The sequence below is a fragment of the Actinosynnema sp. NPDC049800 genome, from assembly GCF_040656635.1.
Classification (GTDB): Bacteria; Actinomycetota; Actinomycetes; order Mycobacteriales; family Pseudonocardiaceae; genus Actinosynnema.
In genome coordinates, this window is record NZ_JBFAMT010000010.1 from 1 (window position 1) to 230,686 (window position 230,686).

Consider the following 230,686-nt stretch of genomic DNA (forward strand, 5'->3'; position numbering starts at 1 on the left):
TTCACCCCAAACCCCCCCTCCTTCCCCCCCCCCCCGCGCCTCCGCTCGGCCCCGCCCCCCCGCCGCCCCCCCCCCCGGCCCCCCCCCCCCCCCCCCCCCGGCTCCAGCGCCTACGCCATCGCCCGGTAGGTCCTCCTCGGCGTGATCGCCCGCTGACCAGCGCCACCAGGTCAGCGGGCGATCTCGCGTCGAAAGTCCTTTGTGGACTGCGGTTCGCCGGTCAGTCGAGGACCGCGAACGCCTCGACCTCGACCAGCACGTCCGGCTCGAACAGGTAGTCGACGCCGATGAGCGACACGGGCGGGAACGGGCGGGGGATCCCCAGCTCGTCCGCGACCTCGGCGATGCCCGCCATGAAGTCGTCCATCTTCTCCGGGCTCCAGTGCGTGACGAAGAACCTCAGCCGCACGACGTCGGAGAAGTCCGCGCCCGCGCCGGCCAGGCCGCGCGCGGTGTTGCGGAGGGACTGGGCGACCTGGCCGGTGAGGTCGCCGGTCGCGACCGGGTTCCCCTCGGCGTCCCGCGCGATCTGGCCGGCGACGTGCACGTGGCGGGTGCCCGTGCCGATCGAGACGTGGTGGTAGGGGACGGGCTGGAACATGCCCTCGGGGGTCAGCAACCGCACGGTCACGGGAAGTCCTTCACGCTGGTAGTTGGTGGTATCCAAGGTCTACCTGGTACACGAAGGGAACTTCAACGAGACTAGGTGTCATGCAGGAAACCACCGAGCCGGCCTCCGGGAGCCCTCAGATCGCCGCGCCGCACCGCGAGCTGCTCGACCAGGTGCTCGACAAGTGGTCGTTGCAGGTGCTCGACCAGCTGTGCGGGCGTCCCTCGCGCTTCAACGAGCTGCGCCGGGCGATCCCGGTCGTGACGCAGAAGTCGCTCACCGCGACGCTGCGGCGCCTGGAGCGCAACGGGATGGTCGAGCGCGTCCTGATCAGCTCGCGGCCGATCGCCGTCGAGTACCGCATCACGCCCCTCGGGACGACGCTGCAAGACCTGATCGACGCGCTGCTGCGCTGGACCACCGTCAACATGGCCGACGTCGAACGCGCCCGCGCGCGGTTCGACGACGAGGCGTAGTTCACCCGTCCAGGACGCCCCGCCGGTACGCGGCGGCCACCGCCGAGGCGCGGTCGGTGACCTCCAGCTTGGCGTAGATGTGGAGCAGGTGGGTCTTCACCGTGGCCTCGCTGATGTAGAGGCGGGCGGCGGCCTCGCGGTTGGTCTTCCCCTCGGCCACGAGCGCGAGCACCTCGCGCTCGCGCGCGCTCAGCCGTGCCTCGGTCAGCGGGCGCGCGGGCCGGATGCGGGCGAGCAGGAGGGCGGCGACGGACGGCGCCAGCACGGTCTCGCCACGCGCGGCGGCGCGCACGGCCCGGAACAGCTCCTCGCGCGGCGCGTCCTTGAGCAGGTAGCCGATCGCGCCCGCCTCGATGGCCGGCAGCACGTCCGAGTCGGTGTCGTGGGTGGTGAGCACCAGGACCCGGGTGCTCGGGACTCGGTCCAGGAGCATCCGGATCAGCACGCCGCCGCTGGGGTCGGGCAGCCGCAGGTCGGTCAGCACGACGTCCGGCCGGGCCGCGGCCACCACGGTCAGCGCCTCGGTCCCGGAGGCGGCCTCGCCGACGACCTCCAGGTCCGGCTGCGTGCCGAGCATCCCGCGCAGCCCGTCGCGCACCACCGGGTGGTCGTCGACGACCACCAGCCGCAGCGGCGTCACCGGTCCACCCCGATCGCCGGGACGGTGACGCTGACCGCCGTGCCGCCGCCCGGCGCGGACTCGATGTCGACGCCGCCTGCCAACGCGCGCACCCGTTCCCGCAGCGCGGTGAGCCCGAAGCCGCCGTCCTCCCCGGGCGTGAACCCGGTCCCGTCGTCACGCACGTCCAACACGACCACGTCCTCCATGTAGGACAGCGTGACGTCCACCCGCCCGGCCAGCGCGTGCCGGCCCACGTTGGACAGGGTTTCCTGGGCGGCGCGCAGGACGGTCACCTCGACCTCCGAGTGCAGCGGCTGGGGCGTGCCGGTCACGGTGAACGCGGCCGGCACGCCGTACTGGTCGCGCCACGTCGTCACGGCCTGCCGCACGGCGTCGCCCAGGCGGGCGTCCTGCAGCGGTCCTGGTCGCAGCGCCTCGATCGAGCGCCGGACCTCCACCAGGCTGGTGCGCGCCAGCTCACCGGCGATCTCCAGCCGGGCGCGCACCGGGCCCGGCGGGACGGCGTGCTCGTCGATCGCCTCCAGTTGCGTGACGATCCCGGTCAGCCCTTGGGCGACGGTGTCGTGGATCTCCCGCGCGAGCCGCGCGCGTTCGCCGGCGACACCGGCGGCCCTGGCCTGCTCGACCAGGAGGCCGTGCAGCCGGGCGTTCTCCGCGGCCACGGCGACCAGTTCGGCGTTGGTCTCCCGGCGGCGGATCGCCTCCCGCTCCATGGCCCTGATGACGCCGCCGATCAGCGCCGCCAGCGGCGTGCCCAGGGCGATGTTGATCAGCGACTGGCGCACGTCGGTTCCGGAGACCAGCAGGAACGGGACGTTCGCCGCCATCACGCCCGCGTACGCGCGCCACCCGGGCAGGGCGACGAACGCGAGCACGTAGCACATGGGGACGAACATCAGGAACGCGTCGCTGCGCACCACCAAGGCGCAGCTGAACGCGAGCATGCCCACGAAGTACGCGGCCATCGCCCACACCCAGCGGTCCCACCACTGCGGGTGCGCCACCACGAACCACCAGTGCCACACCGCGAGCCCGGCGGCGATGGCGAGCGTGACCGCGTGGTGCGCCCAGCCGCGCGGGTCGGTCGCCACCGACACCGCGCACGCCAGGAGCAGCAGGCCGAGCGGGGCCAACGCCCACGTCTGGTTCCACCGCCGTTCCCGCAACAAGCCCAGCCGTTCGTCCACCGTCGTCACGCCGACATCTTCGCCGCCGCACGGCGATAAGTCAGGCGGCGCAACAAGGCCTCCGCCGGGCCACGCCTCCCCGTGCGCCGGAGCAGTGCGGCGAGGAGCAGTGAGACCAGCCACGTGCCGAGCGCGACCAGGGAGAGCCCGGCGGTGCCGAGCGTCGCGCCGAGCCCCAGCGTGTACGGCACCAGCAGCGCCACGAACACCACGGACTGGAACAGGTAGCAGCTCAGCGAGTACTGGCCGCCGGCTTCGAGCAGCCGCACGACCGGTCCCCGCCGCCGGTCGAGGCGGACCGCCGCCAACGCGATGAGCGCCGCGTACCCGAGACCGCCGGCGACACCGGTCACCGCGTGCAGCGCCGCGATGCCCCACAGCGTGATCGGGGCCGTCGGGTGCCAGAACCCGCCCACCGCCAAGGCGATCGGCAACCCGCCCGCCACGGCCACCGCCAGCCCGATCACGGCGGTGCGGACCAGCAGGGGGCGGTGCGCGGCCGGGTCGGTGAGCACGGTGCGCCTGGCCGCCCAGGTGCCGATCAGGGCGGCGCTGCCGACGCCGATCATCCCGAACGGCGTCAGGAGCCACTCCGCCGGTCGCAGGACCGCCGCCTCGACGGGGTCCGCGGTCTCGAAGGAGAGGAAGTGGTGCCGCCCGCCGGTCGCCGGCGCCAGCTCGGACGCGCCCTGCACCAACGCCACGACGACCAGCCACAGCCCGGCGGCGACGAGCAGCTTGCGGTCCGACGCCCGCAGCCAGCCGAGGACGAGGAAACCCAGGATCCCGTAGCTGATCAGGATGTCGCCGGGGAACAGCAGGACCACGTGCACCGCGCCGAACACGATCAGCCAACGGTTGCGCCGCCGCAGCAGCCTCTTGGCCTCGCGGTCGTCCACCCCGGCTTCGCGCCGGCGCCGGTAGGAGTGCACGACGCCGTAGGCGAAGAGGGCGGCGAACAGGGGGTACGCGCGGCCGCCGACGAAGGTCACGTTGAGGACGCCGGCGAGCCGGTCGAGCAGGCCGTGCTCGACGATGTGCTGGCGCACGCCGTACTGGCGGCCGTAGAGGTAGGGCACGGAGTTGGCCAGCGCGATGAGGGCGAGCATGAGGCCTCGGGCCAGGTCGGGCGCGAGCACCCGTTCCCCGGCGGAAACCGGCCCCACCGCGGCAGTCGTGTGAGTCATGGGCCCAGCCTCGGGTGCGGACGGGTGGGCGCGGATCGACGGTCCGACCGATCGCGCGCATCCGCCGGGGCCGGCCGACGATCAACCGATCGGTCGATGCGCGAGGACCGACTCGGCCGCTGCGACGCGGCCTGATCGAAGACAACGCCGCACTCGGTCCCAGGACACCGGAGGCAGGGAGGCGCGCGGCTGCTCGGCGGAATCGACCGCACCATCGGCGAGGTCCGCCGCGTGGGCCAATGCTTCGGCCGGCGCTTTCTCCCGCAGCATCGGCACCATCCCTTCCCTGGTCGAGACGTGCACGAGGTCCTGGTCGGCGCACGCGGGCAGGTGGCGGCCGACCGTTCTCGCATGGGCGCGAGCGGCGGGGTCACGGCGACCGCCCGCGGTTGACGGACGCGTCCCGTTGGGCGAAGCGGCAGAGGGGGCGGTAGGCCGGTTGTACGACGTTCGATGACGGTGGCGAAGCGCTTCGATCCTGGTCATTGACAAGTCCCAGGGCGCGCCGCACAGTTTGGGAGCGCTCCCAGATCATCACCGTCGATGAGGAATTCCCCATGAGACCGCGTCCCGTCGTGCTGCCGGCCCTCGCCGCGCTCGTCGTCGCCCAAGTCGTGCTGACCACCGGCTCGCCGGCGCAGGCCGACGCCGCCGCCACCGTCACGGTGAACACCAGGGCGGGGTTGGAGGTGGTGCACGAGGCCGCCACCGGGGTCAACCACGCCATCTGGGACACCCACCTCGGCAGCGACGCCGTCGCCGACCTGCTCAAGGACGCGGGCGTCAAGGCGATGCGCTACCCGGGCGGGTCGTACTCGGACATCTACCACTGGGCCGACCACACCGCGCCCGGCGGGTACGTGGCGCCCAACACCGACTTCGACACGTTCATGGGCGGCGTCCGGAGGGCCGGCGGGCAGGCGATCGTCACCGCCAACTACGGCACCGGCACGGCGGAGGAGGCGGCGGCCTGGGTCCGCTACGCCAACGTCGAGAAGCGCTACGGCGTGAAGTACTGGGAGATCGGCAACGAGAACTACGGCAACGGCCACTACGGCTCCGGCTGGGAGGCCGACCACCACCCGGACAAGAGCCCGACCTACTACGCCACCCTCGTCCGCGACTACGCCACGGCCATGAAGGCGGTCGACCCGACCATCAAGATCGGCGCGGTGCTGACCACGCCGGGCGAGTGGCCCGACGGCATCACGGCGGCGGGCGACTCCGCGTCGTGGAACGAGGTCGTGCTGTCGATCGCCGGTCCCGTGGTCGACTTCGGCATCATCCACTGGTACCCGAGCGGTGACACCGCGGCGCAGGTGCTGGCCAAGACCGACCGGGTGAGCGACCAGGTCGCCCTGGTGCGCGAGCAGTCGCGCCGCCTGGCGGGCAAGGACCTCGGCATCGCGCTGACCGAGGTGAACACCTCCTACGGCCGCAACACCCAGCCGGGCGCGCTGTTCGCCGCCGACGCCTACGCGACGATGATCGGCCAGGGCGTGTTCAACGTGGACTGGTGGAACGTCCACAACGGCATCGGCCAGGTCCGCGAGATCGCGGGCCACCCCGACTACGATGACTACGGCCTGCTCTCCAGTGGCAACTGCACCGCCGACGGCACGGTGTGCCAGCCCGCGCTGAACACCCCGTTCGCGCCCTACCACGCGATCTCGATGGTGTCCCGCTTCGCCCGCCCCGGCGACCAGCTCGTCACGACCACCTCCACCGACCCGCTGGTGCGCAGCCACGCGGCCCGGCGGCCCGACGGCGGCCTCGCGGTCATGCTGATCAACCAGGACCCGGACGCCGCCAAGACCGTCGACCTGCGGTTCGCGGGCTACTCGGCCGCCGCCGACGCGACCGTGCTGACCTTCGCCAACGGCGACACCGGCATCTCGACCACGACCGGCTCGTCGTCCACGGCGACGCTGCCGCCGTACTCGATCACCACCCTCGTGCTCAAGCCGAACGGTTCCGCGACCGGTCCGGCCGCACCCGCCCGCCCGGTGGTGGACTCGGTCACCGACCGCACCGCCACGCTGTCCTGGCCCGCGCCGCCCGCCGGCGTGAAGTACGAGGTGCACCGGGCCAACGGCGCGAGCACCGATCAGTGGGGCGAGACGATCGGCACCACCTTCACCGCGGCCAACCTCATGCCCGGGACGAAGTACACGGTCAACCTGGTCGCGCGCGACAACGCCGGCAAGGTGTCGTGGTCCTCGCCGCCGCTGACCTTCACCACGGGCACCCCGGCCACGTCGACGTGCGCGGTGACCTACCGGGAGAGCACCAACTGGGGCAACGGTTTCGTGGCCGAGCTCGAGATCGCCAACACCGGCACGACGCCCGTCGCCGGGTGGACGCTGACCTACACCTGGCCCACCACCTGGCAGCAGGTCTCCAGCGGCTGGAACGCCACCTGGGCCCAGACCGGCTACCAGGTGTCCGTGGCCAACACCGCGACCCTGGCGCCGGGCGCGTCGACCACCGCCGGGTTCGTCGGGAGCTACCAGGGCCCGAACGTGCGACCGGTGAAGTACTTCCTGAACGGAAAGCTCTGCACGACGCGCTGACCGGGCGCTCGTTCCCGCTGCCCCCTGCCGACCGCGGTCGACAGGGGGCAGCGGCGTTTCACCGAACGTCGTACGTTCACATTCATGACCGGTTTCGGGTCGAATTTGTTCACGAGTGTGACCAGCGCGTATTTCGGGTGGAAAAGCGAATCCGCGGCGTTGACCGGATGTGCCGCAGCTCCTAGCATCCGAAGTGAAATAGCTTTCCCTGCCCGGTGGTCATATTTGTGAATCGGCGAGGTGTTCGCCGCTTTCGGTCGTGCGCGAGAAGTCTGCGGTGGCCGCCGGAATCGTTTCGGAAGTGGAGTCGGCATGAGCACATCGGAGCAGCCCGCAGCGACGCGGGCTGTACGACCGCGGGCCGTCCGCGGTGGTGTGGCCGCGGTGGGCGCCGTGGTCGCCCTGGCGGCCACGCTCGCGGCGTGGCCGCTCGCCACGTCCGCGCAAGCGGCGGTCGGCGCGGGCACCTACACCGTGAAGAACGCCGCCAGCGGGCACTGCCTCGACGCCGCCGGGTCGACCAGCGGCGTGCAGCTGCGGCAGCAGGCGTGCGGTGACGTCGCGGCCCAGCGGTGGACGTTGACCGCGGTCAGCGGCGGGTTCCGGATCACGTCGGCCGCGACCGGCCTGTGCGTCGGCGTGCAGGACGCGTCGACCAGCGCGGGCAAGGCGATCCAGCAGCAGACGTGCACGGGCGGCTCCAGCCAGGTCTGGGCGGTGACGGCGAGCGGCGGCAACTACCGCGTGGTCAACGCCAACGGCGGCAAGTGCATGAACGTCAAGGACAGCTCCACCGCGATCGGCGCCCTGGTGCAGCAGAACTCCTGCGACAGCGTCGTCTCCAAGCAGTGGGCGTTCACCCCGGCCACCGGCACGACGACGACCACCACCAGCACGACCACGAGCACCACCACGACCACGACGACGACCACCACGACCACGTCCCAGCCGCCGGCCTCGGCGCTGTACGTGTCGCCGAACGGCACCGACGGCGCGGCCGGCACGCAGGCCGACCCGACCACGCTCACCTCGGCGATCAGCCGCATCACGGCCGGCGGCACGATCCTGATGCGCGGCGGCACCTACCGCTTCACGCAGACCGTCACCATCCCGCAGGGCAAGAACGGCGCCTCGGGCGACCGCACCGAGCTGTTCGCCTACCCGGGCGAGACCCCGGTGCTGAACTTCTCCGCCCAGGCGGAGGACCCGGCCAACCGCGGCCTGGCGGTCAACGGCAACTACTGGCACGTGCGCGGCATCGTGGTCGAGCGGGCCGGTGACAACGGCATCTTCATCGGCGGCAGCAACAACGTCTTCGAGCGCACGGTCACGCGCTTCAACCGCGACACCGGGCTGCAGCTGTCGCGGATGCTGTCCACCACGCCCAAGGACCAGTGGCCGGCCAACAACCTGATCCTGAGCGCGGAGTCGCACGACAACGCCGACTCCGACGGCGAGGACGCCGACGGGTTCGCCGCGAAGCTCACCTCCGGACCCGGCAACGTGTTCCGCTACGCCGTGGCGCACAACAACATCGACGACGGCTGGGACCTCTACACCAAGACCGACACCGGCCCGATCGGCGCGGTGACCATCGAGGACTCCCTGGCCTACGAGAACGGCACGCTGAGCAACGGCGGCCAGGCCGGCAACGGCGACCGCAACGGCTACAAGCTCGGCGGCGAGGACATCGGCGTCAACCACGTCATCCGCCGCAACATCGCCTACGACAACGGCAAGCACGGCTTCACCTACAACCGCAACCTCGGCACGATGACCGTGTCCGACAACGTCAGCATCGACAACGCCGAGCGCAACTTCAGCTTCGACGGCGGCTCCTCGGTGTTCAGCGGCAACACGTCCTGCCGCAGCGGCAGCGGCACCAACGACAAGACCGTCGGCAGCGTCGGCAGCACCAACCAGTTCTGGAGCGGCACGAACGGCTCCCGCTGCGCCTCCTACGGTGGCGCGCTGCGCTGGTCCTACGCCTCGGACGGCCGCCTGGTCGTCACGTTCGGGTAGACCCCTGTCCGGTGCGGCGGGGGAGCTGCCCCGCCGCACCGGAGCGTCAGTTGCCGCGTCCCCGGTCGTCCAGGACGAGCGGGGCGCGGCCCTCGACCGTGTAGCGGATGTGGGTGACGCCGGGGGTGTGCAGCACCCGCGTCGGCGTCAGCTCGATGCCTTCCTTGTGCCCCAACCCGAGGTCGGCGTCCAGCAGCCGGAGGCCCTCGCCGAGCACGACCGGCACGATGTGGAGCTCCAGCTCGTCCAGCAGGCCCGCGGCCATGACCTGGCGGACCAGCGAGCCGCCGCCGGCGATCGCGACGTCCTTGCCGCCGGCGGCGGCCTTCGCCCGCGCCACCGCGCTCTCGACGCCGTCGGTCACGTAGGTGAAGCTGGTGCCGCCCTTGCGCTCCAGGGTCTGGCGCGGCCGGTGGGTCACCACGAAGACCGGTGCGCGGAACGGCGGCTCCTCGCCCCACGGCACCTCGCCGCCGTCGGCCATGCGCCGGCCCATCACGTACGCGCCGGCGGCCTCGAAGCTCTCCCGGATGACGTCGGAGTCGACATCCTGCTCGCCGCCCGCGATGCCCTGCCGCTCCCGCCACGCCATCGCGCTGATCGCCCAGCGGGTGACGCGGAAGAACGCCGCGGCCTCCGCGGAGCCCAGCCAGTCGCCGCCGCCCTCGTGCCGCGGTCCGGCGTAGAAGCCGTCGAGGGACACCGACAGCTGCGCGGTCACCTTGGTCATGGCTGCGTTCCTTCCTCCCGGCGACGCCCGGCGGGGTCGCTCGGGAGGGGATCGGAGCCGGCGACGCGACTTCTACATCGGCGCGGAAGAATTTTTCGCGGCGGCGCATCGGGCCGCCCGCAGGAGGAGGAACCGCTGCTCGGCGACGTTGCCCGCGAGCCGTGCGGCCTGCCGGAACGCCTCGCTCGCGGCGGTGCGGTCACCGTCCCGTTCGAGCAGGTGCCCCCGCACGGCGAGCAGCCGGTGGTTGCCGGCCAGGACGCCGCGCTCCAGTTCCGCGACCACGTCCAGGGCGGCACGGGGACCGCGCACCTCACCGAGGGCGACGGCCCGGTTCAGCGCGGTGACCGAGCTGGGCGCGAGGCGTTCCAGCACGTCGTACAGCGCGAGGATCTGGGGCCAGTCGGTGTCCTCGGCCGTGGCCGCCTCGCTGTGCACGGCCGCGATCGCCGCCTGCACCTGGTACGGGCCGACGGGGTGGGTCGCCAGGCTGCGGGTCACCAACCCGGCGCCCTCGGCGATCGCCGCGCGGTCCCATCGCGACCGGTCCTGCTCGGCCAACGGGACCAGCACCCCGTCCGGGCCGGTGCGGGCCGCGCCGCGGGCCTCGGTCAGCAGCATCAACGCCAGCAGGCCCGCCGTCTCGCCGGAGTCGGGCAGCCGCTCGTGCAGCTCCCGGGTCAGCCGCACCGCCTGCTCGGTGAGGTCGGGACGGCGCAGCCGCGGACCGGCGCTGGCGCTGTAGCCCTCGTTGAACAGCAGGTAGAGCACGTGCAGCACGACCGCCGGCGCCCGGTCGCGGTCGGCGGGCGGCTCGAACCGCGCGCCCGCCTCCAGCAGCCGCTGCTTGGCGCGGGAGATCCGCTGGCCCATCGTCTTCTCCGGCACCAGGAACGCGGCGGCGATCTCGGCGGTGGTCAGCCCGGCGACGGCCCGCAGGGTCAGCACCATCTGGGACGGCGCCGTGAGCGCGGGGTGGCAGCACAGGAACAGCAGTTCCAGCAGGTCGTCGCGCGCGGGCTCGGCGTCCGGCGGCGGCGCGAGCAGCTCGTCGCGCGGCACGGCGTCGAACAGCGCCTGCTCGCGGCGTTCCCGCGCGGCGTCGGAGCGCACCAGGTCCACGTAGCGGCGAGCGGCGACCGTGGTGAGCCAGCCGAGGGGGTGTTCGGGGACGCCGTCGCGCGACCACGTGCCGGCGGCGTTGATCAGCGCCTCCTGCACGGCGTCCTCGCACCGCGCGAAGTCGCCGTGCCGGCGCACGAGGATGCCGAGCACCTGCGGCGTCAACGTGCGCAGGAGGTGGTCGACGGCGGTCAAAGGTCGTCGCCGCCGTGCCGCATCAGGGGCCACACCTCGAGCCCGCCGCCCAGGCCGCGGCTGTAGCGCAGGGCCGGGTAGGAGGCCGCGATCTCCATCGCCCGCTGCTCGCTGTCGACGTCGACCACGAAGTAGGAGCCGACGTACTCCTTGGCCTCCAGGTACGGGCCGTCGGTGACGACGGGCGCGTCACCGGCCATGCGCACCGACCGCGGGCGGGGCACCAGGCCCTGCGAGTCGACCAGCTCGCCGGACTCCCGCAGGTCGGCGTTGAACGCGTCCACGTCGGCGACCAGCTTGGCGAACTCCTCCGCGTCCACGCTGTTCCAGACCTGCTCGTTGCCGTAGATCAGCATCAGGTACTTCACCGCGTTGCCTCCCACCGTCGACTTCGGACGGTGAGGGATTCTGCCGGCTGCCCCCGCCTTTCGAAACTTTTGCGAAAGCCTATCGCGCCTTCGGGGTGCCGAGTCGCCGTTGTTCGGAGTCCCTGGTGAATCGGTGCAGCTCAGAGCTTCGTTGTGTTTCGCATGATTTCCGATAGTGTCGGAGCCGTGAGCGCGCTGAGGATCCTCGAACGCACGTGCCTCGTGCACCGGGCGCGGAGTGACCGGCCGCGTCCCGCCGCGCCCCTGGTGGAGCTGGTGTTCCCCGCGCTGAACAGCGCGTGGGCCATGGAGGTGATGCGGGGCGTCGTCGACTCCGGGCTGGACGTGGTGATGTCCTCGGCCGGTGGTCGCGGCGCGTCGTGGGCGACCGACCTGGTCGAGGCGCGGCGCGCCGGCGTGCTGCTGGTGACGTGCCCGATCAGCGTGGCCGAGGAACGGGTGCTCGCGCGCGCCGGCGTGCCGCTGGTGCACATCGACCCGGTCGACGCGGCCACGCCGGACCTGCTGAGCGTCGCGGCCACCAACCGGGCGGGCGGCGTCACGGCGGTGAAGCACCTGCTGTCGCTCGGGCACCGGCGGATCGGCGTCGTGGGCGGCCCGCGTGACGTGCTGTGCAGCCGTGCCCGGGTGGACGGCTACCGCTTCGCCCTCGGCCGCGCCGGCATCGCGCCCGACCCCGCCCTGGTCCGGCACGCGGACTTCACCCGCGAGGGCGGCCGGCGGGAGGCGGCCGAGCTGCTGCGCCTGCCCGACCGTCCGACGGCGGTCTTCGCTGCCAACGACGAGCAGGCCCTGGGCGTGGTCGAAGCCGCCCGCGCCGCGGGCCTGTCGGTGCCCGCGGACCTCAGCGTCGTCGGTTTCGACGACCTCCCGGCGGCCCGCCGCGGCACCCCGGCCCTGACCACCGTGCGCCAACCGCTGGCCGCGATGGGCCTGCAGGCGGGCTGGATGCTGGCCGACCTGATCGCCGGCCGCACACCGGCCTCCGACCGGGTCGAACTGGCCACCGACCTGGTCGTCCGCGACTCGACCGCCCCGCCAACCCCCTGGTGACGGGGCGCCGTCGCGTCAGCCCGTGGTCGTCACCGTCGTCGGCGCGGTCGTCGTCGTGGAGGGCGACGGGGTGACCGACGACGGTGGGGTGGTCGTGCTGGTAGGCACGGTCGGCATCACGACGGTGAAGGGGACGCCCGTCTCCTCGTGGCAGCCGGTCTGGTCGTGGACCACGCGGGGCCGGGGGTAGCGGTTGTCGTCACGGCTCTCGCCGTCGCAGCCGTACCACAGCGCGTTCAGCGGGCGGCCGTCCTCGTCGTAGAGGTGGACGTCGGTGAGCGGCTTGCCGTCCTTGTCGAACACGTAGACGTTCTCGCGGACCTGCTGCGCCGGTTGGTACGAGACCGGCGCGGTGCTGAGCGGGTAGATGGCGAACACGGACACCACCTTGCCGAGGAACAGCAGCAGGACGCCGAGGGCGAACCCGGTCGCGGGCAGGGTGATCCACAACCACCGGCGGTCGGTCCTCGCCTTCGGGCCGGCCACCAGCGACACCGCGGCCAGCGCCACGGCCGGCCAGAAGGTGATGTCCGACCGGTAGACCAGCACGCCGCCCAAGCCGATCAGCAGCGCGCGGATGATCCACCACACCGCCTGGAACGGGCGCAGCGACGCGAACCACCGGCGCAGGTCGGACTGCCCGGTGCGGGTCAGCGCGTCCTTGGCGGCCACGGTCTCCGGCAGCGTCGCGATCTGCGCCACCAGGCCGTTCTGCCGGAACACCACCACGATGGCGGCCGCGCCGCAGAGGCCGAAGAGGAAGGCCGCCTCCACGATGTCGCCGTCGGTGACGGCGAAGCCGAACGCCACGACCGTGGCGGCCAGCAGGCTCCACAGCGCGAACCTGGCGAGCACCGTCGACCGGTCGCCGCCGCCCGCCGCGGCCGACGAGGGGGAGGGGTACCCCGCCGCGACGCGCAGTTCCTCGGCGTACGCGCGCGGTGTGCCGAGCCGGTCGATCAGGGCCGCGGCCGAGAACTCGTCGCCCATCTCCTCGGCGACCTCGACCACGTGCGCGCCCGCGTCGTCCATGATCTCGGCGACCTCGGCCGGGGGCAGGTCGGCCAGCGCGTCGCGCATGGCGTCCAGGTAGTGCTTGACCTCGGTGTTCGTCTGCGTGCTCATGCACCCTCCCCCAACAGGTCGTCCAACGTCCGCGCGAACGACTTCCAGGTCTTGCCCGATTCGAGCAGCCGTTCCCGGCCCGGCTCGTTGAGGCTGTAGTACTTGCGGTGCGGGCCCTCTTCGCTCGGCACGACGTACGACGTGAGCAGCCCGGCGTTGTAGAGCCGGCGCAGGGTGCCGTAGACCGACGCGTCGCCGACGCCGTCCAAGCCGCCCTGGCGGAGCCTGCGCAGCACGTCGTAGCCGTACCCGTCCTCCTTGCGCAGCACGGCAAGGACGGCGAGGTCCAGCACCCCCTTGAGCAGTTGGCTGGTGTCCATGCGCCTCTCCCGGTGGTGTGCGAACGAGGGTACTACGGAATGCGCAGTACCGCGTACGAGGGGGTAGTAGGTGCGAGGATCACGTCCGTGGCGACGGAGTTCGTGGGAGACCCATCGTGGGTGTGGGGCCTGGCGTCGCGCGACGACGACGTCCGCCGGGAGGCCCTGGCCCGGCACCAAGCGTTGATCAAGGCGGCGGCGGACGCCCTGCGGTGGTCGAACGACGTGTGGGCGCGGGCGGGCACGCCCGCGCCGAGCGAGCCGCACCTGGCCGCCGAGATGGACCAGGCCCGTGCCGCCTTCCGGTACCACCACGGGCAGACGATCATGGAGCTCACCGCGTCGGCGTGGGGCGAGGACCAAGAGCTGCGGGACCGGCACGCGCCGTTCGTGCTGCTCTACCTGGTCTGGGAAGGGCGTTACCCGGACGAGTGGGGCGCCCCCGCCTCGCGCCTGTGGTCGGCGTGGGGCCGCAAGGCGTCGTTGCTGCGCGCGCTCGCCAGGGGCGGCGTGCCGGAGACCATCCGGCCGCGGATGACGGACCTGCTCACCGACGTGCTGCGCCGCCGCTACCGCTGCAAGGACTGGATGTACGCGCGGCTGGTCCGGCACATCGCGGACGACCGGTTCCACGAGCGGATGCGGAGCCTGCTCGCGGACGACGACCCGGACGTGCGGCTGCGCGCGGAGTTCCTGCTGCACGTGGCCGAGCACCCGCAGCGGCAGGTGCGCCGGACCACGTGGGGCCGGTGGCTCGCCGCGCGCTGACCGGGGCCGTCCCGCGTGGACGGCCCCGGCGCACCGCGCTCAGGACCTGAGCACCGCCGTGCCGCCCGCCGGGACGATCAGCTCGGACTCGCAGTGCCGCCCGGTGAGCAGCTCCGTGCCGGACGCGGCCAGCCGCACCTCGGCGTCGGTGTGGTTGAGCACGAACAGGTAGTCGGCGTCCGAGCCGCGGCGGCGCACCACCTCCACGTCGCGCGGCAGGTCGTCGCGCACCTCGATGCCGGCGCCCGGGAAGACGTCGCTCAGCACCGCGTCGAGCGCCTCCCCGCGCAGCCGGGTCGAGACGTACCAGGCGGTGCCCCCGCCGAGGCGGTGCCGCGTCACCGCCGGACCGCCCGCCGCCGGACCGTCCAGGTAGGAGCGCACGGTCTCCGCGCCGGCCGGCCGGACGTGCTCGGCCCACACGTCACCGCGCAGCCCGCCGTCCAGCGAGACCTCCTCGCCGGCGCGCAGCGGCAGGAACTCCTCCACCTCCAGGCCGAGCACGTCGCGCAGCGCGCCGGGGTGGCCGCCGGGGTGCACGGTGTCGTTCGCGTCGACGATGCCGGAGAAGTACGAGACGACGAGCGTGCCGCCGCCGGCCACGTAGTCGTGCAGCACCTTCGCCGCCGCCGTCGACATCAGGTACAGCGACGGCACGACCACGAGCGGGTAGCCGGTCAGGTCGGCCTCCGGCGCGACGAAGTCCACCGTCAGCCGGGCGTCCCACAGCCGCTCGTAGAACGCGCCGACCCGTTCCCGGTAGGACAGGTCCACCGACGGCCGCCAGTCCAGCTCCAGCGCCCACCACGACTCCCAGTCCCACAGCACGGCGACGTCGGCGCGCACCAGGCTGCCGCGCACCTCGTGCAGCGCGCCGAGGTCGCCGCCCAGCCGCACGACCTCCTGCCACAGCCTGCTGCGCGTGCCGGCGTGGGGCAGCATCGCGGAGTGGAACTTCTCCGCGCCGAAGCGGGAAGCGCGCCACTGGAAGAACATCACCGCGTCCGCGCCGCGCGCCACGTGGGCCAGGCTGTTGCGGCGCATCTCGCCGGGTCGCTTGGCGATGTTGCGCGGCTGCCAGTTCACCGCGCCGGTGGAGTGCTCCATGAGCATCCACGGCCGCCCGCCCGCCACCGCGCGGGTCAGGTCCGCCGACATGGCCAGGTCGATGTGGTTGCGGTCGGCCTCGGCGGTCAGGTAGTGGTCGTTGGCCACCACGTCGACCTCGCGGCCCCAGCGCCAGTAGTCGATCGACTTGCAGTTGGTGGTCATGAAGTTCGTGGTGATCGGCACGGTCGAGTGCGCGCGCAGGACGTCGCGCTCGGCCGTGTAGCAGGCCAGCAGCTCGTCGGAGCAGAACCGGGCGAAGTCCAGCTCGTGCGCCGGGTTGCCGGTGGTGCCGGACCGGCGCGGCGGCTCGACTTCGGCCCACTCGCCGTAGCGCTGGCCCCAGAAGCTGGTGCCCCAGGCCGCGTTGAGCGCGTCGAGCGTGCCGTGCCGGGCGCGCAGCCAGCGCCGGAACGCCGCCGCCGACTCGGGGCAGTAGCACGCGCCGACCGGTGCGCCGTACTCGTTGTGCACGTGCCACAGCGCCACGGCCGGGTGCTCGCCGTAGCGCGCGCCGAGCTGCCGGGTGATGGTCGCGGCGGCCTGGCGGTAGGCGGGTGCGCTCGGGCAGAACGTCGCGCGCGACCCGCGTTCGAGCTCCGTGCCGTCGCGGGTGACCGGTCGGATCTCCGGGTGCGCGCGGTAGAGCCACGCGGGCGGCACGACGGTCGGCGTGGCCAGGTTGACCGCGATGCCCGCGCCGTGCAGCAGGTCGAGCAGCCGGTCCAGCCAGCCGAAGTCGAACTCGCCGGGCCGCGGCTCCAGCGCCGCCCACGCGTGGATCGCGACGCTGACCAGGTTGACCCCGGCCTGCCGCATCAGCGCGACGTCCTCGACCCACACCTCCTCCGGCCACTGCTCGGGGTTGTAGTCCCCGCCGTAGACGAGCCCGTCCACGCCTACCGGCATCCGCGGCGCGACCGGGTCCTCCGCGGCCCGCTCGTCGGCCTGGCGAGGCACCACAAACGTCATGAACACTCCAGTGGCTGTGAACGTGCACGGTCTGATCGCAGATTACGGTGCAGATAAGACAGGGTGTCAAGTGGTTGACATGCGTTACGCCCAGACAACTACTGTGCACGTTCACAGCGCGGTTCTCGCTGGCAGCGGCGTCAGCGACGCGGAACCCCCGGAGACCTCATGCGACTCGACATCGCGAAGAAGGCCCTGGCACTCGGACTCGGCCTCACCCTGCTCGCCGGCTGCGGCGGTGGCGGCGAAGAGGCCGCCGACGGCCCGGTCGAACTGTCCTTCTGGGCCTGGGCGCCCAACATCGACAAGGTCGTCGACAAGTGGAACGCGGCCCACCCGGACGTTCAGGTCGTGGTGAGCAAGCAGGCCCAGGGCGACGACCTGGTGACCAAGCTCCTGACCAGCGCGAAGGGCGGCAACCCGCCGGACCTGGCGCAGGTGGAGTTCCAGGCGCTGCCGACGCTGGTCAGCAACGACGTGCTGGCCGACATCGCCGAGGGCGCGGCGGGCGCCAAGGACAAGTTCGCGCCCGGCATCTGGGACCAGGTCACGCTGGGCGGCAGCGGCGTCTACGCCGTGCCGCAGGACTCCGGCCCGATGATGTTCTACTACCGCGCCGACCTGTTCGAGCAGTACGGCCTCAAGGCGCCGACGACCTGGGACGAGTACGCGCGGACCGCGCGTGACCTGCGGGCCAAGGCGCCGGACAAGTTCCTCGGCACGTTCTCGTCCAACGACCCGGGCTGGTTCGCGGGCCTCGTGCAGCAGGCGGGCGCGTCGTGGTGGTCGGTCGACGGCGAGGCGTGGAAGGTCTCCGTGGACGACGCCGCGACCAGGAAGGTCGCGCAGTACTGGAGCGGCCTGATCGCCGAGGGCGTGATCGACAAGTCCCCGATGTACACGCCGGAGTGGAACAAGGCGCTCAACGACGGCACGCAGATCGGCTGGCTGAGCGCGGTGTGGGCGCCGGGCGTGCTCATGGGCAACGCGGAGAGCACGGCGGGCAAGTGGGCGATGGCGCCGATGCCGCAGTGGGACGCCTCCGCGCCGCGCACCGGCAACTGGGGCGGCTCCACCACCGCCGTGACGGCGGGCTCGAAGAAGCAGAAGGCCGCCACGGAGTTCGCGATCTGGCTCAACACCGACCCGACCGCCGTCGAGGCGCTGGTCAAGGAGAGCGGCATCTACCCGGCGGCGACGTCGGCGCAGCAGTCGCAGTCCCAGCCGCCCGCGTTCTTCCCGAACCAGCCGGACTTCTACAGCCAGGCCGCGAAGATCGCCGCCACCTCGTCCGGCTTCACGTGGGGCCCGAACGTCAACGTCACCTACACCGCGTACAAGAACGCGATGGGTGAGGCGATCAGCGGTGGCACGGACCTGGTGCCCGCGCTGGCCAAGATGCAGAGCGCGACCGTGGACGACATGAAGGCCAACGGGTTCACGGTGGGCGGCTGACCCCGTGGCGACTCGTGTGCCCGGGCGGGGTGGTGCGGCGCCGAAGGTGGCGCCGTACGCCTTCGTGGCCCCCGCGGTGGTGTTGTTCCTGCTGGTGTTCGCGCTGCCGATCGCCTACACGGTGTACCTGAGCCTGTTCCGCACCGAGGTCAAGGGGCTGGGGCTGGGCAAGGGCAGCCGGTCCGAGGTCTTCGTCGGCCTGGACAACTACGTGCGCGCGCTCACCGACGCCGAACTCGGCGCGGGCGCGCTGCGGGTGCTCGGCTACGGCGCGATCCTGGTGCCGACGATGCTGGGGCTGGCCCTGGTGTTCGCGCTGCTGCTGGACGAGGACCGGGTGCGGGCCCGCGGGTTCAGCCGGATCGCGATCTTCCTGCCGTACGCGGTCCCGGGCGTGATCGCGTCGTTGCTGTGGGGGTTCCTGTACCTGCCGGGCACCAGCCCGTTCAACCAGGCGCTGCGGGCGCTGTCGATGCCCGGCGTGGACCTGCTCTCGCCGACCGGCATCTACTTCGCGCTGGCCAACATCGCGGTGTGGGGCGGTGTCGGCTACAACATGGTCGTCCTCTACACCGCGTTGCGGTCGATCCCGCGCGACCTGTACGAGGCGGCCCGCATCGACGGCTGCACGCCGTGGCAGGTCGCGGTGCGGATCAAGATCCCGCTGCTGGCGCCCGCGCTGGTGCTGACGTCGTTGTTCTCGATCATCGCGACGCTCCAGGTGTTCGCCGAGCCGACCACGCTGGCGCCGCTGACCAACTCGCTCTCGCTCACCTGGACGCCGTTGATGAAGGTCTACCAGGACGCGTTCGGCCGCGGGGACCTCTACTCCGCCGCCGCGACGTCGGTGCTGATCGCCGTGGTGATGTTCGTGATCTCGTTCGCGCTGCTGCGGGTGACGCGGTCGCGGGCGTTCGGGGGTGAGCGGTGAGGGCGCGGCTGGGCGGGTTGCCGACGTTCGTGCTGCTGGTGGGCGCGGCGTACTGCCTGTTCCCGGTGGCGTGGGTGCTGATCGCGGCGACGAAGAGCACCGGTGAGCTGTTCTCGACGACGACGCTGTCGGTCGGGTCGTCGCTGGTGGCGAACCTCGGTGAGCTGAACGGCTACCGCGGCGGCGTGTTCTGGCAGTGGATGGCGAACTCCGCCCTGTACGCGGGGGTGGGCGCGCTGCTGTCCGCGGCGTTGTCCGGCGTCACGGGGTACGCGCTGGCCAAGTACGCGTTCCGGGGTCGGGCGTTGATCTTCAACGCGCTGATCGCGGGCGTGCTGGTGCCCGCCGTGGTGCTGGCCGTGCCGCAGTACCTGCTGATGGCGGAGATCGGCCTGACCGACACCTACCTGTCCGTGCTGCTGCCGAGCGTGATCAGCCCGTACGGCATCTACCTGGCCCGCATCTACGCCGCCGCGTCCGTGCCCGAGGACGTGGTGGAGGCGGCCCGCACGGACGGCGCGAGCGAGGCGCGGATCCTGGGCTCGATCGCGTTGCCGATGATGGTCCCGGGCCTGGTCACGGTGTTCCTGTTCCAGTTCGTGTCGATCTGGAACAACTTCATGCTGCCTTACATCATGCTCGGCGACGACGGGAAGTTCCCGGTCACGCTGGGGCTCTACACGATGCTCAAGCAGGGCAACACCACGCCCGCGCTGTACACCCTGGTCGTCACCGGTTCGCTGGTGTCGGTGGTGCCTCTGATCGCGCTGTTCCTGACCTTGCAGCGATACTGGCGCATCGACTTGCTCTCCGGAGCGGTGAAAGCATGAGGGAGTCATGAGCGGGAACAGGGCGCCACGGAACCGGCCGACCATCCACGACGTGGCGGCCGCCGCGGGGGTGTCGCGCGGCACGGTGTCGCGCGCGCTCAACGGCGGGCGCAACGTCAGCCCGGCTGCGTTGGAGGCCGTGCTGAAGGCCGTGCGGACCACCGGGTACGTCGCCAACCCGGCCGCGCGCAGCCTCGTCACGCAGCGGGCGCACTCGGTGGCGTTCGTGCTCACCGAACCGCAGCAGCGGCTGTTCGAGGACCCGAACTTCAGCATCCTGCTCCAGGGCTGCACGCAGGAGCTCGCCGAGCTGGACGTGCCCGTGCTGCTCATGACCGCCAGCACCGAGGTGGAGCGCAAGCGGACCAGCCGGTTCATCGCCGCGGGTCACGTGGACGGCGTGCTGCTGGTGTCGTCGCACACCGGCAACCCGCTGCTGGACGAGCTGCGCGACTCGGGCATCCCGGTCGTGGCCTGCGGCAAGCCGATCGGCCACGAGGGCCAGGTCGCCTACGCCGCGGCCGACGACCGTTCGGGTGCGCGGCAGATGGTGGAGCACCTGCGCTCGCGCGGACGGCGGCGGATCGCCACCATCACCGGCCCGCCCGACACCCCCGGCGGCGTGGAGCGGCTCGCCGGGTACCGGGACGTGCTGGGTGCGGACGCCACCGCGGACCTGATCGCGCACGGCGACTACAGCCGTGCCGGCGGCGAGTCCGCCATGACCACCCTGCTGGACCGTGCGCCGGACCTGGACGCGGTGTTCGTCGCGTCCGACCTGATGGCGGCGGGTGCGCTGAACGTGCTGCACGACTCCGGCCGGCGCGTGCCCGACGACGTCGCCGTGGGCGGCTTCGACGACTCCAGCATCGCCACCTCCACCCGCCCGGCGCTGACCACGGTGCGGCAACCGTTCCAGCGCATCACCCGCGAGATGGTCCGCCTCCTGCTGGAGCAGATCCAAGGCGAACCACCGGCCGCCTCGATCCTCCCCACCGAACTGGTCGTCCGCGCCTCGACCTGACCGCTACCGGTCGCGTCAGGCGAGCGGCGAGAGGGTCGTCGCCGCCTCGGCGATCCGTCGTGCGGTCTCGGTCTTGAGGCTGCTGCGTGCCGAGTCGATCCACCCGTCGACCCTCCGCACGCCGGTGTCGCGGCCATACCCGTGCCCCGTGCCCGTGCGGTTCCGACCACGGTCACCGGACGAGACCATGCTCGTACGCGTAGATCACCGCGTGCACGCGCGTCCGAAGGCCGAGCTTGGTGAGGATCCGGGCCACGTGGGTCTTCACCGTGCCCTCCTCGATGGTCAGCGCCGCCGCGATCTCCGCGTTGCTCAACCCACGCACGACGTGCGCCAACACCTCCTGCTCACGCGGCGTGAGGTGGTCGACCTCCCGGGGCGCGGGCCGTGGTGACAGCTGCGCGAAGCGGGCGATGAGCCGGCCCGCCACCTTCGGGTCGATCAGGCCGCGACCCTCGTGCAGGCCGCGCACCGCGGCCAACAACAGCGCGGGATCGCTGTCCTTCAACAGGAAACCGCCCGCGCCCGCCGCCAAGGCACCGAACAGGTACTCGTCCAGGTCGAAGGTCGTCAGAGCCAGGATCTTCGGCCCCGGCTCCACCGCGCCGAGCCGGCTGATCGCGGAAATCCCGTCGCCGTGCGGCATCCGCAAGTCCATCACGACCACGTCCGGCCGCCGGGTCAGCGCCACGTGGACGGCTTCCGCACCGCCGGCCGCCTCGCCGACCACCTCGATGTCCGGCTCACCGTCCAGCACCATCCGCAACGCTTCCCGCACGGCGGCCTGGTCGTCGGCGACGAGCACGCGGATCACCGGTCCGCCCTCCCCGTCGGCAACTCGGCCCGCACCCGCCACCCGCCCGTCTCACCCGGCCCGACCGCGAGCGTGCCACCGACCTGCCGCACGCGCTCCCGCATCCCGCGCATCCCCTGGCCCTCGGCCTCGACGGGACCGGCCACCGATCCGTCGTCGACCACCGTCACGACCAACCGCCCCCGATCCCGGTGCAACGACACCTCCACCTCGCCGGCCGTCGAATGACGCGCGATGTTGGTCAACGCCTCCTGCACCACCCGGAACGCCGTGTGGTCGACGCCGGGCGGCACGGCGGCAGCCGAACCGGACCGCCGCACGGTCACCCGGCGATCCGGTCCCGACAGCCTCCCGGCCACCCGGTCCACGTCGGCCAGTCCCATCCCGGACGGCACGTCGCGCAGCGTGCTCAGCAGGTCCCGCACCTCGTCCAACGCGGACCGCGACAGGTCGGCGATGGTCCCCAGCGCCCGATCGGCGACGGGCGGCGCGCCGGCCAGCACCCGCTGGGCCGCGGTCGCCTGCAGGCGGATCGCGGTGAGGTGGTGGCCGACGCTGTCGTGCACGTCGCGCGCGAGCCGGGCCCGTTCCTCCGCCAGCACGCGGTCGGCTTCGGCCCGCTGCATTCGCGACGCCTGCTCCGCCCGTTCCCGGTGCAGGCGCAGCGCGTACCCGGTCGCCACCGGCGCCACCCCCATCACCACCAGGTCCGTGATCGTGAAGACCCGCACCGGGCTGCCCGCGATCACCGCGCTGACAAGGACCCAGCACCCGCACACCGCGAGCACCAGCCCGGGCCCGCGCTCGCGGTGGTAGACGGCGGCGGCGAAGGCGCCCATCGTGACCAGCATCCCCGGCCACGCGGGCAGGAGACCGAGACCGCCCAACCCCACCACCGCCGACAGCACCGCCCCCGTCAACGGCAGCACGCGCCGCAGCAGCAAGGGCAGGCTGACGCACAGGGAACCGACCACCGCCCCCGAGGGCAGCCGGCCACCTCCCTCCCAGAAGGTCAGGAGCACCAGCGCCGCCGTGACGGCCACGACGAACAGCACCTCGCGGACGTGTCGCATGAGGGCCATGGTCTACGCGGCGCCGCAGGCCGTTCCTCCGGGTGGCAACGCACCCGTCGTCAGGTAGCGGTGGACGTGCTCCCGGACGCACGGGTGCCCGCTCAGGTACAAGGCGTGCCCGCCCTTCACCGGCAGGTACCGCGCGTTCTCCCACTGCGCCACCACCCGCTGCGCGTCCCGGGGCGGTGTCGCGTTGTCGTACTCACCACTGGCCACCAGGATCGGCGCCGACCCGGAGACCCGCAGCCGGTGCGGCCGGTAGGTCCCGGTGTCCGGCAGTCCGGCGCAGTGGTAGGCCATCGGCCACGTCGCGACCCACCCGATGTGGGGCGTGACCTGCCGCAACCCCGCTTCCCACGACTTGAGCACCCGGTAGTCGTCCGGGTACGGGAAGTCGGCGCAGAACGCGATCCGGGACAGGTCGGGGTCGAGCGCGCCGGCGGGCTGCTCGGCGAACCGGGTGGCATCGCCCGCGTGCGCCTCGGCGACGGCCCGCGCCAACTCGGGCCAGTCCGCCTCGAATCCGGGATTGGTCCTCGACGCGATCCTCGACGCGGTCACGGTCGTGTCGCCGGCGGGGATCGGTTCCCGCGCCGCCCGGGCGAGCAGCTCGTCCCAGACGTGGAGCACGTCACGCCCGTGCAGCGCGCAGCCTGCCTCCCCGGCGCACCACTCGGCGAACCGCACCATGTTGCGCTCCATGGTTTGCGCCCGCGGCAACAGCCACTCGGTCCAGGACCGGGTGGTGTGGTCCAGCACGCTGTCCAGGTACACCCGGCCGAACCGCCCCGGGAAGAACCGCGCGTACGCCTGGGCGTAGACCGTGCCGTAGGAGTTGCCGTAGTAGTTCAGCCTCGGCTGCCCCAACGCCACCCGGATCGCGTCCATGTCGTGCGCGACCTGCCGGGAGTCCAGCCGACCCGCCAGCGGCCCGGCGGCCACCCGCCCGCAGTCGACGCCGAACCGGCGGTTCGCCTCCCAGTACCGCTCGTACGTGGCCTGGTTCGGTGACGCCCACTCCAGGTTCTCGGGCAGCGGCGCCGGGTACGGGCAGGTGATCCCGGCACTCGCCTCGAAACCGCGCGGGTCGGAGACCACGACGTCGAACCACCGCGTCAGGTCCTCGAACGCGCCCTTGGCGACGCGCAGCGTCGAGATCTGCTGCGCGGGCCCACCGAGGTTGACCAGCAGCACGCCCTTCTTCGTGGCGGGGTCCCGGGCGGGCAGCCGGGCGACACCCAGCGTCACCCGCGCGCCGCCCGGCTCGTCCCAGTCCGCGGGCACGGCGACCTCACCGCACTGCAACCCGTCCCCGCAGTCGACCCACGACACCTGTGACCGCGCATCACCCACCGCCTGGGCCGCACCCGGCGCGACGGTGAGCGCGCCGATCAGACCCACGGCCGCCGCCATGCCCTTGATCGTCTTTCTCATGCGCCCAGCGTGCTCGCCGCCCGCGCGCCCGCGCGTCTGCCTTTCGACAGATCTTCGGCCGAAAGAACTCACGTGATTCCCGACACGGCGCTCAACACGTCGGCCGACTCGCGAGGTGAACTCGCGATAAGGTGAAATAATCCCAACTACATTGTTGGCGCGGTTACTTTGTGACAGATTTTCTCCTACAGTGGCTCGGTGAAGTTCGGAGTGCTCGGGCCGCTTACCGTGTCCGGATCGGATGGTGCGCACGTACAGATTCGTGGCCGACGTCTGCGGACCCTTCTCGCTGTTCTGCTGATGCACGCGGGCAAACCGGTTTCCGTCAACCACCTCGTTGACGCGATATGGGACGGCGACCCGCCCAAGTCGTATCTCTCCAACCTGCACACCTACGTGTCACGGCTGCGCGAACGGCTGCCCGGTCTGCGGATCGACCACGTCGACGGCCAGTACCTCTTACGCGTCGGGCCGGGCGACCTCGACCTGCTCGTGTTCCGGGCGAAGGTCGACGCCGCACGGCTCGCCGCACGCCGTGGCGAGCACGCCCTCGCCGCCGACCTCTACCGCAGCGCGCTGGCGCTGTGGCGGGACCGCCCCGTGGCCGACCTCGACGTCTCGGCGCTGGAACCGGAGATCTCGCACGGCGAGACCACGCGGCTGCTCGTCCTCGAGGACCGGTTCGAAGCCGAACTCGCCGCCGGGCGCCACGTCGAGGTGGTCGGCGAGCTGGAGGCGGCGGTGGCCGAGCACCCGACGCGGGAGCGGCTGTGCCGCCAGCTCATGATCGCCTTGTGCGGCGCCGGCAGGCAGGCCGACGCGCTGGCCGTGTACCGGACGGCCCGTGACGCGATGGTCGACGCGCTCGGCCTGGAGCCGAGCCCGGCGCTGCGGCGGCTGCACCAGGAGATCCTCCGCGGCGACGTGCCGGAGCCGGCCGCCGAGCCGGTCGAGCCCGCGTTCCCGCTGTGCCAGCTCCCCCCGGACACCGCCGACTTCGCCGGCCGCGGCGGTGAGCTGGAGCAGGTCGTCGCGGCGCTGCGGGCGAACGCCGCCTCCGTGCCGGTCGTCGTGCTCACCGGCGAGCCGGGCGTCGGCAAGACCGCGTTGGCGATCAGGGTGGCGCACCGGCTGCGGGCCGAGTTCCCGGACGGACAGCTGTTCGCGGACCTCGCGGGCACGACGCCGAACCCCAAGCAGGCCCGTGACGTGCTGGGCAGCCTGCTGCGGGCGTTGTGGCGCAACGGCGCGCCGATCCCGGAGGACCTGGAGGACCGGGCGGGGGCCGTCCGCGCGTGCCTCGCCGACCGGCGGGTGCTGGTCGTGCTGGACGACGCCGCGTCCGCCGCCCAGGTCCGCGCCCTGCTGCCCGGAACCGCAGGCTGCGCCGTGCTCGTCACCGGCCGCGGCAGGCTGGACGGCCTGGCCGGCTCGACGTCGCTGGCCGTCCCGCCGTTCGGCGTGGACGAGGCTCGCGCGCTGCTGGGCCGGATCGCGGGCCGTGAACGCGTCGAACTGGAACGTGCCGCCGCCGACGAAGTAGTGGCGCTGTGCGGCGGCGTGCCGCTGGCCGTGCGGATCGCCGCGACCCGCCTGGCCGCCCGGCGGCACCTGAGCGTGCGGTCGCTCGCCGACCGGTTGGCCGACGAACGCGGCCGCTTGGACGAGCTGGCCGTCGGCGGTCTCCAGGTGCGGCCGGCGGTCGCGAGCAGCTACGCGGCCTTGGCGCCGCCGGCCCGCGCCGGACTCCGCCGACTGGCGCTGCTCGGGCCCGTGGACGTCGCCGAGAGCGTGGTCGCCGCCGTGCTGGGCGTGCCGGACGCCGACGGGGTGGTCGAGGAGTTGGTGCGGTCGAGCCTGCTCACACCGGGTGGCCTGAACGCCGGCGGCCAGCCCCTCTACCGGCTGCCCGAGCTCGTGCGGGTGTACGGCGTGGAGCAGGCCGACCGCGAGGACCGCAACGCGATCCTCTGACTCGTGGGCACCACCACACGGTTGCCTGACCAGCAAGCCGGCCACACGTTCGTCCGACCAAGCAAGCCCGCCACACGATCGTCCGACCAAGACCGAGGGCCCGGCGGAGAACATCCCACCGGGCCCTCGATCACGTCACCTCGCTCCACATCACCTCACGACGTGCGCGTCACCACGATCAGGTGCCCATGCACGACGCCGTGGCGAACGGACCGGTCGCCGTGTTCGTCGACACGACCTCGCCGTCGACCGTGATCTTGCAGCTCACCGTGCCGCCGTTCTCGTCCGCCGTCGCCGTGAGCGTGCCGCCCTTGTAAACGCCCTGGTTCTCCGTCTGCGTGGTCCACGGCAGGGTCGCGGCCGTCTCGGTCTTCGGGTCGAGCACCTCGCCGTAGAGGATCTCCACGTTCGCCGCGTCACCGGTGACCTCGTAGTCGACCTTGGCGACCCGGTTGACCTCCTCCTGGATCTCGTTGACCGCGGAGTTGAACACGAACACCCACACGATGCAGACCGCCAGGCCGATCACCGACACCGCGATGCCGGTGATGGACAGGCCCTTGTTGGTGGCACGTCCCTTGTTCACCCTGGCCAGTCCGACGGCCGAGAAGATGAGACCCAGGGTCACGAGCGGCCAGGCGACCACGCCGATGAACGGGATGGGCGAGAACACCAGACCCACCAGGCCGAGGACGAACCCCGCCGTGCCCAAGCCGTTGCGAGGCGGCTGGGGGATCGGCGGCGGCACTGGCGGATAGGAGGTCTGCTGGCTCATGAGTTCTTTTCTCTTCCTGAATTGCCTGAATTGCGGAATGTGTGCGCCGAGCGAGCCGCGGCTCACCGGAAATGCGCGTCGCGGCACCGTCCTCCGTTTTGGGGAACGGCGGGTAAATGACGCACGGGGCGTCGGCGTCGCATAGCCTCGCACGCGTCACCACACGCCCCGCACACACACCGTGCACAGTTCAGGAGGTCCCGGGTTACCGGGCCGTGGGATATTCGTAGCCCGCCGGCTGGTCCACCTGCGGCAGGTCGTGGCCCAGCCGGTCGCGCTTCGCGGTCAGGTAGCCGATGTTGTGCGGGTTGGGCCGCATCAGGTGCGGCACGCGGTCCGCGACCTCGATGCCGTTGGCCTCCAACGACTCGATCTTGTCCGGGTTGTTCGACATCAACCGCACGGACGTGACGCGCAGGTGCTTCAGCACGCGCGCGGCCGGTGAGTAGTCCCGGACGTCGACGGGGAGCCCGAGCGTGGTCGCCGAGTCGAGCGTGTCCAGGCCCTGCTCGTCCTGCAGCACGTGCGTGCGCACCTTCGCCACCAGGCCGATGCCGCGCCCCTCGTGACCGCGCAGGTAGATCAGGATGCCGCTGCCCTCGGCCACGATCCGGTCCAGCGCCGCGTCGAGCTGGTCGCCGCACTCGCAGCGCATCGCGCCGAAGAGGTCGCCGGTCATGCACTCGGAGTGCACGCGCACCAGCACGTTCTCGCGCAGCGCCGTGCGGCCGTAGACGAGCGCCATGTGCTCGTGCCCGTCGACCCGGAACGCCACCGCGCGGAACGTGCCGCGTCGCGTGACCAGGTCCGACTCCGCCAGGTCCTCGTCGTTGAAGGCTTCTTCGCGCATCCGGCTCCCTCGTCACCCGAACCCGACACCGGCGAGGAGATCACTACGCTCGACCGGTACTTGCACCGTAGCTCGCTCACTCGGCGGAGGTCACCCTGTTCAGCATCACCGTTCGTGATCACGTGATGGTCGCCCACAGCTTCCGCGGCGAGGTCTTCGGTCCCGCCCAACGGCTGCACGGGGCGACGTTCGTGGTGGACGCGAGGTTCAAGCGGGAAGAGCTCGACGCCGACAACATCGTGGTCGACATCGGACTCGCGACGGAGCGGCTGCGCGCCGTCCTCGGTGAGCTCAACTACCGCAACCTGGACGACGTGCCGGAGTTCGCCGGGGTCAACACGTCGACCGAGTTCCTGGCCAAGCACATCGCGGACGAGCTGGCGGAGGCCGTGCACGCCGGTTCGCTCGGCGAGGGCGCGCGGGGGCTGTCCGGCATCGAGGTCTCGCTGCACGAGTCGCACGTCGCGTGGGCGAGCTACGAACGCCCGCTGTGACGGTCCACTTCGTCCTGCCCGGCGGCGTGGACGACCCGGCGTCACCGAGCGGCGGCAACGTCTACGACCGGCGGGTGCTCGACAGCCTCCCCTCGGTGCGCGAGATCGTGGTGCCCGGCTCGTGGCCTCAGCCCGGAACGGCCGCCCGCTCGGCGTTGAGCCAGGCGTTGAGCGGGATCGGGGACGGCTCGGTCGTCGTGCTCGACGGGCTGGTGGCGTGCGGTGTGCCGGAGGTCGTCGTGCCGCACGCCGACCGGTTGCGGCTGGTGGTCCTGGTGCACCTGCCGCTGGCCGACGAGACGGGCCTGCCGCCGGCCCTGGCCGCCCGGCTCGACACCGCCGAGCGGGAGGTCCTCCGGGCCGCGCACGCCGTCGTGGCCACCAGCCCGTCGGCGGCGCGGCGGCTCACGTCGCACCACGGGTTGGCCCGGGTCCACGTCGTCGTGCCCGGCACGGACCCCGCGCCACTGGCCGCCGGCACCGACGGCGTGTCCCGGTTGCTCTGCGTCGCCTCGCTCACTCCCCGCAAGGGGCACGAGGTGCTGGTGCGCGCGCTGGCTTCGGTGGCCGATCTGCCGTGGACCTGCGCGTTCGTCGGGCCGGAGCGGTCGCCGGTGCGCGAGCTGGTCGACCGGCACGGGCTGGCTTCGCGGGTCGAACTGCGCGGTCCTCTCAGCGGTGCGGCGCTCGACGACGCGTACGCGACGGCGGACCTGTTCGTGCTGGCGTCGTTGGCCGAGACGTACGGGATGGTGGTGACCGAGGCGTTGGCCCGGGGTCTGCCGGTGGTGGCCAGCTCCGTGCCGGACGCGCTCGGCTCCGGGGGCGTGCTGCTGCCGGCGGGTGACGTGGCGGCGTTCTCCGAAGCCCTGCGGCGGTGGCTGACCGATGAGGACTGGCGGCGCGACCTGCGCGGTCGTGCGGCGGCACGTCGGCGTGAGCTGTCCACATGGGACGAAACGGCCGCTCGGCTGGCCGAGGTGCTGGCTAGTCTGCGGCCATGAGCACCTTCGCACCGGAATGGCTGTCACTGCGCGAGAAGGCCGACGCGGAGGCCCGCGCGGTGGACCTGGTCGACCGGCTCCTGAAGATCGATCTGAACCGGGACCCCCTCGTGGTGCGTGATCTCGGGTGTGGAACGGGATCGTTGGGACGGTGGCTCGCCGGCCGGTTGGGTGGTCCGCAGCACTGGGTGCTGCACGACCGCGACCCCCGGCTGCTCAGCATCGCGGCGGCGACCGTGAGCGGGGTGACGATCGAGACGCACGAGGGCGACCTGACCGGGCTGACCGGTGCGGACGTCGCCGGGACGTCGCTGGTCACCGCGTCGGCGCTGCTGGACCTGCTGACCGCCGAGGAGGTGGACGCCCTGGCCGGCGCGTGCGTGGAGGCGGGGTGCCCGGCGCTGTTCACGCTGTCGGTGGCGGGTCGGGTGGAGTTCGAGCCGGCCGAGTCGCTGGACGGGGACTTCGAAGCGGCGTTCAACGCGCACCAGCGGCGGGTGGTCGACGGGCGTCGGCTGCTGGGGCCGGATGCCGTCGCCGTCACGGTGGAGGCGTTCGAACGGCGGGGCGCGGAGGTGACGACGAGCCCGAGCCCGTGGCGGCTGGGGCCGGAGCAGGCCGCACTGGTGGGGGAGTGGCTGCGCGGGTGGGCGGGGGCGGCGGTGGAGCAGGAACCGGGGCTGGCCGCCGACGCGCCCGACTACCTGCGGCGCAAGCTCGACCACAGCCGACGCGTGGTGGTGCACCACACGGACCTCCTGGCGGTGCCTCGATCCGCGGTGGTGGACCGCACGGATCCCTTGGCGGTGCCCCGATGACCGGGACGGTCGAGCCGCCCAACGCGCTCACCGGGCCCAACGCACTTGCCCGACCCAACCCACTTGCCCGGCCTTCGCTCGCCCTGCCCAACGCACTTGCCCGGCCCGTGGTGAAGCGGCTGTGGCCCTGGCTGCGGCTCCTGATCGCGGTCGCCATCCTGGTGGCCCTGGGCCGCCGGCTCGGCGCCGACGCGTTCCTGGACGGCCTGCGCGCGGTCGACGGCGGGGCGGTCGCGGCGGCGTTGGGCATCGGGCTGCTGACCACCGTGACCAGCGCCTGGCGGTGGTGTCTCATCGCCCGCCGCCTCGGCCTGCCGCTCACCCTCCGCACCGCCGTGTCCGACTACTACCGCGGCCTCTTCCTCAACGCCGTCCTCCCCGCCGGCGTCCTCGGCGACGTCCACCGGGCCGTGAGCCACGGGCGGCGGGCAGGCGACGTCGGGCGCGGCGTCCGGGCGGTCGTGTTCGAGCGCGCCGCCGGACAGGCCGTGCTGGTCGCCCTCGGCGTCACCGTCCTGCTCACCGAATCCCTTCCCGTCGACGTACCGGTCCTCGGCCTGCTGACCGCCCTCGCCCTCGTCACCCTCGCCGGCCTCTCGGCGAGAGTCCGCCGAGCAGCACGGACCACCTGGGCCGACGCCCGCACCGGCCTGCTGAACCGCGCGGTCCTGCCCAAGGTCGCCCTGCTCTCGGTGGTGACGTTGGCCGGGCACGTGGCGCTGTTCGCGGTGGCGGCCAGGGCCGCCGGCGCCTCGGCACCGACCACCCGCCTCCTCCCGCTGATCGTGCTCGCCCTGCTGGTCATGGCCATCCCGCTGAACGTCGGCGGCTTCGGCCCGCGGGAGGCGTTCCTGGCGGTGGCGTTCGGGGTGGCCGGGCTCGGCGCCGCGCAAGGTGTCACGACCGGCGTCGTCTACGGCGTGCTCGCGCTGATCGGCAGCCTCCCCGGCATCCTCGCCCTGATACCCCGGTCGGGGATACCAGGCTCAGAACACCGACAGGTACGCCCCGAACGACTCGACCAGCGCCGCGAGCACGTCCCGGCCCTTGTCGGCTGAGGCCAGCGACGGCCGCCCGATCACCCCCGACGACGTGTACGGCGCGAGCCCCAGCGTGAGCATGTGCGGCCGGTCGTCGGCCAGGTGGTCGCTCGTCTCGTACCCGGGTCTGACCAGTTCCGGGTGGGCGTGCAGGAGGATGGACGTCTCCAGCTCACCCGCGTGCATGTCGCTGCGCGACGACGTCTCGACCCCGGCGGCGTCGCGTGCCGCGGCCCAGTCGCCGCTGCCGGGGAACAACGCCATCCCCTCCGACTCCTGCACCACGTTCGACAGCACGTAGTTCCCGCCGTGCCCGCTGACCAGCACCAGGTTCGGCACGCCCGAGCGCCGCAACGACTCCGCCACGTCACGCACCACCGCGTACAGCGTCCGCGCCGAGATGCTCACCGTGCCCGGCCACGCCGCGTGCTCCTGCGAGCACGAGATCGTGATCGGCGGCAGCAGCTGCACCGGGTGCGCGTCGGCGATCGCCCGCGCGATCGTGCAGGCGACCACCGTGTCCGTGGCCAGCGGCAGGTACGGGCCGTGCTGCTCGTGGCTGCCGACCGGCAGCACCGCCACGGTCGCCGCACGCGCACGCACGTCTTCGGTGGTGTCAGGCAGGTACATGCCCGGCACGGTAGTCAACGCGGTGGCACAGGGGCGGCAAAGCGCCACCCGCCAGCACGGACGGCAGGTCGTCGAACCGGCTCTCACCGCTGATCAGCGCGTCGAACACGGGATCGGCGAGCAGGTCCAGCGCCAGCGCCATCCGCTCGGCGTACGTGCGGTCCGGCCGCGCCACCACGCCGACCTGGCTGCCGCGCACCCGCAGCCGGCGCGAGTGGAAGAACTCGCCGAGCGGCACCGACACCCGCCGGTCGCCGTACCAGCTCAGCTCCACCACCTGCCCTTCCGGCGCGAGCAGCGCCAACGACCGGGCCAGCCCCTCCTCGGACGCGCTCGCGTGCACGACCAGGTCGCAGTGCCCCGACGCCTCTTCGGGCGACGCGAAGTCGACCCCCAGCGCAGCGGCCACCGACGCGCGGTCCGGGTCGGCGTCCACCAGTTGCAGCCGCACGCCCGGGAACCGGGCCAGCACGGCGGCCACGGCGCACCCCACCATCCCGCCGCCGACGACCGCGATCCGGTCGCCGATCAACGGCCGGGCGTCCCACAGCGCGTTCACCGCCGTCTCCACCGTCCCGGCCAGCACCGCACGCGCGGCGGGCACCGGGTCCGGCACGGGCGTCACGGCGTCGGCGGGCACCACGTAGTGCGTCTGGTGTGGATAGAGGCAGAACACCGTGCGGCCGAGCAGCGGTCCCCGTTCCACCACGCCGACGTTGAGGTAGCCGTACTTCACCGGCCACGGGAACTCGCCCTCCTGGAACGGCGCCCGCATCACGTCGTGCTGGCTCTCCGGCACGCCACCGCGCAGGACCAGGCTCTCCGTGCCCCGGCTGATCCCCGAGTACAGCGTGCGCACCAGCACGTCGTCGGGTCCGGGCTCGGGCAGCGACACGTCCCGGATCTCGGTTTTTCCCGACGAGGTGAACCAGAGTGCCCTCGCAGAGCGTGTCATCTGTACAACCTCCGGACAACGGGGCCACCGCCACGAGGGGCACGATGACGACACTTCACCACAGCACGGCCCGGCAGGGGCAGCCCAGCACCGAGCCGGTCGCCTGGGCGGGCGGCCAGGTGGTCCTGCTCGGCGTGCTGGAGGGCACGGTCGGGTTGGGCGTGCTCGGGTGGCTCGCGGGCCTCGCGTACGCGGTGGCGAACCAGGCGTTGCTCAGCGGCGCGGTGCAGCGGTCGTCGCGCGGGGCGCTGGGGCCGGCCGACCGGGTCACGGTGGCCAGGGGGCTGCTGGTGGGTGGCGTCACGGCGCTGGTGGCCGACGGCGGGCACTACCCGGCGCTGCTGGTCGCGGTCGCCGCCGTCGCGCTGGCGCTGGACTTCGTGGACGGGCAGGTGGCGCGGCGCACGGGCACGGCGTCGGCGATGGGCGCGCGGTTCGACATGGAGGTCGACGCGTTCCTGATCCTGGTGCTGAGCGTGCACGTGGCGCTCACCCTGGGGCCGTGGGTCATGGTGATCGGCGCGCTGCGGTACGCGTTCGTCGTGGCGTCCTGGGGCCTGGCCTGGCTGCGGGACCCGCTGCCGCCGAGCTACGCGCGCAAGGTCGTGGCGGCCGTGCAGGGGATCGCGCTGGTCGTGGCCGCGTCCGGCCAGCTGCCATACCCGGACGTCCTCGTCGGACTCGCGCTGGCCTCGCTCGTCTGGTCGTTCGGCCGTGACATCGCCTGGTTGTGGCGCAATGCCCCCGCATCGGTGGAAGGAGTCAGCCATGGCTGACGCAGCCCGAACGAAGATCAGCGTCGCGAACATCGCCCTCTGGGCGTTGCAGGTGCTGCTGGCCGCGTACTTCGCCTACAGCGGTGTGTCGCTGCTCGGCGACGACTTCGTCGGCAAGTTCGACAAGATCGGCTTCGGCCAGTGGCTGCGGTACGTGACCGGGGTGCTGGAGCTCGCCGGCGCGCTCGGCCTGCTGGTGCCGAGGCTGTGCGGGCTCGCCGCGGCGGGCCTGGTCGGCGTGATGGCCGGCGCGGTCGCCACGGAGCTGGTCATCCTGGGCGACCCCGACGGCGCGGTGCTGCCCGCCGTGCTGCTCGGGCTGGCGGCCGTGGTGGCGCTCGGCCGCCGTGCCACCGTCCTTCAGGCCTTCGGGAAGTAGCGCAGCACGGCGACGTCGCCGAGCTTGTCCACGTCCGCCAGGTGGAAGCGGCGCGCTGGGCCGCCGGGGAACTCGGCCGGGTTGACGAACCGCGGTGCGGCGGCCTGCCCGATCAGCATCGGCGCGACCGCCATCCGGATCTCGTCGGCCAGCCCGGCGGACAGGAACGCAGTGTGGATGGTGGCGCCGCCCTCCACCATGAGCCGGTCGACGCCGCGTGCGCCGAGGTCGTCCAGCAACGCCCCGAAGTCGACCTCCGGTCCCAGCGACACGACCTCCGCCAGGTCGCCCACGGCCTCGACGGCCCGGTCGCGGCCGGAATCGGCGGTGTAGACGAGCTTGTCGCCGCCGTGGTGCCAGAACTTGAGCGCCGGGTCGAGGTCGCCGCTGCCGGTCACGGTCACCTTCATCGGGTGCTCGGGACGTCCCCTGGCCACCCGGGCTGCCCGGCGGTGCGCGCCGTTGACCAGCAGGCGCGGGTTGTCGCAGCGGATCGTGGCCGCGCCGACCATGATCGCGCCGGACTCCGCGCGCACCTGGTCCACGTGGTCGAAGTCCTCGGCGTTGGACAGCGGGAACCGTTGCGCGCTGCGGTCGTCGATGTAGCCGTCCACGCTGACGGCCACGCTGAGCAGGACGTACGGACGGGTCACGCGCCCCACCGTACCGACGTCGTCTCGTACTTCAGGCCGATCCGGCGCGCGCCTCGCTCTCGTACGATCGGCCCGTGCACGCCGTCCTCCGCTCGACGTGGGCTGAACCCCGCCCTCTCCACCCGCCGCGGCGGGTGTGGCGTGACTGGGCGCTCGTGGGCGTGCTCGTGCCGGCGGCGGCGCTGGAGATGGCCCTGCGGACGGACCTGCCGTGGCGCGGCCTGTGGGCCGTCGTGGTGATCGGACTGGTGCCCACCCTGCTGTGGCGCCGGACCCGACCGCTGCTGGTGCTCGTCATCGCCATGGCCGCCACGGGCCTGGTCCCGCTCCTCACCGGCGAGCGCGTCGAGCCCTACACGACGGCGTTCGTGCTGATCCTGGTGTACTCGGTGGTCAGGTGGGGTTCCGGGCGCGAGGCGGTCGTCGGCCTGGCCATCGTGCTCGGAGGCGTGTGCGTGTCCATAGCGCTGCGCCACCTCGCTCTCTTGGACGCGATCGGCGGGCTCACCGTGATGTTCACGGCGACCGCCCTCGGCGTCGCCACGCGCTACCGGGGCCGCCTGCGGGCGCGTGAACTCGACCAGGTCAAGCTGGTGGAACGCGAACGGCTGGCCCGCGACCTGCACGACACGGTCGCCCACCACGTGTCGGCGATCGCGATCCGCGCCCAGGCGGGCCTCGCGACCGCCGTGACGCAGCCGGACGCCGCGACCGACGCGCTGCGCCTGATCGAGGCCGAGGCCTCGCGCGCCCTCGCCGAGATGCGCGCGATGGTCCGCGTCCTGCGGCGCGACGAACCCGTCGACCTGGCGCCCAGCCCGCGCATCGCCGACCTCGGGCAGCTCGCGACGTCGTCCCGCACCGGCCCGTCGGTCGAGGTGGGGCTCGCGGGCGACCTGGACGGCGTCCACCCGTCGGTCGACGCCGCGGTCTACCGCCTGGCCCAGGAAGCGGTCACCAACGCGCGGCGGCACGCCCGGCACGCCACCCGCATCGAGGTGCGCGTCGACGCCGACGACACGTCGGTGCGGCTGCGCGTGAGCGACGACGGCGACGCCTCCGCCGGCGCCTCCGCCGAGCCGGGGTACGGGCTCATCGGCATGGCCGAGCGCGTCGACCTGCTCGGCGGCACCTGCACCGCCGGTCCCGACCGCGACCGGGGCTGGACCGTGACCGCCACCGTGCCCCGGACGGGAACGGGCGCGTGACCGTCCGCGTGGTCGTGGCCGACGACCAGGAGATCGTCCGCACCGGGCTCGCGATGATCCTCGACGCCCAACCGGGCATCGAGGTCGTCGGCGCGGCGGCCGACGGGCGACGGGCCGTGGAACTCGCCCGACGCCTGCGCCCGGACGTGTGCCTGTTCGACATCCGCATGCCCGGTCTCGACGGGATCGAGGCCACCCGGCTGCTGGCCGGACCGGACGTGGCCGACCCGCTCGCCGTCGTCGTCATCACCACGTTCGACCTCGACGAGTACGTCTTCGCCGCGCTCCGGGCGGGCGCCGTCGGCTTCCTGCTCAAGGACGCCGGTCCCGCGCTGCTCGCCCAGGCCGTCCACGCCGCCGCCGAGGGCGACGCGCTGATCGCGCCGAGCATCACCGCCCGGCTGCTCAAGACCTTCGCCGCCGTCGAACCGGTCGCGCCCGCCCAACCCCTGGAACCGCTCACGGACCGCGAGGAGCAGGTCCTGCTCACCGTGGCACGCGGGCGGACGAACCGCGAGATCGCCGACGAGCTGCACATCACCCTGAGCACGGTCAAGACGCACATCGCGAGCCTGATGACCAAGCTGGCCGCCCGCAACCGGGTCGAGATCGCCATGTGGGCCTACGAGACGAACCGCCTCACCGGCCGCCCCCGGTCGACCTGACCCGACCCGGCCCGGCCTGACCCGACCGACCTGTCCGACCGAACCCGCCTGCCGGAGCGAACCCGCCGCCACGCCCCCGCGCCGCCGGCCGAAAGTACTAGTCGCACCTGCCCGGGAGTACTGCCCGGCTCCGGCCCTTCTCCCGATGTCCGCCACGTCGCCCGTCACCAGACTCGGATCACACCGAGACCGGGCGACCGGACCGACGAAGGGCCTCCGCCGTGACCTCCTCCCGCAGGGCCGACTGGCTCGTGCCCACCGCCTTGATCGCGCTCACGCTCATCCCGATGGCCGGCGGCGCGCTGCGCCTCACCGACCTGGCCGGCGGCGAGGTCACCCCGGAGAACGCGCGGTTCTTCGCCGCGCCGGCGCCGGTGGTGCTGCACATCGTCGGTGCCGTCCTGTACTGCCTAGGGGGCGCCTTCCAGTTCGCGCCGGGGTTGCGCCGCCGGCACCGGGCCGGGCACCGCGCCCTCGGCCGGGTGCTCGTCCCGGCCGGCCTGCTGATGGCCCTCACCGGCCTGTGGATGACGTTGTTCTACCCCTTCCCCGAAGGGGACGGCCACCTCCTCGCCGCCTTCCGGCTGGTGACGGGCTCCGCCACGGCCCTGGCCCTGGTCCTCGGCCTCCGGGCGATCCTGCGGCGGGACGTCGTCCGGCACCGCGCGTGGATGATCCGCGCCTACGCGATCGCCCAGGGCGCGGGCACGCAGGCGCTCGTCACCATCGCCTGGGTCCTGCTCGTCGGCCCGGCCACCGGCTTGACCAGGACGCTGCTGCTGGGCCTCGGCTGGGCGATCAACATCGTCGTGGCGGAATGGCTCATCGGTGAACCGGCCAGGGGTCGGCGCGCGTTGTACCGGGCAAGGAGAGCAGAGAGGACCGCATGACCGAGGACACCGCGGACCGCCGCGGTCGCCGCACGGCGGTCACCGCCTCGGCCGCCGCGCTCGTCCTGCTCGCGCTGCTGATGCCCGGCGACGCCGACTCGCTGGCACCGGCCGCGTTCCTCCGCCTCCCGGTGGAGGCGCTGCTCGGCGTGGTGCTGGTGCTGGTGCTGCCGGAACGGGCGCGACGCGTCGCGGCGCCGGTGGGCGGGGCCCTGCTCGGCCTGCTCCTCGTGCTGAAGGCGCTGGACGTCGGGTTCGACGCGGTGCTGCACCGGCCGTTCGACCTGGTGCTCGACTGGCCGCTGCTGGAGCCCGCGGTGGACTACGTGGACGTCACGGCGGGGCGGTTCGCGGCGGTGGCGGTCGTCGTCCTCGCCGTCCTCCTGGCGGCGGGGGTGGTGTTCCTGGCGGCACGGTCCGCGGTGCGGCTGAGCGGAGTCGTGGTCCGCCACCGGATCGCCGCCGCCCGCGTCGTCGCCGTCCTCACCGTCGTGTGGATCACGCTCGCCGGCCTCCAACCCGCACCCGTCGGCCCGGTCGCGTCCCACAGCACGGCGGAGTTCGTCTACGACCAGGCACGGCGGGTGCACGCCGGACTGCGCGACCGCGGCCGGTTCGCCGCGGAGTCGGCGGTGGACCCGTTCGCCGCCACGGCGGCCGGGGAGATGCTGACCTCGTTGCGCGGCAAGGACGTCGTCGTGGCGTTCGTCGAGAGCTACGGGCGTTCCGCCGTCGAGCACCCGGACATCGCGCCGCACGTCACCCCGGTGCTCGACTCGGGCGCACGCCGACTCTCCGACGCCGGGTACGCCTCCCGCAGCGCCTATCTCGCCTCGCCGACCGCGGGCGGCGGCAGCTGGCTCGCCCAGGCCACCCTGCTGTCCGGGCTGTGGATCGACAACCAGCAGCGCTACCGCACGCTCCTGGCGAGCGACCGGCTCACGCTCGGCGGCGCGTTCCGGCGCGCGGGCTGGCGTTCGGTCGGCGTCATGCCGGGCATCACGAAGGCGTGGCCGGAAGGCGGGTTCTTCGACTACGACCGGATCTACGCGTTCGACGACCTCGACTACCGCGGCCCGCGCTTCGGCTACGCCACCGCGCCCGACGAGTTCACGATGTCGAAGTTCCAGCAGTTCGAGCGCGCCGACGAGCACGCGCCCGTGATGGCGGCGATCCCCCTGCTGTCCAGCCACGCGCCGTGGTCGCCCGCGCCGACGCCGGTCGGCTGGCACAACGTCGGCGACGGCTCGGTGTTCCACTCCATGACCTCCGGCGAGGCCCCCGCGGAGGACATGTTCGGTCGCGACCCGGCGCTCGTGCGGTCCGACTACTCGCGCACGGTCGAGTACTCGATCAACACCCTGGTGTCCTACGTCGAGACCTACGGCGACGACGACCTCGTGCTCGTCTTCCTCGGCGACCACCAGCCCGCGCCGTTCGTCACCGGCCCGGACGCGGGTCGGGACGTGCCGATCACCGTCGTGACCCGCGACCGGGCCGTGCTCGCCCGCACCGACGCCTGGGGTTGGACCGACGGCCTGGACCCCGGTCCTCAAGCGCCCGTGCGCCCCATGGACACCTTTCGCGACCAATTCCTGACCGCGTTCCGCTAGCCGCTTCCGGTGGATGTCCGATCGGCGCCGGCGGCGAATGCACTACCGTCGGCGGCGCAGATGGATGACTTCACGGGGGAGTGCGATGAGATCCTTCCGACGCAGACTGCTCACCGCCACCGCCTTCACGGCGGCGACGGTGCTGGTCAGCGCATTGGCCACGGCGACGACCGCGACCGCGGGCGGTGACGTCAACGCCCTGCTGGCCGAGTCGCTGCGGCAGGCCGTGGTCGCGCAGGACTTCAAGGACGTGCTCGACCTGACCCCGCCCGAGCAGGCGGGGGCGTCGTCGAAGGCGGGGGCGCCGGAGAAGTACGACCCGCTGTCGGCCGAGGAGGCGTCGACGGCCCGGCTCGACGCCGCCGCGGCCCGGCCGCTGCACCAGACGCCGAACATGGACCTCGCGGTGATCGAGCTCGACCGCCTCGGCCGCCCGATCGCGATGGCCGACGTCCTGCTCAGCCCGCAGTACCCGAACGGGATCGTGGTGCCGCTCAACGAGCGGACGATCTCCGCCGACAAGGTGCGCTACCGCTGGTGGGACGACACCGAGTGGGACGTCAACGGCGGCCGGGGTACCCGTGACGTGCTCGCGGGGCGGGAGAACGCGCCCATCGACTTCTCCTCGCCGTACCCGGCGTCGGTGCTCAAGCTCATGGTCGGCTTCGGCGTGCTCCGGCTGGCCGACCGGGGCCGGGTCGACCTCGACGCGGTCTACGACTACCGGCCGGTGACGCAGCACCCGGTGTGCGGCGCCGCGTCCAGCAAGGTGATCCGGCAGCACTTCGACGAGATGATCACCAAGTCGCAGAACGAGTCCACCTGCGCGTTGATCAAGATGATCCACGACCTCGGCGCGTGGGACGAGGTCAACCGCACGTTCGTCGAGCTCGGCATGCCGACGCTGATGGTCACCGGCACCAACCCGGAGAACGGCGGCCGCTGGATCGGGTCGAACATGAGCAGCATCGACACCGCGAAGCTGCTCCTGCTGGTCAACGGCGGCTCCGGCGTGCTGTGGACGACCGACGCGGGCAGGCTCGTCACGCGCAACGAGCTCACCGAGGCGTCCCGCGTGCAGTTCATCAAGTCGCTGGGCAACCAGGGCCACAACGAGATGCTGTCCACCACGAACCACTGCGGGCGCGACTACCCGGTGCAGGGCATCGCGCAGCTGACCCCGCCGCGCTGGGTCCAGCCCGACGGCACGATGAAGGTCGGCGACGCCGTGTACGACAGCGACGTCCGGCCGTGCGACGCGGTCGCCGAGGTGACGTTCGGCCACAAGACCGGCTGGGTCGACACGACCGGCAGCGACGCGGGCATCGTGAAGTCCCTGCCCGGCAACACGCGGCGCAACTACATCGTGGTCGCGTTCAGCAACCTGGGCACCGACTACGTCGACACCTACCGTCCCGCCAACCGGCCCGGCGTCTTCCCGGTGCTCTACACCGAGAAGTACGCCAAGCTGGGCGCCGCCGTCGACGACATCATGACGGCGATCGCGCCGCTGCCCCACTGGAACGTGCGCCAGGGTTAGCCGCGTGGGCGATCACCCGGCGCAACGCCGCCGGGTGATCGCCCACCCCCCGGTCCGCGACATCGCGGGCCCGCCCACCCCGAACCGCCTCCACACCCCCCGGCAACCCCGCCCGGGCCACACCCTGCCGCCCCTTCCCGGACGATCCCGCGCCGTCACGCCTGGTCGTGCCGCTCCAGCAGGGCCCGCAGCACCGCCATCTCCGCGGCGAGCGCCTCGCGGCCCGCGGCGGTGACGCTCACCCACGTCTTCGGGCGCTTGCCGTCGTAGCCCTTCTCGACCGCCAGCAGACCGGCCTCTTCGAGCACCGTGACGTGCCGGGACAGGTTGCCCGCGGTGAGGTCCAGGACGGACCTGAGGTAGCCGAACTCGACCCTCTTGACCTCGGCCGCGATCGTCAGGACGCCCAACCGGTGCCGTTGGTGGACGGTGTCGTCCAGGCCCGACGTGGGGTGTTCGGTCATGCCGCGATCCTGCCCCGCGCCCGACGGGCGACGAGGCCGCCGACCCCGCCGAGCACGAGGACCAGGGCCGACGACAGCAGATCACCGAAGTCCAGCACCGCGACCGGCCACAGCAGCGTGCCGTAGACCCACGTCACCCACCCGTTCACGAACAGCGCCCAGACCGCGAACAGCACGGCGAACGACGTGCACAGCGCACTGCGCTCCACCCACGCCAGCCCGAGCACCCCCACCGCCACCACGAGCAACGGGCCGTACGGGAAGACCATCACCAGGTGGGCGACCAGGACCAGCGACAGGATCACGATCGCGGTCCGCAGCTTCCGCTTCGCGAGCAGCGTCGCCACCACGACCCCGACGACCAGGACCGTGAGCGCGACCGGCCAACCCCATGAGGAGAAGATCAGCCGGGTGACGAGCGGCACGCCCAGCAGCGGGAGGACCAGCACGAACAAGGTCACCTGGGCGTAGAGGCGCGTCGAGGTCTCCACCCCGACCTTCCCGGCCCGCCACCGGTACCACCAGACCGTCGCCAGGAACCCGGCGGTCAGCGCGCCCATCCAGTAGAAGTCCTTACCCAGCGACGGGTGGTTGCCGAACGCGAGCCCGGTCGCCTGCCCGGTCGGGTGCAGCCAGTGCCACAACGCCGGCAGCTCGTTCATCGACCAGGAACAGGCGGACACGCACCGCTCGGGCAGGTACAGCGGGATCGCCGCCGCGACGATCGCCCCGAACAGCAGGAACGGGAACCAGTACCCGTGCCGGTCACGGCGGGCGCGCCGCCGCAACGCCGTCAACTCGTCGAGCAGGTCCTTCGGGTCACCGGCCACCGCACGTCCCCCAACTCCTCGCTGATGCAATCGAGTTTGCATTACAAACCTAATGCGGTCAACCGCCGCGGGAGGGCCCCGTGCCGAGCCGGGCTCCGGGCGCGTACACCCGATCGGAAAAGCGGTTGGCGCGTCCGCCCGGATTCCGGTGGACTTCCCGGCATGAGCGACCAGCCCGTAGTGCGACCGGCGCCCGTCAGCGGCTTCCCGGAGTGGCTGCCGCACGTGCGCCTGGTCGAGCTGCGCTGGCTGGACGGGATCCGCGCCGCCTTCGAGCGCTACGGCTTCTGCTCCGTCGAGACGCCCGCCGCGGAACGCCTCGAAGTGCTCATGGCCAAGGGCGAGACGTCCAAAGAGGTCTACACGCTCGGCCGGGTCCAGGGCTCGGACGACGGGCAACTCGGCCTGCGCTTCGACCTCACCGTGCCGTTCGCCCGGTACACGGCGCAGCACTTCAACGAGCTCGTCTTCCCCTTCAAGCGCTACCAGATCCAGCGCGCCTGGCGCGGCGAACGGCCGCAGGACGGGCGGTTCCGCGAGTTCACCCAGTGCGACGTCGACGTGATCAACGTCGACGAGGTGCCGATCCACTTCGACGCCGAGCTGCCGCGCATCGTGCACGAGGTGCTGACCTCGCTCGGCCTGCCGCCGTGGACCATCAACGTCAACAACCGCAAGGTGTTGCAGGGCTTCTACGAAGGCCTGGGCATCGAGGAGCCGCTCGACGTGATCAGGGCCGTGGACAAGATCGACAAGATCGGTCCCGACGGCGTGGCGTCCCTGCTGGCCGACCGACTCGACCCGGCCCAGACCAAGTCCGTCCTCGACCTCGCGGGACTCCGCGGCGGTGGTGTCGACGACGTGCGCGCGTTGGGCGTGCGGTCGGCGCTGCTGGACGAAGGGCTCGAAGAGCTGGACTTCGTCCTGCGCGAGCTGTCCGACCTGCCCGAGGTGGTGGCCGACTTCTCCATCGCCCGCGGCCTGGACTACTACACCGGCACCGTCTACGAGGGGAAGTTCGTGGACTGGCCGGAGTACGGCTCGATCTGCTCCGGCGGTCGGTACGAGAACCTGGCCGGGTCGTTCATCCGGCGCAGGCTGCCCGGCGTCGGCATGTCGATCGGGTTCTCCCGCATCTTCGCCAAGGTGCTGTCCGCCGGCCTGCTCGAGACGGGCCCGAGCACGCCAGCCGACGTCCTCGTCGTCCTGCCGCCGAACCGCCGCCGGACCGCCACCGAGACGGCGAAGGCGTTGCGCGCCAACGGCTTCAACGTGGAGCTGTACCACCAGGAGGACAAGGTGGCCAAGCAGGTCCGCTACGCCTCCCGCAAGGGCATCCCGTTCGTGTGGTTCCCGCCGTTCGAGGACGGCCGGCCGCACGAGGTGAAGGACCTGGCCACCGGCGCGCAGACCGCGGCCGACCCGGCGACGTGGTCGCGCGGACAGGGCTGAGCCCGCGCGACCAGCGCCTGTCAGCCAGCGGCTGACCAGCGATCGTCAGCAGCCGGCAGCCGGCAGCGGCCGGCGTGCCGTCAGCGCTTGGCCAGCCGGTTCGGGATGGGGGCCAAGGGGTAGGTCTGCCAGAAGAACCGGTCGGCCGCGTGCTGGTCGGCGGCGAAGTTGACCGCCTCCACGATCTTCCGCCCGCGGATCCGGAACGCGAGTGCCCACGTGATGTCCAGGCCCTCCGGCGTGGTGCTCCAGCCGCGGTGCAGGTCGACGACCCACTCGCCGTCCGCGGCGAGGAAGATCGGCTCCGCGCGGAAGCCCGCCTTGGCGAGCTCGCCGAAGAACGCCAGCACCTCCTCAACGCCGACCTTGGTGCCCGACAACGGGTGGTGGCCCGGGATCGTCCACCGGATGTCGTCGGCGAAGAACCGGCGCAGGGAGTTCACGTCACCGGAGCCGTAGGCCGCGTAGTAGTCCTTGATCAGCCGCACGTTCGGGTGCTCGGCGGAGGTCTCGGAGGTCGAGGCCGTCGCGGCGCCCGTGCCGAGCAGCGAGCCCGCCGCCACGCCCACCGCGGTCGCGCCCAGGCCGCGCAGCACGTCGGCCCGGGACAGGTGTTCCGTCATCTCACCCTCCTGGTGGTTGATCAGCTGTTCCAACGGGTGCTCGCGCCCGCCGTCGCGTCGAGCACGGTGCCGGAGACGTACCGGGCCCGCGGCGAGGCGATGTCGAGCGCCACCACGTCCGCGCCCGCGCGCGCCAACGCCACGCACGTCGCCCGGCCGATGCCGCAGGCCGCACCGGTGACCAGGGCGACCTGCCCGCGCAGCTCTCCACCGGACTGCCCCGCCGCACTCTCGCCCGGCGGCCCCTGCGCCGCACCCGCCACACCCGCACCTGCCACACCCGCACCTGCGCCGGCGGCCATCAGACCCGCGACACCGGCGCCCGCCAACAGCGTGCGCCGGTGCACCTTCTCCCCGTCGTCCATGGTCCCGATCGTGCGCAGCGGGCCGGTGCGCTGTCCAAGACCTGTGCCGATGCCGTTCGGTAATAGGGAGGCCCCGGGCACGGGTGGTGCGCCACCATGCCCTGGTGGACGAACTGGAACGGCTCCTGGACTCCTACGACGTGCGGTGGACCGAGCCGGACCCCGTGCTCAGGCTGCTCGCCGAGATCGACGCGACGGGTGACGAGGCGGCGGGCCTCGCGGCGTTGGCGACGCTGGCCCGTCGGCCGCGCGCGGTGATCGCGCTGGACTCCTACGCCCGCCAGGTGCGCTGGCACGTGGCCGAGGACTACGTGCCGCCGCAGCTGACGAAGGCCGGCCGTGCCCAGCGGGTCGCGTCGCCCTTGGGCATCGCGTTGGCCAGCACGCACGGCGACGGGCGGCTGCGGGAGCGCGCGGTCGAGCAGATCGTCGCGCGGGGGTTGCCGGAGCTGGTGCCGTTCCTGGCGCTGCGGACCGGCGACTGGGTGCCGGAGGTCCGCGACCGGGCGCGCGGAGGGCTGGCCGTGCTGCTGCACCGCGACCCCGCACGGGTGCTGCCCGCCGCCGTGGGTGTCGGGTTGTGGATCGGGTCGTGGCTGCGGGGGACGTTCGTGCACCACCAGCTCCGGGCCGTCGCGGCGGATCCCCGTGCGCCGCTGGAGTCCTTGTTGCAGTCGCCGGACCGGGAGGTGCGCGCGTTCGCGTTCGAGGCCGGGACGTGGCGGCTGGACCGGAAGGCGTCGGTCGCGTTGACGGCTCCGGACGTGCGGCTGCGGTCCTCGGCGGCCCAGGCGGCGGCGCGGGACTGCGTCTGGTCCGCGCGGGTGGAGGTGTTGCGGCGGTTGGCCGCGTCACCGCACGCGGAGGTGCGGGTGGAGGCGTTGACCGGCTTGGTGCGGTTGGGCCGTGACGCGGAGGTGGTGGCGTACCTGGACGACAAGTCGTCGCTGGTGCGCGCGCTGGCACGGGCGGCGGCGTCACGGGTGGGCGTGGACGTGCCCGCCCACTACCGGTCACGGGTGACCGCGGGCGCGATCGACGGGTTCGCCGAGGTGGGCGGCGACGGGCGGCACCTGGTGGAGTTGCTGGCCCACCCGACGGGCCGGATCCGGGCCCGTGCCGTGCGGGCGTTGCGGGTGCTGGAGCAGGTGACCGACGACCTGGTGCTGCCGTTGCTGCGCGACCCGTCGTCGCTCGTGGTGCGGGAGGCGACGGTGGCGTTGCGCTCGGTGCCGGCGGCGTTGCCGTGGGAGTTGCTGGGCGACGAGCGGCCCGCGGTGCGGACCGCCGGCTACCGGCTGGCGCGGCGGCTCGGCCGGGTCGCCGAGTTGCGCGCGGCGTTGACGGCGGTGGGCGACTCGCACGTCCGGTTGGCGCGGCGCGGTCGGGCGGACGTCGTGCGGATCGCGCACTCCCTGGTGTCGGTGCCGTGGCGTCGGCGGACCGTCGCGCCGTTGGAGGTGGGCGCGGCGGAGGCGCCCGGCCTGCGGGCGTTGCTGGCACGGGCGGCCGTCGACCTGGACGAGCAGACCACTCACCTGCTGCGGACACTGCTGGGCTGACCTGGTCGGCGCGGACCGCGCCGACCAGGGGTCAGGTGCGCATCTCGCGCGTCCGCCACATCACCAGCACGAAGTACGGCGTGCCGATCAACGCGATCACCAGCCCGGCCGGCACCTGCGCGGGCGCGATGACGGTCCGACCCACGGTGTCCGCCGCGCTCACGAGCACCGCGCCCACCCCCGCCGCGACCGGCAGCACGCGCGCGTGCCGACCGCCCACCAACGACCGGGCCAGGTGCGGCGCGACCAACCCCACGAACGCCACCACACCGATCGCCGACACGGCCGTCGCCGCCAGCACGCCCGCCGCCAGCAGGATCACCAGCCGCGACCGCTCCACCCGCATGCCCAGCACGCGCGGCGTGTCCTCGTCCAGGCTGTGCAGGTCGAGCTCGCGGTGCCGCGCCCACAGCAACGGGGTCAGCAGCACCAGCGCCAGCGCCGTGGGCACCACCTGCTCCAACGTCCGCCCGTACGTCGAGCCGGACATCCACGTCAGCGCCTTCGCGGTGTTCCACGGGTCCGACGTCACGATCAGCAGCGTGATCAACGCCATCCCGGCCGACCACATCGCGATGCCGATGACGACCAGCCGGTCCGAGTCCAGCCCCGACCGCCACGCCAGCCCGTAGACCAGCGCGAACGCCACCATCGCGCCCACGCCCGCCGCACCCGCGATGTGCCACGCGCCGGCCAGCGGCACCGCCGTGATCAACGCGATCGCGGCCAGCCCGGCGCCCGCCGTGATGCCGAGCAGACCGGGTTCCGCCAACGGGTTGCGGCTCACCGACTGGATGCCGCACCCGGCCACCGCCAGCGCCGCGCCCGCCACCAGCGCCGCCAGCACGCGCGGCAGCCGCTGGTCGACCACGAACGTCAGCGCCGTGCCCGTCCGCCCGGCGAACCAGTTCGCCAGGTCGCCCAGCAGCACCAACCGGTCCCCGAGCATCAGGCCCGCCGTCGGCGCCGCGACCAGCAGCACGCCCAGCACCACCGACGTCACCACGAGCCGCCGCGACGACCCCGCCACGCCGACCCGGCCGGCCGGCGCCTGGCGAGGCGTCCCGCTCGACCGCCCCCGCCGCGCCAACCAGATCAGCACCACCGCGCCCAGGACCGTGGTCATCACGCCGGTCGGCACCCGGACGGCCGCCGCCGAGCCCATGACCGCCCGCAGCAGCACGTCCGCGCCGAGCACGATCACCACGCCGACGAGCCCGGAGAACGGCAGCAGCATCCGGTGCTTGCCCAACCCGGGCACGAACGGCGTCAGCAGCCGGGTGATCACCGGCGCGCTCAGCCCGACGAACCCGATCGGCCCGGCGACCGTCACCGCCGCCGCCGTCAGCGCCACGGTCAGCAGCACCGCGCCCACGCGCGTCCGCCGCACCTTCAACCCCAGCACGGTCGCGTTGTCGTCACCCAGGGCCAGGATGTCGAGCGACCGGCCCATCACCAGCAACGCCGCCACCGCGACCACCACGACCGGCGTCATCTGCGCGGTCGCGTCCAGGTCGCTCACGGTCAGCGAACCGGAGCCCCAGGCGAACAGCCCGGTCGTCTCCTGCTCGTACATCAGCAGGAGCAGGACCGTCGCCGACTGGAGCGTCAACATGACCGCCGAGCCGACGAGCACCAGCCGCGGGCTGGTCGAACCGCCGCCGGACAGCGCGAGCACGACGACCGCCGCCGCGAGCCCGCCGACGAACGCCGCCGCGCCCGCGGGCAGCGTGGGCAGGCTCAACCCGAACGCCGCGATCGCGACCACGGCCAGGTGCGAGCCCGCGTTCACGGCGAGCGTGTCCGGCGAGGCCAACGGGTTGCGCGCCACCGACTGCATGCCCGCGCCGGCCACGCCGAGCGCGACGCCGAGCAGCAACGCGGCCAGCAGGCGCGGCACGCGCGAACCCTCCAGCACGGCGAGGGTCTGCGCGTCCCCGTTGCCCACCAGGGCGTTGAGCACGTCGAGCACACCGGTCGACGCGGTGCCCTGGGTGAGGTGGACGGCGGAGAGCACGGCGATGAGCGCCACGATCCCCGCCGTCACGACGGCGGTGCGCATCATCAGGCGGTGGCAGCCTTCACGAACTGCTCGGCGACGTGGATGACCGACTTCGGCCCGCCGAACGTCCACGTGCCCGGCTCCAGCTTGACGACCTTCTTGCTCACCACGAACGGCAGCCGCTGCCACACCGGGTTCGCGGCGAGGCCGGTGGTGAACACGTCGTCCTCGGAAGCGCTGTAGAACAGCATGGTCTTCGGGTCGGTGAGCGCGGTCAGGCCCTCGACGTCGGTGGCGCCGAGGCCCCACTGCGGGTCGACCTCGCCGGTCCACGCGTTCTTCAGGCCGACCGCCTCGGCGGCGTCGGAGACCAGCGAGCCCTTGCCGAACGGGCGGATGTTGACCGTGCTGCCCTCGAGCCAGCCGTCGGCCATGAGGAACGGCGTGCCGGTCGCGCCCTTGGCCTCGACGGCCTTCTTGCCGTCGGCCAGCGCGGTGTCCAGTTCGGACAGCAGCTTGTCGCCCTCGGCGGACTTGCCGACCGCCTGCGCGATCAGCTTGGTGTCCTCGCGCAGCCGGTCCAGGTTGCGGGCGGCGTCGCTGGCCTGGGTGACGACCACGGGGACGTACTTCTCCAGCTGGTTGGCCAGCGTCTCGTCCCGGCCCTTGGCCATGATCACCAGGTCGGGGTCGAGCGCGACGATCGAGTCGACGCTGGGCTCGTTGCGCTTGCCGACGTCCTTAACGTCGGCGGCGAGCGGCACCGTCGCGTCCCACGTCTTGTAACCGGCCGCGTCCGCGACACCCACCGGCATGACACCCAGTGAGGCGATGGTTTCGGTCTCGGCCCACTCCAGCGTGACGACCTTCTTGGCCGGGGCGTCGAGCTTGACCTCCTTGCCGCGGGCGTCGGTCACGGTGACCGGCCCGCCGGCGGACTCGGTCGGCGTGGACGTGGGCGTCTCGGTCGTGCCGCAGGCGGACAGCAGCACAGCTGCCGTCACGAGGGCAGGGGCGAGCAAGCGCATGGCTGGGACCTCTCAGGGTGAAGGGAAGGGGGTCAGACCGGTCGCGGGGTGTGCCTGCCGAGGGGGCGGCAGTGGATCGCGCCGGTCACCGGGTCGTCGGCGACGTGCACCGTGACGCCGTAGGCGTGGGTCAGGTGCGCGCCCGTGAGGACGTCGCGGACCCCGCCGGCCGCGACGACCTTGCCCTCGCTCAGCAGCACGACCTCGTCGGCGATGATCGCCGCGTGGTCGAGGTCGTGCAGCACCACGCCGACCGCCACGTCGTGGTCGTTCGCCAGGTCGCGCACGACGTCGAGCACCTCGACCTGGTAGCGCAGGTCGAGGTGGTTGGTCGGCTCGTCGAGCAGGAGCACGGAGGTCTGCTGCGCCAGGCACGACGCCAGCCACACGCGCTGCAGCTCGCCGCCGGACAGCTCGTCCACGCCGCGGTCGGCCATCGCGGTCACGCCGGTCAGGTCCATGGCGCGCTCGATGGCGGCGCTGCCCTCCAGGTCCACGCCGCGCCACCCGGTCCGGTACGGGTACCGGCCGTAGGAGACGACGTCGCGCACCGACACGCCCGACGGCGTCGGCCGCTGCTGGGTGAGCAGGGTGACGTTGCGGGCGAACTCCTTGCCGGACAGGGGGGAGTGGCCCCACACCGACCGCTCGCCCATCCGGACGTTCCCCTCGCGCGGCCGGTGCAGCCGCGCCAGCGAGCGCAGGACGGTCGACTTGCCGGACCCGTTCGGTCCGACGAGCGCCGTCACGGCGCCGGCGCGGAGTCCGAGCGAGACACCGTGCACCACCGCGCGGTCGTGGTGCGCCAGGACCAGTTCCTCACCGGCGAGCAGCGCGTCTCCCTTAGACATGAGGGGAGCCTAACCTAATGTGCGGGATCACCCATCTGGCCGTGATCTACTGCACTTCCCGGCCTATTCGGTAACGCAGCGCGATCAAGATCAGCCGTTGAAGTGGCGCCGCGTGTCCGCCACCAGCGAGTCGAACACCAGCGCGTTCAGCCGGCCGCCCACCTTGAGCCCCGGCTCGTAGGCGAACGTCCAGGTGAGCCTCGCCCCCTCGGCCGACCGCTCCACCAGGTAGTCCTCGCCGAACCGCCGGAACACCGGCAGGTTGGCCCGGTCGACCAGGAACGACTGCCGGCGGCCCTCCTCCCAGCGGATGAACACCTCGCGCAGCCGCAGCACGCCGAGCACGGCCGTCGTGCGCGTCGTGCCGACCCCGAACGGGCGAGGGGAGGTGTACTCCACCGAGGACAGCAGCCGGCACCACCACAGCGGGTTCGAGGCGGCCAGGCCACGCCACACACGTTCGGGTGACACCGGCAGGTCCAGCACGTAGCTGCGGCGCTGCGGTGCCGAGTCGAAGAAGTCCACGTCGAACGGCTCCAAGCGGGGCACGTCGTCCAGTGTGCGGCCTGCGTGCCGGTTTCACCGCTCGTCGACGTGATCCCACTGCGGGGATCCGGCCACCCGATCGGCGGTGACCGGGCGCGACCACTCGGAGCGGCGCCGGGTTGAGCCGGTCGGGCGGATCCCGTGCCCGAACGTGTGGATCACCACCGCGGGGTCTTGGCGGTCACGGGAGGGCACTGGTTGCCTACACCCGGTAGGCCCCGACGAGAGGTGCGAGCCGATGGCGCAGCCGTTCCAGCTGCCGGATTTCTACCTGCCCTACCCGGCACGGCTCAATCCGAACCTGGAGCGCGCGCGGGCGCACACGAAGTCGTGGGCGCACGAGATGGACATGATCGACGTGCCGCAGCACGGCACGGTCGTCTGGACCGACGAGGACCTCGACTCCCACGACTACGCCCTGCTCTGCGCCTACACCCACCCGGACGCCTCGCCGGAGGACCTCGACCTCGTCACCGACTGGTACGTGTGGGTCTTCTACTTCGACGACCACTTCGTCGAGCTCTACAAGCGCAACCCGGACGTGGCGGGCGCGAAGGCCTACCTCGACCGGCTGCCGCTGTTCATGCCGGTCGAGGGCGCGATCACCGAGGCGCCGACGAACCCGGTCGAGAAGGGCCTCGCCGACCTGTGGGCGCGCACCGTCGGCAGCCACTCGCCGGACTGGCGCCGCCGGTTCGCGGCCAACACCGAGCACCTGCTCGACGAGTCCATGTGGGAGCTGCTGAACATCTCCGAGGGCAGGCTCGCCAACCCGATCGAGTACGTCGAGATGCGCCGCAAGGTGGGCGGCGCGCCGTGGTCGGCGAACCTGGTCGAGCACGTCACCGGCCTGGAGGTGCCCGCCCGGATCGCCCTGACCCGCCCGATCGGCGTCCTGCGCGACACGTTCGCCGACGCCGTGCACCTGCGCAACGACCTGTTCTCCTACGAGCGGGAGGTGCTGGACGAGGGCGAGCTGAGCAACGGCGTCCTGGTGCTGGAGAAGTTCCTGGACATCCCGACCCAGGAGGCCGCCGAGGCGGTCAACGACCTGCTCACCTCCCGCCTGCACCAGTTCGAGCACACCGCCGTCACCGAGGTGCCGCGCCTGCTCGACGAGCACGCCGTCGACCCGGCCGGCCGCCTCGCCGTGCTGGCGTACGTGAAGGGCCTGCAGGACTGGCAGGCGGGCGGTCACGAGTGGCACGCCCGCTCCAGTCGCTACATGAACGAGGGCGCGGTCACCGCGAACCCGGTGCTCGGCGGCCCGACCGGACTGGGCACGAGCGCCCTCCGCTCGCTCGTCGCCACCGCGCCGCAACGCCTGCGCGCCTTCAGCCACGTGCCGTTCGAAGAGGTGCCGCCGATGCCCGAGCCGGCGCTGGACATGCCGTTCGCGGTGGCGGTGAGCCCGCACTGGCACGACGCGCGGGAGAAGAGCGTCGCGTGGGCGGGGGAGATGGGCTTCTTCGACGACGTGCCGCGCGTATGGACCGAGGGCAGGCTGCGCGACATGGACCTCGCGCTGTGCTCGGCGGGCATCGACCCGGACGCCACCCGGGAGGAGCTGGAGATCTCCGCGCTGTGGCTGACCTGGGGCACCTACGGCGACGACTACTACCCGGTCGCGTTCGGCCGCACGCCCGACCTGGCCACCGCGAAGGCCACCACCGACCGGCTCAAGCAGATGATGCCGCTGGAGGGCGCGTCGCCGTCCCCCGTGACCCCGCTGGAACGCGGCCTCGCCGACGTCTGGCAGCGCACCACCGCCCCGATGCCGCACGACAACCGGCGGCGGCTGCGCCACGAGGTGGAGCTGATGCTGGACAGCTGGCTGTGGGAGCTGGAGAACCAGCACGAGCACCGCGTGCCCGACCCGGTCGACTACGTCGAGATGCGCCGGCACACGTTCGGCTCGGAGCTGACCACGAGCATGGCCAGGCTCGGCCACGGCGGGCTGGTGCCCGACGAGGTCTACCGGACCCGCACCCTCCGCAACATCGAGAACTCGGCGATGGACTACGCCGCCATCGTCAACGACCTCTTCTCCTACCGCAAGGAGATCCAGTTCGAGGGCGAGCTGCACAACCTGGTGCTCGTCGTGCGCAATTTCCTCGACGTGGACCCGGATCGGGCGCGGGGAATCGCGACCGACCTGGCGAACGCGCGGTTGGCGCAGTTCCGGCACTCGGTGCGGGTCGAGCTGCCCGCGTTGTTCGAGGAATTGCGCCTCGAACCCGAAGTGCGCGAGGCGGTGAACCGGTACGTGGACGAGCTGAAGGACTGGATGTCCGGCATCCTCCACTGGCACCGGGAGGTCGTCCGCTACCACGACGCCGACCTGGCCAAGCGCTTCGGCGGCCGGGAAGTCGCGTTCCCGCCGCAGGCCCTGCGCGGTCCGACGGGCCTCGGCACGGCGTCCACCCGCATTCTGGTGAACAAAGGGTGACGTAAAGCTGAATACCGGTCGTCGTAATGGGGAACAGAAGTCCGGGGTGATTTACGAGACCTTTCACTCCTGAATTCCCCGGATTCGGTGGCAGTATTGGCGCCGTGGGCGAGGGCGGAGTGCGCTACCGGTTGTTGGGCCCGGTGGCGGCGCACCTCGACGGCGAACCGGTGCGGCTCGGCGGGCCCAAGCAGCGCGCGGTGCTCGCCGCCCTGCTGCTCAACGCCAACCGCGTGGTCTCCGAGGAGCGGCTGATCGGGCTCGTCTGGGACGGCGAACCGCCCACCAGCGCGCGCGGCCAGCTCCAGGTGCGGATCTGGGAGCTGCGCAAGCTCCTCGGCCGGTCCGCGATCGTGCGCCGCTCGCCCGGCTACCTGATCGAGGTGGCGCCGGGGCAGCTGGACGTCCAGGTGTTCTGCGACGCCGTCACGGCGGCCCGCGTCGACCTGGCCGAGGGGCGGGTGGACGCGGGGGTCGCCCGGCTGCGGGACGCGCTGGCGCTGTGGGAGGGCCCCGTGCTCGGCGGGGTGACCGAGGCGTTGCAGGACCGGGAGGGCCGCTCGCTCGACGAACGGCGGCTGGCCGCCGTGGAGGACCTGTTCGACGCCGAGCTGCGCGCCGGTCGGCACGCGGCCGTGATCGGCGAGCTGCGCCGGGCGGGCGACGAGCACCCGTTCCGGGAACGGCTCCAAGCCGCGTTGATGCTCGCCCTGCACCGGTCGGGCCGCACGTCCGAGGCGCTGGCGGCGTACGCGGAGACCCGGCGGCGGTTCACCGCCGAGCTGGGCATCGAACCGGGGCGCGCACTGCAGGAGCTGCACGTCCAGGTGTTGCAGGGCGAGGAGTCGGCGCCCGCGCCGGTGGCGCGTCCCGCCCAGCTGCCGCACGACGTGCGCGGGTTCGCCGGGCGGCACGCGGAGCTGGCGCGGTTGGACGACGCCGGGATCTGGGTGATCACCGGCGCGGCGGGGGTCGGGAAGACGGCGTTGGCGGTGCGCTGGGCGCGGCGGGCCCGGGACCGGTTCCCGGACGGGCAGCTGTACGTGGACCTGCGGGGGTTCGACGCCGACCACGAGCCCGTGCCGCCCGCCGCGGCCCTGGCGCAGCTGCTGCGCGCGCTGGGGCGGCAGCGGCTGCCGTCCGGGGTGGACGAGCTGGCCGCGCTGTACCGGACCGCACTGGCGGACCGGGACGTGCTGGTGCTGCTGGACAACGCGCGCGACGGGGACCAGGTCGCGCCGCTGCTGCCGCCGTCCGGGATGGTGCTGGTGACCAGTCGGCACCGGCTGGGCGACCTGGTCGCGCGGACCGGCGCGCGGTCGCTGCCGCTGTCCGTGCTGCCCGCCGCGGACTCCCGCGCCCTGCTGACCGGGGTCCTGGGCGTCGAGTCCTCCGACTCGCTCGACGAGCTGGCGCGCCTGTGCGGCCACCTGCCGCTCGCGTTGCGCATCGCCGCGGCGAACCTCGGGCCGCAGGTCCGGGTCGACGACCTGGTGGCCGAGCTGCGGGCCGACCCGTTGACCGGGCTGACCGTGGACGGCGCCGACGAGAGCCTGCTGACCCGGGCGTTCGGCGTGTCGTACGCGGCGTTGACGCCCGGCTCCCAGCGGCTGTTCCGGCTGCTCGGCCTCGTGCCGGGCGCCGACTTCACGCCACGCGAGGCCGCGGCGTTGCTGGACGTGCCGCCGGCCGAGGCCGCTCGGCTGCTGCACGGGTTGGCCGCCGCGCACCTGGTGGAGCGGCACGGGCCGGGCCGGTTCCGGTTCCACGACCTGGTGCGCGACTACGCGCGCACGTTGGGCGGGGAGGAGGGGGCGTGGGACCGGCTGGTGGGGTTCTGCGTGGCGGCGGTGGACGCGGTGGACCGGCACTTCAGCCGCCACCCGCTGCGGCTGCCGCGTGAGGCCGACCCGGAGTTCGAGGTGGACTTCGCGTCGTCCGCCGAGGCCGTGGCGTGGTTGGAGGCGGAGCACGACAACCTGACGGCCGTGCTGCGGCACGCCGCCGTGCGCGGTCCGCACCCGACGGCGTGGTACCTGGCGGACGCGATCCGGTCGGTGTTCCTGCACCGGGGGCTGCGGGCGGAGTGGCTGGACGTCGCGTTCCCGGTGCTGGCGGCGGCCCGCGGCGTGCCGCGCGTGGAAGCGTTGATGCGGCAGGGGATCGGCGCGGCGTGCGTGCACCTCGGGCGGCGCGACGAGGCGATCCGGCACCTGGAGGCGGCGTTGCTGGCGCACCGCGAGGCCGACTGGCCGGAGGGCGAGGCGGCGACCGCGAACAGCCTGGGCATCGCGCTGCTGGCGGCGGGCCGGTTCACCGAGGCGAGTGATCTGTTCACCCGGTCGTTGGACGCCGGGACGCGGACCGACCGGATGATGGCGTTGAACAACCTGGGTTTCGCCGAACGCCAGTCCGGTCGGCTGGACCGGGCGCTGGCGCACCTGGACCGCGCGCTGGCCATCAGCGTCGAGGACGGCTCGCAGTGGGGTGAGGCCGTGGCGCGGGTGAACCTGGGGTACGTGCTGCGGTCGTGCGGCGACCTGTCGGGGGCGCGTGAGCACCTGATGGCGGCGTGCGCGCTGCACCGTCACCTGGGCAACCGCTACGGCGAGGCGTCGGCGTTGACCGGGCTGAGCCTGATCGCCACCGACTCCGGCGACCTCGACCACGCCCTGTCCCACGCCACCGAGGCGCTGGCCGTCGCCCGCCGTGAGGACAACCGCGAGACCGAGGTCGGTGCCCTCATCGCCCTGGGCAACGCCGAATCGGCCGCCGGCCGCCACCGTGACGCGGAGGTCCACCACCGCCAGGCCGTGACGCTGGCCCGTCGCTGGTGCTCGCCGTGGCAGCTGGCCGAGGCCCTGACCGCCTTGAGCGCCACGGTGTCCGCCCACGACCGGGCGGCTGCGCTGCCGCGGTGCCGGGAGGGCTGACCCCGCCGGCAGCGTCACCTCACAGGACAGAGCAGAGCTAGTGCTTGCCGTGCAGGCCGCGGGCGATGCGGATCAGCTCGGACCGGCGGTGGCGGCCGAGCTTGCCGCGGATGTTCTCCAGGTGGCGGTTGACGGTGCGCAGGGCGACGGCGAGCTCTTCGGCGATCTCGCGGTTGTCGTAGCCCTTCGCCAGGCACCGCAGCACGTCCTGCTCCCGGTTGGTGAGGTGCGGGGTCCCGCGGTGCAGCTCGCCGACCAGGTGGGCGGCGAGTTCGGCGGGGATCACGGGTGCGCCGAGCACGGCCGCGACCGCGTCACCGAGTTCGGCGGCGGTGGCGGCCTTGGTGATCCAGCCGTGCGCGCCGGCCCGGATCGCGGGCAGTACGTCGTGCGGATCCGCTTGGGACAGCACGAGGATCCGCACGTCGGGCCACTGCCGGCGCAGGTGCCGGATCACGTCGAGGCCGTGCCCGGCGGGGCGCCCGACCCGGCTGTCGAGCCGCAGGTCCACCAGGGCCACGTCCGGCCGCAGCCGGTCGGCCAGCAGGCACGCCGTCGCCGCGTCGGCGGCCTCGCCCACGACCTCGGCCCGGCCGTCGCGATCGAGGCCGGCGCGGACGCCGTCCCGGGTGACGGGGTGGTCGTCCACGACGAGGACCCGAACCGGCGCCACGGTCACACCTCCCTGGTCAGGGCCGGACGGGTCGGCACGCGCAGCTCCACTTCGGTGCCGTGACCGGGGCTGCTGCGGATCCGGACCTGCCCGGCCAGCCGCTCGACCCTGGCCCCGACGGACACCCGCAGGCCCAGCCCGCCGGTGTCGAGGTCGGGCGCGAAGCCCACCCCGTTGTCGCGGACGGTCACCGTGACGTGCCGGCGCTCGTGCAGCACGGTCAACCAGACGCGGTGCGCCCTGGCGTGCTTGTCGACGTTGGTGAGCAGTTCCCGGACCGCCGCCACGATCTCCTCCACCACGTCCGGCGGCAACCGGACGGGACCGCTGGCGACCAGGCGCACCGGCAGTTCCCCGTGCCGCCCGGCGAGTTCGGCCAACCGGTCGCGCAACGACGCCGTGGCGTTCGGTCCGGGCGGGGCCGGGCCCGGGTCCGAGCGCGCGAGGCCGCGCAGCGCCGCTTCCTGCCGGGCGATCCCCTCCGCCACGGCGGCGAGCGCCGGCCCGGCGCCCAGGTCGCCGATCCGGGCCCGCAGCCGGCCGAGGTCCTGGAGCACATCGTCGTGGATCCGGGCGGCGAGCCGCTCCCGTTCGGTGGTCCGCGCGGCCTGCTCGCCGCTGCGGACCGCCTGCCGGTGCAGCAGGTCGACCTGCCCGGCCACCGCGCCGACCACGCCGCCGAGCAGCACGTAGGACAGGCCCCAGCCGGTCATGGTCAACACCTGGAGGAACGACAGCCCCGCCGGCGTGACGCCATTGGCGGCGTAGGCGACCGGCAGGGTCAGGCCGAGCACCGCGCCCGCGGCGATCCCGCCCCGGAGCCGGTGGACGACCGCGCACGCCGCGACCGCCGCGGCCGGGTAGGCGCCGGTGAACGTCGGGTGGTTGGTCAGCAGCGCGTGCGGCGGGTGCACGTAGCCGGACGCCACGACCAGCGCCATCGCCACCCCCAGGTCGACGGCCAGCACCCGCCCGATCCGCCGGACGGCGGCGACCGTGAGCCAGAGCGTCCAGCAGCCCGCGGCGAGCAGGGCGAGACCGGCCTCGACCGGCCGCTGGATCTGCCCGCTGAGCAACGCCACCACCAACATCCACCCGAACGCCAGCCAGCGCAACGTCAGCACCAGCAGCATCGGCGCGGGGTGCCCGGCGGCGTCGGCGGTCATCTAGCCGGCCCGCACGATCACCCGCGCGGACGGCCAGGTGCACGTGGACCGGCGCAGGAACTGCTTGCGGCAGGCCGCGACCTCGACCACGTACGCGCCGCCCGGCGGCGGTGCGGGCACCGTGTACTCGTACCCGGCGGCTTCGCGCTGGACGGCGGCGCCGGGCGTCGAGCCGTCCGGCCACCAGGCGACGTTGAACGCGTCGGCCGCGCCGTAGCTCCAGCCGACCCGGATCCCGTCCGGCCCGGCGTCGACGGTGGTGATGCAGGGCCGGTCGAGCGGCGGGCACGGGCTGCCCAGGTCGCGGACGGTGGAGTGGCGCTCGCCCGGGCGCACCTGCGGCGTGCCGCCGCTGCGCAGCACGATCGCGCCGCCGTCGAAGTTCTGGTAGGCCAGGGTGTCTTCGGTGCCGCCGTCGCGCGGGTGGCCGAGCCGTCCGGCGGGTCCGCCGTCGGCCGCCCAGACGGCGAAGACGGCGGCCAGGATCACCGCCGGCTTCGCGTCCGGTCGCTCGTACACGACGTAGTCCTGGCCGAACCCGCCCCGCTGGTCCCGCACGACCCACGGCGTGTAGCGCAGGCCGGCGGCGTCGACGAGGGTGTCGCCGGCCGGGCAGCCCACCGGGTCGCGCTCCCACCACTCGAGCACCGACGCGTCCACCGCGAAGCGGGGGCAGGCGAGCCCGATCGAGCGCTCGTAGCCGATGGCGACCGCCATCATCACGGCCGCCGCGCCCACCGCGAGCAACGCCACCAGGGCCCGGCTCACCCGCCACGGCAGGGAAGTCCGCTCGGCCCGGCCCCCGGCCGCGGGGTCGGGGAGCAGCCGCACGAGCAGCCGGGCGTGCCGTCCCTGCCGGCGCAGCCACCACGTCGCCGTCGGCGCCCACCCGGCCACCGCGGCGCTGGTCGCGACCACGCCGTCGGCCTCCGCCATCACGTGGACGAGGCCGACCGTGCACACCACGGCCAGCGTGGTCGTGCCGAGGTCCCGGGCCAGCCGCCACCAGCGCGGCGCGGCCAGCCACTGCCACGCCCAGCCGACGCCGATGTCCCACACGTCCGGGTCGACCGACCGGCGACCCAGACGGGCGTCCCGCAGCACCGCCCGGCGCAGCGCGAAACCGAGCTGCCACCACGCGAGTTGCGCGCCGAGGATCTCCGCGAGCACCCGGTGCCCACCGCCCGACGCGCCGATCGCCCCCACGCCGCCAAGTCTGGCGGTGCCGGCCACCCGGCCGCACTCGCCCGGTCGGCCGCACGGCGCAGCCGAAGTGGGCAACTCCACCCACCGGGCCGTGGGCGATCACGGGCGCTTACCGGCGGGCCGGGAGAACGCCACCATCTGAACGCGGAACCACATCGGACGAATCGAGGGGAAATGCTCAACGTCAGACGGGTCTTGGTCCTGGTCGCGGCCGCGCTGCTCGGCGCGGGCCTGTTCGCCGCGCCGTCGGCGGCAGCCGCGCCGACCAACCCCTACCTGTTCATCAACGGCTACAGCAACCTCTGCCTGGACGTCGCCTACGGCAGCCTCGACGACGGCGCGCGCGTGCAGCAATGGGACTGCTACGGCGGCCCGCCGGAGCGGTGGCACCTGGAGGTCGTCGAATCCCTGCCGGGCATGACCTACTACCGGCTGCGCAACGACAACAGCGGGCGGTGCCTCGACGTGCCGGACAACACCCCCGGCACGGGGGTCCACCAATGGGGTTGCTGGGGCGGCTGGATGCAGCAGTGGCAGGTGATCCACGTCGCGCCGAACTCGCTCCAGCTGCGCAACCGCCAGAGCGGGCTCTGCCTGGACAACCGGGACTGGAGCCTGCCGCCGGGCACGACCATCCAGCAGTGGCACTGCAACGGCGCCGCCGTCCAGCTGTGGCGGCTGGCTTGATCCGCTCGGCGTCGTCCGGCGGCCGCGGTGGCGGGCCTGTTCGTGGCCCGTCCCGCGGCCGCCGCGGACGTGCGCGCCGACGTCCTCGACACCGGCCCGCACCCCCACAGCATCGCGTGAGCTCCGCACCCACCGGCCCACGCTCGCGCGATGGGCTGGAAGCCGAACGGAAGTGAGGTGGAAGTGAAGGTGCTTAGCGTCCGCGACGGCCTGCTCAGTCGACTGGGGGAGCGGTATGTCGTCGCGTGTGCGCAAAGCCGGGCTGCTCGGAGCGCTGTGGGCGTTCGGCCCGGCCAAGGTGGTCGCCGTCGTCCTGGTGCTGGCGGTCACCGCGACCAGCGGCGGGGACGCGGTCGACGGGTGGGGGCGGTCGGAGACCTACGCGGCGGACAAGTCGTCGACGCCGGGACCGGGGCAGAGGTGGGGTGAGGCCCGGTCCGACCCGGACCACCTCGCGGGCGCACCCGGCAACGACACCGTCCCCGACACGCTGAGATCCCGCTACCCGAAGGTCCAGTGGGACGTCCAACCGCACAACACCGCGTCGGTGGAGGCGCCGCCCGCCACCGAGACCAAGGGCTTCGAAGAGGGCAAGAGCCAGGAGAAGCCCGAGGCGCGCACCAAGCACGAGAAGGTCTACACGAACCCGGACGGCACCGAGACCACCGAGTTCTCCGCCGGCGCGCTCAACTACCGCGACGGCGACGAGTGGAAGCCCATCCGGACCGAGCTGGTCGAGACGGACCAGGGCTGGCACAACGCCGCCGACGAGGTGGACGTCCGACTGGCCCGTCGAGCCGACGCCGAGCGCCTCACCACCCTCACCGTCGATGCCGACCACGAGGTCTCCTACGGCCTGGCCGGGTCCAACAAGGTCGACGGCGCCGCGAACGGCAGCACGGCCACCTACACCGAGGTCCAGCCCGGCGTGGACCTGGAGCTGGAGTCGCAGCCGGGCGGCGTGAAGGAGACCCTGGTCCTCACCCGCCCCGGCGCCACCACCTTCACGTTCCCGCTCACCCTCAAGAACCTCACCGCGCACGTCGAGCACAACCAGGTCCTGCTCAAGGACGAGGGCAACACGACCCGCGCCGTCATCCCGCCCGGTGACATGGTCGACGCCAACGGCGCCCGGTCCACCGCCGTCACCTACACCCTGACCAGCCACGACGGCCGCCAAGCCCTCCAGCTCACCCTGGACGCGCAGTGGCTGGGCCAGGCGGCCTACCCGGTGGCCGTCGACCCGACCGTCCAGCTCCCCGTCACCGGCGAGGCCGCCGACAGCAGCCTCTACGTCAACGGCACCTCGTCGTCCCCCGGCGGCAACACCCTGCTGGTCGGCCCGAACGCCGCCTCCTACCTCCGCTTCGGCGGCCTGGTCGACAAGCTCCGCCACCACACGATCTTCGGCGCCCAGCTCTGGCTGGTGAACTACGACGCCGACTCGTGCAAGCCCCGCACCGTCACCGTCCACCCGGTCACCCAGAGCTGGGCCTCCAGCGACGACGTCGACTTCCCCGGTCCGAGCACCGGCGGCCGGCTCGCCGAGCGCTCCTTCGCCCACGGCCACATCGCGTTCGGCCAGTCGTCCTCCAACTGCCCCACGGCGGGCGAGCTGATCAACCTCGGCGGCGGCGGACGAGACCTGGTGCAGAAGTGGGTCGACGGCACGCAGGCCAACCACGGCCTCTCCCTGCGCGCGAGCGGCGACGGCTCCGGCAAGAAGTTCACCGGCCCCGCCACCGCCAACCCGCCACGCCTCTACGTCACCCACAGCCCGTACAACGCGACGTACGCGCTGGCCGACCCGGTGCCGAAGCCGCCCGTCCTGCAGAACCAGGACGGCAAGGTCAAGATCGCGGTCACGAACAAGAGCGCCTCGGCCTGGGCGCCCGGCGACTACTACCTGGCCTACCGCGCGTACAACGCCAAGACCGGCGCGTCGGTCGTCCAGCAGCGCTCGGCCAACCTCACCGCCACGGTCGCCCGCAACCAGCGCGTCACCCTCGACGCCACCGTCAAGGCCCTCCCGCCGGGCAAGTACTTCCTCGACTTCACCATGGTCAAGACCGGCGGCCCGGTGTTCACCGACCACCAGGTCCCGCCCGGCCGGATCGTCCTCGAGGTCTTCGACATCCCGCCGGTGGTGCAGGAGCTGCACCCGCCGAACGGCTACCAGGCGCCCACCCTCACCCCGCAGCTGTGGGCACGGGCGCTGGACGTCGACGCGCCGCCGAGCGTCACCATGCAGTTCAAGTTCGAGGTCTGCGAGCGCGACGCCGCCGGCAAGCCGGTCAATTGCGTGAACTCCGGGTACCAGGCCAAGACCGCCTGGACCGTCCCCACCGGCACGCTCGAGTGGAGCAAGGCCTACGACTGGCGCGCGTACGTCAAGGACGCCACCAACGAGATCATCTCGCCGTACTCCACGATCCTCACCAGCGTCCCGCAGCCGGAGATCACCTCGCGCCTCGCGGGCGGCCCGTACGGCACCAAGGACCAGGAGTTCGACCCGCAGACGGGCAACTACTCCACCGCCGCCGTCGACGCCTCGGTCACCACGGTCGGCCCGGAGCTGCGCGTGGTCCGCACCTACAACAGCCTCGACCCCCGCCGGGACGGCATCTTCGGCGCCGGCTGGTCCACCCGCTACGACATGAAGCTCGTCCCGGACGACGACGGCTCCGGCAACGTCGTGATCACCTACCCCGACGGTCAGCAGGTCCGGTTCGGCCGCAACGCCGACGGCACGTTCGCCGCGCCGTTCGGCCGCCAGGCGAGGCTCACCGTCGACACGACCGCGTGGCGGCTGCTCGACCTCTCCGGCACCACCTACCAGTTCTCCCTCAACGGCAGGCTCACCCGGATCACCGACAGCGCCAACCGCGCGGTCGTGCTGACCTACGACACCACCACGGGCAAGCTGCAGAAGGCCCAGGTGTCCAACAGCCAGACCAACACCGCCGGCCGCCACCTCGCGTTCACCTGGACCGGCAACCGCGTCACCGCCGTCAAGGCCGACCAGACGACGTGGAGCTACACCTACACCGGCGACCTGCTCACCAAGGTGTGCGCGGGCACCGCCTGCACCACCTACGAGCACACCACCGGTTCCCACTACCGCACCGCGGTCCTCGACTCGCGCCCCGAGTCGTACTGGCGGCTCGGTGAACCCGAGGGCACGGCCGCCGCCGGCGAGGTGGCCGTCAACCTCGGCAAGGACGTGGGCACGTACAAGAACGTCACCCTCAACACCCCGGGCATCAACGCCACCGACACCGCCGCCTCCTTCAACGGCACCACTTCCGCCGTCGACCTCCCCAAGGGCACCCTGAAGAAGAGCCGTGACGGCGCGGTCGAGCTGTGGTTCAAGTCCTCGGTCACGGGCTCGGGCGGTCCGCTGCTCGGCTACCAGGACAAGGCGCTCGGCAGCACGTCCACCACCGGCGTCCCGATCCTGTACGTCGGCACGGACGGCAAGCTGCGCGGCCAGTTCGGCGTCGGCGCGATCAGCCCGATCACCAGCGGCGTCCTGGTCAACGACGGCAAGTGGCACCACGTCGTGCTCAGCTCCATGGGCGCCACGCAGACGTTGTTCCTCGACGGGGCGAAGGTCGGCGAGCTCACCGGCAAGCAGATCGACCACGAGAAGCTGACGTTCAACCAGATCGGCGCGGCTCACGCGACCGGCACGTGGCCCGCCTGGGGCACGACGCCGCAGCGCCACTTCGCGGGCGTGATCGACGAGGTGGCGGTGTACTCCGGTCCGGTCGGCCCGCAGACCACCACCGCGCACCGCAACGCCAACAACCAGGCCGACCTGCTGTCGAAGATCACCCTGCCCAGCGGCAAGGTCGCCTCCGCGATCACCTACGACACCACCCGCGACCGGGTGAAGGAGCACACCGACGACAACGGCGGCACGTGGCGCGTCGGCCCGCCCGCGGTCTACGGCGGTGACGACGACCTGCGCCGCACGGTCGAGGTGCTGGACCCGGCGAACCGGCCGAGCCTGTACGAGTACGACGCCCTGGGCGGCTGGCTGCTGCGCCTGGGCCGCCCGCTGGGCCTGGAGGCACGTTCCGAGGACCGACCTGGCGAGCCGACCACCACACCCACGCCGCCCGCGGAGACGTGCAGCAAGCCCGACCCCAACGACCCGTCGTTCTGCACCACGATCCCGGACAGCTCCGGCGGCCCGGTGTTCGTCCGCTACGGCGCGGAGGGCATGAGCATCCGCTCGTACTCCTACGACGACAGCGGCCGGATCACCGTCGTCACCGACGAGAACGGCGACACGGTCACCCTCGGCTACGACGCGCGCGGCAACATCACCTCGACGAAGACCTGCCGCACCGCCACCGAGTGCCACACCACCTACGAGACCTACCCGACGACCGTCACCGACGAGTACGACCCGCGCAACTTCCTGCCGCTGGAGTCTCGCGACGGCCGCTCGGCGAGCGCGACCGACACCACCTACCGCACCACGTTCAGCTACCACCCGACCGGCCAGGTCCTCCAGGAGACCGCGCCGGACGGCAGCTTCGTCAAGCACACCTACACCAACGGCGCGGAGGCCGCCGTCAACGGCGGCTCACCGCCCGCGGCGCTGCTCGCGTCCACAACGGACGCACGCGGCAAGACGACCCGGTACGCCTACTACAACAACGGCGACCTGGCCCGCGTGACCGAGCCGAACGGCCTCGTCACCGAGTACACCTACGACGACCTGGGCCGCCGCGCCACGGTCAGGACGATCTCCGACAGCTTCCCCGCCGGTGTCGTCACCACGTTCACCTACGACGCCATGTCGAGGCTCCGGACCACCACCGGCCCGATCACCACGGACGCCGTCACCGGCGAGAAGCACCAGCTCCGGACCACGAACACGTTCGACGCCGACGGCAACACCACCCGGGTCGAGCAGGCCGACACCCAGGGCAACGACCCGGCCCGCGTCACCACCTACGACTACGACCAGCACAACCGCCTCTCCCGCGAGACCGACGCCGAGGGCGGCGAGACGTCCTACGAGCACGACGCGTTCGGCCACCGGACCTCCGAGACCGACCCGAACGGCAACCGGTTCGACTTCGCCTACACCAGCCGCGGCGACCTCGCCGAGGTGTGGCTGCGCGACTGGCGCAGCGACCCGGCGGGCGTGCCCGCGCCGGCCAACGGGTACCTGCTGGTCACGTCGCTGTCCTACGACTTCGCGGGCCGGCTCGCCAGTCGGACCGACGCGATGGGTCGCCGCACGGAGTTCCAGTACTGGGGTGACGGCCTGCTGCGCCGCAAGGTGCTCAAGGACTTCCACAACCCCGACGGCAGCAAGCGCGACTTCGTGCTGGAGGACAACACCTACGACGGCGCGGGCAACCTGACCCGCAAGGTCACCGCCAACGGCAGGTCCGTCACCGAGCACACCCACGACCGGCTCGGCCGGGTGGCGACGGTCGTGGTCGACCCGACCGGCCTGCGCCGCACCACCACCTACTCCTACGACGGCGGCGACAACGTCACCCGCACGGTCACCGGCGGCAAGGCGTCCAACGTGCCGTGGGAGGTGTCCGCGACCCCGGAGACGGTCGCCTACCGGCACGACGACGTGGGCAACGTGGTCGAGCAGACCGTCACCGACGGCACCACCGACCGCGTCACGCGGTTCGGCTACGACCAGCGCGGCCACCAGACCTCGGTCACCGACCCGCGCCTGAACACCACCACCTACGGCTTCGACGAGCTGGGCCGCCAGGTCACGGCCACGGGCGCGGCGGTGGCGGTGGAGCGCGACGGCGGCGCGCCGACGACCGCGAACCCGACCGCGAAGACCGGCTACAACACGTTCGACGAGGTGGTGGCCTCGGCGGACGAGCTGGGCGCCGTGTCGACCGTCGAGCACGACCGGCTCGGCCGGGTGGTGACCGCGACCTCGCCCACGCACCAGGGCATCACGCCCGTCGTCAAGGCGTCCTACGACGGCAACGGCAACGTCACCGAGGTCGTCGACGCCCGCGGCCACGCGACGAGGTTCGCCTACGACCAGCTCGACCGCGTCGTCACCCACGACGCGCCGGCGAGCACCGGCCGTGCCGTCTCGCGCTACACCTACACCCGCGCCGGCCAGGTGCTCTCCACCACCGCGCCGGACGGCGCGCGGACCGAGTCCACCTACGACGACCTCGACCGCCCGCTCACCTCGACCCGGTACGAGCGCAAGCCGACCACCGGCACGTTCACCGCGTGGCAGCGCTACGACGACCTCGGCAACGTGACCTCGGCCGTCGCGCCCTCCGGCGCCGCCACCGCGTTCACCTACGACACGCTCGGCCAACTGGTCAAGGAGACCGACCCGGCGGGCGTGCCCACGCACCGCGGCTACGACGCGGCGGGCAACGCCGTGCGCGTCACCGACGGCCTCGGCCGCACCACCCGCCTCGCCTTCGACCTGTTCGGCGACCAGGTGGCCCGGTCGGAGCTCAAGGCCGACGGCACGGTCCTGCGGACCACGAGGTTCGGCCACGACCCGGCGGGCAACACGACCACCGTCACCGACGCCAAGCTCAACACCACCACCTTCGAGTTCGACGCGGGCGACCGGCTGGTCCGGCAGGTCGAGCCGGAAGGCGTCACGCAGGAGTTCGGCTACGACGCCGCGGGCAACCTGACCCGCTACACCGACCCGCGCGGGCACCGCACGATCACCACCTACAACGCGTGGGGCCTGCCGGAGAAGGTGACCGAGCCCGCCACCGCGGCGCACCCGACCGACCGCACGTGGACCTCCGAGTACGACGCGCGGGGCAACGAGGTCAAGCTGACCGCCCCCGGCGGCGTCGTGCGGACCCGGACCTACGACGCGGTCGGCCGGCTCACCGCCGAGACCGGCAGCGGCGCCGAGAAGCCCACCACCGCAAGGGAGATCACGTACGACGTGGTGGGCCGGGCGACCCGCGTGGGCTCCGACACCTACACCTACGACGACCGCGGCAACCTGCTCACCACGTCCGGTCCCGGCGGCACGGCGGAGTTCGGCTACGACGCCGACGGCAACCCGACCACCCGCCGCGACGCGGCCGGCACCGCGACCTACACCTACCTGAAGGGCCGGCTGGACACCGCCTCCGAGGGACTGGCCGGCGTCACCCGGACGTACGGCTACGACGCGGCCGGCGCGGTGAAGACCATCGGCTACGGCGCGGGCCGCACCCGCACCTACGGCTACGACGACCACGGCCGGCAGGAGTCGGACGTGCTCACCGGCTCGACCGGCCAGGTCATCTCGGCCGTCGCCTACCACCGCGACGAGCTCGACCTGGTCTCCCGCAAGACCGAGAACGGCGTCGAGACCACCTACACCTACGACGCGGTCGGCCGGCTGAAGACCGCCACCACGGGCGGCGTCACCACGCCGTACGAGTGGGACGCGGCCGGCAACCGCACCAAGGCGGGCGCCAAGACCTCGACCTACGACGAGCGCAACCGCCTGCTGTCCGACGGCGACTACACCTACGCCTACAGCCCGCGCGGCACGATGACGAGCCGCACCAGCTCCGGGCACACCGAGCCGTTCGCGTTCGACGCCTTCGACCGGATGGTGGGCGCGGCCGGCCAGAGCTTCACCTACGACGCCCTGGACCGGGTCGCCACCCGCAACGGCGCCGCGTTCACCTACGCGGGCCTCGACGACGAGGTGGTGTCCGACGGCACGGCCACGTTCGCCCGCGGCCCGGGTGACGAGCTGCTGGCCACGAAGCAGGGCGACACGCCGCGCGTGCCGGTGGCCAACGGCCACGGCGACGTGATCGGCGCGCTCGCACCGGACGGCCAGGCGCTGTCCGACCGGACCGCCTACGACGCGTTCGGCGAGGTCACCGCCAAGACCGGCGACACCGGGCCGCTGGGCTACCAGGGCGACTGGACCGACCCGGCCACCGGCCAGGTCGACATGGGCGCGCGCTGGTACGACCCGGCCACCGGCGGGTTCGGCTCGCGTGACGACATCCCGTTCCAGGGCGGCGACGGCATCCGCGCCAACCGCTACGCCTACGGCGCGGGCGACCCGGTCGGCCAGGTCGACCCGGACGGCCACTGGTCGTGGCCGTGGGACTGGTTCGACGACGACGATGACGCGCCGTCGCAGTGGGTGGTGCCCTACGAGTGCTACCTCTGCTTCGACCACGAGGACCTCAGTTACGCGATCCGCGAGCAGGCGGACCGGCTCTCGGGCAAGAAGAAGAAAAAGCAGTCCGGCGCGAACGGCGCCTACCCGAGCTACGCGCCCGGCCCGGCCTACAAGGGTCGTGGCGGTAGCGGCAGCTGCGGCGCCTGCTACGACGCGAGCGCGGCGGCCCGGGCGGAAGCGGCCCGGCGGGCCGAGCACGAGCGCAAGCGGCGCGTCACCGCGCAGGCCAAGGCGGCGGCGCAGTACTCGGCGCGGCACGTGCCCAGGACCGTGTCGGGCGCGGCGCACGCGCCGGTGACGAACATGCCGAAGACCGTGTCCTCCGACCCGAAGCTGCCCGCGGGCAAGGTCGGCGCGAACCGCGACGTGGTGGCCGACGCCAAGCGCGGCACGGACAAGATCTACGACGCGGCCGTGCAGAAGGCCGGCAACCCGGTGAGCAACACGTCCGCGGCGAGCAAGTCCGGCGCCGGTGGCGGTGGCTTCGCGTGGAAGTGGCCGAAGTGGCAGGGCTGGAAGGCCGAGGGCAAGGCGCTGCTGAACGGCCTCGCCGAGATCAGCGGCTACAACGACGGCAAGCGGTGCGTCACCGAGGGTGACGTGGAGAGCTGCGTCTGGGCCGGCGTGTCGGCGCTGTCGCTGTTCGCCGGTCCGTACGGGGTCGGCGCGGTGCGTGCCGCGAAGGGCGTCCGGATGGGCGCCAAGCACGCCGACGAGATCGTGGACGCGGCGTGCTCGCTGGTCGCGGCCAACAGCTTCGCCGGCGACACGGCGGTGCGCATGGGCGACGGCTCGACCAAGGAGATCGAGGACGTCCGGGTCGGCGACCGGGTCGCGGCCACCGACCCGACGACCGGGCGGACCGGCGCCTTCACCGTCACCGACCTGATCACCGGCACCGGCCTGAAGCAGCTGGTCGAGGTGGAGGTGGAGGCCGAGGGGCGCACGTCCACCCTCACCACCACCGACGGCCACCCGTTCTGGGCCGACGGCGGGTGGGTCGAGGCCGGCGACCTCGTGGCCGGGCAACGACTCTCGGAAGGCACCGTCGTCGGCGTCCGGTCGTGGGCGGAACAGCGGACCGTCCACAACCTGACCGTCGACACCGTGCACACCTTCCAGGTCGTGGCCGGCGACGCGGACGTGCTCGTGCACAACGCGGGCAAGTGCGGCAAGGCGTTGGCCAAGGTGCGCGCGGGCGCGGCCGCGGTGAAGAACGGCGTGGTCGGCGGCGCGAAGGCGGTGGGGCGCGGTGCGCAGGCGGTGGGGCGCGGTCTCGCCAACTTCGGCCGCGGCCTGTGGGAGGGCTCCAAGACCGTCGGCCGCTGGGCGGGCACCAAGTTCGTCCGCAACCCCATCGGCTACGTCCGGTCGAGCCCCGGCAAGGCGCTCGCGCAGTGCCTGGGCGTCAACGGGGTCGTCACCGGGCTGACCGTCTACCTCAACGGCGGCCAAGCCCAGTTCAAGCCCGAGAACGCCGTGATCATCGGCGTGGCCGGGTGTCTCGGTACCACGGTCAAGGACGCCTGGTACTTCGACCGGCAGTGATGAGAGGAATAATGTTGTCCAAGAGATCCGGCGTGGGCTTGCTGGCGGTCGCCGCCGCAGTGCTCGCGATGGTGGCGGCGCCACCGGCCCAGGCGGACTCGTCCGGCGGGGGCGGGGACTACGTCTCGCTGAACGGTCACGCGCACGTGCTGGACACCCGTGACGGCACGGGCGGTGTGACCGGCGAGCGCGGTGCGCAGACCACGACGACCTTCCCGGTGCTCGGCGTCGGCGGCGTGCCGACCAGCGGTGTCGGCACCGTCATGGTGCGCGTGGCGATCCTCGCCCCGACCGCCGAGACGTGGCTGGAGCTGTGGCCCGACGGCACGGCCCGGTCCGGGGACGCGACCGCCGTCACCGCCCGGCCGGGCGAGGACCTGTCGGCGTTCTTCGCGGTGAAGGTCGGCGCGAACGGCAAGGTCGCGGTGTACCAGGCCGCGGGCAAGGTCCACGTCGTGGTCGAGGTGCACGGCTACTTCAAGTCCGCGCAAGGCGCCAACGGCGGCGGGTTCGTGCCGGTGGCGCACACCCGCACGATCGACACGCGCAGCGGTCTCGGCGTGTCCACCGGGATGATCCCGGCGGGCGGCACCCGGACCGTGACGCTGACCGGCGGGCTCATCCCGGCCGGCGCGTCCGCCGCGTACGTGAACCTGGCCGTGCCGGGCGCGTCGGCGAAGGGCTGGATGGCCTACGCGCCGTCGGGCCTGGCCACCCGGCCCGTGCTGAACTACGTGGCCGGCACCACGCAGCAGGCCGCGGTCGTGCAGCTGAGCGCCGACGGCAAGGTGACCTTCACCAACAAGGGCACGGCCGCCGCGCACTTCATGCTGAACGTCGAGGGCTACTTCACCGGCTCGGCCACCACGGGCAGCGGCTTCCGGGGCGACGACGGCCGTTTGGTCAACACGCGGTCGGTCGGCGCGGGCCTGCCGGTGGCCGCGAACGGCGTCCTCGACGTGCAGGTCGGCGGGACGTTCGGGCTGCCGACCCGGGGCATCGCGGGCGCGTTGCTGTCGATCACCACCACCTCGGAGGCCGCCGGTTACGTCAAGGCGTGGCCGCTGGGCCAGGCCGAGCCGGGGCTGACGATGATGGACCACGGCATCAGCCGCCGGACCAACTCGATCGTGCTCAAGCCCGGCACGGACGGCAAGATCCGCATCCGCAACGGCAGCTCCGACACCATGCACGTGATCGTGGACCTCCAGGGCTGGTTCGCCGAGCCGCTGCCGACCGTGCCGGTGGTGCCCGACAGCCGCACGACGGTGTTCCAGGCCGCCCCGGTCGCCGGCGCGCGCGTCGGCACGCTGGAGTACGCCTACACCGACAACGCGGGCCGGGTCGTCCACGGCCACCAGTCCGATGTGGACAACTTCGGCTCGATCCAGTGGACCGTGATCTCGGGCAACGAGGCGTTCAGCGGGCAGCCCGCGATCGCGCAGCTGTCCGACGGGCGCATCCAGGTGACGGCGCAGCGCCGTGACGGCGACATCTGGTCGGTGACCCAGACGGCCGCCGGCGCCGTGACGTGGGGCGCCTGGAAGGACTTCGGCGGCTCGATGGCCGCCGCGCCGACCGTGGCGAAGCTGGCCGACGGCTCGTTGGCCCAGTTCGCGGTCGACGCCGACGGCAAGCTGTGGGTGTACCAGCAGAAGGGCTCCGTGCCGTTCTGGCGGAACCTGGGCGACCAGAACCTGGTCGGCGGTCTCACGGTCGTGACCGTGCGCGACGGCGTGCGCGTGTTCGGCCTCGACGGCGCCGGTGTCGTGAAGACCGTCCAGTTCTACCACGACGGTTCGCTGTCCCCGTGGACCGACCTGGGCGGCTCCGGCTCGTCCGGCGCGCCCGCCGTGGTCGTCCGGCCGGGCTACCAGCTGCAGGTCTTCGTGCGCGGCGCGGCGGGCACGATCGTCACCAAGCTCCAGGACGCGGCCGGCACGTGGCCGGGCGACTGGACCGGGATCGGCACCGGCGCGGTGACCCCGGCCGGCGCCCCGGCCGCCGTGCTCGACCCCGCCCTGGGCCGGGTCGCCGTCGTGGTCCGAGGGTCGGACAACGAGATCCACCGGGTCTGGGAAACCGCCACGGGCTCCAACACGTGGGGCGAGTGGTCCTGGCTGATCGACGGCGTCTCGGACCCCTCGGCCACCGACCCGACCGCCGTCCCCTTCGCAGGCGCCAACGGCGAATCCTGGCTGGTGACCTTCCGCAGCCCGAACGGCACCCCGCGGTTCGTCGACCGCCGGATCTGACCGCCGATCCTGATCGCCGCAGAACGGGCCGGGGCACTCAAGCCCCGGCCCGTTTTTCCACTGTGCTCGGCGAGAACGCCCTCGATCAACTGGTCCACGAGAGGGCCTCGCCGCCCTCAAAGCACGGACCGCGTGATCAACCCCGGGCGAACGGGCCCGGCGTCACCACCTCGAACGGCAGGTGCGTGATCGTCGTGCCACCGCGCTGGACCCGGAACTCGTCCAACGCGCCCTTGAACCGGTCGGCGCCGTCCGGCCTGGCGCCCAAGTGCAGGCCGTCCACCGCGAACGCGTCGCCGTACGTCAGCGAGCCCTTGATCGCCGCACTGCCGCGAACCGCGCCGTCGACCAGCAGCTCCAACGTCCCGCCGACCCGGCGCAGCACGACGTGGTGCCACTGGCCGTCCCCGAACGCACCCGCCGACGCGACCGACGTCGGCCCCGCGTCGGTCTGCACCCTGGCCAGCAACCGGCCCTGGCTGGGCTGCGCGCGCAACCACAGCCCGCGCTCTGTCGCCCCCACGCCGTAGGCCCACACCAACACCTGGTCGGCCGTGCCCGCGGTGTACCGCATCCGGAAGTCGATGGCGAAGTCACCGTCCAACGCCTGGTACGGCACCATCACCGCGTCGTCCACCCCGTCGAACGCCAGCGCCCGGCCGTTCACCCCGGCCGTCGTCCCCGCACCGCCCCGCACCGCGGAGTGGTGGCACAGGGCGGAGGTGTCGGCGGTGGCCGGGCCGAGCGGCGTGCGGACCACGTCGTGCGCCTGCGTGTTCTGGTGCTCGAACCCCCACCACAGGACCCGCTTCCCGGCCACGGTCAGCTGGACGTCGTCCACCTTGCCGTCGAGCACGTCGGAGCCACCCGGCTTCGACCCGACCCGGACCCCGAGGGTGTTCGACACCGACCCGGTCAACCCGGTCGCCACCGCCGGGACACCCCCGTCGACGCCCAGCTCGACCCGGTCGCCGACCCGCCGCAGCACCAACTGGTGCCAGGCGCCGTCACCGAACGCGTCCGCCGACGACGGGTCGCCGAGCGCCACCTCGACGTGTCCCGCGTCGGTCTCCACCCACCCCAGGAGCCGGTCCTGACCGGGCTGGGCCCGCACCCACACCGACGGCGCGCCCCTCGTCGCCCCGTACGCCCACAGCAGCGCCTGGTTCGCCGCGCCTTGGTGCTGGAACCACAGCGAGAAGGTGAAGTCCTGCGCCCCGGCGTCCAACGCGGGCGTGTACGGCGTCTCCACACCGGGGTGCGTGGCGTCGACCGCCAACGCCGTGCGGCCGATCCGGCCCGCGACCGTGCCCCGGTAGCCGCCGAGCAGGTTGCCGTCCGCGCAGTGCCCGGACAGGTCGTCGGTGATGGGCGCCGTGACCCTGGTCGGCGCGACCGCGCCGTCCACGACCTCGAAGGGCAGGTTCAGCACTTCGACGCCCGCCTTGCGGACGGTGAAGTCCTTGAGCACGCCCGAGAACGGGTCCGCGCCGTCCAGCCGCGACCCGAGCCGCCACCCGGTGCGCGCCTTCGCGACCGCTCCACCGACACCCGTCGCGGTGGCCGACGCGCCGTCCACGGTGAGCGTGACCCGGTTGCCGGCGCGGGCCAGGGAGAGCCGGTGCCAGGCGTTGTCGGCGTAGGTGCCCGGCAACGAGACCCCGGCCGTCCCGGTGGTCCCCTCGACCCGGGCGTGCACGCGGCCGGACTGGATCCGCACCCACACCTGGGGTGTGTCCGCCCCTTGACCGAACGCCCAGAACAAGGCCTGGTTGCCGGTCGACCCGCCGTGCCGGAACGACGTCTCGACGGCGAAGTCCTGCGCGCCGACGTCCAGCGACCGCGAGTACGGCACGTCGGCCTGCCCGGTGAGCCCGGCGTTCACCGATCCGCGCACGTAGGCGTCGTTGGCCTGGAGCGTGGTGTCCGGTGACGTGGGCCCGGCGGTCGGCGTCGCCTCCGCGGACGGGTTCGTGCCGCCGGGGATGTGCGCCTGGTACGTGGTGAACCGGTTGAACCGGATCTCGTCGGCCGAGAAGTTCGTGCCGCCTTCGTACAGCAGGCCGATCTCACCCGTGGCGAGCTCGGCGAGGTCCGAGTACCCGGCCCGGCCGGTGTTGACCAGACCGCCCACGCCCCACGTGGCGCCGTCGTCCACCGAGTAGCGGATGCGCATCAGCTCGCGGTCCACCGGGTCGGACGGGCCGGAGAACAGCAACGTGCCGTTGCGCAGCGCCAACACCGCGCCCTGCACGTTCGGCGTGGTGAGGCTGGGCACCAGGGTCGACCGGGACACCGTCGTGCCGCCGTCCGTGCTGATCGCGCGGGTGCGGTGGTGGCCGGTGGCGATGTCGTTGCGCCCGGCCACGTACAGGTCGCCGTTGGCGAGTTCGGCGACGGACATCTCGCCGGGCACGACCTGCCCCTCGACGAACGAGTCGGGCGTGGTGCTCGCCTGCCACGTCTCACCGTGGTCGGTGCTGTAGAGCACACCGGCGTAGTCGGCGTTGTTCACGAACTGGTGCGCGCCCACCACCAGCCGGCCGTCCCGGAGCTGGACGCCGTGCGACGGCCCGGTGGCGAACCACCCCCGGGTGGTCCCGTCGAACGACACCGGGAGCTGCCGCGCGCCCGACCAGGTCAGCCCGTCGTCGTCGCTGTGCTGGACCCACGGCAGCCGCACCCCACCCGGCGTGGCCTCGTTCGACGTGGACAGCAGGAACACGCGCCCGGTCTCCCTGTCCACCACCGGCGCGGGGTTCCCCCTGGTGAACGGCCTCTCCGCGTCCCCGGGAACCCCGCTCAACACCACCCGGACCGGCCCCCACGTCCGCCCGTCGTTGGTGGACCGCCGCACGACGAGGTCGATGTCGCCGCGATCGCCGCACGAGGGCGACTCACGGGCCTCGGCGAACGCCAGCAACGTGTCCGCCGCCGTCCTCACCAGCGCCGGGATCCGATAACACCCGTACCCGCCGGTGCCGCCTTTGAACAGCACGTGCTCGACGCCGATGGACGACGGCGACGCCGCGACGCCGCTGCCCCAGGCCGGTGCCGGTGCCACCACCAACCCCAGGACCAGCACAAACCCCAGAAGTCTGCTCATTGGCGCAGGCTAGGCAGCCGCACTACCAGCGGACTTCCACACCACTTCGAGGACGGGCGGTGGGCACGGGGGCGGCCGCCCCCAGGCCGGCCGTCCCCGTGAGAGCGGTGCGGACACGCCGCGGCGTCCCAACCGGCAGGGGGAGCACCGGTCGGGACGTCGACCCCTCGAAACCGGCGGGGGGTGTGGGGCACTCCGCCGGGTTACTTCACCTGTCCGCGGTCATGGGTACACCCTGCTGGGCCGAACGTGAGCGAACCTAGGATGAACCTTGAACCGGCTGTTCGAGGGGGTTGGCGTGGACTTCGGGGTGCTCGGCGGTGTCCGGGCCCGCGTCGGCGGCGCCGACCTCGACATCGGCCACACCCGTCGGCGTGGCGTGCTGGCGGCATTGCTGCTGGAAGCCGGTCGGCCGGTGCCCGCCGAACGGCTCGTCGACCGCGTCTGGGGTGGTCAGCCGCCGTTGCGGGCGAAGGAAACCCTGTACGGGTACGTGTCCAAGCTGCGGTCGGCCGGGATCGACATCCAGCGCGGGCCGGGCGGCTACCTGCTGGAGACCGACCGGATCGACCTGGTCGAGTTCCGCGCCCTGGCCAAGCGCGCGCGCACCGCGCCGGACCACCAGGCCGCCGAGCTGTACGACCAGGCGTTGCGGCTGTGGCGCGGCGAGGCGTTGGAAGGGCTGGACTCGCCGTGGTTCGCCCAGGTCAGGGAGTCGTTGCAGGCCGAACGGGCAGCCGTCGAGCTCGACCGCAACGACGTGGCGATCCGGCTCGGCAACCACGCCGCCCTGCTGCCCGCCCTGCGTGACGCCACGCAGGCGCACCCGCTGGACGAACGCCTCGCCGGCCAGTTGATGCTCGCCCTGCACCGCAGTGGCCGGTCCTCAGAGGCGTTGCAGCACTACGACGCGTTGCGCCGCACGCTCGCCGACGAGCTGGGCACCGACCCCGGAACGCCGCTGCAAGACCTCTACCTGCGACTCCTAGGTCAGCAGGCACCGCCGGCGACCACCAAGGCCGTGCCGCGGCAGCTCCCCGCGCCGCAACGCTGGTTCACCGGCCGCGAGAAGGAGATCGCCGACCTCACCGAACCGTCGTCCACCGTCGTCATCACCGCGATCGGCGGCGCGGGCGGCATCGGCAAGACCGCCCTCGCGCTGCACTGGGCGCACCAGCACGTGGACGACTTCCCGGACGGCCAGCTCTACGTCAACCTGCGCGGCTTCGACCCGGTCGGCGACCCCGTCACGCCCCAGAACGCGCTGCGCGGCTTCCTCGAAGCCCTCGGCGTCGACGACCCGCCGGCCGACCTCGACGCGCAGGCCGCCCTCTACCGCAGCCTGGTCGCGGACAAGCGGATGCTCGTCGTGCTGGACAACGCCCGCGACACCACCCAGGTCACGCCCCTGCTGCCCGGCGGCGCGCGCTGCACCGCCCTGATCACCAGCCGCGTGCAGCTGCTCGGCCTGCTCACCGCGCACGGCGCGCGTTCGGTCGCGCTGGACGTCCTGGACGAGCACGAGTCCCGCGCGTTCCTGGTCTCCCGCCTCGGCGCGGAACGGGTCGAGGCCGAGCCGGACGTCACCCGCGAGCTGCTGGAGCTGTGCGGCGGCCTGCCGTTGGCGCTGAGCATCATCGCGGCCCGTGCGGTGACCCAGCCGGACCTGCCGCTGTCCGCGCTCACCGAGGAGCTGAAGGAGCAGCGCCTCGACGCGCTGGACGACCTGAGCGCCGACCTGCGCACGGTGTTCGCCTGCTCGTTAAGGGTCCTCACCCCCGAGGCGACGGAGCTGTTCGGGCTGATCGGCCTGACCTCCGCGCCGGACCTGAGCCTCAAGGCGATCACGGCCCTCACCGGCCGCGCCGACACGCGCCGCCTGCTCAGGGAGCTCGAAACGGCCCACCTCGTCCAGCAGCACCGGGTCGGCCGCTACCGCATGCACGACCTCGTGCGCCTCTACGCCGCCGAGGTCGCGCCCGCGCACGCCGACGCCAACCTCCGGGCGTTCATCGGCTACTTCGCCGCGACCGCGCACGACGGCGACCGGCTCATCGAGCCGCACCGCCCGCCGATCCCCGCCCCGCCGGGCGACCCGGTGCCGCCGGCCGACGTCACGGCCGCGCTGGACTGGTTCGACGCCGAGTACGAGTCGCTGCTCGCCGCCCAGCGCCTGGCCGCCGGGCACCGCTGGCACGACCTCGCCTGGCACCTGGCGTGGGCGCTCACGAACTACCACCTGCGCCGCGGCCACGCGGCCGAGGACATCGCGGTGTGGGGCGCCGCGCTGGTCGCCGCCGACGCCCTGCAGGACCGGTTCAAGCAGGTCTCGGCGCACAAGTTCCTCGGCATGGCGTTGACCGACGTCGGCCGCTACGACGAGGGCGACCACCACCTGCGGCAGGCGTTGGAGCTGGTGGAGGACGACTACGGCAAGGCCGCCGCCCACCGCGCCATGGCGTGGGCGTTGGAACGGCGGGGCGACGTCGCCGGGGCGTTGGAGCACGCGCTGGCGCAGTTGGCGCTGTTCCGCGCGCTCGACCTCCCGATCCGCGTCGCCGAGGCGCTCAACGACGTCGGCTACCGGATGGCGAAGCTCGGCGACCACGTCGGAGCCGAGGCGCACTGCCGGGAAGCGCTGGCGCTCAACGAGGAACTCGGTCACGTCGAAGGCGAAGCGGCCACTTCGGACAGCCTCGGCTACATCGCCCACCACCACGGGCGCGACGCCGACGCCGTGGAGCACTACCGGCACGCGCTGAAGCTCTACCGGCAGCTGGACAACTCCTACGAGGAGGCCAGCGTCCTGCGGCACTTCGGCGACGTGCTCGCCGCCGTGGGCCGGCACGGCGAAGCGCGCGACGCACGGCAACGAGCCCTCACCCTCTTCCGCGCCCAGGGCCGCGTCGAGGACGCCGACGAAGTCCGGGCGTTGCTGACCTGATCGCCACCGCGCCACCCGATCGTGTGCTCCTGGTTCGATCGCCGGCGGCGTCGGCAGGCCGACCATACGATTCTGCGATGTCCAATGGGAGCGGTGCGCCACTGCAGATCCCTCCCGGGTACGACCTCGGCCTCGCCCGGACGTGCTCGTTCGTCGTCAACGTCGCCTGCGACATGTGCGAGCAGTGGAAGGCGGCCGGCTGCCCGCCCAACGGCTTCTTCCAGTGGCAGCCCGCGGACACGTGCCCCGTCACCAACTCGGTGTTCGACGTCGGCGACTTCACCTTCTCCGGCCCGATCTGGAGCAACTTCATCCTGGACGCCGCGGTGGTCAGCGAGCCGTTCGGCGTCCTGGCCCGCAGCACGAGCGATCCGCAGACCCTCCACCTCGCCTTCCGCGGCTCGCAGACGGACGCCGACACGCGGATGGACCTCCAGGTCGAGCTGGTGGACTACCCGCCGCCCACGACGCCGACCGCCGGCGGCGTCAAGGTGGAGCGCGGGTTCTACGGCGTGTTCAGCGGGATCGACCGAGGATTCCTGGACCGGTTGTTCCTGACCGCTTCGGCCGCCGGCACCCGCCTGATCGTGAGCGGGCACAGCCTCGGTTCGGCCCTGGCCACCCTGGCCGTGCCGCTGGCCCGCGCCAACGGGATCACCGGCGCGAACACCCTCCACTACAACCAGGCCAGCCCCCGGGTCGGTGACCGGGGGTTCCAGAGCTACTACGACAGCCTGGACGTGACGACGTTCCGGCTGGTGAACACCTACGACGTCGTGCCGAAGTCACCGCCGCCGCCCTACGTGGCCGTCGGTGTGGAGGCACCCTTCGGCGCCGACTACGGCTCCGAGGCGGAACGCCACAACCCGTGCTGCTCCTACTCCTACGCCCTGTTCAACCCCACCGCGCCGGTCAACCCGGGGATGGGCGCGTGCATGGCCGCGTCGAAACCCGAGCTGCACGTCCCCTGATGCCGCTCAGCGCGGCCTGCCCGCCGCCAGCGCCACGACCCCCGCCACGGCCACCGCCGCCGACACCGCGACACCCGCGCGGAACCCGGCGTCACCGCCGCCCGCCAGTCCCGCCGCCAGCGCCGCCACCGCGGGCCCCACCGTGCTGCCGACCATCCGCGCGGTGGCGCTCAGCCCGCCCGCCGCACCGGCCATCCCCTCCGGCGCACCGGACATGACCAGGGTGTTCATCGCCGTGTTGAACAAGCCCTGCCCCACACCCAGCAGCGCCAGCCGCCAGCACAGGTCCGGCAACGACGTCACCGGCAGCACGAGCAGCCCCAGCGCGAGCGCGCTCAGCACCGTCCCACCCATCGCCACCAGCCACGGCCCGTACCGGTCGCTCAGCGAACCCGACACCAGCGCGAGCCCGGCCACCCCCGCCACGAACACCAGCAGCGCCACCCCGACGTCCTCCGGCGAGCCGCCCAGCACGTCCGTCACCTGGTAGGGCACCAGGAAGAACATCACCCCGGCCAACGTCGACACCAGCGACAACGTCAGCAGCGGCAGCCCGAACAACCTCCGCCGGACCAACGTGAGCACCGGGCGCGAGCCTGGTAGCCGCGCCCACCACACCGCGAGCACCACGGCCACCCCGAGCAGCCACGCCAGGTCCTCGAACGCCAGCAGCACCGACGTGATCGCGCCACCCAGCAGCACCGCTTCCAGCACCAACCGCCCGTCCGGCCGGGGCAGCCCCCGCCCGTCCGGCCGCAGCGACCGCCACCCCAGCCACAACGCGACCACCAACACCGGCAGCTTCATCAGGAACACCGAGCGCCACCCGAACGCGCCCGCCACCAACCCGCCCAGCGGCGCGCCGGCCAGCCCGCCGATCGTCATGATCGTGATCACGTACCCGATCGCCCGCCCGCGCTGCTCCGGCGCCACCGCCGCGACCACGATCGGCATGTACCCGGCCAGCACCAGCGACCCGGCCACACCCTGCAGCACCCGTCCCACCACCAACACCCAGAACGACGGCGCGACCGCCGTGAGCACGCTCGCCACCGCCACTCCGGCCAGCGCCAGCAGGAACGCCGACCGCACGTCCGCCCGGTCCACCCACCGCCCGGCCGGGATCGCGATCGCCGCCATCGGCAGCGTGTAGGCCAGCAGCACCCACGCCGTGGCCGCCGGTCCGATGTCCAGCTCGCCGCCCAGGCTGGGCAGCACCACCGCCGCCACCGTCATCTCGGTGGTGACCACCAGCATCGCCATCGCCAACGCCACCACCGGCGCCCACCGCGTCCCGACCCGCACGTCCTGTGTCATGGCGCCGAAGCTACGGCCGCGTGCCGCCCCGCCGAATCAGTCAGGTGACCGGTCGACCGACGCACCGCGACCCGCCGGTGGACGACCAGTCAGGTGACAGATGCCCGCGCCCTTCCCCCGCTCCTAGCGTCGACACCGACACGACCGAGGGAAGGAACACCCGTGATCAAGCTAGCGATCATCGTCGGCAGCACCCGGCGCGGCAGGTTCGCGCCGGTGGTGGCGAACTGGTTCGCCGACCGGGCCAAGCAGCGCGACGACCTGAGCGTGGACGTGCTCGACCTCGACGACCTCGACCTGCCGGACCGGCTGCACGGCTTCGGCGAGGACCCGGCGCCGGAGGTCGCGCTGGTCTCGCCGCGCCTGCGCGACGCGGACGCGTTCATCGTCGTCACGCCCGAGTACAACCACAGCTTCCCCGCGCCGCTGAAGAGCGCCATCGACTGGCACTTCACCGAGTGGCAGGCCAAGCCGGTCGGGTTCGTCTCCTACGGCGGCGTCGGCGGCGGGTTGCGGGCGGTCGAGCAGTTGCGGCAGGTCTTCGCCGAGCTGCACGCGGTCACCGTGCGGGACACCGTCAGCTTCCACGGCGCGTGGTCGCGGTTCGACGACGCGGGCGCGCCGGTCGACGCCGACGCGGTGAACAAGGCCGCCACCGCCGTGCTCGACCAGGTCGTCTGGTGGGGGACGGCGCTCAAGGAGGCCCGCGCCAAGCGGCCTTACGAGGCCTGACGTGCGGGCCGTGCGGCTGCACGCGTTCGGCTCGGCCCTGCGGTGCGAGGAGGTCGGCGACCCGGCGCCGGGGCCGGGCCAGGTGCGGATCGCGGTGCGCGCGGCGGGCGTGCACCTGGTGGACGGGGTGATCCGGCGTGGCCGGGAGGACTGCGTGCCGCTGCCGGAGCTGCCCGCGGTGCTGGGGTCCGAGGTGGCCGGCGTGGTGGACGCGGTCGGCCGCGACGTGGACGAGGCGTGGCTGGGGGAGCGGGTGGTGACGCAGCTCGGCCTCGCCGGCGGTGGGTACGCCGAGCTGGTGGTGCGGGAGGTGGGCGCGCTGCACGTGGTTCCCGACGGGCTCGACTTCCCGGCGGCCGTGGCGATGATCTGCACCGGCAGCACGGCGCTGGGCGTGCTGGACGCGGCGGCCCCGGCCCCGGGCGACGTGGTGGTCGTGACGGCCGCCGCCGGGGGGATCGGGACCGTGCTGGTGCAGGGCGCGACCCGGGCCGGTGCGCTGGTGGTGGGCCTGGCGGGTGGTGAGGAGAAGCGGCGGGCGGCGTTGCGGGCGGGTGCGGCAGTGTCCGTCGACTACCTGGCGGAGGGGTGGCGGGAGCAGGTGTGCGCTCGACTCGGTGGACGGGAGGTGACGGCGGTGCTGGACGGTGTCGGGGGTGCGCTGGGGCGTGGTGCGGTCGACCTGCTCGCGCCGGGTGGGCGGGTCGTGATGTTCGGGTCGTCGTCCGGCGAGCTGGTGCACCTGACCTCGGCGGACCTGTTCGCCCGCGCGCTGACCGCGACCGTCGCCGTCGGACCGCAGGTGGCGAAGCGGTCGGGCGGGCTGCGCGCTCTGGAGGCACGTGCCCTGGCCGCCGCCGCGACCCACCGGCTGACCCCGTTCGTCCAACCGTTCCCGCTGGCCGAGGCCGGGCGGGCGCACGAGGCGATGGAGAGCAGGCGCACAGTGGGCAAGGTCGTGCTGCTCCCGGACGCCGGCTAGGGTCGGGGACATGCTGCACGGGAGGTCCGCCGAACTGGCCGTGGTGGACGACCTGTTGTCCGCCGCCCGCGCCGGACGCAGCGGCGTGCTCGTGGTGCGCGGCGAGGCGGGCATCGGCAAGTCCGCCCTGCTGTCGCACGCCGCCACCCGCGCAACTTCGCCGACCTCGGATTCGCCCGCCCCGGATTCGCCCGCACCGGGCTCGCCCGCCCCGGAATTGTCGTACCCCTTTGGCACAATGAAAGCAGGGGACCCCCTGGCGGGTACCCCTGCGCAGCAATCGCCCGGCCCAGCCGGCGGCAACCACGGCCCTGCCGGCAACCACGCTCCTGCCGGCAACCACGCTCCGGCCGGCAACCACGCTCCGGCCGGCGGCAACCACGCTCCTGCCGGTGCCGACCGAGCCTCGGCCGGTGCCGGGTTCCTGGTCCTGCGCGGCACGGCGGTGGAGTCCGAGTCCGTGGTGCCGTTCGCCGGCCTCAACCTCCTCCTCGGCACCGTCGTGGACCGGGTCGACACCCTGCCGCCCAACCAGGCCACCGCCCTGCGCGCCGCCCTCGGCCTCGCCCCGCCCGAAGGCGGCGACCACCACCTCGTCGGTCTGGCCGTCCTCACCCTCCTCGCCGACCTCGCCGACCGGCGCCCCGTCCTCTGCCTCGTCGACGACGCGCACTGGCTGGACCAAGGCTCGGCCCAAGCGCTCGTCTTCGCCGCGCGCCGCCTCCAGGCCGAGGGCATCGCGATGATCTTCGCCGCCCGCGACCTGCACGCACCCCCGTTCCCCGCACCCGGCCTGCCCGAGCTGCGCCTCACCGGCCTCACCCCGGAGCACTCCGCCGCCCTCCTCGAGGAACACGCCGCCGACCTGCCCCGCTACGTCCGCGACCAGATCGCCGACGAAGCGCGCGGCAACCCGTTGGCGCTGCTGGAACTCCCCGCCGCCCAGCGCGAGGGCCACCTGCCCGCCGCCCACGCCTACCGCGTCGCCGCCCTGCCGACCCACAGCCGCATCCAGCAGACGTTCGCCGACCGCATCGGCACCCTCCCCGAACGCACCCGCACCCTCCTCCTGGTCGCCGCCGCCGACGACACCGGCGACCCGGCCGTGGTGTTCGAGGCCGCGGGCCTGCTCGGCGCGTCCGTCGACGACCTCGAAGCCGCCGAACGACGCCAACTCCTGCGCTCCGACGACGGCCGGCTCACCTTCCGCCACCCCCTGATCCGCGCCGCCGCCTACCAGAGCGCACCGCTCAAGCACCGCCTCACCGTCCACAAAGCACTCGCCGACGTGCTGGACGACGCCCACCGCAGCGCCTGGCACCTGGCCGCCGCCACCACCGCGCCCGACGAGCACGTCGCCCAAGCCCTCGCCCGCACCGCCGAGGACGCCCGCAACCGGGGCGGCTACGTCGCCGTCGCCGCCGCCTACCACCGCGCCGCCGAACTCACCCCGGACCCCACCGAACGCGGCCACCGGCTGGCGGCGGCAGCGGGCGCGGCCGGCGCGGCGGGCCAGTTCGACCGCGCGGTCGCGCTCGCCGACCAGGCGTGGGACCTCGTCACCGACACGCTGGACGGCGCACGCGTGGCGCGCATCCAGGCGAGGTTGGCCGCCGAGCAGGGACGTCCGGCGCAGGCCGCGGCGCAACTCGCCCGCGCCGTCACGTGCGCCCGGCACTCCGATCCGGAGCTGGCGGGGGAGATGCTGTTCCACGCGGCCAACAACGCGTGGGCCGGCCGCGACTTCGACGCCCTCGCGGACATCGTGGCGCGCGCCGACGGCCTGCCCGGCGCCGACGACACCCGCGGCGTCGCCAAAGCCGCCTTCGGCCTGGAAGGCGAGGACGTCCCCGGCGGCATGGCCGCGCTGCGCGGGCTCCTCGGCTCCCGGTACGTCGGTGGCCCCGGCAACGCGGTCACCGCCTGGTGGAACCTCGTCCTCGGCGACGACCAAGCCGCCTACGCCTGGGCGTTCGACCTGGAACGCCAGTCCCGCGCCCAAGGCGCCCTCGGCGTGCTGCCCCGCGCCCTCGCCTACCTGGCCCGCGGCCGCCTGCACCTCGGTCGGCACCGCGACGCGCGGGCCACCGCCGAAGAAGGGCTGCGCATCGCCGCGGACATCGGCCAGGAGTTCAGCGTCGGCTACCTGGCCGCCGTGCTCGCCGAGCTGGCCGCCATCGAGGGTGACGAGGCCAGGTGCGAGGAGCTGGTGGCGACGTTGGTCGGCGGCGCGCCCCAGTCCGTGCGGGCGGCGTGCGCGTCGGCGTTGCTGGACCTGGGCCTGGGCCGGCACGAGGCCGTGCTGGACCGGTTGGCCGACGTCGCCGCGGGCGCGCACCGGCTCTACTCCGTCACCAGCCTGCCCGACCTGGTGGAAGCGTCCGCCCGGCTGGGCAAGCCGCACGCCGACGCCGCCCGCTGGTACGACGAGTGGGCGTCGAGCACCGGCCGACCGTGGGCCCTCGCCGTCTCCGCGCGCTGCCGCGCCCTGCTCACCAACGACGAGCAGTGGTACGCGAAGGCCGTCGACCTGCACCGCGTCGACGACAGCCGCCCGTTCGAACGCGCCCGCACCGAGCTGCTGTACGGGGAGTGGCTGCGCCGGGCCCGCCGCAAGGCCGACGCCCGCACGCACCTGCGGTCGGCGTCGGAGGTGTTCGAACGCCTCGGCGCGACACCGTGGGCCGCCCGCGCCCGCACCGAGCTGCGGGCCACCGGCGAGAGCCGCGCCGTGCCGGGGCCGGACCCGCTCAGCGCCCTCACCCCGCAGGAGCTGCAGGTCGTGCGGCTGGCCGCCGAGGGCCTGAGCAACCGGGACATCGGCGCGCAGCTGTTCCTGAGCCCGCGCACGGTCGGCTACCACCTCTACAAGGCCTACCCGAAGCTCGGCGTCGCGTCGCGGGTGGAGCTCGGCAGGCTCGCCCTCGCGTAGCCGACCGGTGTCGCCGACTGGTCTAGACCCATTGACATCTCCTCCCGGGCGTACGCACGCTTGACGGCAGCCGGCCGCCGCCTTGCCCTAGGAGGACCCACGGTGACACTCCCAGCGAGGACGGCACGAGCGCTCGCCGTCCTGGTGATGGTGTTCGGCGCGATCGCCGTCTGGAACACCGACACCACCACGGCCTCGGCCGCCGAACCCCTCAACGGCCTCGTCCCCGCGCCCGTCTCGGTGCAGCCCGCCGCCGGCGTCACGCACGCGATCACGGCCGACACCCGCATCCACACCACGGCCGCCGCGCACGGCGTCGGCGACCACCTGGCCGCCCTGCTCCGCCCGTCGACCGGCTACGCCCTGCCCGTCACGGACACCACCGGCGTCCCGGCCGACGGCATCGCGCTGCTCATCGGCGGCGCGCCCGCGTCCGTCGGCGACCAGGGCTACCAGCTCACCGTGACGTCCGCGTCCGTGCAGCTGCGGGCCGACACGCCCGCGGGCCTGTTCGCGGGCGTGCAGACGTTGCGCCAACTCCTGCCCGCCAAGGTCGAGAGCCGGACCGCGCAGGCGGGCCCGTGGACCGTGCCGGGCGCGACGATCACCGACTACCCGCGCTTCGCCCACCGGGGCGCGATGCTGGACGTGGCGCGGCACTTCCACCCCGTCGCCACGGTCAAGCGCTACCTCGACCAGCTCGCCCTCTACAAGGTGAACTACTTCCACCTGCACCTCACCGACGACCAGGGCTGGCGCATCGTCGTCGACAGCTGGCCGCGGCTGGCCACGCACGGCGGCAGCACGCAGGTCGGCGGCGGACCGGGCGGGTACTACACCAAGGCGCAGTACCAGGAGATCGTCGCGTACGCCGCCGCCCGGCACATCACCGTCGTGCCCGAGGTCGACCTGCCCGGCCACACCAACGCGGCGCTGGCCTCCTACGCCGAGCTGAACTGCAACGGCGTCGCGCCCGCGTTGCGCACGGACATCGCGGTCGGCTACTCGTCGCTCTGCGTGTCCAAGGAGATCACCTACACGTTCGTGGAAGACGTGATCCGCGAGATCGCCGCGCTGACGCCCGGCCCGTACTTCCACATCGGCGGCGACGAGGCGAACGCGACCACCGACCAGGAGTACCAGGCGTTCATGAACCGGGTGCTGCCGCTGGTCGGCAAGTACGGCAAGAAGGCCATGGGCTGGCACGAGTTCGTCAAGACGACCGCGGACACCGGCGCGGTCGCGCAGTACTGGGGCACGACGACGTCCAACGCCGTCGTCCAGAACGCCGCCGCGCGTGGGCAGAAGATCGTGATGTCGCCCGCGAACAAGGCGTACCTGGACATGAAGTACCACTCCGGCACGCCCCTCGGCCTGAGCTGGGCCGGTTACGTCGAAGTCCGCGACGCCTACGACTGGAACCCCGGCACGCACGTCAGCGGCGTCCCGGAGTCCGCCGTCCGCGGCGTGGAAGCTCCACTGTGGACGGAGACGGTCGTGACACCGGCCCACGTCGACTTCATGGCGTTCCCACGCCTGTCCGCGATCGCCGAACTGGCCTGGTCACCGTGGGCGACCCACAACTGGGACGCGTTCCGCCGGCGCCTCGGCGCCCAGGCGCCGCGATGGGCCGCGATGGGCATCGACTTCTACCGCTCGCCCCAGGTCCCGTGGGCCGACAACGGCACCACCACCACGACAACCACGACCACCACCCAACCGTCCGGCACCTGGGCCCCGAACCGCGCGTACGCAGTGGGTGCCCAGGTCACCTACAACGGCGTCGCCTACCAGTGCCGCCAGTCGCACACCTCGCTACCCGGCTGGGAACCACCGAACGTCCCCGCCCTCTGGCAACGCCTCTGACGCCTGCCCTGGACGTTCAACTCACCGGTCCCGCGCGTCGAACACCCGGGCACCCCGAGTTGAACGTTCAGGGCACGACGCGGGCGGCGGAGACCGGGCGTTCCGACACCGCGAACGTCCGCGCGGACGACGTGTTCACGCTCCACCGGTACCGGCTGAACTCGCCGGTCACGTCGGACGCGTAGAACATCATGTGCCCGTAGCCCGCACCGTCCGTCGAGGCGGTGGCGTTGAAGATCCGGTTGTCCGGGAACCGGGAGTAGTTGCCCACCCCGTACACGCCGTGCGGCTCGGACGTGCAGTCCACGACCTCCACCGCGTACTGCGTCTCACCGCGGAAGTTCAGGCCGCGGGTCGGCGCGGTGTAGACGCCCTTCACCGAGCGCACCATCACCACGTGCCCGGTGTTGGTGTCCTGGTCGTTGCGGTAGTCGACGGCGATCAGGTCACCCGGACGAAGGTCCGCCACCCTGGTGACGCGCTCGAAGTGCGGGATCTCCCGCTCCGCGAACGCCGCCCGGTAGTCGCGCGCGAACGGGCTCGCCACGCCGAAGTGGGCGCTGAAGAACCCCGGGGTCGCCCACTTGTACGTGCGCTTCAGCACGGCGGTCAGGAACGACGCGCACTGGCTCTGGTTGACCCACCCGGACGCGTCGCCGGGCGAGCCCCACCGGACCACGTTCGGCTGGTCCGGCTCCTTGTAGGTGTTGTTGGCCAACGGGCACGTCGGCAACGACAGGTAGCCGACCAGTTGCTCGGCTTCCAGCAGGTGCGGTGTGGACGGCCGGTGTGGACGCGGCGTCCGGGCCGACGCGGCGGTCGTCCCGAGGGTCGCGGTCGCCGGTGCGGCGACGGCGGTTCCCCCGGAGAACGATCTGCGCGACAGGTCCATCGTGCGACTCCCCCTTCGATGCGGGCCCGCATACCGTAGTCGAAGGGGGTGGGCCGCACGTGGCGGTTTCAGCGCGCGTAGACCAGCAGGACGGTGGTCAGCACGGTGCACAGGGCGAGCATCGCGGCGATCCCGGTCATCGCCGCACCGGCCGACAGCAGGACCCGGGTGAGCATGCCGAGCACCCGGCGCAGGAGCTTGGCCAGTCCCATGACCAGCGCCATCGCGCCGATCATGATCACCACCACGAGCGGCGTCCACTCGGTGGCCTCGGAAGTTTGAGCTAACGCGGTGAGCATGTTCATGATGACCCCCGGATGGCTTCCTGGGTGAACTTCACCTCTACTCACTGAAGTTGACTGAACCTCAGTAACTTGAGCGTAAGTGCGGTGTACCGGGCTGACAAGCCCCTGATGGGCGTATCGGCTCGTGACTTCTCTCCGCAATCGTGTATGTTTCACGCTTCAGCTGTTACGCTGAAGTTCACTGAAGGGCGCGCGGACGTGGTCGTTGCGGATGACTCCCACCTGCTGGCGCACCGCCTTCGGGCGCTGCGTGAAGAGCGGTGGCCCGACATCACGATCACGCAGAGTGACCTCGCGCACGCGTTCAGTGCCGAGAAGCCCGCGAGCGTGCCCCTGCTGTCGTCGTGGGAGAGCCGCAGCAAGCCCAAGACGCCGCCCCTGAACCGCCTCGCCGCCTACGCCACGTTCTTCGCCACCAAGCGCTCCGTCGCCGCCCGCCCCTACCGGCTGATCCCGGTGGAGGAGCTGACCCCCGACGAGCTGCGCCGGCGGGAAGAGCTGCTGCGCGAGCTGGCCGACCTGCGCGCCGCCGTCGAGCGCGAGGACGGCGCGACCCCGGCCCAGGACCGCGCCGACCGGGGCTTCTGGTACTTCGACGACCGGTACGACATCACCATCGTCGTCGCCCAGCTCCCGGCCGACATGCGGGCGAAGATGCCCTACTCCGACCCCACGCAGCCGGACTACGTCGAGCTCTACACCTACGCCGACCTCGACGCCCTGATCGAGCTGCACGGCCACATCCGCGCGCTCAACCCGCGCAGCCAGGTCAACTTCCGCATCGCCTCCGACCTGGCGCCCGACGACTACACCACGCACCTCGTGCTGCTCGGCGGCGTCGACTGGAACCTCGTCACCCGTGAGCTCCTCGACCGCGTCGACCTGCCGATCACGCAGGTCGCGCGGCACGACGAGGCCGAAGCCGGCGGGTTCGTGGTGCGCGACCGCGAGGGGGGCGAACGCCTCTTCGCGCCGAAACTCGGCAACCACCGCGGCCACGAGGTCCTGCTGGAGGACGTCGGCCACTTCTACCGCGGCACCAACCCGTTCAACCACAAGCGGACGGTGACGATCTGCAACGGCCAGTACGGCAGGGGCACCCTCGGTGTCGTGCGGGCCCTGACGGACAGCAGGTTCCGCGACCGCAACGGCGCGTACCTGGAGACCCGCTTCGCGGGCGCCGACGCCTACAGCATCCTCACGCGGGTGCAGGTGGTGAACGGCCAGGTCGTGACGCCGGACTGGAACCTGCCCCAATCCCGCCTCGTCGAATGGCCGGAGGGCCCGGGTTGAACGCCACCGCTCCTGCGCTCGTGGAGCACCACGCGTCGCACGGCAAACTGCTGACCACAGTGGACGTCCGCGACTGCCCGCCGGGCGCCGTCGACGCGATCATCGTGCCGACCAACCGCCCGTGGCGCTACCTCGGCACGGTGGTCGAGGTCGCCGCCCAGCTCGACCGGCCGCTGGTCGTGCTCGCCAGCGGCGCCGCCGCACCGGACCGGGCCGCGAAACTGGCCCGCACCAGGGGCGTCGAGATGCTGGTGGTCGACGTCCGCGCGCTGCCGCCTTCGCTCATGCCCCGCCTGTCGGCCACCACGAAGGTGCTGGGCCCCACGGAGTTCATGCGGCACACCGACACCAGCTTCAAGCGCAACCTCGGCCTGCTCGTGTCCCGGGTGGTCGGCTGGGAGCGGGTGGCGTTCCTGGACGACGACATCACCGTGCCGACGCCCTCCGACCTCGACGCGGCCGCCGGCCTGGTCTCGGAGGGCTACGCGGCCGTCGGGCTGGAGGTCGGCGGCTTCCCGGACAACTCGGTGGTCTGCCACGCGCACCGCGAGACCGGCGGCGACCAGGGCACGTTCATCGGCGGCGGCGCGCTGGTGATCGGCCGCGAGTCGATGACCTCGTTCTTCCCGACGATCTACAACGAGGACTGGTTCTTCCTGCTCGACGACGCGGGCCTGCGCCGGTCGGCGATCACCGGCAAGGTGCGGCAGAAGCCGTACGACCCGTTCGCCAACGAGTCGCGGGCGCAGATGGAGGAGTTCGGCGACTGCCTCGCCGAAGGGGTGTTCGCGCTGCTGGACGACGACGGCGGCTTCGAGGCGGCGGCGGACGAGGGCTACTGGACCGAGTTCCTGCTCGGCCGGATGGCCCTGATCGACAGCATCCTCGACCGCATCAGGTCACGGGGGCGGCGTGACGATGAGGCGTTGCGGATGGAGATCGCCCTGCGCGCCGCGCGCAAGCGCTGCGACGCCATCCCGCCGTCGCTGTGCGTGCGGTACCTCAAGGCGCTCGCCCAGGACCGGCGCACGTGGGCGGCGCACGTCGCGACCTTCCCCCGCGGCACGGTCGGCCTGCGCGGCTCGGTGACGGAGCTGGGCCTGGTCGGGCACGCCACCTACGTCGCCCGCTGACGCGGCCTCCCATGTGGCGGAACGCTCAGCCCGCGGCGCGCGCCGGCGATTAGGCTCGCCTGCTGGGACGCACACGGTAGGAGGGCGCATGACGAGCACCGATGGTCGGCAGAAGTGGCTGACCGTCGCCGAGGAGCTGGCCGCGGCGTTGCGGGTCGACGCGGCGGAGCGCGACCGGCGCGGTGCGGAGCCCTCGGCGGAGGTCGCGGCGTTGCGGCGGTCCGGGTTGCTCGAGGTCGACGACTGGGCCACGCAGCAGGCCGTGACCAGGGTCGTCGGCGCGGCGGACGCCAACGTCGGCCACCTCCTCGGCTACCACTACCTGCAGGTCTGGCGCAGCGGCCTGTTCGACAACCCCGACCACCGGCCCGGTGGCGACGTCCCCGGCGCCGATGTCTTCTGGGCGGGGGTCAGCAACCCGCTCGACGCCGCCCTGGAGCTGCGGCCCGTCGACGGCGGGTTCGAGGTCACGGGCCGCAAGACGTTCGCCACCGGCGCGTCGGTGGCCGACCGGCTCGTGGTCAGCGCCACCCACACCGAGACCGGCGACAAGATCACCTTCACCCTCGACGCCAAGGCCGACGGCATCACCTACGCCGGTGACTGGGACAACATCGGCCAACGCCTCACCGCCAGCGGCGGCGTGGTGTTCGACCACGTGCACGTGCCGTCCGACCAGGTCCTGGGCCCGCACGACGAGAACAGCCCGCGCCTGTCGCTGGCCGCCCTCGGCTTCCAGCTCGTGCTCGCCCAGCTGTACGTGGCGATGGCCGAGGGCGCGCTGGCCGAAGCCGCCCAGTACACCCGCACGACCACCCGCCCTTGGTTCCTCAGCGGCGTCGACCAGGCCACCGCCGACCCGTACGTCCTCGGCACGTACGGCGAGCTGGTCGCCGACACCCAGGCCGCCGGCCTCCTCACCGACCACGCCTCGGACAAGCTGGACCAGGCCTCCCGGCGCGGCGCCGACCTGACCCGGAACGAACGCGCCGAGACCGCCGCCGCCATCTCCTCGGCCAAGGTCGTCGCCACCAAGGTCGCCAACCAGACCACCAGCCGGGTGTTCGAGCTGTGCGGCGCGCGGGCCACCGCGGCCGGCTACGCCTTCGACCGGTTCTGGCGCAACGCCCGCACCCTCACCCTGCACGACCCCGTGTCGTACAAGGCGCGCGAGGTCGGCGCGTACTACCTCACCGGCGAGCACGCGCCGTTCACCGGGTACAGCTGATGGAGCCGTTGCTGGCGCGCAGCGTGCGCCTCGAGGACGACGGCGTGCACGTGCTGGACCGGCGCAACTTCCCGTTCGAGAAGACGTGGGTGCGCTGCGGCACGGTCGCCGAGGTCGCGAAGGCCATCGAGGACATGGTCACCCAGTCCTCCGGCCCGTACTTCGCCGCGCTCTGGGGCATGGTGCTGGCCGCCCGCGAGGTCCGCGACCTGCCGCGCGACGAGGCCCGCGCCCACCTCGACCAGGCCGGGCAGCTCCTGATCGCCACCCGCCGCACGAACAACCACCTGCGCAAGGCGGTGGCCGCCGTGCTGGCGGGCGTCGACGCGAACGACGACCTCGAAGCCGGTGCGCTGGAAGGCGCGAAGGCGGGGGACGAGCGCTACCGCAGCCGCAGCCGCAGCCTCGGCGCGCACACCGCCGCGCTGCTGCCGGACGAGGGCGCGGTGCTCACGCACTGCTGGGCCGACCTCTACCTGACCGAGACAGTCACCGCCGCCCAGGCGATGGGCAAACGTTTGCGGTTCGTCTGCACCGAGACCCGCCCGTACCTCCAGGGCGCCCGCCTGACCGCCGAGACGCTGGGGGAGATGGGCGTCGACACGACCCTGATCACCGACGGCATGGGCGCGGCCGTCATGTCGACCGGCGACGTGGACGTGCTGCTGACCGCCGCCGACCGCGTCACCATGGACGGGCACGTGGTCAACAAGGTCGGCACGCTCGGCCTCGCGATCGCGGCGCACGCGTTCGACGTGCCGTTCCTGGCCATGGTGCAGGCGCCGGACCGCCTGGCGCCGACCGCCGCCGACGTGCCGATCGAGCACCGACCGGGTGACGACGTGCTGCACACGCTCGGCCGCCGCACGGCCACCGACCGGGCCCGGGGCCTGTACCCGGCCTTCGACGTCACGCCGCCGCGGTTCGTCACGAAGGTGGTGACCGACCGCGGTGCGTACGCTCCGGACGGTTTGGCCGATTACTACGTTGGGGACGTTCATGAGTGAGTGGGTCGTGCTGGACATCGAGGGCACGCTCAGCGCCACCGACCAGGTCCTGGTCACGCTGTACGACTACGCCCGGCCGCGCCTGGGCCCGTGGATCGACGAGCACGGTGACGACCCGGCCGTCGCCGAGGCCGTGGCGCAGGTCCGCGAGCTGTCCGGTGTGGACGGCGGCACGGACGAGCTGGTGCGCGTGCTGCACGGCTGGATGGACGAGGACCGCAAGGTCACGCCGCTGAAGACGTTGCAGGGCCTGATCTGGCAGCGCGGGTACGCCGAGGGCGACCTGGTGGCCGAGTTCTTCCCGGACGTCGTGCCCGCGCTGCGCAAGTGGCACGCCGAGGGCACGAAGCTGGCCGTGTTCTCCTCCGGCTCGGTGGCCGGTCAGGTGGCGTTCTTCGCGCACACCGCGGACGGCGACCTCACCTCGTTGTTCGAGTTCCACTTCGACACCGTGAACGCGGGCCCGAAGCGCGAGGCCGCGTCGTACCTCAAGATCGCGTCCGTGCTCGGCTCGGACGACATCACCTTCTACTCCGACGTCCCCGCCGAGCTGCACGCCGCCGCCGAGGCGGGCTGGGGGACGGTCGGCGTCGCACGCCCCGGCGAGCCGTACGGCGACGCGGACTTCGGTCCACACCGGACGGTGCGGGCCCTGTGAGGACCGGCTCGGTGACACCCGGTGCGGCGCTGGCCGCCGAGTGCGCCCGGTACACCGCGATGGGCTGGATGCGCGGCACCTCGGGCAACCTCTCCGTGGTCGTGGACCGCGACCCCCTGCGGCTCGCGGTGACCGTCAGCGGCAAGGACAAGGGCGAGCTCACCGCGGACGACGTGGTGATCGTCGACGCCGAGGGCCGCACGGACGACCCGGTGCGCGTGCCGTCGGCCGAAGCGGGTCTGCACGGGCGGATCGCGGCGGTGTCCGGCGCGGGCGCGGTGGTCCACGTGCACGCCCTCGCGCCCGTGGTCGCGGCCGAGCACTGGCCCGACGGCGTCGAGCTGCGCGACCTGGAGATGCTCAAGGGCTTCGGGCGGCAGGCGCACGAGACCGTCGTCGTCCCGGTGGTGCCGAACAGCCAGGACATGACCGTGCTCGGCGACGCGTTCGAGGCCGGTTTCCGCGCGGACGTGCCCGCCTTGCTCGTCGCCCGCCACGGGGTGTACGTCTGGGGTGACGACCTCTACCAGGCGCGGCACCGGCTGGAGTGCTTGGAGTGGCTGTTGCGCTTCAAAGCCGAGACCTACAGGAGGTAGGCGCGATGACGTTGCTGACCGTGTGGTCGGACACCGACCCGGAGACCGCTCTGGTGCGCACCGCCGACCCCGCCGAGATCGCGGTCGAGCTGAAGCAGCTCGGCGTCCGGTACGAGCAGTGGCCGGTCGTGCCGGGCGTGACCAGCGAGAACGTCCTGGAGGTGTACGCCGAGCAGGTCGCCCGCGTCACCGAGACCGAGGGCTACGTCCTGGTCGACGCGACCGAGATGACCCCGTCCGACGACCCCGAGTGGCTGGCCTCGGCCTCCCAGGCGCGGCTGAAGTTCCTGGCCGAGCACACCCACGACGACGACGAGGACCGGTTCTTCGCGCGCGGCTCCGGTGTGTTCTACCTGCACGTCAAGGAGCGCGTGTACGCGGTGCTGTGCGAGGCGGGCGACCTGCTGAGCGTGCCCGAGAACACCACGCACTGGTTCGACATGGGCACCCGGCCGGACTACGTGTCGATCCGGTTCTTCCACGACGACGACGGCTGGGTCGGCAACTTCACCGGCAGCGGGATCGCCGAGTCGTTCCCGACCTACGACGCGCTCATGGCGGGTCACCGAGCGAGCTGAGCTCGGCGGCGAGGTTGGCCTTGGCGCGGACCTCCCACCGCTCACGTGCGTGCGGCGTGACGTACAGCGGGTCGCGCCGGGCCAGCGAGCGCAGGACGTTCGCCCGGCCGACCCGCCACGCGTCGTCCGGCACGTGCGCGTACTCGGCGCGCACGGCCGTGCGGTAGCGCTCGTAGGCGGCCGGGTCGGAGCCCAGGACGGCCAGGTCGGCGTCCAGGAGCAGGCACGTCAGCGGGTCGTCCGAGGCGTGGTCCGCGGTGGCCAGCACCAGGTCGGCCACCGCGTCGGCCTCGGGCAGGCCGACCAGCCGTTCCCGGGCCCACTCGGCGCTGCGCCGCTCGTCCTCGCCCGGCACACCGTCGTAGATCACGTCGTGCACCAGGGCGGCGAGCGTCAGCACAGCGCGCTCGCGTGCCGTGCGGTTGTCGGCCTCGGCGAGCACGTCGACGTCGCGGACGACGGCCAGCACGTGGCCGGCGTTGTGGTAGCCGCGGTGCGGTTCGGCGTACCGCTCGGCGAGGTCACCCGGTCCCTGCGCGCCACCGAGCACCCGGACCGCGTCGTGCCACCGTGCTTCCAGCTCAAGCATCGGGCAACCCCACCGTGAACGCCGCGCCGCCCTCGGGCGCGGGACCGGCCTCGATCGTGCCACCCAACCGGGTCACCAGACCGTGCACCAGGGCGAGCCCGATGCCCGTGCCGACCGGCCGGGACCGCTCGTACTTCGCGTGCAGCGCGCCCTTGCGGAACGCCACCCGGTAGTCCTCCTCGGACAGCCCCGGACCGCCGTCGCGCACCTGGAGCACGTCGTGCAGCGCCAACACCACCGGCCGACCGGCGGGCGTGAGGCGCAGCGCGTTCTCCAGCAGCCCGTCCAGCACCTGCCGCACCCGCCGGGCGTCCGTCGTCCGCACGACCGACCGCGCCGGCGCTTCCAGCCGGAACTCGACCCCCTTCGCCGCGCACCGGGCCCGCCACACCTCGGCGGCGGCCGTGACGACCTCGGTCAGGTCGACCGGGGCGAGGTCGACGCGGAAGTCGTCCGCACCCAGGCGGGCCAGGTCGAGCAGGTCGGTCACCAGCCGGTCGAGCCGGTGCGCCTCCTCGGAGATCGTGCGGCCGACCGACGGCACCTCCGGCCCGGACACCACGCCGTCGGCCAGCGACTCGGCGAACCCGCTCACCGCGGTCAGCGGCGTGCGCAGCTCGTGCGAGACCGACAGCAGGAACTCCCGCTGCCTGGCCTCGCTGCGCGCCAGCGCGTCGGCCAGGGCGTTCACCGCGCCGCCGACCTCGGCGACCTCCGCCGGCCCCTGCTCGGGCGCCCGCAGGTCGCGCCGACCACCGCTCATGGTGCGCGCGACCGCCGCCGTCCGCCGCAACGGGCGCGCGACCAGCTTGCCCAGCAACAACCCGGCCACCGCCGCGACCAGCAACCCGACAGCCAGCGCGAACGTGATGTTGCGCAGCAGCTTGCGGCCCGGTCCGTTGCCGATCCCCGTCTCCTGCACCAGCGCGACCCCGTCGCGCACCTCGACCAGCCGCGTCCCGGCGACGCCGGACCTGACCCGGGCCTCCCGCACCGCACGCACGGCCTGCGGATCACCGGCCAGCCCGCCGTCCGGCCCGATCAGCACCACGGCGATGCCCTGCCCGCGCAGCACCTCGACCACCCGCAGCCGCCCGGCCCGACCCACGTCGAGCTGCCCGGCCACCACGTCCGCCTGGTCGGCCAGCGCCTCACGGCTCACCTCGCGTGACGCGGTCAGCACCAGCCGTGCCGACACCAACCCCGCCACCACGACCGCCACACCGGCCACGGCCAGGCACAACGCCGTGATGCGGAACGCGAGGCTGGTCCGCTTCACGACGCCTCGACCGAGTAGCCGACCCCGCGCACGGTCCTGATCGGGCTGCGGTCGCCGAGCTTCGCCCGCAACTGCGCCACGTGCACGTCCACCGTCCGCGTGCCCGCCGCCGCCGCGTAACCCCACACCGCGCTCAACAGCTGCTCCCGCGCGAACACCCGCCCGGGGTGCCGCATCAGGTGGGCCAGCAGCTCGAACTCCGTCGAGGTCAGCGCCACCTCGTCGGCGCCCGCCCACACCCGCCGCCGGTCGCCGTCCAGCTTCACGTCGCCGACCACGTGCACCGGGTTGACCTGCGGCGTTCCCCGGCGCAGCACGGTGCGGACCCGGGCCACCAGCTCGCGCGGGCTGAACGGCTTGGTCACGTAGTCGTCCGCGCCCAGCTCCAGCCCGAGCACGCGGTCCACCTCGTCGTCGCGCGCGGTCACGAACAGCACCGGTGTCCAGTCGCCCGCCGCGCGCAGCGCCCGGCACACCTCGACCCCGTCCATCCCGGGCAGGCCGACGTCCAGCAGCACCGCCACCGGCCGCAACCGCCGCACCGCCGCCAACGCCGCGTGCCCGTCCGCCTCCACGTGCACCCCGAACCCGTCCCGCCGCAGGTAGAGGCAGATCAGGTCGGCGATGGCCCGTTCGTCCTCCACGACCAGCACGAGTCCCTGCACGCCGGGAATCGTGGCACGCGGCCGGCGGCGGGCAGGGCCACGCGCGTGTTCGGGTTCGGTAAAGGTCGTGCGCTCGGGCCGGCTCGTCGAGCCACCGCACGATCCGTACCCCCTGTGCGGGTGAAATCCACGCGTGCCACGTCGGATCGGCATAACGAATCCATACCGGCGTGCATCAGCTGAATGGTCCACGGCGATAGAGCAGAGGCGGAGTAGTCCGATCCGCCGATCAGCCCTTCGACCACGTGGAGACCTCCATGCGCACGGCCAGTCGTACTCTGTTCGGAGCATCCTCCCTGCTTGCGGTCCTCGCGGCCGGCGCCCTCGCCGCCGGTGCCTCCGCCCAGCCGGATCCCGCCCCTCCACAGTCCGGTGACCCGCGCGCGACAGCCGTTGCCGGCAACGTCGACATGGGCCAGCCGGGCGACGCGTGCGACGAGGTGGGCTTGCCCGGGAACGAGGCGATGTTGCCGCCGGGCACCTACACCACCGACGGCACGAACATCACCATCACCGCGAACCCGCCCGGGTACGTGATCACCGGTGTCGTCGTGAAGGGCGGCCCGGCCTACAACATCTACCGGGCGGCGGACCTGAGCCCGCTGCCGTGGGAGAACCTGCACTCGCCGCTGAACGCCAGCGGCAAGCCGGCGGAGATCAGCCACTGGTTCGTCTGCCAGGACGTCGCCACCACGACCACCACGACCACCACGACCACCACGACCACCACGACCACCACGACCACCACGAGCGCCACGACCACGACGACGGTGACGACCACCCCCGGCACGACCACCAGCCCGCCCGGGTCGACCACGACCACGCCGGTGAAGACCACCACGACGGTGCCGTCCGACCGGGTCACCACGACGACCACCAAGGCCGCCGGCGTCGTGGTCCCCGGCCGGGATGACGACCTGGCGGCCACCGGCTTCAACGGGTGGTGGCTGATCGTCGCGGGGCTGTCCCTGCTGGCAGCGGGCGCCGGGTTCCTCGCCTCGCCGAAGCTCCGCAACCTCCTCCGGAGGTGATCGGTCCGGCGCGGACGGTCAACATCACCGTCCGGTAACGAATGGGCGGCAACTGATTCAACTGAATGGGCTACCTCGATAGAGGGGTGGTCGGTGTAGTTCGATCCTCCGGTCAGCCCTCGAACCCGCGGAGCAGCACCTATGCGCATCACCAACCGCCGCCTATTCGGAGCAGCCGCCCTGCTCGCCCTGAGCGCCACCGGCCTGCTGGGCGGCACCGCCTCGGCTTCGCCCGACACCCCCCTCGACTCGGGCGACGACCGCGCCACCGTGGTCGACGGCAACGTCGACATCGGGCAGCCCGGCAACGCCTGCGACGTCGTCGGCCTGCCCGGCGACGAGATGACCATGCCGGCGGGCACCTTCACCGTCGACGGCGTCAACATCACCATCACCGCGCACCCCGAGGGCTACACCGTCACCGGCGTCGTGGTGAAGGGCGGCAAGTCCTACAACGTCTACGACGCCGCGGACCTCGGCGACCTGGCCTGGGAAGACCTGCACCCGCCGGTCAACTCCAGCGGCGGCCCGGCGGGCATCAGCCACTGGTTCGTCTGCGCCGAGAAGGACGCCGCGGTCACCACGACCCCGTCCACCCCGGACAGCACCACGCCGTCCACCCCGGCCACCACCACCGAACAGGTCGCCCCGACGACCACCGAGTCCGTCGCGGTCACCCCGACCACCACCTCCGCGCCGGTCATGGCCGACGGCGCCAACGACGGCGACCTGGCCAACACCGGCTACGACGGCGGCTGGATGCTGATCGTCGGCCTGGGCCTGGTCGCCGCCGGCGCCGCCTTCGTCGCCTCGCCGAAGCTGCGCGGCCTCCTGCGCCGCTAACCCCTGAACACCCACCTCACACCACAGGGCCGCTCCCACCCCGGGAGCGGCCCTCGTGCTTCCTCACCCCACCTCCGCGACCCCACCCTCACACCCCACCCCTCACCTCACCCTCCTCACCTCACCCCCCCCACCTCCGCCTCCCTGACCACTCGATCGCACTGGACCGCGAGGTCGCGTCGATCGTTCGCGTCCTCATTCCCGACGATCACGCTTTTCGATCGTCGGGAATCAGGGCGCGAACGGTCGACTTCCCGGCGACCTCGCCCGCGACGCCGGAGGCGGCGCCATCCAACACTGTGACCTGCGCTACCTCACTTGATCCAGGGGGCAGCCCAGCCGCACCACCCGGAACACCGCCGTCTACGATCCGATGAGCCGGCGGCGCCACCCACCGGCGAAGCCAGAACCAGACAGTGCAGGAGGCACCGTGACGGCCGTAGCCCCGCAGCCGATCGCGACGCGGCCCTTCGGGACTCGCGACGCGGTCAAGGGTTCGTTCCTGCTGCGGATGTTCCGCACCACGGACCACAAGCAAATCGGCATCATGTACCTGGTCACGTCGTTCGCCTTCTTCATGGTGGGCGGCGCGATGGCCATGCTGATGAGGACCGAGCTGGCCCGACCGGGCATGCAGTTCCTGTCGCAGGAGCAGTTCAACCAGCTGTTCACCATGCACGGCACGGTGATGCTGCTGCTCTACGCGACGCCCATCGTGTTCGGCTTCGCCAACTTCATCCTGCCGCTGCAGATCGGTTCGCCGGACGTCGCGTTCCCGCGGCTCAACGCCTTCTCGTACTGGCTGTACCTGTTCGGCGGCCTGATCGTGATGGCGGGCTTCCTCACGCCGGGCGGCGCGGCCGACTTCGGCTGGTTCGCCTACACCCCGCTGTCGAACGCCATCCACTCGCCCGGCGTCGGCGCCGACCTGTGGATCTCCGGCCTGGTCGTCGGTGGTCTCGGCACCATCCTCGGCGCGGTCAACATGATCACCACCGTGGTCTGCCTGCGGGCGCCCGGCATGACCATGTTCCGCATGCCGATCTTCACCTGGAACATCCTGGTGACGTCCGTGCTGGTGCTGCTGGCGTTCCCGATCCTGACCGCCGCGCTGCTGGGCCTGCTGGCCGACCGCCACCTGGGCGCCCACGTGTTCGACCCCGCCAACGGCGGCGTGATCCTGTGGCAGCACCTGTTCTGGTTCTTCGGCCACCCCGAGGTCTACATCGTCGCGCTGCCGTTCTTCGGCATCGTGTCGGAGATCTTCCCGGTGTTCAGCCGCAAGCCGATCTTCGGCTACAACGGCCTGGTCTACGCGACGCTGGGCATCGCGGCGCTGTCCGTGGCGGTGTGGGCGCACCACATGTACGCCACCGGCGCGGTGCTGCTGCCGTTCTTCGCGTTCATGACGTTCCTGATCGCGGTGCCCACCGGCATCAAGTTCTTCAACTGGATCGGCACGATGTGGAAGGGGCAGCTGACGTTCGAGACACCGATGCTGTTCAGCATCGGCTTCATCGTCACCTTCCTCTTCGGCGGTCTCTCCGGCATCCTGCTGGCCGCGCCGGCGATCGACTTCCACGTGTCCGACACGTACTTCGTCGTCGCGCACTTCCACTACGTGCTGTACGGCACGATCGTGTTCGCCACGTTCGCGGGCATCTACTTCTGGTTCCCGAAGATCACCGGCCGGATGATGGACGAGCCGCTGGGCAAGCTCCACTTCTGGACCACGTTCCTCGGCTTCCACGCCACGTTCCTGGTGCAGCACTGGCTGGGCAACGAGGGCATGCCCCGCCGGTACGCGGACTACCTGCCCAGCGACGGCTTCACCACGCTGAACACGATCTCGACGATCGGCGCGTACATCCTCGGCGCGTCCACGCTGCCGTTCATCTGGAACATCTTCAAGTCCTACCGGTACGGCGAGACCGTGAAGGTGGACGACCCGTGGGGCTTCGGCAACTCGCTGGAGTGGGCGACCTCGTGCCCGCCGCCGCGGCACAACTTCACCGAGCTGCCGCGCATCCGCTCGGCGCGCCCGGCGTTCGAGCTGCACTACCCGCACATGATCGAGCGGCTGCACAGCGAGGCGCACGTGACGTTCACCGGCAAGGCCATCGCGCACGAGGACGCGAAGCCCGCGCCGTCGGAGGTGGCCGCCGCCGCTGTGCAATCGGGCACAGCCTCGGAGGACACCGAGGGCGACCACAAGTAACGCTTGTAACCTGAGCGCAGGTTCAACGGCGAGCCCCGAAGACCAGCGTCCGACTCCCTCGGACCGCGGTCTCGGGGCTCGTCGCTGTCTGGCATAGGAGCCATCAGTGACCAAGCCCAGCGCCACGCCCGTCCTGATCACCGTCACCGGACCGGACAAGCCGGGGGTCTCCTCCGTGCTCTTCGCGGTGCTGACCAGGCACGGCGTGGAGATCCTCGACGTCGAGCAGGTCGTCATCCGCGGCCGGCTGGTGCTCGGCGTGCTCGTGGCCGCCGACCACGACCCGGAGGGGTTGCAGGAGACCGTCGAGCAGGCCATGGCGACGGTGTCCATGCACGTCGAGGTGGAGATCGGCGCGGACTCGAAGCGGACCGCGCGGCTGGAGTCCAGCCACGTGCTGATCCTGCTCGGCCGCCCGGTCACGGCCCGCGCGTTCACCGAGGTGGCGCGCCGGCTCGCGTCGCTCGGCGTGAACATCGACGCGATCCGCGGCGTCGCCGACTACCCCGTCACCGGCCTTGAGCTGCGGGTTTCCGTAGCCGACGACACGCCGGAGAGCGACGCGCAGCTGCGGTCGGCGTTGGCCGAGGTGGCGGTGCGCGGTGGGCTGGACATCGCGGTGGAACGGGCCGGGCTGACCAGGCGGGCCAAGCGGCTGGTGGTGTTCGACGTCGACTCCACGCTCATCCAGGGCGAGGTGATCGAGATGCTGGCCGCGCACGTCGGGGTGGAGCCGCAGGTCAAGGAGATCACCGACGCGGCGATGCGCGGCGAGCTCGACTTCACCGAGTCGCTGCGGCGGCGGGTGGCGCTGCTGGAGGGCCTGGACGAGTCCGTGCTGGACGAGGTCGCCGAGTCGCTGGAGCTGACGGCGGGCGCGCGGACCACGGTGCGGACGTTGAAGCGGCTCGGGTTCCGCTGCGGTGTGGTCTCCGGCGGCTTCACGCGCGTGATCCAGCGGCTGGTCGACGACCTCGGCCTGGACTTCTGCGCGGCCAACGAGCTGGAGATCGTGGACGGCAAGCTGACCGGCCGGGTCCTCGGCGAGGTCGTGGACCGGGCGGGCAAGGCGGTGGCGCTGCGGCGGTTCGCCGACGAGCAGGGCATCACGCTGGCGCAGACCGTGGCCGTGGGTGACGGCGCGAACGACATCGACATGCTCGGCGCGGCCGGGTTGGGCATCGCGTTCAACGCCAAGCCCGCGTTGCGCGAGGTGGCGGACACGGCGCTGTCGCACCCGTTCCTGGACGCGGTGCTGTTCGTGCTCGGCGTGACCCGCGCGGAGGTGGAGGCCGCGGACGCGGCGGACGGCTTGGAGCTGAACCGGCTGTGAACCCGATCCTGCGGATGCTGGTGGACCGGCACTTCACCGACCCGGAGGACCCGGAGCAGGTGCGGGCGATGCCGGTCGTGCTGCGGATCGAACGGTCCGCGCCGCCGTCCCGGACCGACGTGCTGGAGGCCGCCGCGGCCGCCGCCATCGCGGTGTGCCTGGACGATCGCGCGCTGCCGGGCGGCGAGTGGCACGACGAGCTGGTGGCGTGGGTGCGCGGCCGGATCCGGAAGGTGACGCGGCGGGCACGGGGCGCGCACTGGGAGGCCGTGCAGTCGTTGCCGGGCGTGACGATCACGGTCGGCAGCGCCTCGGTGCGGGCGTTCCTGCCGGGGCGGGTGGTCGACCTGCCCAAGGAGCTGAGCCGGTTGCAGATCTCGGGCAGCGAGCTGCCCTCCGACGAGCCCGGCCCGATCCCCGCCGGCGCGTGGGAGCTGTGGCTGAACCCGCGGGTGGAGATGACGGCGGGCAAGGCGGCGGCCCAGGTGGGGCACGCGTCGATGCTGCTCGCGCCGCACCTGTCCGACGCCGAGCTGAAGGAGTGGGCGGAGCTGGACTACCGGTGCGCCGTGCGGACGCCGTCGGCGGCGGACTGGGACGCGCTGGTGGCCCGGCCCGACGTCGTGCTGGTCCGGGACGCCGGGTACACCGAGGTCGCGCCCGGCACCGCCACGGTGGCCGTGCACCGACGTTTCGGATGACCGCTTTGCGGTAACCATCCCCGGCGTGGGCCTGTTGGACGTGCTGGACGCCAAGCTCGGTGACGGGCTGGAGAGCCTGCTGTGCGCGCACCACGAGCGCAGGCTGCGCAAGCTCGGGTGGGGTTCGGCCTTCGGCTCGGAGGCCGGCTGGTGGACGCCCCGGCGGCCGGTGCGGACCGGCAACCGGGTCGAGGTGCTGGTGGACGGGCACGAGGTGCTGCCCGCCATCGCGTCGGCGATCTCGTCGGCGCGCAAGTCCGTCCACCTGGCCGGGTGGTGCGCGAGCCCGGACTTCCGGCTGACCCGTGAACCGGGCTCGCCGACGTTGCGCGAGCTGCTGGCGTCGGCCGCGTCCCGGGTGCCGGTGCGCGTGCTGCTGTGGGCGGGGCCGCCGGTGCCGATGTTCGAGCCGACCCGCAAGCGCGTGCTGGCGGCGCAGCGCGAGTTCACGCGCGACAGCGCGGTGCGGTGCGAGATCGACGCCCGGGAGCGGACGCTGCACTGCCACCACGAGAAGATCGTCGTGGTGGACGACGAGGTGGCGTTCGTCGGTGGGATGGACCTGACCGCGGTGGAGGGCGACCGCCACGACACCGCCGAGCACCCGCCCCGCGAGCCGCTGGGCTGGCACGACATCGGGACGCGCCTGCACGGGCCGGTCGTCGCGGACGTGGCCGACCACTTCCGCAGCCGTTGGCAGGAGATCGCCGGCGAGCACCTGCCCCCGCCGACGCCACCCGCGCCCGCCGGGTCGTCCTCGGCCCAGCTCGTGCGCACGATCCCGGAGCGGACCTACGACTTCGCGCCGCGCGGCGAGTTCAGCCTGCTCGACTCCTACCTCCGCGCCCTGCGCTCGGCGACGAGGCTGATCTACCTCGAGAACCAGTTCCTCTGGTCGCCCGAGGTCACCGAGGTCCTGCTCGACAAGCTCCGCACCCCGCCGCACCCGGACTTCCGGGTCGTCCTGGTGCTGCCGCGCAAGCCGAGCAACGGCGCGGACACCACCCGCGGCCAGCTGGGACGCCTGCTGGACGCCGACGACGGCAACCACCGGCTGGTCGCCGCCACGTTGTCCTCGCACGACGGCGCGACGTCCTCGTCGGTTTACGTGCACGCCAAGCTGGCCATCGTGGACGACCGCTGGCTGAGCATCGGCTCGGCCAACCTGAACGAGCACTCCCTGTTCAACGACACCGAGGTCAACGTGGTGACCGACGACGCGACCGTCGCCCGGGACACGCGCCTGCGCCTGTGGTCCGAACACCTGCAACGCCCGCTCGGCGAGGTCACCGCTCCCGCCCACGAGGTGGTCGACCGCCTCTGGCGCCCCACCCTGACCGCCCCGGGCAAGCACCGCCTCACCGCGCTGCCGGGCGTCTCCCGCCGCGCCGGCCGCCTCCAAGGCCCGCTGCGCGGCCTGCTCGTCGACGGCTGACCACGCGTGCCCCGCATTCGCGTCCCCGGAGTTCTACGCGCAGAACACGCGACCTGCGCAACCGTGGTCAGTCGTTCGCCGCGTCGAGCCGCTTGAGCGCCGCCCGCACGACCTCCGGGTCGTACGTCGTCCAGAACGGCGGCAGCGAGGCGCGCAGGAACCCGCCGTAACGGGCGGTCGCCAAGCGCGGGTCGAGCACCGCGACCACACCCTTGTCGTTCATCGAACGCAGCAGCCGCCCGGCGCCCTGCGCCAGCAGCAGCGCCGCATGGGTCGCCGCCACGGTGAGGAAACCGTTGCCGCCGCGCGACTCCACCGCCTTCTGCCGCGCCGACGCCAACGGGTCGTCCGGTCGCGGGAACGGGATGCGGTCCATCACCACCAGCGACAGCGCGGGCCCCGGCACGTCCACGCCCTGCCACAACGACAACGTGCCGAACAGGCACGTCCGCGCGTCCTCGGCGAACCGCTTCACCAACTGCCCCGTGGCGTCGTCGCCCTGGCACAGCACGGGGTGCTCCACCTTGTCCCGCAACGCCTCCGCCGCCGCCTTCGCCGCACGCATCGACGAGAACAGCCCCAACGTGCGGCCGCCCGCCGCGTTCACCAGACCCTCGATCTCGTCCACATAGGACGGTGGCAGCCCGTCGCGCCCCGGCGGCGGCAGGTGCCGTGCCACGTAGAGGATCCCGCTGGTGCCGTGCTCGAACGGCGAGCCGACGTCCAGCCCGCTCCACCGCGGCGCGCCCAGGTCCGACGGCGGCTCCTTGTCCGTCGCCGTCCCCTCCGCCTTCCGGGCGCTCGACGCCGCCGGCAGCCCCCACTGCCGCGCCAACGTGTCGAACGTGCCGCCCAACGTCAACGTCGCCGAGGTCAGGACCGTGGTCCGCTTCCCGAACAGCCGCTCCCGCAGCAACCCGCCGACGCCCAGCGGCGCGACCCGCAACGACGGCGGCTTGTTGCGATCGGCGAAATCACCCGACACCCAGACCACGTCGTGGTCGGAGTCGAAGGCCTCCAGGATCCGCGTGGCGCAGTCGTGCACGTCGTCCAGCAGCGACATCGCCAACTTGCGCGACGTGGCGCCGTCCACGTCCTCCTTGCGCTCCGGCCCCAACGACGTGATGCACGCGTGCGCCGCGTCCTTGGTCGCCCGCAACGCACCGGCCAACGCCTGCGGCAGGCCGTCCAGCCGACCGGCAGGCATCTCCTCCAGGATCATCGCCAGGCCGTCGCTCGCCTCGGCCATCCGGTCGGCCACGGTCTGGTCGATCAACCGCCCGCAGCGCCGCGCGGCCGTGGCGACCAGGGACGCGCTCAGCTCCTCCGTCGCCACCGACGTCACCCGGTCGACCAGGTCGTGCGCCTCGTCGATCACCACCACGTCGTGGTCGGGCAGGACCTGGTAGCCCTCCAGCGCGTCCACGGCGAGCATCGCGTGGTTGGTCACCACGACGTCCGCCTTGCCCGCCTCGGCCCGCGCCTTCTCGGCGAAGCAGTCCACGCCGATCGGGCACTTGTTCACGCCGAGGCACTCGCGCGCGGTCACGGAGACCTGGCGCCACGCCTGGTCCGTGACGCCCGGCACGAGCTCGTCCCGGTCACCGGTCTCGGTGTCGGACGACCACTCGTGCAGGCGCTTGATCTCGCGGCCCATCTTGGACACCGCGAACGGGTCGAACAGGCCCGCGTCCTCCGGCTCGTCCGGCGCTCCCGTGTGCAGGCGGTGCATGCACAGGTAGTTGCGCCGGCCCTTGAGGATGGCGAACCGCGGCTCGCGCCCCAGTTCCTTGCGCAACGCCTTCGCGAGCCGGGGCAGGTCGCGGTCGACGAGCTGGCGTTGCAGCGCGATGGTGGCGGTGGAGATGACGACCGTCGTCTCCTCGGCCACCGCGTGCCGCAGCGCGGGCACCAGGTAGGCCAGCGACTTGCCCGTGCCGGTGCCCGCCTGGACGGCCAGGTGCTCGCCGGTCCGGATCGACCGCTCGACGGCCTCGGCCATGTCGACCTGGCCCTGGCGTTCGGCCCCGCCCACCGCCTCCACGGCCACGGCGAGCAACGTCCTGGTGTCGGGGATGGCGGTGGTGGCGGGCACGGCGAAGACCGTACCCGCCCACCCCGTCACCGGGGGCCGGACACCCCAACGCGTCCCGAGCGTCGAACGCGGCTGTTCCGCACGTAGGACATGCGTGCCGCGAACGTCGGACACCCGCGTTCGGAACGCAGGACACGCGTGACGCGAACGTCGGACACCCGGGTCACTTGCGGTTGATCAGGGCCCAGGTCGCGGGCAGGAGGCCGGCGGCCAACGCGATCTTCAGCGCGTCGCCCAGCAGGAACGGCGTCACGCCCAGCTGCAGCGCCTTGCCGAAGCCCACCCCCGCCGCGGCCATCAGCCACGGCACGCCGCACGCGTAGATCGCCAGGTTGCCCACCGCCATCGTGCCGACGGTCCGCAACGGCGTCCGGTCACCGCCGCGGGCGGCCAGGTGGCCGACCAGCGCGCCGGCGAACACGAACCCGACCACGTACCCGAGCGACGCGGGCGTGCCCGACGAACCGCCCTGGAACCACGGCACACCGGCCACGCCGGCGACCAGGTAGAGCACCATCGACGCGCCACCGCGCTGCCACCCGAGCGCCGCGCCCACCAGCAGGGCGGCGAACGTCTGGCCGGTCAGCGGCACGGGGCTGCCCGGCACCGGCAGCGCGACCTGGGCCGCCAGGCCGGTCAGCCCGGCGCCCGCGACGACCAGGGCGATGTCACGCGCGAGAGCGCCCGGGACCAGGTCGGCGAGCACCGCGCGACGGCCGGGAACGGCGAGGACGGACACTTGGGACCTCCCAGAGGATCGACTCACCGGAGGTTAACCGGCGATCACTGGCCGGGTCTTTGTCGAAGCTCTACAAAGTTGGCCATCTCACGCGCGCGGCGTCGGTGGTCCAGCGCCACGCCGCCCGTCGAACGTCCTCACCAGGCGTTCGGGGCGAGGCACGACAAGCGCCACTGACCGAGTCCTGTCCATCGATCGGGGATCGCCCGATAGGGCTGCTTGGTGGTCATCGGGTCGCGGTACGGCGAACCTCATCCCCGGAACGAGTGAGTCCCTTCGGGCGGCAGGCCCACGTTCGGTGGCCGTGGTTGGGCGATTCGAGTGGCCGTTGTCCCTCTTTACGGTCAGCAACCCTTAATGCGGCGGGCGTAACGCCGATAGGGGCATTTGGTCGGCCAGACGTTCCGAGGGAGGAGTTCCATGCGGGTGCCCATGACGTGCCGCGCCTCGACGGCCGGACTGGTCGCGGTCGCGGCGCTGGTCGTCGGAGCCGCACCGGCGTCGGCGGCGCCCGGCGATGCCTCGGCCAGGGGCGCGCGGCTGGACCTGTCGCTGACGGGCCGTGACGCGGTGTCGGCCGGCCCGTTCGCCGCCGCCGACGCGGACGGCCCCACCACCGCCACGTTCGCGGGCGTGGACCTGCCGGACGCCCTGAAGACCGGCGTGATCAACGCGTCCGCGTCGCGCGACGACAAGACCGGCGGCGTCGGCTCCCGGGCGAGCGCCGCCGACGTCCGGCTCGACCTGCTCTCGACCGCGACCGTGTCCGCCGACCTGGTCGAAGCCGAGTGCGCGGCCACCCAGAAGGGCCTCACGGGCCAGACCGAACTCGTCGGCCTGGACCTCGGCCGGCTCGACTGGATCGGCGCCCGACCCGCGCCCAACACCACCGTCGACGTCGACCTCGCCGAGGTGGTGCTCAACGAGCAGGTGCGCAACGCCGACGGCAGCCTCACCGTCAACGCCGTCCACGTGACCCTGAGCGGCGCGTCGGGCCCGGTCGGCGACCTGGTGCTCTCGTCGGCCACCTGCGGTCCGGCCGGCCTGCCGATCCCGGCGGCGTCCGGCACGGGCCTGTGGATCGCGCTCGGCCTGCTCGCCCTGTCCGGCGTGCCCCTCGGCGTGGTGGCACTGCGCCGCCGGCACGAACCCGCGGCGGGCTGAGCCGTGCGCGAGACCCCCGGCCGCGGTGTCGCGGTCGGCCCGGGAATCGGCTCGTCGGCCGCGACCGGCGCCGGAGTCGCGTGGTGGGTGGTGGCCGCTGCGGTGCTCCGCGTGGCCGGCCCCGCCGCGGCCCGCGGGCGACGAGCGACAGTCGACGAGTAGCGCGCGTGCGCCCCGGCCACGCGCCGACCCCCAGTCGCGCGGCCGGGGCGCCGCACCCACCCGGAACCACCACTCGCAATCGCAGTGAAAGGGAGCAAGGTGAAGGAAGTCGTGCTGCTCGCGGGCACCCGACCCGAAGCGGTGAGGATCGCGCCGGTGGCGCTGGCGCTCGCCGACCACCCGGTGCTCCGGCCCATGATCGTCCACTGTGGACAGCGCAACGGCGTGGTCGAGCAGGCGCTGGGCGCGTTCGGCCTGGTCGCGGACGTCGAGCTGGACGTGCCGCCGGCCACCGGCGGCCAGGACGGAGTGCCGGCCGGCCTGGTCGCGGAGTTCGACCGGCTGCTGCGCGGGCGCGACCCGGCGGTCGTGCTCGCGCAGGGCGGCACGACCACGGCGCTGGCCGGCGCGCTCGCCGCGTTCTGGCGCGGCATCCCGGTCGCGCACCTGGAAGCCGGGCCGCGCACGGGCGACCTCGCCGGGCGGTCCCCCGAGGAGGGCGCCCGGCAGCTGATAGCCCGGATCGCCACCCTGCAGCTCGTGCCGACCGACGACGACGCCGCCGCGCTCGTCCGCGAGGGCCTGGCCGACCGCCGGATCGTGGTCACCGGCGACACCGTGGTCGACGCCGTGCAGCGGATCGCCGCCGCCGACCCGCCCGCCCGCGACCCCGACCTCGCGCGGCTCGAACGCGTGCTCGACGAGCGCTCCGAACGCCTCGTGCTGGTCACCGTGCACCGGCGCGAGTCGTGGGGCAGGCCGTTGACGCGCGTGCTGCACGCCGTGCGGGCGATCGCCGACCGGCACCCCGACGTGCGCGTGCTGCTGCCCGCGGACCCGGACCCGCGGGTGCGGGCGGTGGCACGGGCCGTGCTCGGCGGGCACGAGCGGATCGTGGTGACCGACCCGTTGGGCTACTCGGACCTCGTGCGCGCGCTGCGCCGGTCCGCGCTCGTGCTCACGGACTCCGGCGGCATCCAGGAGGAGGCGCCCACGTTCGGCGTGCCGGTGCTGGTGCTGCGCGACACGACCGAGCGGGTCACCGCGGTGGAGGCGGGCGGGGCGTGGCTGGTCGGCACCGATCCGATCCGGATCATCGCCGAGGCGGGCTGGGTGCTCGGCGCGCGGCTGCGGCTGCCGCGGGGGCGCAACCCGTTCGGCGACGGCCGCGCGGCGATGCGGGTGCGTGGCGCGTTGGAGCGTCTCGTCGGTCTGCCGACTGACTTCTCCAGCGCGCCGCTGCCGGTGCGCATCCCGTGCTGACCGCGCTTTGTCACTCGAACAGGTACCGGTTTTCCCCTTGCGGGTGATGTACGCGCGAGATCGTCGGGTCGTGTCCGCCGGAGTTCGATAGTCCTCACGTCCGTGAACAGCAGAAGGGCGACACGATGAAGCAGAACGGAGCGCGCCGGGTCGGCGCCGTGACCGCGGCGCTGGCACTCGGCCTGGTCATCGCCGCGCCACCGGCGTCGGCGGCCAACCCGGCGGGGGTGGCCTCCGTCGGCTCCGCCGAGTTCACCAAGGCGGGCACGCGGGTCACCATCGCGCCGCTGGCGCCGTGCGCGGTCGACGGCACGACGTCGAACTCGTCCGAGGCGGTCAGCCGCACGGGCGTCCGGTTCGGCGCGGGCACGTCGTCGTGCACCACCGCGGTCGCCGACCCGGACAACGGCACGACCACGTCCACGTCCGAGGCGGTCGGTTCGGAGTTCGAGCTGTCGGCGCTGATGTCCGCGGGCGGGCCGCGGCTGCGGGTGGCCAGGTGGAAGGTCACCTGCGTGGGCACCGTGTCCGGCACCAACGCGGGGTGGGCGGCGGACGGCCTGCAGGGCTTCGCGGGGCTGCCCGAGCAGATCCCGACGAACTACGTGCACCAGGTCAAGGCGGGCGACGGCACGGTGCTGGCCACCGCGACGTTCGGCGAGACGACCGTCCCGGACGCGAACGACGGCAGCATCACGATGACCATGCTGCACCTGCGCTTCACCGAGGCGTCCACCGTGACCGGTGACGTCGTCCTCGGCGCGACCGCCTGCTCGCCGACCCCCTGAACCCGCGCGTGCCGAACGCCCGGGCCCCGCGCGTCGAACCTCCAAGGACCTCCGAGTCCACCGTTCAGGACCGCGACCGGCGGACGTGAACGCGGAACTCACCCGACCGGAGCGTTCGACTCGCGGGGCCCGAGCGTTCGACGCGCGGGCCGGTCAGCCGACGCGAGGGGTGCCCGACAGCGTCACGCCGGCCTCGCCCAGCCGCGTCAACGCGCTGTCCACCGTCGGCTGCGACACGCCCGCCGTCAGGTCCAGCAGCACGGTCGTGGCGAACCCGGCGTTCGCCGCGTCCATCGCCGTCGCGCGCACGCAGTGGTCGGTGGCGACGCCCACCACGTCCACCTGCTCCACGCCACGCGCCCGCAGCCAGTCCACCAGCTGCTCGCCCGACCGCGAGGAGCCCTCGAACCCCGAGTACGCCGCCGCGTACGCGCCCTTGGAGAACACCTCCTCCACCGCCGTGACGTCGAGCTCCGGGTGGAACGCCGCACCGGCCGTGCCCGCCACGCAGTGCACGGGCCACGAGTCGACGAAGTCCGGCGTCTCGCTGAAGTGCGCACCCGGATCGATGTGGTAGTCGCGCGTCGCCACCACGTGGTCGTACGACGACGAGGCCACGTGCGCCGAGATCGCCGCCGCCACCGCCGCCCCACCGGCCACCGCCAGCGAGCCGCCCTCGCAGAAGTCGACCTGCACGTCCACCACGATCAGCGCCTTGCTCATCTTCCGCCCCCTACAGGAACGTCGTCGGGATCGCGGGCTCGCCGCGGGACAGCTTCAGACCTTCCCACGGCACGGTCACGAGGGCAGCGCGCAGCCGTTCCCGGCTCTCCGCCAACGTGTCCAGGCCGTCCACCCGCCGGCCGGCGCGGACCAGCGGCACGGCCAGCAGCCGGTCGTGCGCGTCCATCGACGGCGCGGAGTCGTGCGGGAACACGACCTCCTCCAACGCCGTCCCGGTCTCCTTGTGCCGCCGCAGCGAGCTCTTGCGCCCGCCGCGCGACTCCTTGTGCGAGCTGCGCTTGGCCACCGGCCGCCCGTCCACCTCGACCAGCTTGTAGACCATGCCCGCGGTCGGCGCGCCGGACCCCGTGACCAGGGACGTGCCCACGCCGTACGCGTCCACCGGCTCCGCGCGCAGCATCGCGATGGAGTACTCGTCCAGGTCGCCCGACACCACGATCCGGGTGTTCCGCGCGCCCAACGAGTCCAGCTGGTCACGCGCCTGCCGCGCCAGCACGCCCAGGTCGCCCGAGTCGATCCGCACCGCGCCCAGCCCCGGCCCCGCCACCTCGACGGCGGTCTTGATGCCGTTGGTGATGTCGTAGGTGTCCACCAGGAGCGTGGTGTCCACGCCCAGCGCCTCGACCTGCGACCGGAACGCCTCCTCCTCGCTGTCGTGCAGCAGGGTGAACGCGTGCGCGCACGTGCCGGCGGTCGGGATGCCGTGCCGCCGCGCCGCCTCCAGGTTCGACGTCGCGGTGAACCCCGCCAGGTACGCGGCGCGGGCCGCCGCCACGGCCGCCTCCTCGTGCGTGCGGCGCGACCCCATCTCGATCATGCGCCGACCGTTGGCCGCGCCCACCATCCGCGCCGCCGCCGAGGCGATGGCGCTGTCGTGGTTGAGGATCGACAGCGCCAGGGTCTCCAGCACCACCCCGACGCCGAACGGCGCCCGCACCGACAGGATCGGCGAGCCCGGGAAGTACAGCTCGCCCTCCGGGTAGCCGTCCACGTCCCCGGTGAACTTGTAGTCCGCCAGCCACGACAGGGTGGCCTCGTCGACCACGTTCGTGCGTTCCAGCAGCTCAAGGTCACGTTCGGTGAACGTGAAGTCGGTGATCGCGTCCAGGAGCCTCCCGGTGCCCGCGACCACCCCGTACCGCCTGCCCTCCGGCAACCGCCGGGCGAAGACCTCGAAGACGCACGGCCGGTCGGCGGTGCCGTCGCGCAGCGCCGCGGCCAGCATCGTCAACTCGTAGTGGTCGGTGAACAGCGACGTCGACATGCGGGGAAGCCTAAGCCGTGGGCCAGGGTGCCCCTGCGGGCTCCACCGCGGACCGGAACATGACACCATTGGCGGTATGACCACGCCCGTCGAGCATGAGCGGACGCAGGTTGACCCGGCCGGCGAGGAGGTCCGCACCGAGGACCGCCCGTGGCAGACCCTGGTCTGGAACGACCCGGTGAACCTGATGTCCTACGTGACGTACGTGTTCCAGAAGCTGTTCGGCTACAGCCGCGACCACGCGACCAAGCTGATGCTGGACGTGCACCACAAGGGCAGGGCGATCGTGTCGTCGGGGAGCAAGGACAAGGTGGAGGCCGACGTGGCCAAGCTGCACGCGGCCGGGCTCTGGGCGACCATGCAGCGTTCGTCGTGAAGAAGTGGACACGCACCGGCGACCAGGTGCTCGGCCGGTTCGACCGGCAGGAAGCAGCCGTGGTGCGCGGCCTGGTGAGCCAGATCCAGGACATGCTGATGGCACGCGCGGAGGAGGCGCCGCAGGACGAGCTGGCGGAGCTGACCGGCATCCGCACCGGCCCGTCCACGCCGCCGGACGACCCGATCCTGGGTCGGCTGCTGCCCGACTTCCACCGGCTCGACCCCGACGCGCCCGATCCGGCCGAGGTCGACTCGGCCAACGCGCTGCGGTCGCTGCACGAGCCCGAGCTGCTCGACCTGAAGACCGGTGTCGCGGCGGTGGTGCTCCAGACGTGCCCGCCCGACGGCGGTGAGGTGCGGCTGGCGCTGGACCAGGCCGAGGCGTGGCTGTCGGCGTTGAACGACGTGCGGCTGGCGTTGGGGACGGCGCTGGACGTGCAGGAGGACATGCCGGACGAGCTGCCGCCGGACGACCCGCGGTCGCCGCACCTGGGCGTGTACCACTGGTTGACGTGGGTGCAGGAGACGCTGATCGAAGCGGTCATGGCCTGATGCTGGTCGGGCGTGCGCCGGGGGCGGTGGTGCTGCTGGCGCCCGCGGGCGCGGTGGCCGGGGTGGACGCCCGGGGCGCGCCGGTCGGCACGCGTGAGCTGGACCTGCTCGACCCGTCGACGTTGGTGCGGCGGGTGCACGCCGTGGTGCTGGGCGGGCCTTCGGCCGTGGACGGCGTCGTGCGTTGGCTGGCCGAGCGCGGCCACGGGTTCCCGGTGGGCACGCGCCCGTTCGAGGTAGTCCCGATCGTGCCGGCCGCGGAGGCCTTGGGCCTGCCTCCGGCCGACGGCTACGAGGTGTGCGCGTCCGCCGTGCCCCTCGACGTGCCCGCGCTGGCCCTGATCGGCTCGACCGCCGTCGGCCTGGTCGTGGTGGACGCCGACCTGGACCCGGCGGAGTGCCGGAGGGTCGCGATGTCCGCGCACGACGCCTTCGCCCGCGCCGGCGTGACCGTGCCCGCCACCGTCTTCGCGGTGGCCACCGGCAACCCGACCGGCACCCCGCTGAACGACCTCTGCACCACCGCCACCACCGCCCTCCACCACGCCACCGGCCGGTCCTGAGCGCTCACCGCACGTGTCCTGCGTTCAGGTCAGGCTCGTCCTACGTTCGGAATGCCTGAGTTCAACGCCCGCGAAGCGGGTAACCCGGCGGTATGGCGGGTGTGCAGAGGGCGTTCAGGTGGGTGCGGACCAGTCCGGCGGTCGGCAAGGCGGCCGGTGCGCTGGCGGAGGCGGTGCCGGCGACGTTGCGCAGGCGCGAGGTGACCGACCTGCTGCGGGCACGGGCGCTCGGCCGGCCCGTGCACCCGGCGCTGGTGGCGCTGCCCATCGGGCTGTACGCGGCGTCGGCGGCGCTGGACCTCATGCCGGGCAGCGGCAAGGCGGCCCGCGCCGTGATCGGCGCCGGGCTGGCGATCGCGCCCGCCGCCCTGGCCACCGAACTGGCCGAGTACGGCACGTTGGGCGAGGAGCAGCGGCGCACGGCGTTCGTGCAGCTGACGGCCAACGCGGCGGCGAACGTGTGCTACCTCACGTCCTTCCGCCTCCGCGGCCACGGCTTCGGCGTCGTGGCCAGGGCCGTCTCGGCCCTCGGGCTCGCGGCCCTCGGCGCGGGCGGTCTGCTCGGCGTCCGGACGGCCGATCCCGCCGCACCCGGAGACGTGCGCGAACCGGTGTAGTGCGGGTTCTCACACGGCGGGACACCTTCCCCCACCACGTAGGATGGTGGGGTGCTGGTGATTCGCCGTGACCTCGTGGACGCGATGGTGGCGCATGCCCGTCGCGACCACCCGGACGAGGCATGCGGGATCATCGCGGGCCCGGAGGGCTCCGACCGCCCGGAGCGGTTCATCGCGATGGACAACGCCGAGCGCTCGCCGACGTTCTACCGCTTCGACTCGATGGAGCAGCTGCGCGTCCACCGCGAGATGAGCGCCAACGACGAGGAAACGATCGTCGTCTACCACTCGCACACCGCGACCGAGGCGTACCCGTCCCGCACGGACGTCTCCTACGCGAGCGAGCCCCAGGCGCACTACGTGCTCATCTCCACCCGTGACCCGGAGCAGCACGAGCTGCGCTCCTACCGGATCGTGGACGGCGTGGTGACCGAAGAGCCGGTCGAGGTCGTGGAGTCGTACATGTTCGCCCACACCGGCGCCGACGACACGCCCGACTGTCCCTGAGCCCTCCAGGTGCGCCCGCGCACCACACGTGGCACCACCTCACCAAACCCGGCTCCTCGGAGGTTCCAGCATGGCCGTCACCGTCTCCATCCCCACGATCCTGCGCACCCACACCGGTGGGCAGAAGTCCGTCGAGGCCGCGGGCGCGACGCTCGCGGAGGTCATCGACGACCTGGAGACCAACCACGGTGGCCTGAAGCAGCGCCTGGTCAAGGAAGGCGCGCTCCACCGGTTCGTCAACGTCTACGTCAACGACGAGGACGTGCGGTTCGCGGGCGGCCTCGGCGCCGCGGTCAAGGACGGCGACACCGTGACGATCCTCCCGGCCGTCGCGGGCGGCTGACCCCACCCCGGAAGGACCCACTGCGGAGGAAGCGATCGTGGCCCGGTACGAGTCACTGCTCGACACCGTCGGCGGCACGCCCCTGGTGGGGCTGCCCCGGCTGTCGCCGTCGAAGGACGTGCGGCTGTGGGCGAAGCTGGAGGACCGCAACCCGACCGGCTCGATCAAGGACCGCCCGGTCCTGATGATGATCGAGGAGGCCGAGCGGAACGGGGTGCTCACGCCGGGCTGCACGATCCTCGAGCCGACGTCGGGCAACACCGGCATCGCCCTCGCCATGGCCGCCAAGCTCAAGGGCTACGGCCTGGTGTGCGTGATGCCGGAGAACACGTCCACCGAGCGCAAGCAGCTGCTGCAGGCCTACGGCGCGCGGATCGTGTTCTCGCCTGCGGCGGGCGGCTCGAACCAGGCCGTGGCGCTGGCGAAGGAGCTCTCCGCGCAGAACCCGGACTGGGTGATGCTCTACCAGTACGGCAACCCGGCGAACCCCGGCGCGCACTACCACGGCACCGGGCCGGAGCTGCTGAAGGACCTGCCGACGATCACGCACTTCGTCGCGGGCCTGGGCACCACCGGCACGCTGGTCGGCGTCGGCCGCTACCTGCGCGAGCACAAGCCGGACGTGCAGGTCATCGCGGCCGAGCCGCGGTACGGCGAGCTGGTGTACGGGCTGCGCAACCTCGACGAGGGCTTCGTGCCCGAGCTGTACGACGCCGAGGTGCTGACCGGTCGCTACTCGGTCGGCTCGTACGACGCGCTGCGCCGCACCCGGCAGCTGCTGGAGGTGGAGGGCATCTTCGCGGGCATCTCCACCGGCGCGATCCTGCACGCGGCGCTGGCCGCGGCGGAGAAGGCGGCGGCGCGTGGTGAGTCGGCGGACGTGGCGTTCGTCGTCGCGGACGCGGGGTGGAAGTACCTGTCCACCGGCGCGTACGCGGGGACGTTGGACGAGGCCGCGGAACGGCTCGACGGTCACCTCTGGGCCTGAGGCCCGAGAAGGGAGAAGGGCCCCGCGGGCATGTGCGGGGCCCTTCTCGTCTCAGCCGATCGCGCACGCGACGCCGTTGAGCGTGAACGAGCTCGGCTTGTCCGTGTTGCCGTTGTGGGTGGCCTGGAACCCGATGCCGACGGACGCGCCCGCGGCGAGCGCGCCGTTGTAGGACGCGTTGCGCGCGGTGACGGCGCCGCTGGTGGGGGAGTAGGTGGCGTTCCACCCGCTGGTGATGGTCTGCCCGCCGGGCAGGGTGAACGCGAGCTGCCAGCCGTTGATCGCGTTGGTGGACGTGTTGGCGATGGTGATGCTCGCGGTCAGGCCGGTGTTCCAGCTGTTGACGCCGTAGGTGACCTTGCAGCCGCCGGGCGGCGGGGTGGTCGTGGTCGTCGTGGTTGTGGTCGTGGTGGTGGTCGACGTCGTCGTGGACGTCGTGGTCGTGGTGGTGTCGCCGGGCTTGTCCAGCCCGAAGAACTGGATGGCGCGCAACGCCATGCCCGCGCCCATCAGGTTGTGGCCGGTGCCCTGCATGGAGATGGCCTCGACCTTGTCGCCGTAACGGGTGCGCGTCCACCCGGACTGCGGGCTGTCGCTGGAGGTCGGCGTGGTGGACAGGCCGTGGACGTTGGTCCACTGGTCGATCGTCTCGCCGAAGTTCGGGTACCGCAGCGTGTCGTCCGCGGTGCCGTGCCAGAGCTGCACGCGCGGCCGGGCGCCGCTGTAGCCGGGGTGCATGCCGCGGGCGAGGTTGCCCCACTCCTGCGGCGTGCGCAGCACCTGGCCGTTGGCGCAGGCGCTGTTCCAGCCCGAACCGTCGGTGGTGGCGAAGCAGGTGGCGGGCACGCCCGCGAACGCGGCGCCCGCGGCGAACACGTCCGGGTAGTTGCCCAGCATGACGTTCGTGGTCATGGCGCCGGACGAGACGCCGGTGACGAACACGCGGCCCGTGTCCCCGTTGTAGCGCTGGAGCACGTACCGGACCATCGACATCAGGCCGACCGGGTCGCTGCCGCCGTCGCGCCGCAGCGCCTGCGGGCTCGACACGTCGAAGCACTGCCCGCTTCGCGTCGCCGACGGGTAGATCACGATGAAGCCGTACTGGTCGGCCAGCCGGGCGAAGTCCGTGCCCGAGTGGAACGCCGGGCCGGTGCCCGTGCAGTAGTGCACGGCCAGCAGCACGCCCGGCCGGGCCTGGGTGCGGTCCGGCACGTACAGGTGCATGCGCAGGTTGCTGGGGTTGGCGCCGAAGCCGGTGACCTCGGTCAGCGTGGCGGCCGACGCCTGCGGTGCGGCGACGAGGGCCAGCACGAAGGCCGCGGCGACGGCCAGGGAGCTCACGATCGCGCCGAGGACCTTCACGGGGCCACCACCCGTCCGGCGCCGTCGATGCGGCCGGGGCAGAGGTTCTTGGCCGCCAGGCCCTGGACGATGCGCGGCACCGCGTTGACCGTGTTCTGGTAGCTCGCGTGCATGAGCACGATGCCGCCTGCGTTCGCGCTGGTCGCGGCGCGCACGATGGCGTCGGTGGACGCGCCGTTCCAGTCCTGCGTGTCGACCGACCAGATGACCTGGGTCAGGCCGAGCTTGCGCGCCTCGGTCTGCACGGTGGAGTTCGTCGCGCCGTAGGGCGGGCGGAACAGCGTCGGCGTCTGGCCGGTGGCGTTGCGGATCGCGTTCTGGGTGTCGCCGAGCTCCTTGGCCACGGCGGCGGCGCTCAGGTTCGTCAGGTACGGGTGCGACCACGAGTGGTTGCCGACCCACATGCCCGCCTGCGCGGTCTCGCGCGTCAGTTGCGGCTGCTGCTGCACGCGTGAGCCGAGGTCGAAGAACGTGGCCCGCGCGCCCGCCGAGCGCAGCGCGCTCAACAAGGGACGGGTGAACTGCGCGTTCGGACCGTCGTCGTAGGTCAGCGCGACGTACCCGTTGCAGGCGAGCGCGACCGGCCCCGCTTCCGGGGCGGGCGCGGCACCCGCGGTGTTCGCGGACAGCAGTGGCGCGATCACCAGCAGCACCACGGCCAGAAGGGTCCTCATGACCATTCCCTCCTCCTTGAGGATCACGGCGTGAGTTGTCGTCACTATGTGTCGCGGACTGGTCGCGGACAATGAGTTTCGTGAATGTTGCGAGTCTCAAATGGCGTGATGAGCTGCGGCAACGACCGGTGCGCCCGTCCGGTCGCGCCGGCTGCGCCCGGAAACTTTCGACCGGTGGCGCCGTGGTGGGTCCTAATCTTCCGAGTGACGTCCCCAGGTAATGTCGAAACAGGGACCGGCCGTCCTCGCGGAATTGCCGCGTTACCGAATGCGCTTCGGAAAGCCGCAGGCCCGTACAGGCTCCCGACCTCGGTTGATGCATTCGAGTGAACCTGTGCGGCGGTCGAATACAATGGCCGGCACCCACGGTGCTTCCGCATTTTTGCCGTCCTCGGTCCTGCTATCGTTTAGCCCATGCAATTGACGGTGCTCGGGTGTGCGGGCAGCGCGCCGGGACCCGATCTGCCGACCTCCGGGTACCTGGTGGAGGCGGGCGGCGTGCGGATCGTGATGGAGCTCGGCAGCGGGGTGTTCGGCCCGCTCACGCGGCTCTGCGACCCGTTCGAGCTCGACGCCGTGCTGCTGTCGCACCTGCACCTCGACCACTGCGCCGACTTCGGCTCGCTCGCCGTGCACCGGCGCGAGCACCCGGAGCCGCCCTACGACGTCACCGAACGCCGGTTGCCGGTGTTCGCGCCGTCGCACGCGCCGTCCCGCCTGGCCAACGCGCACGCCGCCGACCGGGCCTCGCTGGCGACGACGGACCTGGCCGAGACCTTCGACTTCGTCCCGCTCGCGCCCGGCCGGTACGCCATCGGCCCGGTGGAGGTCGAGGTGGCCGCCATGCGCCACATCTGCGAGGCCTACGGGTTCCGCATCACCTACGGCGGCGCGTCGCTGGTGTTCTCCGGCGACACGGTGCCGTGCCCGGAGTTGGTGCGGCTGGCCGAGGGCGCCGACCTGCTGCTGGCCGACTCGGCGTGGCGCGAGCAGGCGGGCCGCGCCGACTACCTGCACATGAGCGGGCAGGAGGCGGGCGAGGTGGCCAAGGCCGCCGGCGTCGACCGCCTGGTCCTGACCCACGTCCTGCCGTGGTCGGACCACGACGGCGTGCTGAGCGACGCGGCGGAGGCGTTCCCGGGCCCGGTCGAGCTGGCCGCGCCGGGCGCCACCTACACCCTCTAGCCGCCGGTCACCGAGCTAGCCCGCGAACGCGGTCGACGGCAGGCCCTCGCCGACGCCCGGCAGCACCAGGACCGAACCGGCCAGCTCGCTCAACGCGTCACCGCTCAACCCGACGCGCGCGGTCGTCACGTACAGGTCGGTGAAGTCCGCGCCGCCGAACGCGCACGCCGTCGGCTGGCCGACCGGCAGCTCGACCTCCCGGTCCAGCACGCCGTCCGGCGTGTACCGGTGCAACGCCGCACCGCCCCACAGCGCGACCCAGATCGCGCCGGACGCGTCCACGGTGAGGCCGTCGGGCAGCCCGCGCGGCACGTCGACCAGCGGACGGCGGTTGGTCGCCTCACCGGTCTCGCGGTCGTAGTCGAGGACGTCGATCCGCCGCTCCGCCGAGTCGATGTAGTACATGAGCGCGGCGTCGGGGCTCCATCCGATGCCGTTGCTGACGCTCACCTTGTCCAGCACGACCTTCGCGTCGCCGCTCGGCTCCACGCGGGCCAGCCAGCCGCCGGGGTCCTCGTCGTACCGCATCGTGCCCGCCCACAGCCGGCCCGCCGGGTCGATCGCCGCGTCGTTGCCCCGCACGCCGTCGCGGGCCCAGTAGACGAGCCACGTCTTGACGCCGTCCCGGTCGATCAGCGCCACGCCGTCGCGCAGGTTCAGCACCAGGCCGCCGCGGGTCCGTGGCTTGGCCGCGCCCACGTGCTGCGGCACTTCGAGGACGGCGTCGTCGTCGCGCGAGGGGTTGTACCGGTGCACCTCGCTGCCGAGGACGTCCACCCAGAGCAGCGTTCCGCTGGCGTGGTCCCACGTGGGGGCCTCACCCAGTTCCGCTTCGGCCCGCACCGCCACATCGATCGACACCGGCACAGCCTACGGTCACGCACCGGTCGCTTATGGGCGAAAGACGGAGAAGTCACGCTGGGCGGAAGTCCGGCTGAACCACCGGATCCACGCGTAGCCTGGTGACGTGGATCCCACCGGCCCCTTCACCCCGCCGACGCCCGACCCGGTGGTCGCCGCGCCCAAGCAGGCCAAGCAGGCCAAGCCCTTGGCCAAGCGCGTCGTGCCGCCGAGGCCCGTGCTGTCGGCCGTGGTCGTGCTCGGCTTCGTCGGCCTGCTCTACGTCGTCGAGGCGATCGACACCGTGCTCGGCGGCCGGCTCGACGACGACGGCGTGATCCCGCGTGATTTCAGCGAGTGGGACAACATCCTGTGGTTCCCGCTGCTGCACGGCGACTGGACCCACCTGACCGGCAACGCGGTGCCGCTGCTCGTGCTGTCCTACCTGGCCACCTCCGCCGGGATCAAGCAGTTCTTCCAGGTCACCGCGGTCATCTGGCTGACCAGCGGCCTCGGTGTGTGGATCTTCGGCTCCTACGGCAGCCACATCGGCGCGTCCGGCCTCGTCTTCGGCTTCCTGGTGTTCCTGCTGGTGCGCGGCATCTTCGCGCGCAGCCCGCTGCAGATCCTGCTGGCCGTGGTCGTCTTCGCGGTCTACGGCGCGGCGCTGTGGGGCGTGCTGCCGGGCCAGCCGGGCATCTCCTGGGAAGGCCACCTGTTCGGCGCGCTCGGCGGCGTCCTGGCGGCGTGGGGCGTCGCCCGGGATGCCAGGAAGAGCGCCCGGACTACGCTCGACGCGTGACCGTCACCGCCGATTCGCCCATCGCGATCTTCGACTCCGGCGTCGGCGGGCTGACCGTCGCACGGGCGATCATGGACCAGTTGCCGGGCGAGCGGATCCGCTACGTCGGCGACACGGTCAACTGCCCGTACGGCCCGCTGCCCATCGCCGAGGCGCGCAAGTACGCCCTCGAAGTGATGGACCGGCTGGTCGCCGACGGCGCGAAGCTGCTGGTCATCGCCTGCAACACGGCGTCCGCGGCCTGCCTGCGCGACGCGCGCGAGCGGTACGACATCCCGGTGGTCGAGGTCGTGCTGCCCGCCGTGCGCCGGGCGGCCGCCACCACCCGCACGGGCCGGGTCGGCGTCATCGGCACGGCGGGCACGGTCGCGTCCGGCGCGTACCAGGACGCGTTCGCCGCCGCACGGGACATCGAGGTCACCGCGGTCGCGTGCCCCCGGTTCGTGGACTTCGTGGAGCGCGGCACCACCTCCGGCCGCCAGGTGCTGGGCCTGGCCCAGGCCTACCTGGAACCGCTGCAGCGGGCCGAGGTCGACACGCTCGTCCTCGGCTGCACGCACTACCCGCTGCTGACCGGTGTGCTGCAGATCGTGATGGGCGACGGCGTGACGCTCGTCTCCAGCGCCGAGGAGACCGTGAAGGACGTCGTGCGGGTGCTCACGGAGCGCGACCTGTTCCGCGACGGCGACCCCGACCAGCGGTTCAGCTGCACCGGTCCGGTCGAGCCGTTCGCCAGGCTGGCACGCCGATTCCTGCCCGGGTTGGAAAAGGCGACCTTCCACGCCCACGGCTGACCTGGCACGCTCCACGGGTGCTGTTGACCATCCTCGGCTGCTCGGGCAGCCTGCCGGGACCGCACGGGCCCGCATCCGGCTACCTCGTCGAGGCGGAGGGCTGCCGACTCGCGATCGAACTGGGCAGCGGGGTCCTGGCGTCGCTGCAGACGCGTCACGACGCGTTCTCGTTGGACGCCCTGCTGTTCTCCCACCTGCACCCGGACCACTGCGCCGACTTCACCACCCTCGCCGTCATACGCCGCTACCACACCCACCCGCCGTACGACACGCGAGAACGACGGCTGCCCGTGCACGGGCCCGCCGAGGCCGCCGACCGGTTCGCCCGCGCGTACGCGGAGACGGCCGACGAACTGCTCACCACGGACCTGGGCGACGTGTTCGAGTTCCACACCGTCGCCGACGGCGCGGTGACCCGCATCGGGCCGTTCGAGATCACGGCCGTCCGGGTGGACCACCCGACCGAGACCTACGGGTTCCGCATCGCCACCAAGACGGCGACGTTGGCCTACACCGGTGACACGGGGCCGTGCGAGGCGTTACGCGGCTTGGCGCGCGACGTGGACGTGCTGCTGTCCGAGGCGACGTGGACGCACTCCGACGACCGGCCGCCCGGCACGCACCTGTCCGGGGTGCAGGCGGGTGAGGTGGCGGCGGACGCCGGTGTCGGGCGGCTGCTGCTCACGCACATCGCGCCGTGGACCGATCGCGACGCCGTGCTGGCCGAGGCGCGCAGCCGCTTCGCCGGGCCGGTCGACGTGGTCAACCAAGGCGACACCTACGCGGTTGACCGGTCGGAGGTGCGGGTAATCGGCGGCCATGGCAACTGATGTCGTCGAGCTGATCCTGGCCGACCACCGCAAGTTCGAGGAGCTGTTCCGGGCGCTGCGCGACCGGAACACCGACCGCTCGGCGGTGCTCGGCGAGTTGGCGGCGCTGCTGGTGGCGCACGCGGAGGCCGAGGAGTCCAAGGTGTACCCGGCCCTCAAGCGGTACAAGGAAGTCGACAACGCCGAGGTCGACCACGGCGCGGAGGAGCACGCCGAGGGCCACCAGGCGTTGCTGGCGCTGATGGAGGTCGAGGACACCGGCTCCGAGGAGTGGGAGGACAAGCTGGAGGAGCTGGTCCAGGCGCTCAACCACCACGTGGACGAGGAGGAGCGGACGATCCTCAACGACGCGCGGCAGGAGGTGTCCGACGAGCGGCGCGACGAGCTCGGCCGGCTGTTCACGGAGGTCCGGCAGAGCCGGTTGGACGACGACTGCGGTGACATCGGCTACGTCCGCAAGATCGCGGCAGCCACGGAGGATCGGATCGACTAACGTCGATGGGGTGTCGAACGTCGAGGTGCGTCGGGTCGGTCAGCACGACTTCGTGGCCACGAACGACCGGGGCGCGTCGGTGCGCGTCGGCCGCAAGGGCGCCGAGGGCGCGTTCACGCCGGTGGAGCTGCTGCTCGCGGCGGCGGCGGGCTGCGCGGTGGTGACGGCGGAGACGCTCGTGACCCGCCGCGTGGACGGCGACCTGGTGGCGCGCGCGGACGACGTGCGCTCGGCGGACGGGCACTCGCTGACCAGCGTGCCGGTCGCGCTCGACTACGACATCTCCCAGCTGGACGCCGACCAGCGCGCCGCCCTGGAGACCGCCGTCCTCCGCGCGATCGACCAGCTGTGCACCGTCACCCGCACGTTGAAGGCCGCCCCGCCGACCCCGCTGACGCTGCCCGCCTGACCCGCGAGCGTCCTGCGTTCCGGACCTGTGAGCCGGGCGTAGGACGCTCGCGGGGTCAGATGGTGCTCACGTAGTCGTAGACGGCGTTGGTGCCGCTGTGGCCGATGCGGACGGTCTGGACGATCGTGGCGGCGCCGGCGGCGATGACCAGGACGGCGACGACCGTCGAGATCCGGCGCCAGGTCTTCGGCACGGCCGAGTCCTCGACCGCGGCCGCGCGTTCGCGGTCGGCCAGGCGGCCGGCGACGAGCAGGGCCACCACGACCACGCCGAAGCCCAGCGCGAACGGCAGCAGGTCGTTGCCGAGGTCGGCGTGCCGCTGGGCCGCCGGGTCCTGGAAACCCGCCGCCTGCATCTTCGCGATCAGCTGCTCGCCCGCCCACTGCGCCAGCGGCACCGAGCCGACCGCCACCAGCGTCACGCCCAGCAGGGGCCACGCGAACCGCTGCCGCCACCGGGGCACCACGGCCAGCGCGGCGGCGCCCAGCGCGGCCGACGGGAGCAGCACCACCACCGCGTGGACCAGCAGCGGGTGCGCGGGGAGACCGAAGATCGTCACCAGGTCGTCTGCGAGTGCCATGTCTCTCCCTACGCCGGTGGGTTGCTCCCGGGTTCAGCGACATAGGGTAGTGCCGTGCTGAGGACCGATGGCAGGAACGACGACGTACTGCGCGACATCCGGATCACCCGCGGCTTCCAGCAGTGGCCCGCCGGGTCGGTGCTGATCGAGTTCGGCAACACGCGGGTGTTGTGCGCGGCCAGCGTGACCGAGGGCGTGCCGCGGTGGCGGTCCGGCTCGGGTCTCGGCTGGGTGACCGCCGAATACGCGATGCTGCCCTCCGCCACGCACACGCGCAGCGACCGTGAGTCGGTGAAGGGGCGGATCGGGGGACGCACGCACGAGATCAGCCGCCTGATCGGGCGATCTCTGCGGGCGTGCATCGACCTGGCCGCGCTCGGCGAGAACACGATCGTGATCGACTGCGACGTGATCCAGGCCGACGGCGGCACCCGCACCGCCGCCATCACCGGCGCGTACGTGGCCCTGTCCGACGCCGTCACCTGGCTGGGCGCCGCCGGCCGCCTGGCCGACCCCCAGCCGCTCTCGTGCGCGGTGTCGGCGGTGTCGGTCGGCGTCGTGGACGGCCGCGTGCGCCTGGACCTGCCGTACGAAGAGGACTCGCGCGCCGAGGTCGACATGAACGTCGTCGCCACGGACGCCGGCACGTTGATCGAGGTGCAGGGCACCGGCGAGGGCGCGACCTTCGCGCGGTCGACGTTGGACAAGATGCTCGACCTGGCCCTGGCCGGCTGCGCCGAGCTGAACCGCATCCAGGCCGAGGCGCTGGCCCTGCCCTACCCCGGCGTCCTGCCCGAGCCGAAGGCGAAGAAGAAGTGAAGCTGCTCCTGGCCTCGCGGAACAAGAAGAAGCTCGGCGAACTGCGCCGCATCCTGCTGGCCGAAGGGCTGGCGGGGATCGAGGTCGTCGGTCTGGACGACGTGCCGGAGTTCCCGGAGGCGCCGGAGACCGATCCGACCTTCGAGGGCAACGCCCTGGCCAAGGCCCGTGACGCGTTCGACGCCACCGGCCTCCCCTCGGTCGCGGACGACTCCGGCATCGCGATCGACGCGTTGAACGGCATGCCGGGCGTCCTGTCCGCCCGCTGGTCCGGCCGGCACGGCGACGACCAGGCCAACCTGGACCTGGTGCTCGGCCAACTGCGCGACGTCCCGGACGAGCGCAGGGGAGCGGCCTTCGTGTGCACGGCGGCGTTCGTGGCGGGCGACGGCGTCGAGACCGTCGTGCGCGGCGAGTGGCGGGGCACGATCACCCGCGAACCGGCCGGCGAGAACGGCTTCGGCTACGACCCGATCTTCCGCCCGGAGGGCCACGAGGTGACGTCGGCCGAGCTGACCCCGGACCAGAAGGACGAAATCTCCCACCGGGGCCGCGCCCTGCGCCTCCTGCTCCCACACCTGCGGCAGCTGGCTCAGTTGAAGTAGCTAACCCTCACGCCGGGGCCGAGCACGTCCAAACCGATGTGCTCGTCCTGGTGGTCGAGCTTGAGCTCGATGTTCAGCCCTTGGAGCGGCCCGAGGTCGAGCGGCCCGGATTTCGCGGCGCTCAAGGTCAGTCTCCTGAGCCGCTGAAGACCGGTCGCCACGGCGCAACGGTGCGCGACCACGCCGAGCAGTTCGAGGGTCTCCAGTTCGGGTAGGTGTTCCTCGATGCCGTCGGCCACCTCGGGGGCCGTGCCCCACCGCAGGCTGAACACGCGCAATCCGCGCAGCTGGCGTAAGTGCGCCAGGCTCGTCCCTGGGTCCGGCAGCACGACGCTGAGGAAGCTGAGCCCGGCCAGGTGCGCCAGCGCTTCGACTTCGACCGGGCTGTTCAACGCGAGGCTCCTGAGCTTCGGCAGTTGTTCGAGCACCTTGAGGTTGATGTGCCTGAAGGAACCCTGGATGAAGACCTGGCGGAGTTCGGAGTGCTCTACGAGCGGGACGAAATCGACTTCACCGGTGACCGGCAGCGAGAGGAACCGCAGGCGCGGAACTCCCTGGACGACACTGAAATCGGTGTGCGCCGCGCCGTCCAACGACACACCGGCCGACGTGAGTTTCCGGAGTAGGTCCAGGTGTTTCAGCAGGCGTGGGACGGTCACCCAGATGTAGCCGTTCTGCAGACGGGCATCGGCGAGCACCTCGTGCGCGTACCGCTCCGGGTCGAAGTATTCCCAGGCCTTGACGAGTTCTCCCTGCACCGCCCACCTGCTGTCCCCCGCGTAGCGGGCGAGCAGGGGGATCGCGTCCGCGCCGCCCGTCAGGGCCACGGCGCGAGTGGTGGCGGCGGCAGCGGCTTCGGAGAGGCCCTCCAGGGTGTCTGGCAGGTAGCGCAGCACCCGGTGGCCGATGGACGCCAGGGAACGGGTCTCCCGGACGCTCCGGGGCGGCACCAAGTAGTCGCGGATGACCCGGTCGATCCGTTGGTGCACCTCGGCGTCCACGTCGGTGACCGTCTCCAGGCACGCCGCCGCCAAGAGCCGCAACCGCCGGGCGTGGCGGGGTTCCGCATCCGCACGGTCCAGGATGGCGGTCAGCAGGGCCCGGGTCTGCGAGCGCTTCCCGTGACCGCACGCCATCACCACGGTCTCGCGCCAGGTGTCCAAGTGGGCGTTACCGGCCAGCGTCTCGATGTGCTCCTGCTCGGTGGCCTCGCTCGCCGCCAGGTACTCCTGGAACGTCCGGTGCACGAAGTCGACCCGGCCCGGCACCGGCTCGCGCAGCACCCCGCTCCGCTCCAGCAGGTGCGCCAGCACGACGTCCGCCGAGGAATCCACCGTGGGCATCGAAGGCAGCTTCATGGACACGAAGGAGACCGCCCGATCCAGCGGCAGCTCGGACCTGCCCGCCTGGATCAGCCGCCACGCCAAGTCCCGCAGCAGCACGGTCTTCTCGGTCCCGCTCAACATCCCGGCGATCTGACGTTCCGCGTCCCTCAAGTCCAGCAGCATGGTCAACGCCGCCTGGTACAGCTCCATCCGGCTCTGCGGCAGCTCCGAGGTCCGCCCCAGGTTCAACGCGCACAACATCGCGCACAACAACGGCGACGCGGCCAGCGCGCGCAGGTGCGGCCGGTTGTCCAACTGCCGCAACAACCGCCGCTCCGCCACCGGCAGGTCCTCCGGCGCACAGGGCAACGACTCGGCGTCCCGCGCGGCCCCGTGCCAGCGCTGGAGGAACACCCGCACGTCGGCCGGGCTCAGCTGCTCCAGCAACACCGAGCCGAAACCCTCGTCGTGCAGCCACCGCTGATCCGCCGCCGCCGGCCGGGACGTCACCACCACCCGTGCCGAGGGGAACGCCGTCACCAGCTCCCGCAGCCACTCCCGCACCAGCCGACGCCGACCCGCCGGCACCTCGTCCACCCCGTCGACCAGCACCAACCCGTGCCCGGACCGCAGCACGCGGTGCACCCACCCGGTGGGCATGAGCCCGGCCAGCCACCCTGCCGCGTGGTCCAGGAACTGCTCGGGCCGCGGCAGCGGCGTGTCCGCGTACCGGCGCAGCCGCACCACCAGCGGCACCAGGCCGTTCCACGACGCCAACCGGTCGGTGAACGCCTCCCGCGCCGCCGTCACGGCCAGCCAGTCCAGCAGGGTCGTCTTGCCCGACCCGGCCTCACCGCGCACCAACGTGCGGTCGGCGTTGCCGATGGCCGCCTCGACCCGCAGCGAGCCGTGCCTGCGGTCGACGTCGGCGCCGAACCAGCGGTCGAACTCGAAGCGCGAGCCGCGCTGGTCCTGGTCGGTGACGCTCAGGCTCAGGTAGGCGACGCTCAACGCGAGCTTCGGCCGGTGGCGCATGGTCAGACCGAGCAGCTCCAGCCGGTCCAGGGCGTTGCCGACGTAGCGCAGGTACTCGTCGCGGAACTCCTCGTCGGTGTCCACGCCGGTCGGCGCGTGCAGGCTGGTGCGCGGCAGCCGGGACAGCACGTCCTCCAGCAACGCGGCCTGCTGCGAGGCACGGGCCAGCACCTCGGCCAGCGCCCGCGGCTGGAACGCCGGCAGGTGCCGGATCACCTGCACCAGGTAGCGGCACGCCTGGTCCAGCGCGACCTCGTACAACCGGGTCGCCTGCTCGGACAGCCCGGCGTCGCGCACGAGCGTCGCCCGCACCCGCCGGGCCAGCAGCTCGGGGTCGGCGTCGGCGGCCAGCAGCGCCTCGTCGGACAGGTCCAGCTCGCCCAACGCGTCGACCACGGCGTCCAACGCCGCCGTCACCTCACCGGGCGGCAACGACGCGAACTTCGCCGCCAGCAGCGGTTCGAGCTGGTCACCCACCTGGTGGCCGATTCCCGCGATCAGGTGATCCAAGCGGTCACGCCCGCGGATCGACGAGAGCTCCTCGGCGGCCAGCGAGGCCAACGACGCCGTGCGGTCGCGCGACGCCCGTCGACGTGACAGCCAGGCCTTCGCCGCGTGCTGCGCGACGGCCTCACCGATCTTGCCGGCCGCCGCCTCCAGAATGGCGATGGTGCCCTCCCCGTGCTCCGAACCGACAGGTTCGAGCAGGGGAGGGCACCCGGCAATCGGTCGTACGGGTGATCAGGCGGGCAGTTCGCGCAGCAGCTTGGCCACGTGCCCGGTCGCGCGCACGTTGTACATGGCCTTCTCGATCTTCCCCTCGGGGCCGACCAGGAACGTCGAGCGGATCACGCCCATGACTGTCCGGCCGTAGTTCTGCTTCTCCCCGAACGCGCCCCACTCGGCCAGCACCTTGCGGTCGACGTCGGACAGCAGCGGGAAGTTCAGGCCCTCCGCGGCGGCGAACTTGGCCAGCTTCTCCGGCTTGTCCGGCGAGATGCCGACGACCTCGTAGCCCGACGACGCGAGGTCGCCGATGCTGTCGCGGAAGTCGCACGCCTGCTTGGTGCAGCCCGGCGTGCCCGCGGCCGGGTAGAAGTAGACGACCACGGAGCGGCCGGCGTAGTCGGAAAGCGAGACGGGCTTGCCCTCGCTGTCGGGCAGCGTGAACGCCGGGGCCTGGTCGCCCGGTGACAGGCGCTTCTGCTCGGTCATGGCCCCAGACGCTACAAGGTCAGGCGACGCCCTCGAACGTCGCGCTCGGGTCCTGGTTGGCGCCGTTCGGCTCGACCACGAGCTGCAACCGCACCGGGTCGGCGGGCACGGCGAACGCCATCGTCAGCACGGTCTCCGCACCGGGCGCCACCTCGTTGACCCCGGCGCCGACGCCGTTGAGCCCCTGCACGGAGTCGCGCACCTCGGCGACCGGGTGACCGTCGACCAACGCGCGCACGGACAGCTGGCTGGTGCGGTAGGCGGTCTTGGTGCCGTTGACCACGGTCAGCGTGAACACCGCGGTGCGCGGGGACTGCGGGAACGACGTCTCGCTCGGTCTCAGCGACCTGGGCGGCGACACGGTGACCGCCATGCCGTTGCCCCAGACCCGCTGCGCGCCGAACGCCGTGAACGAGGCCGACGACGGCTCGTCACCGCGCTGCTCGGCCACCGCGGACGGACCGGGGGGCGTGGAAATGTCGGAGGGGTCCGCACATCCCGCCATTGCCAGGCCTAGGCACACGCCGACGGCCAGTCTGGCGAACTTCACGAACCTCCCCTTCCCGCCCCGGCGGTGGGCTTGACTGCGACTGCCACCACCATGACGGTGTCGGGGGTTGCCCGGTGACCGAACCGGGGCCTTGATTCGCACCTGGTGCCGGCCTGTGGCCAAGCCGTGATGACGCACGGCTGCCCGCGTGGGCGGCGCCACACCTGGCGGCGACCACGCGGGTCGGCGGCGGCCGAGCGATCGGGCGCGGGGAGCGCCCGGAAGTTGGGGAGCGCGTCGGGGGGCGTGCGCGCTCCACTACGATCATCGCCCCCCGTGGCCGTACCGCTACACCTCTACGTCGGTCTTCACCCGTTCGGACGAACCCTGGACGGTCGAACGTCCCGCCAGCTCCGCCAGTAGTCCGTAAGACCTCAGCCGGTCCGACTGCTCGGCGACCATCGTCGTCACCATCAGCTCATCCGCCCGGGTGTCCTCCAACAGCCGTTCGAGCCCCGCCTCGACCGTCCGCGGCGAACCGATGACCTGGGACGCGATCCGGTCCTCGAAGATCAGCCGCTCGACGTCGGTGTACGGGTAGTCGGCGGCCTCCTGGTCGGTGGCCAGGGGACCGGGCCGCCCGCTGCGCAGCTTGACGAACGCGAGCGCGCCGGGGCCCGCGATCCGCTGCGCGTGCTCGTCGGTGTCGGCCACGATCACCGAGGCGCAGACCAGCGCGTAGGGCTCCGACAGCCGCTCGGAGGGCCGGAACCGCTCGCGGTACAGGGCCAGCGCGGGCAGCGTGTTCTCCGCGCTGAAGTGGTGCGCGAACGCGAACGGCAGCCCGAGCAGGCCCGCGACCTGCGCGCTGTACCCGCTCGACCCGAGCAGGAACACGTCCGGCTTGTTGCCCTCGGCGGGCATCGCGTTGAGCTCTTCGGTGCCGTTGAAGTAGCCGGTCAGCTCGCTGAGCTGCTGCGGGAAGTCGTCCACCGACAGCGGGCCGGTGGTGCGGCGCAACGCCTGCGCCGTGCGCTGGTCGGTGCCGGGCGCGCGGCCGATGCCGAGGTCGATGCGGCCGGGGTGCAGGGCCGACAGCGTGCCGAACTGCTCGGCCACGACCAGCGGCGGGTGGTTGGGCAGCATCACGCCGCCGGAGCCGACCCGCAGGGTGGTGGTGGCGTCGGCCACGTGGCCGATGAGGATCGCGGGCGAGGAGCTGGCGATGCCGGGCATGTTGTGGTGCTCGGCGAGCCAGAACCGGGTGAAGCCGAGGCGTTCGACGTGCTGGGCCAGCTCACGCGTGTGCCTGAGCGCCGTGCGCGCGTCCGTCGCCGTGGTGACCGCGGCGAGGTCGAGGGCGGACAGGGGCACGTCGCGGAGTCGGGTCATGCCTTCGACCAACGCCGAAGACCTCGAATGCCTTCCTGGTGTGACGGTCGCGACACCGGGAAGCGCCGGACCCGGCGCCGGCGTTGACCCCGGTATGGACGTGGTGGTCATCGGTGCAGGTCAGGCCGGGTTGTCGGCGGCCTACTTCCTCAAGCGCGCGAACCTCGACCACGTCGTGCTGGACGCGGACGCGGGCCCTGGTGGCGCGTGGCGGCACCGCTGGCCCACGTTGCGGATGGCGACCGTGCACGGCATCCACGACCTGCCGGGCATGCCGTTCGCCGAGCCGGACCCGACCGCGCCCGCCAACGAGGTGCTGCCCGCCTACTTCGCCGACTTCGAGCGCCGCAACGGCATCGAGGTGCGGCGGCCGGTGCGCGTGCACGCCGTCCGCGACCACGACGGCCTGCTGCGCGTCGAGACCGACAGCGGTGTCTGGGAGGCCGAGGCGCTGGTCAACGCCACCGGCACGTGGACTCGCCCGTTCTGGCCCCGCTACCCCGGCCAGGAGCTGTTCCGGGGCCGTCAGCTGCACTCCTCGCAGTACCGGGGGCCGGAGGAGTTCGCCGGGCAGCACGTGGTCGTGGTCGGCGGCGGCACGTCGGCGGTGCAGCAGTTGCTGGAGATCGACCGGCACGCCGCCCGCACGACCTGGGCCACGCGCCGCGAGCCGGAGTTCTTCGACGAGCCGTTCACGCCGGAGCTGGGCCGGGCCGTGGTCGCCAAGGTGGAGGACCGCGTCCGCCGCGGCCTGCCGCCCCGCAGCGTGGTCGGCGTGACCGGCCTCAACCTCACCCCGGCCGTCCGCGAGGCCCTGGAGACCGGAGTGCTGGCCCGGCGGCCGGTGTTCGACCGGATCACCGAGGACGGCGTGGTCTGGCCCGACGGCACGCACGAGCGGGTGGACGCCATCCTGTGGGCGACCGGGTTCCGCGCCGCCCTCGACCACCTCGCCCCGCTGCGCCTGCGCGGACCCGGCGGCGGCATCCGCCTCGACGGCACGAGGGTCGTCGCCGACCCGCGCGTGCACCTCGTCGGCTACGGCCCGTCGGCCAGCACGGTCGGCGCCACCCGGGCGGGCCGTGCGGCGGCGAAGGAGATCAAGGCGTCGCTGTCCCGCCGACAGGCCGCTTGAGCAGCCTCGACGCCTTCTGCCCCAGCAGGTTCACCCCGACGCCCAGCTTGTACCGCAGCACGTCCAGCCGGCGCACGTTGCGCCGGGCCAGGAACTCCCGGGTGGCCGCCGCGTCGAAGAACCACGGGAACAACGACGACGGGTCGTTGAACCCCTCCCACAGCTGCTCGCCGATGTCCTCCCGGCGTGAGGCGGCGAGCATCACGGTCTTCTGCTCGTCGTTGAGCGGCGCGAGCAGCCCATTGGAGAAGTCGCTGGTGTAGCAGCCGCGCTCCCACCACTCGTCGAACCTCTCGGTCAGCCACGACGGGGTGAACGGCCCGCCGTGCGCGGTCAGCTCCTCGGCGAAGAACCGGGCCATCCGGGTGGCGTTGTTCGCGCCCTGCCCGGCCAGCGGGTCGTTGAGCACGACGGCGTCGCCGAGGCCGAGCACGTGCCGCCCGGACGGCAGCACGGCGACCGGCTTGCGCACCACCGGCACGATCTGGCCCTTGATCCAGGTCACCGGGCTGGTCGGGCGGGCGGGCCGCAGGAACGCCGACTCGTGCGGGAACAGGTCGTCCACCACGTCCTTGAGCACGGACAGGCCCTCGTCGGCCGAGGTCACGCGGCCGAAGCGGTCCGCGCGGCCGCCCGGCGCCGCCTCCACCACGATGCTCCGCGACTCGCCGACGTCCTTGTCGTGGAACGGGATCCAGAACACCTCCAGCGTGCCCGGCAGGAACGAGAACACGCCCTCCCGGTGCTCGGGCCGCGCCTCCAGCTCGTAGCCGTGGATGTTGACCATGAACAGGCTGCGCTGCGGCTCCGAGTGCACCGACCGGACCGGGTCGCGCTCGAACAGGCCGGTCAGCGACTTGTGCCCGGCCGTGACGACCACCAGGTCGTGTGACGCGGCCAGCCGGTCCAGGTCGTCCACGTCGACCGTGTCGATCACCACGGACGCGCCGCGCGACTCGAGCTCCGCCAGGCCGGCGGAGAACTTCAACCGCTGGTCGACGGCCAGCGCGGGCTTGCGCAGCGGCGCGTCGACCGAGAACGCGAGCGAGCGGTCCTCCGTGAACAGGTCCAGGTGGATGCGGCGCATCCGGGAGGCCTCGGGCCAGAAGTCGAGGCCCAGCTCAGCCTCGTACTCGACCTGGTCGCCGAACAGGCAGGCGGTCGGCCGGCCGCGGTCGTCGAGGTGCTCCTCGGCCGTCCGGTCGGAGTAGAGGGTGACCCGCCATCCGGCGCGCAGGAGCGCCGCCGATAACACCAAACCCGCTTGACCTGCGCCGATGACCGCGATTGTGCCCACGCTACAGATCCTCTGCAGAGGATGTGCGATCGCCAATAGCACAATCGGGTCGACTAGCCTCGATCAGGTGCACAGGGGGTTGCGCGCCGTTGCCGGACTGTTGCTCGGCTTCGGCACGGCGCTGGTGGACCTGGTCGTCGTGGCGTTCGCCCGGAACGCGGCCGTCTCGGTCGCCGGGCTCGAACGACGGCGGCTGCGGTCGTTCCTCGGCATCGACAGCGCGGAGCCGACGCGGGAGCAGGCGGTGCGCTACCTGGCCGTGCGCGCGCCCATCGGCCTGTTCGGCGGGTTCGTGCTGGCCTGGCTGTTCTACGGCCTGGCGATGGGCGTCATCGTGCTGTACCGGCTGTTCGCGGGCGGTCCGGAGAGCGGCCTGGACCGCTCCGACGACTGGACCGCCTTCCTGTGGACGGGGCTGATCGGCCTGGTCCTGCTCTACATCGAGGTGCAGGGCATCATCGGCGTGGTCGCGCTGGAGGGGAAGGTCGCCCGGCGCTGGCTCGGCCCGAGCGAGGCCGAGCTGCTGCGCCTGCGCATCGACGAGCTGGCCGCGAGCCGGGCGGGCATCGTGGCGGCCGTCGACGCCGAGCGCAGGCGCATCGAGCGCGACCTGCACGACGGCGTGCAGCAGCGGTTGGTCGCGCTGGGCATGCTGCTCGGCCGCGCCCGCCGCAACCCCGACCACGCCGACGACCTGCTCGCGCAGGCGCACGAGGAGTCCCGGCACGTCCTGGAGGACCTGCGCGAGGTGGCCTGGCGGGTGTACCCGGCGGCGCTGGACTCGTTGGGCCTGGCCGAGGCGCTGGAGGCGGTGGCGGACCGGTCCGCGATCCCGGTGCGGATCCGGTGCGCGCCCCTGGTCGCGGCGCCGTCGGTGGAGACCGCGGTGTACTTCGTGGTCTGCGAGGCGGTGACGAACGCGGCCAAGCACTCGGGTGCGACCATGATCGGCGTGGACATCACCGAGGAGGCGGGCGCGGTGCGGGTGCGGGTCGTGGACGACGGCGTCGGGGGAGCGGACCCGGCCGGCGGCGGGCTGGCCGGCCTGTCCCGGCGGGTGCTCGCGCTGGACGGCGCGTTCGACGTGACCAGCCCGGTCGGCGGTCCCACGGTGATCACCGCGGACGTGCCGTGCGGGTGATCCTGGCGGAGGACTCGACGCTGCTGCGCGAGGGCCTGGTGCGACTGCTGGTCGAGGAGGGCCACGACGTGCTCGCGGCCGTCGGTGACGCGGAAGCGCTGATCAGCGCGGTGGCGGCGCACCTGCCGGACGTGGTGGTGACCGACGTGCGGATGCCGCCGACGAACTCCGACGAGGGCCTGAAGGCCGCGTTGGAGATCCGCCGGCGGTTCCCGGGCGTCGGCGTGCTGGTGCTGTCGCAGTACGTCGAGCAGCGCTACGCCGTCGACCTGCTCACCGAGCACGCCGACGGCGTCGGTTACCTGCTCAAGGACCGGGTGGTCCAGGTGGAGGAGTTCCTGGACGCGCTGCGCCGGGTCGGCGCGGGTGACGTGGCGTTCGACCCGGAGGTGGTGCGCCGGCTGCTGGCCCGCACGACCCACCCGCTGGACGCGCTGACCGAGCGGGAGCGCCAGGTGCTGGCGCACATGGCCGAGGGGCACACGAACAACGCGATCGCGTCCCGGCTGCACGTGTCGCGCAGCGCGGTGGAGAAGCACATCAACTCGATCTTCGACAAGCTCGGCCTGTCCGATGTGGACGGCTACAGCCGGCGCGTGCTGGCGATCCTGCGCTACTTGCGGGCCTGAGCCTTCTTCTGGGTCAGGCGGGACACGACGAACCAGGCGACGGCCAGCACGACCAGCCCGACCACGACCTTCGTCACGACGCCCAGGTACTGGTCGACGAGGTGGTAGTTCGCGCCCAGCACGTACCCGGCGAGGATGAGCGCGGTGTTCCAGATCAGGCTGCCCGCCGCGGTCAGCAGCAGGAAGCCGGGCAGCGGCATGCGCTCCACGCCCGCCGGGATGGAGATGAGGCTGCGGAAGATCGGCACCATGCGGCCGAAGAACACCGTCGCCTTGCCGTGCCGGGCGAACCACTCCTCGGTCCGGTCCACATCGGACACCTTGACCAGCGGCAGCCGTTGCGCGACGGCCCTGATCCGGTCACGGCCCAGCAGCGCGCCGAGGTAGTACAGCGCGAGCGCGCCGGCGACCGACCCGGTGGTGGTCCACAGGATCGCGGCGAACAGGTTCATCTTGCCCTGGCTCGCGGTGAAGCCCGCCAGCGGCAGGAACAGCTCGCTCGGCAGCGGTGGGAAGAGGTTCTCCAGCGCGATCGCGATCCCGGCGCCGGGCGCGCCGAGCGATTCCATCAGGTCGGTGACCCACGTGACGACATCCATGATCCCAAGTTACGAACGCGCCGACGCCGTCACCATGAAGCGGACCGCACACCGGGGTGTGGAAAACCTCAGTTCCCGGCGGCGGCGTGCGCGGCGAGCCCTCGGGCGTACCGCGCGATCACGGCCTGGAGCACCAAGCGGTAGAGCCACCCCGTCCCCGGCGTCTTCGGCTCGAACGACGAGTGCCAGCGGATCGCCGTCCCGTCGCCGTCCGGCACGAGGTCGATGAACGCCTGGTAGTCGCGAATGGCGAGACCCGACAGCAGGATGTAGCCCACCCGCCGGTTCGGCGTCAGTTCGACGACCTCCTCCCTCGTGAGCGCCTTGCGGCCTTTGTTGTGGAATACCCGCACTTCGCCGACGCCATTCGCGTCACCCGCGCGTTCCCGCTCGTACCGCACCACGGGCGACCACTCGGGCCACGTCGCGCTGTCCGCGGCCAGGCGGTAAACCCGTTCCGGCGGGGCTTCGCTGCGCACGTGGACGTCCACTCTCTGTACCATGCGGTACATGTACCATCTGGTACATGCCGGAACAAGGGGCGCCCCGCGAACGCCTGCTCACCGCCGTGGTCGACCACCTGGCCGAGCACGGCCTGGGCGAGGTGAGCCTGCGCCGGCTGGCCGAGGCGGTCGGCACGAGCCACCGGATGCTCCTGTACCACTTCGGCTCGATGGAGGGCCTGCTGGTCGAGGTCGTGCGCGCGGTCGAGGCCAGGCAGCGCGCCGTCCTGGCCGCCCTGCCGACCGACGACCCGGCCGAAGCCGCCCGCGCCTTCTGGCGCGCGCTCACCGACCCGTCCCTGCGCGCGCACGAGCGCCTGTTCTTCGAGCTGTACGCCCAGGCCGTCCAGGGCCGTCCCGGCACCACCGCGCTGCTGGACGGCATCGTCACCGACTGGCTGGAACCCGTCGCGGCCATCCAGCGCTCCCTCGGCCACCCGCCCGACGTCGCCGCCGCCCGCGCCCGCCTGGGCCTCGCCGTCGCCCGCGGCCTGCTCCTGGACCTGGTCGCCACCGACGACCTCGCCGCCGTCGACGCCGCCATGGACCACTTCATCTCCCTCACCACCTGACCGGGAGCGTCCGACGTCCGGAACGAGTTGGACGCTCGGGCGCACCGACCGACGTCTAGGATCGGTCGGCGTGAAGCGGATCCCGGTGGTAGTGGTGGCGGGGTTCCTCGGCTCCGGCAAGACGACGTTGCTCAACCACCTGCTCGGCGGCAGTCGCGGTACGCGGGTCGGGGTGGTGGTCAACGACTTCGGCGCCATCGGCGTCGACGCGATGAGCGTGGCCGGTCAGGTCGACTCCACCGTCTCGCTGAGCAACGGGTGCCTGTGCTGCGCGGTGGACGTCAGCGAGCTCGACGGGATGCTCGCCAAGCTCGACTCCCTGGTGGACGTCATCGTCATCGAGGCGAGCGGCCTGGCCGAACCGCAGGCCATGGCGCGGATGGTGCTCGCGAGCGAGAACCCGCGCCTGACCTACGGCGGCCTGGTGCTGCTGGTCGACGCGGCGGAGTTCCCCGACGACCTGGCCAGGCACGTGCGCGTGGCGGACCTGGTGGTGCTCAACAAGGTCGACCGCGTCACGGACCCCTCGGCGCTCGCGGCCGAGATCGACCGGCTCAAGCCGGGTGTGCCCGTGGTCCAGTCGACGTTCGGCCGCGTCGACCCCGCCCTGCTGTTCGACCCGCGTCCACGCGAGCAGCACGGCCAGCTGTCGTTCGAGGACCTGCTGGAAGAAGAGCACGACCACGTGCACTACGACAGCGTCGAGTTCACCGGCGGCGCGATGAACCCCGTGCGGCTCATGGCTTTCCTCGACGCGCGACCCAAGGGCCTGTACCGGGTCAAGGGCTTCGTGCGGTTCGACGTGCCCGGCCACCGGCAGCGGTTCGGCCTGCACACCGTCGGCGCGTTCCTGCGGTTCGAGCGCTCGGCGTGGCCGGGACCGCGGCGCACCGAGCTCGTGCTGATCGGCACGGGCCTGGACCTGGCCGCGATCCGCGCCGACCTGGCCGCCTGCGAGGAACCGGACCCGGGCGCCGTGGACCCGCAGTCGATGCTCGAAGTCCTGCGCTACACGGCGTGAGCGACCCCGCGGGGCCCCCGACGCGGAACGCCGGGGGCCGCCGGTCGGCGACGTGGGCTCGGAGAGACTCGAACTCTCACTGGCACGGACCTAAACCGTGTGCCTCTGCCAATTGGGCTACGAGCCCGTCGCCGCAAGCTTATCGGCAGGCTTGAGCAGCCCGATGCCGAGGGACACGACGCCCGCCGCCAGGCTCAGCCCGCCGACGTAGAGCAGCGCGATCAGGCCGTTCGCCCGCGTCACGTCCTCGCCCATCGCGGAGAAGAAGAAACCCGCGGGCATCAGGATCGCCGCGATCGGCACGCCGAGCCTGGCCACCCAGCCCCACGGCCCGCGCACGTCCGCCGCGTCGGCGAACAGCAGGCACACCAGGCTGAGGATCACCAGCACGCCGGCGTGCGCGTGACCGGCGCGGAAGAACGACTGCTGGAACTCGGTCAGCGGCACCTCGCCCTGCGCCACGGTGGTCAGGAACCGACCGCCGAACTCGACGCCGACGACGCTCAGCAACAGCACGCCCGCCAACCGACGGGACGCGAGTGACAACCGGATGGCGGCCATGACGCTCCTCCACTCGAATGGAAACAGCGTTATAGAAGCACCTGTCCGCCGGTCAGGTCAACGTGGTGGCGGCGTCTCAACTACGGTTGTGACCAAGGAGCAGGTAGGAGGAGATGTGGCCCGCGATCCCGACACCATCCAGCGCGAGATCGAGCAGGCTCGCGACGCGCTGGCCGTGACCCTCGACGAGCTGGGGACGAGGGCGAATCCCCAGCGCTTCGTCGAGTCCGGCAAGGAGAGCGTGCGCGCGAAGCTCGACGAACCCAAGATCCGGTACTCGCTGATCGCGGTGGCCGTGCTCATCGGGTTCGCCTTGCTGCGCAAGCTGTTCCGCTGAAGGTGCGCTACTGCCCCTTGGCGACGAGGGGCACCAGCACCTGTTCCACCACGCGGTCGACGAAGGGTCGGTCCAGCGGGTCTCCGGTGAGCATCAACCGGTAGATCAGGGCCGCGCCCGCGATCTCGACGGCCATGCCGCGCGGCGCGTCCTGGCGCAGCTCACCGCGCTCTTCGGCGCGGTCCAGGATGCGCCGCAGCACGTCCCGCTGCGCGGTCAGGAACGTCTCGCGGAACGCCGACGCCAGTTCGGGCTCGTGGGGCAGCTCGCCGACGAGGGCCTGCGCCGCCTTGCCGATCGGGCCGGACAGGAACGCGGCGAACGCGCTGAGGAACTCGCGCAGGTCGCCGGCGAGCGAGCCGGTGTCCGGCTCGGCCAGGTTCCGCTGCGCCAACTGCGTGCACGTGTCGATCACCAGGTCGAGCTTGGACTCCCACCGCCGGTAGATGGTCGCCTTGCCCGCACGGGCGCGCGCCGCGACGGCGTCCATCGTCAGCGCGCGGTACCCGACTTCGGCCATCACCTCCAGCGCGGCCTGTCGCAACGCGTCGTCCCGGCTGGCGTCCCTCGGTCTGCCTCGCTGCGGGGTCCGAGTCGCCCCGCTGTACACCGGTGTGGCCATTTCGCGCTCCTGTCGCCTTTGGCGGGACATCCTAGGCCGGGTGAGACCGGAATCGGCCTCGGATCATCTGCCCGGCCGCCGCGCCGCTTCGGGTTCACCCCGTCGGTGGGGGCACGAGACCCGCGCGGGTGTGCAAGTAGGCCACCGAGAAGGCGAGCGCGTCGCCCTCCAGCAAGTGCACGACGGCACGGGCGGAGCGCCCGATCGCGATCTCCTCCACCAGTTGGTCGGCGGCCAGTCTGGCCGCGATCAGGCCTGGTGCGGTGGCCCCGAGCTCCTTGCCGGCGGCGCGGACGGTGACCGCCCAGTCGTCGCCGTCGCGTCGGTAGTTCGCGGTGATGGGGAGTGTGGTCATGCCTTGCCTTCCGTGGTTGTTGCGCATATCTGACCGGCGTTCGGGCGTTGATGCGGCGCCATTCCTTCGATCGTGTGAGGGCACCCCGGAAGGCCCGGGAACCCTGTGTCCTCACCCGTTCGTGGAGTCGAATACGGTGCACACACCGTGCATGAGCGGTAACGCGCGGCTACCGGCCACCGATAGGCCATTTGGAGCAATGTCCCACGTTTGAGAGGTCCTGATGAGCCGTCGAGTGGTCGTCTTGGTGTGCCTGTTGCTGGGGTTGGCGTTCGCGTCGGGTGTGGCCTCGGCCGACCCGTCGTGGGAGGTGCCGGACGGGTGGGGCGACAAGGTGTGGGGTGACGTCTGCAAGCACCGCGGCGATCCCCCGTGCCACACGACGACCACCGCGCCCACGACGCCGTCCACCGGCGGGACGTCCACCGGGGTGACCACGACGACCGACGTGGCGGGCACCTCCGCGACCTCCGTCACCACCACGGACGTCGCCGGCACCACGAGCGCGGTGGTCACCACGACGTCACAGGCGGGAGCCACGACCAGCGCGGTCGGCGCCGGCGTGCGCGGCACCGCGTCGCCGGCTCCCCGCGTGGTGAAGGCGTCCACGAACCACGCGCTGGCGGACACGGGCGCCTCGCCGCTGTGGACGGCCGTCGGCGGCCTGGTCGTGCTGCTCGGCGGCGCGGTGCTGCTGCTGTTCAGCCGCCGTCGTCGCGCCTGACCGCGCCGGTCACGTCGTGAGCCGGCTCGCCACGCCCCGCCACACGACGTCCATGACGTAGGCCGTCGCGAGCGCGGGCCCCACCTCGGGCCTGCGCTCGCACCACAGCGCGAGCCGTTCGGTCGAGCCGACCACGATCTCGGCGAACGCCTCGGCCTCCACCGCGTCCACGTCGGAGTCGAAGCTGCCGATCACGGCCGCGATGAGGTCGGTCTGCTGCCGCCGGATGCCTTCGACCTCCTCGACGGCCGACGGCACGGTGATCGCCGCCTCCTGCCGCAGCAGCGCCCAGGACTGCTTGTGCTCGGCGATGAACTCGAAGAACGCCATCAGGCCGCGCCGCAGGATCTCCTCGGGGCCGTCCGCGCCGGTGATCGCCTGCTGCGTGCGTTCGAGCAGTTCCGTGCGCGCCCGGTGGATGCAACCGATGAGCAGGCCTTCCTTGGAGCCGAAGTACTCGTAGAGCATCGGCTTGGACACACCCACCCGTTCGGCGATCTCGTCCATCGACGCGGCCAGGTACCCGCGCTCGGCGAAGACGCCCTCGGCGATGTCGAGCATCTGCGCCTTGCGCTCGGCCTTGGGCATCCGCCGGCGGCGCGGCTCGGTGGTGGTCACGAAGACGAGACTACCGGAAGTAACTTACTTCGAGTAACCTACTGGGGAGTATGTAGGCTGACTTGGAGGAGACGGGCATGCACCGAGAGGTCGAAGTCCTGATCATCGGCACGGGCTTCTCCGGCCTGGGCATGGCGATCGAGCTGAAGCGGGCGGGGAAGCGCGACTTCGTCGTGCTGGAGAAGGCGGGCGACCTCGGCGGCACTTGGCGGGACAACTCCTACCCCGGCTGCGCGTGCGACGTCCCGTCCCACATGTACTCGTTCTCGTTCGAGCTCAACCCGCGCTGGTCGCGGATGTTCGCCCGGCAGCCGGAGATCTGGGACTACCTCAAGCGGGTGGCCGAGAAGTACCGGCTGCGCGAGCACATCCGGTTCAACAGCAAGGTCGGCGGCGCGCGGTGGGACGAGGACGCGAAGGTCTGGCACGTCAGCGTCGAGAACGGCGACACGTACACCGCGAGGTCGGTGGTGGCGGGCGTCGGCGCGTTGCACATCCCGAACATCCCGACCCTGCCGGGCATCGAGGCGTTCCAGGGCAAGACCTTTCACTCGGCCGAGTGGGACCACGACTACGACCTGCGCGGCAAGAAGGTCGCCGTGGTCGGCACGGGCGCGAGCGCGATCCAGTTCGTGCCGCGGATCGCCGACGAGGTCGGCCGGCTGACGCTGTTCCAGCGCACGCCGCCGTGGATCATGCCCAAGATCGACCGGGACATCAGGACGTGGGAGCAGAAGCTGTTCCGCGCGCTGCCGTTCACCCAGCGCCTGTACCGCGACTTCGTTTACTGGACGCGGGAGTCGAGCGCGCTCGGCTTCGCCGTGAACCCGAAGATCATGGAGTTCGCGCAGAACATCGCCAAGGGGCACATGCGCCGCCAGGTGCCGGACGAGGCGTTGCGGGCGAAGCTGACGCCCGACTACACCATGGGCTGCAAGCGGGTGCTGATCAGCAACGACTACTACCCGGCGCTGGGCAAGCCGAACGTGGACCTGGTGACCGACGGCATCGCCGAGGTGCGGGCGAACAGCGTAGTGGACCGGGCCGGCGTCGAGCACGAGGTCGACGTGATCATCTACGGCACGGGGTTCCACGTGGTCGACTCGTTCGACTACCTGGACGTCACCGGCAAGGGCGGTGTCGACCTGGCCAAGCAGTGGCGCGAGAAGGGCATCGAGACCTACTACGGCATCACGGTCTCGGGCTTCCCGAACTTCTTCTTCCTGCTCGGCCCGAACACCGGTCTCGGGCACAACTCGGTGGTGTTCATGATCGAGTCGCAGATCCGGTACGTCCGGCAGTGCCTGGAACTGCTGGACCGCCACCAGGCCGACGAGCTGGACGTGCGGCCGGAGGTCCAGGCGCGGTTCAACCGGCAGCTGCAGCGCAAGCTGTCCAAGGGCGTGTGGACCGAGGGCGGCTGCAAGAGCTGGTACCTCGACGCGCAGGGCATCAACCGCACCGTCTGGCCGGGCTTCACCTGGCGCTACTGGATGCGCACCAAGACCGTCCGCGCCGAGGACTACACCCTGACCCGCGCCCGCCGCACCCGCGTCCCGGCCTGACCTGAACGTCCACCACGGGGTTCCGAACGTAGGACACGCCTGTCCTACGTTCGGAACGCGTGAGGTGAACGCTCAGGCGGTGACGCCGGCGGCCTTGGCGCGTTCGGCGCGCAGGCGGGTCACGTCGGGCAGGTCGAGCGGGCCCAGCTTGGCGCCCGTGGCCCACTCGATCAGCAGGTCGGCGATCTGCGGGTTGCGCGGCAGCACGGGACCGTGCAGGTAGGTGCACAGGATCCGGCCCTGCACCGCGCCCTCCACCGAGCCGTCGTTGCCCGTGCCCACCTTGACGTGCGCCAACGGGCGGGCGGACGGACCCAGGACGGTGCGCCCCTGGTGGTTCTCGAACCCGGTCAGCAGGCCCTCGAACAGGCCGTCGGCCGGGGTCGCGATCACCTCGCCGATTGCCCGGCTGCCGCCCGCGTGCGACGTCGAGTCGATCAACCCGAGACCGGCGTGCGTCACCTGGTCGGCCCGGGTGAACGACTCGCCGAAGATCTGGATCCCCGCGCACACGCCGAGGATCACCGCGCCGCGCGCCGCCGCGCGCTGCATCCCCGGGTGCTCGCGCAGGTGCCGCACGGCCAACGTCTGCGCCGTGTCCTCACCGCCGCCGACCACGTAGATGTCGCACGACTCCGGCACGGGCTCGCCGAACCGGATGTTCACGATCTCGGCGGAGATGCCCCGCCACGTCATCCGCTTCTCCAGCACGACCGCGTTGCCGAAGTCGCCGTACGTGCCGAGCAGGTCGGGCAGCACGAGTGCGATCTGGACCTTGCTGGTGCTCACTGGGCGGCCCTCGCGTTCAGGTCGCGGAATGCGGTGTAGTTGGCGATCACCTCGACCGGCCCCGGCGGCATGGCGTCGATCGCCAGCAGCGGGTCCGGCACGATCGTGTGCTCGACCTCGGCGTACGTCAGCCGCACGGCCAGGTCCGTCGCCCGCTCGCCGGACGCGATCACCTGCCGACCGCGCAACCGCTCGAACGGCACGTCCCACAGCCACGACAGGTCGCGGCCGTCGGCCTCGTGCGCGTTGATCACGAGCACGGCGGGGTGGTCGGCCTCCCGCACCACGGTCAGCGTCTCGCTCCACCCGGCCGGGTTCTTCGACAGCAGCAGCCGCGCCCGGTGGCCGGACCGCTGGATCGTCCGGTACCGACCGGCCACGTTGGACACCGCGCGCAACCGCTGCACGGCCTCCTCCACCGGCACGCCGAGCGCGGCCGCGGCGGCCGTGGCCATCACGGCGTTGGCCTGGTTGAACTTGCCGGGCAGCCGCAGCGCCAGCTCCACCTTCACGCCGTTCGGCGTCACCAGGTACCCGTCGCCGGTCACCCACTGGGGCCGCGGCCGGGACAGGTCGCACCCGGTGCAGTGCCAGTGCTCGCCCTCCCAGCGGATCGGGTCGCCGCAGCGCGGGCACGAGGCGGCGTCGTTGTGCCAGCCCGTCCCGGTGGCGACCCAGACCACGTTCGCCGAGTCGCGGGCCGCCGACGTCACCATGATGTCGTCGCAGTTGGCCACCACGACCCCGGTCACCGACGTCAGCGCCGTGCGCAGCGACTTCTCGATGGTCCGCACCTCGCCGACCCGGTCGAGCTGGTCGCGGCTGAGGTTGAGCAGCACGGCCACCGCGGGCGACGCGGCGCGCACGACCTCGGGGAAGTACCCCTCGTCGACCTCCAGCACCGCGAACGGCGCGTCGGGCTGCTTGGACAGCGCGGTCACGTGCCCGTCGGGCATGTTCGCGCCACCGTGGTTGGTGGCGACCTCGCCCAGGAACGACACGGCCCGGCTGAGCATCATCGTGCTGGTCGTCTTGCCGTTGGTGCCGGTCACCAGCGCGACCGAGCGACCGGACGTCAAGTGCGCCAGCGCCTGCGGGTCGAGCTTCAGCGCGACCCGGCCGCCGATCATGCCGCCCGCGCCCAGGCCCATCTTCTGCGACAGCTTGGAACTCATGTTGCCCAGTCGCACGGCCGCCGCGGTGCGCAGCGGCAGGCGGGCTGGGTCTGCACCTGGAGTGTTCGGCAAACCGACTTCCCGGATCTGTCAGGGGAGGGAGATCCCCCGATGCTACCGGTGCCGCTGGTGGTCCAGCTCCCGCAGGGTCCGGATCAGGTCCACCGTGCTGAGCTGGCACAACTGGGCCATGTACTCCAGCGCGGGTAGGTCGAGGTGGACCTCGGGCGGCTGGCCGGGCACCAGGTGCGCGAGCCTGCCCTGCGCCCAGCGCCGCAGCGGCATCAGCTGCGGCCGCGGATCGGCGACGACCGTGGCCAGGTCGACCGAGAGGTGCCCGGCGGGCGCGTCACCGAACACGCGTTCGTGCACGCGGGCGAGCACCTGGTGCGCGGGCACGCCCAGCGCGACGCAGATCTCCACCAACCGGGTCACCGAGCACTGGCGGGTGCCCAGTTCGTACGTGGCCAGCGTTTGCAGCGAGATGTCGCTCTGCAGCCGGCGGTTGAGCTCCTTGCGAGTCCATCCGCGCTGCTTGCGAAGGCTGCGGAGCTCATCACCGAGCACGCGCTGGTACGCCGCTGTGTCGATCTGCACCGTCGATCCTCCAGTCCGCTGGGGCCCCGGCAGACCCCACGCAGATGGAAAGCGCGACTGGACGGTTGCTTACGCGGGTTGTCCGATTTATCGCCCGATCAGGCTAACCAAGTGGTACTGAAAGTAGCGTTTCAACGCTTCAACGCGCTGGTGACGGCCGTTTCGCGCGGTCCGAGGAACCGCGGGTCGGGCTTCGCCACGACGCCGTCCCACATCGCCTTGCCCGCCGCGAACACCTCCCGGAAGTGCCCGTAGGCGGTGGTCGACACCCGGTCGGACGTGTCGTGGCCCACGCCGAACGCCTCGAGGCCCGCCGAGCGGCACAGCGCCACCGCGCGGGGCAGGTGGAACTCCTGGGTCACCACGGTCAGCCGCTCGACGCCGAAGATCCGCTTCGCCCGCGTGCACGAGTCCCACGTGTCCAAGCCCGCGTAGTCGGCCACCACGACGTCCGCCGGCACGCCGTGCCCGATCAGGTAGGTGCGCATCGCGGTCGGCTCGTCGTAGGAGGTCCGGCTGTTGTCGCCGCTGACCAGCAGCACCTGGACCTTGCCGCGCCGGTACAGGTCGGCGGCCACGTCCAACCGGCCCGCCAGGAACGGCGTCGGCGTGCCCGACCTGGTCAGACCCGCGCCCAGGACCAGCGCCACCGGCGCGTCCGGCACGTCGGCGGCGTCGTGCCGGTAGGCGGCGCTGCTGGTCCGCACCCACACCCACGGCGTGGCCGCGATCACGGTCAGCAGGCCGAGCGCGATCAGCACCCGCTTCCAGCGCACCCGTCTGATGAAGCTCCCCACGACTGCCACCCCCCGAGTCGACGATCAGTTCACGCAGCGCACCCCGTCCGCCGTGATGGGCGGTTCGGTGGTCGTGCTCGTGTCCGGCTGCTGCCGCGCGCCGTCCAGGCCGACCAGCCGGTCGCCGGCGAGCGTCTGCGTGCCCGGACCGGAGTAGTCCGCGCCGACGAACACGCGGACGTGACCGGCCGGGATGTCGTCGTCCTGCTCGATCTCGAGCCCACCGAGGGACTCGGCGACGGCCTCCGCGCCCGCCTCGCCGCCCACGCCGTAGCGCACCACGGACGTGGCCATGGGCGAGGCGTTGTCGGCGCCGCCGTCGGTGTACCGCTCGGCCACCAGCGCCTGGAGCACCCGGCCGGCCAGCCCCGGCGACCCGGAGGCGTTGCGGACCTCGACGGTCACCGACGCCTTGTCGACGGCGGGCGCGGTGGTGCCGGTGGCGTTCGGGTCGGCGCTGAGGTTCTTGAAGAACTTCTTCACCTCGCGCTCGTTGACCTCGACCGCCAGGCCGTCCTCGGGCGTCTGCAGCTCCGGGTTGCCGGTCGGGATCGTCTCGAACTTGAGGTTGCCGCCCGTCAGGTCCTTCATCTGGGTGGCGAACTTCAGCACGTTCCAGTCCTTGTCCAGCACGATGGACTTGGTCAGCGCGTCGATCAGGGAGCTGAGCTTGCCGGGGTCGGACAGCGTGCCGGCGGACAGGATCTGCTTGGCCAGGCCCGCCATGAACACCTGCTGGCGCACGATCCGGTCGAGGTCGCCGCGCAGCAGCCCGTACCGCTGCCGGACGAACGCCAGCGCCTCGCGGCCCTGGATCTTCTGCGGCCCGGCGGCGAAGTTCGCGCCGGACATGTTGTCGCGGGTGGCCTGGTTCAGGCACACGTCCACGCCGCCGACGGCCTTGGTGATCTCGTAGAACCCGACCAGGTTGATCTCGGCGTAGCGGTCGATGGTCACGCCGGTGAGGTTCTCGATGGTCCCGATGAGGTTCTTCGCGCCCGCCTGCCGCGACCGGACCTCCAGCTGCGCCGGGTCGGTGACGCCCTCGCGCTCCAGCTGCGCGATCGCGTCGTTCTTGCCGTAGCCGTACGCGGAGTTGATCTTGTGCCGGCCGTAGCCGCCGTCGATCTGCACGTAGGAGTCGCGCGGGAACGACACCGCGACCGCCTTGCCGCCGTCGTTCGGCACGTGCATGAGAATCAGCGTGTCGGTGTTCAGGCCGCCGTCGTTCTCGTTGCCCGCGTGCAGCTCGTTGAGGATCTCCTGGGGCAGGGGGTTGCCCTTGGAGTCGGTCCGGCTGTCCATGCCGACCATGAGGATGTCGACCGAGCCGTCGGCGGGCTTCTCCCCACCGCCTTCCTCGCTGATGACGTCCGTGGTGGCGATCTCGCTGAGCAGCGTGTTCAGGTTCGCCCACGCGTAGCCCGTGCCCAGCAGCACGGCGACGGAGAACAGCGCGAGCAGCGACCGGCCGAAGATCGCGCTGCCGGACGTGCCGCGCTCGGGCGGGCGGCGACGCGGCGGACCGGTGCGGCCGGCGGCCGGGCGCGGGCGTTGGCCGGCGGGGCGTGGCGCGGGTGCGATCCGCTGGGGGTCGGCCGGGCGCCTGCCGTCGGCGTCGCGCTCGGCGGGACGGCGGCCGGCCGCCGGTCGGGGGCGCTCGGCGGCGGGCCTCGGTCGGCCGGGTTCGCCGCCTGCCCGCGCACGCTCGTCCCTCGGCGCGTTGGGCCGGGGCCGCTCGCCCGACGAGGGGTCGGTCACCGGGCGCTTCGGCCGCTCACCGGGCACGCGGCGGCGTTCGCCGGCGGGACGCTCGGGTTGACCGGGCGCACGTCGTTCGCCGGTGGGGCGTTCAGGTTGACCGGGCGCACGTCGGTCGGCCGCGGGTCGGTCGGGTTGGCCGGGCGCGCGTCGCTCGCCGGTCGGGCGCTCGGGCCCGCGCGGCGGGTCGAACCGCCCCCCTGGCTCGGAGCGCCGTGGCGGCTCCTGGGCGCGCGGCGGTTGACCTGCGTGGGGACTCCGAGGGGGAACGGGTCGCCGGCGGAACCCGTCGGGTTCGCCTGGCCTCGGCGGCCGGTTGTCCACTCCCACTCCTCCCATGTACCCGGGTTCGTCCCAATGGACGCATGGCGGGCCGCCCAGGTTGCCACCAGCGTCGCACAGCCGGTTCGCCGGACGTGGTGATACCGGTCCGCGGCCGGGCTGACCAGGTCGGTTACCCGATTGTGAGGTCCGCGGTCCCGCGTTCGTAGACTGCCACCGTGCTGACCATGCAGGATGCGCTGCTCGCGCTGACCAGGTACTGGACCGAACGGGGCTGCGTCGTCGTGCAGCCGTACAACACCGAAGTCGGCGCCGGTACGTTGAACCCCGCCACCGTGCTGAGGGTGCTGGGTCCGGAGCCCTGGCGCGTGTCCTACGTCGAACCGAGCGTCCGGCCCGACGACGCGCGGTACGGCGAGAACCCGAACCGGTTGCAGACCCACACCCAGTTCCAGGTCATCCTCAAGCCCGACCCGGGTAACCCGCAGGAGCTGTACCTGGGCAGCCTCGAAGCGCTCGGCATCGACGTCCGGGCGCACGACGTGCGGTTCGTGGAGGACAACTGGGCCTCGCCCGCCCTCGGCGCCTGGGGCCTCGGCTGGGAGGTGTGGCTGGACGGGTTGGAGATCACCCAGTTCACCTACTTCCAGCAGGCGGGCGGCATGTCGCTCGACCCGGTGTCGGTGGAGATCACCTACGGCATCGAGCGCATCATGATGGCTCTGCAGGGTGTCGACCACTTCAAGGACATCTCCTACGCCCCCGGCATCTCCTACGGCGAGGCGTTCGGCCAGGCCGAGTACGAGATGAGCCGCTACTACCTCGACGACGCCGACGTGGAGGCGAACAAGCGCCTGTTCGAGGAGTACGCCTCCGAGGCGCGCCGGATGCTCGACGCGCGGCTGCCCGTGCCCGCGCACAACTACGTGCTCAAGTGCTCGCACGCGTTCAACGTGCTCGACGCGCGTGGCGCGATCAGCACCACCGAGCGGGCCCGCGCGTTCGGCCGGATGCGCGGCCTCGCGCGGGAGGTCGCCGGGCTGTGGGCGGCCCGCCGCGAGGAGCTCGGCCACCCGCTCGGGCTGGCCGAGGCGCCCGCCGCGGCCACCGTGCCGGACACGTTCGCCGAGGTCACGGCCCCGAACACGCTGTTGTTCGAGATCGGGACCGAGGAGCTGCCGCCGGCCGAGGTGACGCGGACCGTCGAGGCGGTCGCCAAGGCCGTCGCGGACAAGCTCCGCGCGACCAGGCTGGCGCACGGCGCGGTCGAGGTGCACGGCACCCCGCGCCGGGTCGTGGTGCTGGTGCCCGACGTCGCGCCGCGCGAGCCGGACGCGGAGAAGACCGTGCGCGGGCCCCGCGTGTCCGCCGCCTTCGACGCCGACGGCAACCCGACCAAGGCCGTGCAGGGCTTCGCCCGCGGCCAGGGCGTGGACGTCGACGCGCTCGGCCGCGTCACGGAGAACGGCGTCGAGCACGTCGCCCTCGTGCGCACGGACCCCGGTCGCGGCGCGGTGGAGGTGCTCAGCGGGCTGCTCGGCGAGGTGGTCTCCGAGCTGCGCGCCGAGAAGAACATGAAGTGGAACGACCCGAAGCTGTCGTTCACCCGCCCGATCCGCTGGCTGCTCGCCCTGCTGGGCACGACGCCCGTGCCGGTCGCGGTGTCGTCGCTGGCCGCCGAGCCGAAGACCCGCGTGCACCGCACCGCCGCCACGCCCGTGGTCGACGTGCCCGCGGCGGACGGTTACCTGGAGTTCCTGGCCGGCCACGGCATCGACGCGTCGGCGCAACGGCGACGTGACGCCATCGTGGCCCGCGCCGAGGAGCTGGCCGCCTCCGTGGGCGGGGTCGTGGACTTCGAGGGCGTGCTGGACGAGGTCACGAACCTGGTCGAGCGGCCGACGCCGATCCTCGGCTCGTTCGAGGAGCGCTACCTGGAGCTGCCCGCCCAGATCCTCACCACCGTGATGCGCAAGCACCAGCGGTACCTGCCGGTGCGCGCCCAGGACGGCTCGCTGCTGCCCCACTTCGTGGCCGTGGCGAACGGCGAGGTGGACGTCGACCTGGTCCGGGCGGGCAACGAGGCCGTGCTGCGCGCCCGGTACGAGGACGCGGCGTTCTTCTGGCGCGCCGACCTGCGCACGCCGTTGGAGGACATGAAGGCCGGGCTGGAGAAGCTGACGTTCGCCGACAAGCTCGGCTCGATGGCCGACCGGGCGGGCCGGATCGCGGCGCTCGCGCGGCGGCTCGCCGAGGAGGTCGGGGCGGCCGACGGGACCTTGGCGCGCGCGGGCGAGCTGGCCAAGTTCGACCTCGGCTCGCAGATGGTGATCGAGCTGTCGAGCCTGGCCGGCGTGATGGCCCGCGAGTACGCCGAGCGGGCGGGGGAGACCCCCGAGGTCGCGCTGGCGCTGTGGGAGATGGAGCTGCCGCGCTCGGCGGGTGACGCGCTGCCGTCGTCCACGCCCGGCGCGCTGCTGTCGCTGGCCGACCGGTTCGACCTGCTGGCGGGGCTGTTCGGCATCGGGGCCAACCCGACGGGCAGCTCCGACCCGTTCGGGCTGCGGCGGGCGGCCCTGGGCGCGGTGAGCGTGCTGCGGGCGTTCCCGGACCTGAAGGACATCACGCTGACCAAGGCGCTGGCGCTGGCGGCCCAAGAGCTGGAGGTGTCGGCGGAGGCGCTGGACACCGCCCGCGAGTTCGCCGTGCGGCGGTACGAGCAGCAGCTGCTCGACGCCGGGCACGACCACCGGTTCGTCAACGCCGTGCTGCCGCTGGCCGACGCGCCCGCGGTGGCCGACACGACGTTGGCCGAGCTGACCGGGCTGGCCGGCGACCCGGACTTCGCCGCGCTGGTGGCGGCGTTGCAGCGGGTGCGGCGGATCGTGCCCGCGGACACCGTGGGCGAGTACGACGCGGAGGCGCTCGTGGAGCCGGCCGAGGTGGCGTTGCACAAGGCGCTGGCCGAGGTGCCCGCCGGCGTCACGGGGCTGGCCGCGTTCGTCGCCGCCGCCAACGGGCTCACCGGGCCGGTGAACACGTTCTTCGACGAGGTGCTCGTGATGGCCGAGGACGCCGACGTGCGGCGGGCCAGGCTGGGGCTGCTGGCCGCGATCCGCGACCTGGCCGCGCCGGTGCTGGACTGGCAGGCCCTGGGCACCGCGCTGGGCTGACGGACCCGCACACGACGAAGATCCCCGCTCGCCGGCTCGCCGGAGGGCGGGGATCTTCGGCTGCCACTACATGTCGCGGTTGTCCTCGCTCGTCTGCAACTGAGCGAGCGTCAGCGAGCTGTCGACGGCGACGGTGCGGTCCGGCGTGACCTGTTCGGCGGCGGCCGGCCCGGCGCCCAAGGCGAGCAGTGCCGCGGCGGTCGCGGCCACCAGCGCTGCGGGGACGATTCTCACGCTGTTCTCCTCACACACCCGGCCAGGGTTCGGCACGCGACACCATCGCACACAAATCGTCCGAACGGGAGTCCCCTTTCGTACCTGCCGGCTGCGTGACCAATCGGGTGCGGAGCGTGATAAGTGCGGACTGTAACGGTCCGACCTGCGGTTTCGATGTTCCGGGAAGGTCAACTGTCCGAATGGGGCAGACCATTCGGAGCTGCGGGGTTGCTACGTCTTGACGAACCCGTACCCGGAGGGTTGGAATTCCGGGACATTCCGTATTTCCCGGGTCAACGTCGATGTGCCCGCGCAAGGGGTTGGCGAATGCGAAGGCTAGTCAGAGCCGTGTCCTGCGGTCTCCTCGTCCTGCTCGCCGCGGGCTGCGGCGCGGCGGTCGACCCGCTCGCGCCACCGACCGGCAGCCGGGCCCCGCGGCCGGTGGTCGGCGTGATCCTGCCCGACCGGTCGTCGTCGGACCGGTGGGAGGACCAGGACCGGCCGCTGCTGCTCCAGGCGCTGAACTTCGCGGGCATCGAGGGCGTGATCGAGAACGCGGACGGTGACGAGGCCAGGTTCGCCAGCATCGCCGACGAGATGATCGGGCGCGGCGTGAAGGTGCTCATGACGACGCCGCTGAGCCCCGAGGGCGGCGCGGCGGTCGAGCGCAAGGCACGGCAGGCGGGCATCCCGGTCATCAACTACGACCGGATCAGCCTGGGCGGCGAGGCCGACTACTACGTCTCCTTCGACAACCTCAACGTCGGCGAGCTGCAGGCCGAGGGGCTGCTCAAGTGCCTGGGCGAGAAGCAGGGCGCGCGGATCATCGAGCTTCAGGGCGCGCCGACGGACAACAACGCCACCCTGTTCTTCGACGGCCAGCGCCGCAAGCTCGGCCCGAAGTACGAGACCGGCGCGTTGAAGCTGGTGGACAGCAAGCCGATCGACAAGTGGGACCCGCTGATCGGCAAGGCCGCGTTCGAGCAGATGCTTCTCGCCAACGGCGGCGCGGTGGACGGCGTGGTCGCGGCCAACGACGGGCTGGCCGGCGCGGCGATCGAGGTGCTCAAGGCCAAGGGCCTGGCCGGCCGGGTGCCGGTGACCGGCCAGGACGCCACGCTGGAGGGCCTGCGCTCGATCCTGCGCGGCGAGCAGTGCATGACGGTCTACAAGCCGATCCGGGACGAGGCCGAGGCGGCGGCGCGGCTGGCCATCGCGGTGGCCCGCGGCGACCTCAGCGGCGCGGACGACCTGGCCACCGGCAACACCCGCGACCTGGTGGCCAAGCGGGACGTGAAGTCGGTGCTGCTGGGCGCGGACCTCATCACCCGGGACAACGTCCGCGCGCTGGTGGCCGAGGGCGTGGTCAAGCACGCGGACCTGTGCGCCGGAGACACCGCGGACGACTGCACCGAGCTGGGCATCCTGACCAACTAGGCGCCGGTGCGCACGCCGGGGAGAGCCGGAACTAGCCCTCCTCGTCGTGCCGCCCGGAGATGAACTCCTGCACCCGGATCTTCACCCGGATCAGCGGCTGGCGGATGCGGGCCTCCCGGCGGTACGCGCGGCGCAGCTTGCGGGAGCCCTCGGTGTACCGCCAGCGGGCCCACGGCGAGCCGGGGCGGGCCAGCCGCAGCGCGCCGATCTCGGGCAGCACGGGCACCAGCAGCCCGATCAGGCCGGTCCACACCTTGCCCTTGAGCAGCGCCACGATGGCGAACCCGAGGTTGACCAGGATGACCAGCACGCGCACGGCCACGCCCTCGCCGTAGAACTCCTCGTAGCCGAGCGGACGGGCGCCGAGCAGGAGCAGGCCGGTCATCCCGATGGCCAGGAACACCGCGTCCACCGAGAGCCGGCCGTCCTTGGTCCAGTACACGTCGCGCAGGTGCAGCAGGAGTGCGAACTCGTCGAGCACGAGCGCCGCGCCGACGCCCAGCAGCGCCGCTGCGGCAACCCGCACCCCGTGCTGGTCGTCCGGCGCGGCCAACCCGATCACACCGCCGAGCAGCATGAAGACGGCGCCGAACACGACGTGGTGGATGTGCGTGCCACCGGGGGTGAAGTTGCCCGGCCACCAGCGCACCTTCGCCCTGATCAGGCGGACGCTGATCCGGATGAAGACGAAGGTGAGCACCAGGCCGAGGAAGAAGAACAGCAACCGGGACTGGGGCAGGTGGAGCGCGTACACCACCCCATCTTCACCCGGCGGGGTTACTTGAACCTGATGCCGCCCTGGATGTCGCCCGCCTGCACCACGTTGCCGTGCACCGTGCCGGAGACCTGGTTGGTCACCCGGCCGGTCTGCGTGACGGCGTGGTGGGCCCGCAGCTCGGCGCCGAAGGCGGGATCCGCCTCGACGGTCCGCTCCAGCGTTTCGCTCAACGCCCTGACCTGCGGCGAGTCCTCGGACGCGCCTTCGGCGGCGGTGAGCGCCGCGGTGGCGACGGGATCGTCGGCGAACTTCGCGCGGACCAGCTCGTACAGGCCCGCGACGGCCCGCGTGGCGAGCGACGCGGCGATGGAGACCAGCATCGGTTCAGGCATCGGAGACCCCCTGTGATCGCGACCTCGCCCACGGTAGCAGTGCGACTCGCCGCATTCTTCCGCTCGACTGCCGGCGGGATCTCATGGTTGACTGTCTTCGGTCGTACCTTTCTGTGTTCGTGTTCCACCACGCTCGCGGAACGGAGTTGCGGGCGCCGAACTTTCCTCGCCAGGAGGGGCCGGGGCCCTAGCTGACCCGGTGGTCGCAAGCGCGATCCGGCACCTGTTAGAGGAGAAGTAGCAAGATGGCAGTTCAGGGCACCGTCAAGTGGTTCAACGCGGAGAAGGGCTTCGGCTTCATCTCCCCGGACAACGGTGGCGCCGACGTGTTCGTGCACTACTCGGAGATCCAGAGCAACGGCTACCGCACCCTGGAAGAGAACCAGCGGGTGGAGTTCGAGATCGGCCAGGGCCAGAAGGGCCCGCAGGCGCAGACGGTTCGACCGCTCTGACCTAATCCGGGTCACCACCAGGACCTGGATCTTTTCGGGCCGCCACACCTCGCAGCAGCGGGGGGTGGCGGCCCGAATCGTTGCTCAGGTGATCAGCGCGGGTGCCTGGTCGGCCTGCCCGCCGTAGACCCGCTTGCCCACCAGCCGGGCGTCGTCGAAGACGAAGAACGCCGTCGTGCGCACCCGGTAGGCCCGCCCCGTCGGCTCCTCGCCGCGCAGACTGCGCTGGTGGGTGCCCCGCAGCTCCAGTTCCACGATCACCGCGTCGTCGGCGTGGTGCAGCTCGACCAGCGTGCTGCGCTGGTCCGGGAACGCGTCGCGGACGCGCGCGTAGTAGCCGGCGACCTCGGCCCGGCCGTCGAACACCTGACCGGTCGCCACGATCTCGCACCGCGGGTGGTCGAAGGCGCTGACGGCGGTGTCGAACTCGTGTTCGTTCTCCGACTCCAGGTGCTCCAGCACGATCGCCTCCCGCAGGGCCCGCAGTGCCTTGGACGCGGTCATGCGCGCGATTCCCTCCGGTTCGTCGGTAGCTGACGACGAAACACGCAGAGCACCCACCAGTCAAGACGGCATCCGCGTCGAGAGGCCCCCGATCGGCCGCGCGTTCACCCGTCGAGACGTGCGCGCGACGACCGATCGGAGTGGTCGTGATTGGTGCCATTGCCGGTGCGGCCCGACCGGCTACCGGGCGTGCTTAATCGTTTACCCCGGGCTTCACGGGTAAGGCGGTGGTGAACGCCCACCGCCTTACCGCGATCACTCAGGGACGCATTTCGTATGCGCCGGACAGCGCCGCCACCTTGCTCCAGACGCGTTCGAAGCGGGCCTGGTCGACGACGGGCTTGCGGACCTGCTCGACCGCCCAGCGCTGCTGCGCCTCGGTGGACGACGCCTTGCCGTGCAGCGCGACGGCGTAGGCCGAGAAGTCGCGCACCAGGACGTCGAACACCTGGTCCACCACGTCGGCGTCCAGGCCGGTGATCCGGGCCTGCTCCAGCGCCAGCTGACCGTAGACCACCAGCGTGAACAGGTGGCCGAGGTTGAGCAGGAAGTCCAGGTCCTTCTGCTGCTCCTCGTCCGGCGCGGCCGTGGTGAGCAGGGTGCGCAGCGCGCGGGCCTGCTCGTGGAAGCGGGCCACGTTGGGCACGTGCGCGTGCTCGCGGTAGGCGGTCTCCCAGTCCTGGAACGTGACCTGCCCGAGGCCGCGGGCCGGGCCCTGGCGCCAGAAGAACTCGTCGTCGGCCGGGTCGTGCCTGGTCGGGACGTCGGCGTAGGCGGTGGGCCGGAACAGGTAGTTCGGCATGAACTTGAGCACGAGGGCGAGGTTGACGTGGACCGTGCCCTCCAGCTTCGGCAGCGCGCGGATGTCGCGGGCGGCCATCGAGAAGTAGGTGTCCTTCTCGAAGCCCTTGGCCGCGATCACGTCCCACAGCAGGTCGACGACCCGCTCGCCCTCGCTGGTGACCTTCATCTTGGTGATCGGGTTGAACAGCAGGTAGCGGCGGTCCTCGGGGGAGGCGCTGCGGAAGTAGTCCACGGAGCGGTCGGCGAACAGCTTCATGGCGACCAGGCGCGCGTAGGCGTCCACGAAGTTCTGCCGCACGTGCGGGAAGTCGGTGACCCGCTTGCCGTACAGGACCCGGTTGTGGGCGTGCGTGATGGCCTCGTAGAACGCGTGCTCGTCGATGCCGATCGAAGCCGTGCACAGGTTGAACTTGCCCACGTTGACCGTGTTGAGGGCGGCGCTGAACGCGTCCGGGCCGGTGTGCAGGACGTCGTCGGGGGACACCGGGTAGTCGTCCAGGTGGAACTCGCTGACGAACATCTGCGAGTCGACCACGTTCTTGACCAGCGAGAACTTCTCGTGCTGCGAGTCGACGGCGAAGAACACGTACCCGTCGGGGCCCTCGACGTCCGCGCGGCGGCCGAAGACCGACACCATGCCGGCCACGTTGCCGTTGCCGATGTAGTACTTCCCGCCGGAGGCGGTGAAGCCGGTGGCGGTGGGCGTGAGGACCATGTCGGTGGAGTAGACGTCCGCGCCGTGCTCCTTCTCCGACAGCCCGAACGCGAACACCGAGCCCCGGTCGAGCAGTTCGGCGGCCTTCTTGCGGGCCACCGCGTTGTCGCTCATCCAGATCGGGCCCAGGCCCAGCACGGTGACCTGCCAGGCGTACCAGTACTGGAGGCCGTAGAAGCCGAGGACCTCGCTCAGCGCGGCGTTGCGGGCGGCGTCCCAGCGCTTGTCGTGGCCCGAGGGAGCGCCGTTGCCGTCGGCCTCGGCCGCGGGCGTGCAGAAGGTCGCGAACAGCTTCTCGCGCGCGACGAAGTCCAGGAACTCGGTGTACCAGACCTTGGCCTGGTCGTCGGCGATCAGGCGGCGCTTGCCGCGCTCCTCGAACCAGTCGACGGTCGCGCGCAGCAGGCGGCGGCTCTCGGCGTCGAGGTGGCCGAAGTCGTGGGTGTTCGGGTCGAACAGCACCGGGGTTCTCCCTTCGTCGCCGCCGCACGCTACCAGTCGGTAACTTGGCCGGCCCGTTCGCCGGGGAAGCGGGTGTCGGGCCCGGGTTCGCCGCGTCTGCGGAGCGGTGGCCGAGGGGTTAGTGTGCTGCGCGTCACAAGCTGAGGAGTTGTCATGAATCTGCTCGCCATCGGCACCCGCAAGGGCCTGTGGCTCGCGACCAGTGAAGACCGCACGTCGTGGAGCCTCAGCGGACCGCACCACCGGATGACCGAGGTCTACGCGCTCGCGATCGAGGACCGCCGCGACCGGCCGCGGCTCCTGGTCGGCACAAGCAGCTCCCACTTCGGGCCGACCGTCGTGACCAGCGACGACCTCGGCGCGACCTGGGAGGAACCGGACCGCGCGCCGATCGCGTTCCCGGCGGACGCCGCGCTGGAACGGGTCTGGCAGCTCGCGCTCACCCCCGACCCGGAGGTCGTCTACGCGGGCACGCAGCCGTCGGCGCTGTTCCGCTCCGAGGACGGCGGTCGGACGTATTCGCTGGTGGAGGGCTTGTGGAAGCACCCGCACCGCGAGCGGTGGGAGGCGGGGTACGGCGGGCAGGCGATCCACACCGTGCTGCCGGACCCGGTCGACCCGCTGCGGCTGACCGTGGCCATGTCCACCGGCGGCGTGTACCGGACGTTCGACGGCGGGTCGTCGTGGGAGCCGGGCAACACCGGCATCAAGGCCTACTTCCTGGCCGACCCGTACCCGGAGTTCGGCCAGTGCGTGCACAAGGTGAGCCGGCCCCCGTCCCGGCCGGAGCGGCTGTTCCTGCAGAACCACCACGGCGTCTACCGGTCCGACGACGCGGGGGAGACGTGGACGTCGATCGCCGACGGCCTGCCCGCCGACTTCGGCTTCGCGGTGGTGAGCCACCCGCACGACCCGGACGTGCTCTACACCTTCCCGCTGACCGCGGACGACGACCGGTTCCCGCCCGGCGGGCGGTGCGCGGTGTACCGGTCGCCCGACGCCGGGTCGTCGTGGGAGGCGTTGCGCGACGGGCTGCCGGACGGCTTCTGGACGGCCGTGATGCGTGACGCGATGTGCACGGACGCGGCGAGCCCGGCCGGCGTCTACTTCGGGTCGCGGTCGGGCGAGGTGTACGCGAGCGCCGACGAGGGCGACAGCTGGCGGCGGATCGCCGAGCACCTGCCCGACGTGGTGTGCCTGCGGGCGGCGGAGGTGTGACGTGCGGGTGCTCGTGCTGGTCCCCGGGCCGCTGCGGCAGGCGGCGGGCGACCAGGCCAGGCTGGAGGTCGACCTGCCCGAGCCCGCCACGCTGGGCGCGCTGCTCGACCACCTGGCCGCGCGGTACCCGTTGCTGGACCGCAGGTTGCGCGACGAGCGGGCCGGGCTGCGCCGTTACGTGAACTTCTACGTGGACGGCGAGGAGTGCCGCCGGCTGTCCGGCGCCGACACCTCGTTGCGCCCGGACGCGGAGGTCCGGATCCTGCCGTCGGTCGCGGGCGGCTAGCGCCGCGCGAGCCGCCGGTACAGGGGGCGCAGCTCGTCGGTCACCGAACGGCCGTCCACGACGAGCGGGTCGAGCTGGTCGAGCAGCGCGTCCGGGCGCCGCGTGGTCGGCTCCACCACGTCCGGCACGACCTCGGCGACCTTCGGGCGTGCCCAGAAGGCCTCGAACGAGTCCTCCCGCGGTCCCTGCGGCGCTTCGGGCTCGTCGGGCGGGATGGGCGCGCGCAGGTCGCGCAGCCGGTCGAGCAGGTCCTCGCGGGACCGCCCGCGCCAGGCCAGGATCTCGAACGGGTCGGTGTCGAACGACTCGGCGAGCAGGTAGCAGGTGGCGGCGAGGTGCTTGCACGGCACTTCCCAGTCCGGGCACGTGCAGTCCATGTGCAGCTCGCGCATGGTGCTCGGGAAGAGGGTGAGGCCGAGGTCGGCGAACACGTCCTCGATCTCCGGCGGCATCTCGCCCGCCAGCAGCTTGGCCGCGAAGATCGCCTGGTCGGCCAGCGCGTGCTCGATGCGCCGCCAGTCGTCGTCGGTGAACTTCCGCACCCCGATCCGCGCCCGGTACGGCTCGGGACGCGTCCCGGTCACCAGCGCCACCACCAGGCTTGACGACAGGGACAGGCTCATCACCTGGCCGGTGCGCGCGTACGACCGGCCGCGGGCGAGGCGCGCGGCCATGCCGAACGACTCCAGCACCTCCAGGAACCGGCGCGACCACCACGTCTGCGCGATGTCGCCCCGCTTGCTGCGCAACGTGAGGCCGCCCTCGACCCGGATCGGCCGCGCCGGCGGGTGGTACCCGTGCCAGTCAGTCACCGACGGCCTCCCCGGACAGGGCGAACAGCTCGCGCAGCTCGCCGGTGGACATCTCGGTCAGCCAGTCCTCGCCCGCGCCGACCACGAGCTGGGCCAACCCGCGCTTCTCCTCGATCATCCGGTCGATCCGCTCCTCCAGCGTGCCGACGCAGACGAACTTGCGCACCTGCACGTGGTTGCGCTGGCCGATGCGGAACGCCCGGTCGGTGGCCTGGTCCTCCACGGCCGGGTTCCACCAGCGGTCGAGGTGGATGACGTGGTTGGCGGCGGTCAGGTTGAGCCCCGTGCCGCCCGCCTTCAGCGAGAGCACGAAGATCGACGGGCCGTCCTCGGCCTGGAACCGCCGCACCATCTCGTCGCGCTGCCGCTTCGGCGTGCCGCCGTGCAGGTAGAGGACTTCGGTGTCGAAGCGGGCGGCCAGGTGGGGCACGACGAGCGAGCCGAAGGCGGTGAACTGGGTGAAGCACAGCGCCTTGTCGCCGTCGGCCAGCGCTTCGTCCAGGACCTCCTCCAGCCGGGCGAGCTTGCCGGAGCGACCGGCGACCCGCGAGCCGTCACCGAGGAGCTGCGCCGGGTGGTTGCACACCTGCTTGAGGCGGGACATCGTGGCCAGGACCAGGCCCTTGCGCTTGACGCCCTCCGCCTCGGCGATCTTGGCCAGCATGTCGTCCACCACGGCCTGGTAGAGCGTGGCCTGTTCGGCGGTCAGCGTGCACAGCTGCTTGACCTCGATCTTGTCCGGCAGGTCGGTGATGACCCGCGGGTCGGTCTTGAGGCGGCGGAGCACGAACGGGCCGGTGATCCGGCGCAGGCGGACGGCGGCGTCCTCGTCGTGGTGGCGTTCGATGGGCACGGCGAAGCGGGCGCGGAACGTGTTGACCGTGCCCAGGACGCCGGGGTTGACGAAGTCCATGATCGACCACAGCTCGGCCAGCCGGTTCTCCACCGGTGTGCCGGTCAGCGCCACGCGGTGCCGTGCGGGCAGGGCGCGGACGACCTTCGACTGCCGGGTGGAACTGTTCTTGATGTTCTGCGCCTCGTCGAGCACGACCCGGTCCCAGCTCACGTCGGCGAGCTTCCCGGCGTCGCGGGCGACGACCGCGTAGGTGGTGATGACCAGGTCGCAGTCGGTGTCGAGGGCGCGGTCCGCGCCGTGGTAGACGCGCACCTCCAGGCCGGGGGTGAAGCGGGCGGCTTCGCGTTGCCAGTTGCCGACCACCGACATCGGGCAGACCAGCAGCGTCGGCAGGCGTGCGCCGTGCGCGCGGTTGTGCGCTTCCAGGGCCAGCAGTTGGACGGTCTTGCCGAGGCCCATGTCGTCGGCCAGGCACGCGCCGAGGCCGAGCCGGTCGAGGAACGCGAGCCAGGCCAGGCCGCGCCGCTGGTAGGGCCGCAGTTCGGCGACCAGGCCGTTCGGCTGCCCGACCGGCTCCAGGTGGTGCTCGACCTCGCCGGAGAGCAGGTCGCCGAGCCAGCCGGTGGCGCTGACGCCGTTGAGCGGCAGTGGCAGGTCGGCGTCCTCGGGGTGCAGGCCGGAGTGCAGCAGGACCTGCGCGGCGGTCATCTGCCCGCCGCCGCGCTTGAGGAAGGCCAGGCCCGCGGCGAGGCGTTTCGGGTCGACGTGCACCCACTGGCCGCGGACCCGGACCAGCGGGACCTTGGCCTCGGCGAGGGACTGGAGCTCGGCCTCGGTCAGCCGTTCGTCGCCGACGGCCAGTTCCCACTTGTAGTCGACCAGGACCTTCAGCCCGAGTTCGCTCTCCTTGGCGACCTGGCCCGCCGTGCCGCGACTGGTGGCCGTGAGCCGGAGCCCGAGGCGGTGGGGTTGCCGCCACCACGAGGGCAGCATCACGCCGAAGCCGGCCTCCGCCAGCACCGCCGCGTGCTGGAGGAAGTCGTAGGCGCCTTCGACGTCCAGTTCCAGCTCCACCGGTCGGCGGGCGGACAGCGCCCGGTCCAACGCCGGGTAGAGCCGACCGGCCCGGCCCAGGTCGCCGAGCAGCACGTCCTCCGGCCGGCCGACCCACCGCCGCAACACCGCGTCCTGCTTGTGCCACAACTGTTCGGCCGTCACCACGACGCTGGGTTCGTCCACGGCCTGGAGCAGGAACTCGACCCGCCACCCGTCCTTCGCCATGCCGCCCTGGTCGGGCGAGCTGAGCCGGAAGCAGGTCCGAACAGGACTGTCCTGCAACCCGTTCGCCCGCCAAGTCGCCACCTTGGCCCGCAACGCACCCACTTCACCGACCACGCGCGGCTCGTCCACCAACGCGTTCAGCCACTGCCCGACCATCCCGTCCCCGCTGGGCCGCGCACCCCGCAACGCCACCCTGACCTCACGGTCGACCGCGCGGTCCAGGACTTCGTGGACCAGGTCGCCGGGTCCGTCGGAGCCCAGGAACGCCGGCGGCACGCTCGCCCGCAAAGCCGCGAAGCGCAACGCGTCCACCCCGGACAACGCGGCCCGCCACCTCGCGAACCCGTCCCCGTCCAACGACGGCAGCACCCGCCCGCGCCGAACCAACTCCCGCCCGAACTCGAGGACGTCGACCAGGAACTTCCACGAAGCCCCACCCCGACAGTCCGGTGGCAGCGACCCGGCCACCCCCTCCACCCACACGACGGGAACCAACCACTCCCGCCACCGCAGAGCCCCCCGCCGCCCACCGACGGCCTCCCTGACCAACTCGGGCGACCCGACCGGCCCACCGGCGTAAGAGGGCAACCGAACCGAAACCTCCCCGACCACCCCACCAACCAACCGCGCGAGCCCATCCCCACCAACCGCAAACGGATGCCGGACCGCCCGCCGAGGCAACCGCCCACCAACCCGCTCCGGGAAGGCCGAATCCTCACCCCAAACCCCAACCCGCCCGCCACCCACGCCCAACGCATGCAGCACCAACACGAACAGCACTATGCGCCTACCCCGACCTCACCCCCAACCCACCCCCACCCAGCCCTCCACCGCCCGCCCGACCCCGCCACCACCCCACCCCACCTAGCCACCCAACCCGCCAGCCACCGCCCCCAACCGGGCCGCCACTGCAGCCCTCACACCGCAGCCCTCCGCGCCAAACGGTCCACCCACTCCCAACCGCACCACCTGACCACTCGCCACCACACGCCCCTGCTGCCCGGCGCACCCCCGCCGCACACCCCCGCCACACGCTGCCCAGCCGCGCGCCATCCACCTCACGCACCTCGCCGCGCCACCCGGCCGCCGCGCGTACGACCAGTCCGACGACCCGGCCGCGCTGACCCGCCGCCTCTGCATCCGGTCGCACCGCCGGCCAAGTTGGCCGGCGACGCCGACCCGCCCCACGGCCCAGCCGCACCGCCGGCCCCACGTACCCGGTGACGCCGCGTGGCCCACGCGCCCGGCCGCACCGCCCAACCACGTACCCGCGTTGAACCTGCCGGCCGGGATCGAGTCGGGCGGCTGCTCGCCTGGGTGAGGCCGGGCCCTTGCCCGCGGTCCCCGGGTCGGGTTGCGGCGAGGTTGGCCCGTGTGGGGAGTGGTGGGCAGGGGGTGGTGGCAGGCCGGACGGGGTTGGACCGGGCGGCCTGCCGGTGGTCAGGGTGGTTACTGGGGCTGGCGGGACCTCCTGCGGGCCAGGGCGGTGACGCCGACGGCGGCCAGGCCGACTTGGAGGGCCAGTTCGATCCAGTCGATGCCGGAGGTGTTCGAGACGCCGATGATCGACGCCGCGAAGGTGCCCACCAAGGCCGCCGCGACACCGACCAGCACCGTCATCAGCATCGAGATCTTCTGCCTGCCCGGCACGACCAGCCGCCCGAGGCCACCGACGACCACACCGATGAACAGCGCCGAGATGAGCCCGGTGATCTCCACGAGAAGTCCTTTCCCCGCCCTATGCGTCCACCACGAGCATCACTCGACGCCCTCCCCTCCCGAATCGGGTTTGCCCCTGACCCACCCCTGATCCCGACCCTGAACCCGGAACACCTGCGCGCCGTCGGAGGACAGCTCCCGGCCGGGGACGTCCGGGTCGCAGCCCACCCTGGCCAGCCTTGACCTGATCGAGGTGGGGGAGCGTTCCAGCCGCTTGGCGATCGAACGGATCAGGTCGGCGGTCGGGGTTCCGGCGCCGGCGGCCAGCCAGTCGGCGCGCAGGCCGTCGTCCAGCTCCTGGGTCCACGGTTGGTTGGCGTTGGCCGGGCGGTCGCGGGCCGAGGGCGAGGACGGTGTGCTCAACCTGCCCAACGCCTCCAGCACCTGCGCCAGCAGCTTGCCGATCTTCGCGCCGGCGTCCGCGGGCAGGCGGATGGTGCCTTCGGCCACCAGGACACCCGAGGCGTCGACACCGGCCAGGTCGACGGACAGGTCCGGGTCGGCGGTGGCGACCACCTGGTAGGTCGTGGAGCCGATGCGGACCGCGTTCTCATACGTGGTTGTCGTCATGGTGATGACGCTAGCGGAGGGGTCTGACAATTCCGGGCCGTCGGCGATCGGGCAACGGACGGGGCCGCAGGGTGGGGGAGCGGGCCGGAAGCCCGGGGTCGCGGGCGGGAGGGCAGGGAGGTCAGGGGCAGAGCGGGCAGGTCGGCGCGGTCGGCTCGGTGCCCGTCAGGTAGGGCTTGAGGTGTTCGGCGATGGCCCTCGCCAACGACGGCGGCACGGCGTTGCCGATCTGCCTGGCCACCTCGATCTTCGTGCCGCACCACTCGAACGAGTCCGGGAACGACTGCAGCCGCGCCGCCTCCAGGTGCGTGATCGGGCGGTCGACCCGGTGGCCGTCCTCGCCCGGCTCCCACTGCGGGTGCAGGTAGCGGCCCTTCTCCGGCTTGTAGAACTCGGTGCGGATGGTCACCGACGGCTCGTCCCACCGCAGCCGGCCCATCACGTCCGTCGTGCCGCTCTTCTTCTCCCGCCAGCACCGCGGCAGCAGCTCCGTCGGCACGTCGAACCGCCCACCGCCCGGCGGGACGTGGCGGTACCGCTCCAGCGACAACGGCGTGGGGTTGCGGCCGATGTGCAGGTCCGGGCTCTTGAACGGCCCCGGCAGCTCCCGACCGAAGAACTCCACCACCGAGTTCGGCAACGCGGTCGTCACCGGCCGCTCGGGCAGGCCGCGGAGCACGTCGCCCACGGTGTGCCACTGCCCGCGCGGGTGCGTCGCGACCGGCAGCGGGACGCGCCCGATCCGCGAGCCGATCACGATCGTGCGCCGACGCCGTTGCGGCACGCCGAAATCCGCCGCCAGCAGGATGCCGAAGCTCAGCTCGTAGCCCTCGGTCTCGGCCTGGAGCAACGCGAACTCCGTCGACGCCAGGAACCGGTCGACGTTCTCGATCACGAACACCTTCGGCCGGGCCTTCCGCACGAACCGCAGGTACTCGCGCCACAACGAGTTGCGCGGGTCGTCGACGTCCTTCGAGCCCAGGTTCGAGAACCCCTGGCACGGCGGGCCGCCCACGATCACGTCGACCTCGGGGATCGCGCTGTCCGGCACGGCCGCGATGTCCGACCAGCGGATGTGGTCGTCACCGAAGTTCGCCGCGTACGTCGCCGCCGCGTGCAGGTCCCACTCGACCGCCATCACCGGCGAGTAGCCGCCCGCCGCGGTGAACCCCGCGGTCATGCCGCCACAGCCGGCGAACAGGTCGATCATGGACAGCACGGGCTCAGGCTAGCCGACCGCGACGCCGCAGCACCGTGGTCCGCACCCGACTCGCCGCGACGGCCGGGTCCTCGTGCTCCCACACCCGCACCGCGAGCCACCCCGCGTCCGCCAGCACCTGGTCGGTGTTCGCGTCACGCGCCTGGTTCGTCTCGATCTTGGTCCGCCAGAACTCGCCGTTGCGCTTGGGCCAGGTGCCGTGCTCCGGGCAGCCGTGCCAGAAGCACCCGTCCACGAACACCGCCACCTTGGCCGGCCCGAACACCACGTCCGCCTCACGCCGCACCGCGCGCACCGGCCGCTGGTGCACCCGGTACCGCAGCCCCAGCCGGTGCAGCTCGCGCCGCAACGCGACCTCGATGCCCGTGTCACGGGAACGCTGCTTGCTCATCCGGGCGCGGACGTCGTCCGTCGTCTCCAGGTTCGGCACCCGGCCATGATGGCTCATGCGCCTGTTCCGCCGGCGCTCGCCACGGCCCGAGCCGGTCCGGAACCTCCCCGCACCCGCCGGTGGTCACGACGGCCGGACCTGTGCGTGGCCTCCCCTCATGCCGGGTGCAGCACGTCCCGCAGCCGCCGTGCCGCGCGGTCCAGTTGGGTGCGTGACGGCAGCAGGGCCGCGCCGACCTGCGTGAACTCGGTGATCCCCAGGTCGGTGAAGAAGAACGGCGGCATGGCGTGCACCAGCAGGTCCGCCGAACGCTGCCCGCCGCCGCGCGGGTTGAGGACCAGCCGCTCCACCCACGCGTCCACCTTGAACACGGTGTCCGCCAACGGGTGCACCCGCACGTCCAGCCCGTGCCCGCGCAGCACCGCGACCACGTGCACGTCACGCAGGAACCCCAGGAAGTCGGACACCACGCGGTTGCGCAGCGCCGCACGCCCCTCCGGCCCCACCTCGGCGATCACTTCACGAGCAGGCGTCCACAACATCCCCCGCGCCCGCTCGTCGGCCTCGCAGAACTCCCGGAACTCCGGCCAGCGGGGTAATCGGCCCAGCGCCTCGACCACGTGGTGGGCCACGTGCGCGAAGGCGAAGTCGGGCCGCCAGTCCCGGATCTCCGGCAGGTCCGTCGGACCCGGCCGCGGCGCGCTGCGGCACGCGGCCTCGACCTCGTCGGGGGTGATCCGGTGCACGGCGACGGACTCGTGCGCCATCACGTGCGCCACGACGTGCTTGCGCCCGCTGAACCAGTGGTTGAAGTGGAACCGGGTCTCCTGCGTGACGTTGAACAGCCGGCGCACTTCCATCGCGGTGGTCATGACGCGGAGAGTACGGACGACCACCGACAGTTCCGGCGAACCCGCAGGTCAGGTGATCGACAGGTTGGCCCGGTCCGCGGCCGAACGGCCCGCGTCCCACCCCGCCGCGCTGCGCACCGGCGTCGTCTTGGCGACGGTCCGGGCGAACATCGCGCCGAAGTACTCCTCCACCGCCTTCTTGCGCTCGGCCAGCACGGGCAGCAGCCGGTCGTCGTCGGGCACCTCGTTCGCCGTCCGCAGCCGTTCCCCGATCCGGTGCGCGTAGGACAGCAGGAACGACTTGCGGAACGCCGCCGACCGCGCCTCGTCGCCCTTGCGCGCCTTGTCGCCGGCCGCGACCATCGCCCGCGTCGCCTGGAGCAGCAACGACGCCGACAGCAGCTCCACGATCTCCAGGTCGAGCTCCTCGCCGACCAGCGCCACGAACCCCAGGTCGTACACCACGGCGCGGCAGCGGTTCGCCTCCGCGACCACGTGCACGACGTGCGCCTTGCCGTCGAAGTACCGCTTGTCCAGCCACAACCGGCGTGACGTCGTCGTCGGCGCCTCCAAGGGCATCCGCTCCAACGCGTGCCGCGTCACCAGCTCCTGCGCCTTGGCCGACAGCGCCTCCGCCTCGTCCGGGAACGCGGTCGACTCCGCCTTGGCCAACAGGCCGCGCACCCGGTTGAGGATCTTCGGGTCGACGTGGTGGTGGTCGACCTCGGCCAGCGGCGTGCCCGGCTTCGGCACGATCACCGGCAGGCCCGGCAACGTGACCAGCACCGCCAGCGCCGCCACCGCGGCGGCCACGGCGTCCTCGCGCAGCTCGATGTGCCTGCTCGCCCACTGGTCGACGTGCGGCTGGGAGGTGTCCCACCACACCGTCGCCCCGATCTCCGCCAGCTGCTCCCGCCAGCGCGGGTGCAACGCCGGGTAGCGGGACGCCTCGATGGCCAACGAGTCGACCAGGAACGACAACGTGCGCTCGTCCTCGTTGCGCCGTACGACCTCGTACACGTCGTAGGGCAGCCAGCCGTGCTCCCAGAGGTGATCGAAGGCACGCCTCAGCACCGCCTGGACGGCGTCGTCCACTTCGGCCGGTGGGAGGGAGGAGGTGCGCGGCAGCCGGGCCCGGCGATTCGCCGCGGCCCGCCACAACGCCTCGCGCAGGGAGTCCACGACCGCCGATTGTCCCCTTTCGGGTGTGGTGTCGCCGCACCCGGTGCGCGTTGCGGCCCGACCCGACCCCCGACGTGCCAGCCTCGCGCGGTGAGCCGGAAGACGCAGGTGCCGAAGCGGCGGCCGATCGTGGTGGTGAACCGTCCACAGGGGACGCCGCTGACCGTGGCGCAGCGACAGGTCGTCCACCGCTGCCGCGCCCTGCCGCAGCTGCTCGACCCGCTGGAGGCCGAGCTGACGGTCAGCAGCGCGGTCGCGGACCTCCGGCCGGACGAGGAGTTCTGGGCGGGCCTGATCGAGCACGCCGTGTCGCTGCCCAGCCGGCGCAACCACGCCCTGCTGCGCGTCCTGGCCGCCGTGCTCACCGGTCGTCCGCGCGAGTGGGCGGCGAGCGCCGTCACGCCGGCGGGCCCGGACCTGGTGGTCGGCGGGGCCTGGATCTGCGACCGTTCGATCGACGCCGGCTACCTGGCCCTGATCTGCACGTACACGTTCGCCCGCGCCGAGCACGCCATGGTGTTCCTGATCGACGAGCTGTCGGGCGGCGAGGTGCGCACCGCCTTCGTCACCAGGGACGTCGTCACCGCCCGCACCCGCCTGGCCGACCAGGGCCCGCTGACCCCGATCGGGACCGAGGCCGCGCACTGGCTGCTGGCCAAGTCCTACGACCGCCTCGACCGCAACGCGGACGCGGTGATCGACCAGGACGTCCGGCGGACCCGGCTGCTGGCGGCCCGGCGGATCGCGCTCGCGTTCGGGTGACCCCTAATTCATTACCTCGGGATCGAATCGGGTGACCGCGGTCACGATCCCACTGGTCCGAACGGAGAGCGAATTGCCGAAGTAGGGGAATGTGTTCCGTACTGGCATACCGTACGGTCGTGTTGTTGGTCGAATTGACACGCCACGGGGGTAGCGGATGTCGCGATCAGATCAGGGCCCGGACCAGGCGGCCCAGCGGGGTAACACCTTGTCGGGGTCCGTCTCCGGCGGCGCGGTGCAGGCGGCCGTGGTGCACGGGGGGATAGCGTTCCACAATGCACCGTCCACACCGCCGCCGGTGCCGCGGCAATTATTGGGCGCTCCGGTGCATTTCACCGACCGGGCCGCGGAATTGGCCGAGCTGAACGAGGCGCTGGCCGACAACCGGCGCGACGGAATCCGCATGTTCGCGGTCCTGAGCGGTCCCGGCGGGGTGGGCAAGACCGCCCTCGCGCTGCACTGGGCGCACACCGCGCGCGACCGGTTCACCGACGGGCAGCTCTACGTCGACCTCGCCGGGTTCAGCGGATCCGAGCCGGTGTCGCCGGAGGACGCGCTCGGCCTGTTCCTGCGCAGCCTCGGCGTGCCGTCCCGGGAGGTGCCGCTGGAGATCGCCGAGCAGGCCGCTCTCTACCGCTCGATGACCGCGGACAAGAAGCTCCTGGTCCTGCTCGACAACGCCTACTCGGCCGCGCAGGTGCGCCCGCTCGCGCCGAACTCGCCCGCCAGCGCCGTCCTGGTGACCAGCCGCAACCGGTTGACCGGACTGGTGGCCGAGGGCGCACGACTGGTCGACGTCGGTCCGCTCGGCAAGCTGTCGGCGGTCCGGCTGCTGGCGAAGGTGGTGGGCAAACGCCGGATCGACGACGATCCCGAACGGGCCGAGGCGCTGGTCGGCATGTGCGGCGGCCTGCCGATCGCGGTCCGGGTGGCCGCCGCGCGGCTCGCCAGCCGACCCAAGTGGTCCGTGCAGAAGATCGTCACCGAGCTGAGCGACGAGCGCAGCAGGCTGTCGATGCTGTCGGCGCCGGAGCTGTCCGTGCAGACGACCTTCGACCTGTCCTACCGCGCGCTCGGACCGACCGCCGCGGCGCTCTACCGCCGGCTCGCGCTGCACCCCGGTCGCGAGTTCGGCGCCTCGGTGGCGACCTCGGTGCTGGCGCAGGACACCTCGCACGCGTTGTTGGAGGAACTGGTGGACGGCAACCTGGTCGAGTCGGTCGGCGAGAGCCGGTACCGCTTCCACGACCTGCTCCGGCTGCACGCGCGCAACAAGGCCAACTCCGAGGACGACCCGGACGAGCGGGCGCACGCCGTGCGGCGGATGGTCGAGTGGTACCTCGCCGGTGCGATGGCGGCCGACCTCGTCGTCACGCCCCACCGGCGCAGGCAGGCCTACGAGTTCCTGGCGCGGCCCGAGGGCGTGCCGGAGTTCGCGGACCGCGAGTCGGCGCTGGCGTGGCTGGAGGAGGAGCGGCAGAACCTCATCACCTGCGGCCTGGTGGCGGAGGAACGCGGCTGGTGGGCGCTGGCCTGGCAGCTGTCCGACGTGCTCTGGCCCCTGTTCCTGCACCACAAGCACTATCGCGACCGCCTGGAGGTCGACCGGCGCGGCGTGGAGGCGGCACGCCGGTGGGGCAACCGGCTCGCCGAGGCCGACATGCTCAAGCGGCTCGGCCTGGTGTGCACCACGGTGGGCAGGTTCGAGGAGGCCGAGGAGCACTTGCGGGCGTCGGTCGCCGTCGCCGAGGAGATCGACGACCGGCGTGGCGCCGCCGACGCTGAGGAGGCGCTCGCGCTGCTGCACGTGGCCGGTGGCAGGCTCGCCGAGGCGGTCGGGCTGTTCGAGCGGTTGGCCCGGACCAACCGGGACCTGGGCGCGCGGCGGAGCCTCGGCCTCACGCTGATCAACCTCGGCCGGGCGCTGACCGGGCTCGGCCGGGTCGACGAGGCGCAGCGGGCGTTGCTGGAGGCGACGGCGCAGTTCCGCGGCTTGGAGCCACCGGACCCCTACAACCAGGCACGGGTCGTGGTGGCGCAGGCCGCGGCGTACCTGCGTGCCGACGACCTGCCGCTCGCCGACCGGACGGCACGGAGCGCGCTGGACGAGCTGAGCGCGCTCGGCTCCAAACAGGGGATGGCGGAGTCCCACCAACTGCTCGCGGAGTGCGCCGAACGGCAGGGCGACCCCGGGCGGGCCGCAGAGCACTGGAGACAGGCCCTGCGGCTCTACACCGAGATCGGCTCCTCAAAGGCCGACGGCATCGCTCAACGACTGCACGCCCGGGACGACGACGACCCGGAGCCACCCGCACGCGACGGCTGACCGCCGTGCCCGGTGTTCCGCGCACCACACGGGCAGCCCACGCGACCGCAGCGCGCGCAGGTCGAGTCGTGCCACGTGCCACGCGTAGAGCGACTGGGCGGCCGACGCCACGACCGCCTCGACGTCGAGGCAGCGCGCCGCGGTGGCCGCGGGCGCGAGCTCGACCACCTGGCCGAGCTCGGTCCGCACCACCAGCCGATCGGTAGACACGGCGACGGCCATCGCGGCGAACGGGTTGTCGCGCAGCAGCGCGGCGGTGGGATCGTCACCGTCCACACCGGACACCTCGCGCACGACGACGTCGGCCAAGCGGTCCGGCCCGCTCGTCCACCGCACTATCGGTTCGGTCACGGCGTCTCCTCGGGTGGTGTCGGAACCGGCGGCACGGCGCGGTGCCGTCCCGGTTCGGGGAGGTCCAGCAGCTCGTACATGATCTGCCGCAACCGGGCGGAGGCCCGGCCGGGCTCGGAGGTCAGCCGCTCGCGCACGACCTCGCCCAGTTCGGCCGCACGTGCCGCGGCCAGCTCCAGCTGCGGTCGCACGGGCGACCCCGCCTGGAGCCTGGGCGCCAGGTGCCGCAACAGCTCCTGCGCGGACCCGCCGGACGTCGCGACCCGCACCGGCGCGTCGACCAGGACCACCGGCCGGCCGATGGCCGCCGCGTACACGCCGACCGAACCGTGGTCGGCCACGACGTGGTCGGCGGCGATCACCGCGGCCCGCCAGTCCACGTGCGGGCCGACCACCACCAGCCCCGCGTCCCGGCACTCCGCGAGCCACGCGTCCACCTGCCGCCGACCGTGGCCGAACCACGCTCCCGGGTGCACCAGAGCCACCACGCGGAACCCTTGCGGCGTCAGCTCTTCGAGCAGGCTCGGCAGCAGGTCCTCGAACCTGGCGAACAGCGAGTCCAGCCCCCACGTGGAGCTGACCACCACGGCCTGCTGACCCGGCTCGATGCCCAGCGCGGCCCGGTACGCGTCGCGCCGCGGCAGGCTCGCGACCAGGCGGTCGTAGGCCGGGTCGCCGGCCACGACGGCGACGTCGAGCGCCTGCGGGCACTGCCGCCGCAGCACCTCCCGCTCGTCGTCGTGCGCGAGCACCAGCGCGCTCGCCAGCACACGGCCGTTGTGCAGGAGCCGTTGTGCGTCCAACCCGTAGACCACCGGCTCGCCACCGGTGGTGAAGGACTTCCCGTAGCCCGCGCCGTGCGGCATCACCACCAGCGGCGCGTGCAGCTCGTGCAGCCCGCCGTAGGACGCGGCGACGGCCAAGGAGAACTCCTGCCGGACCGCCAGCTCCCACGGCCACACGACGCCCCCGGTGGACCGCAGGAACTCCGCCACCCCGTTGCTGAAGACGTCAGGCGCCTGGGTGAAGACGACCTGCAGCCTCGTGTCCGTCTCGATCAGCTCCACGGCTTCCAGCAGACGTTGCCCGCTGGTGACCGTGTGCACCACGGCGAGCACCGGAAGGCACCCGGCGCGGCTGACCCACTGCGACGCGTCGAGCCCGATCGGCACTCGCGGCCACTCTGGACGTGTCATGCACTCCCCCTCGCGCTCCAACCCTCGGGAGAAGAGTGACGGACCGGTTTGCCGGGAACTTGCAGTCCGCTTGCATCTGCCGATCGCCGTCCGCCAAATAGGCAATTCGGACGAAAATGGGTAAACGAGCCTGCGGAACTTCCTCCCAGTGAAGCACACTGTGCCCAAGGGCAAGTTGGCCAGCGAAAGGGTGGCGCTGGTGGAGTTCAAGATCATCGGCAAGACGCGATTACACATCGACGGGAATGATTGCGATCTCGGGCCGGCCAAGCACCGCGGCGTGCTCACATTGCTCCTGTACTACTTCCCGAGACCGGTCCAAGTGGACACCATCGCGCAGGTGCTCTGGCCGGACAGCGGTCCGGAGCAGGTGAAACGAAACCTGCAGCCGATCGTCAGCAGACTGCGCTCGATTCTGGCCAAATCGGGGACAGGCGCCTCGATACCGAAGGAGGGCATCGCTTATCGGTTGGTGTTGGCGCAGGCGGACCTGATCGACTACCACCGTTTCCGCAAATTGGCGGAGATGTGTCGGGTAGCGGCCTCTCGGGGTGACCACCGCGAAGCCAAGGCATTGCTGCGCGAGGCGCTTTCGCAGTGGAACGGCCGACCGCTCGAAGAGCTCGGCGGGGCGTGGGCGGACCATTGTCGTGACCAGATGGAGACATTCGACCGGATGCCCGCGTTTTACGCGTTGCTGGACAGCCAGCGCCAACTGGGCGAGCACCTGGAGGTGATGGCGGAAGCGGGCAGGCTCACCGCGACCCAGGCCCCGGACGAGGCGTTCGCCGGCCTGTACCTGCGCTCCCTGGACGCCTTGGGCCGCTACTCCACGGCGCTCGACTTCTACGCCGTGTTCTGCCAGCGCCTGTTCGAGCACGTCGGCGCCGAACCCGGGCCGGAGCTGCGGGACCTCTACAAGAGCATCCTGCGCAAGCAGGAGAGCACCGCGGTGTCGGGCACGACGGCGCCGCACCAGCTGCCGCCGCCCGCGCGCAGCTTCACCGGCCGCGACGACCTGCTGGCCAGGCTCGACGCCCTGCTCGGCGAGGGCGACCAGGGCCGGGTCGTCGCGCTGCACGGGATGCCGAGCGTGGGCAAGAGCCAGCTCGCCCTCAAGTGGGCGGCACGGCACCGCGACCGGTTCCCGGACGGCAACCTGTACCTCGAGCTGCGCGGCGCCAGCCCAGGCACGCGGGTCGCGCCCGACGACGTGCTGGCGTTCCTGCTGAGGTCGCTCGGCGCCGAGCGAATACCCGCCACCGGCGGCGAGCGGCAGCTCGAGCTCCGCCGGGTGCTGGGCAACCGCAGGATGCTGGTCCTGCTCGACGACGCGCACGAGAGCGCGCAGGTCAGGCCGGTCCTGGCCGCGACGCCGCAGTGCCTCACGATCATCACGAGCCGGACCAGGCTGATGGGGCTGAAGGTCCTCGACCACGTCGACCTCGTGCCCGTGCCGCCGCTGTCGACGGTGGAGTCGATCACGTTGTTGCGCAACGAGATCGGCCGCGAGCGCTCCGACGCCGACCCCGCGGCGCTGCGGGACCTGGCCGGTCTGGTGGACGGCCTGCCGCTCGGGCTGAGGATCATCGCGCAGCACGTCGCGAACCGGCCGGACACCCCGATCGGCGATCTCGTGGAGGACTTCAAGGGGCAGGAAGGGCTCGGGATCCTCGGATCGGTGCACGACAGCGACGACGAGAGCGCCACGCTGCCGGCGGCGTTCTCCTGGTCGTTCCGCGACCTGCCCGCGGACACCGCGCGGATGTTCCGGCTGCTGGCGCTGAACCCGACGGCCGAGTTCTGCGTCGACGCGGCGGTCGCGCTCCTGGGCGAGCCCTACGACGCGGTCAGCGCGCACCTCAGCACGCTGGTGCGCAGCAACCTGCTGGACTACGGCGCCGTGCCGCGGCGGTTCAGGCTGCACGACACGCTGTACGGCTACGCCCTGCACCTCGTGCGCCGCGACGAGCCCGCGCAGGCGCGCAAGCACGCGATGACGCGGCTGCTGGACTGGTACCTGGCTTCGTCCGGGGTCGCGGCACACTTGTTGGACCCCCAGACCTCGCCGGTGCCGCCACTGCCCGGCATGTCGGCGAAGCCGGTGCCGCTCGCGGACCAGTCGGACGCGTTGCGGTGGCTGACCAGGGAGCGGGCGAACCTGGTCGCCGCGGTGCCGCAAGCCGTGCGCCACGGATTCCACGCGCACGCGTGGCGGCTCTCCGCGAATTTCCACGAGGCCTACGACCGGTCCGGGCATTTCGAGGACGTCCTCATCAGTCACCGGGCGGCGCTCAAATCGTGTGCCGCGCTCGGCGACCTGGAAGCGTTGAGCGGCACGCACAGCAATGTCGGAATGGTGCTGTACCGGTTGTGCAAGTACGCCGAAGCGGAAGAGCACTTCAAAGCCGGATCGGACCTGGCGGAGGCGATCGGCGCGCACGAGATCCAACTCATCTGCTCGCACAACCTGGCCGGAATCCGCCTGGCCCTGGGCGAGGTCGGCGCGGCGATCGAGCTGTACCGGGAAACCTTGGAGGCGACGCGCAGATCCGGCTACCGCGACGGCGAGGCGTACGCCCTGAATGAACTCGCGAACGCGTACCGCAAAGCGGAGCAGGACGACCTCGCGTTGGAGCACTACTACCAGGCGCTCGCCATTCGTCGTTCGATAGGGCACATCAGGGGAGTGGCGACCACCCTCACGGACGTCGGGCGGCTCCACTTCGAGCGGGGCGAGCACGAGGAGGCCCTGCGCCGGCTCCACGAAGCCCTGGCGCTGCACCCGATCGGCGGTGATCGCGCGCGCACGGCCGACGCGCTCGTCACCCTCACCGAGGTGGAGTACGACCTGGGCCGGTTCGGTGAGGCGATCGGCCACGCTGAAGAGGCGGTTTCCACGTGTCACGTCCTAGGGGCACGTGCGGGGCAGGGGCGCGCGCTGCACGTCTGGGGTCACGCGCTCGTGGCCCTCGGGCGGTTGGACGAGGCCGAAGAGCGGTTCCGGCTGGCCGCCGGCGTGCTGCGAGGGGTGCAGGAGGTGGAGGCCGAGGTGGTGACCGAACACCTGGCTGATGTGAAGACCATTCGCAGTGCCATTCCTGAGCCTCGTGGGTCGGCGCCCGACTTCACCGGGACCCCCGCCCGGGAGATCACTGAGCGTAAGAACTGACAGGAAAGGACATCACCTGATCCAGTGAATGTTGAGTGAGACAACAAAATAGTTATGCATCAATGGTGTCGCCGCTCTTCTCTGACGGGTGGGTGACACCCGGACGAGGACCACCCCCGTGTGAACGGACCACTGGGGCGGGTGATCTACTGCGCCCGTGCGTACCCACGTGTCCCGCGCAATGCGGAAGATTGCTGCCCCGCTCATCGGTTCACTCGCCGTCGTCGCATTCGTGCTCGGCGGCCCGACGGCAACGGCCGCCGAAGCCGACCTGGGCGGCTCGGCGTGCGTTGTGCAATGGCCCGGCCGCATCGGATGACGACCGCGCAGCGGTGTCGCGACTCGAACGAGGAGCTCTGATGGAACCCGACATAGGTAGAGCCGGCAGTACCGGTGGTGGAACCTCCGAGGCGCCGACCTGAGGACGTGGGTGGGAAGAACGAGTTCCCACCCACTCCTTCGTGGCGTTCATCGCCGGGAAAGACAACAAGAGGGCCACCGGAATGGTGACCCTCTCGCTGTGTTGTGCGCCGCCAGGGACTCGAACCCCGAACCCGCTGATTAAGAGTCAGCTGCTCTGCCAGTTGAGCTAGCGGCGCTCGGACTCTCTTGCTCCGTCCGACGTGAAGAACATTAGCACAGCGTCCGACCGGGCTCCCAATCGCCTGGTCAGGGTGGGTGTGTCGCCCTGATGCAGGGGGAACTTCGCCTTGGTAACGATCCAGCATCTCGGGCAACATCGTCAACCCTCCAGGCGTCACCTTGTCAGGGGCGCCGACAGACTCCTGTTGCGGACTGTCACGGCGTTCTGGGGACGAAGCGGAGGACGGGGATGTACCGCAAGCGGGGGGCGCGCCGAGCGCTGGGGATCGTCGCGATCGGGCTGGTCGCGACGTTGGTCACGAGTTGTTCTTCCGGCTCGGCCGCGACGGGGGACGCGGGCGGCGAATCAACCACCACCACTACGTCGTCGACACCGCCGCCCAAGCCCGTGTCGTTGACCACGGGCCCCGCGGACGCGGCGGTCGACGTGCAGCCCGGCGTGCCGGTCGTCGCCACCGCCACCGACGGCAAGATCACGTCGGTCGCGCTGACCAACCCGGAGGGCAAGGCCGTGGCCGGCCAGGTGAGCCCCGACGGTCTGCAGTGGACCAACACCGAGCCGCTCGGCTACCAGAAGACCTACACGCTGGCCGTGACGGGCGAGGGCGCGGACGGCAAGCCGGTCACCAAGACCTCCACCTTCACCACCGTCAAGCCGCGCACGCTGACCTACCTGTCGGTCAACCCGCAGGACGGCACGACGGTCGGCGTCGGCCAGCCGCTCGCGTTCTACTTCGACGAGCCGATCGCGGACAAGGCCGCCGCCGAGGCGATGATCTCGATCACCACGGTGCCGCGCGTCGAGGGCGCCTTCTACTGGTTCGACGAGAAGACGGCGCACTGGCGGCCGCAGAACTACTGGACGCCCGGCACCAAGATCACGATCAACGCCAAGATCTACGGCAAGCACGTGGGCAACGGCGTGTACGGCGAAGAAGACCGTGTGATCAACACCACTATCGGCGACGCCGTCGTGCACGAGGCGGACGGTCAGACGCACCAGGTCGTGACCAAGGTCAACGGCCAGGTCGTGCGCACCATGCCGACCTCCATGGGCGACGCGCAGAACCCGACCCCCACGGGGACCTACGTGCTGATGGAGAAGCACGCCCACATGGTGATGGACTCCCGCACCTACGGCCTGTCGCTGGAGGCGGGCGGCTACGTCACCCCGGTCGACTGGGCCTACCGGATGTCCAACTCCGGCATCTTCTTCCACAGCGCGCCGTGGTCCATCGGCGACCAGGGCCACCGCAACGTCAGCCACGGCTGCCTGAACCTCTCGCCCGAGAACGCCAAGTGGGTGTTCGACAACTCCAAGCAGGGCGACGTCGTGATCGTCACCAACTCGGGCGGCCCGGTGCTGGAGTCGTGGGACGGCTTCGGCGACTGGCAGATCCCGTGGGACCAGTGGGTCAAGGGCAACCGCTAGGGCTCTACAGCTCGGTGACGCGACCCGCCGCCACGGCCAGGCGGCGGGTCGTGCGCACCGCGTCCAGCATCCGGCGGTCGTGGGTGACCAGCAGCAAGGTGCCCTGGTAGGAGTCCAGCGCGGACTCCAGCTGCTCGATCGCGGGCAGGTCGAGGTGGTTCGTCGGCTCGTCCAGCACGAGCAGGTTGACCCCGCGCGCCTGGAGCAGGGCCAACGCGGCACGGGTGCGCTCACCGGGCGACAGCGACGCCGCCGTCCGCAGCACGTGCGCCGCCTTGAGCCCGAACTTCGCCAGCAACGTGCGCACGTCGGCGGGCGGCACGTCCGGCACGGCCGCGCCGAACGCGTCCAGCAACGGCTCGTCGCCCAGGAACAAACCACGCGCCTGGTCGATCTCGCCGACCACCACGCCCGAGCCGAGGGACGCCGAACCCGAGGTCAACGGGACGCGGCCCAGCAGCGCCGCCAGCAACGTCGACTTGCCCGAGCCGTTGGCCCCGGTGATGGCGACCCGGTCCGCCCAGTCCACCTGCAGGTCCACCGGCCCCAGCGTGAACGACCCGCGGGTCACCACCGCCGCCCGCAGCACCGACACCACCGAACCGGACCGGGGCGCGGCGGCGATCTCCATCCGCAGCTCCCACTCCTTGCGCGGCTCCTCGACCACGTCCAGGCGTTCGATCAGGCGCTCGGTCTGCCGCGCCTTCGAAGCCTGCTTCTCGGTCGCCTCGGTGCGGAACTTGCGCCCGATCTTGTCGTTGTCGGGCGCCTTGCGGCGGGCGTTCTTCACGCCCTTCTCCATCCACGCCCGCTGCGCCCGGGCGCGCTCCTCCAGCGACGACCGCGTGGACGCGTACTCCTCGTACTCCTCACGCGCGTGCCTGCGGGCGATCTCCCGCTCCTCCAGGTACGACTCGTAGCCGCCGCCGTAGGAGCGCACCTGCTGCTGCGCCAGGTCCAGCTCCACGACCCGCGTCACCGTGCGGGCCAGGAACTCGCGGTCGTGCGACACCACCACGACCCCCGCCCGCAGCCCCGTCACGAACCGCTCCAGCCGGGCCAGTCCGTCCAGGTCGAGGTCGTTGGTCGGCTCGTCGAGCAGGAACACGTCGTACCTGCTCAGCAGCAACGACGCCATGCTCGCCCGGGCCGCCTGACCACCCGACAGGGCGGTCATCGGCAGGTCGAGCGAGACGTCGAGCCCCAGGTCGGCGGCCACCTCCAGCGACCGCTCCTCCAGGTCCGCGCCACCGAGCGCGAGCCACCGCTCCAACGCGTCGGAGTAGCCGTCGTCACCCGAACCCGACGACAACGCCTCGGTCGCCCGGTCCAGCTCGACCTGCGCCGCCGCCACGCCCGTGCGGCGGGCCAGGAAGTCCCGCACGGTCTCGTCGGCACGCCGGTCCGGTTCCTGCGGCAGGTGGCCGACGGTCGCGGTGGTCGGTGAGAGGCGGATCACACCCTGCTCGGCGGGCAGCAGGCCGGCCAACGTCCGCAGCAACGTCGACTTGCCCGCGCCGTTGGCGCCGACCAGGCCGATCACGTCACCGGGTGCGACGACCAGGTCAAGGCCTTCGAACAGCACGCGGTCGCCGTGCCCGGCGGCCAGGTCCTTCGCGACGAGTGTGGCGCTCACGACAACTCCAGGGCAAAAGAAGACGCCCCCCGACTCGGGCGTCGAGGGGCGTTCCGCTTGGGGTGAGTGACGGGACTTGAACCCGCGACACCTGGGATCACAACCCAGTGCTCTGCCAGCTGAGCTACACCCACCAAGACCGGTTGACCCGGCGCGTGAAGCATACAGTGCCCTACCGCCGGGTCTGAAATCGACCCTATTCCGGACCGTCGGCGGCGAGCAGTTCGGCGGCCACGGCCTGCGCCTGCTCCGAGGACGGGCCCGGCTGCGGCACGAACGCCGTCCGCCGGTAGTACGCCAGCTCGCGGATCGACTCCTTGATGTCGGCCAGCGCGCGGTGCGCCAGGCCCTTGCCCGGCTGCGCGTAGTAGATGCGCGGGTACCACCGCCGGCACAGCTCCTTGATCGACGACACGTCGACCATGCGGTAGTGCAGGTGCGCGTCGAGCTCGGGCATGTCACGGGCGATGAACCCGCGGTCGGTGGCGATCGAGTTGCCCGCCAGGGGAGCGGTGCGCGGGTCCGGCACCCACTCCTTGATGTAGGCCAGCACCTGCGCCTCGGCGTCGGCGAGCGTCACGGTCGACCGCCGCACCTCCTCGGTGAGCCCCGACTTGGCGTGCATCTGCATGACGACGTCCGGCATCGAGTCGAGCGCGGTGTCGTCGGCGTGGATCACCACGTCGACACCCTCGCCGAGCACGTTCAGCTCCGCGTCGGTCACCAGCGCCGCGATCTCGATCAAGGCGTCCTTGCCCAGGTCGAGGCCTGTCATCTCGCAGTCGATCCACACCAAGCGATCCATCACCCGCGCGAGCCTAGTCGCCCGGTCCCGCCGGCCCCGCGTCGCTTCGGGTGGCGGCCCCTACCAATCTCATTACGCTCAGGGCGATGACGGCCCAGAGCGACATCGCTGCCGGTTACGCCTCCGAAGGCGCGGCCATCGAACTCGGTGCGGTCCTCGTGGACGGCACGGTGGAGCCGACCGCGCGCGTGCGGCTCCCGCTGGCCACGCTGAACCGGCACGGGCTGGTCGCGGGCGCGACCGGCACCGGCAAGACGAAGACGTTGCAGCTGATCGCGGAGCAGCTGTCGGCGGCGGGCGTGCCGGTGGTGATGGCGGACGTGAAGGGCGACCTGTCGGGGTTGTCACGTCCGGGCGAGGGCGGCGAGCGGGTCACCGAGCGTGCCACCCAGACGGGTGACGACTGGCAGCCGCAGGCGTGCCCGGTGCAGTTCCTGTCGCTCGGCACGGGTGGGGCGGCGGTGCCGGTGCGGGCGACCGTCACCAGCTTCGGGCCGATCCTGCTGTCGAAGGTGCTCGGGCTCAACGACACCCAGGAGTCCACGCTCGGGCTGATCTTCCACTGGGCCGACTCGCGCGGGCTGCCGCTGCTGGACATCAAGGACCTGCGGTCGGTGATCGGGCACCTCACGTCCGACGAGGGCAAGGCGGACCTGAAGGGCCTCGGCGGGGTGTCGTCGGCGACGGCGGGTGTGATCCTGCGCTCGCTGGTGAACCTGGAGGCGCAGGGCGGCGACACGTTCTTCGGCGAGCCGGAGCTCGACCCGCGCGACCTGATGCGGCTGGTCGACGGCCGCGGTGTGGTGTCGCTGCTGGAGCTGGCGGAGTTGCAGGCCAGGCCCGCGCTGTTCTCGACGTTCCTGATGTGGCTGTTGGCGGAGCTGTTCGAGGTGCTGCCCGAGGAGGGCGACCTGGACAAGCCGAAGCTGGTGTTCTTCTTCGACGAGGCGCACCTGGTGTTCGCCGACGCGTCCAAGGCGTTCCTGGAGCGGATCACGCAGACGGTGAAGCTGATCCGGTCCAAGGGCGTGGGCGTGTTCTTCTGCACGCAGCTGCCGACCGACGTGCCGAACGCGGTGCTGTCGCAGTTGGGCGCACGGGTGCAGCACGCGTTGCGGGCGTTCACGCCGGAGGACCAGGCGGCGCTGGCGAAGACGGTGAAGACGTACCCGACGACGCCGCACTACGAGCTGGACGAGGCGTTGACGTCGTTGGGGATCGGCGAGGCCGTGGTGACCGTGCTGAGCGAGAAGGGCGCGCCGACGCCGGTCGCGTGGACGAGGCTGCGGGCGCCGCGGTCCTTGATGGACACGATCGGGTCGGACGCGATCACGCAGGCCGCGGAGACGTCCGAGCTGCACGCCAAGTACGCCGAGACCGTCGACCGCGAGTCGGCGTACGAGAAGCTGGCGGCGAAGGTGGCGCCCCCGCCCGCGCCGGAGGAGGCGGCACCCCCTCCCGCGCGGGAGGAGGCGCCGCCCCGGGAGCCCGAACGCCGGGCCGAGCGCGAGGAGCCGGGCGTGGTGTCGCAGGTGCTCGGCAACTCGGCGGTGAAGTCGTTCCTCCGGTCAGCCGCGAGCGCGCTGGGCCGTGAGATCACCCGTGGCCTCTTCGGGACCTCCCGCAAGCGCCGGTGAGCGCTTGACCTTCATCGACAGGAACGCGGCGCCGATGCTGAGCAGGCCGGCCACGTACCAGGCCGGCGCGTAGTCGCCGAAGTGGTCGCGGGTGAGGCCGGCGGCGGTGGCGGCGATCGCCGCGCCGATCTGGTGCGAGGCGAAGACCCAGCCGAAGACCACCGGGGCGGACAGGCCGAACACCTGCCGGCACAGCGCCACCGTCGGCGGGACGGTGGCGACCCAGTCCAGGCCGTAGAAGATGATGAACACGAGCATCGACGGGTGCACCGAGTCGTGGAACAGCTGCGGTAGAACGAGCAGCGACGCGCCGCGCAGCGCGTAGTACACGGCGAGCAGGACCCGTGAGTCGACGCGGTCGGTGAGCCAGCCCGACAGGACCGTGCCGACGATGTCGAAGATCCCCACCAGGGCGAGCAGGCCCGCGGCGGTGGTGGTGGGCATGCCGTGGTCGTGCGCGGCGGGGATGAAGTGGGTGCCGACCAGGCCGTTCGTGGTCGCGCCGCAGATCGCGAAGCCCGCCGCCAGGAACCAGAACGGTCCGGTGCGCGCGGCGCTCCTCAGCGCGCCGAGGGCACGGCGGGCCGCACCGCCCGTCGACGGCGGGACGGGCACGATCTCGTCGCCGCCGTAGGGCGGCACACCCACGTCGGCGGGGTGGTCGCGCAGGAACAGCAGCGCCAGCGGCACCACCGCGAGGGCCGCGACCGACACCACGACGGACGCGCTGCGCCACCCGGAGGACTCCGACAACGCCGCCACCACCGGCAGGAACACCAGCTGCCCCGTCGCGCCGCCGGCGGTCAGGATGCCGGTGACCAGGCCGCGGTGCTTGACGAACCAGCGGCCGGTGATGGTCGCCACGAACGCCAGCGCCATCGAACCGGTGCCCAGGCCCACCAGCACGCCCCAGAACAGCACCAGCTGCCAGGCCGTGGTCATGAACACGGTCAGCCCGCTGCCCACCGCGACCAGCGTCAACGCCGAGGCCACGACCTTGCGCACGCCGAGCCGTTCCATCAGGGCGGCGGCGAACGGCGCGGTCAGCCCGAACAGCATGAGGTTGACCGACACGGCGAAGCCGATCGTGGCCGTGGACCAGCCGAACTCGCGTTGCAGCGGTTCGATCAACGCGCCCGGGGTGGCCCGGAACGCCGCGGCGCCGACGAGCGCGATGAAGGCGACGCCGGCGACCACCCATGCCCAGTTCTGCCTGCTGCGAATCACGTGAGGAAGCCTCACCGATGGCCCCGGTTCCGAAAAGTGGCTGGATGGCCATCATGTGCAAAAATCCGGCCATGAAGAGCCGTCACCTGGTCGCCGTGCTCGCGCTGGACGAGGTGGTGACGTTCGACCTCGGCACGCCGACGCAGGTCCTCAACGCCGCCCGCGACGAGCAGGAACGGCGTTACTACCGGGTGCGGGTCTGCACGCCGGGCGGACGTCCGGTGCGCAGCGCGGCCGGGTTCGCCATCACCCCCGACCACGGCCTGGAGCTGATGGCGGAGGCGGACACGGTGATCGTGGCCGGTGTGCACTACGGGGCGCAGGTGCTGGCGGACGGCACGGTCGAGCCGGCGGTGCGCGACGCCCTGCTCGCGGCGGCGGAGCGGGGCGCGCGGGTGATGTCGATCTGCACGGGCGCGTTCGTGCTGGCCGCGGTCGGCCTGCTGGACGGGCGCAGGGCCACCACGCACTGGGCGCACGCGGACAACTTCCGCCGCCTGTTCCCGGCCGTCGACCTCGACCCGGACGTGCTGTTCGTGGACTCCGGCGACGTGCTGACCTCGGCCGGCGTCGCCGCGGGCGTCGACCTGTGCCTGCACGTCGTGCGGCACGACCACGGCAGCGAGGTGGCGAACATGGCCGCCCGGCGGTGCGTCGTGCCGCCGTGGCGGCCGGGCGGGCAGTCGCAGTTCATCGTCCGCCCGATCCCGGACCAGGCCGACACGTCCACCGCGCAGGCCCGCGCGTGGGCCGTGGCGCACCTGCACGAGCCGCTGGACCTGCGCGCGCTGGCCGCGCAGGCCCGGATGAGCGTCCGCACGTTCACCCGCCGGTTCCGCGAGGAGACCGGCGTGAGCCCCGGCAAGTGGATCACGCAGCAGCGCGTCGAACGGGCACGGCACCTGCTGGAGACCACGGACCTGGCCATCGACCGGGTGGCCCGGCACGCGGGCTTCGGCACGGGCGCGGCGCTGCGGCAGCAGATGAGCGCGGCGCTCGGCGTGTCGCCCAGCGCCTACCGCACCACGTTCCGCTCAGCGGGCTAGCGCCTCCGCTGCCGGCACACCCCGCTCACCGCTCCAGGAACGGGCGCAGCAGGCCCGGCACGGCCTCGTCGGCGAGCGCCAGGCCGTCGGCCTCGCCCACGTCGACCACGTGGTACGCGCCGTCGCCCGCCGCGGTGGTGGCGGTGATCGTGACCAGGCCCGCGCGGCGTTGGAAGAACGAGCGCGAGATGCGCCAGCCGATGATGCCGGTGCGTTGCAGCGCAACGGTTTCGCGGACCGCCGAGCCGGCGCGGGCGAGGAGGTGGCGGTCGGTCAGGGCGTGGCCGAGCGAGCGGTAGCGGTCCCAGCCCAGGGCGGCGGAGAACGGCACCAGCGCCAGCACCACCTGCCACGTCCAGCTCGGCGCGAACCACGCCAGGACGGCCGCCGGCACGAGCAGCGGCACGACGGCGCGCACCATCCGGCGGCGCAGGGCCGCGATCGGGTGCCGGCGCAACGGCGTCCGCGTAGGCGACGCCCCGGCCCGGTCAGCGGTGGTGACCGGGTCATTGGTGCCGTCCCGGTCACCGGTGCCGGCCTGTTCGGCAGTGCCGGCGTGTTCGGCAGTGCCGGCGTGTTCGGCAGTGCCGGCGTGTTCGGCAGTGGCGGTCCAGTCAGTGGTGGCGGCCCGTTCGGCAGTGCCAGGCTGTCCAGTGGTGGCGGCCCAGTCAGCAGTGCCGGCCCGGTCGGTGGTGGCGGCCCAGTCGGCGCTGTCGGTCGTCGACCGCAGCACCTCCGCGGACACGCGGTGGGCCTCGGCGACCGGCGCGGGCGGCAGCAGCAGGTTGCTCTCGCCCTTGCGGCCCAGGCCGGTCGTCACGGTCTTGGCGTGCGCACCCCGCCCGGCGCGCAGCAGCAGCGGTTCGACCAGCTCGACGCCGCGAAGTCGTTGCTCCGCAACGGAAACCGAACGGGTGGTGAGCAGGCCGCGGCGCACGCGGACCGTGTCGTCCGGCTCACGGGTCAGCCGGTAGCCCCAGAACTGCACCACGTACACCAGCACCGAGCCGAACGTGGCCACCAGCAGCACGACCGCGGCGAACACCGCGACGGTCAGCCCGAGCGGCTGCGCCACGACCCAGTGCGCGGCCTCGCTCATCGGCTCGAACACCTCGATGTCCAGCTCCCGCGCGAAGTTCATCCCGAACCCGAACAGCGCGCCCGCCGCCACCAGGCCCGACAACGTCAACGGCGCGTACCGCAGCCACCGGTTGTCCCATTCGGACAGCACGACGCCCGGCCGCTCCTCCTCCGCGACGGCAGGGGTTTCCGCCTTGGCGATGGTGAGCAGCAGCACGCGCAGCCGTTCCGCCTCGGCCGACGACACCGCGTCCAACGTCAGGCCGTCCTCGCCGGGCTGGTCGCGCTGCCCGGTGCCGACCCGGATCGCGGACAGCCCGAACAGCCGGTGCCCGAGCTTGGCGGTCAGGTCGACCGTTCGGATCCGGTCGCGCGGCACCGCCAAGCGCTTGCGCACGAGCAGCCCGGTGTGCATCTCGACCTGCTCGGTGGTGATCCGGTAGCGCGTGGTGATCCAGCGCAGCAGGCCGAACAGCACGATCGCGACGATCACGCCGACGCTGAGGAGGATCCGCCACGTCTCGCCCTTGCCGAGCACGATGAGGCCGACGAACAGCGGCACCAGGCCGAGCAGCTCGTTCAGCGGTCGCACGACGAGCATCCGCACGTCCAGCCGGTGCCAGTCCACCACCGGCTCGGCGTACTCGGGCGCGGCGGGCAGGTCCGTGCTCACGTGGCGTCACCCGGCGTGGCCTGCGTGGTCGTGGTCAGCTCGTCGGCCAACCGCACCGCGTCGTCGTGGTCGAGGCCCTCGATGAGCACGGGCCCGGCGGCCGAGGCGGTGGTCACGGTGACCGTGGACAGCCCGAGGAGCTGTTGCAGGGGACCGCGCTTGGTGTCCACGGTCTGGATGCGCGAGACCGGCGCGATGCGCCACTCCTGGTTCAGCCAGCCGGCCAGCGTGTACACCGCGTCCGGGGTGGCCTCCCAGCGGTGCACCCGGTACCGCCACCGCGGCATGACCAGGGTGTGCGCGGTGCCGAGCACGAGGGTCGCGACCGCGGCGGTCACCTGCCACGGCGAGGCGGCGAAGATCAGCGCGACCAGTTGCGGCACGAGCAGCACCGCCCAGCCGATCAGCGCGTGCAGGGTCCAGAGGGTGATCGACTTGCGGCTCACCTGGTGCCGCGGCGCACGCAGGCGCAACACTTCGTTGCTCACGCCGTCCACTGTGCCTCAAGGCCGAGCCCGCGTGCGCGCGAACCCGGCCTCGGGACCGATCAGCTACGGCTGCGGTGCGTAGGGCGCCTGGAACACCCTGGCCGTGGCGCTCTCGCCCTGGACGGCCACGGCGGCGGGCACACCCACGACGACCGCGAGACCGGCGCAGACGGCGAGCGCAGCCATGATCTTGTGCAGGGAGTGCACAACCATCGTCGAACTCCGTTCGATCGTAGCGGCTTGTCGGCAGGGGGGAGCCGGACCAGATCCGCGGACAACGCCCGGAAGCGTCCAAGCGGAGCATGGCACAGGGGGGTCCTCACGGTCATCACCCACTTCTGCCCCTGCCCACTAGGCAATACCCACGGGACGGCGGCCCCGATCGTCGGGGACATCCCACCATTACGGGTAACGAGCCGGAAACCCGGAGGTGACTCAGTCGAGCAGCGGTCGTGCCCGGGTCTCCTCGTCCAGGTCCACCCACCAGACCGCCGCGCCCGCCCGGTCGCGCACGCCGATCGTCCGGTAGATCCGCTGGAGGTGGTTCTGCACGGTCTTCGGCGACAACGACAGCTCGGCCGCGATCGCCGCGGTGCTCTCACCGGCGGCCACGCGCCGCAGCACCTCGATGCCCCGCTTGGTCAGCCCGGAACCCAGCGCCCGCGCGATCCGCCGGTGGTCCTGCTCGGCGGTGGCCGAGCTGCGCAGCGGGTCCGGCGCCGCCCGCTGCTCCCGTCGCAGCCCGAACGTGCGCTCGGCCAGCTGGTCGACCAGCCTGGCGGACAGGTCGTGCTCCCGCATCCGCAGCAGGTCCCGGCCTTCCTGGAGCTCCCACAGCCGGTACTGCTCCAGCTGGGACCTGGCGTGCCGCAGCGCGGAGTCGAGCTTCCCGGCCCGCTCGTGGGCCACGCTCAGCGCGCCGTGCGCCCGCACCGCGACCTCCCGCGCCAGCACGCCCATCGCCAGTTCCGCCGCACGGGTCAGCAGCCGCACCTGGTCGTCGTGCCGCTCCCGCACCCCGCTGATCCGGGCCCGGGCCATCAGCAGCTCGGCCCGCAGCACGGGCCGGTCCTGCCCGGCGAGCAGCCGGTCGGCCCGCTGGCACGAGCGCAGCGCCCGGTCCACGTCGCCCAGGTCCAGCCGCACGTGCGTGAGCAGCAGGTTCAGCCGGGCCATCCGCAACGGCTGGTCGAGGTGCTTCCACCGGTCGCGGGCCTGCGCGCACAACGCCTCCGCGCGCCGCAGCTTGCGCGTGCACGGCTCGCCGTCCGGGCTGCACCGGCTCGCCGCCGTGCGCACCATGCAGTGCTCGTGGTACTGCGTGCGCAGGACGCCGGCCTGCTCGTACAGGATCGAGCCGATCAGCTCGACGTCCTTGGTCAGCTCGGCCAGGCCGAGGGCGCGCGCCAGCGAGTGCAGCGACCGCTCCCGCGAGTCCAGCCGCAGCTCGACCACGGCCTGCGAGAAGCTGCACCACGCCTGGAGCCCGACGTGCCGGTTGGCCGCCGCGATCGCCTGCACCCGGTCGATGGTGTCCAGCGCGCCCGGCAGCAGCCCGCGCTTGCCGAGCGCCACGGACTGGGCCAGCACGCTGTGCGCCACGCCTTCGGCGTCGTCCAGCCACGAGAACGCGGCCACCGCCTTCTCGGCGGCCTCCAGCGCGTCGCCGGGGCGGCCCTCGTCCAACGCCATCCGCGCCTCGCGCAGGTTGGACACCGCGGCCTCGCGCGGGTCGGCCGCCCGCTGGACGGGAATCGTCATCAGTCTGCCCCCGCTGGAGAGGGTACTCACCCCAACTCGCGCTTCAGCACCTTTCCCGTCTCATTGCGCGGCAGGGCGTCGAGGAAGACCACCTCCCTCGGCACGGAGAACCTGGCCAGGTTGCCGCGCACGTGGTCGAGCACCGCCTCCTCGTCCACCGCGCCCGGCTCCTCGGGCACGACGTACGCGGCGAGCCGTTGGCCGAACTGCTCGTCCGGCACGCCGACCACGGCGACCTCGCGCACCCCGGCCAGCCCCGCCAGCAGGTCCTCGACCTCGCGCGGGTACACGTTCTCCCCGCCGGAGATGATCATCTCGTCGTCGCGGCCCGCGACGAACAGCAGGCCGTCCCGGTCGCGGTAGCCGAGGTCGCCGGTCGACATGAGGCCGTCGCGGACCTCCTTGCCCGCGCCGTTGGTGTAGCCGTCGAACAGCATGTCGTTGGCCACGAAGATGCGGCCGGTCGTGCCGGCCGGCACCGGGTCGCCCGCGTCGTCCAGGATCGCGAGCCGGGTGCCGTGCGGCGGCAGGCCCGCCGTGTCCGGGCGCCGGGCCAGCTCCTCGGGCCGGGCGATGGTCACCCACGACACCTCGGTGGAGCCGTAGAGGTTGTAGAGCACCGGGCCGAACTCCTCCAGGCACCGCCGCGCCACCGGCGGCGGCAGCGCCGAGCCGCTGGAGGCGATCACGCGCAGCTTCGGCAGGTGCGGGCGCCCGGTCAGCTCCAGGATGCGTTGCAGCATCACGGGAACGGCGAACAGCGCGTCGCTGCCGTGGTCGCGCGCGTCGGCCAGCGTGAGCGCCGGGTCGAACTTGCGGCGCAGCACGAACGTCGCGCCGAGCACGAGCCCGATCTGGAACGCGGCCAGGCCCCAGGTGTGGAACAGCGGCGCCGGCACGGAGAACCGGTCGCCCGCCCGGAACGGGATGCGGGACAACAGCGCGGCGGCCGGCGCGAGGCTCGCCGGCTCCGGTCGCCTGGCGCCCTTGGGCGCGCCCGTGGTGCCCGACGTCAGCACGATCATCCGGCCGCGCGGCGGGCGCCGGGGCAGCGGTGTGGCGGGTGAGCCCTCGATCAGCTGCTCCAGCGTCCTGCTCTTGGTGACGCCGTCGACCCACGCCATCACCCGGCGGACCTTGCGCGGCGCGTTGGCCAGCAGGCCGCGGAACTCGGTGTCGGCGACGACCACGGACACGTCCTGCTCGCGCAGCACCGCGGCGACCTGGGCCGCGCTCAACCCGGTGTTGACCAGCACGGTGTGCGCGCCGAGCTTCACGCACGCGCCCACGGTCTCCACGAAGCCGCGGTGGTTGCGGCACAGCACCGCGACCTTCGACCCCGACCGCACGCCGAGGTCGTGCAGGCCGTGCGCGAGCCGGGTGGTGCGTTCGTCGACCTCGGCGTAGGTGAGCGTGCCCGCGTCGTCGATGATCGCCGGTCGGTCGGGGTGGCGCGCCGCGCCGGTGGCGAACCCGAACGCGACCGTGATGTCCCACTGGAGGAAGGCGTCGACGACGCCGAGCAGCCGGCCGGGGCCCATCGGCCGCACGACGCCGGCGCGCACCAGCGTCGCCAAGGCGCGCAGCGCTCCCAGGACCCGGTTCACCGCGTCGCCCGCAGGACGAGGCGGGTGACGCCCGCGGCGACGGCGGCCAGCGGCGGCGTGTGCGGCGTGCCCCGCTCCGGCATGGCCCGGTAAGCGAGGTGCACCAGCGACCGCACGTGCTTCGGCGCGGTCTTGCGGGCGAGTTCGGCCAGCAGCCCGGACGGGAGGTTGACCTCCTCGGGACGGCGCTCCAGCGCGTGGACGACCCACCGCGCCGCGCGCTCGGGCGTCGCCGCCGGGAACGCGTCGTAGGCCTTCGTCGGCCCGATCATGGGTGTTCGCACCAGCGGCATCCGCACGGAGGTAAACGTGACACCGTCCGCCACCGTCTCGCCGGCCGCCACCCGGCTGAACGCGTCCAGCGCGCTCTTGGAGGCCAGGTAAGCCGAGAAGCGCGGCGTGTTGAGCTGCACGCCCATGCTGGAGATGTTCACGATGTGCCCGGACCTCCGTTCCCTCATGTGCGGCAGCAGGCCGAGCACCAGCCGCAGCGGCGCGAAGTAGTTCAGCGCCATGGTGCGCTCGTAGTCGTGCAACCGGTCGACGGACAGGTGCACGCTGCGCCGGATCGACCGGCCCGCGTTGTTGACCAGCGCGTCGATGCCGTCGTGCTCCGCGAGGACCTGCTTGAGCAGCGCGCCGACGGCTTCCGCGTCCGTCAGGTCGCACGGGTAGGTGTGCGCCGTGCCGCCCTCCGCGCGGATCCGCTCGGCGACCTGCTCCAACTCCTCGGCACGGCGCGCGACCAGCAGCGGCACGGCTCCCTCCCGGGCCACGGCGAGCGCGGTGGCCGCGCCGATGCCCGACGACGCGCCGGTGATCAGCACGGTCCGCCCGGCCAGGCCGTGCTTGCGCGCGGCGCGCAACGGGTCCAGGTGCGCCGACCAGTACTTCCACAGCACGTGCGCGTAGCCGGCGAAGTCGGGCGGTTCCAGGCCGGTGACCGTGCGGGTGGCGGTCGAGTCGAACTCGGCGTGCACCGCGAGGTGCGGCACGACCTGCGGCGGGATGCCCAGCTCGGTGAGCACGCCGGTGACGATCGCGCTCGTCGGCGCGGCGGGCAGCGGCAGTGGCAGGGTGAACCGGACCTTCGGGGCGCCGGCGGCGGCGGCCAGCGCGTTGTGGACCTCGTCCAGCGGCTGCGAGCGGCGCGCGGTGAGGTGGAACGTGCTGCCGGACGGCACGTCGGCGTGGATCAACCGGTCCAGCGCCGCCACCACGTAGTCGACCGGGACCAGGTTCGCGGCCCCGAAGTGCGGCGCGACCAGCGGCAGCAGGCGCGGCAGGCGGGCGAGCGCGGCCAGCGCCGGGAAGAAGTAGTACGGGCCGTCGACCTTGTCGGTCTCGCCCGTGCGCGAGTCGCCGACCACGGCGCCCGGCCGGTACACGCGCCACGGCGTGCCCTGGTCCCGGACGATCCGCTCGGCCGCGTGCTTGGTCACGTGGTAGGGCGAGGGCAGGTGCTGGCCGAGGTCGAAGTCGTCCTCGGTGAACGGGCCCCGGTGCTCGCCCGCGACCGCGATGGACGACACGTGGTGCAGCACCCCGCAACCGGTGCGCCCGGCGTACTCCACGACCCGCCGGGTGCCCTCGACGTTGACGGCGTGGTGCGCGTCGGCGGACGCGGTGAAGTCGTAGACGGCGGCCAGGTGCACGACGTGGTCGACCCGGTCGGCGTCGATCGGGGAGCCGAGGTCGCCCAGCACCGGCGTCAGCTTGCCGTGCCGGCCCAGCTTGTCCGCGGACTGCGGCCTGACCAGCGCGAACACCCGTTCGCAGTCCGGTCGCCGCAGGAGCCCGGCGACCAGGCGCCTGCCGATGAAACCCGTCGCGCCGGTGACGAAGTAGGTACTCACGCCCCGATACTGACACTACCTACCCGCGAGTAGGAAGAGCGCGGGGTGAAATCGGAACGCCTGTGATCAGTTTTCCGGGGTGCCGGACGCGTTCACCACCGCGTCGCGCAAGGCCGCGCGCAGGCGGCCCACCTCCAACGGCGTCAGCACGGCCGCCTCACCCGGCGGCACCGTCACCACGACGTGGCCCTGGCTGACGAAAACGGTCATGTCACGGCGACGTGACGCGATGTCGCGGCAGGAGATCTGCCACTCCTTGCCTGTGCTCACGGCCCCCAACCTCCAGGTGTCTCGACACGGGGTGCTCGGACCAATCCGGGCGCTCGTGGGGATGAGACGCACGCGGGTTGGTGCCATGACGGGGCAATCCGCCGGGCGACCGCGCCGAGCTGTCGCTAGCGTCGCATGTGGCTGTCGTCGCAGTCACCTGAAGGGGTGAGAAAATGGCTGAACCGCAACGGATCGTGATAATCGGGTCCGGTCTGGCCGGCGCCTCGGCGGCCGGGGCGTTGCGCGAGCGCGGTCACACCGGTGACGTGGTCGTCTTCGGCCGCGAACGGCACCGGCCCTACGAGCTGCCGGCGTTGTCCAAGCAGGTGCTGCTGGGCGACGCCGAGGAGCCGGTCCGCGTGCACGAGCCCGATTTCTACGACGAGCGCCGGATCGAGCTGCGGCTCGGCGTCGAGGTCGTCGGGGTGGACGTCGACCGGCACGTGGTCGAGGACTCCGGCGGTGGGTCGCACTCGTACGATCGGCTGATCCTGGCAACGGGTTCGACGCCGCGCCGGTTGCCGGTGCCGGGCGGAGAGCTCCCAGGTCTGCGGACGTTGCGCACCGTCGAGGACTCGCTGGCGTTGCGGCGGGAGCTGACCGACGGCCGCGAGGTGGTCGTCGTCGGCGCGGGGTGGATCGGCTGCGAGGTCGCCGCCGCGGCCCGGCGGCACGGCGCGTCGGTGACGGTCGTCGACCCGGTCGACCTGCCGCTGCGGCGGGTGCTCGGGCCGCGGATGGGCGAGGTGTTCCGCGACCTGCACGCCGCGCACGGCGTGCGGTGGCGGCTCGGCGTCGGCGTGGACGGCTTCACCGAGCACGGCGTCCGGCTCGCCGACGGCGGTTCGCTGACCGGTGACGTCGTGGTGGTCGCGGTGGGCGCCGCGCCGGACCTGGGGCTCGCGCGGGACGCCGGCCTGGCGTTGGCCGACGGCGGGGTGGCGGTGGACGCCGCGCTGCGCACCTCCGCGCCGGACGTCTTCGCCATCGGCGACATCGCCGCGCACGAGCACCCCCGCTACGGGCGGCGGGTCCGGGTCGAGCACTGGGCGAACGCCAAGGGCCAGGGCGAGCACGTGGCCGGCACGGTCCTCGGGCACGACGAGCCGTACGAGGCGTCGCCGTACTTCTTCACCGACCAGTACGACCTGGGCATGGAGTACCGGGGGCTCGCCGACGCCGAGCACGACGAGCTGGTGGTGCGCGGTGACGTGGACGCGCGCGAGTTCACCGCGTTCTGGCTGCGCGACGGGCGCGTGCAGGCGGCGATGAACGTCAACCAGTGGGACGACGGCGAGGCGTTGCAGCTGCTGGTCGACGCGCGGGCCGAGGTGGCGCCGGACCGGCTGCGCGGCGGCGACCTGGCCTAGGCGGTCACAGGCAGGAGCCGCTGTCCGGCCCGTGGTCGGCCGCGATCAGGCGCTCCAGCAGGTCGTGCAGGGCGCGGGCCTCCTCCGGCGCGAGCTCGGCGGTGAACTCCCGCTCCACCTGGACGTGCAGCTTCTCGACCTCGCGCTGGACGGCCCGGCCCTGCTCGGTGATCACCGGCACGCGCACGCGCCGGTCGTTGGGGTCGGGCTTGCGCATGATCAGCCCCGCGCGTTCCAGCCGGTCCAGCTCCGCGGTCAGCGTGGTCTTGTCGACGCCGAGCGCGTGGCCGAGGGCGAGCTGGGTGCGTTGGAACTCCTCGCTGATCAACGCGGTCAGCACGATCTGCCCCCGCGTGGTGATGCCGTGCCGCACCGCCGCTTCCTGCGCGACCGTGCCCAGTTTCTGCGCCGCGCGGTGCAGCAGCCAGTTCAGGCCCGCACGGCTCGTGCAGCCGAGGCTGGGGGCGAGGTCCATGCCCGGGATCATACGCCGGCTGTGAGATATTCTTGAGTAAGAACGTCTTGACTCATAATGACTCTGCCCATATGTTCCGAACCGAGAACTTCCGAGAGGGGACTATGGTGCACCTGTTGCACATCGACACCAGCCTGCGGTTCGAGGGTTCGGTGTCGCGCGAGGTCAGCGGCGCTTTCGCCGAGGCGTGGCGGGCCGCGCGCCCGGACGGCGGGTACACCTACCGCGACCTGGCCGCCGAGCCGTTGCCGCACGTCGACCCGGCGGCGCTGGCCACCCGGGAGGCCGACGGCGACCGGCCGTTGGAGCGGCGGTTGATCGCCGAGGTGAAGGCGGCGGACACGGTGCTGCTCGGCGTGCCGATGTACAACTACGGCCTGCCGTCGAGCCTCAAGGCGTGGCTGGACTGGATCATCGTGCCGGAGCTGATGGCCGACCAGCAGACCGGCGAAGGCGTGCTGACCGGCAAGCGGGTCGTGGTCGTCACCGCGCGGGGCGGCTCCTACGCGCCCGGCACGCCCCGGCACTCGTTCGACTTCCAGGAGCCGTACCTGCGCGCGGTGTTCGGCATGCTGGGCCTGGACCGGGACCTGGAGTTCGTGCACGCCGAGCTGACGTTGGCCGGCGTCGTGCCGCACATGGCCCAGTTCCGCGACCTGGCGGTCGCCTCCTTGGAGGACGCGCACCGCGTGGTGCGCGAGTTGGCCGTCGCCTGAGGGGGAGATCGGGTGACGGGCCGTGGTCGAGGGGGCGGCCCGTCACCCGATAGTGCAGGCGTCGTCGGCCTGCGACCATGTGGGCCATGTCGGAGTCGATCGCCGCGGTCGTGGTGCGTGCCGCCGAGCTGACCGCCCGCGGGTTGCCGCGCAAGGCGATCGAGCTGCTCCAGCCGGCCCTCGCGGCCAACCCGCTGCACGGTGAGGCGTGGTGCCGACTGGCCGCCGCCTACCTCGACGCGGGCGAGCCCGACCCGGCGCTGAGCGCGGCCAAGCGGGCCCTGGTGCTCGACGGCGACCCGGCGTGGGCGCAGCGGCTGACCGCGCTGGCGTTGAGCGAACTCGGCCGGCACGCCGAGGCGGTCGTCGCGGCGCGGGAGTGCGTGCGGCGCAAGCCCGGCGACTGGCGGTGCCAGGTGGTGCTGGCCGAAGTGCTGGCCGACAGCCCCGACGGGCAGCGCGAGGCCCTGGCGGTGGCGCGGGAGGCCGCGCACCTCGCGCCGACGGAGGCCCGCGCGTTCCAGGTGCTCGGCGACTCCGCGCTGCGCGTGCGCGACTGGGGCACCGCCGAACGCGCCTACCGCACCGCGTTGCGCCTCGACCCGGACGACGGCGACGTGCGCGCGAACCTGGCCACCGTCCGGCGCAAGCGCGGCGGCGCGCCCGTGCCGCCGCCGTCCGGTGAAGCGCTGCACGCCGCGCACGTCCTGGTGTGGCCCGCGCTGTCCCGGCTGGCCGCGCTGCTCGTCGCCGGCGGCCTCGTCCTGATGCTGGCGGGCATGCCCAAGCCGACGCCGCTGCTCGGCTGGTTCGCCGGGCTGCTGGTCGTCGGCTGCCTCGTGATCGCGGGACTTGCGCTGTTCAAGGCCCGGGGCGGTGTGCGGCGGGCGTTGCTCCGCCTGCCGCTGCACCGGCCCAAGGTGGCCTTCGTCACGACCATGTTCGGGCTGTCCGCGGTGATCCTCGCCGGCTGGGCGGTGGCGCTCCTCCTCGGGGCCACGACGATGCAGCCGCTCGTGATCGCGTGGCTGTGCGCCCTGCTCGGCGGAGCCGTCGTGGTCCTCGCCGGGGGCCGCTAACCTGGACGTCGGGAAGGAGGCCGATGACCCGACGCGCGCTGCTCGCGATCCTGGCGTTGATCGCGGGTTTCGTCGTGTCCGGACCCGGCCCGAGCACGACCGCCGACGTGGCCGCCGTCTCGTCCACCGTGGACGCCGCCCACCTGCCCGGCACGGCCACCCGCGGCACGAACGCCGCGCACCCCGTGCAGGTGCACGTGGGCCAGCCACTGGACGGCGTCCAGCCCGCCGTGCACGTGACGCCCGCGCCGCCGGTGCGGGTGCGCGTCGTCGACCCGACCCACCGCACCCCCGAGCGCAACGGCCAGACCCCGCTCGGCGAACGCGCGCCGCCCACCACCTCCGGTAGCTGAACCCACCCCGTTCACCTCACCCGGAGGTCCTTCCACCATGCCGCGCCCCAGCGCGCGGCGAGTGCTACTCGTCCGTGGGCTGCTGGCCCTCGGCGTGCTCGCCGCGTCCGCGTTCACCCTGCTCACCGTCCAACCGCGCCTCGGCCTCGACCTGCGCGGCGGCACCCAGATCGTGCTCGAAACCCCGTCCGAGGCCACCTCCGACGCCACCGACCGGGCGATGGAGGTGCTGCGCCGCCGGGTCGACGAGCTCGGCGTGGCCGAACCCGTGCTGGCCCGGTCCGGCGATCACCGCATCGTGGTGGAGCTGCCCGGCGTGCAGGACCCGACCGAGGCCATCGAGGTGCTCGGCCGCACGGCCCAGCTGCGCGTGCAGCCGGTGACCGGGCCGGGCGACGTGCCCACGCCCGAGGGCGACGCGGTGGGTCTCGGCGAGGTCGTGATGACCGGCGAGGGCATCGAGGACGCCCGCGCCACGCCCAACCCGCAGGGCGTCGGCTACCTCGTCGGGGTCGACTTCCAGGGCGACGCGCCGCAGGCGTGGCAGCGGGTGACCGCTGAGGCCGCGTGCTCACCGCCGGGCGACCCGAAGCGGCGGGTGGCGTTCGTGCTGGACGGCGAGGTCGTGTCCGCGCCTCAGGTGGACGTCTCGACGGTGTGCGGCACCGGCATGATCGGCGGCAGCACGTCGATCACCGGGCGGTTCGGCCAGGCCGAGGCCGAGGAGCTGGCGCTGGTGATCCGCTCCGGCGCGCTGCCCGTGCCGGTCGAGGTGGTGGAGCAGCGGACCGTCGGTCCGACGCTCGGCGCGGAGGCGATCGAGGCCAGCGCCCGTGCGGCGATCATCGGCGTGGCGCTGACCGGGCTGTTCCTGGTGTTCGTGTACCGGCTGGCCGGGCTGGTGGCCGTGTTGGCGCTGGGCGGTTACGCGGCCTTGGCGTACGCGGCGATGCTGGCGATCGGCGCGACGCTGACGTTGCCGGGGTTGGCCGGGTTCGTGCTGGCCATCGGCATGGCGGTGGACGCGAACGTGCTGGTGTTCGAGCGGTCGCGGGAGGAGTACGCGCGGCGCAAGCGCCTGCCGCGGTCGGTGGACCAGGGCTTCCGCGGCGCGTTGAGCGCGGTGGCGGACTCGAACGTGACCACGCTGCTGGCCGCCGGGCTGCTGTTCTGGCTGGCCACGGGGCCGGTGAAGGGGTTCGGCGTCACGCTGTCGATCGGTGTGCTGGCGTCGTTGTTCAGCGCCCTGGTGCTGAGCCGGGTGCTGTTGCAGCTGGTCATGCCGCTGCTGGAACGGCGGCCTCGGTGGAGCGGGCTGCACACGTTGGGGCGGGTGCGCACGTGGCTGACCTCGCGTGGGATCACGTTGTTCCGGCGGCCCCGGCGGTGGCTGCTCGCTGCCGGGCTCGTGCTGCTGGCGGCCGTCGGCGGACTGGTGCTGCGCGGGCTGGAGCTGGGCGTGGAGTTCACCGGCGGTCGGATGCTGGAGTTCACGGCCGCCTCGGTGGACACCGGTCGGGTGCGGGCGGAGCTGGCGGCCGCCGGGTTCGGTGACGCGGTCGTGGTGACGTCGGGCTCGGACGGCGTCTCGGTGCGCACGGGTCCGATCGACTCGGCCGCGGCCGTGCGGCTGGGTGAGGCGGTGGACCGCGCGACCGGTGGGGCGGAGCAGGTCAGCAACGAGCTGATCGGCCCCAGCCTCGGCTCGGAGCTGCGGCGCAACGCGTTGATCGCGCTGGCCATCGCGGTGGCCGCGCAGCTGGTCTACCTGGCCGTGCGGTTCGACTGGCGGCTCGGCGTGGCCACCGTGGTCGCGCTGGTCACGGACGTGGTCGTGCTGGTCGGCGCGTTCGCGTGGCTGGGCAAGACGGCCGACGGCGTGTTCCTGGCCGCGCTGCTCACCGTGATCGGGTACTCGGTGAACGACTCGGTGGTGGTGTTCGACCGGGTGCGCGAGCTGCGGCGGACGCGGGCGCCGTTCCCGGAGGTGATGAGTTCGGCGGTGCTGCAAACCCTGCCGCGGACGGTGAACACGGGTATCGGCGTGCTGTTCGTGCTGGCCGCGCTGCTGGTGCTCGGTGACGGTTCGCTGGCCGACTTCTCCACCGCGCTGCTGATCGGGCTCGTCGCCGGCACGGTCTCGACGGTGCTGACCGCGGCGCCGGTGGCGATCGTGCTGGAGGACCGATGAGCACCGGCCACGCGTTGCTGGCGGTCGGTGGGGCGTTCCTCGCCGCGGGCGTGATCGCGCGCGCCGGCGTCCGGATCGGACTGCCGACGATCCCGCTGTTCATGGTGGCGGGCATCCTGTTCGGGCCGCACACCCCTGGTCTGTCCCTTGTGGACGATCCCGGCGAGCTGGCGGTCCTGTCCAGCCTCGGCTTGGTGTTCCTGCTGTTCTACCTCGGCCTCGAGTTCTCGGTGGACGACCTGGTGTCGGGCGGCCGGCGGCTCGCGGTGGCGGGCGCCGGGTACCTGGTGCTCAACATCGGCGGTGGGCTGGCGTTCGGCTTCGCGCTCGGGTGGGGCACGCGCGAGGCGTTGGTGATCGCCGGCGCGATCGGCATCTCGTCGTCGGCGATCGTGACGAAACTGCTGGTCGAGGCGCGGCGGTTGCGCAATCCCGAGTCACGGCTGGTGATGGGCATCATCGTGATCGAGGACGTGTTCCTGGCGCTGTACCTGGCCGTGCTGCAGCCCGTGCTCAGCGGCACGTCCGGGGTGTCCGCGCTGGTGGACTTCGGCAAGGCGTTCGCGTTCCTGCTGGTGCTGGCCGCGATCGCGCGCTGGGGCGGTCGGGTGGTGACCAGGCTGTTCGGTTCGGCGGACGACGAGCTGCTGGTGGTGTGCTTCGTCGGCGTGGCGGTGACGGGTGCGGCGGTCGCGCACGAGCTCGGGGTGTCCGACGCGATCGGCGCGTTCATGGTCGGCGCGGTGCTCGGCGGTTCCGGCGTCGCACCCCGCGTGCACAAGCTGGTGCTGCCGCTGCGGGACGCGTTCGGCGCGCTGTTCTTCTTCATCTTCGGCCTGAGCATCGATCCCGGCGCCGTGGGGACGGTCGCGCTGCCGATCCTGGCGGCCGTCGCGGTGACGATCGTGCTGAATTTGGGCGCCGGCCTGTTCGCCGCGAAGCTGCACTCGTTCGACCGGCAGCAGGCGGTGGACATCGGCCTGACCGTGTTGACGCGCGGGGAGTTCTCCCTGGTCCTGGCGGCGATGGCCGTGGCAGCCGGCCTGGACTCCCGCGTCGCACCGTTCGTCGCGGGCTACGTCCTGCTGCTGGCCGTAGTGGGTCCGCTGGCCGTGCTGCGTTCGGCCCGGCTGACCTGGCTCCTGCCGAAACGGCTGTTCGCCGACCGCGTGCGTGAGGCGTGAGGATCGGTCGACAGGCCTCCGGGTCGCCGTCGTTCGGCCGGTCCGGTAGTGCCGCGATCGAGTGCTTGCGGGCGGCGCGGGCGGGAACGAGCATGATCGGCGAACCGACGACGCGGACGGGACCGCAGAGGGCCGGCGACCGGCCCGAGCGGGGGATGAGGGCACATGACTGGTCAGTTCGCCGCCTACCAGAACGAGATCTTCTGAGTGTGAGTTTGGCTGACCAGTCCTCTTCGGACTTCGTGCGCCTCTGACCAGCGCAGACTCTCTCGTTACTTCTCGGCGGTTCTCGTGACCGCCCGACGTCGTACGGCCTGGTGACGGCCTGAAAGTTGATCACGACACGGGCGCTGCCCTTGATGCGAACGACGCGTCAGGGACAGCGCCCGTCGTGCATCTCGGCCTTGGTGCTCATCGTCGGTGGCCTACTCGATGGCAAGACGGCGCAGCCGTCGCGGCAGCCGATCGCCGTGCCCAGCCCGACCAAGCCGCATGATCGGGCGATCGTCCCGACCGGTGTCGCTCCCGAGCTGCTTGTGGTCGTAGCCCCGGTGCTGGCGCGTCGCTCCCCGGCCACGTGCACCGACTCCGCGCACGGCCGACGGGCGGAGCGCAGCGGGAGCCCGGCGTGCCGTGATGCGGAAAGTCGGTGCCAACGTGACCCGGACCTGATCGCGCGCCGCCACCGGCGGCGCGCCTTGATCCTATAGAGCCAAGTTCGGCAGTACTATCTGCTATTCCACCTGGTAGTGCCCACCGTCTGAGTTTCCGAGGATGCGATGTACGTACGGAGTTTGAAGATAAATCGGTTCCGGAATATGGAAGAGAGTCATCTCGGCCCTTTTTCGGCTCCGGATAGCTTTGCTGAAACTATTGTTTTAGCTGGTCCGAACGGCAGTGGGAAGTCCTCCTTTCTTGATCTTATAGCACACGTATTGTCATCCATCCGTGGTCTGAGTTATCCGAGCTTTCGGCAGGGGTTTGACTTCAACGGAGAAGTTGAACTTACCTTCACTCCTGGCGAACTTGCGGTTCTACGGAAAGAGACGAGCATATCGGTTCCCCCGGCGATGCTGTCGGACTACTTCGCTGATAATGATTCCCTTGTTATTGAATACGATCACGGGCCAAAGTCGCAAAGTTATCAGGTCGCTAAAGCGGCACATAATGCGCTCAAATCCTACTATGGTCGCCCATTCGGTATTTTCTTCCGCGCAGATCGTCACTATCCGAATCAGCCGTTCAATCCGAATATGATTTTTTCATATCGGGAAACGCGCCAGGCGTTGTATGCGGAGCAGTTCGCATTCAACTTTTCGGATACGCAATTCAACGACCTTTTCAATCATATCGCACAGCTTGGCTATCATTATAATGCCGATTTGGGTTTGTATTACAAGCGTAAAGAACGGGGTGAGCTTGAGGTCAATGCGACTCTGCCAGTGAATCCGGTAAGTCAGTACAGTGATCTGCTGGGTCGTGTGCTGCCGGGATACTCGATATGGGACAGCGAAGAAGGTATTCCAACTGACTTGCACATTGTTTTGCCGTCAGGCGAGGTGATTCCTTTCAGTAACCTTTCTTCTGGTGAAAAAGAAGTGTTCTTCATCCTCGCCTCGTTCCTCAGGTACGGTATCAGGGACTCGCTAGTAATCATCGACGAACCGGAACTCCATCTACATCCAGAATTGGCTCGGGTGTTGGTGCGAGAGTTGAAGAGAGTTGCTCCGGGCAGTCAGATATGGATGGCTACTCATAACGCGGAAATTATAGATGAAGCAGGGCGTGATCGCGTATACTACACGTCCCGTAATAATGTCGGCAATTCAGTTAAGATAGCTGCGGCGAGTGACGAGGAAGGTTGGTCTACGCAGCTTCGTACGCTATTCGGCGAAGCTGGCTACGTAGGCGTCGGTCGCACGCTCCTTTTCTCCGAAGGGCTTGCTGCGTCCGTTGACCGCCGCACTTTTACAACGCTCTTTCCCGATCTATCACATGCGCTCAAAATCGTACCATCCGGTGGTGTCGATACTCACCTAAGGCTTAATTCTGCTGTGTTGAGCCTGCTCGAATCCAACGTCGGATGGCTTCGGTTCTATCTTGTACGCGATCGCGATTTCCTAACTGCGGAGATGGCTGCACGATACCGGGAAAAGGGAAAGGGGAGGATACATGTGCTTGGTCGATGTCAAATAGAGAATTACCTACTCGACTTCGAGGCCATCGCAAAGGTGATGCGCGACATTTATGGACGTGAAGGTAACGCGCGTTTGTGGCGCGACAAACTACACGCGATTGCGTCTCGGATTTCGGGCGAAGTCACTGCCTCATTGGTAGCGTATCGATTTAATCTACTGGCCGCCCCGCAGGATTATTCGTTGCCTCGTCTTTTTGTCGGAAGATCGATTATGTCCGGCGAGGGTGCGGTCAACTCTTCGTTGCGAGACACACTCGTGGCCCATGCAGTGCAGAAGGCCGAAGAGGTAACCGGCAACCTGACCAGGCTTACCTCACGTACTGATGCGTACCCGCTTATCTCCCAGTGGATGGATGAGGTGGTTGACGCACTTAACGACCCTGGAGATGCTTGGATAGGCCTGTTTCCGGGCAAGGATCTTATTAAACATTTCGTCAAAGACGAGAATTTGGGCCCAGTAGTGGCCTTTGAGAACAATATGCTGCGTATGATTGCAAGCATGAATAGGGTGTCCGAAGAGTTGAAAAACCTCGTCGCCAAAGTGACCGCTGGCGAATTCTTGGAGGCTAATTAGCAACTCCGTATATCTACGGTGCCACCTCGGTCACCAAGTGTAGCAATTTTTCTGATATCCCTCTGGTTGCGGCGACTATGTCGGGGGAGTGGGTCGAGTAATGATTCCTGTTCGTGTCGAGGACGGTCGCTCCGGCCTCGCTTGCTATAAGTGCTCCGGCTGCTATATCCAGGAAGTTATTAGAAAGGATTACCGTTCCGTCAAGCTTGCCTTCAGCGACCCACGCGAGATCCAAGGCAGCCGACCCGATCATCCTGACGCGCTCGACTTGTGCAGCGAGTTTGGTGGTAACGGCTATACGTCGGCGGTTCTTAGGAGCCGCGTTTGTTCCTGTGGCGTAGTCGCCGATCGACACCATAGCCTTGGATAGATCGTCTACTCTACTTGCAAAAATTTGTTGTTCATTCGCGAACGCGCCGTGTCCTATGGCGGCCCAGTATTGAACGCCAAGGACGGGGGAATCAATTGCTGCGACGATAGGCTCCCCTTGTTTGATCAGGCAGATTTGTACGGCGTACAACGGGATCTGGTGAACAAAATTCGACGTGCCGTCGATCGGGTCAAGGGCCCAGAAAAGGTCTTCTTGTGCCGGGTTGATGCCGCCCTCTTCTTCGCCTGTGAACCCTATTTCGGGAGTGATGGCTGCAAGATGCTTCCGAATCTTTCGCTCAATAGATACATCTACGTCCGTGTAGGTGTCGCGATCGAACTTTTCGGTGACGACTTGAGGTCTGCGGTCGTATAGTAGTTCGCTGCCGATGCCTACGGTTTGACGTGCGATCCGGATAAGTTCATCGAATGGTCGGCTCACCAAGTCTCCTTTGCGCGGTCCCACATGGAGTCGAACACCTGAGAGAAAGTGGCGAACAAGCCTGGCACCGCGTTGTCCTTCTCGATCACGAGGGTAGGGGACTCGACGCCTCGGGCGTCGGGCAAGTAGGGCTGAACCACGCACTTCGCTTGGTCGGTGATGAGGATGTTGTAGCGGAGTGGTTCGTCGTAGACGCGGATGCGGAGTTGGCCGCGTGCGTCGGGTGAGACTTTGGCTCCGACTCGGCGTAGGGCTTCGATGTTGAGGCGGGTGAGCATGGAGAGGTGGCCTTCGGGTAGGTCCTCTTCGTGTTCGCGGGCGGTGATGTTGTGGCCATTCGGGTCGAGGAACAGGGCCTTGATGACGGTGCCGATCTCGATCGAGTCCAAGAGGGCTTTGTCGGAGTACTGCTGGCACAGGACGTTGAGGGACAGGCCTGCGATGTCTATGGTCTTCGCGCCTTCGAAGAGGTCGCGTGGGGTGACGTTGTGCAGGAACTCGGTCCGGCTGGGATAGACGGCGGTGACGTCGGCCAGGCGGTCCTGTTGGGGCATCTGGACCGGGCGCGGCACGGGGTGGGTGGAGGCCGCGGTTCGTTGGGGTGGGGTGATGAGGCTGTCGGTGTCGCCCTCGTGTGGGGACAGGAGCTGTTCGGCGGTCCAGCCGGGGAACATCTTTTCGAGGATGCGGCAGTGGTCGGCGTAGGGCAGGCCGAGTAGGTCGCCGGAGAGCCAGCGGTAGAACTGGGCCTTGCTGGGGTAGCGGCCGATCAGGTCGGTGTCGAGTTGTTTGGCGACGCGGTCGTACTCCTTGCAGAAGGTGCGGTAGCCCTGCATGTGGCGTTGCCTGAGCAGGACTCTCAAGAGAGTGGACTCTGTGGCCATGTGGTCTCCCCCCACTGGTGCCTTCGGTCGACGCTAGCACCGGGACGAGACCAAGACGAGACTCGTTGAGATCGACACGCGGGCGGTACGCGGCAGGTGAGACCGCTGCGGATCTGGGACGGGACCATTGGCCAACGAATCTGAATGGGCAAGCCGCGACACAGCGGCACCAGTCAGAGGAGTGAAGCCGATGGCGATCAGCAAGGGGTACCGGTTCCCCGTCTCGTTTGATGACGCGTTCCCTCAGGGCCTGGTGATGGTCGGGGAGGTCATGCCGGACACGGAGTACCAGACGCGTGACGAGAGGGCGGCCGGTCGGCCGGTGCGTCAGCGGGTGGACGAGGCGACCGGTAAGCGGCAGTGGAAGGTCACGGTCACTGACCCGCACGAGCCCAACGCCAAGCGCAAGAGCTTCGAGATCACGTTGGTGGCCGACGTTCAGCCGGTGCCGACTACCGGTGAGGTGTTGCCGGGGATGCGGCCGGTTGAGTTGGAGGGGCTGACGGCTGAGCCGCGCATCGCGGGCAACGGTGAGTTCAAGTACCAGTCGTTCCTGTTCCGGGCGACCGGGTTCCGGGCGGTGGGTAAGGCGGCTGGCTCGGCTCCGGCCGGTGGCAAGGCGAACGGTGGCAGCGCTGAGGCCAAGGCGGCATGAGCCGTGTCGGATCTTCAGCAACTGACCGTGCAGTGGCAGGCGGCGTACCGGGCCTACACCGAGGCGCACGAGGCGAACCGGTACGTCGCTGCCGATGATCCGGCGGCTGCGGCTCGGATCGCGCCGACCTATCGGCGGGTGGCGTGGTTGTGGCGGCAGCTCGCGGCGTTGGAGAGCACGCCCTGGTGGGCCAAGGCGGCGGCGTTGCACGCGGCCGAGACGTTCGACCACCAGGCCGACGTCAACGAACGCGTTGCCGGTGGTGATCGGCACGCCGGTGGTCATCGCGTGCACGCGCCGGTCGAGGGGGTGAGCGGTCGTGGCGAAGACCAAGCCTGACCGGTGGGCAGCGGCGTACGCGGTGACGTCCCTTAAGGACGCCCACGAGGCGTTGACGCACCTCATGCCCGCGCCGGACGCGTCGCCTGACATGTGGCGGGAGTTCTACACGCGATCGGCCGAGGTGTACGCGCGGGTCGCGGAAGTCGATCGGGGTCATCACCACGAGGCGCTGTATTGGGCCAAGCGCGAGCGTGCCAAGGCGGAGGGGATCGAGACGGATGAGCGTTGATAGGGATGTGCAGCGGAGTCGTGGCCACGCCGGCGGCGGGTTGGCTCGTGTCGTCGGGGAGGGGTTGCCGCTGACGGAGTTGTCCGATGCCGGGTACGCGCCGTTCATGTTCGAGGCGGTGATGCGGCACATCGTCGGCTACCCGCACGAGGAATGGTCGGTGCGGGCGTTGGAGAAGGCGGCGAAGGTGCCGTACTCCCCAGTGCGTGACATCTGTCGTGACCTGGTAGAGCTGGGGCACCTGACGGTCGATAAGGGACCTTCGCGGAGTGCGGCGTCCGCGCAGCGGCATCGTCTGTCGCCCGAGGGGCTCGCCTACTGGGGTGGGCCGGTCGTGGCGCACGACTGGTTGCGAGATGCGGATATGTGGCGTGATCCACGGTTGATGCCGGTGATGGGGTCGCGTCTGTCGGACGAGGACCGGGCGCGTGGCGAGTTGGTGGGTTACTCGTTCCCGGTGCTGTACCGGGTGGCGGATGCGCTGGTGTTGGTGCCGTCACGGGCGTGGGCGATCGAGGACTTGGTGACGGCGGCGGGCGCGGCTGAGGAGATGGTGCGGCTGGCCTGCCTGGACTTGGTCGCGGCCGGTCACGCCACGGGTCACGAGTGGCGGGAGGACGGCGGGGAGGAGCGCGAGGAAACGCGGTTCAAGATCACCCTCGGCGGTCTTGCGGCCTGGTTGCGCTGGATGCCTGACCCGTTGGACTACTAGCTAGCCGGTGATGCGGGCGGGCATCGGATGCGGCGGTGTCCGCCCGCACTGTCGGGTGACAACTGAAGACGATCACTGACCTGTCGGTCGTGGTCGTCGGTGAACGGACCTCAAGTCTTGGCGGGCCTGGAGCAGTTCACCGACGACGCAACGACCGGTCTTCTCGCGCGCTTTTGTTGACACACAAGGGGTTCCGGTCATGTCAAGGCTATCGGTACGTGGGGTGTCCGCGTCAAGTCGGCGTGGTGCCCCGTCTGTGTGGAAGCTGTCCAACGGTCGCCCCTGCGGGGCGTGCAAGCGGTTCGGCGTCTACGCGCCCAACCAGCTCGTGTGCTGCTCGTGCCTGGGGTGGCTGCCGCTGATCTTCGCCCCGGTGGGGCGTGCGTGATGGGCGGCAAGTGGGTGGACCCGGCTCCGTTCGAGGGTGTGCGGCCTCGGGTGCCGTGGTGGGCGCTGGTGCCCGGTAAGGCGAAGTGGCTGGCTCTGCTGGTGGTCGCAGTGTGGCTGGGCCTGGTCGGCGTCATGCGCCTGGTGCTCGTTGTCGTCCGGTATCCGGTGGTCACATTGGTGCCGGTGTCGGCGGCCTGGTGCTGGTGGCGGTTCGGGCTCTCGCCGCTGGTGCTGGCGTTGTTGTCGCTGGTCGCTGCCCTGACCATCTGGGCGGGCATGGATCGTGGGTCGTTCCTGCGGCACGGCTGGTACCGGCTGCTGACCGAGTGGCGACGCGCCACCGTGTACGTGCCCCGGTGGCGGTCGGTGATGCGCCTTGCCGACCTGGCCAAGCGGGACCGGGGGCGTGAGTTCCGGCCGAAACTGCGGCGGGTCCGGTCGGACGGTTGGCGGGATCGGGTCCGGGTGCGGATGGTGCCTGCCCAGTCGCCGGAGGCATGGGAGGTGCGGCGGGACGGCCTGGCGCACTCGTTCGGCGCTCACTCGTGCCGGGTCCGGGTGCTGCGGCCTCGGGTGATCGAGCTGGACTTCGTCCACCGTGACCCGCTGCTGCGCCCCCTGACCGTGCCCGCGCTGACGGATGCCGAGGTGGATCTCAAGCGGGTGGTTGTCGGCCGGACGGAGACCGGCAAGCCGTGGCGACTGCGGCTGCTCGGGTCTCAGGTGCTCGTGGTCGGCGTGCCGGGTGCGGGCAAGGGCTCGGTGCTCTGGTCGCTGGTCTGGCAGCTCGCTCCGGCCATCCGAACGGGGTTGGTGCGGCTCGTGGGGATCGACCCGAAGGGCGGGATGGAACTCGGTCAATGTCCCGACGCCTTCGACCGGGTCGTGTACGACAACGGACCAGAAGCCGTTGCGCTGCTTGAGGAAATCGCCGCAGAGGTCAAGGAGCGGGCGACGCGGTACCGGGGTGTGCGGCGGCTGTGGGCGCGGTCGCCGGGGGAGCCGTTCACGGTCCTGGTGGTGGACGAGCTGGCGGACCTGATCGCCTACCAGCCGGACAAGCAGCTCCGCGAACGAGCCGTGCGGGCTATCCAGACGATCACCTCACAGGGCCGCGCACCCGGCTACGCCGTCGTGGGCCTCGTGCAGGACCCGCGTAAGGAGGTCGTCGGGTTCCGGCACTTGTTCAGCACCCGCGTGGCGCTGCGCCTGGATGAGCCGCAACAGGTGGACATGGTCCTCGGTGATGGCGTCCGGCAGCGCGGCGCGGCGGCCCATGAGATCAGCGAGAACACGCCCGGCGTCGCGTGGGTCAAGCACGACGGGCAGCGGGAACCGGAACGGGCTCGGGCCTTCCACGTCACCGACGCCGACCTTGTCGAGCTTGGCGTCTACCTGGCTAACGCAACTGTGCACGACTTCCCCAACCAACCGGGCGGCACTGAAGGGAGGACGGCGGCATGAGCGGCGAGACTCGCGCGGAGCGAATGCGTCAGCCCATCGCCCTGGACGTGGCCAAGGCTGCCGCCGAGAAGTACGGCGTCTGCGTCCGGCCCTTCACGATGGAAGTGGAGGACCGGGCCACCTTCGAAGTCCGCTACGTGGCAGTGCCCTGCGGGTCGACGGTCGAAAGCGTCTGTGCGCCGTGCGCCAAGAAGGCCAAGGCGTTGCGGATGGTCCAGTGCCGTGAGGGCTGGCACATGGCCGAGGAACCCGACTTCACCCCGACCTCGCCGACTGAAGACCAGAAGGAGCTCCTGACGTTCCGGGCGGACCTGGTCAAGGCGTACCGGGAGGCGGTCGAGGCCGGTGAGGCGGGCGACGCTGACGAGCTGCGGGAGGAGATCCACGGCGTTGACGCGGAACTTCGGCAACTCGGTGTCCGGGGCCGCTTCCCCTCGCCCGACGCACCTGGCAAGCGGCCGGTGAAGCGGTCGACCAAGCGTCGGCAGGACGCGCCGAACCTGCCTCGGCGGCGGGTGGAGAAGCGCACGGTGGGCCGGGAGTACGCGAGTGGGTTCCGGCCGTCGATGTTCGTCACGCTCACCCTGGACACCTACGGGCGGGTGCGTGACGACGGCACACCGGTCGATCCGGACACCTATGACTATCGGCGGGCGGCTCGGGACGCGGTGCACTTCGCCTCGCTGGTGGACCGGTGGTGGCAGAACCTGCGGCGGGTCGTCGGGTGGGACGTGCAGTACTTCGCCACCGTCGAGCCGCAGAAGCGAGCGGCGCCGCACCTTCATGCGGCAGTCCGCGGTTCGATCCCGCACGAGACCATCCGGCTCGTCACGGCGGCGACCTATCACCAGGTGTGGTGGCCCAACCACGACGAACGGCTCTACGGCGGTGACCACCTGCCGGTCTGGGACGCGCGGGCGGAAGCGTTCGTCGACCCGGACACGCGTGAGCCGCTGACGGTCTGGGCGGACGCGGTCGAGGCCGTGGAGGAGCCGGCGCACGTGGTGACCTTCGGCCGCCAGGTGCACTCCAAGGGCATCCTCGGCGGCTCGGAAGAGGCCGGACGCCACATCGGCTACCTGACCAAGTACCTCACCAAGTCCATCGGTGAAGTGGTCGAGCAGACCACCGACCGCCAGCGCCGACACGCTGACCGCCTGGCGGACGAGCTGGCAGTGACGCCGTGCTCCGACCGTTGCCCGGTGTGGCTGCTGTACGGCGTCCAACCACGTGGGGCCGGTTCGCGCACTACACCGGGGCACTGCAAGGGACGCGCGCATCGGCGGACCACGCTCGGCCTGCCCGGTCGACGGGTGCTGGTGTCCCGGAAGTGGTCGGGCAAGACGCTCGCCGACCACCGGGCCGACCGCAAGCGGTTCGTCATCGAGGCGCTGAAGGCGGTCGGGATCGAGAAGCCGGAACCCGACACGTCCCAGCTCGTCTGGCACAAGGTCCGGCCCGGTGACCCCAACGTGCCGCCACGGGCGCACCAACTCATGCACGCCATCGCCGAACGAACGCGGTGGAAGGCGGAATACGACGGAGCAATGCTCGCGGCCGGTGAACCTCCGGATCTTTCGGCAACTTCGCTAGCAGCTTGACAACCGTGGGGGGAAGTCATGACTGAAATCGAACCGCTCTGGGGTGTGGACGAGGTATCGGCGTTCCTCGGCGTTCCGGTCAAAACCCTTTACCAGTGGAAGTGGCAGCGCATGGGGCCGCCCGTGAAGAAGGTGGGGAAGTACCTCCGGTACGTCCCGGCCAAGGTGCGGGCGTGGGCTGACCAAGTGGACGAAAACGCTGCCTGATCTTTCGGTAATTCGATCGACAGGAGAAGACTGTCATGGGGCACATCCAAGACCGCTGGTGGCGGCCGAAGTCGGACGAGTCAGGCAAGCCTGTACTCGACGGCAAGGGGAAGCCGGTACGGGAGAAGACGGAACTCCACGGTGTCGGGATGCGGTACAAGGTCCGCTACGTCGACCCGTCAGGGCAGGAGCGCAGCAAGAGCTTTCCGGACAAGCAGCGCGGTGCGGCTGAGGCGTTCCTGCTCAAAGTCGAGAACGAGAAGCGGACCGGCACGTACCTCGATCCTGAGGCCGGGAAGGTGTCATTCCGCGTCTACGCGGATGCATGGCTGCAAGACCAAGCGTTCGACGGCAGTACGCGGAACGCTGTAGAGCGGAGGCTGAAGAAGCTGGTCTATCCATACATCGGTGACAGGGAGATTGGTTCGATTCTTCCGACGCACATTCGCGGTTGGCTGCGTACCTTGCAGCAGAAGAAGCTTGCCGGGGGAACACGGGCGGTCACGTTCGTCCACGTTTCAGCGATCTTCAACGCCGCGATTGACGATAAGAAGATCAGCGAGAACCCGTGCAAGGCCAAGAGCGTGAGTCGACCGCAGCCGGACAAGCGCAAGATCGTTCCCTGGTCGGCGGGCAAGCTGGCGGCTGTCCGGCTCGCGTTGACAGCCAAGTACAAGATCGTCGTTCCGCTCGCGGCTGGTTGCGGCCTGCGCCAGGGGGAGGTCTTCGGTCTCTCGATGGACGACGTCGACCGCGACGAGAAGGTGCTGCACGTTGTTCGGCAAGTGCGCGTTGTGGACAACGTGCAGGTGTTCGCGCCTCCCAAGGGCGGCAAGGAGAGGGACGTGCCGCTGCCGGACAGCGTCCTGCGGGACCTGGACGCCTACGTGGAGGAGTTCCCGCCGGTCGAGGTGACCTTGCCGTGGAAGGAGCCGGACGGGGAGCCGGAGACGGTCTCGCTGATCTTGGTCAATAAGGACGGCAACCCGATCCGGCGGGACGGGTTCAACCAGTACGTGTGGACGCCCGCCCTCGATCGGGCGAAGGTCACGCGCGTGCCACAGCAGGACGGGATGCACGCGCTGCGGCACTTCTACGCTTCGGTGCTCCTGGATGCGGGGGAGTCGATCAGGGCGCTCGCCGAGTGGTTGGGCCACTCCGACCCGGCCTTCACGATGCGTGTCTACACGCACCTCCTGCCCTCCAGCAGTGATCGCACCCGAAAGGCGGTCGATCGTGTGCTTGCGGGCGACGCGGACGAGGCAGAGCATGATCGGCAGACCGACGACGCGGACGGTTCCGCAGACGGCCTGTAGACGGCCTGAGCGGGGGATGGGGTGCAAAGTGGCTGGTCAGTTCGCTGCCTACCAGAACGAGATCTACCTGCAAGGGCTGGCGGGGAACGTGCCGCCGTTCACCACGGACCCCGAAGCGCTGGAGGCGTCCGCCCGGGAACGGCTCGGGCCGGGGCCGTTCTGGTACGTGGCGGGTGCGGCCGGTGGAGGTCACACGGCCCGGGCGAACCGGGAGGCGTTCGACGACTGGCGGATCGTGCCGCGGATGCTCACCAACGCCACCGAGCGGCACCTCGGGACGTCCTTGCTGGGCACCGACCTGCCCGCGCCGGTGCTGCTCGCGCCGGTCGGCGTGCAGTCGATCCTGCACCCGGACGGCGAGCTGGCGACCGCGCGTGCGGCGGCGGAGCTGGGTGTGCCGTTCGTGCTGTCGACCGCTGCCTCGCACACGATCGAGGAGGTCGCCGAGGCGGCCGGTGACGCGGCACGGTGGTTCCAGCTCTACTGGCCGAACGACCCGGACGTGGCCGCGAGCATCCTCGACCGCGCGCGCAACGCCGGGTACCGGGTCCTGGTCGTCACCCTCGACACGTGGACGCTCGCGTGGCGCCCGCACGACCTCGACCGGTCCTACCTGCCGTTCCTGCGCGGTGTCGGCACGGCGATCCCGTTCTCCGACCCGGCGTTCCGGGCGGGCCTCGCCGCGTCACCCGAAGAGGACCTGCCGATGGCGATCCTGCGGTGGGTGCAGCTGTTCACCGGCACCGACAAGTCGTGGGACCAGCTGTCGTTCCTGCGCGAGCACTGGGACGGGCCGATCGTGCTCAAGGGCATCCAGCACCCCGACGACGCGCGCAAGGCCGTGGACGCGGGCATGGACGGCATCGTGGTGTCCAACCACGGCGGACGGCAGGTGGACGGCGCGGTCGGGTCGCTCGAGGTGCTGCCGGAGATCGCGGACGCCGTCGGCGAGCAGGTCGAGGTGCTGTTCGACTCCGGCATCCGCAGCGGCGCGGACGTCGTGAAGGCGTTGGCGTTGGGTGCGAAGGCGGTGCTCGTCGGCCGTCCGTTCGCGTACGGCCTGGCGCACGGCGGTCAGGTCGGGGTGCGGCACGTGCTGCGCAGCCTGCTCGCCGACTTCGACCTGACCCTCGGCCTGTCCGGGCACCGCAGCCCGGCCGAGCTCAACCGCGAGGCGCTGCGTCGGCGCTGAGCTGCCGCACCCGGTTCTGCAAGGTGGTGAAGTCGGCCGGCTGCACGGTGATCCACGGCGTGCCGTCGCCGCCGGTCGTCTTCGCCGACAGGTAGCGGCCGGTGATCGTGTCGAAGTACGTCAACGGTGCCGCGCACCGCTGCTTGCGCCCGAACCGGTCACGGCGTGCGGCGTACAGCTGGCCGCCGCCGGTGCGCTGCTCGGCGAGGAGCTTGCGGATCTGCTGCACCTCGGTCACGTGCGCCCCGGTCGGTCGGCTGGCCTGGAGGAACGACCCGCCGTCCTCGTCCGGTCGCGGTTGGCGCGGCTTGTCGTTCAACGCGTCGGCGGGCAGCGAGAGCACGCCACCGCGTCCCGGCTTGGCCTCCGGCAGCGCGGACACCAGGGACTGCACCACGTCCTCCGGCCGCACGGGCTCCAGCACGAAGTGCTTGTCCGCCCGCAGCACCACGCGCAGCGCCTCGTCGCCCGACTGCGCCACCAGCGCGGTGCGGGTCTCGTCGTCGCCCTGGTTGAAGAACGCGTAGTACTCGACGCTCGCGTCCGCGATCAGGCGTAGCGACCGGCCGAGGTCGGCGTGCACCTGCCGACCGCGGGCCAGGCCGAGCCGTTCCAGCTCGGCCCACCCGCGGCGGGCGAGGTCGGCCAAGCCCGTGACGTCACCCTCGGCGAGTCGGTCCTCGTCGAAGTCGACCTGGGTCAGCAGCGCGTTGTGCAGCGTCGGCAGACCTTCGGCCTGCCAGGCGTTGTAGAGCGCGACGACCGGGATGGCCACCCTGGTGCGCAGCACGTTCCCCCCTGTTCCAGCTACTGCTACTCACCGATGACCGGTGGGGCGACCATCGTGCCGTCGCCGAAGATGTCCTCGGTCTCCTGGAGGTACGACGCGGCCTTGTGCTCTTTGTCCTCGTCACCCTGACCACCGGCCGCACCGGCGCCCATCCCGCCCATGGCGCCCGCGCCGGGACCACCGCGACCACCCGCGGCCCCACCGGGCCCGAACCCGCCCGCACCGCCGCCGGGTCCAAAGCCACCGCGACCTTCACCGTGCCCCATGACGCCGGCCGCACCGCCGGGCCCGAACCCGCCGCCCATGCCGCCGGGTCCGCCCATGCCGGGGATCCGGCCGGCACCCATGCCGCCGCCACCCCCACCGCCACCCCCACCACCGCCGCCGCCCCCGCGGCCACCACCGGGCAGCCCGGGGTTGCCGGGCGGCGTTCCCGGCACGCGGTTGCGCGGGTTGTTGGGGTTGTTCGGGTGGTTGGGGTTGCGCGGGTCGTTCGGGTTGCGCGGGTCGTACGGCAACCTCGGGTCATACGGCAACCGCGGGTCGGACGGGAATCGCGAGTCCGGCGGCAGCGGCGGCGGCCGGTACCCGATGTCGGGCTTGGGCTGGTTGGGGTCGGTCTGCACCCACGACGGCTTGGTCGTGTTGTCGCCAGTGCCGATCGGCGGGATCGTCGGCTCGGTCCACGACGGCTTCGTCGTGCCCGTGTTGGTGGTGCTGCTGGTGCTGGTCGTGCTGGTCGTGTTGTTGTTGGTGGTGTTGTTCTGCTCCTTGCGGGAGCGATCGACTTCGTCGACTTCGTCGATGTTGTTGTTCTCGACGGTGCCGTCGAGTCCGCCCGGCGCCTCGAACGTGGGCATCGAGCTGATCGCGCTCTCCACCCTGGCGCCGTAGCTGTTGTAGACCTGGATGTTGTGCTCGTTGACCTGGGAGTGCGCCTCCACGGCCTTGTCGTAATCGGTGTCCCACGGGATCGCGCCGTTGTACCAGGGCTTGTCCGGCACGGTGACCGGCGGCATGACGTTGTTCGCCGCGTCCCGGAACGCCGTGCTGATCTCCGCGCTCGCCACGCCGGCGGTGTCCGCACTGGTGCCGGCGGTCTCCGACCAACTCGCCAGCGGCGAGGTGCTGGAGCGGGCCTGGTCGCCGGCCGCACCCTCCCAAGAGGCCCCGGACTCGCGAACGGCCCGATTGATGATCTCGCTGACGTCCACCTGACCCTGGGCGATGCCCTGCCAGGTCTGCTCGCTGACGTCGGTCGACTGCGAGGGCCCCTTGCTCTCCGCGAACCAACTGTAGATCTTGTCGGCTCCGACACCCACGCACATCAGTTGGTTTGCGTCACCGGCCATGTCCCTACCCCTTCAGGTTCTCGACCACGATCGCGGCGACCGCGCTCGACACCGAGCACGGGGTGCTGTAGTCGGGCGAATCCTGGTTGTTCACGTCGACCTGGATCATGAACGCCTTGCCCTCGGCCACGGCGACGGCGGTGGAGCACGCCCCGTGCTTGGCGTCGGTGACATCGCCGTTCACCGCCGGGTAGCCCTCCACCTCGGTCGGCTCGAACACGGGGTACTGGGCGCGGTGGGCGTACATGTCGTTCAAGCCGTCGACCTTCGACATGATCGTGACGCCGAGGCTGGTGCCACGACCCACGTCATCAGGTCGGAACTGGCAGGTCGGGCCCACCGGGTCGTTCTCCTTGGCTCCCGGCTTGGTGATGCCCCGGGCGGCCAACTGGTCGGCCTTGAGCAAGGCGCACGGATCACCGACCTTGGCGAGGTCGAGTTCAGGTGCGGTGACCGGAGGGGCTTCGCCATCCGACGACGGCTTCGAGGCCTCGGTGGACGTGCCGGTGGCTTTCGTGGTGGTGACCGGTGTGGGTGTGCCGCCGTTGACCGACGTACAACCGACCAGCACCGTGAAGGACACGGCCGCGATTGCCAGCACTGCTCGCCTCATCGACTACTTCCCCCCGCCGTTGAAGGCGTCTGCTGCTGCCTCGTCCTGGGCCTGGTAGGCGGCCAGGGAGTCCTGGATCTTCTGGATCGTCTTCGTCAACGCTTCGGCCGCCATGGTGTTGGCCCAGGTGTAGCCGCCGACGTCACCGCCTGCCGTCCGCGCGATGGCCTTCACGGCCTCGGCTCCGTAGGGCTCTCCACCCGACGTCATGATCATCATCAGCTGGAACGCGTCGCGGTTGAGCTCCTGCAACCTGTCCCGTGCCTCGACCAGGCCGTCGATCAGCTTCTGGGCCTGCTCGGGGTCGACGCTGAACTGGGTCTGGGTGGCGACAAGTCTGGGGCCGGCACTCATCATGCCCTTCGCCGCGTCGCCCGCGACCTGAGAGACCGTGTCGGCGATGAACCCGATCCTGGCGCCCCCGCCGCTTTCGGCGTCCAACATCGTTCGTGCTCCCCTCATGCTGAACTGCCCCGGAGGGATGATGGCACAGGGGCTCGGCTCCACTGGGGTTTATCGGATCGGTTACTCCTGCCGGGGGATGGACGTCCGATTTGTTCAAGACGGCGCGACCTCGGCAGGCATACCGTCAGTGGCATGATCGAAGCTGCACGTTCCTTCATCTGGCTCAACGCACGCGTCCTCGAGCAACGGCGGTTCTCGCACCTCTTCGACGACGGGCCCGGGGAGGCGGTCGTGGCCGCGGTGCTGGCGTATCGCAACGACGACGGCGGGTTCGGGCACGCGTTGGAGCCCGACGGGCGCGGTCCGGAGAGCCAGCCGTTGCACACCTACACCGCGTTGTCGCTGCTGGAAGAGGTGGGTGACACCGAGCACGCCGGGCGCGCGTGCGACTTCCTGACCACGATCACCAACGCGGACGGTGGGGTGCCGAACTGCCTCGACAGCGGGCACGACGGCCTGCGGGCGCCGTGGTGGCAGCCCTCCGGTGACAGCGACCTGCTGGTCACGGCCCTGCTGGCGGGCGTCCTGCACAAGGCGGGCGCCGAGCACGCCTGGCTGGACGGCGCCACGGAGTTCTGCCGGCAGCGCCTGGCGACGCTCACCAAGACCCACCCGTACGAGGCCGCCGCCTGCGTCCGCTTCCTCGACCACGCGCCCGACCGGCCGTGGGCGGAACGGGAGGCGCAGCGGCTCGGGCAGCTCGTGCGCGAGCAGGGGCTGGTGGACGTCGGCGAGGGCAAGGCGCACGAGGGCTACGCGGAAGGCGAGACGCACAAGCCGCACGACTACGCGCCGACGCCCGACAGCCTGGCCCGGCAGTGGTTCAGCGACGACGAGGTGGACGCCGACCTCGACGCCCTGGCGGCACGGCAGCAGGACGACGGCGGCTGGACGTTCCCCTGGGCCGCCTGGACACCCGTCACGACCTACGAGTGGCGCCCCATCGTGACCATCACGGCACTGCTGGCGTTGCGCGCCTACGACCGGATCAGCTGACCCAGCGGCACGCCCGCCAGGTCGCGCACCTCGCGCGACAGGTGCGCCTGGTCGGCGTACCCGGTGCGGTGGGCGACGTCGGCGAACGGCACGCCCCGCCACGCCAGCTTCACCGCCCGGTCGAACCGCAGCACGCGGTGCAGCACCTTGGGCCCGTAGCCGAACGCGGCCAGGCTGCGCCGGTGCAGCTGCCGGGTGCTGAGCCCCAGCGACCAGGCCAGGTCGCCGACGCTCCCCGAGGACGACGCGATGACGCTCACCACGGGATCCGGCGGCGTCTCCCGCAACCGGACCAGGGCGGCCGACGCCAGCACCTCGCACGGGTCCTCGGCCGCACCGAGGGCGTCCTCCAGCCGGGCCGACGCACCCCACAGCTCCGCCAGCGGAACGCGCTGGTCACGAAGCTCCACCGCGGGCACGCCGAATGCCGAGGGCCCCACGCCCGGACCGAACCGGACGCCGAACAACGTGCCCGGCCTCGCCCGCGTGACGTGCCCGACCGTGTCCGGCCCGGCCACGAACACCTCGCCCGTGCCCGCCGAGTACATGAGGTCGGTGCACCCGTCCGGCACGACCAGGCCGGGCGCGCCCGACGTCGTGGTCCGGCGCCACGCGCAGGCCAGACCGGGGAACGGGCGTTCCGCGTACACGTGAGGAGATGGTAGTGGCGGGCCGCGCCGGAGGAGGAACGCGCGGCCCGCCACGAGCGCTCACGTGCCGAAGCGGATCCAGTTCACGCTCACGTACGGCGCGGGCTGACCGCTGGTGAACGTGATGTAGACGTCGTGCGTGCCGGTGACGCCCGAGATGTTCGCGGGCACCGTCCGCCAGCTCTGCCAACCGCCGGTGTCGGCGATGGCGAAACTGCCGACGGGCGCCGCCGTCGGGCTGTCCAGCCGCACCTCGACCAGGCCGCTCACCCCGCCGGACGCTCCGGACGCGGCCCTGGCGACGAACTGCGTCGCGGTGCGCGAGCCGAACCGGACGCCGGAGAACCGCAGCGAGTTGCCGTTGGCCAACTGCGCCACCGCCTGCCCGCCGTCACCCGACACGATCGAGCCACCGGACCGCGACGTGGCCTGCTCGGCCTGGATGTCGCTGAACGCGTCCCACCCGCTGCCACCGGGCGGGTTGGTGGTGGTCGTGGTCGTCGGCTGCGTGCCGCCACCCGTCGACCACACCGCCACGTAGTCGACCACCATCGAGTGGCCGGACTGGGTCGCCGAGGTGGGCGTGCCGAAGCCCGCCACGCCGTTGGGGAACGCGCCGCCCATGGCCAGGTTCAGCAGCAGGAAGTAGCCCGCGTGGCTGGTCATATTGTTCCACGTGGTCGCGTCCAGCTGGTTCTGCGTGACGCTGTGGAACTGCTGCCCGTCCACGTACCAGCGCAGCGCCTTGGGCGAGGAGCTGTCGTCCCACTCGAACCGGTAGGTGTGGAACGCCGACTGGCACGTCGAGCCGGGGCACGCGCGGCTCGCGCCGAGGCCGTTGGTCTCGTTGCACGGCCCGCCGGGGTTCACGCCGCAGTGCAGCACGCCCCACACGGAGTTGATGCCGTTGACGTTCTCCATGATGTCGAACTCGCCGATGGCGGGCCAGTTCCAGTAGTTGCCCCGGTACGGCGAGCCGAGCGCCCAGAACGCGGGCCAGTAGCCGAGCGCGGCCTGGCCGGTGACGTTGGGCATCTGGATGCGGCCCTCGATGGCGAGCTTGCCGCCCGCCGGCGGCTTGAAGTTCGACCGCTGGGTCTCGATGCGGGCGGACGTCCAGTTGCCCGAGCCGTCGCGCAGGGCGGTGATGCGCAGGTTGCCCGAGCCGTCCAGCTTGATGTTGTTCGTGCTGTTGGTGTAGTTCTGGATCTCGCCGGTGCCCCAGTTGCCCGGACCGCCCGGGTAGCCGTGGCCGAGGTCGAAGATCCAGTTCGAGGACGACGGCAGGGTGTTCGCGGCGCCGTTGAAGTCATCGCTCCACTGCAACGTCCAGCCCGGTGGGGTGGACGGCACCGAGGCGTCGGCCGACATCGTGGCGACGACCGCCAGCGGCACGGTGGTGATCAGGGCGGCAGCGGTCGCGAGGACGCGCCGTCGTCTGCTCCGGCTGAACTCCATGAGCGGTGACCTCCTTGTCACTGTTCCCCAGCGTTCGGCACGACAACGAATTGCCTTCCGACTCATGAGAGCGCTCTCATGATGATCGATCAAGGGGCCGAACGGCGCAAAAGCCCTATTTCGCGTCGGCGTAGGAGTCGACCGGCACGGCTTTGAGCGGGAAGCGGACCGGTGTCGCGCCGAACACCAGCCGTGACGCCTCCTCGCCCGACGCCGTCACCTCCGCGCACACCACCTCGGCCTGCTCTCGCGGGCAGTGCACCAGCACCTCGTCGTGCTGGAAGAACACCAGGTGCGCGCCCGGCGCCGACCGGTGCAGCCGCCGCCGCAGCACGCCGAGCAGCGCCGCCGTCCAGTCCGCCGCGCTGGCCTGCACCACGAAGTTGCGGGTGAACCGGCCCCAGTCCCGCGCGGCCCGCCGCGACTGCCGCACCGCGTCCTCGCCGTCGTCGGCGTTGCCGGTCGTCTCGTGCCACGCGGCCGACGGCGGCGGGCTGGTGCGGCCCAGCCGGGAGCGGACCATCCGACCCTGCTCGCCCGCCAGCGCGGCGGCCTCCACGTACCCGACGGCTTCGGGGAAGCGGCGGCGCAGCACCGCCATCGCGGGACCGGCCCCACCGCCCGTGCCGCCGTACATCGCGGACAGCATGGCGAGCTTGGCCTTGCCCCGGTCGCCGTCGAACGCCTCCGCGGCCAACGTCGTGTAGAGGTCGTCGTCCGTCGAGACCTCGGTGAACTTGTGGTCGTTCGACAACGCCGCCAGCACGCGCGGCTCCAGCTGCGCCGCGTCCGCCGCCACCAGCTTCCACCCCGGATCGGCCCGCACCGCCGTGCGCAGCGTGCGCGGGATCTGCAACGCCGCCCCGCCCCGGGTCGCCCACCGCCCGGACACCACGCCGCCGACCACGTAGTCCGGCCGGAACCGCCCGTCCGCCACCCAGGCGTCCAGCCACGACCAGCCGTGCGCCACCCACAGCCGGGCCAGCTCCTTGTACTCCAGCAGCGGCTCGACGGCCGGGTGGTCGACGCCCTTGAGCACCCACGCGCGGGCCGACGGCACGTCGATGCCCTCCCGGGCGAACGCGCGCACGATGCCCGGCGGGTGGTCCGGGTTGACCTGCTTGCCGCCGAACGCCGCCGTGATCCGGTCGACCAGCTCGGCGAGCCTGGCCGGGCGCACGCCGTTGGCCGGCCGCGGTCCCAGCGTGTCCACCAGGAGCTTCTCGTGCACGTCGACCCGCCACGGCAGGCCGAAGTGCGTCATCTCGGCGGCGGCCAGCGCGCTGGCCGACTCGGCCGCGAACAGCAGCCGCAACCGGTCGGCGTGGGCGAGCGCGGCGACCAGCCGCTGCTGCTCGACGTGCACCACGATCACCGCGTCGAGCGGGTCGACGTCGCCGGGCAGCCGCCGCTGCTCGGGCTCGAACAGGGTCGGCTGGGCGTCGCGCTTGCGTGGCCCGTGGTCCTCCGGCACCGGCAGCCCGCGCAGCCGGGCGACCGCCGCACCCAGGCCGCGCGGCTCGCCGTGCCTGCCCTGGTAGGCCAGCAGCAGGTACTCGACGTGCGCCAGGTCCTGGCACCGCTCGACCCGCACCCCTCGTGCCAGCAGGTCGGGGTAGACCTCCGCCGTCTCGGCCCACAGCCACCGGGGTCTGTGCCGGTCCTCCAGCTCGGACACCGCCGCCGCCAGGTCCGCCGTCGCCACCGCCGGTCCTTCGGGCACCCCGGTATCGGCGAGCACGCGGAACCGCCCCGCGTTCTCGCCGTCCGACACCAGAGCTACGAGCACGCGTCGATTGTGGACGACACCACCGACAGTGTTGGATTGCCGCTGCTCCGCAGACGGCTGGCGAGGTCGCCGGGAAGTCGGTCGTTCGCGCCCTGATTCGCCGACGATCGAAATGCGTGATCGCCGGCGAATGAGGACGCGAACGACCGACGCGACCTCGCGGGGAGGGGGCGGACCGGACCGGTCGCCTGATCGTGGCGCGAGGCGGGGAGCAGGATGTGCCGGTGGACCGCACCCTGTCGCCCGGTGAGCTGCTGGATCCGCGGCACGAGGTGGTGCCGTTCCACGGGCGCGTGGACGAGTTGGCCGAACTGGCGCGCTGGCGCGACGGCGACGACGCGTGCTCCGTCCTGCTCCTGCACGGTCCGGCGGGCGTCGGCAAGACCCGGTTGGCGCGGCACTTCGCGGCGGGCTCGGACGTCCTGGTCGTGGACGACGCCGACCTCGTGGACCACCTCGACTTCCGCCACCCCCGCGTGCTGCTGGTCGCCCGGACCACGGGCTGGTGGTGGTCGGCCCACCGGCAACGTGCCGCCGACCGCGGCTACCGCACCGCGGACCTCGCCGTCACCGCCAACCCCGACGAGCACGAGACGTCCTACGCCACCGCCTGCGCCCACTTCGCCTACGCCCTGGGCCTCCCGATCCCGACCACGCCACCGCCGGACGCGCCGACGCTGCACGACCTGCACCTGGCCGCCCTCACCGCCGTGCACGGCTCACCCGTCGAGCCGCCACCGACCCGCGGCCGGCTCGCGGAGGACGCGCTGGCCGCCACGCTGCTGGACGACCGGATCACCCCCGACCGCACGCCGGAGGCCCTGGAGCTCCTGCTCCGCGCCGCCGCACGCCTGCCGCACGCGCGCCGCCGCGCCGAGGAGCTGTTCACCGCGCACCCGGACCTCGCGGACACCGCCACCGGCGCGACCCTGAGGATCCTCGCCGAGTGGCCCGCACCGGCCAGGGCGATCGCCCGCCGCGTCTTCGACGACCCGCGCTTCCACGGCGACCCGCTGCCCGCCATCCTCACCCGGACCCTCGCGCGGGACGCCGCGGACGAGCTGGAACGGGCCGAGCTGCACGGCCTGCTGGCCGCCCGCGCCGCCCTGGCGTCGCTGCACGAGGAAGCGCTGGCGGCGGCACGCGAAGAGGTCGCCCTCTACCGCGGACTGGCCGAGGAGGACCCGGCCGAGCACCGCCCCGCGCTCGCGGACGCCTTGGGGGACCTGGGCTTGCGGTGCGTGGCGGCAGGGCGGTCCGAGGACGCCTTGGCGGCGTGCCGGGAAGCCGTGGAGCTGTGCCGGGTCGTCGCCGCCCAAGACCCCGACTGCACGCCGCAGCTCGCCGGCGCGCTCGACCGGCTGAGCAGGCGCTGCGCCGCGCTCGGTCGCCGTGACGAGGCGCTGGCCGCGATCGACGAGGCCGCCGACCTCTACCGCGACCTCGCGCAGGCCCACCCGAGGTTGTTCCGGGTGGACCTGGCGAAGGTCACCGACCAGCGGCTCGGGCTAGCCCGTGGTGACCAGTGAGCGGAGGAAGAACGCCACGTTCGCCGGGCGCTCCGCCAGCCGCCGCATGAAGTAGCCGTACCACTGGTCGCCGTACGGCACGTAGACGCGCATGCGGTTGCCCGCGCCGGCGATGCGGCGCTGCTCGTCCGGCCGGATGCCGTACAGCATCTGGTACTCGTAGGTCTGCGGCGACCGGTCCCCGGCCAGCTCGCCCGCGATCGCGATCAGCCGCGGGTCGTGCGAGGCGACCATCGGGTAGCCCTCGCCCGCCATCAGCACCTTCAGGCACCGCACGTACGACCGGTCGACGTCGGTCTTGTCCTGGAACGCCACCGAGGCGGGCTCCCGGTACGCGCCCTTGCACAGCCGCACGCGCGACCCGGCGTGCGCCAGGTCCCGGCAGTCCTGCTCGGTCCGCTTCAGGTACGCCTGGAGCACCGCGCCGACCCACGGGAAGTCCACCCGCAGCTCGCGCAGGATGCCCAGGGTCGAGTCGGTGGTGGTGTGGTCCTCCATGTCGAGGGTGACCGTGGTGCCGACCGCGCCCGCCGCCGAGCAGATGCGGCGGGCGTTCTCCAGCGCGATCTTCTCGCCGTCCACGGGCAGGAACTGGCCCACCGCGGACAGCTTCACCGACACCTCGGCCCGCTCGGTGTGCCCGGCGAGCTCCAGCCTGCGCAGCAGGTCCAGGTACGCCTCGACGGTGGCCGAGGCCTGCGCCGCGTCCCGGGTGTCCTCGCCGAGGTGGTCCAGCGTGACGTACCGGCCGTCGGCCAGCACCTCGCCGGTGGTGGCGACGGCCGCGGCCACGTCGTCGCCGGAGATGAAGCGCTTGACGACCGGCCGGGTCAGCGGCGTGCGTTCGACGAGCTCGCGGACGGCCCCGGAGCGCGAGGCGGCGAGCAGCGCGGTGCGGAGCATGATCACCCCTGGTGCGGGTAGCGGTAGGAGGTCGGAGCCGCGAACGTCTCCTTGATCGAACGCGGGCTCACCCAGCGCAGCAGGTTGTGCACCGAGCCCGCCTTGTCGTTCGTGCCCGACGCCCGACCGCCGCCGAACGGCTGCTGGCCCACGACCGCGCCGGTCGGCTTGTCGTTGACGTAGAAGTTGCCCGCGGCGAACCGCAGCTCGTGCTGCGCGTGCACGATCGCGGCGCGGTCCCGCGCGATGATCGCGCCGGTCAGCGCGTACGGTGCGGCGCTCTCCATCTGCCGCAGCACGGTGTCGTAGTCGGAGTCCTCGAACACGTGCACGGCCAGCACCGGCCCGAAGTACTCGGTGGTGAAGACCTCGTGCTCCGGGTTGCTGCCCACCAGCACGGTCGGCCGCACGAAGAAGCCCTCGGAGTCGTCCGCCGTGCCGCCGGCGACGACCTCCAGCTGGTCGTCCGCGTGCGCGGCCTTCAGCACGCCCGACAGCTTGTCGAACGAGCGCCGGTCGATGACCGCGCCCATGAAGTTCGACAGGTCCGTGACGTCGCCCATGGTCAGCGACTCGACGTCGGCCAGGAAGTCGTCCTTCACCCGGTTCCACACCGAGCGCGGGACGTACGCGCGGGACGCGGCCGAGCACTTCTGGCCCTGGTACTCGAACGCGCCGCGGACCAGCGCCGTGCGCAGCACGTCCACGTCGGCCGACGGGTGCGCCAGCACGAAGTCCTTGCCGCCGGTCTCGCCGACGATCCGCGGGTACGACCGGTAGCCGGCGATGTTCGCGCCCACCTGGCCCCACAGGTGCTGGAACGTGCGGGTGGAGCCGGTGAAGTGGATGCCCGCGAGGTCCGGGTCGGCCAACGCCACCTCGGACACGGCCAGGCCGTCACCGGGCAGCAGGTTGATCACGCCCGGCGGCAGGCCCGCCTCTTCGAGCAGCCGCATGGTCAGGTGCGCGGCGAAGCTCTGCGTCGGCGACGGCTTCCACAGCACCACGTTGCCCATCAGGGCGGGTGCGGTGGGCAGGTTGCCCGCGATGGCGGTGAAGTTGAACGGCGTGATCGCGTAGACGAAGCCCTCCAGCGGGCGGTGGTCCGTGCGGTTCCACACGCCGGGGGACGACTGCGGCTGCTCGGCGAGCAGCCGACGGCCGAAGGAGACGTTGAAGCGCCAGAAGTCGATCAGCTCGCACGCGGCGTCGATCTCGGCCTGGATCGCGGTCTTCGACTGGCCGAGCATGGTGGCCGCGTTGAGCGTGGCCCGCCACTTGGTCGCGAGCAGGTCGGCGGCGCGCAGCAGGATCGCGGCGCGGTCGTCGTAGGACATCGCGCGCCACGCGGGCGCGGCCTGCTTCGCGGCGGCGATGGCGTCCCGCGTGTCCTGCTGCGTGGCGCCGTGCAGCGTGCCGAGGACGGCGCGGTGGTTGTGCGGCTGCACGACGTCGAAGCGCTCGCCGCCGCCGACCCGCTGCTCACCGCCGATGGTGAGGGTCAGCTCGGTGGGCTCCTTGGCCAGCTCGGCCAGCTTCGCCTGCAGCTGCGCGCGCTCCGGGGTGCCGGGGGCGTAGCCGAGGACGGGCTCGTTCACCGGTGCGGGGACCGAGGTCACGGCATCCACAAGCAGCTCCTTCGCCACAGGGTTGGGGTTGACCCAACGGTAGGACTTCCAACCATGCGTCCCGTTGTCCGCGCGTCTAGGCTTGGCCACCCCTCGTTGTGGAACTGGACAAAGATGAGCCTGCGGCAGGTCCTGATCGCGCTCGGCGACCCGCTGGTCGAGGTGCGGGTCGCGCCGCACGGGCTGGAGGCCGACGTCCTCGACGTGGTCATCCTCGACCCGGACGACACGCCCGACGTGCGGCCCGGCGACCTCGCGCTGATCATCGGCGCCCGCGGGCGGGCGGCGTCACCGCTGGTCAGGGCGGCCGGCGCCGGGGGAGCGGTGGCCGTCGCGGTCAAGGTCGACGCGCCGTCGACCGCGCTGCGGCAGGCGGCGGCGGACGCGGGCGTGGCGCTGCTGGCCGTGCGGCCCGAGGTCCGCTGGGAACACCTCGAAGCGCTCGCCCGCGGTGTCGTGCGCAACGCCCGCGTGACGGCCGACGCGGGCGCGGGCGAGGTGCTCGGCGACCTGTTCGGCCTCGCCCAGACCATCGCCTCGCTGACCGGCGGCATCGTCAGCATCGAGGACACCGCCAGCCGCGTGCTGGCCTACTCCCGTTCCACCGACGAGGTGGACGAGCTGCGCCGGCTGTCGATCCTCGGCCGCCAGGGGCCCGAGCCGTACCTGAAGATGCTTCGCGAGTGGGGCGTCTACCAGCGCCTGCGCTCCGGCGAGGAGGTCGTGCGCATCGACGAACGCCCCGAGCTGGGCATCCGCCGCCGCCTCGCCGTCGGCATCCACGCGGGCACGCAGCCGCTCGGCACGATCTGGGTGCAGGAGGGCGACACGCCGCTGGCCGAGCAGGCCGAGCGCGCCCTCCTCGGCGCGGCCCGCGTCACCGCCCTGCACCTGGTCCAGCAGCGCGAGCCCGCCGCCGCGTTCCGGGAGAACCTGCTCGCGTCCCTGCTCGACGGCCGGATGGACGCCGAGGCGATCGCCGAGCAGATCGGCGCGGACCCGGACAAGCCCGCCGCCGTCGTCGTCTTCGCGCTGCGCGGGCAGGAGCACACCGACCGCACGCAGCACGAGCTGCGCCGGGCCGAGATGACCAGCCTGATCTCCGTGCACGCCGCCGCGTACCGGCGCAGCGCGCTCGTGAGCCAGCAGAGCGGTCGCACGTACGCCCTGCTCACCGACCTGCCGCCGAAGGCGCCGCTGCTGACGTTGACCAAGGAGATCGTGGCCGCCGCGCGCAAGCACATGGGCCTGCGGGTGCAGGGCGCGATCGGCTCCACCGTGCCGACGGTGGACGAGGTGATGCTCTCCCGCGACGAGGCCGACCGCGTGCTCGACGCGATGTCGCGCGACCTCGACGCCGACGTGGCGACGCTGGAGGACGTCCGGTCCCGGGTGTTGATCAGTGAAACCCTCGCGCTTTTGGCCGAGCACCCGCGCATCCGGGATCCGCGACTCGCGAAGCTCGATGGGGAACTGGCCCGTTCACTTTTGGTCTACCTGGACGAATTCGGCGACGTGAAACGCGCAGCCGCGCAACTGCACGTTCACCCCAACACGCTCCGATACCGCCTCCGACGTGCGGCGGAGGTCGGCGGATTCGATCTCGACGACCCGCTGATCCGGTTGTTCGCCCAGTTGCAACTCAGGCTGGGCTGAAGCCCGGCGCCCGCGCGCCGTACCCTCCGGGAGTGAGCACCCAAGCCCGCGGCAGCGACTTCGCTGAATTGTCCAGGTTGGTCAAGCAGCAAGGTCTGCTCGACCGGCGCATCGGTTTCTACATCACGTTCCTGGTCGCAGTGCTGGCCGCCTTCGGCCTGACCGGGGTGGCGATGGTGCTGATCGGCGACTCTTGGTGGCAGCTCGTGCCGGCCGCCGTGCTCGCCGTCGTCTTCACCCAGATCGCGTTCCTCGGGCACGACGCCGGCCACCGGCAGGTGTTCGCGGAGCACAAGGCGAACCAGACCATGGGCCTGCTGCTCGGCAACCTGCTGATCGGCGTCGGCTACGGCTGGTGGATGGGCAAGCACACCCGCCACCACGCCAACCCCAACCACGAGGACGAGGACCCGGACGTCGACATCGCCGTCCTCGCGTTCAGCGCCGAGCAGGCCGAGCGCAAGCGCGGCTTCTTCCGCTGGGTCGTCAAGCGCCAGGCGTACCTCTTCTTCCCGCTGCTGCTGCTCGAAGGCTTCAGCCTGCACGTCATCAGCACCGCCGCCGCGGTGCGCCGCGACGTCAAGAGCTGGCGGCTGGAGGTCGCGCTGCTGACCGTGCACGTCGCGGTCTACCTGACCTCGGTGTTCCTGCTCATGTCCCCGCTGAAGGCGATCGCGTTCATCGCGGTGCACCAGGGCCTGTTCGGCGTCTACATGGGCATCTCGTTCGCGCCCAACCACAAGGGCATGCCGGTGCTGCAGGCCGGCCACCAGCTCGACTTCCTGCGCAAGCAGGTGCTGACCTCCCGCAACGTCACCGGCGGCTGGTTCACCGACTTCCTGCTCGGCGGCCTGAACTACCAGATCGAGCACCACCTGTTCCCGAGCATGCCGCGACCGAACCTGCGCAAGGCGCAGGCCCTGGTCCGCGACTTCTGCCACCGGCAGTCGGTGTCCTACGCCGAGTGCGGCCTGTTCACGTCGTACGGGTACGTGCTGAAGTACCTGCACGAGGCGGGAGCTGAACTGCGCGGTACAGGAACGCTCGCTCCAGCAGGGTCCAGGTAGTCGTCGTCACCAGGTAGATCCCGGCCGCCAGCGGCAGCACGGCGGCGATCAGCACGGTCCCGAACGGCAGGAGCCGCAGCAGCCCGGCGAACGGCGGCTGCGGCCCGCCGTTCCTCAGGGCGACCGCCGCCTGCCACCGCGAGGTGGCGAACGCGACCCCGGTGAGCAGGGCGAACAGCGCCAGGAACACCGGCGTGTGCGCCCACACGCCGAACCAGTGCGTGCCCAGCGGCACGCCGAGCAGCGTGCCGTCCAGCAGCGGGTTCGGCGTGGTGACCAGCCGGTACATCACCATGAAGAACGGCACCTGCACCAACGCGGGCAGGCAGCCGGCCAGCATCGACGTGCCGTTGGACCGGTAGAGCTCCAGGGTCTTCTCCTGGAGCTTCACCCGGTCCTTGCCGTACTTCTTGGACAGCTCGCGGACCTCGGGCGCCAACGCGGCGCGGGCTTTCTCGCCGCGCACGGCGGCACGGCTGAGCGGGTGCACGAGCAGCCGCACGACGACGGTGAAGGCGACGATGGCCAGGGCGGGCGTGGCGAACGCGGCCAGGGTTGAACCCAGGGCGTGGAACAAGGGGGACTCCGTCCTCAGAGCAAGGGGAACTGCGGGCCTCAGGAGTGCAGGCCCAGTCCCGGAGCTCGAGGACGGGGACGGCCCGCCGCGTCGGGGTCGCGCAGCCGCAGGAACGCGGCGCGCAGCGACTTCTCGCGGATCGACAGCGACCGCACCCAGGCGGGCGCGGCCTGCACCACCGGCGTGGCGGTGAGCAGCAGCACGACCAGGGCCACGGCCGTCACGGCGGCGAGCACCTCGGTGGGCGTGCTGAGCAGCGTGAGGGCGTAGACGGCGGGGAGGTACAGCGCCAACAGCAGTTGCAGCCTGGCCATGCCCTCACCTCCCCCTTGATCTCAGTCCACTGTACCCACGAGCGCGGGCCGCGCGGGGTGGTCGTAGCGCACCGTCACATCGGCCCGCGGCTCGTAGGAGGCGTACGCGGGCAGCGTCCAGCGCCACTCCTCGGCCGACTGCCGTTCGAGCGCTCCCGGCGACAGCCACAGGTGCACGGCCAGCTCCGCGGGCAGCCACTTGTCCAGCAACACCGTGCCGTCGAGCAGCAGCACGCCACCCGCCCCGAGCGTCACGTAGTCGGCCCGGTGCGCCCGGTCCGTCGCCGCGTTCCACAACGCCGGCAGCACCCGCCCCGACCCGCCGGGGTCGAGCGGCTCCAGCACCTCGCGCAGCAGCCCGCCCACGTCCAGCCACGAGTCGCGGAACGAGTCGGGGTCCTCGTGCCCGTACTCCAGCCGCACGGACGCCGGCCGCAGGAAGTCCCACGCCGACACCCGCAGCACCGGACGTCCCAGCGCGCGCAGCGGCTCCACCAGGGCGTCCGCCAGTTCACCGGGCTTGGTCGGCGGGGCGCCGTCGACCAGCACCCTGGCCCACGTCGTGCGCGGCAGCGCGTCGATCCGCCCGACCAGCTCGTCCACGAGGGTCTGCGGCGAGAGGGGGACCACCTTCACGGCAGCGGGTCGTCCTGCCAGCCGGCGGGCAGCACGGGCACCGGCCAGTCCGGGTCCGGCTCCCACGCGCCCCACGCCGGGTCCCACCACGTGGCCCCGTCGGTCAGCATCGCCTCGACCTCCTTGGCGGTGCGCTCGATCCGCTCGGCCTCCTCGGCGTCGTACTTGCCGTCGGCGACCATCTCCTCGAACTCGTCGCGGTCCAGCTCGCGCCAGTCGCCGTCGACCGGCACCCAGAAGTCCAGCGCGTGGTCGAGCGTGTCGAAGCCGAGGGCGGTGCGGCGGAACGGCGCCTGGAGGTTCAGGTAGTAGCCCGCGAACCGGCGCTCCTCGCCCTGCCAGTACAGGTCGACCGAGTAGGCGTCACCGGGCCGGTGCAGCTGGAGCTTGCCGATGCCCTTCCAGCGCGTGCGGCCCAGCTCCTGCCAGTGGTGGGTCCGCGGGTGGGGGAAGAAGCCGAACTCGGTGCCCGGCGCGGTGAAGACGACCAGCAGGTCGGGCCCGTCCCGCACCACCCTCGTCGGGGTCACCACCCACGGCTTGCCGTGCAACACCTCGCGGCGCAACGCCACGTCCCCCGGCCGGAAGTACCCCATGGTGGATCAGGCTAGTGCCGGTTCGCGCCGCGTCCGGCGTCGCGGTCACCCCAGCGCCCGCCGCAACCTGGTCGCCGCCACCTCGCGGCGCGGGTCCGTGCGCGGCAGCAGGCGGACCAGCCGTTCCAGCACGGTCACGTCCTCCGCCACCAGCCCGAACGCCCACAGCGCCTCGACGTCGCCGCGCTCCAGCACGCCCCGCCGCACCGCCGCCGCCAGGTCTTCGCGCTCCTCGCACACCACCGGCGCCTCCGAGCGGGGCAGCAGTTCGCCCCGGTACGCCGCCGCGGCCGTGCCCACGTCACCGGCGTGGAGCGCGTCGCGCACCGCCAGGAAGTCGCCGCGCACGTCCGCCGACAGCCGGTACGGCCTGGTCAGCAGCACTCCGCCGAGCTGGGCGCGCAGCCGGTGCAGCTCGGCGCGCACGGTGGTCGGGTTGCCGCGCTCGCCGTAGAGGTGCAGCGCCAACCGCTCGGCCGTCAGCCCGCGCGGGTGCAGCGCGAGCGCCGTCAGCAGCTCCGCGTGCCGCAACGACAGCGGCAGCGCCCGACCGTCCAGCGACCCCTTCGGATCACCCAGGAACCGCAGCGACAGCACGGGTCTTCGCGTGCCCCGTCGTGGCACCCGGAGCAGATACCCCTCGTCCAACGGCTCCAGGAGCGCTTCCCGTCCATCGGCCAGCCGCACGGTCTCGCCGGTGACGTCCACCCGCGTCTGGAGCAGGCTGTGCGGTTCGGCGGCCAGCACCCGACCGCTCGGGCTCAGCAACGCGCCGGGCTCGCCGCGCAAGCCGATCAGGTGCCGCATGTTCACCGACCGCAGCCGCTCGTCCCGGGTCTCCGACCGCACCCGCAACTGGCCCTCGGCCAACCGGGCCGCGGCGGACACGAGCGCGACCAGCGCCGGGTGCGTGCTGCTCAACGGCCCGCTCACGTCCACCACGCCGATCGTGCGGCCGGTGTCCGGGTCGCGCACCGGGCTCGCCGCGCACGTCCACCCGTGGTAGGTCCGCACCAGGTGCTCGGCGGAGTGCACGGTCACCGGCTTGCCCACCGCCAGCGCCGTGCCCATCGCGTTCGTGCCGATGGCGTCCTCGGCCCAGCACGCGCCCTCGGTCAGCCGCACCCGTTCGGCCAGGAAGCGGACGGCGTTCGCGCCCTCGCACCACAGGATGTTGCCGTCCGCGTCGGTGATGATCATGACGTGCTCGGCCTCGTCGGCGAAGCCCAGCAAGGTCTCGCGCAGCACCGGCATCGCCGCCGCGATCGGGTGCGCGCCGCGCCGGTCGACCACCTCGGCCCGGTCGAGCACCACGGGCGGCTCGTGCCGGTCCGGGTCGACGCGCGCGGCCAGCGACCGCCGCCAGGACTCCAGGATCAGCTCGCGCGCGCCGTGCGCCGGGCCACCGCCCAGCACCGCCTCGTGCACGTGCGCGAGCCGTCGCGGGTCCGGTTGCATGGGCGCCTCCCCGACCAGGATGACCCGCCCGCGCCGGTCGCGGCAAGCGAAACGCTGATCCGTTCGGGTGCAACGCGGTTGCAACGTCGTGCGTCCCACGCTGCTGCCCCACGACCAACGCGAGGAGGGGCGGACATGGCGAGGTACGCGGCGCCGGGTGCGCAGGGCAGCGTGGTGTCGTACCGGGACCGGTACGACCACTTCATCGGGGGCGAGTACGCGCCGCCGGCCGAGGGCGGCTACTTCGCCGACCGCACCCCCGTCACCGGCGAGGTGTTCACCGAGGTGGCCCGGGGCACGGCCGAGGACGTGGACCGGGCGTTGGACGCCGCGCACGGCGCCGCCCGCCGGTGGGGCCGCACGTCGGCCGCCGAACGGGCGAACGTGCTCACCGAGATCGCCGACCGGGTCGAGGACCACCTCGAAGCCCTCGCGGTGGCCGAGACCTGGGAGGGCGGCAAGCCGATCGCCGAGGTGCTGGCCGCCGACCTGCCGTCGGCGGTGGACCACTTCCGCCACTTCGCGGGCGTGGTCAGGGCCCAGGAGGGCGGCATCTCGCGGCCCGGCGAGGGCCTGACGGCCTACCACTTCCCGGAGCCGCTCGGCGTGGTCGGCCAGGTCGTGCCGTGGCACCGGCCGCTGCTCATGGCGGCGGAGAGGCTCGCGCCCGCGCTGGCGGCCGGCAACGCCGTGGTGCTCAAGCCCGCCGAGCAGACCCCCGCGTCGATCCACGTGCTCGTGGGCCTGATCGCCGACCTGCTGCCGCCCGGTGTGGTCAACGTCGTGAACGGGCTCACCCGCGGGCCGTCGGAGACCGGCAGGCACCCGCACGTCTTCTTCGCCGACGTCGCCGCGCACCGCGACGCGTTCTACGACAAGGCGTTGCGGGGCGTCACCACCTTCGCCCTCGACCAGGCGCTGGTGCAGAGCCCGGCCTACGACCGGTTCCTCGCCGACGTCACCGAGCGCACCTCGCAGATCCGACCGGGCCACCCGCTGGACACCGCGACCACGATCGGCGCGCTGACCAGCCGTGAGCAGGTGGACGAGTTCCTGGCGCGCGTCGAGACCGCCCAGCTCGAAGGCGCCCGGCTGATCCGCGGTGGCGAGCGCGCGGAGCTCCCCGGCGAGCTGGCCGGCGGGTACTACGTCACGCCGACGGTCCTGGAGGGCCGGACGTGCCTCGACCAGGCCGACGTCGGCGGCCCGCTCGTGTCG

208 protein-coding genes and 3 tRNA genes (1 of these 211 cut by a window edge) are annotated in these 230,686 nt (G+C 72.0%); 106 read left to right on the forward strand and 105 right to left on the reverse strand.

The window, feature by feature from the left end; all coding sequences use genetic code 11:
- Positions 1-220 precede the first annotated feature (220 nt).
- Complete coding sequence (locus AB0I91_RS14440) at positions 221-631, reverse strand: RidA family protein (RefSeq protein ID WP_498785485.1); 411 nt, start codon at positions 629-631, stop codon at positions 221-223.
- Positions 632-711: 80 nt separating this feature from the next.
- Here AB0I91_RS14440 and AB0I91_RS14445 point away from each other — a divergent pair, with 80 nt between their 5' ends.
- On the forward strand, positions 712-1,086 hold the full coding sequence (locus AB0I91_RS14445) for a winged helix-turn-helix transcriptional regulator (RefSeq protein WP_498785483.1): 375 nt from the start codon (positions 712-714) through the stop codon (positions 1,084-1,086).
- A gap of 1 nt (position 1,087) precedes the next feature.
- Here the strand turns inward: AB0I91_RS14445 and AB0I91_RS14450 are convergent, their stop codons facing one another.
- Genes AB0I91_RS14450 through AB0I91_RS14460 form a run of 3 tightly spaced genes read right to left on the reverse strand, consistent with a single transcriptional unit; the run spans position 1,088 to position 4,103 of the window.
- Positions 1,088-1,726: a response regulator gene (locus AB0I91_RS14450; RefSeq protein ID WP_499617547.1), complete on the reverse strand. Its 639-nt coding sequence runs from the start codon at positions 1,724-1,726 to the stop codon at positions 1,088-1,090.
- Entirely contained in the window at positions 1,723-2,925 is a 1,203-nt protein-coding gene (locus tag AB0I91_RS14455; protein ID WP_499617549.1) for a sensor histidine kinase, read from the reverse strand. The genes AB0I91_RS14450 and AB0I91_RS14455 overlap by 4 nt, the downstream gene beginning before the upstream one ends.
- On the reverse strand, positions 2,922-4,103 hold the full coding sequence (locus tag AB0I91_RS14460) for a DUF418 domain-containing protein (protein WP_499617551.1): 1,182 nt from the start codon (positions 4,101-4,103) through the stop codon (positions 2,922-2,924). Before AB0I91_RS14460 ends, AB0I91_RS14455 begins: the two co-directional genes overlap by 4 nt.
- A 557-nt stretch (positions 4,104-4,660) precedes the next feature.
- On the opposite strand from AB0I91_RS14460, the gene AB0I91_RS14465 reads away from it, so the two are divergent.
- Positions 4,661-6,676 carry a cellulose binding domain-containing protein gene (locus AB0I91_RS14465; protein ID WP_499637104.1) on the forward strand — a complete coding sequence of 672 codons (2,016 nt, stop codon included), beginning with the start codon at positions 4,661-4,663 and terminating at the stop codon, positions 6,674-6,676.
- A 312-nt stretch (positions 6,677-6,988) separates the two neighbouring features.
- Positions 6,989-8,698: an RICIN domain-containing protein gene (locus AB0I91_RS14470; protein WP_499637105.1), complete on the forward strand. Its 1,710-nt coding sequence runs from the start codon at positions 6,989-6,991 to the stop codon at positions 8,696-8,698.
- Positions 8,699-8,744: 46 nt separating this feature from the next.
- Here the strand turns inward: AB0I91_RS14470 and AB0I91_RS14475 are convergent, their stop codons facing one another.
- The 3 genes from AB0I91_RS14475 to AB0I91_RS14485 all read right to left on the reverse strand — a co-directional run bounded on the left by AB0I91_RS14475 (position 8,745) and on the right by AB0I91_RS14485 (position 11,113).
- Positions 8,745-9,428 (reverse strand): dihydrofolate reductase family protein, encoded by a 684-nt coding sequence (locus AB0I91_RS14475; protein WP_498786466.1) that lies wholly within the window; start codon positions 9,426-9,428, stop codon positions 8,745-8,747.
- A gap of 72 nt (positions 9,429-9,500) precedes the next feature.
- Positions 9,501-10,745, reverse strand: coding sequence for an RNA polymerase sigma factor (locus AB0I91_RS14480; protein ID WP_499637107.1), 1,245 nt, complete (start codon positions 10,743-10,745; stop codon positions 9,501-9,503).
- Positions 10,742-11,113 (reverse strand): YciI family protein, encoded by a 372-nt coding sequence (locus AB0I91_RS14485; RefSeq protein ID WP_498786463.1) that lies wholly within the window; start codon positions 11,111-11,113, stop codon positions 10,742-10,744. Before AB0I91_RS14485 ends, AB0I91_RS14480 begins: the two co-directional genes overlap by 4 nt.
- Before the next feature lie 186 nt (positions 11,114-11,299).
- Between AB0I91_RS14485 and AB0I91_RS14490 the strand changes: the two genes are divergently transcribed.
- Complete coding sequence (locus AB0I91_RS14490) at positions 11,300-12,187, forward strand: substrate-binding domain-containing protein (RefSeq protein WP_499617557.1); 888 nt, start codon at positions 11,300-11,302, stop codon at positions 12,185-12,187.
- A gap of 15 nt (positions 12,188-12,202) precedes the next feature.
- Here the strand turns inward: AB0I91_RS14490 and AB0I91_RS14495 are convergent, their stop codons facing one another.
- Together AB0I91_RS14495 and AB0I91_RS14500 are read right to left on the reverse strand one after the other, a co-directional pair.
- Positions 12,203-13,312: an HAAS signaling domain-containing protein gene (locus AB0I91_RS14495; protein WP_499637109.1), complete on the reverse strand. Its 1,110-nt coding sequence runs from the start codon at positions 13,310-13,312 to the stop codon at positions 12,203-12,205.
- Entirely contained in the window at positions 13,309-13,632 is a 324-nt protein-coding gene (locus AB0I91_RS14500; protein WP_123743866.1) for a PadR family transcriptional regulator, read from the reverse strand. The genes AB0I91_RS14495 and AB0I91_RS14500 overlap by 4 nt, the downstream gene beginning before the upstream one ends.
- Positions 13,633-13,719: 87 nt before the next feature.
- Between AB0I91_RS14500 and AB0I91_RS14505 the strand changes: the two genes are divergently transcribed.
- Complete coding sequence (locus AB0I91_RS14505) at positions 13,720-14,400, forward strand: hypothetical protein (RefSeq protein WP_498786458.1); 681 nt, start codon at positions 13,720-13,722, stop codon at positions 14,398-14,400.
- Between the two features lie 39 nt (positions 14,401-14,439).
- Here AB0I91_RS14505 and AB0I91_RS14510 read toward each other — a convergent pair whose 3' ends face one another.
- Entirely contained in the window at positions 14,440-16,479 is a 2,040-nt protein-coding gene (locus tag AB0I91_RS14510; protein WP_499637111.1) for a beta-galactosidase, read from the reverse strand.
- 168 nt (positions 16,480-16,647) lie between these two features.
- On the opposite strand from AB0I91_RS14510, the gene AB0I91_RS14515 reads away from it, so the two are divergent.
- The 4 genes from AB0I91_RS14515 to AB0I91_RS14530 are packed head-to-tail and all read left to right on the forward strand — an operon-like array spanning position 16,648 to position 20,719.
- Entirely contained in the window at positions 16,648-17,934 is a 1,287-nt protein-coding gene (locus tag AB0I91_RS14515) for an ABC transporter substrate-binding protein (RefSeq protein WP_499637113.1), read from the forward strand.
- A gap of 4 nt (positions 17,935-17,938) precedes the next feature.
- Positions 17,939-18,865, forward strand: coding sequence for a carbohydrate ABC transporter permease (locus tag AB0I91_RS14520; RefSeq protein ID WP_498786451.1), 927 nt, complete (start codon positions 17,939-17,941; stop codon positions 18,863-18,865).
- The gene (locus AB0I91_RS14525; protein WP_499617569.1) at positions 18,862-19,695 is read left to right on the forward strand and encodes a carbohydrate ABC transporter permease; all 834 of its coding nucleotides are present in this window, start codon (positions 18,862-18,864) and stop codon (positions 19,693-19,695) included. The genes AB0I91_RS14520 and AB0I91_RS14525 overlap by 4 nt, the downstream gene beginning before the upstream one ends.
- 7 nt (positions 19,696-19,702) lie before the next feature.
- On the forward strand, positions 19,703-20,719 hold the full coding sequence (locus tag AB0I91_RS14530) for a LacI family DNA-binding transcriptional regulator (protein ID WP_499637115.1): 1,017 nt from the start codon (positions 19,703-19,705) through the stop codon (positions 20,717-20,719).
- 172 nt (positions 20,720-20,891) lie between these two features.
- Here the strand turns inward: AB0I91_RS14530 and AB0I91_RS14535 are convergent, their stop codons facing one another.
- From AB0I91_RS14535 to AB0I91_RS14545, 3 genes are read right to left on the reverse strand one after another with little or no spacing between them, the layout of a single operon-like run.
- Positions 20,892-21,533, reverse strand: coding sequence for a response regulator transcription factor (locus AB0I91_RS14535; RefSeq protein WP_499637117.1), 642 nt, complete (start codon positions 21,531-21,533; stop codon positions 20,892-20,894).
- Positions 21,530-22,606 (reverse strand): sensor histidine kinase, encoded by a 1,077-nt coding sequence (locus AB0I91_RS14540; protein ID WP_499637119.1) that lies wholly within the window; start codon positions 22,604-22,606, stop codon positions 21,530-21,532. The genes AB0I91_RS14535 and AB0I91_RS14540 overlap by 4 nt, the downstream gene beginning before the upstream one ends.
- 12 nt (positions 22,607-22,618) lie before the next feature.
- Positions 22,619-24,040, reverse strand: coding sequence for an alpha/beta hydrolase (locus tag AB0I91_RS14545; RefSeq protein WP_499637120.1), 1,422 nt, complete (start codon positions 24,038-24,040; stop codon positions 22,619-22,621).
- A 228-nt stretch (positions 24,041-24,268) separates the two neighbouring features.
- On the opposite strand from AB0I91_RS14545, the gene AB0I91_RS14550 reads away from it, so the two are divergent.
- Positions 24,269-26,014 (forward strand): AfsR/SARP family transcriptional regulator, encoded by a 1,746-nt coding sequence (locus AB0I91_RS14550; RefSeq protein WP_499637260.1) that lies wholly within the window; start codon positions 24,269-24,271, stop codon positions 26,012-26,014.
- A 178-nt stretch (positions 26,015-26,192) separates the two neighbouring features.
- On the opposite strand, the gene AB0I91_RS14555 is transcribed toward AB0I91_RS14550, so the two are convergent.
- Both AB0I91_RS14555 and AB0I91_RS14560 read right to left on the reverse strand, forming a co-directional pair.
- Positions 26,193-26,789 carry an MmpS family transport accessory protein gene (locus AB0I91_RS14555; RefSeq protein WP_499637121.1) on the reverse strand — a complete coding sequence of 199 codons (597 nt, stop codon included), beginning with the start codon at positions 26,787-26,789 and terminating at the stop codon, positions 26,193-26,195.
- A gap of 205 nt (positions 26,790-26,994) precedes the next feature.
- Positions 26,995-27,639: a GTP cyclohydrolase II gene (locus tag AB0I91_RS14560; RefSeq protein WP_498786722.1), complete on the reverse strand. Its 645-nt coding sequence runs from the start codon at positions 27,637-27,639 to the stop codon at positions 26,995-26,997.
- A gap of 95 nt (positions 27,640-27,734) precedes the next feature.
- Between AB0I91_RS14560 and AB0I91_RS14565 the strand changes: the two genes are divergently transcribed.
- From AB0I91_RS14565 to AB0I91_RS14580, 4 genes are read left to right on the forward strand one after another with little or no spacing between them, the layout of a single operon-like run.
- Positions 27,735-28,133, forward strand: a complete 399-nt coding sequence (locus tag AB0I91_RS14565) for a 6-pyruvoyl trahydropterin synthase family protein (protein ID WP_498786737.1) — start codon at positions 27,735-27,737, stop codon at positions 28,131-28,133.
- Positions 28,130-29,137 carry a glycosyltransferase family 4 protein gene (locus tag AB0I91_RS14570; protein ID WP_499617578.1) on the forward strand — a complete coding sequence of 336 codons (1,008 nt, stop codon included), beginning with the start codon at positions 28,130-28,132 and terminating at the stop codon, positions 29,135-29,137. The genes AB0I91_RS14565 and AB0I91_RS14570 overlap by 4 nt, the downstream gene beginning before the upstream one ends.
- Positions 29,134-29,955, forward strand: a complete 822-nt coding sequence (locus tag AB0I91_RS14575) for a class I SAM-dependent methyltransferase (protein WP_499637122.1) — start codon at positions 29,134-29,136, stop codon at positions 29,953-29,955. Before AB0I91_RS14570 ends, AB0I91_RS14575 begins: the two co-directional genes overlap by 4 nt.
- Complete coding sequence (locus AB0I91_RS14580) at positions 29,952-31,013, forward strand: lysylphosphatidylglycerol synthase transmembrane domain-containing protein (RefSeq protein WP_499637123.1); 1,062 nt, start codon at positions 29,952-29,954, stop codon at positions 31,011-31,013. The genes AB0I91_RS14575 and AB0I91_RS14580 overlap by 4 nt, the downstream gene beginning before the upstream one ends.
- Here the strand turns inward: AB0I91_RS14580 and AB0I91_RS14585 are convergent.
- Both AB0I91_RS14585 and AB0I91_RS14590 read right to left on the reverse strand, forming a co-directional pair.
- Positions 30,942-31,625: a creatininase family protein gene (locus tag AB0I91_RS14585; protein ID WP_498786726.1), complete on the reverse strand. Its 684-nt coding sequence runs from the start codon at positions 31,623-31,625 to the stop codon at positions 30,942-30,944. The two genes, AB0I91_RS14580 and AB0I91_RS14585, sit on opposite strands and share 72 nt — an antisense overlap.
- Positions 31,612-32,580, reverse strand: a complete 969-nt coding sequence (locus AB0I91_RS14590) for a zinc-dependent alcohol dehydrogenase (RefSeq protein WP_499637125.1) — start codon at positions 32,578-32,580, stop codon at positions 31,612-31,614. Before AB0I91_RS14590 ends, AB0I91_RS14585 begins: the two co-directional genes overlap by 14 nt.
- A gap of 44 nt (positions 32,581-32,624) precedes the next feature.
- Here AB0I91_RS14590 and AB0I91_RS14595 point away from each other — a divergent pair, with 44 nt between their 5' ends.
- Together AB0I91_RS14595 and AB0I91_RS14600 are read left to right on the forward strand one after the other, a co-directional pair.
- Positions 32,625-33,356, forward strand: coding sequence for a CDP-alcohol phosphatidyltransferase family protein (locus AB0I91_RS14595; RefSeq protein WP_499637126.1), 732 nt, complete (start codon positions 32,625-32,627; stop codon positions 33,354-33,356).
- Positions 33,349-33,735 (forward strand): DoxX family protein, encoded by a 387-nt coding sequence (locus AB0I91_RS14600; RefSeq protein WP_498786729.1) that lies wholly within the window; start codon positions 33,349-33,351, stop codon positions 33,733-33,735. Before AB0I91_RS14595 ends, AB0I91_RS14600 begins: the two co-directional genes overlap by 8 nt.
- On the opposite strand, the gene AB0I91_RS14605 is transcribed toward AB0I91_RS14600, so the two are convergent.
- On the reverse strand, positions 33,717-34,388 hold the full coding sequence (locus AB0I91_RS14605) for a RibD family protein (RefSeq protein WP_498786730.1): 672 nt from the start codon (positions 34,386-34,388) through the stop codon (positions 33,717-33,719). The genes AB0I91_RS14600 and AB0I91_RS14605 overlap by 19 nt on opposite strands.
- Before the next feature lie 74 nt (positions 34,389-34,462).
- Between AB0I91_RS14605 and AB0I91_RS14610 the strand changes: the two genes are divergently transcribed.
- From AB0I91_RS14610 to AB0I91_RS14630, 5 genes are all read left to right on the forward strand, one after another.
- Positions 34,463-35,596 carry a sensor histidine kinase gene (locus AB0I91_RS14610; RefSeq protein WP_498786731.1) on the forward strand — a complete coding sequence of 378 codons (1,134 nt, stop codon included), beginning with the start codon at positions 34,463-34,465 and terminating at the stop codon, positions 35,594-35,596.
- Positions 35,593-36,261 (forward strand): response regulator, encoded by a 669-nt coding sequence (locus AB0I91_RS14615; RefSeq protein ID WP_498786732.1) that lies wholly within the window; start codon positions 35,593-35,595, stop codon positions 36,259-36,261. Before AB0I91_RS14610 ends, AB0I91_RS14615 begins: the two co-directional genes overlap by 4 nt.
- A 221-nt stretch (positions 36,262-36,482) precedes the next feature.
- The gene (locus AB0I91_RS14620; RefSeq protein WP_499637128.1) at positions 36,483-37,151 is read left to right on the forward strand and encodes a DUF2306 domain-containing protein; all 669 of its coding nucleotides are present in this window, start codon (positions 36,483-36,485) and stop codon (positions 37,149-37,151) included.
- Complete coding sequence (locus tag AB0I91_RS14625) at positions 37,148-38,764, forward strand: sulfatase-like hydrolase/transferase (RefSeq protein ID WP_499637130.1); 1,617 nt, start codon at positions 37,148-37,150, stop codon at positions 38,762-38,764. The genes AB0I91_RS14620 and AB0I91_RS14625 overlap by 4 nt, the downstream gene beginning before the upstream one ends.
- A gap of 85 nt (positions 38,765-38,849) precedes the next feature.
- Positions 38,850-40,304 (forward strand): serine hydrolase, encoded by a 1,455-nt coding sequence (locus AB0I91_RS14630; RefSeq protein ID WP_499637132.1) that lies wholly within the window; start codon positions 38,850-38,852, stop codon positions 40,302-40,304.
- A 155-nt stretch (positions 40,305-40,459) separates the two neighbouring features.
- On the opposite strand, the gene AB0I91_RS14635 is transcribed toward AB0I91_RS14630, so the two are convergent.
- The gene (locus tag AB0I91_RS14635; protein WP_498779896.1) at positions 40,460-40,768 is read right to left on the reverse strand and encodes a transcriptional regulator; all 309 of its coding nucleotides are present in this window, start codon (positions 40,766-40,768) and stop codon (positions 40,460-40,462) included.
- Complete coding sequence (locus AB0I91_RS14640; RefSeq protein ID WP_499611881.1) at positions 40,765-41,598, reverse strand: hypothetical protein; 834 nt, start codon at positions 41,596-41,598, stop codon at positions 40,765-40,767. Before AB0I91_RS14640 ends, AB0I91_RS14635 begins: the two co-directional genes overlap by 4 nt.
- A 162-nt stretch (positions 41,599-41,760) precedes the next feature.
- Between AB0I91_RS14640 and hisS the strand changes: the two genes are divergently transcribed.
- Positions 41,761-43,050 carry a histidine--tRNA ligase gene (gene hisS, locus AB0I91_RS14645; RefSeq protein ID WP_499637134.1) on the forward strand — a complete coding sequence of 430 codons (1,290 nt, stop codon included), beginning with the start codon at positions 41,761-41,763 and terminating at the stop codon, positions 43,048-43,050.
- Positions 43,051-43,130: 80 nt separating this feature from the next.
- Here the strand turns inward: hisS and AB0I91_RS14650 are convergent, their stop codons facing one another.
- On the reverse strand, positions 43,131-43,673 hold the full coding sequence (locus AB0I91_RS14650) for a nuclear transport factor 2 family protein (RefSeq protein ID WP_499637136.1): 543 nt from the start codon (positions 43,671-43,673) through the stop codon (positions 43,131-43,133).
- A gap of 20 nt (positions 43,674-43,693) precedes the next feature.
- Positions 43,694-44,038, reverse strand: a complete 345-nt coding sequence (locus AB0I91_RS14655) for an SDR family NAD(P)-dependent oxidoreductase (protein ID WP_499637138.1) — start codon at positions 44,036-44,038, stop codon at positions 43,694-43,696.
- Between the two features lie 104 nt (positions 44,039-44,142).
- On the opposite strand from AB0I91_RS14655, the gene AB0I91_RS14660 reads away from it, so the two are divergent.
- The gene (locus AB0I91_RS14660; RefSeq protein ID WP_499637140.1) at positions 44,143-45,600 is read left to right on the forward strand and encodes a hypothetical protein; all 1,458 of its coding nucleotides are present in this window, start codon (positions 44,143-44,145) and stop codon (positions 45,598-45,600) included.
- Between the two features lie 31 nt (positions 45,601-45,631).
- On the opposite strand, the gene AB0I91_RS14665 is transcribed toward AB0I91_RS14660, so the two are convergent.
- The 4 genes from AB0I91_RS14665 to AB0I91_RS14680 form a co-directional block, all read right to left on the reverse strand.
- A complete protein-coding gene (locus AB0I91_RS14665; protein WP_498779907.1) occupies positions 45,632-47,665 on the reverse strand; it encodes an iron ABC transporter permease in 2,034 nt (677 codons plus the stop codon).
- On the reverse strand, positions 47,665-48,630 hold the full coding sequence (locus tag AB0I91_RS14670) for an ABC transporter substrate-binding protein (RefSeq protein WP_498779908.1): 966 nt from the start codon (positions 48,628-48,630) through the stop codon (positions 47,665-47,667). The genes AB0I91_RS14665 and AB0I91_RS14670 overlap by 1 nt, the downstream gene beginning before the upstream one ends.
- Before the next feature lie 32 nt (positions 48,631-48,662).
- Positions 48,663-49,481 carry an ABC transporter ATP-binding protein gene (locus AB0I91_RS14675; protein WP_499611892.1) on the reverse strand — a complete coding sequence of 273 codons (819 nt, stop codon included), beginning with the start codon at positions 49,479-49,481 and terminating at the stop codon, positions 48,663-48,665.
- A gap of 90 nt (positions 49,482-49,571) precedes the next feature.
- Entirely contained in the window at positions 49,572-50,030 is a 459-nt protein-coding gene (locus AB0I91_RS14680; RefSeq protein ID WP_499611894.1) for an SRPBCC family protein, read from the reverse strand.
- A 235-nt stretch (positions 50,031-50,265) separates the two neighbouring features.
- Here AB0I91_RS14680 and AB0I91_RS14685 point away from each other — a divergent pair, with 235 nt between their 5' ends.
- Complete coding sequence (locus tag AB0I91_RS14685) at positions 50,266-52,476, forward strand: terpene synthase family protein (RefSeq protein ID WP_498779913.1); 2,211 nt, start codon at positions 50,266-50,268, stop codon at positions 52,474-52,476.
- Positions 52,477-52,580: 104 nt separating this feature from the next.
- Positions 52,581-55,409, forward strand: coding sequence for an AfsR/SARP family transcriptional regulator (locus AB0I91_RS14690; protein ID WP_499611896.1), 2,829 nt, complete (start codon positions 52,581-52,583; stop codon positions 55,407-55,409).
- Positions 55,410-55,446: 37 nt separating this feature from the next.
- On the opposite strand, the gene AB0I91_RS14695 is transcribed toward AB0I91_RS14690, so the two are convergent.
- The 3 genes from AB0I91_RS14695 to AB0I91_RS14705 are packed head-to-tail and all read right to left on the reverse strand — an operon-like array spanning position 55,447 to position 58,454.
- Positions 55,447-56,082: a response regulator gene (locus tag AB0I91_RS14695; RefSeq protein WP_499637142.1), complete on the reverse strand. Its 636-nt coding sequence runs from the start codon at positions 56,080-56,082 to the stop codon at positions 55,447-55,449.
- A gap of 2 nt (positions 56,083-56,084) precedes the next feature.
- Positions 56,085-57,248, reverse strand: coding sequence for a sensor histidine kinase (locus tag AB0I91_RS14700; RefSeq protein ID WP_498779916.1), 1,164 nt, complete (start codon positions 57,246-57,248; stop codon positions 56,085-56,087).
- Entirely contained in the window at positions 57,249-58,454 is a 1,206-nt protein-coding gene (locus tag AB0I91_RS14705; protein WP_498779918.1) for a hypothetical protein, read from the reverse strand.
- A 174-nt stretch (positions 58,455-58,628) separates the two neighbouring features.
- Here AB0I91_RS14705 and AB0I91_RS14710 point away from each other — a divergent pair, with 174 nt between their 5' ends.
- From AB0I91_RS14710 to AB0I91_RS14720, 3 genes are all read left to right on the forward strand, one after another.
- Entirely contained in the window at positions 58,629-59,141 is a 513-nt protein-coding gene (locus AB0I91_RS14710; protein ID WP_499637144.1) for an RICIN domain-containing protein, read from the forward strand.
- Positions 59,142-59,376: 235 nt separating this feature from the next.
- The gene (locus AB0I91_RS14715) at positions 59,377-68,877 is read left to right on the forward strand and encodes an RHS repeat-associated core domain-containing protein (RefSeq protein ID WP_499637146.1); all 9,501 of its coding nucleotides are present in this window, start codon (positions 59,377-59,379) and stop codon (positions 68,875-68,877) included.
- A gap of 14 nt (positions 68,878-68,891) precedes the next feature.
- The gene (locus tag AB0I91_RS14720; protein ID WP_499637148.1) at positions 68,892-71,132 is read left to right on the forward strand and encodes a DUF8189 domain-containing protein; all 2,241 of its coding nucleotides are present in this window, start codon (positions 68,892-68,894) and stop codon (positions 71,130-71,132) included.
- 136 nt (positions 71,133-71,268) lie between these two features.
- Here AB0I91_RS14720 and AB0I91_RS14725 read toward each other — a convergent pair whose 3' ends face one another.
- Entirely contained in the window at positions 71,269-74,238 is a 2,970-nt protein-coding gene (locus tag AB0I91_RS14725; RefSeq protein ID WP_499637150.1) for a LamG-like jellyroll fold domain-containing protein, read from the reverse strand.
- A gap of 271 nt (positions 74,239-74,509) precedes the next feature.
- Between AB0I91_RS14725 and AB0I91_RS14730 the strand changes: the two genes are divergently transcribed.
- Both AB0I91_RS14730 and AB0I91_RS14735 read left to right on the forward strand, forming a co-directional pair.
- A complete protein-coding gene (locus AB0I91_RS14730) occupies positions 74,510-77,182 on the forward strand; it encodes an AfsR/SARP family transcriptional regulator (protein ID WP_499637152.1) in 2,673 nt (890 codons plus the stop codon).
- A 77-nt stretch (positions 77,183-77,259) separates the two neighbouring features.
- Positions 77,260-78,153 carry a lipase family protein gene (locus tag AB0I91_RS14735; protein WP_499637154.1) on the forward strand — a complete coding sequence of 298 codons (894 nt, stop codon included), beginning with the start codon at positions 77,260-77,262 and terminating at the stop codon, positions 78,151-78,153.
- Positions 78,154-78,159: 6 nt separating this feature from the next.
- On the opposite strand, the gene AB0I91_RS14740 is transcribed toward AB0I91_RS14735, so the two are convergent.
- Positions 78,160-79,470: an MFS transporter gene (locus tag AB0I91_RS14740; protein WP_498779930.1), complete on the reverse strand. Its 1,311-nt coding sequence runs from the start codon at positions 79,468-79,470 to the stop codon at positions 78,160-78,162.
- Between the two features lie 162 nt (positions 79,471-79,632).
- On the opposite strand from AB0I91_RS14740, the gene AB0I91_RS14745 reads away from it, so the two are divergent.
- The 4 genes from AB0I91_RS14745 to AB0I91_RS14760 all read left to right on the forward strand — a co-directional run bounded on the left by AB0I91_RS14745 (position 79,633) and on the right by AB0I91_RS14760 (position 85,982).
- Entirely contained in the window at positions 79,633-80,202 is a 570-nt protein-coding gene (locus AB0I91_RS14745; protein ID WP_498779931.1) for an NADPH-dependent FMN reductase, read from the forward strand.
- A gap of 1 nt (position 80,203) precedes the next feature.
- Positions 80,204-81,184: a zinc-binding dehydrogenase gene (locus tag AB0I91_RS14750; protein WP_499637156.1), complete on the forward strand. Its 981-nt coding sequence runs from the start codon at positions 80,204-80,206 to the stop codon at positions 81,182-81,184.
- 10 nt (positions 81,185-81,194) lie between these two features.
- Positions 81,195-84,116, forward strand: coding sequence for a LuxR C-terminal-related transcriptional regulator (locus AB0I91_RS14755; RefSeq protein ID WP_499637158.1), 2,922 nt, complete (start codon positions 81,195-81,197; stop codon positions 84,114-84,116).
- Positions 84,117-84,263: 147 nt separating this feature from the next.
- Positions 84,264-85,982 carry a family 20 glycosylhydrolase gene (locus AB0I91_RS14760; protein WP_499637262.1) on the forward strand — a complete coding sequence of 573 codons (1,719 nt, stop codon included), beginning with the start codon at positions 84,264-84,266 and terminating at the stop codon, positions 85,980-85,982.
- Positions 85,983-86,049: 67 nt separating this feature from the next.
- Here AB0I91_RS14760 and AB0I91_RS14765 read toward each other — a convergent pair whose 3' ends face one another.
- Both AB0I91_RS14765 and AB0I91_RS14770 read right to left on the reverse strand, forming a co-directional pair.
- Positions 86,050-86,874, reverse strand: a complete 825-nt coding sequence (locus AB0I91_RS14765; protein WP_498779937.1) for a hypothetical protein — start codon at positions 86,872-86,874, stop codon at positions 86,050-86,052.
- Between the two features lie 68 nt (positions 86,875-86,942).
- Positions 86,943-87,179, reverse strand: coding sequence for a hypothetical protein (locus AB0I91_RS14770; protein WP_499611914.1), 237 nt, complete (start codon positions 87,177-87,179; stop codon positions 86,943-86,945).
- A 198-nt stretch (positions 87,180-87,377) separates the two neighbouring features.
- Between AB0I91_RS14770 and AB0I91_RS14775 the strand changes: the two genes are divergently transcribed.
- The 7 genes from AB0I91_RS14775 to AB0I91_RS14805 all read left to right on the forward strand — a co-directional run bounded on the left by AB0I91_RS14775 (position 87,378) and on the right by AB0I91_RS14805 (position 93,672).
- Positions 87,378-88,472: an XRE family transcriptional regulator gene (locus tag AB0I91_RS14775; protein ID WP_498779939.1), complete on the forward strand. Its 1,095-nt coding sequence runs from the start codon at positions 87,378-87,380 to the stop codon at positions 88,470-88,472.
- Entirely contained in the window at positions 88,451-89,605 is a 1,155-nt protein-coding gene (locus AB0I91_RS14780; protein ID WP_499637160.1) for a hypothetical protein, read from the forward strand. Before AB0I91_RS14775 ends, AB0I91_RS14780 begins: the two co-directional genes overlap by 22 nt.
- Positions 89,606-89,693: 88 nt before the next feature.
- Positions 89,694-90,833 (forward strand): acyl-CoA dehydrogenase family protein, encoded by a 1,140-nt coding sequence (locus AB0I91_RS14785; protein WP_499637162.1) that lies wholly within the window; start codon positions 89,694-89,696, stop codon positions 90,831-90,833.
- Complete coding sequence (locus AB0I91_RS14790) at positions 90,833-91,840, forward strand: s-methyl-5-thioribose-1-phosphate isomerase (protein WP_499611920.1); 1,008 nt, start codon at positions 90,833-90,835, stop codon at positions 91,838-91,840. Before AB0I91_RS14785 ends, AB0I91_RS14790 begins: the two co-directional genes overlap by 1 nt.
- Positions 91,833-92,498 (forward strand): acireductone synthase, encoded by a 666-nt coding sequence (gene mtnC / locus AB0I91_RS14795; RefSeq protein ID WP_499611921.1) that lies wholly within the window; start codon positions 91,833-91,835, stop codon positions 92,496-92,498. Before AB0I91_RS14790 ends, mtnC begins: the two co-directional genes overlap by 8 nt.
- A gap of 11 nt (positions 92,499-92,509) precedes the next feature.
- Positions 92,510-93,094 (forward strand): methylthioribulose 1-phosphate dehydratase, encoded by a 585-nt coding sequence (gene mtnB / locus AB0I91_RS14800; protein ID WP_499611923.1) that lies wholly within the window; start codon positions 92,510-92,512, stop codon positions 93,092-93,094.
- Between the two features lie 5 nt (positions 93,095-93,099).
- A complete protein-coding gene (locus tag AB0I91_RS14805) occupies positions 93,100-93,672 on the forward strand; it encodes a 1,2-dihydroxy-3-keto-5-methylthiopentene dioxygenase (protein ID WP_498779948.1) in 573 nt (190 codons plus the stop codon).
- Here the strand turns inward: AB0I91_RS14805 and AB0I91_RS14810 are convergent.
- The 3 genes from AB0I91_RS14810 to AB0I91_RS14820 are packed head-to-tail and all read right to left on the reverse strand — an operon-like array spanning position 93,647 to position 96,205.
- The gene (locus AB0I91_RS14810; RefSeq protein ID WP_498779950.1) at positions 93,647-94,261 is read right to left on the reverse strand and encodes an HD domain-containing protein; all 615 of its coding nucleotides are present in this window, start codon (positions 94,259-94,261) and stop codon (positions 93,647-93,649) included. The two genes, AB0I91_RS14805 and AB0I91_RS14810, sit on opposite strands and share 26 nt — an antisense overlap.
- On the reverse strand, positions 94,254-95,540 hold the full coding sequence (locus AB0I91_RS14815; RefSeq protein ID WP_499611927.1) for a HAMP domain-containing sensor histidine kinase: 1,287 nt from the start codon (positions 95,538-95,540) through the stop codon (positions 94,254-94,256). Before AB0I91_RS14815 ends, AB0I91_RS14810 begins: the two co-directional genes overlap by 8 nt.
- Positions 95,537-96,205 (reverse strand): response regulator, encoded by a 669-nt coding sequence (locus tag AB0I91_RS14820; RefSeq protein ID WP_498779954.1) that lies wholly within the window; start codon positions 96,203-96,205, stop codon positions 95,537-95,539. The genes AB0I91_RS14815 and AB0I91_RS14820 overlap by 4 nt, the downstream gene beginning before the upstream one ends.
- A 410-nt stretch (positions 96,206-96,615) precedes the next feature.
- On the opposite strand from AB0I91_RS14820, the gene AB0I91_RS14825 reads away from it, so the two are divergent.
- The 6 genes from AB0I91_RS14825 to AB0I91_RS14850 all read left to right on the forward strand — a co-directional run bounded on the left by AB0I91_RS14825 (position 96,616) and on the right by AB0I91_RS14850 (position 103,766).
- Positions 96,616-97,236, forward strand: a complete 621-nt coding sequence (locus AB0I91_RS14825; RefSeq protein WP_499637164.1) for a hypothetical protein — start codon at positions 96,616-96,618, stop codon at positions 97,234-97,236.
- A 141-nt stretch (positions 97,237-97,377) separates the two neighbouring features.
- Positions 97,378-98,079, forward strand: a complete 702-nt coding sequence (locus AB0I91_RS14830) for a hypothetical protein (protein ID WP_499611931.1) — start codon at positions 97,378-97,380, stop codon at positions 98,077-98,079.
- A 430-nt stretch (positions 98,080-98,509) separates the two neighbouring features.
- Positions 98,510-100,297, forward strand: coding sequence for an aa3-type cytochrome oxidase subunit I (ctaD, locus tag AB0I91_RS14835; RefSeq protein ID WP_230566069.1), 1,788 nt, complete (start codon positions 98,510-98,512; stop codon positions 100,295-100,297).
- Between the two features lie 106 nt (positions 100,298-100,403).
- The gene (serB, locus tag AB0I91_RS14840) at positions 100,404-101,630 is read left to right on the forward strand and encodes a phosphoserine phosphatase SerB (RefSeq protein ID WP_498779958.1); all 1,227 of its coding nucleotides are present in this window, start codon (positions 100,404-100,406) and stop codon (positions 101,628-101,630) included.
- Between the two features lie 14 nt (positions 101,631-101,644).
- On the forward strand, positions 101,645-102,331 hold the full coding sequence (locus AB0I91_RS14845; RefSeq protein ID WP_498780038.1) for a peptidyl-tRNA hydrolase: 687 nt from the start codon (positions 101,645-101,647) through the stop codon (positions 102,329-102,331).
- 25 nt (positions 102,332-102,356) lie between these two features.
- A complete protein-coding gene (locus AB0I91_RS14850) occupies positions 102,357-103,766 on the forward strand; it encodes a phospholipase D-like domain-containing protein (RefSeq protein ID WP_498779959.1) in 1,410 nt (469 codons plus the stop codon).
- A 67-nt stretch (positions 103,767-103,833) separates the two neighbouring features.
- Here the strand turns inward: AB0I91_RS14850 and AB0I91_RS14855 are convergent, their stop codons facing one another.
- Positions 103,834-105,861: an ATP-dependent DNA helicase gene (locus AB0I91_RS14855; RefSeq protein WP_498779961.1), complete on the reverse strand. Its 2,028-nt coding sequence runs from the start codon at positions 105,859-105,861 to the stop codon at positions 103,834-103,836.
- Between the two features lie 163 nt (positions 105,862-106,024).
- Positions 106,025-106,600 carry a biotin transporter BioY gene (locus AB0I91_RS14860; protein WP_499611936.1) on the reverse strand — a complete coding sequence of 192 codons (576 nt, stop codon included), beginning with the start codon at positions 106,598-106,600 and terminating at the stop codon, positions 106,025-106,027.
- Between the two features lie 420 nt (positions 106,601-107,020).
- Here AB0I91_RS14860 and AB0I91_RS14865 point away from each other — a divergent pair, with 420 nt between their 5' ends.
- The 3 genes from AB0I91_RS14865 to AB0I91_RS14875 all read left to right on the forward strand — a co-directional run bounded on the left by AB0I91_RS14865 (position 107,021) and on the right by AB0I91_RS14875 (position 109,977).
- Complete coding sequence (locus AB0I91_RS14865; RefSeq protein ID WP_499637167.1) at positions 107,021-107,764, forward strand: choice-of-anchor protein CoaP; 744 nt, start codon at positions 107,021-107,023, stop codon at positions 107,762-107,764.
- A gap of 261 nt (positions 107,765-108,025) precedes the next feature.
- The gene (wecB, locus tag AB0I91_RS14870; RefSeq protein WP_499637169.1) at positions 108,026-109,189 is read left to right on the forward strand and encodes a non-hydrolyzing UDP-N-acetylglucosamine 2-epimerase; all 1,164 of its coding nucleotides are present in this window, start codon (positions 108,026-108,028) and stop codon (positions 109,187-109,189) included.
- Between the two features lie 125 nt (positions 109,190-109,314).
- The gene (locus AB0I91_RS14875; RefSeq protein WP_498779968.1) at positions 109,315-109,977 is read left to right on the forward strand and encodes a hypothetical protein; all 663 of its coding nucleotides are present in this window, start codon (positions 109,315-109,317) and stop codon (positions 109,975-109,977) included.
- A 153-nt stretch (positions 109,978-110,130) separates the two neighbouring features.
- Here AB0I91_RS14875 and AB0I91_RS14880 read toward each other — a convergent pair whose 3' ends face one another.
- Positions 110,131-110,700 (reverse strand): isochorismatase family protein, encoded by a 570-nt coding sequence (locus tag AB0I91_RS14880; RefSeq protein WP_499637171.1) that lies wholly within the window; start codon positions 110,698-110,700, stop codon positions 110,131-110,133.
- Positions 110,701-110,710: 10 nt separating this feature from the next.
- Complete coding sequence (locus AB0I91_RS14885) at positions 110,711-111,985, reverse strand: nicotinate phosphoribosyltransferase (protein WP_498779971.1); 1,275 nt, start codon at positions 111,983-111,985, stop codon at positions 110,711-110,713.
- A 76-nt stretch (positions 111,986-112,061) separates the two neighbouring features.
- On the opposite strand from AB0I91_RS14885, the gene clpS reads away from it, so the two are divergent.
- The 7 genes from clpS to AB0I91_RS14920 all read left to right on the forward strand — a co-directional run bounded on the left by clpS (position 112,062) and on the right by AB0I91_RS14920 (position 115,933).
- The gene (gene clpS / locus AB0I91_RS14890) at positions 112,062-112,361 is read left to right on the forward strand and encodes an ATP-dependent Clp protease adapter ClpS (RefSeq protein WP_033438448.1); all 300 of its coding nucleotides are present in this window, start codon (positions 112,062-112,064) and stop codon (positions 112,359-112,361) included.
- Positions 112,358-112,915, forward strand: a complete 558-nt coding sequence (locus tag AB0I91_RS14895; RefSeq protein ID WP_498779973.1) for a DUF2017 domain-containing protein — start codon at positions 112,358-112,360, stop codon at positions 112,913-112,915. Before clpS ends, AB0I91_RS14895 begins: the two co-directional genes overlap by 4 nt.
- Positions 112,915-113,478, forward strand: a complete 564-nt coding sequence (locus tag AB0I91_RS14900) for a peptidase S58, DmpA (RefSeq protein WP_499611944.1) — start codon at positions 112,915-112,917, stop codon at positions 113,476-113,478. The genes AB0I91_RS14895 and AB0I91_RS14900 overlap by 1 nt, the downstream gene beginning before the upstream one ends.
- A 92-nt stretch (positions 113,479-113,570) precedes the next feature.
- Positions 113,571-114,095, forward strand: a complete 525-nt coding sequence (locus AB0I91_RS14905; RefSeq protein ID WP_498779975.1) for a DUF2231 domain-containing protein — start codon at positions 113,571-113,573, stop codon at positions 114,093-114,095.
- A gap of 51 nt (positions 114,096-114,146) precedes the next feature.
- A complete protein-coding gene (locus tag AB0I91_RS14910; protein ID WP_367131722.1) occupies positions 114,147-114,602 on the forward strand; it encodes a M67 family metallopeptidase in 456 nt (151 codons plus the stop codon).
- A gap of 70 nt (positions 114,603-114,672) precedes the next feature.
- Positions 114,673-114,945 (forward strand): MoaD/ThiS family protein, encoded by a 273-nt coding sequence (locus AB0I91_RS14915; RefSeq protein ID WP_230566056.1) that lies wholly within the window; start codon positions 114,673-114,675, stop codon positions 114,943-114,945.
- A 37-nt stretch (positions 114,946-114,982) separates the two neighbouring features.
- Positions 114,983-115,933 (forward strand): PLP-dependent cysteine synthase family protein, encoded by a 951-nt coding sequence (locus AB0I91_RS14920; RefSeq protein ID WP_498779978.1) that lies wholly within the window; start codon positions 114,983-114,985, stop codon positions 115,931-115,933.
- Positions 115,934-115,984: 51 nt separating this feature from the next.
- On the opposite strand, the gene AB0I91_RS14925 is transcribed toward AB0I91_RS14920, so the two are convergent.
- Positions 115,985-117,295: an extracellular catalytic domain type 1 short-chain-length polyhydroxyalkanoate depolymerase gene (locus AB0I91_RS14925; RefSeq protein ID WP_499637173.1), complete on the reverse strand. Its 1,311-nt coding sequence runs from the start codon at positions 117,293-117,295 to the stop codon at positions 115,985-115,987.
- Positions 117,292-117,969, reverse strand: coding sequence for a polysaccharide deacetylase family protein (locus AB0I91_RS14930; protein ID WP_499611947.1), 678 nt, complete (start codon positions 117,967-117,969; stop codon positions 117,292-117,294). Before AB0I91_RS14930 ends, AB0I91_RS14925 begins: the two co-directional genes overlap by 4 nt.
- 414 nt (positions 117,970-118,383) lie before the next feature.
- On the opposite strand from AB0I91_RS14930, the gene AB0I91_RS14935 reads away from it, so the two are divergent.
- Complete coding sequence (locus tag AB0I91_RS14935; RefSeq protein ID WP_498779983.1) at positions 118,384-119,154, forward strand: MBL fold metallo-hydrolase; 771 nt, start codon at positions 118,384-118,386, stop codon at positions 119,152-119,154.
- A 15-nt stretch (positions 119,155-119,169) separates the two neighbouring features.
- Here the strand turns inward: AB0I91_RS14935 and AB0I91_RS14940 are convergent, their stop codons facing one another.
- Positions 119,170-120,015 (reverse strand): SMP-30/gluconolactonase/LRE family protein, encoded by an 846-nt coding sequence (locus tag AB0I91_RS14940; protein ID WP_498779985.1) that lies wholly within the window; start codon positions 120,013-120,015, stop codon positions 119,170-119,172.
- A 106-nt stretch (positions 120,016-120,121) separates the two neighbouring features.
- On the opposite strand from AB0I91_RS14940, the gene AB0I91_RS14945 reads away from it, so the two are divergent.
- From AB0I91_RS14945 to AB0I91_RS14965, 5 genes are read left to right on the forward strand one after another with little or no spacing between them, the layout of a single operon-like run.
- Positions 120,122-120,796 carry a rhomboid family intramembrane serine protease gene (locus AB0I91_RS14945; protein WP_499611951.1) on the forward strand — a complete coding sequence of 225 codons (675 nt, stop codon included), beginning with the start codon at positions 120,122-120,124 and terminating at the stop codon, positions 120,794-120,796.
- A complete protein-coding gene (murI, locus tag AB0I91_RS14950) occupies positions 120,793-121,590 on the forward strand; it encodes a glutamate racemase (RefSeq protein WP_499611952.1) in 798 nt (265 codons plus the stop codon). Before AB0I91_RS14945 ends, murI begins: the two co-directional genes overlap by 4 nt.
- Positions 121,591-121,607: 17 nt before the next feature.
- Positions 121,608-122,420 carry an MBL fold metallo-hydrolase gene (locus tag AB0I91_RS14955; RefSeq protein WP_498779990.1) on the forward strand — a complete coding sequence of 271 codons (813 nt, stop codon included), beginning with the start codon at positions 121,608-121,610 and terminating at the stop codon, positions 122,418-122,420.
- Positions 122,410-122,913: a hemerythrin domain-containing protein gene (locus AB0I91_RS14960; protein ID WP_498779992.1), complete on the forward strand. Its 504-nt coding sequence runs from the start codon at positions 122,410-122,412 to the stop codon at positions 122,911-122,913. The genes AB0I91_RS14955 and AB0I91_RS14960 overlap by 11 nt, the downstream gene beginning before the upstream one ends.
- 10 nt (positions 122,914-122,923) lie before the next feature.
- A complete protein-coding gene (locus tag AB0I91_RS14965) occupies positions 122,924-123,322 on the forward strand; it encodes an OsmC family protein (protein ID WP_498779994.1) in 399 nt (132 codons plus the stop codon).
- A 55-nt stretch (positions 123,323-123,377) separates the two neighbouring features.
- Here the strand turns inward: AB0I91_RS14965 and AB0I91_RS14970 are convergent, their stop codons facing one another.
- Complete coding sequence (locus tag AB0I91_RS14970) at positions 123,378-123,902, reverse strand: DUF2231 domain-containing protein (RefSeq protein WP_498779995.1); 525 nt, start codon at positions 123,900-123,902, stop codon at positions 123,378-123,380.
- Between the two features lie 54 nt (positions 123,903-123,956).
- On the opposite strand from AB0I91_RS14970, the gene rph reads away from it, so the two are divergent.
- Together rph and rdgB are read left to right on the forward strand one after the other, a co-directional pair.
- Positions 123,957-124,721, forward strand: a complete 765-nt coding sequence (gene rph, locus AB0I91_RS14975) for a ribonuclease PH (protein WP_499637176.1) — start codon at positions 123,957-123,959, stop codon at positions 124,719-124,721.
- Positions 124,718-125,326 (forward strand): RdgB/HAM1 family non-canonical purine NTP pyrophosphatase, encoded by a 609-nt coding sequence (rdgB, locus tag AB0I91_RS14980; RefSeq protein ID WP_498779997.1) that lies wholly within the window; start codon positions 124,718-124,720, stop codon positions 125,324-125,326. Before rph ends, rdgB begins: the two co-directional genes overlap by 4 nt.
- Here the strand turns inward: rdgB and AB0I91_RS14985 are convergent.
- The 4 genes from AB0I91_RS14985 to AB0I91_RS15000 all read right to left on the reverse strand — a co-directional run bounded on the left by AB0I91_RS14985 (position 125,314) and on the right by AB0I91_RS15000 (position 130,783).
- A complete protein-coding gene (locus AB0I91_RS14985) occupies positions 125,314-128,394 on the reverse strand; it encodes an NACHT domain-containing protein (RefSeq protein WP_499637264.1) in 3,081 nt (1,026 codons plus the stop codon). The two genes, rdgB and AB0I91_RS14985, sit on opposite strands and share 13 nt — an antisense overlap.
- Before the next feature lie 33 nt (positions 128,395-128,427).
- Positions 128,428-128,901, reverse strand: coding sequence for a thioredoxin-dependent thiol peroxidase (gene bcp, locus AB0I91_RS14990; protein WP_498779999.1), 474 nt, complete (start codon positions 128,899-128,901; stop codon positions 128,428-128,430).
- 19 nt (positions 128,902-128,920) lie between these two features.
- The gene (locus AB0I91_RS14995) at positions 128,921-129,451 is read right to left on the reverse strand and encodes a hypothetical protein (protein ID WP_498780000.1); all 531 of its coding nucleotides are present in this window, start codon (positions 129,449-129,451) and stop codon (positions 128,921-128,923) included.
- 288 nt (positions 129,452-129,739) lie between these two features.
- On the reverse strand, positions 129,740-130,783 hold the full coding sequence (locus AB0I91_RS15000) for an LLM class flavin-dependent oxidoreductase (protein WP_498780002.1): 1,044 nt from the start codon (positions 130,781-130,783) through the stop codon (positions 129,740-129,742).
- Positions 130,784-130,877: 94 nt separating this feature from the next.
- On the opposite strand from AB0I91_RS15000, the gene AB0I91_RS15005 reads away from it, so the two are divergent.
- A complete protein-coding gene (locus AB0I91_RS15005; RefSeq protein WP_498780003.1) occupies positions 130,878-131,918 on the forward strand; it encodes an FAD-dependent oxidoreductase in 1,041 nt (346 codons plus the stop codon).
- On the opposite strand, the gene AB0I91_RS15010 is transcribed toward AB0I91_RS15005, so the two are convergent.
- A complete protein-coding gene (locus tag AB0I91_RS15010; protein ID WP_498780004.1) occupies positions 131,884-133,215 on the reverse strand; it encodes a styrene monooxygenase/indole monooxygenase family protein in 1,332 nt (443 codons plus the stop codon). The two genes, AB0I91_RS15005 and AB0I91_RS15010, sit on opposite strands and share 35 nt — an antisense overlap.
- 67 nt (positions 133,216-133,282) lie before the next feature.
- Between AB0I91_RS15010 and AB0I91_RS15015 the strand changes: the two genes are divergently transcribed.
- Together AB0I91_RS15015 and AB0I91_RS15020 are read left to right on the forward strand one after the other, a co-directional pair.
- A complete protein-coding gene (locus AB0I91_RS15015; protein ID WP_498780005.1) occupies positions 133,283-134,356 on the forward strand; it encodes a sensor histidine kinase in 1,074 nt (357 codons plus the stop codon).
- Entirely contained in the window at positions 134,347-134,985 is a 639-nt protein-coding gene (locus AB0I91_RS15020; protein WP_498780007.1) for a response regulator transcription factor, read from the forward strand. Before AB0I91_RS15015 ends, AB0I91_RS15020 begins: the two co-directional genes overlap by 10 nt.
- On the opposite strand, the gene AB0I91_RS15025 is transcribed toward AB0I91_RS15020, so the two are convergent.
- Entirely contained in the window at positions 134,970-135,584 is a 615-nt protein-coding gene (locus AB0I91_RS15025) for a DedA family protein (protein ID WP_499637179.1), read from the reverse strand. The two genes, AB0I91_RS15020 and AB0I91_RS15025, sit on opposite strands and share 16 nt — an antisense overlap.
- A 68-nt stretch (positions 135,585-135,652) precedes the next feature.
- Positions 135,653-136,087: an SRPBCC family protein gene (locus AB0I91_RS15030; RefSeq protein ID WP_499637181.1), complete on the reverse strand. Its 435-nt coding sequence runs from the start codon at positions 136,085-136,087 to the stop codon at positions 135,653-135,655.
- 23 nt (positions 136,088-136,110) lie between these two features.
- Here AB0I91_RS15030 and AB0I91_RS15035 point away from each other — a divergent pair, with 23 nt between their 5' ends.
- Positions 136,111-136,659: a TetR/AcrR family transcriptional regulator gene (locus AB0I91_RS15035; RefSeq protein WP_498780010.1), complete on the forward strand. Its 549-nt coding sequence runs from the start codon at positions 136,111-136,113 to the stop codon at positions 136,657-136,659.
- Positions 136,660-136,729: 70 nt separating this feature from the next.
- Positions 136,730-137,680, forward strand: a complete 951-nt coding sequence (locus tag AB0I91_RS15040; protein ID WP_498780011.1) for a CobW family GTP-binding protein — start codon at positions 136,730-136,732, stop codon at positions 137,678-137,680.
- A gap of 53 nt (positions 137,681-137,733) precedes the next feature.
- On the opposite strand, the gene AB0I91_RS15045 is transcribed toward AB0I91_RS15040, so the two are convergent.
- Positions 137,734-137,807, reverse strand: a tRNA-Leu gene (locus AB0I91_RS15045).
- Positions 137,798-138,241, reverse strand: a complete 444-nt coding sequence (locus AB0I91_RS15050; protein ID WP_498780012.1) for a hypothetical protein — start codon at positions 138,239-138,241, stop codon at positions 137,798-137,800. The genes AB0I91_RS15045 and AB0I91_RS15050 overlap by 10 nt, the downstream gene beginning before the upstream one ends.
- 115 nt (positions 138,242-138,356) lie before the next feature.
- Between AB0I91_RS15050 and AB0I91_RS15055 the strand changes: the two genes are divergently transcribed.
- A complete protein-coding gene (locus AB0I91_RS15055; RefSeq protein WP_230566031.1) occupies positions 138,357-138,578 on the forward strand; it encodes a DUF3618 domain-containing protein in 222 nt (73 codons plus the stop codon).
- A 7-nt stretch (positions 138,579-138,585) separates the two neighbouring features.
- On the opposite strand, the gene AB0I91_RS15060 is transcribed toward AB0I91_RS15055, so the two are convergent.
- Together AB0I91_RS15060 and AB0I91_RS15065 are read right to left on the reverse strand one after the other, a co-directional pair.
- Positions 138,586-139,200, reverse strand: coding sequence for a TetR/AcrR family transcriptional regulator (locus tag AB0I91_RS15060; RefSeq protein WP_498780014.1), 615 nt, complete (start codon positions 139,198-139,200; stop codon positions 138,586-138,588).
- A gap of 94 nt (positions 139,201-139,294) precedes the next feature.
- Complete coding sequence (locus tag AB0I91_RS15065) at positions 139,295-139,555, reverse strand: hypothetical protein (protein ID WP_498780016.1); 261 nt, start codon at positions 139,553-139,555, stop codon at positions 139,295-139,297.
- Between the two features lie 223 nt (positions 139,556-139,778).
- Between AB0I91_RS15065 and AB0I91_RS15070 the strand changes: the two genes are divergently transcribed.
- Positions 139,779-140,279, forward strand: a complete 501-nt coding sequence (locus AB0I91_RS15070; RefSeq protein ID WP_499637183.1) for an LPXTG cell wall anchor domain-containing protein — start codon at positions 139,779-139,781, stop codon at positions 140,277-140,279.
- Between the two features lie 9 nt (positions 140,280-140,288).
- Here the strand turns inward: AB0I91_RS15070 and AB0I91_RS15075 are convergent, their stop codons facing one another.
- Positions 140,289-140,897 carry a TetR/AcrR family transcriptional regulator gene (locus AB0I91_RS15075; protein ID WP_499611967.1) on the reverse strand — a complete coding sequence of 203 codons (609 nt, stop codon included), beginning with the start codon at positions 140,895-140,897 and terminating at the stop codon, positions 140,289-140,291.
- A gap of 77 nt (positions 140,898-140,974) precedes the next feature.
- Here AB0I91_RS15075 and AB0I91_RS15080 point away from each other — a divergent pair, with 77 nt between their 5' ends.
- A complete protein-coding gene (locus tag AB0I91_RS15080; protein ID WP_498780020.1) occupies positions 140,975-142,462 on the forward strand; it encodes a flavin-containing monooxygenase in 1,488 nt (495 codons plus the stop codon).
- A 72-nt stretch (positions 142,463-142,534) separates the two neighbouring features.
- On the opposite strand, the gene AB0I91_RS15085 is transcribed toward AB0I91_RS15080, so the two are convergent.
- The 5 genes from AB0I91_RS15085 to AB0I91_RS15105 form a co-directional block, all read right to left on the reverse strand.
- Complete coding sequence (locus AB0I91_RS15085) at positions 142,535-143,251, reverse strand: type 1 glutamine amidotransferase (RefSeq protein ID WP_498780022.1); 717 nt, start codon at positions 143,249-143,251, stop codon at positions 142,535-142,537.
- Positions 143,248-144,426 carry a Mur ligase family protein gene (locus AB0I91_RS15090; RefSeq protein WP_498780023.1) on the reverse strand — a complete coding sequence of 393 codons (1,179 nt, stop codon included), beginning with the start codon at positions 144,424-144,426 and terminating at the stop codon, positions 143,248-143,250. The genes AB0I91_RS15085 and AB0I91_RS15090 overlap by 4 nt, the downstream gene beginning before the upstream one ends.
- A 114-nt stretch (positions 144,427-144,540) precedes the next feature.
- Positions 144,541-145,023, reverse strand: a complete 483-nt coding sequence (locus tag AB0I91_RS15095; RefSeq protein ID WP_230566023.1) for a helix-turn-helix domain-containing protein — start codon at positions 145,021-145,023, stop codon at positions 144,541-144,543.
- A gap of 131 nt (positions 145,024-145,154) precedes the next feature.
- Positions 145,155-145,820 (reverse strand): SanA/YdcF family protein, encoded by a 666-nt coding sequence (locus AB0I91_RS15100; protein ID WP_498780024.1) that lies wholly within the window; start codon positions 145,818-145,820, stop codon positions 145,155-145,157.
- A gap of 24 nt (positions 145,821-145,844) precedes the next feature.
- Positions 145,845-147,581 carry an LCP family protein gene (locus AB0I91_RS15105; RefSeq protein WP_498780025.1) on the reverse strand — a complete coding sequence of 579 codons (1,737 nt, stop codon included), beginning with the start codon at positions 147,579-147,581 and terminating at the stop codon, positions 145,845-145,847.
- Positions 147,582-148,090: 509 nt separating this feature from the next.
- Here AB0I91_RS15105 and AB0I91_RS15110 point away from each other — a divergent pair.
- Positions 148,091-151,036: a glycine--tRNA ligase gene (locus AB0I91_RS15110; protein WP_499637266.1), complete on the forward strand. Its 2,946-nt coding sequence runs from the start codon at positions 148,091-148,093 to the stop codon at positions 151,034-151,036.
- Between the two features lie 66 nt (positions 151,037-151,102).
- On the opposite strand, the gene AB0I91_RS15115 is transcribed toward AB0I91_RS15110, so the two are convergent.
- Positions 151,103-151,270: a hypothetical protein gene (locus tag AB0I91_RS15115; RefSeq protein ID WP_498780027.1), complete on the reverse strand. Its 168-nt coding sequence runs from the start codon at positions 151,268-151,270 to the stop codon at positions 151,103-151,105.
- Between the two features lie 309 nt (positions 151,271-151,579).
- Between AB0I91_RS15115 and AB0I91_RS15120 the strand changes: the two genes are divergently transcribed.
- Entirely contained in the window at positions 151,580-152,689 is a 1,110-nt protein-coding gene (locus tag AB0I91_RS15120; RefSeq protein WP_499611973.1) for a sugar ABC transporter substrate-binding protein, read from the forward strand.
- A 31-nt stretch (positions 152,690-152,720) separates the two neighbouring features.
- Here AB0I91_RS15120 and AB0I91_RS15125 read toward each other — a convergent pair whose 3' ends face one another.
- Positions 152,721-153,443: a hypothetical protein gene (locus AB0I91_RS15125; RefSeq protein WP_498780029.1), complete on the reverse strand. Its 723-nt coding sequence runs from the start codon at positions 153,441-153,443 to the stop codon at positions 152,721-152,723.
- 23 nt (positions 153,444-153,466) lie between these two features.
- On the reverse strand, positions 153,467-153,799 hold the full coding sequence (locus AB0I91_RS15130; RefSeq protein WP_498780031.1) for a hypothetical protein: 333 nt from the start codon (positions 153,797-153,799) through the stop codon (positions 153,467-153,469).
- A gap of 245 nt (positions 153,800-154,044) precedes the next feature.
- Between AB0I91_RS15130 and cspE the strand changes: the two genes are divergently transcribed.
- Entirely contained in the window at positions 154,045-154,251 is a 207-nt protein-coding gene (gene cspE, locus AB0I91_RS15135; protein WP_053717138.1) for a transcription antiterminator/RNA stability regulator CspE, read from the forward strand.
- Between the two features lie 84 nt (positions 154,252-154,335).
- On the opposite strand, the gene AB0I91_RS15140 is transcribed toward cspE, so the two are convergent.
- Both AB0I91_RS15140 and AB0I91_RS15145 read right to left on the reverse strand, forming a co-directional pair.
- On the reverse strand, positions 154,336-154,755 hold the full coding sequence (locus AB0I91_RS15140) for an ester cyclase (RefSeq protein WP_498780032.1): 420 nt from the start codon (positions 154,753-154,755) through the stop codon (positions 154,336-154,338).
- Between the two features lie 259 nt (positions 154,756-155,014).
- Positions 155,015-156,736: an acyl-CoA dehydrogenase family protein gene (locus AB0I91_RS15145; RefSeq protein ID WP_499611976.1), complete on the reverse strand. Its 1,722-nt coding sequence runs from the start codon at positions 156,734-156,736 to the stop codon at positions 155,015-155,017.
- Positions 156,737-156,889: 153 nt separating this feature from the next.
- Between AB0I91_RS15145 and AB0I91_RS15150 the strand changes: the two genes are divergently transcribed.
- Both AB0I91_RS15150 and AB0I91_RS15155 read left to right on the forward strand, forming a co-directional pair.
- Complete coding sequence (locus AB0I91_RS15150; RefSeq protein WP_499637186.1) at positions 156,890-157,954, forward strand: WD40/YVTN/BNR-like repeat-containing protein; 1,065 nt, start codon at positions 156,890-156,892, stop codon at positions 157,952-157,954.
- Position 157,955: 1 nt separating this feature from the next.
- Positions 157,956-158,240, forward strand: a complete 285-nt coding sequence (locus AB0I91_RS15155; RefSeq protein ID WP_498780036.1) for a MoaD/ThiS family protein — start codon at positions 157,956-157,958, stop codon at positions 158,238-158,240.
- Here the strand turns inward: AB0I91_RS15155 and AB0I91_RS15160 are convergent.
- From AB0I91_RS15160 to AB0I91_RS15195, 8 genes are all read right to left on the reverse strand, one after another.
- Complete coding sequence (locus AB0I91_RS15160) at positions 158,237-159,052, reverse strand: SWIM zinc finger family protein (protein ID WP_499637188.1); 816 nt, start codon at positions 159,050-159,052, stop codon at positions 158,237-158,239. The two genes, AB0I91_RS15155 and AB0I91_RS15160, sit on opposite strands and share 4 nt — an antisense overlap.
- On the reverse strand, positions 159,045-161,672 hold the full coding sequence (locus AB0I91_RS15165; RefSeq protein WP_499637190.1) for a DEAD/DEAH box helicase: 2,628 nt from the start codon (positions 161,670-161,672) through the stop codon (positions 159,045-159,047). The genes AB0I91_RS15160 and AB0I91_RS15165 overlap by 8 nt, the downstream gene beginning before the upstream one ends.
- A 966-nt stretch (positions 161,673-162,638) precedes the next feature.
- Positions 162,639-162,908: a GlsB/YeaQ/YmgE family stress response membrane protein gene (locus AB0I91_RS15170; protein ID WP_498783837.1), complete on the reverse strand. Its 270-nt coding sequence runs from the start codon at positions 162,906-162,908 to the stop codon at positions 162,639-162,641.
- A gap of 39 nt (positions 162,909-162,947) precedes the next feature.
- Entirely contained in the window at positions 162,948-163,478 is a 531-nt protein-coding gene (locus tag AB0I91_RS15175; RefSeq protein WP_499637192.1) for a hypothetical protein, read from the reverse strand.
- Between the two features lie 121 nt (positions 163,479-163,599).
- Positions 163,600-164,688, reverse strand: coding sequence for a DNA cytosine methyltransferase (locus AB0I91_RS15180; protein WP_498783844.1), 1,089 nt, complete (start codon positions 164,686-164,688; stop codon positions 163,600-163,602).
- A 13-nt stretch (positions 164,689-164,701) separates the two neighbouring features.
- Positions 164,702-165,145 carry a very short patch repair endonuclease gene (locus AB0I91_RS15185; RefSeq protein WP_498783834.1) on the reverse strand — a complete coding sequence of 148 codons (444 nt, stop codon included), beginning with the start codon at positions 165,143-165,145 and terminating at the stop codon, positions 164,702-164,704.
- A 98-nt stretch (positions 165,146-165,243) separates the two neighbouring features.
- Positions 165,244-165,960, reverse strand: coding sequence for a hypothetical protein (locus AB0I91_RS15190; protein WP_499637194.1), 717 nt, complete (start codon positions 165,958-165,960; stop codon positions 165,244-165,246).
- Positions 165,961-166,008: 48 nt separating this feature from the next.
- Positions 166,009-167,121, reverse strand: a complete 1,113-nt coding sequence (locus AB0I91_RS15195; RefSeq protein ID WP_499637196.1) for a DUF2786 domain-containing protein — start codon at positions 167,119-167,121, stop codon at positions 166,009-166,011.
- 90 nt (positions 167,122-167,211) lie between these two features.
- On the opposite strand from AB0I91_RS15195, the gene AB0I91_RS15200 reads away from it, so the two are divergent.
- Positions 167,212-167,883 (forward strand): hypothetical protein, encoded by a 672-nt coding sequence (locus AB0I91_RS15200; RefSeq protein WP_499613681.1) that lies wholly within the window; start codon positions 167,212-167,214, stop codon positions 167,881-167,883.
- 325 nt (positions 167,884-168,208) lie between these two features.
- Complete coding sequence (locus AB0I91_RS15205) at positions 168,209-170,209, forward strand: tetratricopeptide repeat protein (RefSeq protein ID WP_499637198.1); 2,001 nt, start codon at positions 168,209-168,211, stop codon at positions 170,207-170,209.
- On the opposite strand, the gene AB0I91_RS15210 is transcribed toward AB0I91_RS15205, so the two are convergent.
- Both AB0I91_RS15210 and AB0I91_RS15215 read right to left on the reverse strand, forming a co-directional pair.
- Positions 170,132-170,560 carry a hypothetical protein gene (locus AB0I91_RS15210; RefSeq protein ID WP_499637200.1) on the reverse strand — a complete coding sequence of 143 codons (429 nt, stop codon included), beginning with the start codon at positions 170,558-170,560 and terminating at the stop codon, positions 170,132-170,134. The genes AB0I91_RS15205 and AB0I91_RS15210 overlap by 78 nt on opposite strands.
- Positions 170,557-171,756, reverse strand: coding sequence for an NADPH-dependent FMN reductase family protein (locus AB0I91_RS15215; protein WP_498783822.1), 1,200 nt, complete (start codon positions 171,754-171,756; stop codon positions 170,557-170,559). Before AB0I91_RS15215 ends, AB0I91_RS15210 begins: the two co-directional genes overlap by 4 nt.
- A 148-nt stretch (positions 171,757-171,904) precedes the next feature.
- Here AB0I91_RS15215 and AB0I91_RS15220 point away from each other — a divergent pair, with 148 nt between their 5' ends.
- Complete coding sequence (locus AB0I91_RS15220; RefSeq protein ID WP_499637202.1) at positions 171,905-174,928, forward strand: ATP-binding protein; 3,024 nt, start codon at positions 171,905-171,907, stop codon at positions 174,926-174,928.
- A gap of 526 nt (positions 174,929-175,454) precedes the next feature.
- On the opposite strand, the gene AB0I91_RS15225 is transcribed toward AB0I91_RS15220, so the two are convergent.
- Positions 175,455-175,527, reverse strand: a tRNA-Lys gene (locus AB0I91_RS15225).
- 233 nt (positions 175,528-175,760) lie between these two features.
- Between AB0I91_RS15225 and AB0I91_RS15230 the strand changes: the two genes are divergently transcribed.
- On the forward strand, positions 175,761-176,963 hold the full coding sequence (locus tag AB0I91_RS15230) for a L,D-transpeptidase (RefSeq protein WP_498783818.1): 1,203 nt from the start codon (positions 175,761-175,763) through the stop codon (positions 176,961-176,963).
- Positions 176,964-176,967: 4 nt separating this feature from the next.
- On the opposite strand, the gene AB0I91_RS15235 is transcribed toward AB0I91_RS15230, so the two are convergent.
- The 3 genes from AB0I91_RS15235 to orn form a co-directional block, all read right to left on the reverse strand.
- Complete coding sequence (locus AB0I91_RS15235; protein WP_498783816.1) at positions 176,968-178,599, reverse strand: ABC-F family ATP-binding cassette domain-containing protein; 1,632 nt, start codon at positions 178,597-178,599, stop codon at positions 176,968-176,970.
- A 58-nt stretch (positions 178,600-178,657) separates the two neighbouring features.
- A tRNA-His gene (locus AB0I91_RS15240) sits at positions 178,658-178,733 on the reverse strand.
- 62 nt (positions 178,734-178,795) lie between these two features.
- Positions 178,796-179,407, reverse strand: coding sequence for an oligoribonuclease (gene orn / locus AB0I91_RS15245; protein WP_498783814.1), 612 nt, complete (start codon positions 179,405-179,407; stop codon positions 178,796-178,798).
- An 83-nt stretch (positions 179,408-179,490) separates the two neighbouring features.
- On the opposite strand from orn, the gene AB0I91_RS15250 reads away from it, so the two are divergent.
- The gene (locus AB0I91_RS15250) at positions 179,491-181,041 is read left to right on the forward strand and encodes a helicase HerA-like domain-containing protein (RefSeq protein WP_499613668.1); all 1,551 of its coding nucleotides are present in this window, start codon (positions 179,491-179,493) and stop codon (positions 181,039-181,041) included.
- Here the strand turns inward: AB0I91_RS15250 and AB0I91_RS15255 are convergent.
- A complete protein-coding gene (locus tag AB0I91_RS15255) occupies positions 180,973-182,268 on the reverse strand; it encodes an MFS transporter (protein ID WP_498783810.1) in 1,296 nt (431 codons plus the stop codon). The two genes, AB0I91_RS15250 and AB0I91_RS15255, sit on opposite strands and share 69 nt — an antisense overlap.
- 71 nt (positions 182,269-182,339) lie before the next feature.
- Between AB0I91_RS15255 and AB0I91_RS15260 the strand changes: the two genes are divergently transcribed.
- Entirely contained in the window at positions 182,340-183,314 is a 975-nt protein-coding gene (locus tag AB0I91_RS15260; protein WP_498783808.1) for a GlxA family transcriptional regulator, read from the forward strand.
- 25 nt (positions 183,315-183,339) lie between these two features.
- On the opposite strand, the gene AB0I91_RS15265 is transcribed toward AB0I91_RS15260, so the two are convergent.
- From AB0I91_RS15265 to AB0I91_RS15295, 7 genes are all read right to left on the reverse strand, one after another.
- On the reverse strand, positions 183,340-185,067 hold the full coding sequence (locus AB0I91_RS15265; RefSeq protein ID WP_499637205.1) for a PH domain-containing protein: 1,728 nt from the start codon (positions 185,065-185,067) through the stop codon (positions 183,340-183,342).
- Positions 185,064-185,555, reverse strand: a complete 492-nt coding sequence (locus AB0I91_RS15270) for a PH domain-containing protein (RefSeq protein ID WP_499637207.1) — start codon at positions 185,553-185,555, stop codon at positions 185,064-185,066. Before AB0I91_RS15270 ends, AB0I91_RS15265 begins: the two co-directional genes overlap by 4 nt.
- Before the next feature lie 63 nt (positions 185,556-185,618).
- Complete coding sequence (locus tag AB0I91_RS15275) at positions 185,619-185,768, reverse strand: hypothetical protein (RefSeq protein WP_230565996.1); 150 nt, start codon at positions 185,766-185,768, stop codon at positions 185,619-185,621.
- 222 nt (positions 185,769-185,990) lie between these two features.
- Positions 185,991-187,316, reverse strand: a complete 1,326-nt coding sequence (locus AB0I91_RS15280; RefSeq protein ID WP_498783801.1) for a LuxR C-terminal-related transcriptional regulator — start codon at positions 187,314-187,316, stop codon at positions 185,991-185,993.
- Positions 187,317-187,342: 26 nt separating this feature from the next.
- Positions 187,343-188,923 carry an AMP-binding protein gene (locus AB0I91_RS15285; RefSeq protein WP_499637209.1) on the reverse strand — a complete coding sequence of 527 codons (1,581 nt, stop codon included), beginning with the start codon at positions 188,921-188,923 and terminating at the stop codon, positions 187,343-187,345.
- On the reverse strand, positions 188,920-190,779 hold the full coding sequence (locus tag AB0I91_RS15290; RefSeq protein ID WP_499637211.1) for an SDR family oxidoreductase: 1,860 nt from the start codon (positions 190,777-190,779) through the stop codon (positions 188,920-188,922). The genes AB0I91_RS15285 and AB0I91_RS15290 overlap by 4 nt, the downstream gene beginning before the upstream one ends.
- Before the next feature lie 66 nt (positions 190,780-190,845).
- Entirely contained in the window at positions 190,846-191,049 is a 204-nt protein-coding gene (locus AB0I91_RS15295) for a hypothetical protein (protein WP_053722955.1), read from the reverse strand.
- 173 nt (positions 191,050-191,222) lie between these two features.
- On the opposite strand from AB0I91_RS15295, the gene AB0I91_RS15300 reads away from it, so the two are divergent.
- Positions 191,223-192,419, forward strand: a complete 1,197-nt coding sequence (locus tag AB0I91_RS15300) for an NAD(P)/FAD-dependent oxidoreductase (RefSeq protein ID WP_498783795.1) — start codon at positions 191,223-191,225, stop codon at positions 192,417-192,419.
- A gap of 4 nt (positions 192,420-192,423) precedes the next feature.
- Here the strand turns inward: AB0I91_RS15300 and AB0I91_RS15305 are convergent, their stop codons facing one another.
- Positions 192,424-192,894, reverse strand: coding sequence for a MarR family winged helix-turn-helix transcriptional regulator (locus AB0I91_RS15305; protein ID WP_499613648.1), 471 nt, complete (start codon positions 192,892-192,894; stop codon positions 192,424-192,426).
- Between the two features lie 107 nt (positions 192,895-193,001).
- Between AB0I91_RS15305 and AB0I91_RS15310 the strand changes: the two genes are divergently transcribed.
- The 6 genes from AB0I91_RS15310 to AB0I91_RS15335 all read left to right on the forward strand — a co-directional run bounded on the left by AB0I91_RS15310 (position 193,002) and on the right by AB0I91_RS15335 (position 201,188).
- Positions 193,002-193,610: an FMN-dependent NADH-azoreductase gene (locus AB0I91_RS15310; protein ID WP_499637268.1), complete on the forward strand. Its 609-nt coding sequence runs from the start codon at positions 193,002-193,004 to the stop codon at positions 193,608-193,610.
- Positions 193,611-193,696: 86 nt separating this feature from the next.
- On the forward strand, positions 193,697-194,689 hold the full coding sequence (locus AB0I91_RS15315; RefSeq protein ID WP_499637213.1) for a tetratricopeptide repeat protein: 993 nt from the start codon (positions 193,697-193,699) through the stop codon (positions 194,687-194,689).
- A gap of 23 nt (positions 194,690-194,712) precedes the next feature.
- Positions 194,713-195,042 carry a hypothetical protein gene (locus AB0I91_RS15320; protein ID WP_498783786.1) on the forward strand — a complete coding sequence of 110 codons (330 nt, stop codon included), beginning with the start codon at positions 194,713-194,715 and terminating at the stop codon, positions 195,040-195,042.
- A 61-nt stretch (positions 195,043-195,103) separates the two neighbouring features.
- Positions 195,104-197,233 (forward strand): protein translocase subunit SecD, encoded by a 2,130-nt coding sequence (secD, locus tag AB0I91_RS15325; RefSeq protein WP_499637215.1) that lies wholly within the window; start codon positions 195,104-195,106, stop codon positions 197,231-197,233.
- Positions 197,230-198,417, forward strand: a complete 1,188-nt coding sequence (locus tag AB0I91_RS15330; protein ID WP_498783784.1) for a cation:proton antiporter — start codon at positions 197,230-197,232, stop codon at positions 198,415-198,417. Before secD ends, AB0I91_RS15330 begins: the two co-directional genes overlap by 4 nt.
- An 818-nt stretch (positions 198,418-199,235) precedes the next feature.
- The gene (locus AB0I91_RS15335; protein WP_499637217.1) at positions 199,236-201,188 is read left to right on the forward strand and encodes an AAA family ATPase; all 1,953 of its coding nucleotides are present in this window, start codon (positions 199,236-199,238) and stop codon (positions 201,186-201,188) included.
- A gap of 13 nt (positions 201,189-201,201) precedes the next feature.
- Here AB0I91_RS15335 and AB0I91_RS15340 read toward each other — a convergent pair whose 3' ends face one another.
- Entirely contained in the window at positions 201,202-201,999 is a 798-nt protein-coding gene (locus tag AB0I91_RS15340; protein ID WP_499637219.1) for an inositol monophosphatase family protein, read from the reverse strand.
- Complete coding sequence (locus AB0I91_RS15345; protein ID WP_499637221.1) at positions 201,996-202,883, reverse strand: DUF5919 domain-containing protein; 888 nt, start codon at positions 202,881-202,883, stop codon at positions 201,996-201,998. The genes AB0I91_RS15340 and AB0I91_RS15345 overlap by 4 nt, the downstream gene beginning before the upstream one ends.
- A gap of 190 nt (positions 202,884-203,073) precedes the next feature.
- Here AB0I91_RS15345 and AB0I91_RS15350 point away from each other — a divergent pair, with 190 nt between their 5' ends.
- From AB0I91_RS15350 to AB0I91_RS15395, 10 genes are all read left to right on the forward strand, one after another.
- On the forward strand, positions 203,074-203,538 hold the full coding sequence (locus AB0I91_RS15350; protein WP_499637223.1) for a hypothetical protein: 465 nt from the start codon (positions 203,074-203,076) through the stop codon (positions 203,536-203,538).
- A gap of 3 nt (positions 203,539-203,541) precedes the next feature.
- Positions 203,542-203,877 (forward strand): hypothetical protein, encoded by a 336-nt coding sequence (locus AB0I91_RS15355; protein WP_499637225.1) that lies wholly within the window; start codon positions 203,542-203,544, stop codon positions 203,875-203,877.
- Positions 203,858-204,109, forward strand: a complete 252-nt coding sequence (locus tag AB0I91_RS15360) for an AMED_5909 family protein (protein WP_499637227.1) — start codon at positions 203,858-203,860, stop codon at positions 204,107-204,109. Before AB0I91_RS15355 ends, AB0I91_RS15360 begins: the two co-directional genes overlap by 20 nt.
- 64 nt (positions 204,110-204,173) lie before the next feature.
- On the forward strand, positions 204,174-204,821 hold the full coding sequence (locus tag AB0I91_RS15365) for a hypothetical protein (RefSeq protein ID WP_499637229.1): 648 nt from the start codon (positions 204,174-204,176) through the stop codon (positions 204,819-204,821).
- 256 nt (positions 204,822-205,077) lie between these two features.
- Positions 205,078-205,209 (forward strand): hypothetical protein, encoded by a 132-nt coding sequence (locus AB0I91_RS15370; protein ID WP_360452025.1) that lies wholly within the window; start codon positions 205,078-205,080, stop codon positions 205,207-205,209.
- Positions 205,209-206,675 (forward strand): FtsK/SpoIIIE domain-containing protein, encoded by a 1,467-nt coding sequence (locus AB0I91_RS15375; protein WP_499637232.1) that lies wholly within the window; start codon positions 205,209-205,211, stop codon positions 206,673-206,675. Before AB0I91_RS15370 ends, AB0I91_RS15375 begins: the two co-directional genes overlap by 1 nt.
- A complete protein-coding gene (locus AB0I91_RS15380) occupies positions 206,672-208,276 on the forward strand; it encodes a replication initiator (protein WP_499637234.1) in 1,605 nt (534 codons plus the stop codon). Before AB0I91_RS15375 ends, AB0I91_RS15380 begins: the two co-directional genes overlap by 4 nt.
- Positions 208,277-208,294: 18 nt before the next feature.
- Positions 208,295-208,483 carry a helix-turn-helix domain-containing protein gene (locus tag AB0I91_RS15385; protein ID WP_499637236.1) on the forward strand — a complete coding sequence of 63 codons (189 nt, stop codon included), beginning with the start codon at positions 208,295-208,297 and terminating at the stop codon, positions 208,481-208,483.
- Between the two features lie 35 nt (positions 208,484-208,518).
- Positions 208,519-209,799, forward strand: coding sequence for a tyrosine-type recombinase/integrase (locus AB0I91_RS15390; RefSeq protein ID WP_499637238.1), 1,281 nt, complete (start codon positions 208,519-208,521; stop codon positions 209,797-209,799).
- Positions 209,800-209,815: 16 nt separating this feature from the next.
- Positions 209,816-210,991: a lactate 2-monooxygenase gene (locus AB0I91_RS15395; protein ID WP_499637240.1), complete on the forward strand. Its 1,176-nt coding sequence runs from the start codon at positions 209,816-209,818 to the stop codon at positions 210,989-210,991.
- On the opposite strand, the gene AB0I91_RS15400 is transcribed toward AB0I91_RS15395, so the two are convergent.
- Genes AB0I91_RS15400 through AB0I91_RS15415 form a run of 4 tightly spaced genes read right to left on the reverse strand, consistent with a single transcriptional unit; the run spans position 210,963 to position 214,190 of the window.
- A complete protein-coding gene (locus AB0I91_RS15400; protein ID WP_498783672.1) occupies positions 210,963-211,781 on the reverse strand; it encodes an ESX secretion-associated protein EspG in 819 nt (272 codons plus the stop codon). The genes AB0I91_RS15395 and AB0I91_RS15400 overlap by 29 nt on opposite strands.
- A 23-nt stretch (positions 211,782-211,804) precedes the next feature.
- Positions 211,805-213,133 (reverse strand): hypothetical protein, encoded by a 1,329-nt coding sequence (locus AB0I91_RS15405; protein ID WP_499637242.1) that lies wholly within the window; start codon positions 213,131-213,133, stop codon positions 211,805-211,807.
- A 4-nt stretch (positions 213,134-213,137) separates the two neighbouring features.
- Positions 213,138-213,746, reverse strand: a complete 609-nt coding sequence (locus AB0I91_RS15410; RefSeq protein ID WP_498783668.1) for a DUF3558 domain-containing protein — start codon at positions 213,744-213,746, stop codon at positions 213,138-213,140.
- Positions 213,747-213,749: 3 nt separating this feature from the next.
- Positions 213,750-214,190, reverse strand: coding sequence for a hypothetical protein (locus AB0I91_RS15415; protein WP_498783666.1), 441 nt, complete (start codon positions 214,188-214,190; stop codon positions 213,750-213,752).
- Positions 214,191-214,343: 153 nt separating this feature from the next.
- On the opposite strand from AB0I91_RS15415, the gene AB0I91_RS15420 reads away from it, so the two are divergent.
- On the forward strand, positions 214,344-215,207 hold the full coding sequence (locus AB0I91_RS15420) for a prenyltransferase/squalene oxidase repeat-containing protein (RefSeq protein WP_498783664.1): 864 nt from the start codon (positions 214,344-214,346) through the stop codon (positions 215,205-215,207).
- Here AB0I91_RS15420 and AB0I91_RS15425 read toward each other — a convergent pair.
- From AB0I91_RS15425 to AB0I91_RS15435, 3 genes are all read right to left on the reverse strand, one after another.
- Complete coding sequence (locus AB0I91_RS15425) at positions 215,189-215,857, reverse strand: helix-turn-helix transcriptional regulator (RefSeq protein WP_499613596.1); 669 nt, start codon at positions 215,855-215,857, stop codon at positions 215,189-215,191. The genes AB0I91_RS15420 and AB0I91_RS15425 overlap by 19 nt on opposite strands.
- A 60-nt stretch (positions 215,858-215,917) precedes the next feature.
- Positions 215,918-217,315, reverse strand: a complete 1,398-nt coding sequence (locus tag AB0I91_RS15430) for a carbohydrate-binding protein (protein WP_498783660.1) — start codon at positions 217,313-217,315, stop codon at positions 215,918-215,920.
- A gap of 115 nt (positions 217,316-217,430) precedes the next feature.
- A complete protein-coding gene (locus AB0I91_RS15435) occupies positions 217,431-219,104 on the reverse strand; it encodes a bifunctional 3'-5' exonuclease/DNA polymerase (RefSeq protein WP_499637245.1) in 1,674 nt (557 codons plus the stop codon).
- A gap of 224 nt (positions 219,105-219,328) precedes the next feature.
- Between AB0I91_RS15435 and AB0I91_RS15440 the strand changes: the two genes are divergently transcribed.
- A complete protein-coding gene (locus AB0I91_RS15440; RefSeq protein WP_499637247.1) occupies positions 219,329-220,633 on the forward strand; it encodes a hypothetical protein in 1,305 nt (434 codons plus the stop codon).
- On the opposite strand, the gene AB0I91_RS15445 is transcribed toward AB0I91_RS15440, so the two are convergent.
- Positions 220,613-221,536 (reverse strand): proline dehydrogenase family protein, encoded by a 924-nt coding sequence (locus AB0I91_RS15445; RefSeq protein WP_498783654.1) that lies wholly within the window; start codon positions 221,534-221,536, stop codon positions 220,613-220,615. The two genes, AB0I91_RS15440 and AB0I91_RS15445, sit on opposite strands and share 21 nt — an antisense overlap.
- A 2-nt stretch (positions 221,537-221,538) precedes the next feature.
- Positions 221,539-223,164 (reverse strand): L-glutamate gamma-semialdehyde dehydrogenase, encoded by a 1,626-nt coding sequence (gene pruA, locus AB0I91_RS15450; RefSeq protein ID WP_498783652.1) that lies wholly within the window; start codon positions 223,162-223,164, stop codon positions 221,539-221,541.
- A 114-nt stretch (positions 223,165-223,278) separates the two neighbouring features.
- Here pruA and AB0I91_RS15455 point away from each other — a divergent pair, with 114 nt between their 5' ends.
- Together AB0I91_RS15455 and AB0I91_RS15460 are read left to right on the forward strand one after the other, a co-directional pair.
- Positions 223,279-224,820 (forward strand): PucR family transcriptional regulator, encoded by a 1,542-nt coding sequence (locus AB0I91_RS15455; protein ID WP_498783650.1) that lies wholly within the window; start codon positions 223,279-223,281, stop codon positions 224,818-224,820.
- Positions 224,821-224,852: 32 nt separating this feature from the next.
- On the forward strand, positions 224,853-225,887 hold the full coding sequence (locus tag AB0I91_RS15460) for a fatty acid desaturase family protein (RefSeq protein WP_498783648.1): 1,035 nt from the start codon (positions 224,853-224,855) through the stop codon (positions 225,885-225,887).
- Here the strand turns inward: AB0I91_RS15460 and AB0I91_RS15465 are convergent.
- The 5 genes from AB0I91_RS15465 to AB0I91_RS15485 are packed head-to-tail and all read right to left on the reverse strand — an operon-like array spanning position 225,796 to position 229,468.
- Positions 225,796-226,464, reverse strand: coding sequence for a YidC/Oxa1 family membrane protein insertase (locus tag AB0I91_RS15465; protein WP_498783646.1), 669 nt, complete (start codon positions 226,462-226,464; stop codon positions 225,796-225,798). The two genes, AB0I91_RS15460 and AB0I91_RS15465, sit on opposite strands and share 92 nt — an antisense overlap.
- A gap of 38 nt (positions 226,465-226,502) precedes the next feature.
- On the reverse strand, positions 226,503-226,778 hold the full coding sequence (locus AB0I91_RS15470) for a DUF6412 domain-containing protein (RefSeq protein WP_498783644.1): 276 nt from the start codon (positions 226,776-226,778) through the stop codon (positions 226,503-226,505).
- A 21-nt stretch (positions 226,779-226,799) separates the two neighbouring features.
- Positions 226,800-227,414, reverse strand: coding sequence for a nucleoside/nucleotide kinase family protein (locus AB0I91_RS15475; protein WP_498783642.1), 615 nt, complete (start codon positions 227,412-227,414; stop codon positions 226,800-226,802).
- Entirely contained in the window at positions 227,411-228,010 is a 600-nt protein-coding gene (locus tag AB0I91_RS15480; RefSeq protein WP_498783641.1) for a DUF402 domain-containing protein, read from the reverse strand. Before AB0I91_RS15480 ends, AB0I91_RS15475 begins: the two co-directional genes overlap by 4 nt.
- 45 nt (positions 228,011-228,055) lie before the next feature.
- Positions 228,056-229,468 carry a GAF domain-containing protein gene (locus tag AB0I91_RS15485; RefSeq protein ID WP_499637249.1) on the reverse strand — a complete coding sequence of 471 codons (1,413 nt, stop codon included), beginning with the start codon at positions 229,466-229,468 and terminating at the stop codon, positions 228,056-228,058.
- Between the two features lie 135 nt (positions 229,469-229,603).
- Here AB0I91_RS15485 and AB0I91_RS15490 point away from each other — a divergent pair, with 135 nt between their 5' ends.
- Positions 229,604-230,686: the 5' portion of an aldehyde dehydrogenase family protein gene (locus tag AB0I91_RS15490; protein WP_498783637.1), read on the forward strand. 228 nt of this gene lie beyond the right edge of the window; 1,083 of the gene's 1,311 nt are visible here — the first part of the coding sequence; its start codon is at positions 229,604-229,606; its stop codon lies beyond the right edge, outside the window.

Coding starts and splice junctions, on each gene's coding strand:
- AB0I91_RS14445 (WP_498785483.1), top strand. CDS start 712: ATGCAGGAAACCACCGAGCCGGCCTCCGGGAGCCCTCAGATCGCCGCG.
- AB0I91_RS14460 (WP_499617551.1), bottom strand. CDS start 4,103: ATGACTCACACGACTGCCGCGGTGGGGCCGGTTTCCGCCGGGGAACGG.
- AB0I91_RS14465 (WP_499637104.1), top strand. CDS start 4,661: ATGAGACCGCGTCCCGTCGTGCTGCCGGCCCTCGCCGCGCTCGTCGTC.
- AB0I91_RS14470 (WP_499637105.1), top strand. CDS start 6,989: ATGAGCACATCGGAGCAGCCCGCAGCGACGCGGGCTGTACGACCGCGG.
- AB0I91_RS14475 (WP_498786466.1), bottom strand. CDS start 9,428: ATGACCAAGGTGACCGCGCAGCTGTCGGTGTCCCTCGACGGCTTCTAC.
- AB0I91_RS14495 (WP_499637109.1), bottom strand. CDS start 13,312: ATGAGCACGCAGACGAACACCGAGGTCAAGCACTACCTGGACGCCATG.
- AB0I91_RS14500 (WP_123743866.1), bottom strand. CDS start 13,632: ATGGACACCAGCCAACTGCTCAAGGGGGTGCTGGACCTCGCCGTCCTT.
- AB0I91_RS14510 (WP_499637111.1), bottom strand. CDS start 16,479: ATGACGTTTGTGGTGCCTCGCCAGGCCGACGAGCGGGCCGCGGAGGAC.
- AB0I91_RS14515 (WP_499637113.1), top strand. CDS start 16,648: ATGCGACTCGACATCGCGAAGAAGGCCCTGGCACTCGGACTCGGCCTC.
- AB0I91_RS14530 (WP_499637115.1), top strand. CDS start 19,703: ATGAGCGGGAACAGGGCGCCACGGAACCGGCCGACCATCCACGACGTG.
- AB0I91_RS14540 (WP_499637119.1), bottom strand. CDS start 22,606: ATGCGACACGTCCGCGAGGTGCTGTTCGTCGTGGCCGTCACGGCGGCG.
- AB0I91_RS14545 (WP_499637120.1), bottom strand. CDS start 24,040: ATGAGAAAGACGATCAAGGGCATGGCGGCGGCCGTGGGTCTGATCGGC.
- AB0I91_RS14555 (WP_499637121.1), bottom strand. CDS start 26,789: ATGAGCCAGCAGACCTCCTATCCGCCAGTGCCGCCGCCGATCCCCCAG.
- AB0I91_RS14560 (WP_498786722.1), bottom strand. CDS start 27,639: ATGCGCGAAGAAGCCTTCAACGACGAGGACCTGGCGGAGTCGGACCTG.
- AB0I91_RS14575 (WP_499637122.1), top strand. CDS start 29,134: ATGAGCACCTTCGCACCGGAATGGCTGTCACTGCGCGAGAAGGCCGAC.
- AB0I91_RS14580 (WP_499637123.1), top strand. CDS start 29,952: ATGACCGGGACGGTCGAGCCGCCCAACGCGCTCACCGGGCCCAACGCA.
- AB0I91_RS14585 (WP_498786726.1), bottom strand. CDS start 31,625: ATGTACCTGCCTGACACCACCGAAGACGTGCGTGCGCGTGCGGCGACC.
- AB0I91_RS14590 (WP_499637125.1), bottom strand. CDS start 32,580: ATGACACGCTCTGCGAGGGCACTCTGGTTCACCTCGTCGGGAAAAACC.
- AB0I91_RS14595 (WP_499637126.1), top strand. CDS start 32,625: ATGACGACACTTCACCACAGCACGGCCCGGCAGGGGCAGCCCAGCACC.
- AB0I91_RS14600 (WP_498786729.1), top strand. CDS start 33,349: ATGGCTGACGCAGCCCGAACGAAGATCAGCGTCGCGAACATCGCCCTC.
- AB0I91_RS14625 (WP_499637130.1), top strand. CDS start 37,148: ATGACCGAGGACACCGCGGACCGCCGCGGTCGCCGCACGGCGGTCACC.
- AB0I91_RS14630 (WP_499637132.1), top strand. CDS start 38,850: ATGAGATCCTTCCGACGCAGACTGCTCACCGCCACCGCCTTCACGGCG.
- AB0I91_RS14635 (WP_498779896.1), bottom strand. CDS start 40,768: ATGACCGAACACCCCACGTCGGGCCTGGACGACACCGTCCACCAACGG.
- hisS (WP_499637134.1), top strand. CDS start 41,761: ATGAGCGACCAGCCCGTAGTGCGACCGGCGCCCGTCAGCGGCTTCCCG.
- AB0I91_RS14650 (WP_499637136.1), bottom strand. CDS start 43,673: ATGACGGAACACCTGTCCCGGGCCGACGTGCTGCGCGGCCTGGGCGCG.
- AB0I91_RS14655 (WP_499637138.1), bottom strand. CDS start 44,038: ATGGACGACGGGGAGAAGGTGCACCGGCGCACGCTGTTGGCGGGCGCC.
- AB0I91_RS14665 (WP_498779907.1), bottom strand. CDS start 47,665: ATGATGCGCACCGCCGTCGTGACGGCGGGGATCGTGGCGCTCATCGCC.
- AB0I91_RS14670 (WP_498779908.1), bottom strand. CDS start 48,630: ATGCGCTTGCTCGCCCCTGCCCTCGTGACGGCAGCTGTGCTGCTGTCC.
- AB0I91_RS14675 (WP_499611892.1), bottom strand. CDS start 49,481: ATGTCTAAGGGAGACGCGCTGCTCGCCGGTGAGGAACTGGTCCTGGCG.
- AB0I91_RS14685 (WP_498779913.1), top strand. CDS start 50,266: ATGGCGCAGCCGTTCCAGCTGCCGGATTTCTACCTGCCCTACCCGGCA.
- AB0I91_RS14700 (WP_498779916.1), bottom strand. CDS start 57,248: ATGACCGCCGACGCCGCCGGGCACCCCGCGCCGATGCTGCTGGTGCTG.
- AB0I91_RS14710 (WP_499637144.1), top strand. CDS start 58,629: ATGCTCAACGTCAGACGGGTCTTGGTCCTGGTCGCGGCCGCGCTGCTC.
- AB0I91_RS14715 (WP_499637146.1), top strand. CDS start 59,377: ATGTCGTCGCGTGTGCGCAAAGCCGGGCTGCTCGGAGCGCTGTGGGCG.
- AB0I91_RS14725 (WP_499637150.1), bottom strand. CDS start 74,238: ATGAGCAGACTTCTGGGGTTTGTGCTGGTCCTGGGGTTGGTGGTGGCA.
- AB0I91_RS14735 (WP_499637154.1), top strand. CDS start 77,260: ATGTCCAATGGGAGCGGTGCGCCACTGCAGATCCCTCCCGGGTACGAC.
- AB0I91_RS14740 (WP_498779930.1), bottom strand. CDS start 79,470: ATGACACAGGACGTGCGGGTCGGGACGCGGTGGGCGCCGGTGGTGGCG.
- AB0I91_RS14755 (WP_499637158.1), top strand. CDS start 81,195: ATGCTGCACGGGAGGTCCGCCGAACTGGCCGTGGTGGACGACCTGTTG.
- AB0I91_RS14760 (WP_499637262.1), top strand. CDS start 84,264: ATGGTGTTCGGCGCGATCGCCGTCTGGAACACCGACACCACCACGGCC.
- AB0I91_RS14765 (WP_498779937.1), bottom strand. CDS start 86,874: ATGGACCTGTCGCGCAGATCGTTCTCCGGGGGAACCGCCGTCGCCGCA.
- AB0I91_RS14770 (WP_499611914.1), bottom strand. CDS start 87,179: ATGAACATGCTCACCGCGTTAGCTCAAACTTCCGAGGCCACCGAGTGG.
- AB0I91_RS14780 (WP_499637160.1), top strand. CDS start 88,451: ATGGCCGGAGGGCCCGGGTTGAACGCCACCGCTCCTGCGCTCGTGGAG.
- AB0I91_RS14785 (WP_499637162.1), top strand. CDS start 89,694: ATGACGAGCACCGATGGTCGGCAGAAGTGGCTGACCGTCGCCGAGGAG.
- AB0I91_RS14790 (WP_499611920.1), top strand. CDS start 90,833: ATGGAGCCGTTGCTGGCGCGCAGCGTGCGCCTCGAGGACGACGGCGTG.
- mtnC (WP_499611921.1), top strand. CDS start 91,833: ATGAGTGAGTGGGTCGTGCTGGACATCGAGGGCACGCTCAGCGCCACC.
- AB0I91_RS14805 (WP_498779948.1), top strand. CDS start 93,100: ATGACGTTGCTGACCGTGTGGTCGGACACCGACCCGGAGACCGCTCTG.
- AB0I91_RS14810 (WP_498779950.1), bottom strand. CDS start 94,261: ATGCTTGAGCTGGAAGCACGGTGGCACGACGCGGTCCGGGTGCTCGGT.
- AB0I91_RS14825 (WP_499637164.1), top strand. CDS start 96,616: ATGGGCCAGCCGGGCGACGCGTGCGACGAGGTGGGCTTGCCCGGGAAC.
- AB0I91_RS14830 (WP_499611931.1), top strand. CDS start 97,378: ATGCGCATCACCAACCGCCGCCTATTCGGAGCAGCCGCCCTGCTCGCC.
- AB0I91_RS14845 (WP_498780038.1), top strand. CDS start 101,645: ATGCTGGTGGACCGGCACTTCACCGACCCGGAGGACCCGGAGCAGGTG.
- AB0I91_RS14865 (WP_499637167.1), top strand. CDS start 107,021: ATGCGGGTGCCCATGACGTGCCGCGCCTCGACGGCCGGACTGGTCGCG.
- AB0I91_RS14875 (WP_498779968.1), top strand. CDS start 109,315: ATGAAGCAGAACGGAGCGCGCCGGGTCGGCGCCGTGACCGCGGCGCTG.
- AB0I91_RS14880 (WP_499637171.1), bottom strand. CDS start 110,700: ATGAGCAAGGCGCTGATCGTGGTGGACGTGCAGGTCGACTTCTGCGAG.
- AB0I91_RS14885 (WP_498779971.1), bottom strand. CDS start 111,985: ATGTCGACGTCGCTGTTCACCGACCACTACGAGTTGACGATGCTGGCC.
- clpS (WP_033438448.1), top strand. CDS start 112,062: ATGACCACGCCCGTCGAGCATGAGCGGACGCAGGTTGACCCGGCCGGC.
- AB0I91_RS14900 (WP_499611944.1), top strand. CDS start 112,915: ATGCTGGTCGGGCGTGCGCCGGGGGCGGTGGTGCTGCTGGCGCCCGCG.
- AB0I91_RS14905 (WP_498779975.1), top strand. CDS start 113,571: ATGGCGGGTGTGCAGAGGGCGTTCAGGTGGGTGCGGACCAGTCCGGCG.
- AB0I91_RS14915 (WP_230566056.1), top strand. CDS start 114,673: ATGGCCGTCACCGTCTCCATCCCCACGATCCTGCGCACCCACACCGGT.
- AB0I91_RS14930 (WP_499611947.1), bottom strand. CDS start 117,969: ATGAGGACCCTTCTGGCCGTGGTGCTGCTGGTGATCGCGCCACTGCTG.
- AB0I91_RS14935 (WP_498779983.1), top strand. CDS start 118,384: ATGCAATTGACGGTGCTCGGGTGTGCGGGCAGCGCGCCGGGACCCGAT.
- AB0I91_RS14960 (WP_498779992.1), top strand. CDS start 122,410: ATGGCAACTGATGTCGTCGAGCTGATCCTGGCCGACCACCGCAAGTTC.
- AB0I91_RS14970 (WP_498779995.1), bottom strand. CDS start 123,902: ATGGCACTCGCAGACGACCTGGTGACGATCTTCGGTCTCCCCGCGCAC.
- bcp (WP_498779999.1), bottom strand. CDS start 128,901: ATGACCGAGCAGAAGCGCCTGTCACCGGGCGACCAGGCCCCGGCGTTC.
- AB0I91_RS15000 (WP_498780002.1), bottom strand. CDS start 130,783: ATGACCCGACTCCGCGACGTGCCCCTGTCCGCCCTCGACCTCGCCGCG.
- AB0I91_RS15005 (WP_498780003.1), top strand. CDS start 130,878: ATGGACGTGGTGGTCATCGGTGCAGGTCAGGCCGGGTTGTCGGCGGCC.
- AB0I91_RS15025 (WP_499637179.1), bottom strand. CDS start 135,584: ATGGATGTCGTCACGTGGGTCACCGACCTGATGGAATCGCTCGGCGCG.
- AB0I91_RS15030 (WP_499637181.1), bottom strand. CDS start 136,087: ATGGTACAGAGAGTGGACGTCCACGTGCGCAGCGAAGCCCCGCCGGAA.
- AB0I91_RS15035 (WP_498780010.1), top strand. CDS start 136,111: ATGCCGGAACAAGGGGCGCCCCGCGAACGCCTGCTCACCGCCGTGGTC.
- AB0I91_RS15050 (WP_498780012.1), bottom strand. CDS start 138,241: ATGGCCGCCATCCGGTTGTCACTCGCGTCCCGTCGGTTGGCGGGCGTG.
- AB0I91_RS15060 (WP_498780014.1), bottom strand. CDS start 139,200: ATGGCCACACCGGTGTACAGCGGGGCGACTCGGACCCCGCAGCGAGGC.
- AB0I91_RS15065 (WP_498780016.1), bottom strand. CDS start 139,555: ATGACCACACTCCCCATCACCGCGAACTACCGACGCGACGGCGACGAC.
- AB0I91_RS15070 (WP_499637183.1), top strand. CDS start 139,779: ATGAGCCGTCGAGTGGTCGTCTTGGTGTGCCTGTTGCTGGGGTTGGCG.
- AB0I91_RS15080 (WP_498780020.1), top strand. CDS start 140,975: ATGCACCGAGAGGTCGAAGTCCTGATCATCGGCACGGGCTTCTCCGGC.
- AB0I91_RS15090 (WP_498780023.1), bottom strand. CDS start 144,426: ATGAGTTCCAAGCTGTCGCAGAAGATGGGCCTGGGCGCGGGCGGCATG.
- AB0I91_RS15110 (WP_499637266.1), top strand. CDS start 148,091: ATGCAGGATGCGCTGCTCGCGCTGACCAGGTACTGGACCGAACGGGGC.
- AB0I91_RS15120 (WP_499611973.1), top strand. CDS start 151,580: ATGCGAAGGCTAGTCAGAGCCGTGTCCTGCGGTCTCCTCGTCCTGCTC.
- AB0I91_RS15130 (WP_498780031.1), bottom strand. CDS start 153,799: ATGCCTGAACCGATGCTGGTCTCCATCGCCGCGTCGCTCGCCACGCGG.
- cspE (WP_053717138.1), top strand. CDS start 154,045: ATGGCAGTTCAGGGCACCGTCAAGTGGTTCAACGCGGAGAAGGGCTTC.
- AB0I91_RS15140 (WP_498780032.1), bottom strand. CDS start 154,755: ATGACCGCGTCCAAGGCACTGCGGGCCCTGCGGGAGGCGATCGTGCTG.
- AB0I91_RS15150 (WP_499637186.1), top strand. CDS start 156,890: ATGAATCTGCTCGCCATCGGCACCCGCAAGGGCCTGTGGCTCGCGACC.
- AB0I91_RS15175 (WP_499637192.1), bottom strand. CDS start 163,478: ATGACGACAACCACGTATGAGAACGCGGTCCGCATCGGCTCCACGACC.
- AB0I91_RS15180 (WP_498783844.1), bottom strand. CDS start 164,688: ATGATCGACCTGTTCGCCGGCTGTGGCGGCATGACCGCGGGGTTCACC.
- AB0I91_RS15185 (WP_498783834.1), bottom strand. CDS start 165,145: ATGAGCCATCATGGCCGGGTGCCGAACCTGGAGACGACGGACGACGTC.
- AB0I91_RS15190 (WP_499637194.1), bottom strand. CDS start 165,960: ATGACCACCGCGATGGAAGTGCGCCGGCTGTTCAACGTCACGCAGGAG.
- AB0I91_RS15215 (WP_498783822.1), bottom strand. CDS start 171,756: ATGACACGTCCAGAGTGGCCGCGAGTGCCGATCGGGCTCGACGCGTCG.
- AB0I91_RS15230 (WP_498783818.1), top strand. CDS start 175,761: ATGTACCGCAAGCGGGGGGCGCGCCGAGCGCTGGGGATCGTCGCGATC.
- AB0I91_RS15250 (WP_499613668.1), top strand. CDS start 179,491: ATGACGGCCCAGAGCGACATCGCTGCCGGTTACGCCTCCGAAGGCGCG.
- AB0I91_RS15260 (WP_498783808.1), top strand. CDS start 182,340: ATGAAGAGCCGTCACCTGGTCGCCGTGCTCGCGCTGGACGAGGTGGTG.
- AB0I91_RS15275 (WP_230565996.1), bottom strand. CDS start 185,768: ATGGTTGTGCACTCCCTGCACAAGATCATGGCTGCGCTCGCCGTCTGC.
- AB0I91_RS15280 (WP_498783801.1), bottom strand. CDS start 187,316: ATGACGATTCCCGTCCAGCGGGCGGCCGACCCGCGCGAGGCCGCGGTG.
- AB0I91_RS15300 (WP_498783795.1), top strand. CDS start 191,223: ATGGCTGAACCGCAACGGATCGTGATAATCGGGTCCGGTCTGGCCGGC.
- AB0I91_RS15305 (WP_499613648.1), bottom strand. CDS start 192,894: ATGGACCTCGCCCCCAGCCTCGGCTGCACGAGCCGTGCGGGCCTGAAC.
- AB0I91_RS15315 (WP_499637213.1), top strand. CDS start 193,697: ATGTCGGAGTCGATCGCCGCGGTCGTGGTGCGTGCCGCCGAGCTGACC.
- AB0I91_RS15320 (WP_498783786.1), top strand. CDS start 194,713: ATGACCCGACGCGCGCTGCTCGCGATCCTGGCGTTGATCGCGGGTTTC.
- AB0I91_RS15330 (WP_498783784.1), top strand. CDS start 197,230: ATGAGCACCGGCCACGCGTTGCTGGCGGTCGGTGGGGCGTTCCTCGCC.
- AB0I91_RS15335 (WP_499637217.1), top strand. CDS start 199,236: ATGGAAGAGAGTCATCTCGGCCCTTTTTCGGCTCCGGATAGCTTTGCT.
- AB0I91_RS15345 (WP_499637221.1), bottom strand. CDS start 202,883: ATGGCCACAGAGTCCACTCTCTTGAGAGTCCTGCTCAGGCAACGCCAC.
- AB0I91_RS15350 (WP_499637223.1), top strand. CDS start 203,074: ATGGCGATCAGCAAGGGGTACCGGTTCCCCGTCTCGTTTGATGACGCG.
- AB0I91_RS15375 (WP_499637232.1), top strand. CDS start 205,209: ATGGGCGGCAAGTGGGTGGACCCGGCTCCGTTCGAGGGTGTGCGGCCT.
- AB0I91_RS15380 (WP_499637234.1), top strand. CDS start 206,672: ATGAGCGGCGAGACTCGCGCGGAGCGAATGCGTCAGCCCATCGCCCTG.
- AB0I91_RS15385 (WP_499637236.1), top strand. CDS start 208,295: ATGACTGAAATCGAACCGCTCTGGGGTGTGGACGAGGTATCGGCGTTC.
- AB0I91_RS15390 (WP_499637238.1), top strand. CDS start 208,519: ATGGGGCACATCCAAGACCGCTGGTGGCGGCCGAAGTCGGACGAGTCA.
- AB0I91_RS15395 (WP_499637240.1), top strand. CDS start 209,816: ATGGGGTGCAAAGTGGCTGGTCAGTTCGCTGCCTACCAGAACGAGATC.
- AB0I91_RS15405 (WP_499637242.1), bottom strand. CDS start 213,133: ATGGCCGGTGACGCAAACCAACTGATGTGCGTGGGTGTCGGAGCCGAC.
- AB0I91_RS15410 (WP_498783668.1), bottom strand. CDS start 213,746: ATGAGGCGAGCAGTGCTGGCAATCGCGGCCGTGTCCTTCACGGTGCTG.
- AB0I91_RS15415 (WP_498783666.1), bottom strand. CDS start 214,190: ATGTTGGACGCCGAAAGCGGCGGGGGCGCCAGGATCGGGTTCATCGCC.
- AB0I91_RS15420 (WP_498783664.1), top strand. CDS start 214,344: ATGATCGAAGCTGCACGTTCCTTCATCTGGCTCAACGCACGCGTCCTC.
- AB0I91_RS15430 (WP_498783660.1), bottom strand. CDS start 217,315: ATGGAGTTCAGCCGGAGCAGACGACGGCGCGTCCTCGCGACCGCTGCC.
- AB0I91_RS15445 (WP_498783654.1), bottom strand. CDS start 221,536: ATGCTCCGCACCGCGCTGCTCGCCGCCTCGCGCTCCGGGGCCGTCCGC.
- AB0I91_RS15455 (WP_498783650.1), top strand. CDS start 223,279: ATGAGCCTGCGGCAGGTCCTGATCGCGCTCGGCGACCCGCTGGTCGAG.
- AB0I91_RS15470 (WP_498783644.1), bottom strand. CDS start 226,778: ATGGCCAGGCTGCAACTGCTGTTGGCGCTGTACCTCCCCGCCGTCTAC.
- AB0I91_RS15480 (WP_498783641.1), bottom strand. CDS start 228,010: ATGGGGTACTTCCGGCCGGGGGACGTGGCGTTGCGCCGCGAGGTGTTG.
- AB0I91_RS15485 (WP_499637249.1), bottom strand. CDS start 229,468: ATGCAACCGGACCCGCGACGGCTCGCGCACGTGCACGAGGCGGTGCTG.